The 230,199-nt window shown below is 70.3% G+C and carries 191 protein-coding genes, 2 tRNA genes, 4 pseudogenes and 1 riboswitch (1 of these 198 running past the window's edge); of the genes and pseudogenes, 98 read left to right on the top strand and 99 right to left on the bottom strand.

What is annotated here, in order from left to right; translation table 11 throughout:
- Positions 1-207 precede the first annotated feature (207 nt).
- Complete coding sequence (locus tag ACI2K4_RS03985; protein ID WP_404508519.1) at positions 208-1,590, bottom strand: MFS transporter; 1,383 nt, start codon at positions 1,588-1,590, stop codon at positions 208-210.
- Between the two features lie 180 nt (positions 1,591-1,770).
- Here ACI2K4_RS03985 and ACI2K4_RS03990 point away from each other — a divergent pair, with 180 nt between their 5' ends.
- On the top strand, positions 1,771-3,069 hold the full coding sequence (locus ACI2K4_RS03990) for a condensation domain-containing protein (RefSeq protein ID WP_404508520.1): 1,299 nt from the start codon (positions 1,771-1,773) through the stop codon (positions 3,067-3,069).
- Entirely contained in the window at positions 3,066-4,520 is a 1,455-nt protein-coding gene (locus tag ACI2K4_RS03995) for an amino acid adenylation domain-containing protein (RefSeq protein WP_404508521.1), read from the top strand. The genes ACI2K4_RS03990 and ACI2K4_RS03995 overlap by 4 nt, the downstream gene beginning before the upstream one ends.
- 78 nt (positions 4,521-4,598) lie before the next feature.
- Here ACI2K4_RS03995 and ACI2K4_RS04000 read toward each other — a convergent pair whose 3' ends face one another.
- The 6 genes from ACI2K4_RS04000 to ACI2K4_RS04025 form a co-directional block, all read right to left on the bottom strand.
- Complete coding sequence (locus ACI2K4_RS04000) at positions 4,599-5,834, bottom strand: cytochrome P450 (RefSeq protein ID WP_404508522.1); 1,236 nt, start codon at positions 5,832-5,834, stop codon at positions 4,599-4,601.
- Entirely contained in the window at positions 5,831-6,127 is a 297-nt protein-coding gene (locus ACI2K4_RS04005) for a phosphopantetheine-binding protein (protein ID WP_404508523.1), read from the bottom strand. Before ACI2K4_RS04005 ends, ACI2K4_RS04000 begins: the two co-directional genes overlap by 4 nt.
- Before the next feature lie 297 nt (positions 6,128-6,424).
- The gene (locus ACI2K4_RS04010) at positions 6,425-7,450 is read right to left on the bottom strand and encodes a methyltransferase (RefSeq protein ID WP_404508524.1); all 1,026 of its coding nucleotides are present in this window, start codon (positions 7,448-7,450) and stop codon (positions 6,425-6,427) included.
- Positions 7,447-9,828, bottom strand: coding sequence for an aminotransferase class V-fold PLP-dependent enzyme (locus ACI2K4_RS04015; RefSeq protein WP_404508525.1), 2,382 nt, complete (start codon positions 9,826-9,828; stop codon positions 7,447-7,449). Before ACI2K4_RS04015 ends, ACI2K4_RS04010 begins: the two co-directional genes overlap by 4 nt.
- On the bottom strand, positions 9,821-10,534 hold the full coding sequence (locus ACI2K4_RS04020) for a tryptophan 2,3-dioxygenase family protein (RefSeq protein ID WP_404508526.1): 714 nt from the start codon (positions 10,532-10,534) through the stop codon (positions 9,821-9,823). The genes ACI2K4_RS04015 and ACI2K4_RS04020 overlap by 8 nt, the downstream gene beginning before the upstream one ends.
- 338 nt (positions 10,535-10,872) lie before the next feature.
- Positions 10,873-11,181: a winged helix-turn-helix transcriptional regulator gene (locus ACI2K4_RS04025; protein ID WP_404508527.1), complete on the bottom strand. Its 309-nt coding sequence runs from the start codon at positions 11,179-11,181 to the stop codon at positions 10,873-10,875.
- A 222-nt stretch (positions 11,182-11,403) separates the two neighbouring features.
- Here ACI2K4_RS04025 and ACI2K4_RS04030 point away from each other — a divergent pair, with 222 nt between their 5' ends.
- The gene (locus ACI2K4_RS04030; protein WP_404508528.1) at positions 11,404-12,273 is read left to right on the top strand and encodes an NAD(P)-dependent oxidoreductase; all 870 of its coding nucleotides are present in this window, start codon (positions 11,404-11,406) and stop codon (positions 12,271-12,273) included.
- 295 nt (positions 12,274-12,568) lie between these two features.
- Here ACI2K4_RS04030 and ACI2K4_RS04035 read toward each other — a convergent pair whose 3' ends face one another.
- A complete protein-coding gene (locus ACI2K4_RS04035) occupies positions 12,569-13,411 on the bottom strand; it encodes an NPP1 family protein (protein WP_404508529.1) in 843 nt (280 codons plus the stop codon).
- Positions 13,412-13,637: 226 nt separating this feature from the next.
- Between ACI2K4_RS04035 and ACI2K4_RS04040 the strand changes: the two genes are divergently transcribed.
- Both ACI2K4_RS04040 and ACI2K4_RS04045 read left to right on the top strand, forming a co-directional pair.
- A complete protein-coding gene (locus ACI2K4_RS04040) occupies positions 13,638-14,294 on the top strand; it encodes a hypothetical protein (protein WP_404508531.1) in 657 nt (218 codons plus the stop codon).
- A gap of 224 nt (positions 14,295-14,518) precedes the next feature.
- Complete coding sequence (locus tag ACI2K4_RS04045; protein WP_404508532.1) at positions 14,519-19,507, top strand: carbohydrate-binding protein; 4,989 nt, start codon at positions 14,519-14,521, stop codon at positions 19,505-19,507.
- On the opposite strand, the gene ACI2K4_RS04050 is transcribed toward ACI2K4_RS04045, so the two are convergent.
- Positions 19,500-20,204, bottom strand: coding sequence for an HAD family hydrolase (locus tag ACI2K4_RS04050; RefSeq protein ID WP_404508534.1), 705 nt, complete (start codon positions 20,202-20,204; stop codon positions 19,500-19,502). The two genes, ACI2K4_RS04045 and ACI2K4_RS04050, sit on opposite strands and share 8 nt — an antisense overlap.
- A gap of 153 nt (positions 20,205-20,357) precedes the next feature.
- Here ACI2K4_RS04050 and ACI2K4_RS04055 point away from each other — a divergent pair, with 153 nt between their 5' ends.
- Positions 20,358-21,191 carry an SAM-dependent methyltransferase gene (locus tag ACI2K4_RS04055; RefSeq protein ID WP_404508535.1) on the top strand — a complete coding sequence of 278 codons (834 nt, stop codon included), beginning with the start codon at positions 20,358-20,360 and terminating at the stop codon, positions 21,189-21,191.
- Here ACI2K4_RS04055 and ACI2K4_RS04060 read toward each other — a convergent pair.
- On the bottom strand, positions 21,164-22,453 hold the full coding sequence (locus tag ACI2K4_RS04060) for a sugar efflux transporter (RefSeq protein ID WP_404508536.1): 1,290 nt from the start codon (positions 22,451-22,453) through the stop codon (positions 21,164-21,166). The two genes, ACI2K4_RS04055 and ACI2K4_RS04060, sit on opposite strands and share 28 nt — an antisense overlap.
- 255 nt (positions 22,454-22,708) lie before the next feature.
- Here ACI2K4_RS04060 and ACI2K4_RS04065 point away from each other — a divergent pair, with 255 nt between their 5' ends.
- Together ACI2K4_RS04065 and ACI2K4_RS04070 are read left to right on the top strand one after the other, a co-directional pair.
- Positions 22,709-23,287 carry a LemA family protein gene (locus ACI2K4_RS04065; protein WP_404508537.1) on the top strand — a complete coding sequence of 193 codons (579 nt, stop codon included), beginning with the start codon at positions 22,709-22,711 and terminating at the stop codon, positions 23,285-23,287.
- 23 nt (positions 23,288-23,310) lie between these two features.
- A complete protein-coding gene (locus ACI2K4_RS04070; RefSeq protein ID WP_404508538.1) occupies positions 23,311-25,197 on the top strand; it encodes a DUF2207 family protein in 1,887 nt (628 codons plus the stop codon).
- 18 nt (positions 25,198-25,215) lie between these two features.
- Here ACI2K4_RS04070 and ACI2K4_RS04075 read toward each other — a convergent pair whose 3' ends face one another.
- On the bottom strand, positions 25,216-26,211 hold the full coding sequence (locus tag ACI2K4_RS04075) for an NAD(P)-dependent alcohol dehydrogenase (RefSeq protein ID WP_404508540.1): 996 nt from the start codon (positions 26,209-26,211) through the stop codon (positions 25,216-25,218).
- Between the two features lie 225 nt (positions 26,212-26,436).
- Here ACI2K4_RS04075 and ACI2K4_RS04080 point away from each other — a divergent pair, with 225 nt between their 5' ends.
- The 6 genes from ACI2K4_RS04080 to ACI2K4_RS04105 all read left to right on the top strand — a co-directional run bounded on the left by ACI2K4_RS04080 (position 26,437) and on the right by ACI2K4_RS04105 (position 30,877).
- The gene (locus tag ACI2K4_RS04080) at positions 26,437-27,561 is read left to right on the top strand and encodes a sensor histidine kinase (RefSeq protein WP_404508542.1); all 1,125 of its coding nucleotides are present in this window, start codon (positions 26,437-26,439) and stop codon (positions 27,559-27,561) included.
- Positions 27,558-28,223: a response regulator gene (locus ACI2K4_RS04085; RefSeq protein ID WP_404508544.1), complete on the top strand. Its 666-nt coding sequence runs from the start codon at positions 27,558-27,560 to the stop codon at positions 28,221-28,223. Before ACI2K4_RS04080 ends, ACI2K4_RS04085 begins: the two co-directional genes overlap by 4 nt.
- Before the next feature lie 34 nt (positions 28,224-28,257).
- A complete protein-coding gene (locus ACI2K4_RS04090) occupies positions 28,258-29,253 on the top strand; it encodes an alpha/beta fold hydrolase (protein WP_404508546.1) in 996 nt (331 codons plus the stop codon).
- A gap of 62 nt (positions 29,254-29,315) precedes the next feature.
- Positions 29,316-29,388, top strand: a tRNA-Glu gene (locus ACI2K4_RS04095).
- 15 nt (positions 29,389-29,403) lie between these two features.
- Positions 29,404-29,476: transfer RNA gene (locus tag ACI2K4_RS04100), tRNA-Cys, on the top strand.
- 27 nt (positions 29,477-29,503) lie between these two features.
- A complete protein-coding gene (locus tag ACI2K4_RS04105) occupies positions 29,504-30,877 on the top strand; it encodes an SDR family NAD(P)-dependent oxidoreductase (RefSeq protein WP_404508548.1) in 1,374 nt (457 codons plus the stop codon).
- Between the two features lie 33 nt (positions 30,878-30,910).
- On the opposite strand, the gene ACI2K4_RS04110 is transcribed toward ACI2K4_RS04105, so the two are convergent.
- The gene (locus ACI2K4_RS04110) at positions 30,911-31,492 is read right to left on the bottom strand and encodes a GNAT family N-acetyltransferase (RefSeq protein ID WP_404508550.1); all 582 of its coding nucleotides are present in this window, start codon (positions 31,490-31,492) and stop codon (positions 30,911-30,913) included.
- 237 nt (positions 31,493-31,729) lie between these two features.
- On the opposite strand from ACI2K4_RS04110, the gene ACI2K4_RS04115 reads away from it, so the two are divergent.
- Entirely contained in the window at positions 31,730-32,095 is a 366-nt protein-coding gene (locus ACI2K4_RS04115; protein WP_404508552.1) for a hypothetical protein, read from the top strand.
- An 80-nt stretch (positions 32,096-32,175) separates the two neighbouring features.
- On the opposite strand, the gene ACI2K4_RS04120 is transcribed toward ACI2K4_RS04115, so the two are convergent.
- Positions 32,176-33,333, bottom strand: coding sequence for a glycosyltransferase (locus ACI2K4_RS04120; RefSeq protein WP_404508553.1), 1,158 nt, complete (start codon positions 33,331-33,333; stop codon positions 32,176-32,178).
- 42 nt (positions 33,334-33,375) lie between these two features.
- On the opposite strand from ACI2K4_RS04120, the gene ACI2K4_RS04125 reads away from it, so the two are divergent.
- The 5 genes from ACI2K4_RS04125 to ACI2K4_RS04145 all read left to right on the top strand — a co-directional run bounded on the left by ACI2K4_RS04125 (position 33,376) and on the right by ACI2K4_RS04145 (position 38,176).
- Positions 33,376-33,996, top strand: a complete 621-nt coding sequence (locus ACI2K4_RS04125) for a TetR/AcrR family transcriptional regulator (RefSeq protein WP_404508555.1) — start codon at positions 33,376-33,378, stop codon at positions 33,994-33,996.
- A 288-nt stretch (positions 33,997-34,284) separates the two neighbouring features.
- Positions 34,285-35,298: an ABC transporter substrate-binding protein gene (locus ACI2K4_RS04130; RefSeq protein ID WP_404508556.1), complete on the top strand. Its 1,014-nt coding sequence runs from the start codon at positions 34,285-34,287 to the stop codon at positions 35,296-35,298.
- Positions 35,285-36,337 carry a FecCD family ABC transporter permease gene (locus ACI2K4_RS04135; RefSeq protein WP_404508558.1) on the top strand — a complete coding sequence of 351 codons (1,053 nt, stop codon included), beginning with the start codon at positions 35,285-35,287 and terminating at the stop codon, positions 36,335-36,337. The genes ACI2K4_RS04130 and ACI2K4_RS04135 overlap by 14 nt, the downstream gene beginning before the upstream one ends.
- Positions 36,338-36,341: 4 nt before the next feature.
- Complete coding sequence (locus ACI2K4_RS04140; RefSeq protein ID WP_404508560.1) at positions 36,342-37,406, top strand: FecCD family ABC transporter permease; 1,065 nt, start codon at positions 36,342-36,344, stop codon at positions 37,404-37,406.
- Complete coding sequence (locus ACI2K4_RS04145) at positions 37,403-38,176, top strand: ABC transporter ATP-binding protein (RefSeq protein ID WP_404508562.1); 774 nt, start codon at positions 37,403-37,405, stop codon at positions 38,174-38,176. Before ACI2K4_RS04140 ends, ACI2K4_RS04145 begins: the two co-directional genes overlap by 4 nt.
- A 123-nt stretch (positions 38,177-38,299) precedes the next feature.
- On the opposite strand, the gene ACI2K4_RS04150 is transcribed toward ACI2K4_RS04145, so the two are convergent.
- Positions 38,300-39,988 carry a VWA domain-containing protein gene (locus tag ACI2K4_RS04150; protein ID WP_404508564.1) on the bottom strand — a complete coding sequence of 563 codons (1,689 nt, stop codon included), beginning with the start codon at positions 39,986-39,988 and terminating at the stop codon, positions 38,300-38,302.
- A gap of 266 nt (positions 39,989-40,254) precedes the next feature.
- On the opposite strand from ACI2K4_RS04150, the gene ACI2K4_RS04155 reads away from it, so the two are divergent.
- Complete coding sequence (locus ACI2K4_RS04155) at positions 40,255-40,404, top strand: hypothetical protein (protein ID WP_404508566.1); 150 nt, start codon at positions 40,255-40,257, stop codon at positions 40,402-40,404.
- Positions 40,405-40,452: 48 nt separating this feature from the next.
- Here ACI2K4_RS04155 and ACI2K4_RS04160 read toward each other — a convergent pair whose 3' ends face one another.
- Positions 40,453-41,079: a TetR/AcrR family transcriptional regulator gene (locus ACI2K4_RS04160; RefSeq protein ID WP_404508568.1), complete on the bottom strand. Its 627-nt coding sequence runs from the start codon at positions 41,077-41,079 to the stop codon at positions 40,453-40,455.
- Between the two features lie 206 nt (positions 41,080-41,285).
- Between ACI2K4_RS04160 and ACI2K4_RS04165 the strand changes: the two genes are divergently transcribed.
- Positions 41,286-42,017, top strand: coding sequence for an alpha/beta hydrolase (locus tag ACI2K4_RS04165; protein WP_404508570.1), 732 nt, complete (start codon positions 41,286-41,288; stop codon positions 42,015-42,017).
- Between the two features lie 96 nt (positions 42,018-42,113).
- Here the strand turns inward: ACI2K4_RS04165 and ligD are convergent, their stop codons facing one another.
- Together ligD and ACI2K4_RS04175 are read right to left on the bottom strand one after the other, a co-directional pair.
- Positions 42,114-43,091: a non-homologous end-joining DNA ligase gene (ligD, locus tag ACI2K4_RS04170; RefSeq protein ID WP_404508572.1), complete on the bottom strand. Its 978-nt coding sequence runs from the start codon at positions 43,089-43,091 to the stop codon at positions 42,114-42,116.
- A 111-nt stretch (positions 43,092-43,202) separates the two neighbouring features.
- Positions 43,203-43,835, bottom strand: a complete 633-nt coding sequence (locus ACI2K4_RS04175) for a hypothetical protein (RefSeq protein ID WP_404508574.1) — start codon at positions 43,833-43,835, stop codon at positions 43,203-43,205.
- Positions 43,836-44,016: 181 nt separating this feature from the next.
- On the opposite strand from ACI2K4_RS04175, the gene ACI2K4_RS04180 reads away from it, so the two are divergent.
- A complete protein-coding gene (locus ACI2K4_RS04180) occupies positions 44,017-45,222 on the top strand; it encodes a S8 family peptidase (RefSeq protein ID WP_404508576.1) in 1,206 nt (401 codons plus the stop codon).
- 153 nt (positions 45,223-45,375) lie between these two features.
- Here the strand turns inward: ACI2K4_RS04180 and ACI2K4_RS04185 are convergent, their stop codons facing one another.
- The 9 genes from ACI2K4_RS04185 to ACI2K4_RS04225 form a co-directional block, all read right to left on the bottom strand.
- Positions 45,376-45,957: a TetR/AcrR family transcriptional regulator gene (locus ACI2K4_RS04185; RefSeq protein ID WP_404508578.1), complete on the bottom strand. Its 582-nt coding sequence runs from the start codon at positions 45,955-45,957 to the stop codon at positions 45,376-45,378.
- Between the two features lie 26 nt (positions 45,958-45,983).
- Positions 45,984-46,682, bottom strand: a complete 699-nt coding sequence (locus ACI2K4_RS04190) for a hypothetical protein (protein WP_404508580.1) — start codon at positions 46,680-46,682, stop codon at positions 45,984-45,986.
- Positions 46,683-46,717: 35 nt separating this feature from the next.
- Positions 46,718-49,120, bottom strand: a complete 2,403-nt coding sequence (locus ACI2K4_RS04195; RefSeq protein WP_404508582.1) for a PEP/pyruvate-binding domain-containing protein — start codon at positions 49,118-49,120, stop codon at positions 46,718-46,720.
- A gap of 117 nt (positions 49,121-49,237) precedes the next feature.
- Positions 49,238-50,269 (bottom strand): phosphatase PAP2 family protein, encoded by a 1,032-nt coding sequence (locus ACI2K4_RS04200; RefSeq protein ID WP_404508584.1) that lies wholly within the window; start codon positions 50,267-50,269, stop codon positions 49,238-49,240.
- A 78-nt stretch (positions 50,270-50,347) separates the two neighbouring features.
- The gene (locus ACI2K4_RS04205) at positions 50,348-51,004 is read right to left on the bottom strand and encodes an amino acid ABC transporter permease (RefSeq protein WP_404508586.1); all 657 of its coding nucleotides are present in this window, start codon (positions 51,002-51,004) and stop codon (positions 50,348-50,350) included.
- Positions 51,004-51,684 (bottom strand): amino acid ABC transporter permease, encoded by a 681-nt coding sequence (locus ACI2K4_RS04210; protein WP_404508587.1) that lies wholly within the window; start codon positions 51,682-51,684, stop codon positions 51,004-51,006. Before ACI2K4_RS04210 ends, ACI2K4_RS04205 begins: the two co-directional genes overlap by 1 nt.
- Before the next feature lie 3 nt (positions 51,685-51,687).
- Positions 51,688-52,587, bottom strand: a complete 900-nt coding sequence (locus tag ACI2K4_RS04215) for a transporter substrate-binding domain-containing protein (protein WP_404508589.1) — start codon at positions 52,585-52,587, stop codon at positions 51,688-51,690.
- Between the two features lie 30 nt (positions 52,588-52,617).
- Positions 52,618-53,343 (bottom strand): amino acid ABC transporter ATP-binding protein, encoded by a 726-nt coding sequence (locus ACI2K4_RS04220; protein ID WP_404509177.1) that lies wholly within the window; start codon positions 53,341-53,343, stop codon positions 52,618-52,620.
- A gap of 98 nt (positions 53,344-53,441) precedes the next feature.
- On the bottom strand, positions 53,442-56,108 hold the full coding sequence (locus ACI2K4_RS04225) for a M14 metallopeptidase family protein (RefSeq protein ID WP_404508591.1): 2,667 nt from the start codon (positions 56,106-56,108) through the stop codon (positions 53,442-53,444).
- Positions 56,109-56,898: 790 nt separating this feature from the next.
- Here ACI2K4_RS04225 and ACI2K4_RS04230 point away from each other — a divergent pair.
- Complete coding sequence (locus ACI2K4_RS04230; protein WP_404509178.1) at positions 56,899-57,522, top strand: hypothetical protein; 624 nt, start codon at positions 56,899-56,901, stop codon at positions 57,520-57,522.
- A gap of 73 nt (positions 57,523-57,595) precedes the next feature.
- Here the strand turns inward: ACI2K4_RS04230 and ACI2K4_RS04235 are convergent, their stop codons facing one another.
- Both ACI2K4_RS04235 and ACI2K4_RS04240 read right to left on the bottom strand, forming a co-directional pair.
- Positions 57,596-58,255, bottom strand: a complete 660-nt coding sequence (locus tag ACI2K4_RS04235) for a response regulator (RefSeq protein WP_404508593.1) — start codon at positions 58,253-58,255, stop codon at positions 57,596-57,598.
- The gene (locus tag ACI2K4_RS04240) at positions 58,252-59,415 is read right to left on the bottom strand and encodes a sensor histidine kinase (protein ID WP_404508595.1); all 1,164 of its coding nucleotides are present in this window, start codon (positions 59,413-59,415) and stop codon (positions 58,252-58,254) included. Before ACI2K4_RS04240 ends, ACI2K4_RS04235 begins: the two co-directional genes overlap by 4 nt.
- A gap of 118 nt (positions 59,416-59,533) precedes the next feature.
- Here ACI2K4_RS04240 and ACI2K4_RS04245 point away from each other — a divergent pair, with 118 nt between their 5' ends.
- The 6 genes from ACI2K4_RS04245 (at position 59,534) to ACI2K4_RS04270 (ending at position 64,474) form a co-directional block, all read left to right on the top strand.
- Entirely contained in the window at positions 59,534-60,469 is a 936-nt protein-coding gene (locus tag ACI2K4_RS04245) for an ABC transporter ATP-binding protein (protein ID WP_404508597.1), read from the top strand.
- On the top strand, positions 60,466-61,488 hold the full coding sequence (locus ACI2K4_RS04250; RefSeq protein WP_404508599.1) for a transmembrane transport protein: 1,023 nt from the start codon (positions 60,466-60,468) through the stop codon (positions 61,486-61,488). Before ACI2K4_RS04245 ends, ACI2K4_RS04250 begins: the two co-directional genes overlap by 4 nt.
- 36 nt (positions 61,489-61,524) lie before the next feature.
- The gene (locus tag ACI2K4_RS04255; RefSeq protein ID WP_404508601.1) at positions 61,525-62,109 is read left to right on the top strand and encodes a TetR/AcrR family transcriptional regulator; all 585 of its coding nucleotides are present in this window, start codon (positions 61,525-61,527) and stop codon (positions 62,107-62,109) included.
- Between the two features lie 53 nt (positions 62,110-62,162).
- Positions 62,163-62,945, top strand: a complete 783-nt coding sequence (locus tag ACI2K4_RS04260) for an alpha/beta fold hydrolase (protein ID WP_404509179.1) — start codon at positions 62,163-62,165, stop codon at positions 62,943-62,945.
- Between the two features lie 348 nt (positions 62,946-63,293).
- Entirely contained in the window at positions 63,294-63,923 is a 630-nt protein-coding gene (locus tag ACI2K4_RS04265) for a hypothetical protein (RefSeq protein WP_404509181.1), read from the top strand.
- Between the two features lie 116 nt (positions 63,924-64,039).
- A complete protein-coding gene (locus tag ACI2K4_RS04270) occupies positions 64,040-64,474 on the top strand; it encodes a RidA family protein (protein WP_404508603.1) in 435 nt (144 codons plus the stop codon).
- A 67-nt stretch (positions 64,475-64,541) separates the two neighbouring features.
- On the opposite strand, the gene ACI2K4_RS04275 is transcribed toward ACI2K4_RS04270, so the two are convergent.
- Positions 64,542-65,597: an IS110 family transposase gene (locus ACI2K4_RS04275; RefSeq protein WP_404508605.1), complete on the bottom strand. Its 1,056-nt coding sequence runs from the start codon at positions 65,595-65,597 to the stop codon at positions 64,542-64,544.
- A gap of 313 nt (positions 65,598-65,910) precedes the next feature.
- The gene (locus ACI2K4_RS04280) at positions 65,911-66,831 is read right to left on the bottom strand and encodes a glutathione S-transferase C-terminal domain-containing protein (protein ID WP_404508607.1); all 921 of its coding nucleotides are present in this window, start codon (positions 66,829-66,831) and stop codon (positions 65,911-65,913) included.
- 236 nt (positions 66,832-67,067) lie between these two features.
- Here ACI2K4_RS04280 and ACI2K4_RS04285 point away from each other — a divergent pair, with 236 nt between their 5' ends.
- From ACI2K4_RS04285 to ACI2K4_RS04350, 14 genes are all read left to right on the top strand, one after another.
- Positions 67,068-68,135: an ABC transporter substrate-binding protein gene (locus ACI2K4_RS04285; RefSeq protein ID WP_404509182.1), complete on the top strand. Its 1,068-nt coding sequence runs from the start codon at positions 67,068-67,070 to the stop codon at positions 68,133-68,135.
- Positions 68,132-68,938, top strand: a complete 807-nt coding sequence (locus ACI2K4_RS04290) for an ABC transporter ATP-binding protein (RefSeq protein WP_404508609.1) — start codon at positions 68,132-68,134, stop codon at positions 68,936-68,938. Before ACI2K4_RS04285 ends, ACI2K4_RS04290 begins: the two co-directional genes overlap by 4 nt.
- On the top strand, positions 68,928-69,812 hold the full coding sequence (locus ACI2K4_RS04295; RefSeq protein ID WP_404508611.1) for an ABC transporter permease: 885 nt from the start codon (positions 68,928-68,930) through the stop codon (positions 69,810-69,812). Before ACI2K4_RS04290 ends, ACI2K4_RS04295 begins: the two co-directional genes overlap by 11 nt.
- A 27-nt stretch (positions 69,813-69,839) precedes the next feature.
- The gene (locus ACI2K4_RS04300; RefSeq protein ID WP_404508613.1) at positions 69,840-70,340 is read left to right on the top strand and encodes an RrF2 family transcriptional regulator; all 501 of its coding nucleotides are present in this window, start codon (positions 69,840-69,842) and stop codon (positions 70,338-70,340) included.
- Positions 70,337-71,122, top strand: coding sequence for a TSUP family transporter (locus ACI2K4_RS04305; RefSeq protein ID WP_404508615.1), 786 nt, complete (start codon positions 70,337-70,339; stop codon positions 71,120-71,122). Before ACI2K4_RS04300 ends, ACI2K4_RS04305 begins: the two co-directional genes overlap by 4 nt.
- Before the next feature lie 436 nt (positions 71,123-71,558).
- Entirely contained in the window at positions 71,559-71,720 is a 162-nt protein-coding gene (locus ACI2K4_RS04310; protein ID WP_404508617.1) for a hypothetical protein, read from the top strand.
- Entirely contained in the window at positions 71,720-72,982 is a 1,263-nt protein-coding gene (locus ACI2K4_RS04315; RefSeq protein ID WP_404508619.1) for a YeiH family protein, read from the top strand. Before ACI2K4_RS04310 ends, ACI2K4_RS04315 begins: the two co-directional genes overlap by 1 nt.
- Before the next feature lie 129 nt (positions 72,983-73,111).
- A complete protein-coding gene (locus ACI2K4_RS04320; RefSeq protein WP_404508621.1) occupies positions 73,112-74,404 on the top strand; it encodes a hypothetical protein in 1,293 nt (430 codons plus the stop codon).
- Positions 74,401-75,384 (top strand): glutamate ABC transporter substrate-binding protein, encoded by a 984-nt coding sequence (locus tag ACI2K4_RS04325; protein ID WP_404508623.1) that lies wholly within the window; start codon positions 74,401-74,403, stop codon positions 75,382-75,384. The genes ACI2K4_RS04320 and ACI2K4_RS04325 overlap by 4 nt, the downstream gene beginning before the upstream one ends.
- A 23-nt stretch (positions 75,385-75,407) precedes the next feature.
- Positions 75,408-76,553 (top strand): hypothetical protein, encoded by a 1,146-nt coding sequence (locus ACI2K4_RS04330; RefSeq protein WP_404508625.1) that lies wholly within the window; start codon positions 75,408-75,410, stop codon positions 76,551-76,553.
- Entirely contained in the window at positions 76,550-78,796 is a 2,247-nt protein-coding gene (locus ACI2K4_RS04335; protein WP_404508626.1) for a tetratricopeptide repeat protein, read from the top strand. Before ACI2K4_RS04330 ends, ACI2K4_RS04335 begins: the two co-directional genes overlap by 4 nt.
- A 1-nt stretch (position 78,797) precedes the next feature.
- Positions 78,798-79,847: a protein phosphatase 2C domain-containing protein gene (locus tag ACI2K4_RS04340; RefSeq protein WP_404508628.1), complete on the top strand. Its 1,050-nt coding sequence runs from the start codon at positions 78,798-78,800 to the stop codon at positions 79,845-79,847.
- Entirely contained in the window at positions 79,844-81,127 is a 1,284-nt protein-coding gene (locus ACI2K4_RS04345; RefSeq protein ID WP_404508629.1) for a VWA domain-containing protein, read from the top strand. Before ACI2K4_RS04340 ends, ACI2K4_RS04345 begins: the two co-directional genes overlap by 4 nt.
- Before the next feature lie 8 nt (positions 81,128-81,135).
- The gene (locus ACI2K4_RS04350) at positions 81,136-82,011 is read left to right on the top strand and encodes an FHA domain-containing protein (RefSeq protein WP_404508631.1); all 876 of its coding nucleotides are present in this window, start codon (positions 81,136-81,138) and stop codon (positions 82,009-82,011) included.
- A gap of 65 nt (positions 82,012-82,076) precedes the next feature.
- Here the strand turns inward: ACI2K4_RS04350 and ACI2K4_RS04355 are convergent, their stop codons facing one another.
- Entirely contained in the window at positions 82,077-83,363 is a 1,287-nt protein-coding gene (locus ACI2K4_RS04355; RefSeq protein ID WP_404508632.1) for a phosphatase PAP2 family protein, read from the bottom strand.
- A 123-nt stretch (positions 83,364-83,486) separates the two neighbouring features.
- Here ACI2K4_RS04355 and ACI2K4_RS04360 point away from each other — a divergent pair, with 123 nt between their 5' ends.
- The gene (locus ACI2K4_RS04360) at positions 83,487-83,831 is read left to right on the top strand and encodes a response regulator (protein WP_404508634.1); all 345 of its coding nucleotides are present in this window, start codon (positions 83,487-83,489) and stop codon (positions 83,829-83,831) included.
- Between the two features lie 86 nt (positions 83,832-83,917).
- Here the strand turns inward: ACI2K4_RS04360 and ACI2K4_RS04365 are convergent, their stop codons facing one another.
- The 3 genes from ACI2K4_RS04365 to ACI2K4_RS04375 all read right to left on the bottom strand — a co-directional run bounded on the left by ACI2K4_RS04365 (position 83,918) and on the right by ACI2K4_RS04375 (position 86,520).
- The gene (locus ACI2K4_RS04365) at positions 83,918-85,201 is read right to left on the bottom strand and encodes a phosphodiester glycosidase family protein (RefSeq protein WP_404508636.1); all 1,284 of its coding nucleotides are present in this window, start codon (positions 85,199-85,201) and stop codon (positions 83,918-83,920) included.
- Positions 85,202-85,287: 86 nt separating this feature from the next.
- Complete coding sequence (locus tag ACI2K4_RS04370; RefSeq protein ID WP_404508638.1) at positions 85,288-85,815, bottom strand: hypothetical protein; 528 nt, start codon at positions 85,813-85,815, stop codon at positions 85,288-85,290.
- A gap of 66 nt (positions 85,816-85,881) precedes the next feature.
- Positions 85,882-86,520 carry a hypothetical protein gene (locus ACI2K4_RS04375; RefSeq protein WP_404508640.1) on the bottom strand — a complete coding sequence of 213 codons (639 nt, stop codon included), beginning with the start codon at positions 86,518-86,520 and terminating at the stop codon, positions 85,882-85,884.
- A 184-nt stretch (positions 86,521-86,704) separates the two neighbouring features.
- On the opposite strand from ACI2K4_RS04375, the gene ACI2K4_RS04380 reads away from it, so the two are divergent.
- From ACI2K4_RS04380 to ahcY, 4 genes and pseudogenes are all read left to right on the top strand, one after another.
- A complete protein-coding gene (locus ACI2K4_RS04380) occupies positions 86,705-87,628 on the top strand; it encodes an ADP-ribosylglycohydrolase family protein (RefSeq protein ID WP_404508642.1) in 924 nt (307 codons plus the stop codon).
- A gap of 111 nt (positions 87,629-87,739) precedes the next feature.
- Positions 87,740-88,081 (top strand): annotated as a pseudogene (locus ACI2K4_RS04385) (AAA family ATPase); the annotation flags it as partial.
- A 424-nt stretch (positions 88,082-88,505) separates the two neighbouring features.
- Positions 88,506-88,688 carry a helix-turn-helix transcriptional regulator gene (locus tag ACI2K4_RS04390; protein ID WP_404509183.1) on the top strand — a complete coding sequence of 61 codons (183 nt, stop codon included), beginning with the start codon at positions 88,506-88,508 and terminating at the stop codon, positions 88,686-88,688.
- Between the two features lie 84 nt (positions 88,689-88,772).
- Positions 88,773-88,849, top strand: a riboswitch (S-adenosyl-L-homocysteine riboswitch).
- A gap of 116 nt (positions 88,850-88,965) precedes the next feature.
- A complete protein-coding gene (gene ahcY, locus ACI2K4_RS04395; protein ID WP_404508644.1) occupies positions 88,966-90,426 on the top strand; it encodes an adenosylhomocysteinase in 1,461 nt (486 codons plus the stop codon).
- A gap of 76 nt (positions 90,427-90,502) precedes the next feature.
- Here ahcY and ACI2K4_RS04400 read toward each other — a convergent pair whose 3' ends face one another.
- Positions 90,503-91,063, bottom strand: a complete 561-nt coding sequence (locus tag ACI2K4_RS04400) for a TetR/AcrR family transcriptional regulator (RefSeq protein WP_404508646.1) — start codon at positions 91,061-91,063, stop codon at positions 90,503-90,505.
- Positions 91,064-91,138: 75 nt separating this feature from the next.
- On the bottom strand, positions 91,139-91,336 hold the full coding sequence (locus ACI2K4_RS04405) for a hypothetical protein (RefSeq protein ID WP_404509184.1): 198 nt from the start codon (positions 91,334-91,336) through the stop codon (positions 91,139-91,141).
- A gap of 500 nt (positions 91,337-91,836) precedes the next feature.
- On the opposite strand from ACI2K4_RS04405, the gene ACI2K4_RS04410 reads away from it, so the two are divergent.
- Together ACI2K4_RS04410 and ACI2K4_RS04415 are read left to right on the top strand one after the other, a co-directional pair.
- Positions 91,837-93,264: an endo-1,4-beta-xylanase gene (locus ACI2K4_RS04410; RefSeq protein WP_404508648.1), complete on the top strand. Its 1,428-nt coding sequence runs from the start codon at positions 91,837-91,839 to the stop codon at positions 93,262-93,264.
- A 203-nt stretch (positions 93,265-93,467) separates the two neighbouring features.
- Positions 93,468-94,829: an SGNH/GDSL hydrolase family protein gene (locus ACI2K4_RS04415; RefSeq protein WP_404508649.1), complete on the top strand. Its 1,362-nt coding sequence runs from the start codon at positions 93,468-93,470 to the stop codon at positions 94,827-94,829.
- 82 nt (positions 94,830-94,911) lie between these two features.
- Here the strand turns inward: ACI2K4_RS04415 and ACI2K4_RS04420 are convergent, their stop codons facing one another.
- A complete protein-coding gene (locus ACI2K4_RS04420; protein ID WP_404508651.1) occupies positions 94,912-96,969 on the bottom strand; it encodes a glycosyl hydrolase family 28-related protein in 2,058 nt (685 codons plus the stop codon).
- A gap of 264 nt (positions 96,970-97,233) precedes the next feature.
- Between ACI2K4_RS04420 and ACI2K4_RS04425 the strand changes: the two genes are divergently transcribed.
- Both ACI2K4_RS04425 and ACI2K4_RS04430 read left to right on the top strand, forming a co-directional pair.
- The gene (locus ACI2K4_RS04425) at positions 97,234-98,271 is read left to right on the top strand and encodes an NAD(P)H-dependent flavin oxidoreductase (RefSeq protein ID WP_404508653.1); all 1,038 of its coding nucleotides are present in this window, start codon (positions 97,234-97,236) and stop codon (positions 98,269-98,271) included.
- Positions 98,272-98,291: 20 nt separating this feature from the next.
- Positions 98,292-99,293 (top strand): aldo/keto reductase, encoded by a 1,002-nt coding sequence (locus ACI2K4_RS04430; RefSeq protein ID WP_404508655.1) that lies wholly within the window; start codon positions 98,292-98,294, stop codon positions 99,291-99,293.
- A gap of 66 nt (positions 99,294-99,359) precedes the next feature.
- Here the strand turns inward: ACI2K4_RS04430 and ACI2K4_RS04435 are convergent, their stop codons facing one another.
- Both ACI2K4_RS04435 and ACI2K4_RS04440 read right to left on the bottom strand, forming a co-directional pair.
- Positions 99,360-100,409 carry an LLM class flavin-dependent oxidoreductase gene (locus ACI2K4_RS04435; RefSeq protein WP_404508657.1) on the bottom strand — a complete coding sequence of 350 codons (1,050 nt, stop codon included), beginning with the start codon at positions 100,407-100,409 and terminating at the stop codon, positions 99,360-99,362.
- A gap of 63 nt (positions 100,410-100,472) precedes the next feature.
- Positions 100,473-101,696, bottom strand: a complete 1,224-nt coding sequence (locus ACI2K4_RS04440; protein WP_404508659.1) for a sugar phosphate isomerase/epimerase family protein — start codon at positions 101,694-101,696, stop codon at positions 100,473-100,475.
- 213 nt (positions 101,697-101,909) lie between these two features.
- Between ACI2K4_RS04440 and ACI2K4_RS04445 the strand changes: the two are divergent.
- The 3 genes and pseudogenes from ACI2K4_RS04445 to ACI2K4_RS04455 all read left to right on the top strand — a co-directional run.
- Positions 101,910-103,724, top strand: a pseudogene (locus ACI2K4_RS04445) (glycoside hydrolase family 15 protein); the annotation flags it as partial.
- On the top strand, positions 103,724-104,503 hold the full coding sequence (locus ACI2K4_RS04450; protein ID WP_404508661.1) for a glucose 1-dehydrogenase: 780 nt from the start codon (positions 103,724-103,726) through the stop codon (positions 104,501-104,503). The pseudogene ACI2K4_RS04445 and the gene ACI2K4_RS04450, both read left to right, overlap by 1 nt.
- A 161-nt stretch (positions 104,504-104,664) precedes the next feature.
- Positions 104,665-113,406 (top strand): SpvB/TcaC N-terminal domain-containing protein, encoded by an 8,742-nt coding sequence (locus ACI2K4_RS04455; RefSeq protein ID WP_404508663.1) that lies wholly within the window; start codon positions 104,665-104,667, stop codon positions 113,404-113,406.
- Here ACI2K4_RS04455 and ACI2K4_RS04460 read toward each other — a convergent pair.
- Positions 113,403-113,720, bottom strand: coding sequence for a hypothetical protein (locus tag ACI2K4_RS04460; protein WP_404508665.1), 318 nt, complete (start codon positions 113,718-113,720; stop codon positions 113,403-113,405). The two genes, ACI2K4_RS04455 and ACI2K4_RS04460, sit on opposite strands and share 4 nt — an antisense overlap.
- A gap of 153 nt (positions 113,721-113,873) precedes the next feature.
- On the opposite strand from ACI2K4_RS04460, the gene ACI2K4_RS04465 reads away from it, so the two are divergent.
- Both ACI2K4_RS04465 and ACI2K4_RS04470 read left to right on the top strand, forming a co-directional pair.
- Positions 113,874-116,732, top strand: coding sequence for a BTAD domain-containing putative transcriptional regulator (locus ACI2K4_RS04465; RefSeq protein WP_404508667.1), 2,859 nt, complete (start codon positions 113,874-113,876; stop codon positions 116,730-116,732).
- A gap of 27 nt (positions 116,733-116,759) precedes the next feature.
- A pseudogene (locus tag ACI2K4_RS04470) lies at positions 116,760-117,320 on the top strand (DUF4240 domain-containing protein); the annotation flags it as partial.
- Positions 117,321-117,412: 92 nt separating this feature from the next.
- Here the strand turns inward: ACI2K4_RS04470 and ACI2K4_RS04475 are convergent.
- The gene (locus ACI2K4_RS04475) at positions 117,413-117,874 is read right to left on the bottom strand and encodes a MarR family winged helix-turn-helix transcriptional regulator (RefSeq protein ID WP_404509185.1); all 462 of its coding nucleotides are present in this window, start codon (positions 117,872-117,874) and stop codon (positions 117,413-117,415) included.
- Between the two features lie 222 nt (positions 117,875-118,096).
- On the opposite strand from ACI2K4_RS04475, the gene ACI2K4_RS04480 reads away from it, so the two are divergent.
- The 4 genes from ACI2K4_RS04480 to ACI2K4_RS04495 all read left to right on the top strand — a co-directional run bounded on the left by ACI2K4_RS04480 (position 118,097) and on the right by ACI2K4_RS04495 (position 122,673).
- Complete coding sequence (locus ACI2K4_RS04480; RefSeq protein WP_404508669.1) at positions 118,097-118,525, top strand: hypothetical protein; 429 nt, start codon at positions 118,097-118,099, stop codon at positions 118,523-118,525.
- Positions 118,526-118,736: 211 nt separating this feature from the next.
- Positions 118,737-119,531: an alpha/beta fold hydrolase gene (locus ACI2K4_RS04485; RefSeq protein WP_404508671.1), complete on the top strand. Its 795-nt coding sequence runs from the start codon at positions 118,737-118,739 to the stop codon at positions 119,529-119,531.
- A gap of 194 nt (positions 119,532-119,725) precedes the next feature.
- Positions 119,726-120,967, top strand: a complete 1,242-nt coding sequence (locus tag ACI2K4_RS04490) for an MFS transporter (RefSeq protein ID WP_404508673.1) — start codon at positions 119,726-119,728, stop codon at positions 120,965-120,967.
- 65 nt (positions 120,968-121,032) lie between these two features.
- Positions 121,033-122,673 carry an FAD-dependent oxidoreductase gene (locus tag ACI2K4_RS04495; protein WP_404508675.1) on the top strand — a complete coding sequence of 547 codons (1,641 nt, stop codon included), beginning with the start codon at positions 121,033-121,035 and terminating at the stop codon, positions 122,671-122,673.
- A gap of 37 nt (positions 122,674-122,710) precedes the next feature.
- On the opposite strand, the gene msrA is transcribed toward ACI2K4_RS04495, so the two are convergent.
- Together msrA and ACI2K4_RS04505 are read right to left on the bottom strand one after the other, a co-directional pair.
- Positions 122,711-123,214 (bottom strand): peptide-methionine (S)-S-oxide reductase MsrA, encoded by a 504-nt coding sequence (gene msrA / locus ACI2K4_RS04500; protein ID WP_404508677.1) that lies wholly within the window; start codon positions 123,212-123,214, stop codon positions 122,711-122,713.
- 365 nt (positions 123,215-123,579) lie between these two features.
- The gene (locus ACI2K4_RS04505; protein ID WP_404508679.1) at positions 123,580-124,689 is read right to left on the bottom strand and encodes a pyridoxal phosphate-dependent aminotransferase; all 1,110 of its coding nucleotides are present in this window, start codon (positions 124,687-124,689) and stop codon (positions 123,580-123,582) included.
- Between the two features lie 235 nt (positions 124,690-124,924).
- On the opposite strand from ACI2K4_RS04505, the gene ACI2K4_RS04510 reads away from it, so the two are divergent.
- Both ACI2K4_RS04510 and ACI2K4_RS04515 read left to right on the top strand, forming a co-directional pair.
- Entirely contained in the window at positions 124,925-125,740 is an 816-nt protein-coding gene (locus ACI2K4_RS04510) for an alpha/beta hydrolase (protein ID WP_404508681.1), read from the top strand.
- 117 nt (positions 125,741-125,857) lie between these two features.
- Complete coding sequence (locus ACI2K4_RS04515; RefSeq protein ID WP_404508683.1) at positions 125,858-126,667, top strand: MBL fold metallo-hydrolase; 810 nt, start codon at positions 125,858-125,860, stop codon at positions 126,665-126,667.
- Between the two features lie 44 nt (positions 126,668-126,711).
- On the opposite strand, the gene ACI2K4_RS04520 is transcribed toward ACI2K4_RS04515, so the two are convergent.
- The 3 genes from ACI2K4_RS04520 to ACI2K4_RS04530 are packed head-to-tail and all read right to left on the bottom strand — an operon-like array spanning position 126,712 to position 128,414.
- Positions 126,712-127,230, bottom strand: coding sequence for an AAA family ATPase (locus tag ACI2K4_RS04520; protein ID WP_404508685.1), 519 nt, complete (start codon positions 127,228-127,230; stop codon positions 126,712-126,714).
- A 19-nt stretch (positions 127,231-127,249) separates the two neighbouring features.
- A complete protein-coding gene (locus ACI2K4_RS04525) occupies positions 127,250-127,762 on the bottom strand; it encodes an OsmC family protein (RefSeq protein WP_404508687.1) in 513 nt (170 codons plus the stop codon).
- Entirely contained in the window at positions 127,731-128,414 is a 684-nt protein-coding gene (locus tag ACI2K4_RS04530) for a GntR family transcriptional regulator (RefSeq protein WP_404508689.1), read from the bottom strand. The genes ACI2K4_RS04525 and ACI2K4_RS04530 overlap by 32 nt, the downstream gene beginning before the upstream one ends.
- A 309-nt stretch (positions 128,415-128,723) precedes the next feature.
- Between ACI2K4_RS04530 and ACI2K4_RS04535 the strand changes: the two genes are divergently transcribed.
- Positions 128,724-129,167 carry a hypothetical protein gene (locus ACI2K4_RS04535; protein ID WP_404508691.1) on the top strand — a complete coding sequence of 148 codons (444 nt, stop codon included), beginning with the start codon at positions 128,724-128,726 and terminating at the stop codon, positions 129,165-129,167.
- 80 nt (positions 129,168-129,247) lie between these two features.
- Here the strand turns inward: ACI2K4_RS04535 and ACI2K4_RS04540 are convergent, their stop codons facing one another.
- A complete protein-coding gene (locus ACI2K4_RS04540; RefSeq protein WP_404508693.1) occupies positions 129,248-129,724 on the bottom strand; it encodes a hypothetical protein in 477 nt (158 codons plus the stop codon).
- Between the two features lie 327 nt (positions 129,725-130,051).
- Between ACI2K4_RS04540 and ACI2K4_RS04545 the strand changes: the two genes are divergently transcribed.
- Positions 130,052-130,279, top strand: coding sequence for a hypothetical protein (locus ACI2K4_RS04545; protein WP_404508695.1), 228 nt, complete (start codon positions 130,052-130,054; stop codon positions 130,277-130,279).
- A 26-nt stretch (positions 130,280-130,305) separates the two neighbouring features.
- Here the strand turns inward: ACI2K4_RS04545 and ACI2K4_RS04550 are convergent, their stop codons facing one another.
- A complete protein-coding gene (locus ACI2K4_RS04550; RefSeq protein WP_404508697.1) occupies positions 130,306-130,443 on the bottom strand; it encodes a hypothetical protein in 138 nt (45 codons plus the stop codon).
- A gap of 32 nt (positions 130,444-130,475) precedes the next feature.
- On the opposite strand from ACI2K4_RS04550, the gene ACI2K4_RS04555 reads away from it, so the two are divergent.
- Complete coding sequence (locus ACI2K4_RS04555; RefSeq protein WP_404508699.1) at positions 130,476-131,978, top strand: family 43 glycosylhydrolase; 1,503 nt, start codon at positions 130,476-130,478, stop codon at positions 131,976-131,978.
- A 159-nt stretch (positions 131,979-132,137) separates the two neighbouring features.
- Complete coding sequence (locus ACI2K4_RS04560) at positions 132,138-133,199, top strand: DUF389 domain-containing protein (RefSeq protein ID WP_404508701.1); 1,062 nt, start codon at positions 132,138-132,140, stop codon at positions 133,197-133,199.
- A gap of 31 nt (positions 133,200-133,230) precedes the next feature.
- Here the strand turns inward: ACI2K4_RS04560 and ACI2K4_RS04565 are convergent, their stop codons facing one another.
- The 3 genes from ACI2K4_RS04565 to ACI2K4_RS04575 form a co-directional block, all read right to left on the bottom strand.
- On the bottom strand, positions 133,231-135,549 hold the full coding sequence (locus tag ACI2K4_RS04565; protein ID WP_404508703.1) for a low temperature requirement protein A: 2,319 nt from the start codon (positions 135,547-135,549) through the stop codon (positions 133,231-133,233).
- Between the two features lie 248 nt (positions 135,550-135,797).
- Positions 135,798-137,309, bottom strand: a complete 1,512-nt coding sequence (locus ACI2K4_RS04570) for a M1 family metallopeptidase (RefSeq protein WP_404508705.1) — start codon at positions 137,307-137,309, stop codon at positions 135,798-135,800.
- 84 nt (positions 137,310-137,393) lie between these two features.
- Positions 137,394-138,257, bottom strand: a complete 864-nt coding sequence (locus ACI2K4_RS04575) for a LysR family transcriptional regulator (protein ID WP_404508707.1) — start codon at positions 138,255-138,257, stop codon at positions 137,394-137,396.
- Positions 138,258-138,326: 69 nt separating this feature from the next.
- Between ACI2K4_RS04575 and ACI2K4_RS04580 the strand changes: the two genes are divergently transcribed.
- Positions 138,327-138,845 (top strand): hypothetical protein, encoded by a 519-nt coding sequence (locus ACI2K4_RS04580; RefSeq protein ID WP_404508708.1) that lies wholly within the window; start codon positions 138,327-138,329, stop codon positions 138,843-138,845.
- A 46-nt stretch (positions 138,846-138,891) separates the two neighbouring features.
- On the opposite strand, the gene cynS is transcribed toward ACI2K4_RS04580, so the two are convergent.
- On the bottom strand, positions 138,892-139,335 hold the full coding sequence (gene cynS, locus ACI2K4_RS04585; RefSeq protein WP_404508710.1) for a cyanase: 444 nt from the start codon (positions 139,333-139,335) through the stop codon (positions 138,892-138,894).
- A gap of 471 nt (positions 139,336-139,806) precedes the next feature.
- On the opposite strand from cynS, the gene ACI2K4_RS04590 reads away from it, so the two are divergent.
- Positions 139,807-140,349, top strand: coding sequence for an O-methyltransferase (locus ACI2K4_RS04590; protein ID WP_404508711.1), 543 nt, complete (start codon positions 139,807-139,809; stop codon positions 140,347-140,349).
- Positions 140,350-140,850: 501 nt separating this feature from the next.
- Here ACI2K4_RS04590 and ACI2K4_RS04595 read toward each other — a convergent pair.
- The 15 genes and pseudogenes from ACI2K4_RS04595 to ACI2K4_RS04665 all read right to left on the bottom strand — a co-directional run.
- Positions 140,851-141,291, bottom strand: a pseudogene (locus ACI2K4_RS04595) (serine hydrolase domain-containing protein); the annotation flags it as partial.
- Entirely contained in the window at positions 141,221-141,652 is a 432-nt protein-coding gene (locus tag ACI2K4_RS04600; RefSeq protein WP_404509186.1) for a serine hydrolase, read from the bottom strand. The gene ACI2K4_RS04600 and the pseudogene ACI2K4_RS04595, both read right to left, overlap by 71 nt.
- A 146-nt stretch (positions 141,653-141,798) precedes the next feature.
- A complete protein-coding gene (locus ACI2K4_RS04605) occupies positions 141,799-147,183 on the bottom strand; it encodes an amino acid adenylation domain-containing protein (RefSeq protein WP_404508713.1) in 5,385 nt (1,794 codons plus the stop codon).
- On the bottom strand, positions 147,180-149,930 hold the full coding sequence (locus ACI2K4_RS04610; RefSeq protein ID WP_404508715.1) for a type I polyketide synthase: 2,751 nt from the start codon (positions 149,928-149,930) through the stop codon (positions 147,180-147,182). Before ACI2K4_RS04610 ends, ACI2K4_RS04605 begins: the two co-directional genes overlap by 4 nt.
- 46 nt (positions 149,931-149,976) lie before the next feature.
- A complete protein-coding gene (locus ACI2K4_RS04615) occupies positions 149,977-150,228 on the bottom strand; it encodes a phosphopantetheine-binding protein (protein WP_404508717.1) in 252 nt (83 codons plus the stop codon).
- Positions 150,225-152,036 (bottom strand): condensation domain-containing protein, encoded by a 1,812-nt coding sequence (locus tag ACI2K4_RS04620; RefSeq protein ID WP_404508719.1) that lies wholly within the window; start codon positions 152,034-152,036, stop codon positions 150,225-150,227. Before ACI2K4_RS04620 ends, ACI2K4_RS04615 begins: the two co-directional genes overlap by 4 nt.
- Entirely contained in the window at positions 152,033-153,592 is a 1,560-nt protein-coding gene (locus tag ACI2K4_RS04625; protein WP_404508721.1) for an amino acid adenylation domain-containing protein, read from the bottom strand. The genes ACI2K4_RS04620 and ACI2K4_RS04625 overlap by 4 nt, the downstream gene beginning before the upstream one ends.
- Positions 153,589-154,977, bottom strand: coding sequence for a class I adenylate-forming enzyme family protein (locus tag ACI2K4_RS04630; RefSeq protein WP_404508723.1), 1,389 nt, complete (start codon positions 154,975-154,977; stop codon positions 153,589-153,591). Before ACI2K4_RS04630 ends, ACI2K4_RS04625 begins: the two co-directional genes overlap by 4 nt.
- Positions 154,974-155,528, bottom strand: coding sequence for a hypothetical protein (locus ACI2K4_RS04635; RefSeq protein WP_404508725.1), 555 nt, complete (start codon positions 155,526-155,528; stop codon positions 154,974-154,976). The genes ACI2K4_RS04630 and ACI2K4_RS04635 overlap by 4 nt, the downstream gene beginning before the upstream one ends.
- The gene (locus ACI2K4_RS04640) at positions 155,525-156,715 is read right to left on the bottom strand and encodes a beta-ketoacyl synthase N-terminal-like domain-containing protein (protein WP_404508726.1); all 1,191 of its coding nucleotides are present in this window, start codon (positions 156,713-156,715) and stop codon (positions 155,525-155,527) included. The genes ACI2K4_RS04635 and ACI2K4_RS04640 overlap by 4 nt, the downstream gene beginning before the upstream one ends.
- Positions 156,709-157,206, bottom strand: a complete 498-nt coding sequence (locus tag ACI2K4_RS04645) for a 3-hydroxyacyl-ACP dehydratase FabZ family protein (RefSeq protein WP_404508728.1) — start codon at positions 157,204-157,206, stop codon at positions 156,709-156,711. The genes ACI2K4_RS04640 and ACI2K4_RS04645 overlap by 7 nt, the downstream gene beginning before the upstream one ends.
- A complete protein-coding gene (locus ACI2K4_RS04650) occupies positions 157,193-157,618 on the bottom strand; it encodes an acyl-CoA thioesterase (protein ID WP_404508730.1) in 426 nt (141 codons plus the stop codon). Before ACI2K4_RS04650 ends, ACI2K4_RS04645 begins: the two co-directional genes overlap by 14 nt.
- Positions 157,615-159,006 carry an aminotransferase class III-fold pyridoxal phosphate-dependent enzyme gene (locus tag ACI2K4_RS04655; protein ID WP_404508732.1) on the bottom strand — a complete coding sequence of 464 codons (1,392 nt, stop codon included), beginning with the start codon at positions 159,004-159,006 and terminating at the stop codon, positions 157,615-157,617. The genes ACI2K4_RS04650 and ACI2K4_RS04655 overlap by 4 nt, the downstream gene beginning before the upstream one ends.
- A 49-nt stretch (positions 159,007-159,055) precedes the next feature.
- Entirely contained in the window at positions 159,056-159,325 is a 270-nt protein-coding gene (locus tag ACI2K4_RS04660; RefSeq protein WP_404508734.1) for an acyl carrier protein, read from the bottom strand.
- Between the two features lie 13 nt (positions 159,326-159,338).
- Positions 159,339-161,573 (bottom strand): type I polyketide synthase, encoded by a 2,235-nt coding sequence (locus ACI2K4_RS04665; RefSeq protein WP_404508736.1) that lies wholly within the window; start codon positions 161,571-161,573, stop codon positions 159,339-159,341.
- Between the two features lie 353 nt (positions 161,574-161,926).
- Between ACI2K4_RS04665 and ACI2K4_RS04670 the strand changes: the two genes are divergently transcribed.
- Positions 161,927-163,252, top strand: coding sequence for an MFS transporter (locus ACI2K4_RS04670; RefSeq protein WP_404508738.1), 1,326 nt, complete (start codon positions 161,927-161,929; stop codon positions 163,250-163,252).
- A gap of 8 nt (positions 163,253-163,260) precedes the next feature.
- Here ACI2K4_RS04670 and ACI2K4_RS04675 read toward each other — a convergent pair whose 3' ends face one another.
- A complete protein-coding gene (locus ACI2K4_RS04675) occupies positions 163,261-166,680 on the bottom strand; it encodes an amino acid adenylation domain-containing protein (protein WP_404508740.1) in 3,420 nt (1,139 codons plus the stop codon).
- Positions 166,681-167,132: 452 nt separating this feature from the next.
- Here ACI2K4_RS04675 and ACI2K4_RS04680 point away from each other — a divergent pair, with 452 nt between their 5' ends.
- The 4 genes from ACI2K4_RS04680 (at position 167,133) to ACI2K4_RS04695 (ending at position 168,803) form a co-directional block, all read left to right on the top strand.
- Positions 167,133-167,342, top strand: a complete 210-nt coding sequence (locus tag ACI2K4_RS04680) for an MbtH family protein (protein WP_404509187.1) — start codon at positions 167,133-167,135, stop codon at positions 167,340-167,342.
- Positions 167,343-167,526: 184 nt separating this feature from the next.
- The gene (locus tag ACI2K4_RS04685; protein WP_404508742.1) at positions 167,527-167,700 is read left to right on the top strand and encodes a hypothetical protein; all 174 of its coding nucleotides are present in this window, start codon (positions 167,527-167,529) and stop codon (positions 167,698-167,700) included.
- Positions 167,697-168,122 carry a nucleoside deaminase gene (locus tag ACI2K4_RS04690; protein ID WP_404508744.1) on the top strand — a complete coding sequence of 142 codons (426 nt, stop codon included), beginning with the start codon at positions 167,697-167,699 and terminating at the stop codon, positions 168,120-168,122. The genes ACI2K4_RS04685 and ACI2K4_RS04690 overlap by 4 nt, the downstream gene beginning before the upstream one ends.
- 174 nt (positions 168,123-168,296) lie before the next feature.
- The gene (locus ACI2K4_RS04695; protein WP_404508746.1) at positions 168,297-168,803 is read left to right on the top strand and encodes a suppressor of fused domain protein; all 507 of its coding nucleotides are present in this window, start codon (positions 168,297-168,299) and stop codon (positions 168,801-168,803) included.
- Positions 168,804-168,933: 130 nt separating this feature from the next.
- Here the strand turns inward: ACI2K4_RS04695 and ACI2K4_RS04700 are convergent, their stop codons facing one another.
- Complete coding sequence (locus ACI2K4_RS04700; RefSeq protein ID WP_404509188.1) at positions 168,934-169,518, bottom strand: HNH endonuclease family protein; 585 nt, start codon at positions 169,516-169,518, stop codon at positions 168,934-168,936.
- A 732-nt stretch (positions 169,519-170,250) separates the two neighbouring features.
- Between ACI2K4_RS04700 and ACI2K4_RS04705 the strand changes: the two genes are divergently transcribed.
- Positions 170,251-173,892, top strand: coding sequence for a hypothetical protein (locus ACI2K4_RS04705; protein ID WP_404508747.1), 3,642 nt, complete (start codon positions 170,251-170,253; stop codon positions 173,890-173,892).
- A 187-nt stretch (positions 173,893-174,079) separates the two neighbouring features.
- Positions 174,080-174,490 carry a hypothetical protein gene (locus ACI2K4_RS04710; RefSeq protein WP_404508749.1) on the top strand — a complete coding sequence of 137 codons (411 nt, stop codon included), beginning with the start codon at positions 174,080-174,082 and terminating at the stop codon, positions 174,488-174,490.
- Between the two features lie 111 nt (positions 174,491-174,601).
- On the opposite strand, the gene ACI2K4_RS04715 is transcribed toward ACI2K4_RS04710, so the two are convergent.
- Positions 174,602-175,765 carry a serine hydrolase domain-containing protein gene (locus ACI2K4_RS04715; RefSeq protein ID WP_404508751.1) on the bottom strand — a complete coding sequence of 388 codons (1,164 nt, stop codon included), beginning with the start codon at positions 175,763-175,765 and terminating at the stop codon, positions 174,602-174,604.
- 109 nt (positions 175,766-175,874) lie between these two features.
- On the opposite strand from ACI2K4_RS04715, the gene ACI2K4_RS04720 reads away from it, so the two are divergent.
- The 7 genes from ACI2K4_RS04720 (at position 175,875) to ACI2K4_RS04750 (ending at position 183,646) form a co-directional block, all read left to right on the top strand.
- A complete protein-coding gene (locus ACI2K4_RS04720) occupies positions 175,875-176,351 on the top strand; it encodes a hypothetical protein (RefSeq protein ID WP_404508753.1) in 477 nt (158 codons plus the stop codon).
- 154 nt (positions 176,352-176,505) lie between these two features.
- On the top strand, positions 176,506-178,269 hold the full coding sequence (locus ACI2K4_RS04725) for an alpha/beta hydrolase family protein (protein ID WP_404508755.1): 1,764 nt from the start codon (positions 176,506-176,508) through the stop codon (positions 178,267-178,269).
- 75 nt (positions 178,270-178,344) lie between these two features.
- Positions 178,345-178,488: a hypothetical protein gene (locus ACI2K4_RS04730; protein WP_404508757.1), complete on the top strand. Its 144-nt coding sequence runs from the start codon at positions 178,345-178,347 to the stop codon at positions 178,486-178,488.
- Positions 178,489-178,618: 130 nt separating this feature from the next.
- A complete protein-coding gene (locus tag ACI2K4_RS04735; RefSeq protein WP_404508759.1) occupies positions 178,619-180,547 on the top strand; it encodes a RiPP maturation radical SAM C-methyltransferase in 1,929 nt (642 codons plus the stop codon).
- Positions 180,516-181,175, top strand: coding sequence for a DUF5825 family protein (locus tag ACI2K4_RS04740; RefSeq protein WP_404508761.1), 660 nt, complete (start codon positions 180,516-180,518; stop codon positions 181,173-181,175). Before ACI2K4_RS04735 ends, ACI2K4_RS04740 begins: the two co-directional genes overlap by 32 nt.
- A gap of 25 nt (positions 181,176-181,200) precedes the next feature.
- Entirely contained in the window at positions 181,201-182,403 is a 1,203-nt protein-coding gene (locus ACI2K4_RS04745; protein WP_404508763.1) for a cytochrome P450, read from the top strand.
- Positions 182,396-183,646, top strand: a complete 1,251-nt coding sequence (locus tag ACI2K4_RS04750) for an MFS transporter (protein ID WP_404508765.1) — start codon at positions 182,396-182,398, stop codon at positions 183,644-183,646. Before ACI2K4_RS04745 ends, ACI2K4_RS04750 begins: the two co-directional genes overlap by 8 nt.
- Before the next feature lie 66 nt (positions 183,647-183,712).
- On the opposite strand, the gene ACI2K4_RS04755 is transcribed toward ACI2K4_RS04750, so the two are convergent.
- On the bottom strand, positions 183,713-184,897 hold the full coding sequence (locus ACI2K4_RS04755) for an FG-GAP repeat domain-containing protein (protein ID WP_404508767.1): 1,185 nt from the start codon (positions 184,895-184,897) through the stop codon (positions 183,713-183,715).
- Between the two features lie 383 nt (positions 184,898-185,280).
- Positions 185,281-186,048 carry a hypothetical protein gene (locus ACI2K4_RS04760; RefSeq protein WP_404508769.1) on the bottom strand — a complete coding sequence of 256 codons (768 nt, stop codon included), beginning with the start codon at positions 186,046-186,048 and terminating at the stop codon, positions 185,281-185,283.
- A 260-nt stretch (positions 186,049-186,308) separates the two neighbouring features.
- Here ACI2K4_RS04760 and ACI2K4_RS04765 point away from each other — a divergent pair, with 260 nt between their 5' ends.
- Positions 186,309-187,286, top strand: a complete 978-nt coding sequence (locus ACI2K4_RS04765; protein WP_404508771.1) for a GNAT family N-acetyltransferase — start codon at positions 186,309-186,311, stop codon at positions 187,284-187,286.
- Here the strand turns inward: ACI2K4_RS04765 and ACI2K4_RS04770 are convergent.
- The 4 genes from ACI2K4_RS04770 to ACI2K4_RS04785 form a co-directional block, all read right to left on the bottom strand.
- Positions 187,283-188,287, bottom strand: coding sequence for a DUF808 domain-containing protein (locus tag ACI2K4_RS04770; RefSeq protein WP_404508773.1), 1,005 nt, complete (start codon positions 188,285-188,287; stop codon positions 187,283-187,285). The genes ACI2K4_RS04765 and ACI2K4_RS04770 overlap by 4 nt on opposite strands.
- A gap of 479 nt (positions 188,288-188,766) precedes the next feature.
- Positions 188,767-189,405: a TetR/AcrR family transcriptional regulator gene (locus ACI2K4_RS04775; protein ID WP_404508775.1), complete on the bottom strand. Its 639-nt coding sequence runs from the start codon at positions 189,403-189,405 to the stop codon at positions 188,767-188,769.
- Between the two features lie 340 nt (positions 189,406-189,745).
- Positions 189,746-190,789, bottom strand: a complete 1,044-nt coding sequence (locus tag ACI2K4_RS04780) for an aldo/keto reductase (protein ID WP_404508777.1) — start codon at positions 190,787-190,789, stop codon at positions 189,746-189,748.
- Between the two features lie 250 nt (positions 190,790-191,039).
- Positions 191,040-191,168, bottom strand: a complete 129-nt coding sequence (locus ACI2K4_RS04785) for a hypothetical protein (RefSeq protein ID WP_404508779.1) — start codon at positions 191,166-191,168, stop codon at positions 191,040-191,042.
- Between the two features lie 367 nt (positions 191,169-191,535).
- Between ACI2K4_RS04785 and ACI2K4_RS04790 the strand changes: the two genes are divergently transcribed.
- On the top strand, positions 191,536-191,952 hold the full coding sequence (locus ACI2K4_RS04790) for a hypothetical protein (RefSeq protein WP_404508781.1): 417 nt from the start codon (positions 191,536-191,538) through the stop codon (positions 191,950-191,952).
- A gap of 142 nt (positions 191,953-192,094) precedes the next feature.
- Positions 192,095-192,808 (top strand): DUF4386 domain-containing protein, encoded by a 714-nt coding sequence (locus tag ACI2K4_RS04795; protein WP_404508782.1) that lies wholly within the window; start codon positions 192,095-192,097, stop codon positions 192,806-192,808.
- A gap of 109 nt (positions 192,809-192,917) precedes the next feature.
- On the opposite strand, the gene ACI2K4_RS04800 is transcribed toward ACI2K4_RS04795, so the two are convergent.
- The 9 genes from ACI2K4_RS04800 to ACI2K4_RS04840 form a co-directional block, all read right to left on the bottom strand.
- On the bottom strand, positions 192,918-196,142 hold the full coding sequence (locus ACI2K4_RS04800; protein ID WP_404508784.1) for an ATP-binding protein: 3,225 nt from the start codon (positions 196,140-196,142) through the stop codon (positions 192,918-192,920).
- Between the two features lie 129 nt (positions 196,143-196,271).
- Positions 196,272-197,174 (bottom strand): bile acid:sodium symporter family protein, encoded by a 903-nt coding sequence (locus ACI2K4_RS04805; RefSeq protein ID WP_404508786.1) that lies wholly within the window; start codon positions 197,172-197,174, stop codon positions 196,272-196,274.
- 73 nt (positions 197,175-197,247) lie between these two features.
- Positions 197,248-197,754, bottom strand: coding sequence for a monooxygenase family protein (locus ACI2K4_RS04810; protein WP_404508788.1), 507 nt, complete (start codon positions 197,752-197,754; stop codon positions 197,248-197,250).
- Between the two features lie 141 nt (positions 197,755-197,895).
- Entirely contained in the window at positions 197,896-198,111 is a 216-nt protein-coding gene (locus ACI2K4_RS04815) for a 2TM domain-containing protein (RefSeq protein WP_404508790.1), read from the bottom strand.
- A 168-nt stretch (positions 198,112-198,279) separates the two neighbouring features.
- Complete coding sequence (locus ACI2K4_RS04820; RefSeq protein WP_404508792.1) at positions 198,280-199,143, bottom strand: sugar phosphate isomerase/epimerase family protein; 864 nt, start codon at positions 199,141-199,143, stop codon at positions 198,280-198,282.
- Positions 199,144-199,446: 303 nt separating this feature from the next.
- Positions 199,447-201,213, bottom strand: a complete 1,767-nt coding sequence (locus ACI2K4_RS04825) for an FtsX-like permease family protein (protein WP_404508793.1) — start codon at positions 201,211-201,213, stop codon at positions 199,447-199,449.
- A gap of 1 nt (position 201,214) precedes the next feature.
- Entirely contained in the window at positions 201,215-201,931 is a 717-nt protein-coding gene (locus tag ACI2K4_RS04830) for an ABC transporter ATP-binding protein (RefSeq protein WP_404508795.1), read from the bottom strand.
- 8 nt (positions 201,932-201,939) lie between these two features.
- Complete coding sequence (locus ACI2K4_RS04835) at positions 201,940-202,479, bottom strand: PadR family transcriptional regulator (protein ID WP_404508796.1); 540 nt, start codon at positions 202,477-202,479, stop codon at positions 201,940-201,942.
- A gap of 215 nt (positions 202,480-202,694) precedes the next feature.
- Positions 202,695-203,252 carry a hypothetical protein gene (locus ACI2K4_RS04840; protein WP_404508798.1) on the bottom strand — a complete coding sequence of 186 codons (558 nt, stop codon included), beginning with the start codon at positions 203,250-203,252 and terminating at the stop codon, positions 202,695-202,697.
- 154 nt (positions 203,253-203,406) lie between these two features.
- Between ACI2K4_RS04840 and ACI2K4_RS04845 the strand changes: the two genes are divergently transcribed.
- From ACI2K4_RS04845 to ACI2K4_RS04855, 3 genes are all read left to right on the top strand, one after another.
- A complete protein-coding gene (locus tag ACI2K4_RS04845; RefSeq protein WP_404508800.1) occupies positions 203,407-204,003 on the top strand; it encodes a TetR/AcrR family transcriptional regulator in 597 nt (198 codons plus the stop codon).
- Between the two features lie 242 nt (positions 204,004-204,245).
- Positions 204,246-204,779 carry a TetR/AcrR family transcriptional regulator gene (locus ACI2K4_RS04850; RefSeq protein WP_404508802.1) on the top strand — a complete coding sequence of 178 codons (534 nt, stop codon included), beginning with the start codon at positions 204,246-204,248 and terminating at the stop codon, positions 204,777-204,779.
- Between the two features lie 62 nt (positions 204,780-204,841).
- Positions 204,842-205,918: an SDR family oxidoreductase gene (locus ACI2K4_RS04855; RefSeq protein ID WP_404508804.1), complete on the top strand. Its 1,077-nt coding sequence runs from the start codon at positions 204,842-204,844 to the stop codon at positions 205,916-205,918.
- A gap of 71 nt (positions 205,919-205,989) precedes the next feature.
- On the opposite strand, the gene ACI2K4_RS04860 is transcribed toward ACI2K4_RS04855, so the two are convergent.
- Positions 205,990-206,577 (bottom strand): TetR/AcrR family transcriptional regulator, encoded by a 588-nt coding sequence (locus ACI2K4_RS04860; RefSeq protein WP_404508806.1) that lies wholly within the window; start codon positions 206,575-206,577, stop codon positions 205,990-205,992.
- Between the two features lie 75 nt (positions 206,578-206,652).
- Entirely contained in the window at positions 206,653-207,456 is an 804-nt protein-coding gene (locus ACI2K4_RS04865; protein ID WP_404508807.1) for a hemerythrin domain-containing protein, read from the bottom strand.
- Between the two features lie 104 nt (positions 207,457-207,560).
- Here ACI2K4_RS04865 and ACI2K4_RS04870 point away from each other — a divergent pair, with 104 nt between their 5' ends.
- Complete coding sequence (locus ACI2K4_RS04870) at positions 207,561-208,574, top strand: hypothetical protein (RefSeq protein ID WP_404508809.1); 1,014 nt, start codon at positions 207,561-207,563, stop codon at positions 208,572-208,574.
- 166 nt (positions 208,575-208,740) lie between these two features.
- Here the strand turns inward: ACI2K4_RS04870 and ACI2K4_RS04875 are convergent, their stop codons facing one another.
- From ACI2K4_RS04875 to ACI2K4_RS04885, 3 genes are all read right to left on the bottom strand, one after another.
- Positions 208,741-209,580, bottom strand: coding sequence for a sulfurtransferase (locus ACI2K4_RS04875; protein WP_404508811.1), 840 nt, complete (start codon positions 209,578-209,580; stop codon positions 208,741-208,743).
- 67 nt (positions 209,581-209,647) lie between these two features.
- Positions 209,648-211,027, bottom strand: coding sequence for a rhodanese-like domain-containing protein (locus ACI2K4_RS04880; protein WP_404508812.1), 1,380 nt, complete (start codon positions 211,025-211,027; stop codon positions 209,648-209,650).
- A 545-nt stretch (positions 211,028-211,572) separates the two neighbouring features.
- The gene (locus ACI2K4_RS04885) at positions 211,573-212,130 is read right to left on the bottom strand and encodes a dihydrofolate reductase family protein (RefSeq protein WP_404508814.1); all 558 of its coding nucleotides are present in this window, start codon (positions 212,128-212,130) and stop codon (positions 211,573-211,575) included.
- 219 nt (positions 212,131-212,349) lie between these two features.
- On the opposite strand from ACI2K4_RS04885, the gene ACI2K4_RS04890 reads away from it, so the two are divergent.
- Positions 212,350-212,439: a LacI family DNA-binding transcriptional regulator gene (locus ACI2K4_RS04890; protein WP_404509190.1), complete on the top strand. Its 90-nt coding sequence runs from the start codon at positions 212,350-212,352 to the stop codon at positions 212,437-212,439.
- 92 nt (positions 212,440-212,531) lie between these two features.
- On the opposite strand, the gene ACI2K4_RS04895 is transcribed toward ACI2K4_RS04890, so the two are convergent.
- Together ACI2K4_RS04895 and ACI2K4_RS04900 are read right to left on the bottom strand one after the other, a co-directional pair.
- Positions 212,532-212,825 (bottom strand): hypothetical protein, encoded by a 294-nt coding sequence (locus tag ACI2K4_RS04895; RefSeq protein WP_404508815.1) that lies wholly within the window; start codon positions 212,823-212,825, stop codon positions 212,532-212,534.
- Positions 212,826-212,918: 93 nt separating this feature from the next.
- Complete coding sequence (locus ACI2K4_RS04900) at positions 212,919-213,581, bottom strand: TetR/AcrR family transcriptional regulator (RefSeq protein ID WP_404508817.1); 663 nt, start codon at positions 213,579-213,581, stop codon at positions 212,919-212,921.
- 124 nt (positions 213,582-213,705) lie between these two features.
- Between ACI2K4_RS04900 and ACI2K4_RS04905 the strand changes: the two genes are divergently transcribed.
- Positions 213,706-215,226 (top strand): MFS transporter, encoded by a 1,521-nt coding sequence (locus ACI2K4_RS04905; RefSeq protein WP_404508819.1) that lies wholly within the window; start codon positions 213,706-213,708, stop codon positions 215,224-215,226.
- Between the two features lie 260 nt (positions 215,227-215,486).
- Entirely contained in the window at positions 215,487-216,545 is a 1,059-nt protein-coding gene (locus ACI2K4_RS04910; RefSeq protein ID WP_404508820.1) for a hypothetical protein, read from the top strand.
- Between the two features lie 111 nt (positions 216,546-216,656).
- On the opposite strand, the gene ACI2K4_RS04915 is transcribed toward ACI2K4_RS04910, so the two are convergent.
- On the bottom strand, positions 216,657-217,895 hold the full coding sequence (locus tag ACI2K4_RS04915; RefSeq protein ID WP_404508822.1) for an MFS transporter: 1,239 nt from the start codon (positions 217,893-217,895) through the stop codon (positions 216,657-216,659).
- Between the two features lie 164 nt (positions 217,896-218,059).
- On the opposite strand from ACI2K4_RS04915, the gene ACI2K4_RS04920 reads away from it, so the two are divergent.
- Positions 218,060-219,046: a LacI family DNA-binding transcriptional regulator gene (locus ACI2K4_RS04920; RefSeq protein WP_404508823.1), complete on the top strand. Its 987-nt coding sequence runs from the start codon at positions 218,060-218,062 to the stop codon at positions 219,044-219,046.
- A gap of 112 nt (positions 219,047-219,158) precedes the next feature.
- Here ACI2K4_RS04920 and ACI2K4_RS04925 read toward each other — a convergent pair whose 3' ends face one another.
- The 4 genes from ACI2K4_RS04925 to ACI2K4_RS04940 form a co-directional block, all read right to left on the bottom strand.
- Entirely contained in the window at positions 219,159-220,013 is an 855-nt protein-coding gene (locus tag ACI2K4_RS04925; protein ID WP_404508825.1) for an alpha/beta fold hydrolase, read from the bottom strand.
- A gap of 107 nt (positions 220,014-220,120) precedes the next feature.
- Entirely contained in the window at positions 220,121-221,095 is a 975-nt protein-coding gene (locus ACI2K4_RS04930) for a hypothetical protein (protein WP_404509191.1), read from the bottom strand.
- Between the two features lie 180 nt (positions 221,096-221,275).
- A complete protein-coding gene (locus ACI2K4_RS04935; RefSeq protein ID WP_404508827.1) occupies positions 221,276-222,118 on the bottom strand; it encodes a glucose 1-dehydrogenase in 843 nt (280 codons plus the stop codon).
- Positions 222,119-222,307: 189 nt separating this feature from the next.
- Positions 222,308-222,751 carry an ATP-binding protein gene (locus tag ACI2K4_RS04940; protein WP_404508828.1) on the bottom strand — a complete coding sequence of 148 codons (444 nt, stop codon included), beginning with the start codon at positions 222,749-222,751 and terminating at the stop codon, positions 222,308-222,310.
- A 244-nt stretch (positions 222,752-222,995) separates the two neighbouring features.
- Here ACI2K4_RS04940 and ACI2K4_RS04945 point away from each other — a divergent pair, with 244 nt between their 5' ends.
- The 3 genes from ACI2K4_RS04945 (at position 222,996) to ACI2K4_RS04955 (ending at position 227,086) form a co-directional block, all read left to right on the top strand.
- Positions 222,996-224,213 (top strand): PP2C family protein-serine/threonine phosphatase, encoded by a 1,218-nt coding sequence (locus ACI2K4_RS04945; RefSeq protein ID WP_404508830.1) that lies wholly within the window; start codon positions 222,996-222,998, stop codon positions 224,211-224,213.
- A gap of 219 nt (positions 224,214-224,432) precedes the next feature.
- Complete coding sequence (locus tag ACI2K4_RS04950; RefSeq protein ID WP_404509192.1) at positions 224,433-224,513, top strand: putative leader peptide; 81 nt, start codon at positions 224,433-224,435, stop codon at positions 224,511-224,513.
- Positions 224,514-224,632: 119 nt separating this feature from the next.
- Positions 224,633-227,086: a M14 family zinc carboxypeptidase gene (locus ACI2K4_RS04955; RefSeq protein WP_404508831.1), complete on the top strand. Its 2,454-nt coding sequence runs from the start codon at positions 224,633-224,635 to the stop codon at positions 227,084-227,086.
- 96 nt (positions 227,087-227,182) lie between these two features.
- Here the strand turns inward: ACI2K4_RS04955 and ACI2K4_RS04960 are convergent, their stop codons facing one another.
- Positions 227,183-228,565, bottom strand: coding sequence for an MFS transporter (locus ACI2K4_RS04960; protein WP_404508833.1), 1,383 nt, complete (start codon positions 228,563-228,565; stop codon positions 227,183-227,185).
- A gap of 153 nt (positions 228,566-228,718) precedes the next feature.
- Positions 228,719-230,199: the 3' portion of a beta-N-acetylhexosaminidase gene (locus ACI2K4_RS04965; RefSeq protein WP_404508835.1), read on the bottom strand. It continues 181 nt past the right edge of the window; 1,481 of the gene's 1,662 nt are visible here — the last part of the coding sequence; its start codon lies beyond the right edge, outside the window; the stop codon is at positions 228,719-228,721.

Raw genomic sequence — 230,199 nt, forward strand, 5'->3', positions numbered from 1 at the left:
TGGACCAGGCCGTGAACGGGGACGGGGTCCCGAAGGGCCACCTTTCGGTCAGGGGCGAAGCCTCGACCGGACCTCGCGAGTTGTCGCCCCGGGGCGGTCGGCCCCGGGGCGACGCGTCGAAATCAGGTCCAGCTGATGCCACGCTTGTTGACGCCGCGCATGAGCTTCTCCTCTCCTTCGTGGGAGGCGGCCCCGTACCCGCCCCCGTCAACCCAGCGTCGGTTGCCGGGGTGGTCCGGCGGAAGACCCGGCGAGGGTCGAGGTCGTTCGAGGTTGTTCGAGGGGTACGGGCAGCAGCACCGGCTCGCCCGTTCCTTGCCCCGGACCGGGGCCTGTCACGCCGACGACGTGTGCGGCCCGTCGTCGTGGCCAGATCGGGACCACGGCGAGTACGGCGGCGGCACCGAGGAGGCCGCTGACCCCGATCACCGTCGTGGCGGCCCAACGGTCGGCGGCCAGGCCGGCGAGGAGCATCGCCAACCCCTGCAACCCGCTCAGACCGGTGATCGCCACACCGAAGGCCCGCCCCCGGTACTCGCCCGGCACGGCCCGTCCGAACAGCGCGTTCAGCGGAATCGCGAAGGCGCTGCCCGCGCCGGCGAGTACGAGCAGGGCCAGCACCGCCCAGAGCGCGGGCGCGGTCCAGACCACGACCAGCACCGCACCGGAGAACGCCGCCAGCGGCAGGATCAGACGCGGACGGGCGGCCGGCGGGCAGAACCTGGTGAAGGCCACCCCGCCGACCGCCATGCCCAGTGGTGCCGCGGCCAACAGCAGCCCGACCGTCTCCGGTCCGCCGCCGTACTGGACCGCCAGCGGGGCCATCAGCCCCTCGGCCGCGTACGTGAACGCGCTGGCCAGCCAGAGTACGAGAACGTAGGCGCGCAGCCGGCGGTCGGCGAAGATGACCCGCAGCCCGGTGGCGGCGTCACGCCGTACCGGACCACTCGTGCGGGCGGGCGCCGGGCGGGCCCGTACCCCGACGAGGATGAGCAGCGCGGAGAGCAGGAACGTGGCCGCGTCGACCAGCAGCGCACCCCGCAGTGAGAGGACCGTGACCAGGGCACCGCCGACGGCGAAGCCGACGATCTGGACGACCTGGGCGGTGATGTTGTCGACGCCGTTCGCCACCGGATAGCGGTCGCCGTCGAGCACCTCCGGCATCAACGCGGCCCGCGCCGCCACGAACGGGGGCCGCAGCAGGTTCACCGCGAACAGCAGCGCCACCAGGGCGGGAGCGGCGAGGCCGGGTAGCGCGGCAAGCGGGATGAGCAGGGCGCGGACCACGTCGCAGACGATCATGAGTCGACGGCGTGGGACCCGGTCGGCCAGGCCGGACAGGAGCGGGCCCCCGGTCAGCCAGGCCAGGTAGGAACTGGCGAACGCCGCCGAGGCCAGCGCCGCGGAGCCGGTGCCGGTGTAGACGAGGTAGGCCACCGTGACGGCCGTGAGCTGGTCGCCGAGCAGGGACAACAGGTACGCCCCGAAGAGGTACCGGTACTCGCGCACGGCGAACACCTGCCCGTACGTCGCCGGACGCCCGGCCCCCGCCTGCTCCTGCGCCTCGGCCTGCTCCTGCTCCTGCGCCATCACCTGCTCCTCGGTCGGTCGGGACCGAACCGTATCCAGCGGCGGCGGCAGCGCGGCCGGTAACGACGTTCGGGTTCGTTCGGGACCGTTCGACCTCCTATGCCGCCGCCCGGCCGGTGGCGAGACTGGCCCTCGGAGCGTCGATCCGCGATGTCCGATCCCGACGTGTTAGGAGGCGGTATGCACGACCAGCTCACCGTTGCGCTCTCCCCGGCACAACGGCTCCTGTGCTGGGTCGACGAGGTGGCCCCGGGGATGGTCTTTGGGTCCCGCTTTGTCGCCCTGGGCGGTTTCCGGCTCGGTGGCCCGCTCGACGTGACGCTGCTGCGGCACGCGTTGGACCAGCTCGTGGTCCGACACCAGGCACTGCGTACGGTGATCGAACGCGGCGGCGGGGTGCCGTACCAGCGGGTCGGGCCGCCCGCGCCGGTGCCGCTGACCGAGGTCGCCCCGGACCGACTGGTCGACACGATCGTCCGAGCCGAGTACCCGGCGGGTTCGGCACCGATGCTCTGGGCCTTCCTCGCCCGGCACGACCCCACCGACGCGACCCTGGTGCTGGTCGCCCAACACACAGTCGCGGACCCCTGGTCGATGCGGATCCTCGTCGCGGACCTGCTGCGCGCCTACCGTGCCGGCGAGGTCGGCCGGTCACCGGTTCAGGCGCCGGCCACCCGGCCGCCGGGACGGCCCGAACCCGTCCCGGTCCGGTCCCGCCCGGAGGTCCCGGCCGCGCCGGAGCACAACGAGCGACGCGACGTCCAGTTGACGGACTACTGGCGGCAGGCGCTCGCCGACCTGCCGGCACTGCCGCTACCCTCGGCCGCGCCGGGAGGTGACCCGGGTACGTCCGAGGTCCGCTTTCCGCTGTCGGTCACCGAGTCACGCCTGCGGGCCGCCGCCCGACCCCTGCGTACGACCCCGTTCGTGCTGCTGCTCAGCGGGTTCGTGAGTGCGCTCGGCACCCTGACCGGCGCCACCGACCTCGTCGTGCCGGTGCTCACCTACGGGCGGGAGCGGTCCGACTGGGACACGGTCGGACTCTTCATGAACGCCCTGCCGGTACGGGTCGAGCTGCCCGGGGAACTCGATCCCGGGCAGACCGTGGGGCGGGTCCACACCGCCTTCGCCGCCGCGTTCACCCGGGAACTGCCCCTGGCCGACCTGCTGTCGCGGTTGCCCGACGCGGCCCGGTTCTTCGCGCCGGGCGGGCCGGTCTGCGCCCAGTTCGAGGTCATCCAACTCCCGGCGGCGCAGCCGTCGGCACCCCTGTCCCACCGGCCGGTGCGGCTGCCCGCCGGGCTCCCGCTCGGCGGGCCGGTGATCCCGGTCAACGGTCTGGTGACCTGGCTGGAGCAGGACCCCGACGGCGGGTACGTCGCGACGATCCGGTTCCGCACCGACCTGTTCGGACCGGACGTCGTCGAACGGCTCGTCGACCGCTACGCCGACTGGCTCGATCGGCTGGTCGGGCCGTGACGACAACGGGATCCCCTGCGCTGCCGTACCCGGACCACATACTCGACCTGCTCGAACCGCACCTGCGACCCGGCTCGACGGGCACCGCCGTCGTCGACTCGATGACCTCGCTGACGTACGGGGAGCTGGACGAGTTGACCCGGCGGGTGGCCACCGGGCTGCGCCGTCGGGGGGTCGTGGAGGGCGAGCCGGTTGTCGTCCGGGCACGGCTGTCCGGGTGGGCCGTCGTCGCCCTGCTCGGCGTCCTGCGGGCCGGCGCCCGGTACGTGCCGGTGGACGCGGCGTTCCCGGTCGAGCGACAGCGGCTCACGCTCCGGCAGAGCGGTGCGGCACTGGCACTGGTCGAGCCGGGTGTCGAGCCGATGGCGGGACCCTGGCGGGCGGTCGACCTCGGGGCGCTGGTCGACTCGGTGCAGGCGGCGGGGCCGGGTTGGCGAGGACCGGCCGCGTACACGTACTTCACCAGCGGCACCACCGGGGAGCCGAAGGCGGTCACCGTACCGACCCCGGCGCTGGCGTACTCCACGGCCGCCCGCCTGGCCTACTACCAGGGGCGGGTCGACGGCTTCCTGCTCTGCTCCTCCATCTCGTTCGACAGCTCGGTGGCGGGCATCTTCTGGACCCTCGCCAGCGGCGGACGGCTGGTCATCCCGAGTGACCGGCCGTCGAACCTGGTCGCGGTCCAGCGGGCCGCCGCCCGGCACCACGCGACCCACCTGCTGATGGTGCCGTCGTTGTACGCGGTCCTGCTCCGATCCGCCGATCCGACCTGTCTGGCCAGCCTGGACACCGTGGTCGTCGCCGGGGAGGTGTGTCCGCCCGCCCTGGTCGCCCGGCACTTCGCCGTGCTGCCCGACACGGCCCTCCACAACGAGTACGGGCCGACCGAGTGCACGGTGTGGAGCACGGTGCACCGCTGCACGGCGGCGGACGGAGCCACCTCCACGGTGCCGATCGGAACTCCGATCCCCGGTACGACCGTCTCGCTACGTAGCCGTACGACCGGCGAACCGGTGCCGGCCGGCGAGGTCGGCGAGATGTGGATCGGTGGGCCGGGGGTCGCCGACGGAGCGGACCACCACCGGACCGGGGACCTGGCCAGCGTCGGGCCCGACGGCCTTTTGCGCTTCCACGGCCGCGTCGACGACCAGCTCAAACTCGGCGGTGTCCGGATCGCGCTGACCGAGATCGAGCGCGCGTTGACCGACTACGCCGGACTCGCCGAGGGTGCCCTCGGCCGGGTCGCCACCGGTGGCGGACGAATCGAACTGGTCGCCTTCGTGGTGGCGGCGGGGGAGCTGCCGGACACCCGGGCCATCCGCGCGTTCCTCCTGGCCAGGCTGCCCGCGGTGGCGGTGCCGACGCGCTACGTCGTACTGGATCGACTGCCCACCCAGCCCAACGGCAAGCTCGACCGGGGCGCCCTGGACCGGCTCGCCTCCGCCGCCTGACCGGGCCGGCGCCGGCCCCGGCAGAAGGGTAGGGCGACCGGGTGTGCCGGTCGTGCACCGGTGAGGGCCGTCGGACGGTCACCGAGGCCGGGCGACAACCGGCAACCGCTTGACGCCGCCGAGCCAGGTCGAGCGGACGTACGTGACCTCGCCGGCCAGTTCGAACGACGAGAACCGGGCGAACAGCTCGGCGAAGAAGGTGCGCAGCGCCAACCGGGCGATCGAGGCCCCGACGCAGTAGTGGGGACCGTCGCCGAAACTCAGGTGCCGGTTCGGTGTGCGCCGTACGTCGAACGTGTCCGGGTCGGTGAACGCCCGCTCGTCCCGGTTCGCGGAGCCGATCCAGACCACCACCGCGTCGCCCCCGGCGATGTTCACCCCACCGACCCGGGTGTCGCGGCTGGCGCACCGGAGGAAGTGCCTGGCCGGGGCGGCGAAGCGCAACGCCTCCTCCACCCCGGAGTCGAGCAGGCCGGGGTGCGCGGCCCAGTCGGCGTACCGCTCGGCGCGGATCAGTTCGAGCAGCGCCACGCTGGGCACGTGCGGGATCGCCGCGCTGGCCCCGAGGAGCAGGCTGTAGCAGTTCGCCACCACGGCACCGGCGCTCAACCGCCGACCGTCCACCGTCATCGACGTCAGTACGTCCACCAGGTCGCCACGGTCACCGCCCCGGTGTGCCACCACCAGGTTGAACAGGTATCCGAAGAGTTCCCGGTGCGCCCGTCGAAGGGTCGCCTCGGTCCCCTCCGGTAGCTGGTGGTCGGGGTCGTCCTCGGCCACCGACATCGCCACCAACCGGGCCAGGTGTGGCCAGTCCGGTGCCGGTATGCCGAACAGCGGACCGACCATCGCCAGGGGAAGGGCGGCGGTCGCCTCGGCGAAGTCGAACACGCCGCCGTCGAGCGCGGGTGCGAGCAGCCGGGCGATGTCGTTCCGCAGGGACTCGGCGTGCCGCCGTACCGCCGTCACGGTCAGCTCGCGCTGCACCGGCCGGCGTATCCGACCGTGCCGGGGCGGGTCGGTCGCGGCGAACTGGTGGTCGCTGGCAGGTTCCTCGCGACCCAGCATGTTCAGGAACACCCCACGGGTGGAGGTGAAGCTCCCGTGGTCGGTCAGGACCCGCTCCGCGTCGGCGTAGCCGGTGACGGCCCAGAAACCGGGCTTGCCGTCGACCGGCTGCCAGCGTACGGGTTGACGCTCCCGCAACGCTCGCCACACCCCGTGCGGCTCGCCGTCGGCGTACAGCCGGGGATCGGCGAGATCCACCCGGTCCAGGTCCACCTCGGTGGTGCCGCCGGACGGCTGGCCCGTCACCGGGGACCCACCTGCTCGTGGCCCGCCGGCATCGCCTCGACCAGGTCGGCGATGGTCGGTGACAGGAACAGCACGGCGGCGTCGATCTCCACACCGAAGTCGCGGTAGATGTCCATCAGCAGGTCGGCGGCGAGTAGGGAGTCGCCGCCGAGTTCGAAGAAGTCGTCCCGGACCCCGACCGGGGACACTCCGAGCTTGGCGCTCCACAGCGTCGCCAGCGTGCTCTCCACCGTCGACCGGGGTGCCACGTAGGTGGAGGCGACCCCCAACTCTTCCCTGGAAACGTCACTCATGTCCGCCCGTACCCCCATGCCTGTCGGTCCGTCGCAGCGAAACGTGCCGCCGCCCCCGGGTGCGGGGGACCACGCCCGACGGGTGCCGGTGAACCGGGCGCCGACGGGCTCGGCGGCTCGTTTCCAGGGTCGAACCGACCGGGCGTCGGATCAAGCGTGGCGCCGTTCGGGTGCGTTCGGGCTTGTTCAGCCCTCGTCGGGTCGCGGGGTCCGAACAGCCCGGGGCGGGACAGGTGGACGGGCGCCGGCCCGTTCGACGGCCGTCCCCGACCGGGGCCGGTCGGGGACGGCCGGTGCTCAGCCGGGCTTGCGGGCGACCACGACCTCCCAGGCCCCGGGCAGGACCTGGACCTCGTCGAAACCGATCTCACCGAGCAGGTCGGTGTAGAAGTCGACGTCGCGCAGTCGGCTGACGCAACTGTCGACGCCGATGAGGAAGTAGGACCAGAAGAACTGCATCGCGAGCCGGTCCGGGGTGCGGAACTCCTCACAGATCAGCAGCAGCCCGCCGGGTGGGAGGGCCTGGTACGCCTTCTCGACCAGTTGCCGGGAGACGGCTGTCGGCCAGTCGTGCAGCACCCGGACAAAGGCGAGTACGTCGTAGCCGGACGGCAGTGGTTCGGCCAGGAAGTCGCCGGCCACGAAGCCGAGCCGTTCGCCGTGGCCGCGCTCGGCCCGGGTCTTCTCCACCAGGGGCGCGACCGCCGGCAGGTTGTAGACGTCGGCGACCAGGTCCGGGGTGTCGTCGAGGACGTGTGCGGCAAGCGTGCCGGCGCCGCCACCGACGTCGAGGAGGCGGTGACGACCGGTGAAGAGCCGTTCGGCGTGCCGGTGGAAGGTCTCGATCACCGGTCCGAGACCGACGGACATGCTTCGTTCGAACGCCTCGGTCTGGTCGTCCGTCTTGGGAGGCCAGGCAAAATCGTTGTCGGTCATGCTCACGTCGCCCCGGAGGCTCTCCGCCAACCGCCCGTGCAGCCGCCGCCACGGGTACCGGTCGCGGTCGCGTTCGATCGCGTCCGGGCCGACGGCGGCGGTGGCCGCGGCGACGATCCCGGGTACGGCACGGTACGTCGCCTCGTCGATGGCATCGCTCGACTCGTGCCGCTCGACAAAACCGAGACTTTCCAGGCAGTCCAGGAACTTGTAGAGCCGCTGCGGTCGCAGGTCGAAGCGGGCCGCGAGTTCGCCGAGGGTGACGGGCCCGGCCTCCAGCGCGTCGAGCAGCCCGATGGAGAGGGCGGTCTCGACCACCTCGACCGCCTTGGCCCCGTTGAACAGCAGGCTCAGCAGAGCCCGAGGTGAGAAGGGTGTGGTGCTCATCGTCGGTCCTCCCGGTACACCTCGGTGAGCGTGTCCATGAACTCGTCGATCTCGTCCAGGGTGTTGTAGATGTGCGGGCCGATCCGTAGGTATCCGCGCCAACTACAGATCATGTTCCGTTCGGCCAGCCGGCGCTTGACCGCCTCACCGTCCGGGACGTCCAGGCACACCACGCCGCCACGCCGGTGGGAGTCGGTCGGGCTGACCACCGGGATGCCGGCCTCCCCGGCCCGGGTGATCACCCTCTCGGTGCACGCCAGCGAGTGGGCCCGGATGGTGTCGATACCGACCCCGGTCAGCAGGTCCAGGCCCACCTGGGAGACGAGCGAGGTGAGCGGGAACGGGGTGCCGCCGCCGAGCCGTCGCATGTCCGGCGCCCAGCCGGTCGACGGCTGGAACGTCATCGCCCGGTTGCCGGCCTGCCAGCCGGTAGCCGCCGGTTCGAGGCTGGGCAGCAGGTCGGGGCGGGCGTAGAGGAAGGCCGTACCGACGCCGCACATCCACTTGTGCGAACCGCCGAGGACAAAGTCGACGCCGAGGGCCGTGACGTCGAGGGGCATCACCCCGACGGTCTGGAAGGCGTCGACGATCACCAGCGCACCGACGTCGTGCGCGTGCTTCACCAGGCGTTCCAGGTCCAGGGTGGCGCCGGAGGAGTAGCTGGCGTGTGGGACGCAGACGAGCAGGGTCCGCTCGTCGATCCGCCGCAGCAGTTCCTCCTCGTCGAACCGCGGACCGCCCGAACTGACCGTGTCGAGTTCGGCACCGTACCGGCGGAACGCGTTCCAGATGAACGGGATCGTCGGAAACTCGAGGTCGGTGGTCACCACCCGGTTCCGGGGCGACTGGTAGTCGAAGCACGAGGCGATGCGTACCAGCAGGGTGCTCAGGTTGGCATCCGTGATGACGCTGCCCGGCGGTGCGCCGATGAAGGCGGCGAGGCCGTCGGTGTATTTCCGGAGACCGTCGTGCCAACCGTCCCAGGCGTCGTCGCGCCAGGTCCGCAGTGTTTCCCAGTAGCGGGTCAGGACGTGTTCGGCGGCCTGCGGTACGGCACCCGTCGAGTTGCTGTTGAGATACACGCAGGTCTTGAGCAACGGAAACTGTTCGCGGACCGCCGGGTGAGGGGCAGGCTGGGGTTGTGGGAATTCGTTCACCTGGGGTCGCCTCGCCTCACTCGTCGTGGTGAAGACCGGAATGGTACGAGCGGACGCCAGATAAGGCGTGCCCTCGGTATAGCCGGTGCCGGGACGGGTGCCGAGCATCCGTACGGCAATCCGGTAATGGGTGTTGCGCCACTGGCTCACCGCGTTCGCGAATTCGCTCATCCGCGTGTCGAGCAGGTGGCGGTCGGATTCGCCCAGTCGACCATCACGCGATATCGCGTGGTACGCCTGCTCGATCGTGGACTGTCCGGCCAGCACCCGCTCGCGTACCTCGGGAACGGACCGGTAGGCGGCGGAGGAGACACGCGACTCGTCCGGCGCGCGGCACAGCGACTCCATCAGTTTGTAGGACCGCGACTGGATGGCGCTGGCCCCCTCGGTGTAGACCCGGAACGTACGGAACGAATCCGGCTGCACGGTGGCGATCAGCGAGAAGAGTGGGCCCGCGCCGTTGAGCAGGTCCCGGCCGTACGCCAGCCGGTCGGCCGCCGGACGCGGACATCCGCCCTCCAACTCCTCCACCGCCGCGCGCAACTCGACGGCGAGCATCGCGAAGGTGGATTCGTAGGCCTGGAGCATCCGGATGAAGAGGTACTCGTCGTGCACCAGGTAGACCGGCAGCATGGAGACCAGCAGGTCACGCCGGTCTGTCGGGCTCTGCTCGGCGACCGACCAGCGGTGCAGCGCCGCCGCCGCGGCCGGCGGATCGGGATGGTCCACCACGGCGGACCGGCCCAGGCGGGCCAGTGCGGGCGCCGCCGCCCGGACCCCGAGCCGGTAACGCTTCGCCACCCTGGCCGGCTCGGGTCGTTGCTGCGGAAGCAGGTCGGTGGCACCGGACTCGGCCGCCGTCTCGAAGGCGAGGGCGTCGGCGATCAGGTGTACGTGGAGCCGGTCGTGGAGCTGCCGTAGCTCACTCCGCCGCTCGTCGGTCGACTTCCCCCGGGGCATCGGGAGCATGTCGAGCGCCAGGTAGCTCTGGTAGTCGTACCGCTCGTCCCACTTGTCGAGGGCGACGTCGAGAAAGCACCGCAGCGTTTCCGCCGTCGGCTCCGCTCCCGTCGCGGCCACCTTACGGATCTGGTCGAGGAGCGCGAGCAGCTCGTTGTCGACGAAGTGCTTGCCGGTCCGGTGGAACCGGTCCACGACCGCCGGGTAGGGGAAGGCTGCGGGATCGGGGTTCTCCGTCAGCCAGTCGGTGAGCTCACGCAACGGAACCCTCGCTGGTCGGGCCGCCCATGGCCAGCGCTGCCCGTACCTGCCACAGGTCGGGGTAGAAGCGGTAGTCGATCAGCTTGGCGAGCATGCCGGAAGGACTGCCCGGGGTGCCGATGACACCGTGGCTGCCGACCCGGATGGCGAGCCGGTAGTGCCGTACGCGCCAGATCGACACCCGGTCGTCCCACTCCACCAACGCCTCGGCGAGGCGGTAGACGGGGTCGGACGGTTCGCCGGAATAGAGCTTCACCAGGTCGGTCCCGTGCGCGGCGAGGAGCCGGTCGAACGCCAGACCGAGCTTGCGGCTCGCCGCCTGGGCCTGCCGCCAGCCCGGCGACTCGGCACCCGAGCCACTGCCGAGGGCGGGTTGGAGTGCCTGGAAGTCCTTGGGGCTGAGATGGTTGAAGATCTCCATCTGGTCGGTGACCAGTCGTACGGCGAGCGTCGCCCGGGCGAGCAGGAGTTCGGCCGCCGAGGGCTCGCCCGCGTCGACCCGGCAGACCGCCTCGGTCAGCTCGGACGTCGCCAGTTTGAGCCACAACTCGGTGGACTGGTGTGCCACCTGGAAGAGCAACTCGTCACGGTGCACCACCTCGTCGGGGCGCCGTTGCAGAGCGAGCAAGGCGTCGGTGCGCATGTATCGCGCATAGTCGTTATCACCCTCGCCGGGCAGCGAAGGTCGATCGGTTTTCTGCTTCACGAGCGCATCCCTTCACCCGGTCCGGGCGGGTCCGGCCCGGTCCGGATGAGATCATCGCCTGCCCCGTGATCGAATGACAATAGGCAATATCGAAAACTCTTTGTTTCGATGCCGCAATAGCCTGCGAATCCGCAAGAGTCAATAGATTTGGGACTTGTGGTTGAGGTGAGGAAGATCTCTCCGGTGTCCGCTCGTGGGGTCTTTCCGGCTCAATAGCAGAACTCGCCTCAACCACGCCATTCCTATTAAGCCTGCACGTGGGCGAGATTCCGTATCTTTTCGATACAATCGGTCCAATTACCCGGCAGCGGTCGGGACCTCGCGCCCGTTGGTGCTGGTTACGCGGGTGCGAGCACGCCGTCGGCGGCGAGACGTTCGCGACGGGCCGCCCCCCACGCGCTCAGTGGACGCAGTGCCTCGTTGAGCGACGTGCCCTGCTCGGTGAGGGAGTACTCCACCCTGGGTGGGACCTCGCGGTACACCTCGCGGTGGAGCAGGCCGTCCTGCTCCATCTCCCGGAGGTGCTGGATGAGCATCTTCTCGCTGACGCCCGGCAGTCCGCGTCTCAGTTCGCCGAAGCGCCGCGTGCCGTACTGGTCCAGCTCCCAGAGGATCAACGACTTCCACTTACCCGACACGACGTCCATGGCGGCGTCGATACCGCATATGTACGGGCCACGCCTGCTGCTCGACGTCATCGAACCCTCCATGGTTCTCCTGCTCGCGCCCAATCCTTACCCGGAGGTGGGTATTGAACGAATTAGTGGGTACTTGCCGTCACGAATGTACCCGCCGAGGATTGCGGTCGGCGCGCGCCATCGCATTGACGTAGCAGAGCGAATGACGTAACAGAGCGAAGGAAGATGTCGATGACCAGCAAGACCACGTTCCTCGGACTGGGGGCGATGGGCACCGCGCTCGCGACCGCGGCCCTCGACGCCGGGCGCCCCACCGTCGTGTGGAACCGCAACCCACACCGGGTGGAACTCCTCGCCGGGCGCGGCGCCACCGTTGCCGACACCGTCGAGAAGGCGGTCGCCGACAGTACGACGGTTGTCGTCTGCCTGCTCGACCACCGGTCGGTGCACGAGGTGCTCGATCCGGTCACCGCAGGCCTGTCCGGGCGAACCGTGATCAATCTGACCACGGGTACGCCCGAGCAGTCGCGCGAGCTTGCCGGGTGGGCCGCCGAGCACGGGGTCACGTACCTCGACGGGGCGATCATGGCGGTGCCGCAGATGATCGGCGGCCCTGGCTCGGCGATCTTCTACAGTGGCTCGACCAGCGCCTTCACCCACCACCGACAACTTCTCGACCTCTGGGGGGAGAGCACCTACTTCGGGCCGGACGCCGGGATGGCCTCGCTGCACGACATGGCGATGCTCGTCGGCATGTACACGATGATCGCCGGCTTTGTCCACGGCGCGGCGATGGTCGGCTCGGCGGGCGTGTCGGCCACCGAGTTCGTCGAGCGGCAGGCGCCGTTCCTCGCCGCCATGACCGAACAGTTGGCCGCGTTCGCCGCAACGGTCGACGCGGGCGACTACGCCGGGGAGGGCGGGCAGAGCCTGAAATTCACCGAGACGGCGCTCGCCGCCCTGATCCGGGCCAGCCTCGACCAGGGGGTCGGCGTCGAGGTGCTGAGGCCGGTGCACGACCTGGTCACCCGGCAGATCGCCGCCGGTTTCGGTGACCAGGACACCGCCCGCATCTTCGAGGAACTGAGGAGTGGCCGGTGAGCGGCACCGGCGGTGGTACCTCCGCCCGGCGCGTGATCGGCCTCGGCCGCACCGAGAGAGTGACTCGGCTCGCCCGCTGAACGCGCGCCTCCGACGCGGTTGGCGGCGTCGGTCACCGCCGCCGGCTCGGCGCGGTCATCGCCTTCAGTGAGAGCCCGGCCAGCGGCTGCACCCGGGTGGAGGCCGCGCGGCGCTGACGGGCGCGGGCCAACCCGGAGGGGCGTACGCGCCCCGGAACGCCACATCCGACCGCGTTCCCTCGGTGGGCGGCCGACCGCCCACCGAGGGACGGGTGTCAGCCCTGCGGGTCGAACGGAATCCCGGCGGGCTTGGAGACGCCGAGCAGGTACTCGAACGAGCCGTCCTTGATCTTGATGGTCGCGGAGCCGAAGTTGGCGTTCATCAACCTGTCCCGCAGTCCGGTGCTGGGCCACCCGTTCCAGTCCACGAGGGGCGGGTAACGCCAGTTGTGGTAGTGGTTCTCCGGCGGCTCGTCGTTGCCGTTGGCGAGCCGGAAGAAGTGCGTCGACGCGCCGTCCTTGTGGTAGACGGTCTTGGGGTGCGTCCCGTCGAACCGCACCTGCGAGCGCGGGTAGGTGCGCTGGCTGCTGTGCTGCGTGGTGGTGACGAACTCGACCTGGTTCGACGCCTGGTTGACCCAGGAGATGACGTGTTCCCAGTCGTGCCGGTGGCCACCGAGGCCGCTGCCGTGCACGGCCTGGTCCTTCTCGAAGTAGCTGGCGTAGACGATCGCGCACCAGCCGTTGTTGCACTTCGACCGGGCGTACGTCTGCGACCGGTCCAGGTCGATCTGGTCCCGGCAACTGCCGTTGATGGCCCCGGCGGTGTTCAGCCCGGGGTTGAGCGTGCCGTCCGGAGCGATCGCCGAGACGGCGTAGCAACCGTCGCCGTCGTAGTCGTAGGCGGGCGAGAACGATTGCTCGTACCCTCCGGCGTTCTGCGGCAGGTTCGGCAGCGAGTCGGCGAAGGCCGGCGTCGCCGGGATCATGACTCCGAGCGCGGCGATCGCGGCCACGACCCGGGACAGGGCGCGACGACGGCGCCGGACGGAGGTGCCGGGGGACCGCCCGGTGGCGGGCGCCGAGGAGGCCGTTGGCGGCGGTGAGACGTGTTCCATTCCTCGCCTTCCTGGGGGTTGACGCGCGTTGGCCGCTTCACGCCAACGCGTGATGATTTGTATTTCACGCGGCGACCCTGCGGTCAATGTCCAGATACGAGAAGAAAGCATGAACCACGGATGTGGATCCGGGGGCACCGGCTTTGATCTCCGTCGCTCCACCCGGCACGATGTGCCGGTGCACGTGACGGGACCGGGTGGGCTCCGGACGGTGGGAGCGGCCCTCGTGGCGGCAGCCGTCCTGGTCGCGGGCGCGGCACTCTGGGAGTACGGGCGCGGGACGGGCGTCTCCGCCCCCGACCTCACCTGCGTCGTGCTCGCCGCCGCTGGTCTGCACTTCGCCGGAACCCGGTGGCTGGTCGGGCGGAACCGGCGCGCGGATTTCCGCTGGCGGCGCACGCTGCCCGTACCGGGTGACGTACGACCGGGTCTGTCGGGCCGGTGGTCCAGGTCCGCGCTCGCCGTTGACGCCGGGGCCGCCGTCGGCGTCGTCGGGAGTGGTCTGGTGTTCTTCGGCGCCCGGGTGGGCGCGGACAGCCTGTGGTCCGGCTCGATCGGGTCGGTGCTCGCCGGAGGTTGGACGCTGGTGCTCGCCGTGAGCGCGTTCGGCCGCCTGCGCCGACCCTGGTACGTCGTCGTCACCTCGCTTGGTGTCGCGGCCCGTGGGCACGACGTGTCCTGGGAGCGGATCGGGTCGGTCTACCGGGACCGGGAGGGTGTCCACCTGCGTCTGGCCGAATCGGAGAGTCCGCGCTACGTCCGGGTCAGCGGTCCGCGCTGTGCCGTCCCCGACGAGCGCATCGCCGAGGTGATCGAGTTCTACCGCGCCGATCCGCACCGCCGCGCCGCCCTCGACAGCGGTCGAGGGCTCTTGATCAACTAATTGTTCATCGCCAGATCTCCTGCCGATCACTGGGCCATGCCCGTGAATTCTCGAAAACTCGGCAGAGTCTCGGCCCGGCCGTGCCTTCGGCAGGCCGCAACACCCACAGACCCGGGAGAGGCGTCCACGCCGTGCGCGGACGCCGGCCCCGCCACGGCCTGGCGAGCGTCCTCGCACTGGTGGCGTCCGTCGCGACCGTGATCCAGCTAAGGAGAGACCTTGCCATGACGCACCAGACGGGTGTGGTCAGGAGACGCAGGCGGTTGCTTCGGTCGCTGATGGCCGTCGCGCTCGTCGCCGGGTCCGGCGCGGCGCTCGGGCCGTCGATGGCGGGAGCGGAGGAGACGCCGCCGCCCGCCGCCCCCGGGACGCCGACGCTCAACCTGAGCAACGGGGAGACCCTCGAGGGCACGGTCGCGGTCGCCGCCCAACCAACCGCCGAGAACGACTCCGTGCTGAGCGTCGCGGTCGACGGCACCACGATCGACACCGATCGGACCGGCGGCATCGCGCACTTCGGGTTTGACATGGGTGGCAACGGCACCGAGGCCCGCTACCACAACTACATCACCGTCAACGGCCGTACCGCCGAGGCGGACCGGGTCTACTTCCCCGACATTCCGGGCGGGCGTGCCGGCACCCTCGACTTCCCGGGGGAGTGGCTGCACCCCGGGGTGAACACGGTCACCGTGCACGCCGGCTGGAACTGGGTCGACTCCACCAACACCAGCGCCGTCGGCTACGAGGCGTTGCCGTACGGTGAGGGTGGGCGCTGCCCCAACTATGACGACTTCCCGCTGAGCAGCCTCAGCCTGAGCCTGCTGGGCGTGGTCGCCGACGGCGAGCAGAACCTCTTCAGCTACACCCTCGGCGACGGCACCTGCGGCACCTCCAGCCGCCCGTTGACGCAGGACCTGGAGTTCGTCATCTCCGGCGAGCCGGGCAGCACCTCGGGGCTGCGCGCCGACCTCGACACCACCAAGCTGAGCAACGGTACGCACACCGTCAGCGCGACCTCGAGGTCGGGTGCGAAGGGCAGCGTCACCGTCGAGGTGAACAACGTGTCGCGCGGCGCCGCCAAGGTGACGCCCGCCGACGGCGCCCTCGTACGTGGCACCCGGCCGGTGATCGCCGCGCTGCCCAACGGCAGCAAGGACCGGGTCGAGTCCCTGGCCATCGACGACAAACCCGCCGAGAACGCCGAGACGCTCGCGCCGGGAACCGCGACGCTCGGCCTGCGGATCGAGGCCGGCAACTCGGTCGAGGCGCGGTACCACAACTTCGTGCTCGTCAACGGCAACCGGGTGGACCTCGGCGGCGACTACGGTGTCACCGGTGCGGAGGATGCCCGCCTGGCGTTCCCGACCCGGTTCCTGCACCCGGGCGACAACGTGGTCGAGGTCAGGACCGGCGACTACAACGGCACCGCGAACGGCGCGACCTGCCCGAACCACGACGACTTCAAGCTCACCCACGCCGCGACGAGTCTGACGTTGAGCACGGCCGGAAGCGTCAGCGCCGGCACCACGTACATCGTCACCACCAGTGGCACGACGGTGACGAAGGCCGCCACGACGGACGCGGTGCTCGCGCTCGGCGACGGCACCTGCGCCGCCAACAAGGACGCCGAGTTCCACTTCACCATCGACGGCGCGCCGACCACGCGTACGGTCGACACCCTCGGCAGTGGTGAGGACGCGCACCTGAAGGTCTTTGTCGGCGGCAACGGCACCGACAACGGCTACGACAACCAGGTGCTCGTCAACGGCATCGCGCTGCCCCTCGGCGTATGGGAGAAGGAGGTCGCCGACCTCACCTTCCCGAACGAGTGGCTGGTACCCGGGACCAACGTCCTGGAGTTCGTCGCCGGCAACGACCGTGGTAGCGCCAAGCCGGGTGGCTGCGACAACTACGACGACTTCACGCTGAGCAGGATCGAGCTTGTCTCCGCCGGTGCGAAGGCGACCCAGCTCACCAAGCAGATCGCCGGCACCAACGTCACGATCGGTTCGGCGACCTACCCGGCGGGTTCGCCGGTGACCGTGTTCATCGGCGACGGCACCTGCGGCAACAGCTACAACGCCGGGTTGAGCAAGGCGATCCTGTTCGACCTGTCGGCGGCGGACGGCTCCGCCCTCCCGGCGCTGGGCAAGCGGGCCGACGTCGACACCACCTCGATCGCCGACGGCCCGCACACGATCAAGGCCGTGGTCGGCGACAAAACCTCGACCCGCCGATTCACCGTCGACAACACCGCGCCGGTCATCGAGAACAGCGTCCCGGCCCAGGGGCAGCGACTCACCTCGACCATCGCGCTGAACATCCAGGTCAAGGACGCCACCGGGATCGCCGGTACGCCCACGATGACGCTCGACGGCAACGTCGTGCACCAGGGCGACCAGATCGGCCACGGCCTGCCGGCGGGCAGCCACACGATCGCGGTCACGGCGGCCGACCCGCTCGGCAACACCGCCACCCGCGAGGTGCGGTTCACCAGCGCCAGCATCCCGGACGTGCCGACCGAGCTCGGCGCGACCGTCCGGGACCCCAACTCACCGGCCGCCGTACTGTCGGCGAAGATCCCGGGCGAGGCGGGGACCCCGCTGACCGCCACGTTCACCAAGGCCGACGTCGTCCTTCCGTCCGCCGGCTACCAGGGCGAGGCGGCGGCCGTACCGACCACGTTGGACGTCAAGCACGACAGTGCGGTCGACGTCAACTCGCTGCGCCCGCTCGACGGCCGTACGGTCGACACCACCTCCGGCCGCGACGTGGTGTTCCAGCGCTACGACGTGCCGCTCGGTGCCAAGGGCGAGACGCCGACGCTGCGCTGGGAGGGCACCATCGACCCGAAGCGGGTCGTGGCGCTGCGGGTGTGGGACCCGGCCGCGAAGAAGTGGGTCGTGTTGACCAGCTCGCGCGGCGAGACGGAACGCAACACCGTCCTCACCACGCCGCTGACCCCGGAGTACCGGGACGGCGACAAGGTCCACGTGCTGGTCACCGGCGAGGACCCGTTCGCCGACGACCTCTCCCCGCGCGACTCGTCCGCCCAGGACGACAAGGACCGGTTCGAGGACCCGGACTCGTACGACTTCTCGATCGCGCACTTCACCGACACCCAGTACCTCACCGAGGGTGCGGCCGGCGGGACGTACGACGACTGGGACGGGAGGGCCGAGCCCTCGGACGTGACGACGGCCGAGGAGCAGGCGGTCTGGGCGGCGGCGTACCGCGACGAGATGCAGTGGATCGCCGACAACGCGGCCGGCCGCAAGATCGGGTTTGCCGCGCACACCGGCGACATCATCGAGAACGACTACTACGACCCGCTGGCCACCAACCCGGACGGGTCGCTGCAACGGCCCGGTCTCAACGCCGAGGTCGACAAGGAACTCGCGCTCGCGTCGAGCTACCAGAAGATCCTCGACGACAGGGGCGTGGTGAACCAGGTCATCGCGGGCAACCACGACAACCAGCTCGGCGCCGAGACCGGCCCGACCTCGCGGTTCAGCAGGACCTTCGGCGCCGACCGCTACTACCAGGTGGCGAAGTCGTGGCCGGCCGGCAGCGAGTACCACGCGTGGGACGAGGTGACCAACCCGGACGGCACCGTCACGCCCGGCAAGGACAACCAGAACAACTACACCCTCTTCTCCGCCGGTGGGCTGGACTTCGTCGCGGTGGGCCTCTCGTACGGGGTGACGCCGCAGGAGGTCAAGTGGGCCGACTCGATCTTCAAGCGGTACAAGGACCGCAACGGGATCGTGCTCTCCCACGACTACCTGAAGCCGTCGACCAACCCGGACGGCCGGGGAGCGGACTTCTCCGCGCCGGACGGCTCGCCGATCTACAAGCAGGTCGTCGAGAACAACCCGAACGTCTTCCTGGTCCTCGCCGGGCACGAGCACGGCGTCGGCACCAACCTGAAGACGAACGTCGGCGTGACCGTCGCGCACGACGTGGTCGAGCTGCTGGCGGACTACCAGTTCTACACGGTTCCCGCCGGTGAGCTCTGGCCGGAACTGGTCGACTCGGTCGGCAACATCGACATCAACGGCGACGGCACCCCGGACCACAAGGCCACCGATCGGCTGCAACTCGGGGCGAGCTTCCTGCGTCTGTTGCAGTTCGACGTCGACCGCGCCGAGATGCACATCGACACGTACTCGCCGTTCCTCGACAACTTCGGGGCGACCGAGTACGACATCCGTCAGGACGGCAGCCAGACCAAGCCGAGGTACAACGGCTCGGAGGACAACCTGACCCTGCCGGTCGACCTCAGTACGCGCAAGACGTCGTTCACCACCGACTCGCTCGCGGTGTACGTGCCGTCGGGCGTGATCGGTTCGGACGAGGTGGCCGCGAACGGCACCGCCACGGTGACCTGGTCCGGCCTCCTGCCGGGCTCGTCCTACGCGTGGATCGTCTCGGCGCGCAGCGCCGACGGCGGTAGCGCGGTGGCCCAGCCGGCCGTGTTCCGTACCGTCAAGGGTGCGCCGACGGTGACCGCGACCTCCGCCGCGACGGACTGGGGTACGGCCGCGAAGGTGACCGTCAAGGTGACCGCCGGCTCCACCCCGGTCGCGGGCACGGTGGAACTGCGCGAGGGCAACACGGTGCGGGGTTCGGCCACGCTCTCCGGTGGCAGCGCGACGTTCACCCTGCCGGTGGGGCTCGCCGGGGGTGACCACAGGCTCACCGCGTCGTACGCCGGCAGCGAGTACCTCGACGCCGCCCAGGGCACCGTCACGGTGACGGTGAACCTGCCGTCGGCGTGGAACTCGTCGAAGGTCTACAACGAGGGCGAGAAGGTCACGTACCAGGGCCGGGTCTACCTGGCCTCGTGGTACAGCCGGAACCAGAAGCCGGGTGACCCCAACGGCGCGTGGCAGGAACTGGCCATGACCGAGGACGGCGGGACGATCTGGACGGCGTCCCGTACCTTCGTCGCCGGTGACGTCGTGACCCACGACGGCAAGAAGTTCCGGGCCCGGTGGTACACCCGCAACCAGACGCCGGGTGATCCGAACGGGCCGTGGGAGGAGATCGCCCCGCCGCCGTCGGACGGCACCCCGGCGGCCTGGACGCCCACGACCGTGTACAACGCCGGCGACCGGGTGTCGTACAAGGGCCACGTGTACGAGGCCAAGTGGTACACCCGCAACCAGGCGCCGGGTGACGTCAACGGCCCGTGGAAGCTGATCAGTTAACGGTTCGACGGGACGCCGGCCCGGTACCGTTCGGTGCCGGGCCGGCGCGCGTACCGGCGACCGCGCCGCCCGCCGTGAGGGTCGTCCCGGCCAGCACCGAACGGGCCGCCTCCACCCCTTCCCAGAGATGTCCGCTCCACCCGTGGCGCCGCGCCGCCTCGACGTTGTCGAGCCGGTCGTCGAAGAAGGCGATCCGCGCGGGCGGCAGGTCGAGCAGTTCCGTGGCCCGCGCGTACGCGGCCGGATCCGGTTTTGCCAGCCCTTCCCGGGCGGAGAAGATCAACCTCTCGAAGAGCTTCGACCAGGTGGACCGGTCCGCCTCGTCGGCCAGCGCGTGCGGTGCGTTGGAGAGCAGCACCAGGCGCCCGCCCTGGCGGTGCAGGTCCTCGACCAGGCGTAGGGCGTCCGGCGCGAGTACCGTCCACTCGATCGCGTCCACGCTGGTCAACGTCTGCACGGCGCCGGACGGGAGCCGGACGCCGGCCTCGTGGGCGACGGCCGTCCAGTACTCGGCCTCGGGCCAGCCGAGGTCGTACGCGGTGCGGTGGGCCCAGTACGCGTCGGCGAACGCGGCGTCGTCGACATCGGGTCCGAGCACGCTCGCCACCTTGCCGGTCGGGTCACTCGGCCGGGCCAGCACACCGCCCAGGTCGAAGACGACGGCGTCAACCGCCACCGCATTACGCAATGTGTTCATCGCGTCACTCTATCGGCGTCGCGGCGACGGTCGCGTCATTGCCCGGCGGTCCGGCGTGGGCAGTCACGACGACCGATGCGCGGGTACGATGTGCCGATCTTCCGCCCCGAAACGGTCCTCGCGTCCGACGGACCCTCGCCTAGGAGCCCGGCCATGGTCGACCCGGATCCCGAACCCGCCTCGGATCCCGAACCCGCCTCGGACCCCGAACCCGCCTCGGACCTCCAGGCCGAGGTGCCGCACGCGGCCCGCATCTGGAACCACTGGATGGGCGGCACCGACAACTTCCCCGCCGACCGGGCCGCCGGGGACGCCGTGGCGCAGGTGTACCCGGAGGTCGTGCTCATGGCGCGGCAGTCCCGCGGGTTCCTCGTCCGCGCCGTACGCTTCCTGGCCGCCGAGGTGGGAATCCGGCAGTTCCTCGACATCGGCAGCGGCCTGCCGACGATGCGCAACACCCACGAGGTCGCCCAGGAGATCGCACCCGAATCCCGGGTCGTCTACGTCGACCACGACCCGATGGTGCTGGCCCACGCCCAGACCCTGCTGGCGAACTCCAGCGCCGAGGGGTCGACCACCTACCTGCACGCCGACTACCACGACCCGGAGAAGATCCTCGCCGGTGCGGCGGCGACGCTGGACCTGCGGGAACCGGTCGCGGTGATGTTCATGGGCGTCCTGGGCTACGAACCCGACCTGGCGGTGCTCCGCGCCATCATCGGCCGGACGGTGGCGGGCACCGTCGCCGGCAGTCACCTGGTGTTCTGGGACGGCACCAACACCAGCCCGGAGGTGGTCGCGGGCGCCGAACGGCTGGTGCGCAACGGCGGTGTGCCGTACGTCCTGCGTGCCCCGGACGAACTGGCCGGATGTTTCGACAATCTGGTGATGGTGGAACCCGGCCTGGTGCCGATCACCCGGTGGCGACCGGACGAAGCCGACGCCGAGGGGATCGACGCCTACGGCGGGGTGGCCCGCAAGCCCTGACCGACCGGCGCGGCGACGGCAGGTGGCCGGGCGACCAGCAGGATCAGCAGGCCACCGACGCACAGGCCGGCGCCGATGCCGTACGCCAGCCGGAACCCGAAGTGCTGGGCCAGCCCGAACAGTGGACCGGCCAGCACCGCGCCGACCGGGAAGGTGTTGGTGAACAGCGTCGTCGCCCGCCCCGGCTGCCCCGGCAGCATGTCCTGGAGGTAGGAGATACCCAGGCCGGAGATCGCCGCGATGAACAGCGCGTTGAGAACCTGGGCGACGGCCAGCGTCGGCACGTCCCACGCCGCCACCGCCACCAGGTGGTAGACGATGCCGCATCCGGCACCGACCAGCACCAGCCGGCGTACGGCGAACCGGGTCGTCAGCAGACCGAGGCTGAGCATGAGCGGGATCTCCAGCGCGGCGCAGAGGCCGAGGACGAGTCCGACATCGTCCACGTCGCCGCCGAGGTCGGCCGGGACGAACAGCGGCAGCGCCTGCAGACTGAGCGTCAGCGGAGCCTGGAGCAGCGTGAACGCGACCGCCGTCAGCAGCAGCACCCGTCGGGTCGCCTCGCCCGTGGCGGGGCCACCGTGGGCCGGCTCACCGTCGGCGGCCGGCGGGGCGGGCGCCGCGATCTCGTCGAGCCAGCAGACCGCCACCAGCGCGGCGACGCCGAACATCACCGCGGCGATGCCGTACAGGTAGGCGAAGCCGCCGACCCGCATCAGGAGCGCGGCCAGCGGAGGCCCGGCCACCCAGGCCAGCGAGAAGACCGTACGCAGGGCGTTTGTCCCCATCGCGGCCCGGCCTGAGGAGCCGCCCGTGGTCAGCAGTTGACGGGCGTAGGCGAACGTCTGCGGGAAGAGCGCCCCGGCCAGCGCCGTCGCGGTCACCGCGAGCGCGAGCAGTACCCAGTAGTCGCGTACGAGCGCGGTCAGGCCCATCCCGATCACGCCCGCCACGGAGGTGCCGACCAGCAGTGCCCGGCGGATCGGTCGGCGGTCGGAGAGCCGCCCCAGCACGGTCGCCGCGACCACGCCCGCGAGCGGCGTGACGATCAGGAAGAGGGTTGTCCGGACCGGACCGGCGTGTACGGCCGTGCTCAGGAACAGCGACAGGAACGGCACCGACATGGCCATCGAGATGCCGACGCTGAAACTGATCAGCCCCAGGGAGAGCAACGCGGGCGGGCGCCGCCGCCCACGCGCCGCGACACCGGGATCACGGACGGGGCCGTACGCGTTCCGGCGCCGCGCCGTTCTGGGCATCATGTGTCGGTTATACGCGCCCGCACCACCCGGTACGGCGCCGCGCCCCGCCAGGCCGCGCCGGGCACTCACCAATTCGTGCCGCCAACCCGCCGGGACCCGGTCGCGCCCCGTGCCCGGCCGCAGACTTTCGACGGGCAACAAGGACGGCGCCGGTCTGGCCGATCGCCGGAGTTGGGGCCCGGTTCTTTGCTGGAACATCGGTTTCGGCGGTCGCCGGCAATCCCCGGCGGTTCCGTCGGCGAGAAAGGTGACCCCGTGAACTCCTCCAATCTGCTGCCGGTGATCGTGCTGGCGGTGCTGGCGTTACTGGTTGTCGTGCTGCTGGTCGCCACGGTGCGCGGCTACAACCGGCTCGTGCGGCTGCGGGCCCAGGTCCAGGCGTCGTGGGCACAGGTCGACGTCCAGCTCAAGCGGCGGCACTCACTCGTCCCCAACATGGTGGAGACCGTACGCGGCTACGCCGGCCACGAGCGGGCCACGTTGGAGGCGGTCACCTTCGCCCGTACCGCCGCCGCCGGTTCGCGGGGTGGGACGCCGGAGCGGGTCACCGCCGAGGGTGCCCTGACCCAGGCGCTGGGCCGACTGTTCGCGGTGGCCGAGGCGTACCCGCAGCTACGGGCCAGCGAGAACTTCGTGGAACTGCAACGGGAACTCGCCGGCACCGAGGACAAGATCGCGTACGCCCGGCAGTTCTACAACACTGCGGTCCAGTCGATGAACACGGCGGTGCAGACCCTGCCGGTCAACATCATCGCCGGACTCGGCGGCTTCCGTATCCAGCCGTACTTCGAGGCGGCCGGTGACGAGCGCGGCGACGTCTCCGTACGGTTCTGAGAACAGGGGCGGGGGAGCACACGATGAACGCCGTCGACCTGGCTTTCCAGGTGGGAGTGCCGCTGGCGAGCGTCACCGGCTGGGCCGTCGTCTACTGGATCGCCCGATGGGTCACCCGGCCGGTGGACGTGACCGAGGCCGAGGCGTCGATGGAACTGCCCGGCCCGGAGTCACCGGCCGTGGTCAGCCTCCTGGCCAACCGGTGGGCCGTCACGGCCGACGCCGCCGAGTCGACCCTGCTCGACCTGGCCGCGCGTGGGCACCTCGAACTACGCCAGCCCGGCGCCGATCCGCGTGAGACCACCGTTCACCCGACCGGTCGGTCCGCCGACGGTCTCAACGGTTACGAGCGACACGTGCTCGACCGGGTGACCGAGCGGGCCGTTTACGGCGTGGTGCCGCTGACCGCGCTGGCCTTCGCCGACGAGAAGCGCGCCGCGACCTGGTCGGGATGGCTGGGGCGGGAGGTGGTCGCCGACGCCCGCCGGCTCGGTCTGTCCCGCCGCCGGTTCCCGAAGCCCCTGGTCACCGCGCTCGGCGCGCTGGGCGCACTGGCCGCCGTGGGGGTCGCGGCCGGTTTCTGGTACGACCTGTTGCGGACGGAGTGGGTGGGACTCGGCGTCATCTGGTTCTTCACCACGGCGGCGTTCTCCAGCGTCGCCGGCCGCGACATGGGGGAACGCGACACCGCGTACGGCCGGGCCGTCGCCGCCCGCTGGCTCGGAGTACGACGCTGGCTGACCGGGCACGAGGCGTTCGGCGACCTGCCGCCGGCGGCCGTCGCGGTCTGGGACCGCTACCTGTCGTACGGCGCGGCGCTCGGTGCCACCCGGGCGGCCTCCGAGGTCGTCCACCTTGGACTGGCTGACCGCCGACGTCTCTGGTCGTCGTACGGCGGCGCCTGGCGCAGGGTCAGCGTCAGCTACCCGCACACCCGCCCCCGGTATGGCCAGTCGCTCGGCTGGATCTTCTTCCGGGCGGTCGGCGCCACCTACCTCGGTTGGACCCTCGCGGGCGTCGTCGGTCCGGCACTGGTCAGCGGCGGCAGCGTGCTCCCCACCGAGCTCGACGGCGAGGTGGTCGGCTACCTGTTCGACCAGTGGCACGAACCGTGGCGCGACCTGACCCACCTCGGTCCGATCCCGCTCGGCCTCATCCTGGTCGGAATGGTCCTGCTCGGCTACGCCGCGTACACGTTCGTCCGGGTCTTTGTCGACCTGTTCACCGCGCAGACGGTGACCGGCGAGGTGATCTGGCACCAGGTGCGCACGAGCATGTCCTCGGAGGACAGCTCCGACCGGATTCCGGTCGATTACTACCTGGTCGTGGACGACGGCCGGACCGACCGGACCCGGGCCTGGATCGCGCCCGCCGCGATCGGGAAATTGTGTGAGCTGGGCGACGTGGTCAGTGTGCGGGTCCGGCAGTGGACCCGTCGGGTCAACAAGGTCACCGTCCTGCGGCCGGCCCGGCCGGCACCGCCCCGGCCCGGTGGCGCGGCGTCGGTGAGCCCGGCGGCGGGCGGCGGATCGGCCCAGGCACTGCTGACCCTCGAAGAGCTCGGCCGTGCCGTGGGTCGGCAGGTGCGTCCGGCCCGGGAACCGGGTTACTCGGACAACCGGTTCACGACCGTGGACTTCAACGACCTTCAGGGTGAGCTCGCCGTCTCGGTCGGACTCGTACGCGGCCGGGCCGCCCGGGTGATCATGGTCCTGTCCAAGGGGATCGGCCAGCCGCTGCCGGGGATCGGCGACGAGGCGTACGTCGGATCCGACCGGGTGATCGGCCGGCGCGGTGAGGTGGTGGTGCTGCTGCGACCCGGCCGGCACATCCCACCCCACCAACTGGTGGGGCTGCTTCCCCTCGCCCTGGCCCGGTCCGCCGACGGTCAACCCACCAGGACCGGCTGAATGTCGGCGGCCGGTCCGTCAGACGGTGATGACCACCTTCGCTCGGGCGTGCTCCACCTCGAGGTGGCGGATGGCCTGGGCGGTCTCGGCTAGCGGATAGGTCCGCTCGACGGCCGGGATGACCTGTCCGGACTCGGCGAGTTCCCGGAGCGCGACCAGCTTCTCCCGGTCCGGGGTCGCCGAGGGTACGAGGAGACGGTGCTGGACGAAACGGGACAGCAGTTGCCCGCGGATGAGCAGGCACATCGGCCCGAACAGGCTGCCGCCGCGGGACACTCCGCCGCCGGAGAGCACGAGCGTTCCGGTGGGGGTCAGTGCCCGTCGGCAGTCGGTCAGCGACCGGTTGCCGACGAGGTCGAGGACGACGTCGTACCGGTGCGCGCCCGTGGCGAAGTCGTCGCGGGTGTAGTCGACCACGTGATCGGCGCCGAGCGTTCTGACCAGCTCGACGTTCCTGGTGCTACAGACGCCCGTCACCCGCGCGCCGAGCGCCTTCGCGATCTGTACGGCGAACGTGCCCACGCCGCCCGAGGCACCGTTGACCAGGACGTGCTGTCCCGGCCGCACCCCCGCCGCGTCGCGCAGGCAGACCAGGGCGGTGTTGCCGGCCAACGGAATGGCGGCGGCCTGCGCGAACGTCAGGTTGGTCGGCTTCCGTTCCACCAGGTCGTCCCGTACGCACGCGTACTCGGCGAACGCGCCGTCGGCCTGGCCGAGGTCGCCGTACACCTCGTCACCGGGACGGAACCTGGTCACCGCCCGGCCCACCGCTTCCACCCGGCCGGCGAAGTCCCGGCCCCGGATCCTCGCCCTGGGCCCGGTGAACCCGAACACGCCAGGTGTCATGAGCCGAGCCAGGTACGGGTCACCACGCATGATGTGCCAGTCGTAGGCGTTCACCGCGGCCGCGTGTACCCGGACCAGCACCTCGTTGTCGGCGGCGACCGGCCGGTCGACCTCCCGGAGCCGCAGGGCGTCGGGCGAACCGTACCGCTCCTGGACGATTGCCTTCATCAGATCCCCCTCGTACGCGCTTCGCCGTGGGACGGGTCGGTATCCGTACCGCCCGCCATGCCCTTGAAGGATGGCGGCGACGGAGGTGCTCCCACCTCGGCCGGCGGGAGGCACCGACCCTGCTCCCGTGGTGGTAGCGGCGGGCGCGGGATACCCCGGGCGGAGTAGCCCGGTCGCCTCGTTCGGATGGCGACGACCGGGCCACCGCTCGCCTACAGTGCCTGCATGACCCCGTCCGGTCCCCGTCCGCCGTCGCGGTCCGCGCCCGGCCTGGCCCTGCTCACCGCGCTGGTACAGGCCGCCGGCACGGCGACGCTGCTGCGCGGGCCGGCGGCCGACGTGGGCATCGTCGGATACGCGCTGCTTGTCCTCGGTGGACTGGCACTGGCCGACCGGCACCGGTTTCCCCGGCGCAACTTTGTCATCGTGGCCGTGGCGACCATGGTGTACCTCCTCCTGGGCCATCCGCCGCAACTGGCGTTCGTCGCACCGACGATCGCTGCGTCGGCCGCCATCGCCGCCGGTCACCGCTGGCTGGTCTGGGCGGTCGTCGCCGGTGGGTACGTCGGTTGGCTCGGGGTCGGCGCGACCTCGACCGAACGGGCGCTGACCGGAGCGGCGGTCGTCGCCGGCCTCGGGCTGCTCACCGAGCTGCTCACCCCCGTGGTCCGGCTGGTCCAGCAGGCGGCGCGGGAGCAGTGGCGACTCGACGAGGAACGGCGACGACGGCAGGCCAGCGAGGAGCGGCTGCGGATCGCCGCCGAGCTGCACGACGTCCTCGGTCATCACCTCTCACTGATCAACATCCGGGCCGGTGTCGCCCTGCACCTCATGGCCCGAGAGCCCGACCAGGCCCGGGTCGCACTCGACACCATCCAGCGGACCAGCGCGGAGGCGCTGCGTGAGGTCCAGTCGGTGCTCAACACGCTCTATCCGACCGGCGGGGCGGCGCCGCGCGCCCCGGCGCCGGGACTCGACCGGCTCGACGAGCTGACCGTCGACGCCGGTCTGCCGGTCCACACGGTGGTCAGCGGCGAAGCCCGAGCGCTGCCGGCCGAGGTGGACCGGGCCGCGTACCGGGTCGTCCAGGAGGCACTGACCAACGTACGGCGGCACGCCGCTCCGGGTGCCGTCGCCACCATCACCATCGCGTACCGGCCGGAGGCACTGGTGGTCCAGATCGACAACGACGGCGGGACCGGGGAATCGACCGACTCCCCGGTCGGCAACGGCATCACCGGCATGCGTGAGCGGGCGGCGGCGCTCGGCGGTGTGCTGACCGCCGGACCCCAACCAGGCGGTTGGCGGGTGCACGCCCACCTGCCCCTCAACCCGGAACCCACGCCGTGATCCGGGTGGTCATCGCCGACGACCAGGCGCTCGTCCGGGCCGGCTTCCGTGCACTGCTCGACGCCGAGCCGGACATCGAGGTGGTCGGCGAGGCGGGTGACGGCGCGCACGCGGTCCGGCTGGCCCGACAGGTCCGGCCCGATCTGGTGCTGATGGACATCCGGATGCCCGGTGTCGACGGCCTGACCGCGACCCGGCAGATCGTCGGCGACCCGGTGCTCGCCGGCGTCCGGATCGTCGTCCTCACCACCTTCGAACTGGACGAGTACGTCGGTGAGGCGCTGCGAGCGGGCGCCGCCGGGTTCCTGGTGAAGAGCACCGTGCCGGCCGAGCTCATCCGTGGCGTCCGGGTGGTGGCGGCCGGCGACGGTCTGCTCTCGCCGAGCGTCACCCGTCGGGTGATCGAACAGTTCGCGGCCCGGACCGCCAGCCCAGCCCCGTCCCGGAAGCTGGCCGAGCTGACCGACCGGGAACGTGAGGTGCTGGCACTGGTCGGCACCGGCCTGTCCAACGACGAGATCGCCGCCAGGTTGGTGGTGAGCCCGGCCACCGCCAAGACGCACGTGTCCCGGGCGATGGTCAAGCTCGGCGCGCGCGACCGCGCGCAGCTCGTTGTCTTCGCCTACGAGGCCGGACTGGTCCGCCCCAACTGGTTGAGCTGACCGCGGTGGTGGTGCCGCTTAGGCCCAGGAGACCGTGCTCAACACCCACCCCCAGTACGTCACCACGGTCGACGGGCAGAACATCCACTTCCTGCACGTACGTTCACCCGAACCCGGCGCCACCCCACTGGTGCTGCTGCACGGCTGGCCCGGCGGTTTCGTGGACTTCCTCGACGTGATCGGGCCGCTGGCCGATCCACGCGCCCACGGCGGGGACCCGGTCGACGCCTTCCACCTGGTCGTACCGTCGCTGCCCGGGTTCGGGTTCTCCACCCCACTGGCCGGTCCGGGCACGGGCTCGACCAAAATGGCCGAGCTGCTCGTACGCCTGATGGCCCGACTCGGCTACCAACGCTACGGCGTCCAGGGCTACGACACCGGCTCGTGGGTCGGCCCCGAGATGGGCCGGCAGGCCCCGGGGCAGGTCATCGGCGTCCACCTCAACGCGCTGCTCACCTTCCCGGCCGGAGCCGACGGCGAACTCGACGGACTCTCCGAGGTCGAGCAGCGACGCTGGCAGGCGATGCAAAACTTCAACGACGGGTATCTGCAGTGCAACTCGAAGCGACCGCAGACGGTGACGTACGGGCTGCACGACTCGCCGGTTGGTCAGCTCGCCTGGATCGTGGAGAAGTTCAAGGAGCTCACCGATCCGGAGGACGGACTGCCCGAGGAGAGCGTCGACCGCGACCGGATGTTGACCGACGTGTCGTTGTACTGGTTCACCGGCACGGCCGGATCGGCGGCGCAGGTCTACTACGAGGAGTTGGCCGCCAACGACTGGGGTGACGCCGCCGCCGAGGAGAGCACCTGGGGCGCGAGCGACGACAACCAGGCGACGGCCCAGCCCGGCAGGGTGCCAACCGGCGTACTGGTCTCCACAAAGGACGTAACCATCCGCCGCTGGGCCGAGCGGGATCACCGCGTGGTGCGCTGGACCGAACTCGACCGGGGCGGCCACTTCCTCGCCATGGAGGCACCGGATCTGCTGGTAGCCGACGTACGCGACTTCTTCCGACCGCTGCGCTGAGGCCGCAGGCCGATAACCCGTTGGCGCCGGACCGACGGTGATCGCTAAGCTGCCACGCGGTGGGACCTGTAGCGCAGGGGTAGTCGCGCCGCCCTCTCAAGGCGGAGGATGCCGGTTCGAGTCCGGTCGGGTCCCACCACCACCGCCGGGCGGGCGGTAGCGCAGAGGTCGACGCGCCGCACTGCAAATGCGGAGGACGCCGGTTCGAATCCGGCCCGTCCACACCCGGCCGGTCGGAGACGGGGAGTTCATGGACGGCGACGAGGTCGAGGCCGCGCTGCGGGTGCTCGGCGAGATCCGGGCGCTCCCGGTCGACGACCCGGTTCGCCAGCGGGTGCAGCGCGCGGTGGACGGGCTGATCAAGGACGCCCAACGGCAGCGGCGGGCCAACCGTCGCCGGGCGACGGTCGCCGCCGACCGCGAGGTGGTCGCCGGTGCCGCGACCGGCGCGGTGGACCGGCCCGACGCCGTGCCGGTCGTGACCCCACCCGAGGCACCGTCCATCATGGGCGGTATCGGGCACACCCGTAGGGAACGCCGCTGCTACGCCTGCCGTGACCGGTTCCGTACGGTGGATGCCTTCTACCATGCACTCTGCTCGGCCTGCGCGGAGCTGCACCGGCGGCATCGGGACGCCGGCACCGACCTGAGGGGTCGGCGGGCGGTGGTGACCGGCGGCCGGGTGAAGATCGGCTACCAGGTGGCGTTGAAGCTGCTGCGCGACGGCGCCGACGTCACGGTGGTCACCCGGTTCCCGGCGGACGCTGCCCGTCGCTACGCGCGGGAGCCCGATGCCGCGACCTGGCTGGCGTCGCTGCGGGTGATCGGTGCGGACCTGCGGGACCCGCGTCAGGTGCTGGACCTGGCGGAGCGGCTGGCCGAGAACGGCCGCCGGCTGGACATCCTGGTCAACAACGCCGCCCAGACGGTACGCCGTCCGGCGTGGGCGTACCAGCCGCTGGTGACGGGGGAACTGGTGGCCGCTCCTACGCCGGTGCCGGTCGAGTCGGTCACTGGCTACCGGCCCGGTGCCACATCTCCCGGCTGGAGCGAGGCGCTGGCCGACATTGCCGACGTACCCGGCGGGCGGGAGTTGGCGTCCGTCACCGACGCCACCGGCGCGCTGGTCGTTCCCGGTGTGCTGAACTCGTGGAACACCAGGATCGGTGAGGTCGACCCGGTGGAGCTGCTGGAGGTGCAGTTGGTCAATGTGGTGGCCCCGTTCCTCCTGGTCGACCGGCTCCGCCCGGCGCTGACCGCTCCCGGCCCCGGCCGCCGTTACGTGGTCAACGTGACCGGCCGGGAGGGCTGGTTCGGCGAGGACGGCGAGGGTCCGGCCCGCCACCCGCACACCTCGGTCAGCAAGGCGGCCCTGAACATGTTGACCCGGGTCGGCGCGACCGACCTGGCGCGACACCGGGTGTACATGTGCGGTGTCGACACCGGCTGGATCACCGACGAGAACCCGGCGGTGGTCAAGGAACGTCGGGCGGCCCGCGGTTGGCGGCCACCACTCGACGTGGTCGACGCGGCGGCCCGGATCTACCACCCGATCGTTCGCGGTGAGGGTGGCGCGCCGCTGCACGGCGTACTGCTGAAAAACTACGCCGTCGTGCCCTGGTAGCCGATCTGTCCGGGCGGGGCCGGGCTACCCCGGCTAGACGTCCGTGAGTGCCTTCACGGTCGCGGGTGGCAGGTCCCGGTCCGCGTACAGCAGCCGGATCGCGTCCGGGTCGGGGTTGCCCGCGTCCGGGCCACGCCACACCAGCCGAAGTCCCGCCCGCTCGGTGGCCCGTTGCGACCGGCTGTTCCCCTCCAGCAGGTACGCGGTGAGCGGCAGCTCCGTACGCGCCTCGCGGGCGGCGGCGACCGCCGCACGGATGATCTCCTGGGCGTACCCCTGGCCCCAGAAGGCGGGGGAGAGGCGGAAGCCGAGGTTCCACGCCACGCCTTGACGGACAAAGCAACCGCCGATGCCGACCAACCGACCCCGTGTTGCCGGCTCGGTGCCACGCGCCACCCACATGCCCAGGCCGTCGCGTGACCAGGTCGACCGCCACCGGTCGATCATGGCTTTGGTCTGGTCGCGGTCGACGTGACGGCTCACCGGGTCGTCCCGCCACACCTGCGGATCCGCGTACAACCGGTACAGCTCGGCCAGGTCGTCGCGCTCCGGGACGGTCAGGGTCAACCGGGCGGTGCGGTGGTTGTCGAAAACTCCGGCTGCGTCGGCCTGCATCCTGTCCTCACGCTGGCTCGTCGGCGATCGGGGGGCCGACCCTACCCGGCCCGGCCCGGCGGTGGGGTTGACTTTCGGAGCGGTCGACCGTCCCCGAGCACGACGCGACGCAAGGGATGCGCGGGCGCCGGGCGGCGAACGGTTGCGATACGGACGGGAAAACCCGGGTGAACGTGTGGATCGATGGGATTCGTGGTCTTCCTGGCGACGGTGACCCGGCGATAGCCTCTGGTCACCATGGATGTGCTGTTGTGGGTCGCTCAGGTGTTCCTCGCGTGGATCTGCCTGATGGCCGGCGTGAGTCGGCTCCGGCTCGCCGCACTCCGCGACACCGTCGAGGTGCGGCAGGCCATGGCGGGCAGGTCCATTGTGGTCTGGCTGCTTCTCGCCGCTCTCGACCTCGCCGTCGCCGTCGCGTTGGTGCTCCCGTGGGCGTTCCAGGTCGTGCCGGTTCTCACGCCGGTCGCGGCGGTGGTGGACGCCGTCGGCACCGCGGTCGTCTGGGTTCGGAGATCCGGAGGTACGGGCCGCATGCTCGTCCCCAGCCTGCTGATGATCGGGCTCGACCTGCTCGTGGCCGTCGGCCGCTGGTCCCAGCTCTGATCGCTGCCCGGGTACGTCGGGACCGGTGGGACGGGTCCGGCCGGTGCCCGTCCCACCGGAGCCCGGCGGTTCGCGGCTGGCTAACCGGCCACCTCGGTCCGGAGCCGCTCGGCCACCTCGTCGGGCGAGGGCATCGCGGCGACCTCGGCGCCGATGCGGCGCGCCGCGTCGGTGAACGCGGGCTCGTCGAGCAGGCGGCGTAGCGCCGCCGCGATCGCCGCCGGTTCACCCCGTCCGGGCGCGAGCGCCAGGCCGGCGCCGGACGCCGCGACCCGGTCCGCCTGGATGAACTGGTCGGCGCCCTGCGGTACGACCACCATCGGGATGCCCCGGGCGAGTGTGCCGAGGGTGGTCCCGGCGCCGCCGTGGGTGATGACCGCGCTGACGTTGTCGAGCAGTTGCGCCAGTGGCACGAAGGGGGTGAACTCCACCCGGTCCGAACTCAGCCGGTAGTCCTCCGGCTTGCCGTCCAGGCCCAGCGTGGCGACGAGGTCGACGTCGAGGTCGCCGAGGGCGCCGAGCAGCGGGCCGACCACGGTCGGGTCGGCGAAGACCGTACCGAAGGTGACCAGCACCCGGGGGCGTCCGCCGGCCGCCGGGGCCGCCACGCCGGCCGGGGCGCCGAGCGCCTGGTGTGGTTCCGGCCGCAGCCCGATCCGGTCCACCGTCGGCGGTACGGCGAAGCCCTCGAACTGGAGTCCGGGCGGGCAGGTGTCCAGCAGCCATCGGCCGGCGGGCACCCCGGCCGGCGCGGTGAGGCCCCGTGCCTCGTACCGGGAGCGGACCAGCGCGACCAGCGCGCCGGTGAACTCGGCCGGCACCGACGGCCCGAAGGCGAGGGTGGCCAGCGGTACGCCGAGGGCGGTGGCGACCAGCGGCCCCACGAAGTCGACCATCTCGTTGACGATCAGGTCCGGCTGCCAGCGCCGCGCCTGTGCCAGTGCCTCGTCGGTGGTGAGGTCGACCCGGACGCCGGCGAAGAACTCGGCGACCGCCTCCGGGGTGGGCTCGGTCGCCGGGTTGACGCCGAGCTTGCGACCCACCTCGGCGAAGAGCGCGTCCGGCATCGGTCCGGCCGGCAGCAGTTCGAATCCCTCCGGTGCGATCAGCGGGGTCATTCCCTCGGCGGTGACGACCGCGACGTCGTGTCCCTGGCGCTGGAACGCGCGGGCCAGGGGAAGCATGGGGAGGAAGTGCCCGAATGCGGGCGTAGTTGAGAAGAGGACTCGCATAATCATCAGAATAGCATTCTGATGAAATGGTGACGTTATAGTGCCCTGATGGCAGCCCCCCAGGCCCGCGCGACCCGGCGTCAGGAGAGCGCCGAGTACACCCGAAAGGTGATCTTGGCGGCGGCTCAGGACCTGTTTGTCACCCAGGGTTACGCGACGACGACCATCAGCGACATCGCCGCCCGCGCGGGGGTGGCGGTCGCGACGGTCTACACCAGCGTCGGTGGCAAGCCGACCCTGCTCCGGGCGCTGATCGAGGCCGGCGTGAACGACCCGGAGAACGCCCAGACAGTGGCGGCGGTCGCGGTCGCCACCGATCCCGCCGAGGTTCTGCGCCTGACCGGCGCCGGGACGCGGCACGGCCACGAGAGTCACCGCCAGACGGTCCTGCTGATGAAGGGCGCCGCCGGGATGACGGCGAGCGCGGCGGCGATGGCACGCGACGGCGCGGCGGCCTACCGGCGGGCACTGCGGATGAGCGCCGTACGGCTGGACGAGCTCTCCGCCCTGCGTCCGGGTATCACGGTGGATCGGGCCACCGAGATGCTCTGGTTCTTCTTCGGTCTGTACTCCTGGCCGCAACTCGTGGACGAGGGTGGCTGGTCGTACGACGAGGCGGAACGCTGGCTGGTCGACCGGGCCACCGAGGCGCTGCTCCGCCCGCTCTGACCCTGCGGTCGGCGGGAGTCCTGACGGGGCAACCGTTTCCGCGTCCCGGGCAACCGTTTCCGAGGTGAACCCGGTGTTGTCGCGCGAGCGGCGACACCGGGTTCACGGTGTCCGTCACGGGCGCGACGACGACCTCGCCTGCGGTGTGCGTCTCTCGGACAGGTGGTCATCTGCTGGATGAGCCAGATCATGTGGGCTGGCCAAAACGGCTGGGCATAGTTAGCCTAACCTAACCCTCGGGTCGAATCGTGTCGGCTCAAGTCCAACATATAGAACGGAAATCTCACCATGCGAGCATGGCGTCCGGTCCTGGCCGTGGCGGCGCTGAGCGTCGCGCTCGTCGGGCTAACCGGCTGTGGCAACGAGTCCGACTCCGGCGACAACGCCGCCGCGTCGGGTCCCTGGTCGTTCACCGACGGGTCCGGTCAGGTCGTCAAGGCGGACAAGACCCCCACCCGGATCATCGCCCATGCCGGCGAGGCGGCGGCGCTCATGTCCTTCGGCATCAAGCCGGTCGGCGTCTACGCCGACGAGTCGGTCAAGACCGACCCCAACCTCAAAAACCTCGACCTCACCGGGGTCGAGATCCTCGGCGACGAGTGGGGAAAGATCGACGTGGAGAAGGCCGCCGCCCTGCGGCCCGACCTCATCGTCGGCGACTGGTGGCCGGCCGAGAAGGCGCACAGCGGCATGGAGGAGGGCGTCGACGAGAAGAGCAAGAAGCTCGCCGAGCTGGCCCCGGTCGTCGGGGTGTCGCAGGGCAAGTCGATCGTCGCGCTGGCCGAGGGGTACGAGGACCTCGCCGAGAGCCTCGGCGCCGACGTGGACAGCCCCCAGATCGCGGCGAACAAGAAGCGCTTCGAGGACGCGGTCGCCAAGTTCAAGGAGGCCACCTCGGCCAAGGCCGGCCTGACGGTCGCGGCGATGTCGCCCGCCGACGACAAGGTGTACGTGGCCAACCCCGAGTACGCACCCGAGCTGCTGGACCTGCAGAGCTGGGGCCTCAAGGTGGTCAACCCGGCCAGCCCCGACCCGGGATTCCCGTACTGGGAGAACCTGAGCTGGGAGAACGCGGACAAGTACCAGCCCGACCTGATCCTGTGGGACGGCCGGTCCTTCACGCCCGAGGCCAACGCCGAGTGGGGTAAGAAGCAGCCGACCTGGTTCAAGATCAAGGCGGCGAAGGCCGGAGCAGCCGTGTCGTGGCCGGCGTTCTGGCTGCACACGTACGGCGACTTCGCGACCGAGCTGGACAAGCTCACCGAGGCGGTCAAGGCCGCGGATCCGAATGTCGGCAACTAGCCGGTACGCGAGGCGCGGTGCCACGCGCGGAGTGCGGCGGGCCTCTGCCCTCGGGCCGGGGCTCGCCGCCCTCTGCGTGCTCCTCGCCCTCGTCGGGTTCCTGAGCGTGACCATGGGCTCGCGTTCGATCGGTCTCTCCGAGGTGCTGCGCGCGCTGGGCAACCTGGGCACCGACGGCTCGATCACCAGCACGGTCACGCTGGAGATGCGGGTGCCCCGTACGCTGCTCGGCATCCTGGTCGGCGCCGCGCTCGGCGTCGCCGGGGCGATTCTGCAGGGCGTCACCCGAAACCCCCTGGCCGACGCGGGGATCCTGGGCATCAACTCCGGCGCGGCGGCATTTGTGGTCTTCGCCATCACCGTGCTCGGCGTACGCGGGGTGAACGTCTACGTCTGGTTCGCCTTCGCCGGCGCGATCGCGGCGCTGGCGCTGGTGTACGCGATCGCGTCGCTGGGCCGCGAGGGCGCCACCCCGGTCAAGCTCGCCCTGGCCGGTGCGGCCGTCACGGCCGGCCTGGCCTCGGTGACCACCGGGATCGTGATGACGAACGTGGACGCCCTCAACGAGCTGCGCTTCTGGCAGGTCGGGTCACTCGCCGGCCGGTACGCCCCGATCCTGGCGGGGGTGGCGCCGTTCCTGCTCCTCGGCCTGGCCGTGTCGCTGGGTTTCGGGCGGATCCTCAACGGCCTGGCGCTCGGCGAGGACGTGGCCCGTGGCCTCGGCCAGCACGTCAACCGCACCCGGGCCGCCGCCTTCGCCGTCGTCGCGGTGCTCGCCGGTGCGGCCACCGCCGCCTGCGGGCCGATCGTCTTCGTCGGGCTGGTCGTGCCGCACCTGGCACGGTTCATCTGCGGTCCCGACTACCGGTGGATCCTGCCGTACTCGATGTTGCTGGCACCGATCGTGCTGCTCCTGGCCGACGTGCTCGGCCGGGTGGTGGCCGCCCCCGACGAGTTGCAGGTCGGTGTGGTGCTGGGCGTGCTCGGCGCGCCCGCGTTTGTCGCGATCGTGCGCTACGCCCGGCTGTCGGAGGTGTGAACGGATGACCGCGACAACGAACACCCTCGCCACCGCGTCCGGCGCGGCGACCGCGCTGCGTGGCAACCGGCGGCGCCGGGCCGGCCGTTCCCTGCTGGTGACCGGTGCCCTCGTCGTGACGGTGGCCGCGCTCTTTGTGCTCACCATGATGGTGGGCAGCTTCCGGATCGGCGCGGGTGAGGTGATCGCCTCGGTGCTGCACCTGTCCGACAACCCCAGCGTCGACTTTGTCGTACGCGGTCTGCGGTTGCCGACCGCGGCCTCCGCCCTGACGGTCGGCCTGGCGCTCGGCGCCTCGGGAACGATCTTCCAGCAGGTGCTGCGCAACCCGCTCGCCTCCCCGGACTTCGTCGGCATCACCTCCGGGGCCGGGCTCGCCGCCGTCTCCGGAATCGTGCTGCTCCAGGCCAGCGGGCTGGTCGTCAGCGGGCTCGCCCTCGGCGGGGCCATCCTCGCCGCCCTGCTGATGTACGTGCTGGCCTGGCGCGACGGCGTCTCCGGCTACCGCTTCATCCTCATCGGCATCGGCGTCGCGGTCTTTCTCGACGGTCTCGTCGGCTACGTGCTCACCCGGGCCCAGCTCTTCGAGGCCCGCCAGGCCATGCACTGGCTGACCGGCTCGGTCGGCCAGGCCAGCAGCACGGAACTGCGCCTGCTCGTCGGTGCCCTGGTTGTCCTGCTGCCGGTCGCGGTCCTGCTGCAACGGCCGTTGCAGGCCCTCGAACTCGGCGACGACGCCGCTCGTACGCTGGGGTCCCGGACCGAACTCAGCCGCGCCGGCCTGCTCGGCACCGCCGTCGTGCTGGTCGCGCTCGCCGTGGCGGTGGCCGGGCCGATCGCCTTTGTCGCCCTCGTCGCCGGGCCGATCGCCAACCGGCTACTCGGTCCAGCCACCGGCGGCATTCCCGCCGCCGCCCTGGTCGGCGCCGCGCTGCTGCTCAGCGCCGATCTTGTCGCCGTGCACCTGCTGCCCACACCACTGCCCACCGGCGTGGTCACCGGCGCGGTCGGTGCTCCCTACCTGCTGTGGCTGCTGGCCACCACCAACCGGCAAGGAGCGGGCGGATGACCCGACTGCGCGCCGAGGGACTGACCCTCGGGTACGACGACCGGACCGTCGTCGACAACCTCGACGTCACGATCCTCGACGGCAAGATCACCGCGATCGTCGGTGCCAACGCCTGCGGCAAGTCCACCCTGCTGCGCGGCCTGGCCCGACTGCTCCCACCGCGCGGCGGGGCCGTGCTGCTCGACGGCAAGGCCCTGGCCGACATGCGTACCCTCGACGTCGCCAAGGTGCTCGGGCTGCTCCCGCAGACCCCGGTCGCACCAGACGGCATCACCGTCGCCGACCTCGTCTCCCGTGGCCGTTACCCGCATCAGGGCTGGTTCCGGCGCTGGACCGAGCACGACCACGAGGCCGTCACCCGGGCGCTCGACGCCACCGGCACGGCCGACCTGATCGACCGTCCGATCCGGCAGCTCTCCGGTGGCCAGCGCCAACGGGTCTGGGTCGCCATGGCCCTGGCCCAGGACACCGACCTGTTGCTCCTCGACGAACCCACCACCTACCTGGACATCAACCACCAGGTCGAACTGCTGCGGCTGTTGCGGAAACTGAACGCCGAGTCCGGCAAGACGATCGTCGTCGTCCTGCACGACCTCAACCTCGCCTGCCGCTTCAGTGACCACCTCATCGCGATGTCGGACGGCGCCGTCGTCGCCGAGGGCGCGCCCACCGACGTGGTCACCGCCGAGCTGGTGGAGAAGGTCTTCGGGCTGAGCTGTCTGATCGTCGCGGACCCGATCGCCGGCACCCCGATGATCGTGCCCGCCTGAACCGAACCGACGACGCGCGGCAGCGCGAACCGACGACGCGCGGCACCGGTGGGCCGGTGCCGCGCGCTGGCTGGTTCGCTCCTGCGGGAAGCACCGGTCGGCTTTCCCGGACGACGCGGTGGTTCAGCGGGGCGCGGGACGCAACGCGATCGCCTTGAGGAAGACGTCACCGATCATCGCCGGATCCTCGGCGATCAGGACACCGCCGCCCGTGGTCTTGGTGATCTGGTCCAGCGCCCCCCGGTCGACCGCACCCCCGATGCCCAGAATGATCAGTTGCACCGGCTGTGCGTCGTTCTTGAGCTTGTTGAGCTCGTCGAGCAGGGCGTTGAGGGAGAGGCTGCCGGATTCGTTGCCGCCGATGCCGTCGGTGAGGATGACCACCGAGTTGACCCGGCCCGCCTGCCAACCGTCCTGCACCTGCTGGTACGCGGCGAGAATGGTGTCGTACAGACCGCTGTCGCCGTTCTGCTTCGGCTTGATCTGCCCGATGGTGTCGAGCAACTGGCCGCGTTGGGACGACAGCGGGCCGATGGGAACCAGTTGGTGGTAGTCCTTGGTCCCGTCCAGGTCCTTGGCGAAGGTCCAGAGACCGACGGCCCAGTCCTCGTTGAACAGCCCGAGGCCGCGTTGGGCCGCCTGGATCGTGACCTGCATCCGGGTGGCGTTGCCGGCGGTCGGCACCCGGCCGCGCATGGTGTCGGAGACGTCGATCGCGGCGAGCATCCGGGCCGGTGCGGTGACCGCCGACCACGTGGACAACGCCCGGTCGACCACGGCCGGGTCCGGTGCGGGGCCGCTGGCCTCCGGCGACGCGGGTGCGGCCCCGCCCACCGAGGTCGGTGCGCCGGTCGGCGCGGAGAAGCCCGCCCCCCAGGTGCCGTCCGGGGCGCGCAGGCCCCGCCCGGCGAGGCGGTCGCGGAAACCGGGGACGGCGAGTGCCTTGTACAGCCCGTCGGCGGCGGCGACCTTGTCCGGGTCGGCGCTGGGCAGCACCGCGAACGGGTAGTTCAGGGCGGTCGGCGCCGGATCCAGGTACATCGCCGCGAGCGGGACGGGCGGCTGGGCCGAGTTGTAGGCGATCACGTCCTCTTCCGACAGCACCGCGACCTTCAGCGCGGTGGCGAGCGACGCGGGGTCGGACGAGCGGGGGAACTGGGCCAGCAGGTCGTCGCGGAGTACGGAGCGGCCGGTCGCGAGCGTGCGCAGCGCCGAGGTGGTGGTCCGTTCGGCGTTGGCGCCGGTGCCGGAGGGCGCGGCGAGTGCCATGAGGCCGGAGAGGCCGGCAGCGTCGCGGGCCGGTTCGACGATCCCGGTCCGCAGGCCCGTGCCGGTGGTGATCCTTTTCAGCAGGTCGGACCAGGTGAGCGACTTCTCGGGCCAACCGAGGTTCGACGCGGCCGGCTCGGGCATGGCGACCACGACCGGACTGCTGGCGATCGACGCGCCGTTGGTGGGCGCGAAACTGGACGCGGCCGTGCGCAGCCGCAGCAGCCAGCTCGAGGAGTCGGGCACCCACACGTCCGGGATGACGGTGGTGCCGTTGCCCTGACCGACGCCGGCCAGGCCCACCCCCTGCGCGGTCGCGACCGCCGCGGCGACGTCCGCCGGGTCGGCGGCGGTGACCGAGAGCGCCAGGCAGGCGTCACCCGCCGCGTCGTCCTGATCGCTCCAGTCGTCGGCGGCTGCCTGGACGGCCGGGGCGATCTCCGGGGCGGCGGCCACCGTCAGCTTGACCTGCCCCGCGCAACCGGACCCGGTCAACTGTTGGTAGCCGACCGACACCCCCAGCACCAGACCGACCAGCGCCACCGCCGCGGCGATGGCGCTGACCCTGCGAAAACCTCTACCCGTGCGATGGCGGCCAGACACGGCCTCAATAATGAACACCGCGTCCTGTTGTCGCCAGCTAGATCCGACCGAAATCTGAGAAAAGTAAACATTCGACCAGGTATCTCACCTTAAGTCGTTGAGTCGCGGCTGGTGGTAGTCGATCGGTCGTCTCGCCGCGAAGTTCTCCCGTCAACGATGCGTGAAGAACCATTGCCCTCCCGGCCTTCCCGGCCGACGATGGGGCGATGAGCTCATCGGTGAGTCCGTCCCGTCCCACCGCCAGTCCGGACCCGGACGCGGATCGGCAGGCCAGCCCGTCACGCGAGGTGCGGGGCGTGCTCGTCGCGCTCGCCGTGGTGTGTCTGCTGGCGCTCTTCACCAGCGTCCTCGGCTGACCGGGGCGGCAGCGCGGGACCGGGGTGCCGGTCCGTCTGACGCCCGGATCAGTCGGTGTCGGACCGGCGCAGTCCACCGAACCACTGGTTGGCCGCGATCTCCCGCGCCACGACCGCGTCGCGGCTGGGATCGCCCCTGGTGACGTGGCTGGCGATGGCCTGGTTGCTGCCGTGGATGATGACCAGGCTCGCGGTGAGCGGATCCAGATCGGCGGAGGTGCGGCCGGCGCCCTGCTCCGTGCGTAACCACTCCTGTGACAGGTCGATGAACTTGTCGAGTTCCGCATTCCAGTACTCGCGTACGACCCGGTCGTAGCCGGAGACCTCGTTGATGGCGGCGAGGACGTGCGCGCGTTCCCGGTAGTAACGGATCACTTCGAGGATCGCGTCCGCGAGCCCGTCCAGTCCGCTCGGGTCGCGGGGGCTCCAGCCGTTGATGATGTCGAACGCGCCGTCGCCGAGCCGCTTGGCGATCGGCAGCAGCACCGTGCTCTTCTCGGGGAAGTAGAGGTAGAGGGTGGAGCGGGCCAGCCCGGCCTGGGTGGCGATCTGTTGCATGGTCAGTTCGGTGAAGGTGGCGCCCTGGCTGAGCAGGTGCTCGGTGGCGGCGATCACCCCTGCCTCGACGAGGTCCCGGCGCTCCGGAGACGCGGCGGGACGGCGGGTCGAGGTCATCCGGCAATGGTAAGCCGCCGTACCGGGCCGCCACCGGGGGTGCGCCCGTACGCCGGGCGGATCCCGCGGTCACCGAGATCCACGCCACAGTCGCTCGAGCGGGCGGTCCCGGAGCGGCTCTGTAGACTCGGATCGGACGCAGAGTCCGATAGCCATAAAACTCATTAAGCGGAACATACTTCCCTCATTTCCCGAGAGGCATGATCATGAGCGCAGCCCCGTCGACCGTCCGCCCGACGCTCCTGCTCGTACACGGAGGGCATCACGGCTCCTGGGTCTGGGAGAAGCTGCGGCACGAACTGGCCGGTGCCGGCTGGCAGACCGAGACCGTCGACCTGCCCAGCGCGCTGCGGGACGAGTCCCGGGTGGAACCGCTGCCCGGCATGTTCGACGACGCACGGGTGATCCGGGCCGCGATCGACAGCATCGAGGGCCCGGTGGTGGTCGTCGCCCACTCGTACGCGGGCGTACCGGTCACCCAGGCCACGCCGGGTGCCGCCAACGTGGTGCACCTCGTCTACGTCGCGGCCTTCGTGCCCGAACTCGGCGAGTCGATGTTCGGACTCAGTGGCGTACCGACGCCGGATTCCCTGGCCGGGATCAGGATGCCGGAGAACCCCGACCTGAACCTGCCCGCCGCCTTCTTCGACGGCGACCTGGACAACCCCGAGACCGCCGCCGCCATCGCCCGACTCGTGCCGCAGACCATCCGCGCCGACTTCGAGGGAGTGACGGAGATGGGTTGGAAGACCATCCCCAGCAGCTACGTCATCCCGGACAACGACATCTCGGTCGTCGCCCTGGTCGAGGAGGCGATGGCGGCGCGTACCGGGGCGGTCTACCGCGCGGTGGGCACCCACGCCCCCTTCCACTCCCACCCGAAGGAGTTCGCCGCGCTGCTCGAAACGATCGTCTCCAAGGCCGGCGTCGGCAACTGAGGCTCGCCCGGTTCCCCTCGACCCCCCGGTCGGGGGGAACCCGCCTTCCCGCCCGGCCCCGCGGCGCAAACGGATCGGCCGGCGGGGCCGGCGCCGTCAGCCGGACCGCCGGGGACGGTTGACCTCGCTCGGCTCCCGGTCCGGCCGCAGCCCGCGCCAGGCGGCGTGCCGGAGTCGTCCGTCCGGTGTCAGCGTTCGGTACACCACCTCGCCCACCAGCGTCGGCGCGACCCAGCGGGCGTTCCTGGCCTCCACCGTGGGCACCGGGGCGGCGAACGGTGCCCGGTCCCGTTCCAACGGCCGCAGCCGCCTGCCCAGATCCTCCAGCATCGCGTCGGTGAAGCCGGTACCGACGCCGCCGACGTAGACCAGCCCGCCCGGTTCGTGTATCCCCAGCAGCAGTGAGCCGACCAGGCCGGAGCGGCGCCCGGCGCCCGGCTTGTAGCCGGCGACCACCACCTCGGTGGTCTGGATCAGGGCCGTCTTGCGCCAGGCGGGGGAGCGCCGACCCGGCTGGTACGTGGAGTTGACCCGTTTCGACACGACCCCTTCGAGCCCACGCTCCCGGGCGGCGGCCAACACCGACTCCGGGTCGCGGTCGAAGACCGGTGGCACGGTGACCCGCTGGTCTTCCAGTTCGAGTTCCTCCAACGCGGCCCGGCGCTGCGCCCACGGGCGATCGAGCAGCCGGGACCGGTTCACCCGCAGTACGTCGAAGACCAGGTACCGCACCGGGGCCGACGAGATCAGGGACGCGCTCGGTGCCTGTACGTGCATCCGGCGTTGCAGGGCGGAGAAGCTCGGCGCCCCGCGCCGGTCGAGGGTCACCAGCTCGCCGTCCAGCACCGCGCCGCGTCCACCGAGCAACGACGGCAGCACGTCGATCTCAGGGTACGTCGAGGTGATGTCCCGGTCGTTACGCGAGAACAGGCGCAGCCGTCCACCGCGCTCGGCGTACGCGACCGCGCGTACCCCGTCCCACTTGAACTCGTACGCCCAGTCCTCGGTCGTCGGCAGGTCACCGGCGGTGGCCAGCATCGGCCGGATCAGCGCCAGTTTCCCCGTCGCGTCCATGCCCCGAGCATGGTCCAGCCCTCCGGCACCCGGAGCGGCTTTGCCACAAGTGAAAGCCGCTCCGGTTGCCCTGGTGGCGGTCGGCGCCCGGAACGGCGGTCGTGCCCGGGGTCAGCGCGGCGTCGCGTACGCCAGCGGGAGCGGGGTCGGCTGGTCCTTCCAGGTGCCGGTCAGGGTCGAGCCTTCCAGGTGGGTGTCACGGTCGAGACGGTGCAGGACGGTCAGGCGCACCGAGTCCGTCACGATCAGCGTGGGGTCGCCCGGCACCACGTCGCGGATCGCGGCGACCAGCGGGACGTCGACCTCCGCGCCCGGGTTGCCGGTGACGACCATCGTCGGCTCCCGGGGTACGAGTTCGCCGTCGACCTCGAAGAACTCCTGCGCCTGCCGGTCCGCGGAGAAGATGACGCTGGCCAGCGCGGTGGCGTAGACGGGGTCGCCGCAGCCGTCGTACACCCAGCGTGGGCCGAGCACCGAGTGTTCGGTCGTGCCGACCAGCCACTCGTCGTTGCCGTCGAGCGGGGCGTCGCGGTAGGTCAACGGGACCTGGTGGACCGGTCCGTCGCCGATCCGGACCAGCAGCGTCTCGATGCCGACCTCACCCGCCGGATCGTCGAACCGGTAGGCCCCCATGTTCACGGTCTCGCCGACCGTCGGTCCCTGGAACCAGGAGCGCCCGGGAAGCCAGGTCGCCAGCAGTTCGAGCTTCGTCGGTTTCAGTACCGCTCGGTGGATGAGAGCCATGCGCCGAATGGTAGTGGCCTCCGGCGCGCAGATGGGCGCGGACCGCGGCGCCTCGGCCCGGTGCAGTCGCCGCCGCGACCACGTATTCGTGATATGGGGATTCTGATATAGAGAAGCGGGCGGATTGAAACATAGGCTGCTTTCGATCGCTCAGACATGGGCGGTCAGGGAGGAGCGGAAGATGACCCACTCAGGCACCCGCTACGGACGCCTGGTACTCGGCGTCCTCGTCGCGGCCGCGACCGGCGTCGTGGCCACCTTCGGACCCGCGGCGGCAGCCCCGGCGACCGGCGAGATCCGGTTCGCGGGCAGTCCGACCGCGGTCGCGGGAAGTTACATCGTGGTGCTCAAGGACACGGCGGTCGGGGCGCGGGCCGGCACCGCGCAGGCCACCCTCGCGGTGCCGACCAAGGCCGGTGAGCTGAGCAAGCAGTACGGCGCCAGCGTCACCCACGTCTACGGCGCGGCGCTCAACGGCTTTGCCGCGAACCTCAGCGCCTCGGCGGCGAAGCGGCTGGCGGCCCACCCCGACGTCGCCTACGTGGAGCAGGACCAGGCGGTGTCGATCAACGCCACCCAGACCAACCCGCCGTCCTGGGGACTGGACCGGATCGACCAGCGCAACCTTCCGTTGAACCAGTCGTACACCTACCCGAACACGGCCAGCAACGTGCGGGCGTACATCATCGACACCGGCATCCGCTTCTCGCACAACGACTTCGGCGGCCGGGCGACCAGCGGCTACGACGCGGTCGACGGCGGCTCGGCCGACGACTGCAACGGACACGGTACGCACGTCGCCGGCACCGTCGGCGGCAACGCGTACGGGGTGGCCAAGGCGGTCCGCCTGGTCGGCGTACGGGTGCTCAACTGCGCCGGCAGCGGCACCAACGCCGGTGTCATCGCCGGGGTGAACTGGGTGACCCAGAACGCGGTGAAGCCCGCGGTGGCGAACATGAGCCTCGGCGGCGGCGCCAACAGCTCCCTCGACAGCGCGGTCAACAACTCGATCTCGTCCGGTGTGACGTACGCCGTGGCGGCCGGCAACTCGACCGCCAACGCCTGCAACTACTCGCCGGCCCGGGTCGCCGCCGCGATCACCGTCGGCGCCAGCACCAGCACCGACGCCCGCGCCTCCTACTCCAACACCGGCACCTGCCTGGACATCTGGGCTCCGGGGTCGGCGATCACCTCGGCCTGGTACACCAGCAACACCGCCTCCAACAGCATCAGCGGTACGTCGATGGCCTCGCCGCACGTGGCCGGCGCGGCGGCTCTGGTGCTGTCGGTCAACACCGGCTGGACCCCGACGCAGGTCCGTAACTACCTGGTGACCAACGCGACCACCGGCAAGCCGGCCAGCCCGCTGCTGTTTGTCGTCAACTGACGCGCGGTACGACCGGTCGGGGCGGGGGGTCGGTGCGAACCGGCTCCCCGCCTCGTCGTACCCGGATGTGCCTGATCCTGCCGGCGGTCCGGCGCCGGCCTCGACAACGATCAAGAATCGATCGTCTCGCCCACCCGCCGTTCGGGCGTCGGCTCAGGTCGTCGCCGGGCGGTGGAAGACCATGTCGAAGTGGGCATCCAGCGCCCCGAGCGCCTGCTCCGGGGTGTAGTGGCCGCCGAGCAGGTAGACCCCCAACCCCTCCATCAGCGCCAGCACACCCGCCGCGACCTCCCTGGGCGCCGGGCCCGGGACGACGCCGGCGATGAAGTCCACCAACTCGGCGGTGTCCTCGCTCACCGCCACGGCGGCCGCCGGACGTACCGCCGTGTAGGCGAGGAACGCCAGCGCCACCCGCCCGTCGTTGCGGGACTGCTCGTCGAGCGGCAACAGCGCCGCGATCATCGTGCGCAGCAGTTGGCGCGGTGGCGGGTTCTCGCCCAGCCGGGCGAGCGCGTCACCGACCCGGATCTGGCCGCGCTCGCGCACCACGGCCATGGCGAACGCCATCATCTCGTCCTTGGTGCGGAAGTAGTGCTGCACCATCCCGGGCGAGACACCGGCCTCGGCGGCCACGTGCCGCAGGCTCACCGCCTCCAGCCCCTGTTCGGCGGCCACCCGCATCAACGCGTCGGCGATGAGCGTACGTCGTTCCTGGCGGTCCACCTTCTTGGGCATAACCTCGATGCTTTCGTCGTACGCGGTCAACGGTTCGTGTGGCTGGCACCGACCCTGCCAGGTGTGGCGGCGGTTCGGGGCGCAGACACGCTCCGCGCCTTGCGGACGAAGTCGTCGGGATCGTCGGCGTACAGGCGTACCTCGTCGACCGGCTCGGTGCGCCCCTTCGGCAGCACGAAGGTGGTCGGGCGACGCAGCCGGACGTCGACGCTGGTCTGGCTGCCGACCACGATGTGCAGCACACTGCGGTCACCGGCCTGTTCGACCTGCACCGACCTGCTCGACGGCATCGAGCGGTAACTCTTGCCCACCGTGTCGACGTTGTCCCACGGCACCGTGACGTCGAGGCCCGCCCCCATCCGTACCCGAATCCCGGCGTCGCCGATCACGTGCGGGTGGATTCTCAGACTCGCGAAGAAGCCGATCATCCAGAGCAGACCCCAGACGCCGAGTACGAGCACGATCCACCGGGCCGGTTGCCAGGGCACGACGTTGCTGACGATGACGTCGAAGATCGGGATCTCGACGGCGGACAGGCCGATGAAGACACCGAGGATCGGCTTGACCACCCCGACGTAGCCGAACGGTTCGTCGCCAGGTGCCAGGGGGAGAGGCGCGCGCCGCGCCCAGAGGTACATGCTGCGCCACATCGCGCCCTCGGTCGTTACCGCCCGCCGCAGCAGTGCGGCGGTCCTGCCCGGGGCGGGGGTCTTCGCGTCGCTCATCGTCTTCCTCGTGTCGGTGGATGGTGACCGTTGGGTCAGTGGATGGTGACCGTTCCGGCACCCGCGTCGACGGTGACGATCTGCCCGGTCGAGATCCGCCGGGTGGCGCCGGGGACGCAGATGACCGCGGGGATGCCGTACTCGCGGGCCACGGTGGGGCCGTGGGCCATCACCGCACCGGTCTCGGTGACCAGGGCGGCGGCGGTGAGGAAGAGCGGGGTCCAGCCGGGGTCGGTGGTCGCGGCGACCAGGATCTCGCCCGGTTCGATGTGGGCGGTGGCCGGGTCGTGCACCACCCGGGCCGGTCCGGAGGCCCGGCCCGCCGCCGCCCCGACGCCGCGCAGGGTGCCGTCCGGCGCCGGCCCGGCCGGCAGCACGGTCTCGATCTCGGTGCCGTCGGAGAGCAGGGCCACCGGCACGCTACGGCGGCGCAGCTCACGTGCGTGCGCCGTACGCCGGGCGGTAACCGTCGTTCGGTGGTCGGTGCCCTGCTGTACGGCGTCGTGCACCTCGTCGAGGGTCAGGAACATGATGTCGTCCGGACGCTCCAGCAGTCCCGCCCCGCTCAGCTCGGCGCCGACGAGCAGCAGTTGCCGACGCATCTCCCGCAGCCGGTATAGCCCGGCGAACTTGCCCGCCTCGCGCAGACCGGCCAGCGACCGCGCTCTGCGCAGCAGGAACCCGGCGATGGTGCCCCGTACGGGCCGGCGCCGTCGGGCCCGTACGACCAGCTCGCCGAGGGTCGCCTCGGCGGTCGCGGCGGCGCGTTCGAACCTCCGGTCGGGTGCCTGCTGTGGATCCGTCACCCGCAGGTAGTTGGCGATCGCGGCGAAGACCGGTGCGGGGTCCTCGTCCCACCGGGGCACACCCAGGTCGACCTCGGCGGCGCCCCGGTGGCCGTACCGGCGGAGGAACGCGGCGAGCCCGATCTCCGGGAGTGTGCCGTCGAGGTAGCGGGCGGCCAGTTCCTCCGGTGCGGTGTCGAGCAACAGCCGGCGGTGCTGGTCGGCGCCCTGGGCGAGCCGCCAGAGCGCCAGGTCCATCTCGATGGTGACGTTGTACGGCATCCCGCCGAGGACCGTGTGGATCTCGTTCTCGTCGGCGACGCCCTTGAGGAGCTGCGCCGGCAACGCGGCCGAGAGCATTCCGGTGACGATCGGCCAGACGATCTCGTCGACACTCTCCGGCGCTTCCTGGTCCCGTACGAAACGCAACCGCTCGGCGGCCGTGGCGGGCCCGTCCGGTCCCGCCGACCCGAGCCGTAGCCGCTCGATGGCGTCGAACATCCGCTGGCGCGCCTGGTCCGGCCGGACGAGCGTGCGTACGATCCCGGCCAGCGCGCGCCCGGCGGTCCGCAGCGACGCGGCGTCCGCCCCCGGCCGGCGTTGCCGGACGCCCTTGACCGGGGCGAAGCGTGGATCGGCCAGGACGTGCCGCATCACCTCCTGGGCCCGGGGGCCGAAGTCGACCGCCATGAGTTTGACCAGCCGCTTCCGGGTCGAGCCGTCCCGGGCCAGGTCGGACAGGTCGCCGTAGAGCCGGCCGCCGATGTCGACGATGTCGACCCTGATGCCGAACGAGGCGAGCATCGCGGCGATCAGTGATCTCAGGGAGGACATCCCCATCGGGGTGACCGGTTGCAGCATGCCCTGGACGTGACCGAACTCCAGGTAGACGCGGGGCAGGGGTTTGTCGGTCGCCGGGGCGAGCGGGAACAGGGTGGTGATCGGCCGTGACTGGAGCAGCCACAGGGTGCCCTGTCGGTCGATCGCCCACTCCACGTCCTGCGGGCTGCCGAAGTGTTCCTGGATCCGGTCGCCGGTGGCCCGTAGCTCCCCGAGCTGGGCCGTGCTGAGACAGCCCGGGTCGGCAGGCGCGGTGCCGTCGAGGACGTAGTGGTCCACGACGGCCGCGCCGTCGACCACCGTGGTGCCGGGTCCGGGGGCGGCGTCGACCATCATCTCGGTCCGGCGGCCGGTCACCGGGTTGGCGGTGAACAGCACCCCGGCCACGGCGGGGTCGACCATCCGCTGCACGACGACGGCCATCCGTACGTTGGTCTGATCGATGTCGTGGGCGTCGCGGTACGCGACCGCGCGCGGGCTGTGCAGCGAGTCCCAGCACTTCTCGATCGCGGTGAGCAGTTCGGTGACGCCCTCGACGTCGAGAAAGGTGTCCTGCTGCCCGGCGAAGCTCGCGTCCGGCAGGTCTTCGGCGGTCGCGCTGGACCGGACCGCCACCGGCCCCGGGCCGAGTCGCCGGTACGCCTCGACGATCTCCGCGCGGGGGAGCACGCCCTCCCGGTGGGCCTCCGTCGTCACGCAGAACCCCTGCGGCACCCGTTCGCCCTGCCGGAGCAGCGCGCCCAGCCCGGCCGCCTTGCCGCCGACCAGGTCGACCATCTCGGCGGTGATCTCGGAGAGCGCGAGTACGCGCATCAACGGCCCCCTCGTTGCGATACGACTGTATTGCATCCCACCGTACCTGGTTTGCAATACGACTGCAACGTGATGCCGTCGAGTCGAGCTGTGGCCGGTCACTGACCGGCTGTCAGGTCAGATCGACGAGGTGACCTTCGTGGTGGCGGGCGCGTCGGGCAGGTCCGTCGGAGAGTCGTCCGCCTCGTCGGCCCCCGCCGCCACGCCGCGCCGGTGCCACCACCGCTCCGCCGCGCTCACCACCAGCATGGTGCCGCCGACGTAGGCCCAGCCGACCAGGACGTCGATGATGTAGTGCTCGCCCGAGTAGACCAGGGTGAACGTCATGGCGAGCGGGTACGCCAGCAGCAACGGCCACCAGCGGCGCCGGGCCATCGGCAGGAAGAACGCGATCACCAGCAGCGCGTACGCCGTGTGCAGCGACGGCATCGCCGCCACCGGGTTGGACGCCTCGACCTGGAGCGCGTTGAGGGTGTTGCCGGCGCTGTGCAGACCGATCGCCTCCCACCCGTTCGTGGAGATCCGCTCGACCGGGTCGATCAGGGCCCCGTGCTCCGGCAGCGCCGCCCACCACGGCGGGGCGGCCGGATAGAGGAAGTACGTGACCAGGCCCGCCAGCGTCAACGTCATCCACCGCCGCATGTACCGCTTCCACTGGTCCCGGGACCGTACCCAGAGCACCACGGCGGCGGCCGGCACCGCCAGGAAGTGGGAGAAGTACACCAGCGAGACGATCACCTCCCACCACTGCACCACACCCGGCTGCCACAGGTGGTGCTGGAGCCAGACGGTGGGCACGTCGCCGCCGGTCAGCCAGCCGAACATCCACTCGTCGGCCCGGACCAGCTCGACGGCGTGCGGCTCGGAGAGCCCGTCGGCGAAGCCTCGGGAGATGTTGTAGATCAGCAGCATCAGGATCACCGGCAGCCAGTCCCGCAGGAAGGCGAGGTGCCGGCGCCACGGCAGGTGGCTGTTCCAGGCGATGGTGGCCAGCCACAGCCAGGCGAACGGCAACACCGGGTCGCTGGTCGGCAGCCCCAGGAAGTACGCGCCGACGCCGAACCCGACCGCCCAGATCGACATCGCGATCAACCGGCGTCGTCCACGGGTGGGCTGCGGCGGGGGAGGCTGGGAGCCGGTGGTGGTCATGAACGATGAGGTTAACGGCTGCCGAACATCGACCGGCCGGGTGGCGGCGACCAGCAGGTCGGATGGGACGACCCGGGCTCACCCGAGGCGGCGTTCGAGCCACCGGGAGAGCATGGTCAGCGGCAGGCAGATGACGAAGAACACCACCAGCACCGCGCCGAGGATCGGCACCGCGTGGGTCTCCCCGCCGGTCAGGGTGAGCCGCTCGATCGATCGCTGGGAGGCTTCGAGGATGTCGAGCAGACCGATCACCGCGGCCAGCGAGGTCTGCTGGGTGAGGTTGACCACCAACCCGATCATCGGCGGCAGCGCGCGCCTGGCCGCCTGGGGCAGGATGACGTACCGCATCCGGCTGGGCCAGGGCAGCCCCAGCGCGGCGGCGGCCTCGGCCTGACCCCGGGGCACCGACTGGACCGCGCCGCGTACCACCTCGGCCATGTTGGCGCTGCCCCAGAGGCTCAACCCGATCGCGGCCGCGGTGAAGGTCTCCACCCGCAGGCCGATGATCGGCAGCACGAAGAAGATGAAGAACAGGATGATGATGATCGGCAGCCCGCGCCAGACCTCGACGTACGCCCGGACGGCGGCCCGGACCAGCCGACCCGGCACGGTCAGCAGCGTGCCGAGCAGCACCCCGACCGCGATGCTCGCCAGGACGCTGATCGCGGCGAGCGTCGCGGTGGTTCGCAGGCCGGTGGCGAGGTAGCTCGCGACCGGCGGCACCCAGGGCGGCATCAGTGTCCTCCAGGAATCGCGAACCGGCGTTCGACCGCCCTCGTCGCCAGCGACATGAGCCACACCAGTCCCAGGTAGATGACGCCGATCGCGAGGAACATCTCGAACACCCGGAACGAGACGGCGACGATGTTGACCGCCGTCTCGGTCAGCTCCGGATAACTGATCGCGATCATGAACGAGGAGTTCTTGAACACCGAGATCTGGGTGTTGGTGACCGACGGCAACGCGATCCGCCAGCCGAGCGGGAAGGCGACCTGCCGGAACGCGGCCAGCGGGGGGAAACCGAGTGCCCGGCAGGCTTCGACGTAACCGTGCTCGACCGCCTCGAACCCGGCCCGGAAGTTCTCGACGTTGTACGCCCCGCCCCAGAGCAACAGGGAGAGCCAGCCGACGGTGAAGGCGTCGAGCCGTAGTCCGATCTCGGGCAACGCGAAGTACAGGAAGAAGATCTGTACGAGCAGCGGAGTGTTGCGGAACACCTCCACGTACGCCCGGACGAGTTGACGCGCGACCGGGACCCGGAACGCGGACACCGCGCCGAGCAGTGCGCCGACGACCAGCGCCCCGGCCATGCCGATGGCGCTGATCGCGACCGTGCGGACCAGACCGGCGGCCAGCTCGTCGAGGTGCTCGACGAGGAATCCCGGGTCGAAGCGGTAGTCGTCGGCGATCGTCATCGCTCAGCAGACCAGGGTGGAACCGGTCGGGTAGACCAGGTCGTTGCCGGGGCGGGGGACGAACTTCGCGAACTGCTGTTGCAGGTTGGGGTCGGTGACCGTCTTCTGGAACTCGGTCCAGAAGAACTCCTCGGTCTGCAGCTTCTTCAGGGCCGCGTTGACCCACTCCAACATGGCGCTGTCACCCTTGCGTACGCCCATTCCCCACGGGCTGCCCGCCTTGCTGTCGCCGACCACCTTGAGGTCGGTGTTCTTCGCCGCCAGGTCGAGCAGCAGGGTGTCGTCCTGGGCCAGCGCGTCGCCCCGGTCCTGCTTGAGCGCGGTCAGCGCCTCGCTGGTCTGGCCGAAGAGCACCTGCTTGACGTCCTTCATGCACTGGGTGAGCCAGAGGCTCGCGGTGGCGCCGTTGGTGCTGATCACCGACTTGCCACCGAGGTCGGCGAACGACCCGATCGGGGAGTCCTTCGGCACCAGCAGCTTCACCCCGCTGGAGAAGTACGGCGTGGTGAAGTCGATGGTCTCCGCGCGCTCCCTGGTGTAGTTCATCGTGGCGATGATCAGATCGATCCGGTTGGTGGTGAGGAACGAGACCCGGTTCGCCCCGGTCACGCAGGTCAGCTCGACGTTGTCGGCGTCACCGAAGGCGTAGCCGGCCAGCTTTCGGGCGATGTCAATCTCGAAGCCGGCGTTCTTCGCGGCCTCGTCGATGTACCCGAACGGCGGGTAGTCGCACTTGACGCCGACGGCGAGCTTGCCCCGGTCGCGTACGTTGCCGGGCAGCGGCGCGCCCACGTCCACAGGCGCACCGGCGGGACTGTCGTCCCCGCCGCCGTCCGTGGCGGAGCAGCCGGTGGTCAGGGCCAGTGCGACGGCGAGCAGAACCACGCCGATACGCTTCCTCATCGCGAACTCCTCCCGCCCACCTGCGGTGGGCTAACGCAGAACCTTGCGGAGAAACTGACGGGTACGTTCCTGCTGCGGCCGGTCCAGCACGTCGGCGGGCGGCCCCTGCTCGGCGATGACGCCGCCGTCGACGAAGACCAGACGGTCGCCGAGTTCACGGGCGAAGCCCATCTCGTGCGTGACGCAGAGCATCGTCATGCCGGAGCGGGCCAGGTCGCGCATCACGTCGAGGACCTCGCTGACCAGTTCCGGATCCAACGCCGAGGTCACCTCGTCGAAGAGCATGACGTGCGGGTCCATCATCAGCGCCCGGGCGATGGCGACCCGCTGCTGCTGGCCGCCGGAGAGTTGCCGGGGATGTGCCCCGGCCTTGTCCGCCAGTCCGACCCGACGCAGCAGCGCGTGAGCGCGCTCCTCGGCCTCGGCGCGCGGGGTCTTCAGCAGCTTTCTCGGCGCCAACGTGAGGTTGTCCAGCGCGGTCAGGTGCGGGAACAGGTTGAACTGCTGGAAGACCATGCCGATGCGGCGGCGTACGCGGTTGAGGTCGACCCCGGGTGCGGTCAGATCCTCCGATTCGAGCAGGACCTGGCCGGCGGTGACCGGCTCCAGCAGGTTGACGCAGCGCAGCAGCGTGCTCTTGCCGCCGCCGGAGGGGCCGACGACGGCCACCACCTCGCCCCGGGAGACGGTGAGGTCGATTCCCCTGAGCACCTCGAGGTCACCGAACGACTTGCGTACGCCCCGCAGTTCGACCATCACGTCCACGGTCACCTCCTTAACTGATCGACTTGGTGGGTTGTTGCCGCCGAGGGAGGCGGGGCCGGACGCCGACCCCGCCTCCGGTGCTCCGGGTGCTACCGCCCGAGGCGCTCGAACTGCTCCGGGGTGAGCTTCTGCGACGGACCGTGGTACATCGCGTTGAAGATCATTTTCTCTTCGCCCCGGTTCCAGGTGCGGAACGCGATCTCGCTGGCGAACGTCACCACCGAGCCGCTGCCGACGCTCCAGGAGAGGCCGTTCACCGCCCCGTTGAGGTACTCGCCGCCGATCAGCCAGCCGCTCTGCAACTGCTCGCCACTGTCCGGGTACTTCGACACCACGTGGACCGGGTACTTGTTCGGATCGGTGATCTCGTACGCGCGGTCACCGTCGAACCAGGCCGGGTTCTTCGGGTCCATGCCCCAGGCGACCGGGTCGTTGGTGTCGATCTCCTGGGTGAGCAGGGCGCCGGGGCAGTAGAAGACCGACTCGTCGGTCGGCAGGACCGAGCGCAGCGGCAGTTCGAAGAGCTGCTGTGCGGTGTTCGCGCCGCTGCCGAAGGCCACCAGCGTGCCGCCCCCGGTGACGAAGTCACGCAGCTTGGCCCAGCCGTCCTCGCCGACGCCGAAGGCCCAGCTCCACTCCTCCGGGTAGTTGTTCCGGTTCAACCCGTTGGTGATGGAGGTCTTGCTCACCCCCTGCGGCATCACGATCGCGTCGAACCGGCCGGCGAGGTTCTTGTAGTCCTGCGCCTTCACCACGGAGTAGTTCACCCCGTACTGGTCGAACATCCACATCAGCCAGCCGGACTGGATGTTGTTCGCCGGCTTCAGCAGGCCGATCCGGGTGCCCGGCTTGAGCTGCGCGCCGGCGACCCGGGGCACGGTCGCGACGGCCGAGACCGGGATGCCGGTGTTGCGGGACTGGTTCTGCAGGATCTGCCGGGCCGCGTCGGTCGGCGGGACCACGAACGTGCCGGCCGGGAAGGTACGGCCACCGTCGACGAACTGCGCCGCGGCGCGGAAGGTCGGAATGCCCTGCCGCTGCAACCTCGACACGATCTGGAACACCCCGTACGACTCCGGTCCGACCACGTAGGCACCGGTGGCCGGTGGCGCCGCCGGCATCGTGACCGGCGCCGGCTTGATCTCGGTGAGCAGCTTGGTGCTGACCGAGAACGAACCGGTGACCAGGTCGGCCTTGAAACCGAGCAGCATCGGCAGGGTCTGCGCGGTCACGTCGTACGGCCGCTGCGGCGGTCCACCGGGGTACTCCAGCAGGTGCGGGTACTCCTGCACCTCGAGCAGCGTCTTGGCGAACCCGCCGTACGGCTGGTTCAGGTAGACGACCCAGGAACCGGCCGGATACTGCTTGCCGCCCGCGCTGAAGGCGGCCTGGGCCTGGTGCACCTCGACCGCGCCGGTGAAGAGGATGTCGAGCGCGTCGCGGACCGCCTGCGGGTCGCGCTGACCGGCCGCGATGACGTACGCGCGGGGGCTGGTCCGGGTGACCGCCTTGACCCCGACCCGGTAGAAGTTGAACAGCCAGTTGTACCTGTCGTAGGCCACCGCCTCGATGCCCGAGTAGAACGCCTGCGAGACGTAGTCCACGATCTGCCGCAGCGTCCAGGTGTTCTGGTCGTACGGCTCGATGAAGCTGATCGACGACTGCTGGCTGCCGAGCGGGCCGGAGCCGACCTGCGGGTAGGCCAGGTTCGAGCAGCTCGCCGCCTCGGTCAGGATGCGTACGGAGTTGTGGTAGACGCAGTACTGCCGCGACGGCGTCCAGTAGTCGTACGTCATGCCCCAGCCGACGCCCTTCATGCCGGCGGCGGTCATGCCCCGCTGCATCGCCAGGCCGAGCGCGTCGGTCTGCTGGACCGTGATGGCGTCGATGTTCGGGTCGTACGGCGACAGGTAGGGCGGGGTGAACATCCGGGGTGCGCCGGAGCCGGCCTGGTGCGAGTCCTGGAGCACCTGCGGGTGGTACTTGTCCTGGATCTGGACCGCGTAGCGGCTCTCGATCTGGGTCAGCATGAACCAGTCACGGTTGTCGTCGTGCCCGGTGTACTTCTGGTAGAGATCCGGGTACGTCCGCGAGAAGTTGGTGCCCGCCGTCTCGACGAAGTAGTCGTTGACCTTGACCAGTCCGTCCGGGTTCTGACAGGGCACCAGCAGGATCACCAGGTCGTCCAGGATCCCGTCGATGTACTCGGACTGCTCCGAGGCGAGCCGGTGCGCCCACTCGATGGTGGCCTGCGAGTTGCCGACCTCTGTGGAGTGGATGCCGGCGTACACGAAGTAGAACGGCTTCCCGGTCCGGGCCAGCTCGGCCGCCTCGGTCGGGGAGAGTCCACGCGGGTCGGCCAGCTTGTTGTTGATCTCGATCAGTTTGTCGAGGTTGTTCAGGTTCTCCGGCGAGCTGATCGTGAGCAGGACGTACTCGTTGCCCTCGGTGGTCTTGCCGATCTCCTCGTACGTGACCCGGTTGCTCTGCTCCGCGATGAGCTGGAAGTAGGGGACCATCCTGTCCCAGGTCGCGAGCTTGCCGTCGGAGCCGATCCGGAAGCCGAAATACTGTTCCGGGCTGGGGATCGCGGCAGCCCGCGCGGCGGCCGCCGGGTCGGTCGGCTGGGCCGGGTGCGGCTGCGCCGAGGCCGTCTCGGGGTGGATCACGGTCGCGGCGGCTGCCGCGGCACCGGCCACCGCCGTGGACCTGAGCAACGTACGACGGGACAGGCTCGTGCTCTCACTGATCGTCATCTGGTATCGCCTTCCGCGGCCGGTCCGCTGATCGGCCGTCCTCTGGTACGGAGATGGGCGTCTCTCCGTACCGCTACCGGTAGGTTCTTCCCGCGGAACCCGAGCGGTGTCGCCTCACCCGGCACGGTGGCCGGGTGAGTTGCCGGATTCCGGATGCTCCCGTGCCTCCCAGACTCCCAACAGGTGAGCACAGCCATCAGCCCCAGATCAGCCGTACGCACCCGGGGGAGCCCGGCCACGCTCGTCGGTCACCCACCGGAACCCGCAGGTGATCGGCTCGCGACTATGGACGCTCGGCCTGGAGGCAGCAACGATCATCGAAGCCTCCTCGGCCGCTTGTTGATCACCTGCCCCCATTGAGTACCAGTCGACAGGCCCATCGGGCAATAGAGATCAACAAATTTAACCCGGGAGCAACGGTTGTAGTGATCTTGCCCGCCCACTGCCCCCTCGCGTGGCTGATCATGAGGTTGTCGCCCTCTTGATCTTGTCCAGGCTGCGACAACCTCATGATCAACGGGGTGGGGGCGGGGCGGACCGGCGGGTGTTGGGCGGGGTGTTCCGTTTGCGAGGTTTTTGGGCTTGATCGACTTGGGTTGGGGTCATGATCGGCGGAATGTTGGCTGGGTCGGGGTCGTTATACATCGCGTACGACCGGAGCAGCGCCGAGGCGTCCCCCGCCTCATAGAGCCTGTGGCCTCGTACTTCTTCCCGAGTGACGCACCTGTGTCCCCCACGTGTGTGCGCCTCGGAACCCCCGAATGGAAGGTGAACCATCGTGAAGACGACCATGACCCGATGGCTCCCGGCTGTCGCGGAGACCTCGTTTGTTCGTAGGACCGCCCTGGGTGTTGCCGGCCTCGCCTTTGTCGGTGGCGCCGTCGCCGGACCCGCGAGCCACGCGTTCGCGTCCCCGGCCGAGCACACCGCCCCGGCCACCGTCGCCGCCGTGAGCGCCGACAGCAAGCCGGCCATGGACAAGCTGGTGCCGCACGGCACTCAGGGTGCGCAGTCGCACATCAGTCTGAGCAAGGATCAGCTTGCCAACGCCAAGGCCATCACGGACACGGCCAGGAAGCTGGGCATGGGTGAGCGTGGCGCGGTCATCGCGGTCGCGACGTCGATGCAGGAGTCGAAGTTGGAGAACCTGGGTCACCTGGGTGACATGAACGACCACGACTCGCTGGGTCTGTTCCAGCAGCGTCCGAGTTCTGGTTGGGGTTCGCCTGAGCAGATCACCGACCCGGTGTACGCGTCGACGGCGTTCCTGAAGGGTCTGAAGCAGGTTGACGGTTGGCAGGACATGCCGCTGACCGATGCGGCGCAGAAGGTTCAGGTGTCGGCGTTCCCGGATGCGTACGCGCAGTGGGAGGACCAGGCCGCGCACATCGTGCAGGACGTCTGGACCAAGTAAGCAACACCGCGACACCAGGAAACGATTCGGCGTTGGCCGGGTCCCCACGACGGGGACCCGGCCAACGCCATTTTCATGCGCCTTCCACGACGCGGTTCTCCCAGGCCCAGGCAGCGATCTGGACCCGGTTCCGGACTCCGAGTTTGGTCTGGATGGTGGACAGATGGCTTTTCACCGTGCTCAAGGAAATGAACAACTGAGCTGCGATTTCCTGGCTGGTGCAGCCTCGCGCCACGGCACGGACAACGTCGATCTCGCGGTCGGACAGCAGCCGTACGGAGTTGCCGGCGGAGGCCGGTCCTCCGGGGGCCGTGAGATGGCGCAGCAGCCGCAGCGTGATCGACGGGGAGATCAACGCGTCGCCGTTGTCGGCGGCGCGGACGGCCTCGACAAGCAGGGCAGGACCGGCGTCTTTGAGGATGAAGCCCACGGCGCCACCCCGCAACGCGCCGTATACGTACTCGTCCAGGTCGAATGTGGTCACCACGATGACCCGCATCGGGTTGGGTACGCCCGGTCCGGCCAAGGCCCGGGTGACCTCGATGCCGTCGAGGCGGGGCATGCGGATGTCGACGAGGCACACGTCCGGCCGCAGGCGTCGGGCCTGGGCGATCGCCTCGACGCCGTCGGCGGCCTCGGCGAGCACGTTGATGTCGGGCTGGTCTTCCAGGATGAGTCGAAGGCCGCTGCGAATCATCGCCTGGTCGTCGGCGAGCAGGACCTTGATGGTCATCGGGGTTCCCTTCCCGGCAGTGGCAGGGTCGCGTGCACGGACCAGCCCGCACCGGGTCGAGGGCCGGGGCGCAGCGTGCCGCCGAGCGCCTCGACACGTTCTCGCATTCCGATCAAACCGTAGCCGGCGCGGTGATGGGGCCGAGCGGTCGCCGTCGGGGCATCGTCCACGACCTCGACCGTGAGCCCCGCCGGGTCCTCGGCGACGGTGACGACCACCGAACGTGCCTGTGGCGCATGACGCGACACGTTTGTCAGGGCCTCCTGGACGATCCGGTAGACCGTACTGGTCACCTCGGCTGGCCACGACGTGGTGTCGTCCGGCAGACGCAGCCGTACGGCTGGGCCTTGTTCGTTGAAGCGTTCGACCAGTGCGCTGAGCTGTTCCGGACCGTGTTCCGGCCCGGGAGAGGCGGGCGCCGGCTCCTCGGTGTCCCGTAACAACCCGACGACGCGGCGCATCGCGGCGAGCGCGTCAACCCCGGCGGCCTCGATTCCGACCAGCGAATCGGTCACCTTCGCGGGCGTCTTGCGGGCCACGATCTGGGCGGCCTGGGCTTGGATCAGCATGCCGGTGATGTGGTGGGCGACGATGTCGTGCAGTTCCCTGGCCAGCCCCAGCCGCTCGTCCTGGCGTACCTTCTCCGCGGTGGCCCTGGCCCGGTGGTCGAGCATCCGCAGCGACAGACCGACCACGATCGCGGCGAGCCATCCGGCGCCGTTGATCGCTGCCACAGCGGCGGCACCGGAAGAGGACGGCCGAGCGGCCAGATGACTTCCGAGTGCGACCGCGAACCCGGCGAAGGCGAGCGCGCCGGCCGGTACGGGCGGTAGTGCCCGGATCGCCGAGCCGATGAGCACCGACAGGGCGAGCGCGATGGCGGGTCCGGGTTCGGCGGGAAGGTGACCGATCCGAGCGGCGAGGATCGCGACGGCCGCGACCATGACGCCCGCGACTGCCGTCCATATCCGTTGCCGGTGGCGTAGCAGTGCGAGCAGAGACACGACCACCGCTGCGGCACCGCCGAGGAGCCAGTAGCGCGCGCCCCAGCTCTGCGCGATGGCGATGGCCTCGATCACGATCGCCGCGAGGAACACGGAGCCGAGGCCGATACTGACGATGATCGCGGCCGTCCCCGCCGGCCGACCCGTATTACCCATGCCGCTAACCGTAGGAAGACCGGACTCGTTGCGGACCGGTCAAAAGTACGGTCGCGGGTGGCGGGAGCCGTGCTTTGGACTGATGCTGGGCGGGACTGCGCGCTCGCAGGATGGCGTCATGCCATTCGAGGATTCCTCCCCGGTGCTGCGAGCCGAGGGTTTGACAAAGCGCTACGGCCGACGCGCCGCGCTGACCGACTGTGACCTGACGATTCCACGGGGCCGAATCGTCGGCCTGGTGGGTCCCAACGGGGCGGGTAAGTCGACGCTCCTGCAACTGGCCTGCGGGCTGATCGAGCCGTCGTCGGGCAGGCTGAGCGTACTCGGGTCGCGTCCGGCGTCGAATGCCGCGCACCTTGCCCGGGTCGGATTTGTCGCGCAGGAAACCCCGGTGTACGCGACCTTCAGCGTGGCCGATCACCTGCGCATGGGGGCCAGGCTGAACCCGTCTTGGGACCAGGCTCTGGCGGAGCGACGTGTCGCGGAGGTCGGGTTGAACCCGGCCCAGAAGGCGGGACGGCTCTCCGGCGGCCAGCGGGCGCAGCTCGCGTTGACGATCGCCGCCTCGAAGCGTCCGGAGCTGTTGATCTTCGACGAGCCGGCCGCCGCGCTGGACCCGCTGGCCCGGGACGGGTTCCTGCGGAACCTGTTGGAGTCCGTCGCCGACCTGGGCGCCAGCGCGGTGCTGTCGTCACACCTGCTCGGCGACGTGGAGCGGGTCTGCGACTACCTCGTCGTGCTGTGCGGCTCCCGGGTGCAGGTCGCCGGCGAGGTGCGGGACCTGCTCGCCAGCCACCACCGGTTGGTGGCGGCGCGAGGCCAGCTCGACCGGCTGCCCGCCGGGGTGGAACTCGTACACCTCGAGAACCTCCACCGGCAGAGCCGAGCCGTCGTACGCACCGAGGCGTGGCCGTCGGAGCCGCCGTGGACCATCGAGCCCGTCACGCTGGAGGAGTTGGTGCTCGCCTACCTGGCACGGGCGGCCCGTCAGGGATCCACCGCCGCCACCTCCACCGCCGCCGCCTCCGCTGCGATCGGGGAGGGGCTGCGATGATCTGGATGAGTTGGCGACAGTTCCGCGTCCAGGCGCTCATCGGTACGGCGGCACTGGCCCTTGTCGCCGCCTACCTGTTGTACCTCGGTGCCGACATCCGCGACGCCTACGACGCGTACCGTATCCGTTGCCAGAGCCAGGGCGACTGCGGCGTGGCCATGGCGCGGTTCCACGGCGACTACCAGAATACCTTGCTGTTCCTCGCGGCCGGATTCGGCCTGGTCCCGGTTCTCATCGGTGCTTTCTGGGGCGCACCGCTCATTGCCCGGGAGTGGGAGGCCGGGACCCACCGTCTGGTGTGGAACCAGAGTGTCACCCGCCGCCGCTGGCTCGTCGTCAGGCTCACGGTTGTCGCGTTGGCCAGCATGATCGTGGTTGGTGTGATCAGCGCCCTGCTCACCTGGGCGGCCAGCCCGGTCGACCGGGTGGCCGAGGATCGGTTCAGCACCATCGTGTTCGGCGCGCGGAACGTCGTACCCATCGGTTATGCCGCGTTTGCCTTCATGCTCGGCGCCGTCGTCGGCCTTCTCGTCCGGCGGACGCTACCGGCGATGGCCATCACCTTCCTGGCCGTCATCGTCGTCCAGGTCGCGGCGCCGAACCTGGTGCGGCCACACCTCATGCCGGCGGAGGAGGTCGCGATGCCGATGACCGCCTCGGCGGTCAACGGGGCTCGGGGCCTGGGCAGCATCACGGGTGCGGCCGTCGTCAAGGGGCTGAGTGTTCCCGATGCCTGGGTCACCCGCGTGAGCGAGTTGCGTACGAGTGACGGGAAGGACCTGAGCCGGGAGAAGTTCGACGACTGCTTCGGTAACCCGCCGAAGACCGGCGCCACCGGGACGTTCGGCGACACCGCAGTGTGCCTGGGCGAGCTCGATCTTCACGTAGACGTCGCGTACCAGCCCGACGACCGCTACTGGACCTTCCAGTGGGTCGAGTCGGCGATGTACCTCACGCTCGCGGTCCTGCTGCTGGCCTTCGGGCTGTGGCGGGTCGAGGGTCGGCGGGTGATATCTTAGGGCTCCTAAGTTTTGTCTTAGTGAGCGAAGGTTGTTTTGCCACGCCAGGGTCTGACGAGTGGGCGTGTCGCGGCCGCCGCGGCCGAGTTGGCGGACGAGATCGGGTTGTCGCGGCTGACCGTCGCGGCGGTCGCGCGGCACTTCGGGGTCTCGGACGCCGCCCTCTACGTGCACGTCCGCAGCCGAGACGCGTTGATCGAACAGGTCGCGGTCCGGGCGGCCGCCACGTTCGCCGACGGGCTCGCGCTCGCCGTGGCCGGTCGCGCCGGCCGGCAGGCCCTGGTCGCGTTCGCCGAGACCTGGCGTACGTTCGCCGCCGCGCACCCGGGGCAGTACACCGCGACTCAACTGCGGTTGCCACCGGAGGTCGGAAAAGGTTCGGCCGGGCACCTGAGACTGATCGAGCTGAGCTACGCGATGCTTCGCGGGTACGGGCTGGACGAACCGGAGCTGACCGACGCGATTCGCTTCGTGCGGAGCACCTTTCATGGATTCGCGAGCCTCGAAGCGGCCGATGGCTTCGGGCACCCCCGCGACATCGACGCGTCCTGGCGGAACATTCTTGACGCCGTACACGCGACGCTCGGTAACTGGCCGACCGGAACAGAGGAAAAGCAGTGAACAGTCACGACAGCCGCGATCAGTACGTCAGGTCGGCGGACGGTACGCGTCTGGTGGTCCGCCGACTCGGTTCGGGCGACCCCGTTGTCCTCGTACACGGCTCGGGCGGTGGGTTGCACTCGTGGGCCATGGTCGCCGATCAGCTCGCCAGCGACTACGAGTTGTGGATGCCGGCCAGGCGCGGTTACGGTCCCAGCGACGTCACCGCTGGCGTCAAGTCGTTCAAGGACGAGACAGCCGACCTGGTAGCCGTTGTCGACGCGGCGCGTGAATCGTCGGGCCGACCGGTGCATCTCGTCGGGGGGTCGTACGGTGCGACCCTGTCGTTGCACACCGCGTCGGTGAATCCGAGTGGCCTGCGTTCGCTGGCCATCTTCGAGGCTCCGCTCTACGCGGCCGGGGCCGAGGTCGTTCCGCTGCTCGATCGGTACCGTGCCGCCTTCGAACGGGGCGACGCCCAGCGGATGCGTGCGGTGCTGAACGAGGTGACCCGGGTTCCGGCCGAGGTCGTGACGGCACTCGCGGCTGCGGCCGGTGACCGTGCGCCCGACCCGGCCGAGGCTCGGCGGTCAGCGGTCGGCTGGCTGCACGATCTCGAAGCGCTTGCCGACGACAGTACGGACATCGCACGGTGGTCCTCGATCACCGTACCGACCCTTCTGTTGCGGGGGGCCGACACCTGGGAGCCGATGCCAACCACGATGAATGCTCTCGCGAAGGTGGTGCCGGGAGCGCGCGAGGTCATTTTGCAGGGGCAATCGCATTTCGCGGCAATGACGGCGCCCGGACTGTTCGCGGACAATTTGCGTCAGTTCTTTACCGAGGTGCCGGCGTAGCCCGATCACCACGTCAGGCGACCAACCGGACGCATGGCGCGGTTTGGTCGTTTCCTCCGATCCAGAGCTTGCTCGGCTGCTCCTGCCAGCGCGCGGGAGCCTCCGCTGGGTGGGGTGTTCCGTTTGCGAGGTTTTTGGGCTTGATCGACTTGGGTTGGGGTCATGATCGGCGGAATGTTGGCTGGGTCGGGGTCGTTACACATCGCGTACGACCGGAGCAGCGCCGAGGCAGTTTCCCCCGCCTCATAGGGCCTGTGGCCTCGTACTTTTTCCCGGGTTGTAGTGCCCACCCCCTTTGGGTGCTCCTCGGAACCCCCGAATGGAAGGTGAACCATCGTGAAGACGACCATGACCCGATGGCTCCCGGCTGTCGCAGAGACCTCGTTCGTTCGTAAGACCGCCCTGGGTGTTGCCGGCCTCGCCTTTGTCGGCGGCGCCGTCGCCGGACCCGCGAGCCACGCGTTCGCGTCCCCGGCCGAGCACACCGCCCCGGCCATGACCACCGTCGCCGCCGTGAGCGCCGACAGCAAGCCGGCCATGGACAAGCTCTCCCCGCACGGCACGCAGGGTGCCCAGTCGCACATCAGTCTGAGCAAGGATCAGCTTGCCAACGCCAAGGCCATCACGGACACGGCGAAGAAGCTGGGCATGGGTGAGCGTGGCGCCGTCATCGCCGTCGCCACCTCGATGCAGGAGTCGAAGCTGGAGAACCTGGGTCACCTCGGTGACATGAACGACCACGACTCGCTGGGTCTGTTCCAGCAGCGCCCCAGCTCCGGTTGGGGTTCGCCTGAGCAGATCACCGACCCGGTGTACGCCTCGACGGCGTTCCTGAAGGGTCTGAAGCAGGTTGACGGTTGGCAGGACATGCCGCTGACCGATGCCGCGCAGAAGGTTCAGGTGTCGGCGTTCCCGGATGCGTACGCGCAGTGGGAGGACCAGGCCGCGCACATCGTGCAGGACGTCTGGACCAAGTAAGCAACACCGTTACGCACGGAAGCCGGGTCCCGGAAACGGGACCCGGCTTTTTGCATGGCTCCTGACTCCCAGTGGTCAGGGGATTGGTCGGGGTGGTGATCTGCGAGCATGATGCGATGGGTCTTGATCGGCAGATGGTCAGTTCCGGCTCACCACTCGAACCTCGGATCGGATTCTCCCGGGCGGTCCGGAAGGGAGCGCACATCGCGGTCGCGGGTACCGCCCCCATCGGGGACGACGGCACGACGGTGGGGCGGGGTGACCTCTATGCCCAGACCGTGAGGTGCCTCGACATAGCGGAGACCGCACTGAGGGAGGCGGGAGGCCGGCTGGCGGATGTCGTACGGACCCGCGTCATGCTCACCGACGTGAGCCGCTGGGAAGAGGCAGCGCGAGCACACGGAGAGCGGTTCGCGGAGGTTCGCCCCGCCTGCACCTTCGTCGAGGTCTCGCGCTTCGTTGATCCCGACTGGCTGGTGGAGGTGGAACTCGACGCCATCCTCGACCAACCTCCCGCTCCCGCCGACCCGGGCAGTTCGAGCGTGGGTTGACCATGAAGTTGTCGCGTGGTGCGAGGGCTGGACACGCGACAACTTCATGATCTGTGAGTGGGGTCTGTCAAGTCGTGGTGTGGTTGGCCTGCATGATGCGGTAGAGCTGGCGGGCGATGTATCGCTTCAGGCAGCGGTTGATTTCGGGGTTGGTGCGGCCTTCGTTCTGTCGGCGGGTGATGTAGTCGCGGGTGGCGGGGTCGGTGCGGCGTCGGGTCAGCATGATGGTGTGGAGGGCGCTGTTCAGGGTGCGGTCACCGCCTCGGTTGAGTCGGTGGCGGTTGGTGCGTCCGCTGCTGGCTGGGATCGGGGCGGTGCCGGCGAGGTTGGCGTATGCCGCTTCGGAGCGGACTCGGCCGGGGTGTGACCAGGTGGTGAGAGCGACAGCGGCGGTCACGGGACCGACGCCGGGTTGGGCCAGTAGGGGTGGGCACAGGTCGGTGACGAGGGCGCGTAGGCGGCGGTGGTTGTCGCGGAGCGTGGTGTCGAGATCGGCGACGAGGGTGGCCAGGGTGTGTAGTTCGTGCCGTCGGGTGGTGGTTTCGGTGTTCGTGTTGTCGGGCTTGTCCAGGGTGGTCAGGTAGGTGATCTGTTGGTTGGTGGTCAGGTGGCGTAGGTCGGCGCGTAGTGGGTCGTCGGCGGTCAGGATCAGGGATTTGATCAGGTTGATGGTGGCGGTGCGGGTGTCGCTGTGGTGTCGGCGGACGGTTAGCAGGATGCGGAGGGCTTCCCGGGTGCCGTTGGCGCGTGGGGTGGCGGGGTGTGTGGTGGCCAGGCAGGCGCGTGCGGCGTGCAGCGCGTCGGCGGAGTCGGACTTACCGCCGCGTCGGCGGTTCGCGGTGACGGGTTTCGCGGCTTCGACGACGGTTTCCGCGGCGGCGTGGAGGAGCCGGTGAAGGCCTTGCCCGTGTGAGCGGGTTCCTTCCACGGCCCACAGCCGTTGGTGGCCGGCGGGTGTGTGGTCGTCGGCGAAGGTGAGTAGCCGGGTCAGCCCGTCGGGGTCGGTGGTAACGGTGATGTCGGCCAGGACCCGGCCGACGCGGTCGACTATCACGGCGGTGTGGGTGTCGGTGTGGGTGTCTACCCCGATCACCAGATCGGCCGTGTCTGCGACGATGGTCATCTCGGGTGTTGTTCCTTCCAGGCGGCGTCCGAGGGGCCGGCGTCGGCTCGGGGAGCAGTCACCCAGGCGGCATATCTGTGATGGGTCACGTACGCGTGGCACGGACAGGCTTCTGATCAGGCCAACCGGGTGGGCCGGGCCGACGCCGGTGATCCCGTGGGGACAGGTCAACGAGATGACACGCCCGCGTGGGCGGTCAGATCATGAATGGGTCACCCACAAGATCACCAGCGTTGGACCCTACAGCGCCGAACCCGAGCCCGAACGCCACCCACATAGAAGCGTCAACCCGCCCGGGAGTCGGGTCGGGAGGTCAGGGGTGGGGTCGGTTCGCCGGGGCGTGCCAGTCCGGCAGGTCGGCTCCGGGGAGGGTGAAGGAGCTGAAGTCGGTCGTCGCGCGGAAGGCCGGCACGGTGTAGAGATCGCGCGCGTACGCCCAGAGGTGTGGGAACTCGTGCAGTCCGGGGTTGACGACGCGGTGCGCGTTGACGCCGACGTCGTAACGGACCAGGGTCACCCAGAGCCTGATGTCGGCCTCGGTCAGAGTGTTGCCGACCAGGTAACGCCGCGACGCCAACCGCTGGTCGAGTGTGGCGAACGCGTCGAGCAGGGTGCTGCGCGCGCCCTCGCCGTCCGGACCGGGGCGACCCGCCTGGCTCACGCCGTGGTTGACGGCCGGGTTCAGCCAGTTGTCCAGCTCTTCTATCTCGTCGCGATGCCGCAGTGGATAGGTGTCGACGATCGGTTCGGCGAGGTGTCGGAAACGGGTCGCCAGGTCGATGCCGATGGTCTTGAACTCGTTGCTGACCACCCGGGCGGTGGCCCGATCCCAGAGGGTCGGCACGGACACGTGTCCGTCGAAGCCCTCCTCGGTCGCCTCGTACGCCTGGCGCAGCAGGGTGAACCCGTTGACCGGGTCGGGGCCGTGCTGTTCGCGGAACGCCCAGCCTCGGCCGTCGCGTACGTTGTCGACGTAGGAGACCGTGACGACGTGGTCGAGGTTGGCCAGTGCCCGGGTGATGGTCACCCGTTGCGACCACGGGCAGAACCATCCTCCGTAGAGGTGGTAGCGGCCGGCGCGGGGGGTGAAGCCGGTTGAGCTGTCGTCGCTGATGCGATCGGTGAACCGGTAGAGCGGTCGGGGGTCGTCGGGCCGGCGGACGATCCGGTATTCGCCGTGGGTTCTGCTGTCGGCCGGAGTGGCGAGGCGACTGAAGGACGAGAGTCTCGGCATGGGCCTACCTCCGAGGAGTCGGAGCGCGATGTGCCGGATCAAATCCTACTCAACAGATAGGTTATGGGTCCAGGTCGTTCCGGCTCCGGTCACCGCGTGCGGCATCGCCGGGCGCCGAGCGGCCGGTGGGAGCGGTGAGTGTTCGGTCGCGATGGTACGAACGGTCACTTGACCTATGCCGTCACTCAGTCCACCCTTCCTATCAAACAAGTAGGAAAACTTGGGATTGGATGATGATGAGACGTCCCCCGTACGGCCGGCTCGGCAGGCTGGCCACTCTCGCGGTTCTGGCCCCGGCGCTGCTCGGCGTCACCGCTGCCTGCGGCGGTGACGACGGTTCGACCGGCGAGGCCGGCTCCTCCGGTCCGGTGACCCTGCGTCTGGGCTACTTCCCCAACATCACCCACGCGCCCGCCGTGGTCGGAGTGGAGAAGGGGATCTTCACCGAAAAGCTGGGCTCGAACGTCAAGCTCGAAACCTCGACGTTCAACGCCGGACCGGCCGCGATCGAGGCGATCTTCTCCGGCGCGCTCGACGCGACGTACATCGGTCCGAACCCGACCGTCAACGCCCACTCGAAGTCCAAGGGCGAGGCCGTACGGGTCGTCTCGGGCGCCGCCTCCGGCGGCGTGGCGCTGGTGGTCAAGGCCGGCATCAACACGGCCGAGGATCTGCGTGGCAAGAAGATCGCCACCCCGCAGCTCGGCAACACCCAGGACGTGGCGATCCGCTACTGGCTCAAGGAGAAGGGCCTGACCACCACCAAGGAGGGTGGCGGCGACGTCTCGATCGTGCCCCAGGAGAACGCGCAGACCATCGAGACCTTCGGCACCGCGATCGACGGCGCCTGGGTGCCCGAGCCGTTCGTATCCCGGTTGGTGAACGCCGGCGGCAAGGTCCTGGTCGACGAGCGGGACCTGTGGCCGGACAAGAAGTTCGTGATCACGAACCTGATCGTGAGCACGAAGTTCCTCAAGGCCCACCCCGACGTGGTGAAGCGGCTGGTCGAGGGACAGGTCGCGGCGAACGAGTTTGTCAACACCAAGCCGGACGAGGCCCAGCAGGCCATCTCGGACCACATCGGGAAGATCACCGGCAAGCCGCTCGACCTCAAGCTGATCAAGCAGGCCTGGCCGACGCTGGAGTTCCTCAACGACCCGATCGAGTCCTCGCTCAAGGCCGGACTGGACCACGCCGTCGCGGTCGGGCTGACCCAGCCGGTCGACCTCAAGGGTCTCTACGACCTGACCTACCTGAACGAGGTGCTCAAGGCGCAGGGTAAGGCCGAGGTCCCGCTGACATGACGTCCGCCACCACGGCACCGGCCGGCGCGACCACCTCGGTCGCGCTGGCCGGCGTCACCAAGGTGTACGGCCGGGGCGAGAACGCCGTACTCGCCCTGGACCGGGTCTCCCTCGACGTCGCGCCCGGCGAGTTCGTCTGTCTCGTCGGCGCCTCCGGCTGCGGCAAGAGCACCCTGCTCAACCTCGTCGCCGGACTCGACCAGCCCAGCGGTGGCCGGATCGAGATCACCGACCGGACCGGGTCGGCCCCGTCCGTCCGGCGCCCGTCACCCGGCCTGATGTTCCAGGAGGCGGCGCTCTTTCCCTGGCTGACCGTCGCGGCGAACATCGAGGTGCCGCTCAAGCTGCGCGGCCTGTCCCGGGACGCGCGTCGGCAGCGGGTCGCCGAACTGCTCGACACCGTCCGGCTGCGAGACTTCGGCCGGCGGCGCCCGCACGAGCTCTCCGGCGGCATGCGGCAGCGGGTGGCGTTGGCCCGTACGCTCGCGCTCGACACCCCGGTGCTGCTGATGGACGAGCCGTTCGGCGCACTCGACGCGATGACCCGTGACCTGCTGCACGACGAGTTGGAACGGATCTGGACCGAGCGCCGGCTGACCGTACTCTTCGTCACCCACAACGTACGCGAGGCGGCCCGGCTCGCCGACCGGATCGTGCTGCTCTCCAGCCGCCCCGGCCGGATCATCTACCAGACCCCGGTCACCACGCCCCGGCCCCGCCGGATCGACTCCCCGGAGATCGCCGCCGTCGCCGCCGAGGTCACCGACCGGTTGCGTACGGAGGTGGGCCGCCATGGCCAGTGACACCGGCACGACCACCGTCCGGGCCGAGTCGGAGACCATCTCCGGCCTGGACGCACTCGAGATCGCCGCCAAGCAGAAGGTGCACAGCCCGGCCCGGCTCCTCTGGGCCGCCACCTGGCCCAAGCTCGCCGCGATCGGTCTCGCCGTCGGGATCTGGCAGGTGGTCGTCTGGACCGGTTGGAAGGACCCCTGGGCGCTGCCCGGTCCGGCCGCCGTCTTCGGCGACCTCGGACAGTACGTACGCACCTCCGCGTTCTGGGACGGCCTCGCCACCACCGGCCGACGTGCCGCGGTCGGCTTCGCGGCGGCCGTCGCGTTCGGACTGGCGCTGGGTCTCGCCGTCGCCCGGGTCCGCATCCTGCGCGCGGCCCTCGGCTCGATGATCACCGCGTTGCAGACCATGCCCTCGATCGCCTGGTTCCCCCTGGCGATCCTGCTGTTCCAACTCAGCGAGCAGGCCATCTTCTTCGTGGTGGTGCTCGGCGCCGCGCCGTCCATCGCCAACGGCGTCATCCACGGTGTCGACTACGTCCCGCCGTTGCTGCTGCGGGCCGGTCGCAACCTCGGTGCCAGCGGACTGAACCTCTACCGGTACGTCATCGCACCGGCCGCGCTGCCGGCGATCGTCGCCGGGCTGAAACAGGGGTGGGCGTTCGCCTGGCGCAGCCTGATGGCCGGCGAACTGCTGGTGGTGATCGCGACGAAGACCTCGATCGGCGCGCAGCTCGTCTACGCCCGGGAACTCTCCGAGGCGGAGCGCCTGATCGCGATCATGATCGTGATTCTGGTGCTGGGCCTGTTCGTCGACGCCGCCTTCGGGGCGGCGGACCGGGCCATCAGACGGCGGTGGGGCCTGCTGCGGACCCGCCAGTAGCCGACACCCGACCGGGAGGCAGTCTCCGTGTACGTCTCAGCCCGCAGCGACTACGCCATCCGCGCCATGCTGGCGATCGCGGCCGGCGGTCACGCCCACCCGGCTCACCTCGGTGGCGACCCGGTCGCCGCCACCGCTGGCGGTGCGGCCGGCGGTGGCGGCGAGTGGGTCAAGGCCGCCGTCCTTGCCACCGTGCAGGACATCCCGTTGAGCTTTCTCCAGGGCATCCTGCACGATCTGCGGCGGGCGGGACTCCTGCTCAGTCAACGAGGTCTGGACGGCGGTTACTCGTTGGCCCGCCCGGCGGCCGAGATCAGTGTCGGGGACGTCCTGCGCGCGTTGAGCGGAACCCTGACCACCGTACGTGGCCTGCCGACCGAGGCGGCCGACTACCACGGCGTCGCCTCCGAACTCGGCAACGTCTGGCTGGCCGTACACAGTGCCATCGAGGCGGTGGTGGACCGGACGACGCTCGCCGACCTGCTCGCACCCCACCGGCGGGCAGCCCGACCCGGTGCCGGCGGTTGACCGGCTGGGCGACCGGCCCCTGGGAGATCGCCCTCGCGGTCGTCCTCGGTGCCCTCGCCGCGGCCGTCGGTACGCCGACCGGCGTCTCCGGCGGGTTGCTCCTGCTGCCGCTGCTGCTGACCGTCTTCGGTCTCGGAGGTACGGTCGCCAGCGCGACGAACCTGCTCTTCAACGTCGTGTCCACCCCGGTGGGAATCGTCCGCCAGCGACACGTCGACCTCGGATTGACCCTGGTCCTGGTCGGCGCGGCGGTGCCGGCGGCGGTGGTCGGCGCGCTGGTCAACGTCTTCCTGCTCGGTGACTCGGCCGCGTTCCGGGTCCTGGTCGCCGGGTTGCTCGCGCTGGTCGCGGTCAGTTTGCTGCTGCCCCGGCCCAGGGCGGAGCGGGTGGCGCCACTGACCCGCTCGAACTGTGTCGCGCTGTTCGTCGTCGGTGCCGCCAGCGGTCTGCTCGGCGGCTTCTACGGGCTGGGCGGCGCGGTCCTGGCCGCCCCCGCCGCGCTGTTGCTCACCGGCTGGCCGGTGGTACGCGTCTCGGGCGCGGCGCTGGTCGCCACCCTGGTGGTCTCGCTCACCGGCCTCGCCACCTACAGCACGCTGAGCCTGGCCGGTCACACCGCCGTGCAGACCCCGCACTGGCCGCTCGGCCTGGCCCTGGGGGCGGGCGGGATCGTCGGCGGCTGGTACGCGGCCAGGCTCGCCGGGCGGGCACCCGACCGGTTGCTCCGGACCGTCCTCGCCGTTCTGGTCGGACTCGGTGCCGCCCGGCTCGCGTTGGCCTGAACGACCGATGCCGAACGATCGGATGGCGGAAAAGCCTTGCTATTCCTATCGGAAGGATAGGAATATGTTCGCGTGCTCATCGAGGTTCATCTCACCTCCCGCCGGGTCGTCGACCTGATGCGGGTCGCCTCGGGGCTCTGTCGCGGGCGCGACGCGGTCACCCCCTGATCGACGTCCCGTCACTGCCACGGCGGTAGCCACCACCGTCGCGCCACCCTCGCCGGCCGCGACCGTCCCGCCCCGGGACCCGGCCGCACCGCCCCGTTCACACCGGACGGTGACGGGACGGTCCACCCCTCCAGGTCACGACCCGTTCCCCTGGTCACGACCCGTTCCCCTGGTCACGACCCGTTCCCCTGGTCACGACCCCACTCTCCAGGTCACGACCCCTGGTCACGACCCCGCCCTCGGGGTCGCCCGAACCCGAAGGAACCCGATGAGCGAAGAACCCGATTCCCGTTCCGCCCCGTCGAGCACACCACCCACCGCGCCGGAGAGCCGGCTCGCACTGAACGAGGACTGGGCCGCGACCATCCTGGGACTCGCGCTGCTCGTGCTCGTCCTCGTCGGCGCGATCCCCACCGGGCTGGTGCCCTGATGACCGCCGACGCGACCCGTACGCCCAACGACACCACCTCCGCGACCGCCACACCCACGACCGCCACGCCCGGCGACGTCGCGGCCACGACATCCGCGCCGGTGACCGCCACGCCCGACGACGCCCCGGGAACCGCGACAACCGGCCCCGTCGACGACGACACGACCGGCGTCGCCCCGGCCAGGTCCGGTGAGTTCTGGGCCTGGACGATCCTCGGCCTGCTCGTGGTCCTCGGCCTGGCCGCGCTGACCCGCTACCTCGAACAGAACGTCCCGGTCTTCTTCGAGGACACCGACCTGGCCGACTTCGCCGGCGCGATCGAATACCCGGTCTACGCGATTCTGCTCGGCCTGCTAGGAAACGTACTGGTCACCCTGCTCGGGATTCGGGACCGGATCGCCGCCGCGTTCCGGACCGAGTTCTTCATCAAGACCGGACTGGTGCTGCTCGGCGCCTCGATCAACCTCTCGGTGATCGCCAGCGCGGCCGGTCCGGCGATCGCGCAGGCGATCCTGCTGATCAGCGGCGTCTTCCTGTTCACCTGGTGGCTGGCCGGCAGGTTCGGGGTGGACGACAAACTCCGGGCACTGCTCGCCTCGGCGGTCGCGATCTGCGGGGTCAGCGCGGCGATCGCGGCGGCCGGAGCGGTACGGGCGCGGCGGGAGCAGCTCGCGTACACCGCGAGTCTGGTCATCCTCTTCGCGCTGCCGTCGATCTTCATCCTGCCCTGGCTCGCCGACGTGCTCGGACTCTCCGACGCGGTCGCCGGTGCCTGGATCGGCGGCAACATCGACACCACCGCGGCGGTCACGGCGGCGGGCGCGCTGGCCGGCGAGGAGGCGCTGCAGATCGCCAGCATCGTCAAGGTCACCCAGAACGCGCTGATGGGTGTCGTGGCGGTCGCGCTCACCGCGTACTTCACCCTCCGGGTCGAGCGCCAGCCCGGCGCGAGTCGCCCCGGGCGGGGTGAACTGTGGCGCCGGTTCCCGAAGTTCGTACTCGGCTTTGTCGCCGCGTCGGTGATCGCGACCTGGTACCTGGACGGTGCGGGCGCGGACGGCAAGGAGGTCATCGGCGTGGTCAACGACCTTCGGGTCTGGTTCCTGATCCTGGCGTTCGTCAGCATCGGACTGGAGTTCCGGGTCGCCTCGCTGCGGGAGGCGGGCTGGCGACCGATCGCGGTCTTCGCCAGCGCCACCGTGTTCAACCTGGTGCTCGCGTTGGCGTTGGCGTCGGTGCTGTTCCGCGGCTTCGCCGGTTGACGATCCGGTGACGGTGCCCCGGTGGTCGACCCCGGCCGCCGGGGCAGCGTCGTATTTCGGACCCGGTAAGACCTTGACGACCCCCGATACGTTGGCCTGACCGTCGACAAGCGACCCGGGGAGTTGTCGTTGCGCAAGCGAGCATGGGGTCGACTGCGTCACCGCACCGCGACCAGCCCGGGGCAGCTCTCCGTGGCGCTGGGTGCCGTGCTGCTCCTCGGCCTGACCTTCGGCCTGGTCGGTGCCCTGACCATGCGGAACAGCGTCAGCCTGGTCCGGGACGTGAGCGTGCGCAGTGGGCCGTTGAGCGTGCAGGCCCAGGACATCTACCGGTCGTTGTCGGACGCCGACGCGACGGCCGCGAGCGCGTTTCTCGGCAACGGGGTGGAGCCGGCCGAACTGCGTACCCGCTACCTGGACGACATCGCCCGGGCGAGCGCGACCATCGCCACCGCGTTGCGTGGTGCCGAGGGGGAGAGCGCGGCGGCACTGGACGTGCTGGTGGTGCAGGTGCCGGTCTACACCGGGCTGGTCGAGGCCGCGCGCACGTACAACCGGCAGGGGCTGCCCCTGGGCGGCGCCTACCTGCGCGAGGCGTCGGCCCTGATGCGCCAGACCATCCTCCCGGCGGCCCAGGACCTCTTCCGTGCCGAGTCGTCGCGCCTGGTGCAGGCCCAACGCGCGGTGGCGAGCGTGCCGTGGGCGGCGGTGCTGCTCGGCCTGGCGCTGCTCACGCTGCTCGTGGTGACCCAGGTACGGCTGCGGCGGATGACCAACCGGGTGCTCAACCGGGGACTGCTCGCCGCCACCCTGGCCGCGGCGGTGGGGCTGGCCTGGGTGACGATCGCCGTCGCGGGCGCCGCCAGCGATATCAACGACGGCAGGCAGCGGGGTTCGGCTCAGGTGACCATCCTCGCCGAGGCACGTATCGCCGCACTTCAGGCCCGCGCGGACGAAGGGCTCACGTTGATCGCCCGGGGCGACGGGGCCGTCTTCGAGCGGACCTTCACCGAGACGATGGAGCGGCTGGTCGGGGCCGACGGGTCCGGCGGCCTGCTGCTGCGCGCGCACCAGCAGGCGCCCGACGACGCGGCCCGGTCGGTGGTGGAGGACGCCCAGGCCCAGGCCCGAAGATGGCTCGACACCCACCGCAGGGTGCGCGAGTTGGACGACAGCAGTCAGCATCTCGAAGCGGTGCGGTTGGCGACCGGCAGTGCCCCGGACAGCGCGGCGAACGCCGCCAACCAACTCGACGCGGCGCTGGCCAGAGGCATCGCGGATGGTCGGCGGCACTTCGACCGACAGGCGGTGAGCGCCGCCGACGCGCTCGGCGGCGCCGACGTGGCGGTCGCCCTCCTGGCCGTGCTGCTCGCCGCGGCCGGATCGTTCGGGCTCTACCAGCGGATCGCGGAGTACCGATGAACATTCGACGACTGTCCGCCCTGGCCGTGGCCGCCACCCTTCTGCTGACCGGCTGCTCGGCGCCGGCCGAGCCACCCCCGCCGGACGACAGCGGGGTCACCGCGGTGGTGCCCCGCCCGCTCAACGTCAAGGACCCGGCCGACGTACCGAGTCCCGCGCCGCCGCCGCCCGCCTGTGATCCTCGGGCGAGCCTGCGACCACCGGCCTCGATGCCGGCGCCGGGCCGAATGCCCGACGGTACCGCCATGGCAACCATCGCCCGTCGTGGTCGGCTGCTCGTCGGCATCGACCAGAACGCCTACCTGATGGGGTTCCGCGACCCGGTCAGCGGGGAGATGACCGGCTTCGAGGTCGACCTCGGCCGGGAGATCGCGAAGGCCATCTTCGGTAACCCGGACGCGGTGCAGTTCCGGGCGATCACCACCGCCGACCGGATCCCGGTGATCCAGCGGCGCGAGGTCGACATGGTGATCCGTACCGTCACCGCCACCTGCGAACGTGCCCAACTGGTCGCGTTCTCCAGCGAGTACCTCACCTCGTACCAGCGGCTGCTGGTCAACCGGGGTTCCGGTATCAAGAGCTTCGACGACCTGGCCGGCCGCAAGGTCTGCGCCACCAGGGGCAGCACCAGCATCGTGAAGATCCAGAGCGCGCCGTCGAAGCCCGTCGCGGTCTCCACCGACAGCACCCTCGACTGCCTCGTACTTTTGCAGCAGGGCCAGATCGACGCGGTCTCCACCATCGACGTCCTGCTGCTCGCGCTCGCCGCGCAGGACCCGGGCACCGAGGTGGTCGGTGAACCGATCACCGACGAGCCTGCCGGGGTGGCGATGTCGCTCGACACACCGGAACTCGTCCGGTTCGTCAACGGGGTGCTCGCCCGGATGCGCGCGGACGGCACCTGGACCGAGCTCTACCGACGCTGGCTCGGCCGGTTCGGCGAGGTGCCGGCACCACCCGTCGCGCGCTACCGGGACTGACCGTGGGGACCGGCATCCACCCGATGAACCGTACGGACGTCGACCGGGCGATCGCCGAGATCGGCCGTGGACACGAGACGGTCGCCGCCGCGCTGTACCGGATCGACGCACACGAGTCACGCGGCTATCTCGCCGGTGCCGCCGTCACCGGTGCCACCGCCGCGCTGTGGCAGGTGGCCCAACCGCGCATCGACCCGCTCTGGCAGAGCTTCGTCGGACTGGGCGAGGTGCTGGAGCGGCTCCGGCAGGTACGCGGCGGCCGGCAGCGGCCCCCCTCGGCCACCCTGACCGAACTCACCCGACTGCTCACCGCACCCGTGCCGGGCGTCGACGTACCGCCGCACGCCTTCGCGCTCGCCCTGGCGGAGAGCTGCCTGGAGGTGATCGCCGTTCTCGACCGGGTCGGCGAGGCCCGGGCCGCCGTCGCCACCCGGGCCGCCGAACTGGAGTCCGGGCTGGACGTCGTCACGACCGCCGAGACGGCCCTCTCGACCGGGCGGGCGAGCACGGCGGCCCGGCTCGGTGCCACCCTCCGACAGCTTCACCACGCCGCTCTCGGTGACCCCGTCGGGGCCGAACCCCACTCCGGCGAGTGGGCCCGGCTGGGCACCGCGATCGCGGCGGCGGTCGGCCGGTTCGAGGAACTGGCCCGGGTCCGGGCCATGCTGCCCGAGCGGCTCGCCGCCCTCGACGGTGCCGTGGAGGTGCTGGTACGCGCCCAGGGGCGGGAACGGTCGGCGTACGACCGGGCCGTTGAGAAGATCGTTGATCCCGGCCTGCCGGAACCGGTCGACCTGGCGACCGAGATACGACGCGCCGCCGAGGCACTGGGCCGTACCGTTCCGCCGCGCGCCGAGGGCTGGGCCGGGCTGATGGCCCGACTCGACGCCCTGGACGGGGAGACGGCCGCCGGTCTTGTCGCCGCCGAAGCCCGTGCCGCCACGGCGGAGGGGCTGGTCGGGCGGCGGGACGAACTGCGCGGGCGGTTGCTGGCCTACCAGGCGAAGGCGGGTCGGGTCGGCCGGGCCGAGGACCTGCGGCTGGCCGCGCTGCACCGGACCGCCCGGGATCTGCTCTGGAGCGCGCCGTGCGACCTGCGCGCGGCGACCCGGGCCGTCTACGCCTACCAACAGGAACTGACCGGCGACGTCGAAGGGAGCGCGGGATGACCGCGTGTGCGCGTCCGGACTGCACCGGCTCGTACGGGCCGGAGGGTTACTGCGACGAGTGCGGACGCAAGGCGCCCGCCGGCCGGACCGGCGCACCGGCCGCCGGTCCGCTACCGGTCACCGCCGGGTCGACCCCGAGCGCGGCCATGACCCGGGGTACGGCGTCGTCGAGCGGTCGGACCGGCGCCACCGGCACCGGCCGGGGTCGACTCGGCGCCGGGCTGCTCGACGTACCCCGGATGCCACGCCGGGATCCCACCTCGGCGGTGCTGACCGACCCGCAGGTGCCCGAGTCGCGCAGGTTCTGCGGCAAGTGCGGCCACCCGGTCGGCCGCGGCCGCGACGGGCGCCCCGGCCTGGTCGAGGGGTTCTGCCCCAACGACCGGACGCCGTACTCGTTCCGCCCCGGGCTGGAGCCGGGGACCGCCGTCGCCGACCGGTACGAGGTCCTCGGCACCATCGCGTACGGCGGGCTCGGCTGGATCTACCTCGCCCGCGACCGCAACGTGGGCGACGAGGTCAGTGACCGCTGGGTGGTGCTCAAGGGACTGATCGACTCCGGTGACGCCGACGCCACCGCGGCGGCCATCACCGAGCGACGGTTCCTGGTCGAGGTGGACCACCCCGCCATCGTCAAGATTTACGACTTCGTGTCCCACCCGGACCCGCGTACGTCCGAACGGGTCGGCTACATCGTGATGGAGTACGTCGGCGGGCGTTCGCTGCGGGACGTCTACCTCGGCCAGCCCGTGGTCGGCGGATCGCGGCAACCGCTGCCGCTGCCGCACGTGATCGCGTACGCGCTGGAGATCCTGCCGGCCTTCGGTTACCTGCACGAGCGGGGCCTGCTCTACTGCGACTTCAAGCCGGACAACGTGCTGCACGCCGACGACCGGGTGACGCTGGTCGACCTCGGCGCGGTACGGCGGGTCGACGACAACGTGAGCGCGGTCTGGGGCACGGTCGGCTACCAGGCGCCGGAGGTGGAACGGACCGGGCCGTCGGTCACCTCCGACCTCTACACGCTGGCCCGGTCGATGGCCGTGCTCAGCTTCGACTTCCGTGGCTTCACCTCGACCTACGTGGACAAGCTGCCGGACGCGGCGACCGTTCCGCTGCTGGCCCGCGAGGAGTCGTACCACCGGTTCCTGCGCCGTGCGACGCACCGGGAGCCGGGGCGCCGCTTCGGCGACGCCGCCGAGATGGCCGAGCAACTGCTCGGGGTCCTGCGGCAGGTGCTCTCCGGTGCCGACGGCGTGCCCCGGCCGAGCGTGTCGGCCCAGTTCACCGGCGAGCGGCGGGCGTTCGGCACCAGGGCGGGCCAGGTCGACGCCGACGGGTCCGGCTACGACACCGTCCCCGACGGTGCCTCGATCGCGGCCGGTCTACCGGTCCCGCAGGTCGACCCGGCGGACCCCGCCGCCGGCTTGCTCGCGACGGTGCAGACCGCCGACCCGCAGGTGCTGGCCGAGGCGCTCGCCTCGCTCGGCGCGACCGGTACGGAGGCGGCGCTGGCCGTCGTCCGGGCCCGGATCGCCAGCGGGGACCTCGCCACCGCGCGTACCGAACTCGCCGCCGTCGACGCCGGGGGCGACTGGCGGGTGGACTGGTACGGCGGGCTGATCGCACTGGCCGGCGGGGACCCGGCCACCGCCCGCCGCGCGTTCGAGAGCGTGTACGACACCCTGCCGGGCGAACTCGCCCCGCAGCTCGCCCTCGCCGCCACGGCCGAACTGGTCGGCGACGGCGCGGCGGCGCGTACGTTCTACGAGCGGGTCTGGCACACCGACCGGGCGTACGTCAGCGCCGCCTTCGGCCTGGCCCGGATCCTGTCCGCCCTCGGCGACCGGGCCGGCGCGGTGGCGATCCTCGACACCGTACCGGAGAGCTCCAGTCACAGCGGGCTCGCGCAGATCGCCGCGGTCCGGGCCCGGCTCGGTGCCGAGGTGGCGCGGCTTGCCGAGGCGGAACTGCTCGATGTCTCGTCCCGGGTCGAGCGGCTGGGCCTGGACGTCGAGCGGCGGGCCTGGCTGACGATCGAGACCCTGCGGGCGGCGTTGGACTGGGTCAGGGCCGGCAACGCCGGTGCCGGGCGGGTGTTGTCGCACACGCTCTCCGAGCGTGAGTTGCGGTTCGGGCTGGAGCGGGCGTACCGGGTGCTGTCGAAGGTCGCCGCCGACCAGGAGACCCGGATCGGGCTGGTCGACCGAGCCAACGCGGTACGCCCACGGACCTGGTTCTGACATGGCCGACTGTCCGAACTGCGCGCTGCCCGTGGGTGAGGGCGACCGGTTCTGTGAGTCCTGCGGCGCCGAGGTGACAGTGGACTCGGGTCGGCTGTCGTCCCGGTCCACCGCGTACAACTGCGGCTCCTGCGGCGGGACCGTCGGCGGGCACGGCTACTGCGACGCCTGCGGGCGGCGCCAGCCCGTCGGCCGGGACCGGTGCGAACTGGACCTCGGCACCGTCGCGGCGGTCACCGACGTCGGTCGGCACCGGGCACGCAACGAGGACGCCATCGCGGTCGGCGTCGTACGCGGTCACCGTGTCGCCGTCGTCTGCGACGGGGTCTCCTCCTCGCCCAACGCGGACGCCGCCGCCCACGCCGCCGCCGACGCGGCGCTCGACACCCTGCTGCGGCTGCTCGCCGACGGTACGGCGGCGGAGGCGGCGACGGTCGCGGCGTTCCGGGCGGCGGAGCGGGCGGTGGCGACCCTCGACCGATCCGGTGCGGGTGACGCGCCGGCCTGCACGTTTGTCTCCGCCGTGGTGACCGGGGAGCGGACGGTGACGATCGGTTGGGCGGGCGACAGCCGTGCCTACTGGTGGGCCGACGGGGGACCGGAGACGGCCCGCTGCCTCACCGTCGACGACTCACTCGCGGGTCAGCTCGGTGCCGCCGGAGTCGACCCGTCCCGGCTGTCGCTGTCGGCGGACGCCTTCGGCCTGACCCGCTGGCTCGGCGCCGACGCCCCGTCGGGAGATCCCCACCTGGTCACCTTCTCCCCGCCGGGAGACGGGGCGGTGGTGCTCTGCTCGGACGGGCTCTCCCGTTACCTGCCGACCCCGGACGCGCTGGCTCATCCGTTCGGGGGAACGGCCGGTCCCGCCCGGACCGTCGCGAACCGGCTCACCAGCTACGCCCTCGACGCCGGCGGGGCGGACAACATCGCGGTCGCCGTGCTGCCCGTACCCGTGCCGCACCGTCGCGGCGAGCGGGAACAGATTCACGATCACCCGGACCCGGACGGCTCCACCGAGGGCGCGGAAATCGAGAGGAGTGACCGAACATGAGCGACGTCCAGGCAGAGGTCTTCCAGAACGAGTATCTGGCCGAGGGCGCGACGGTCGCCGACGCGGTGATCACCGTGACCATGGCGACCGACGGTGGCGCGGCGGTCCGGCGGGCGGGCGCCTCGGCGGCCGAGGTCATCATCATCGACTGTTCCGGTTCCATGCACGGCGAACGGCTGGTGCAGGCGAAGAAGGCCGCCGGGGTGGCGATCGACACCCTCCGCGACGGGGTGGGTTTCGCGGTGGTCGCCGGATCCGCGGGCGCGGTCACGGTATACCCGCCCGGCCGGGGGATGGCCGTGGCGTCCCCGGAGACCCGCGCCTCGGCGCGGGCGGCCCTGCGTACGCTGAGAGCCAGTGGCGGGACCGCGATCGGCACCTGGCTCCTGCTCGCCCGCGACCTGTTCCGGGCGTTCCCGGCGGAGATCCGACACGCGATCCTGCTCACCGACGGCCGCAACGGCGAGGCGGCCACGACGCTCCAGCGCGCGCTCGACGCCTGCGCCGGCACCTTCGTCTGCGACAGTCGGGGCGTCGGCGCCGGCTGGAGCGCGGCGGAACTGGTGAAGATCGCCGAGACGCTGCTCGGCACGGCCGACGGGATGAAGGATCCGGCCGACCTCGCGGCGGACTTCCAGATGATGATCGAGGCCGCGATGGGCAAGACGATGGCCGACGTGTTCCTGCGGGTGTGGACGCCGGCCGGAGCACGACTGCGGTTCCTGAAGCAGGTCCACCCCGAAATCGTCGAGCTGACCGAGCGGCGTACCGAGGTCAGCGCCCGGGTCGGCGACTATCCGACCGGCTCGTGGGGAGAGGAGAGCCGCGACTACCACCTCTCCGTCGAACTCCCCGCCGGTCTGGTGGGGGAGGAGATGCTGGCCGCCCGGGTGAGCGTCACCAGGGGCGACGAGACGATGGCCCAGGCGCTGGTCCGTGCCGTGTGGACGGACGACACCGTCTACTCGACCCGGATCAACCAGAGGGTCGCCCACTACACCGGGGAGGTCGAGCTCGCCGAGGCGATCCAGCAGGGCCTCGCGGCCCGACAGGTGGGTGACATCGCCACGGCCACCGCCCGTCTCGGCCGGGCGGTCCAGATCGCCAACGAGTCCGGGCGCTCCGACACCGTACGGCTGCTGGCCGGGGTGGTGGAGGTGACCGACGCGCGTACCGGCACGGTGGTGCTGAAACGACGCTCCGACAACAGCGACGTCGACGTCGACGCCGAGATCGCGGCCGTCACCTCCCGCAAGACCACCCGCGTACGCCCGGTCTGAGGAGAGCCATGCCAATCTGTCCCCGGGGCCACGAATCCGACCTCGACGACTACTGCGATGTCTGTGGCGCGGCCATCTCGGGGCTGTCCGCGCCCGGTCCGGCCCGTCCCGGGGTGGACCCGCCCCAGCGGGCCCGTACCGGGGCGGTGCCGCCGCGTACGGGTCCGTCGGTCTGCCCGGACTGCGAGAACCCGATGAACGGACGGTTCTGTGAGCGGTGCGGGTTCGACGCCCTCGCGGTCCCCGCCCCACCGGTCGCCACCGACCCGACGGACCCGATCAGCCCGAACGCTCCGCGCACGACCAGCCCGAGTGCCCCGGGTCCGACTAGCCCGAGCGTCCCGGGTCCGATCAGCCCGAGCGGCTCGACCGGTCCGGCCGGGTCGGCTCCGGAGGCGCCGCCACCGGTGTCGGCACCGGGTGGACCGCCTCCGTTGGGGGACGACGCGGCCCGCCCGCAGGACCGCGTACCAGCGGCGGGGTGGCACGCCGTGGTCAGCGCCGACCGGGCCCACTTCGACCGGATCCGTACGGAACACGGCACCGACCCGGAGATCAACTTTCCCTGGTTCTGCCCGGACCGGCGGTTCTCGCTCGCCTCCGCCCAGGTGGTGATCGGTCGGCACAGTCGGTCGAGGGGGATCTATCCCGACATCGACCTCACCGGACCGCCGGAGGACTCGGCCGTCTCGCACCTGCACGCCCTGCTGGTCGCCCAGCCCGACGGTTGGGCGGTGGTGGACCTCAGGTCGGCCAACCGTACCTACGTCAACGACCAGGTCGAGCCGATCCCACCGGAGAAACCGGTGGTGCTCCGCGACGGCGACCACATCCACGTCGGCGCCTGGACCAGGATCACCCTGCGAGCGGGGCCACTTCCTTAGTGACCGCGCCCGGCGGCGGCTCGGTCACCGCCGGACCGGCGCCGCTGCGGCCCGACGCGTGACCGCTACCGACGCGGGCGAAAGTGGTTCCGGACCACGTAGGCGGTGACCTGCGCACCGATCCTCGCGCCCTGGACATCGGCGGTACGGGTGTGGATGCCACCCCAGATGCGGGCACCGATCACCTCCTCGATCGCGTGCGAGAAGCCACGGAACGACCGGGTGGTACCCGAGTCGGCGCTGTGCGCACTGAACGGGATGTCGTCACGGCCGAAGAAGTACGCCAGCGCCGACATGCTCGCCGCCGTGAAGCAGGTGTGCCCGGAGGTGAAGTCCGGGTGTGGCGGCGTCACCAGCAGCGGGGTCCAGGTGGGATCGGCCACGGTGGCCGGGTTGCCGTCCGTGTCGGCGAGTTGGACCGCGGTGACCGGCCGCCAGAAGTTCCACCGCGCCTTCTCGTTGTAGCAGGCGGTCGTGGCATCCGCCTCGGCGAGATCGACCATCGCGAACATCCGGGCCGACTGGAGCGGGTTGAGCCGCTGGGTGGTGGCGAGCTGGCGCTTGATCTCCCATTCGCCCAGGTGCCGGTCGTGCCACCAGATCGCGGCCTGGGTCTGGTCCAGCGTGCGGACCGTGCTGGTGGCCGAACCGATCGTCTTGACCTCGTTCAAGTCCCGGGCGTAACGGTCGCTGGTCAGTGCGGGCGGGCCGGAGGTGCGGAACATCGACGCACTGGGGATGAGGAACGGCTTGAGGTAGCCGACCCACGCCCCGGTGTCGGTGAACGTCGGCGGGGTAGGACGCCACTGACCGGGTTGGCTGCCGACGCGCCAGGTCTGGTCGCCGAACGCCCCGTCGTCCCGTCGGGCCGCGATCATCGCGGCGGCCGCCCGGGCGCCGACGGTGATCCCACGCCGTTTCGCCGAGCTGTCCGGGATCGCCGCCAGCGACTCGTCGTACTGCGTGCGCAGCCGTGCCCGCTGCTCCGGGAAGAGGGCGTCCAACACCAGGTGCGCGGCGGTCGCGACGGCCGCGCCGGTCGACTCGGTGCCGTTGGCCGGTGGCGCGGTCAGGTAGGGCTGGTACGGGGTGCCGGCGATGGCGTTCACCGCGTCGTAGACCGCGCCGTGCACCATCGCGAAGCTGCGGGCCTGCACCTGGGGCTGCTGGCCGGCGACGTCCCAGATCGCCGTCTGCGCGTTGCGGTCCCAGACGATGACGGCGTTCTCCGTGGTAGGCACCCTCGCCGCCGACGCGGTCGGCGGGTCGAGCGCGACCGCCGCGCCGACCGTGAGGGTCGCGGCCAGCGTCGCTCCCAGCACCCGCCGCGCCATGCCACCCTGAGTTGTCATGATGATCCGTCCCATCGCCGGCAAGCTCGATCGGATGACGGACATCGACGGTGGTGCCCGTCCTGTCGCACGTTACCCGTACGGGCCCGCCGCCACGTGCCCGTACCGCGTCGGGATCGGCTGGTGCTCGTACCACGACTGCTCGTGGGGCGAGACCGGGCGGTACGCGGCCAAGGCGCGGCGGGGTACACCGCCGCCCCCCGCCCCGATCCGGTGCTGCTGGACCTGAACATGCCTCGGACAAACGGCCGGGAGACGCTTCGCGAGATCAAGTCGGACCCGGGACTCAAGGCCATCCCGGTGGTCGTCTTCACCACCCCGTCCGTCGACACGGACGTGCTGGCGAGCTACGGGGAGCACGCGGACGCGTACGTCACCGAGCCGATCGACCTGGACGACTTCGACCGGGTGGTCCAGGAGATCGAGGAGTTCTACGGCCGTACGGTCACCCGGCCGAAAGCGGACTGACACCCGCCGGCCGGGTCGGCGGGACGGACGACGTCGGTCCGGACCGGTTGGTCCGGACCGACGTGACCACGACATGTCAGCGGGAGTTACCGCCGGAACCGGCTGTCCACGAAGACCAGGGCGTCACCGACGGCCCGTTCGGTGCCGCCGCTCGGACGGTTGACCAACGTGCCACCGACCGACATCGCGGTGGAACCGCCCCCGTCCAGGTTGATCGCGTCCCGCAGGCCCAGTGCCTGGGCCACCACGGCCGTCTCGCCCATCGTGGTGCCGACGCTGCTGGTCATCCGGCCGTCGACCGTCGCGAGCACGATCCTGCCGTCGCGGGTGGTCCCGGCGATGGTACGGGGATTGCGCGCGAAGAAGCTGTCCGAGCCTTCCGGCACCACGATCTCGCCTGCGGCGGTCAGCCGGTAGCGGCCGTTGACAGCGAACAGACCCGGCCGCAGGGCGACGCGCTCACCGCGCTCGTTCGTCAGTGCGCTGGTCTGCTCGACGCAACCCTTGACGACGCTCAGCAGGTTGTTGGTGTCCGCCCCCGTGGCCTGGAGGGACACCTGACCCTGGGCCAGGGCGGTGCCCCGGACGGCCGAGGTGCGCACTACGCAGCCGTTGCGGTCGAGCACCACCTCGACGCCCGCCCCGGACGGGGTGGCGGCGGCGAACTCCGGTGTGAAGCGGACCACGTCACCGGGGAGCGCGCACTGGGTCTGGTCGGTGAGCGCGGCGCAGCCGGCCGGCACCACCGGTGGGTGGTTGACGAACTCCAGCGGCAGGGTCGCCCCGGTCCGCGCGTTGCGCACACTGCCGGTCCAGCGCGTCTGTCCCATGACAACCTTGTTGCTGGTCGCGTCGACAACCAGGTTGACCTCGGCCGGGTCGCCGGTGGGCTCGCTGAGCAGCTTGCCGCCGAACACGCCCAGACCCACCGGGTCGCCCGGGTACTCGGCGCTCGCGGTGAAGGTGAAGAAGGAGGCGTTGACCCCGGCCAGCGCACCGGCGGAGCGGACCAGGTCGGTGGTCTTCTCGACCCCGGCCAGATCCGGCCCGTACGTGGCCTTGAGGTGTCCCCGGGCCTTCTTGGGGTCGATGGTCAGTACGTTCACCACCCACGGCCCCCGGGTGGTGGTGTTGATCTGGTCGGCCGGGGCGGGTTCGGTCCCGCGCACGATCCGGGTCAGGGTGACGCCACGGGCCAGGGTCTCGACGGTGCGCGACTCGGCGAGATCGGTGTCGCCCAGTGGAAGTGACGTGGTGCCGGCCGTGGCGGGACCGGCGGGGAGGAGGCCGAGGCCCACGGTGACCGCGATCGCCGCCACGACGGCTCCGGGCCGCCGCAGCCGGGACAGCGGGGATGTCTGAGAGATCATGATTTCGATCCTCTTCGAACGGAAGTACCGTGCGCTCCACCCGCGTCTGACCATTGTCCTAATTGTGGGTTACATGCCGTTCCAGCCTATGTCGTCGGATCGGCGGCCCACCGCTCGGTCGACCGGTGTCGTACCAGGTCGACGGCCTCGAACTCGTCCAGGTGGTCCGCGCGGTCGACGCCCAGCCATCGGAGTAGGCCGTTGATCGCCATGTCGCCACCCTGCCCCGGCGGGAGGAACCGGTAGTGCGCCTCGGCCTCGTAGGAGGCGTTCGCCGTGAACTCCGGCCCCCAGGCGATGGTGCCGTCACGCCAACCGACGGCGGCGTGAAAGCCCGTGCCGCCGTGGAACTCCAGGTGGACGTACCCGACCGGACCGTCGTACGACAGCGACCGGGCCCAGTCGGCGAGGCCACGGCTCAGGTCGTAGAAGCCGGGTACGGGGTCGTCCGTTCGTACGTCACCGGTGATTCGTTGCTGCACCTCGTCGGTCAGGGGGAGCATCGCCAGCCCGCTGGGAGGCGCCAGCGCGACCAGACGGGCGTCGACCGCCGCGACTCCCGCGCGGATCGGGTCGCTCGGTCGGAGCAGCAGTGCGTGCAGGGTGCCGGCCATCGTGGCAGCATGCCCGACGCGGGGCGTGGATGGCGAGGGTGTTCGGCGGCCGTCGACCGGCAGCGCTCAACCGATCGCGATCCAGGTGGCGCGGGCACGGCCGAGTTCGGTGCCGTCCCGGCCGTACAGCGTGGTGTGGACGAGCGCCTTGCGGCCCTCGGCACGGCCCAGGGCGCCGACCACGACGCATCGTTCATCCGCTTCGGGCAACCGGTCGAGCAGGACGGCGATCCGCCCGAGCACGTAGGGTCGGCCGGCGCCGATCACCGCCCAACCGCCGGGGCAGTCCAACGCCGCCCAGACCGTCGCGGGCGACACGTCCGGCGGGACAGTCCATCCGGCGGCGGTCCGGCCGTCGCCCACCGGGCCCGGGAAGATGCGCAGTCCGTCGACGCGCTCCGGGCCGCAGACGTAGCAGGTGGGGAACGGGTGGTCGGAGAAGCCGGCGTACCCGTCGGAGGCCGCGACGGCTTCGGCGTACCCGATGGGTGGCACCACCGTCGCCACGTCACCGGCCGGTGCGACCTCCGCCACGACGGCGCCGTCCGGTGCCCGGACCTCGCCGTCCACCAGCGACAGTGCCGTGTCCAGCGGCGGCGGCATGCGCAGGGTGACCTCGCGCGCGGCGCCGTCGGCGAAGACGCCGGCCGAGTATCCGCCGTTGCCCGAACCGGGCGGTCCGTTGAAACGCCCCGCGATGATCATCGCTCACCCTCTCCGTGGACTCCCACCGGCCCGGCGGCGACGATATCGCGCGCTGACTGGGGTGTAAGGAAGGGCCCCTTATTAACGCATAGCGTTAATAAGGGGCCCTTCCTTACACCCCAGTCAGCCGTGCCGGCGTCGCGGGCAAGGTACGGACGGACTTCGTGCGAAGATCACTGACAACATGACCTCACTGCGACTCTGTCTTGACAGTCTGGAAGGGCTCTCCGTGGGCGACGCCCTCGGCGCCCAGTTTTTCGTACCCGGCACCTCCGTCCGGGACCTCGCCGCCGGTCGCGTACCGGACGGGCACTGGTGGTGGACCGACAACACCGAGATGGCCTGTTCGGTGGCCGACCAGTTACGCCAGCACGGCCGGATTGACCAGGATCAGCTCGCCTTCGCGTTCGCCGGACAGTTCGAGCCGTACCGGGGCTACGGCGCGGGTGCGGTGGTGATGCTGCGCCAGATCCGCGAGGGCGCGTACTGGCGTGACGTCGCCCGGGCCGCCTTCGACGGGCAGGGTTCCATGGGCAACGGCGCGGCGATGCGGGTGGCGCCGCTGGGCGCCTTTTACGCGGGCGACTCGCGGACCGCCGCGCTGCAGGCGATGCGTTCGGCCGAGGTCACCCATGCCCACGGCGAGGGCATTCTCGGCGCGGTGGCCGTCGCGGTCGCCGCCGCCGAGGCCGGCTGGGCCCGGACGGTACGCGACCGCCCGGCACCGCGCGAGCTACTCGACGCCGTGCTCGCCTACCTGATCGACAGCCGGGTCAAGGCCGGTATCGAACGGGCCCGTGAGCTGCTCGGAGTCGACGTCGCCGAAGCCGCCTACGAGTTGGGCAACGGTTCCCAGGTGCTCGCGCAGGACACCGTGCCGTTCGCGCTCTGGGTCGCCGCGACCCACCTGCACGACTACCGGTCGGCGATCGTCACGTGTGTCGAGGCGGGCGGGGACGTCGACACCACCTGTGCGATCGTCGGCGGCATCGTCGCCGCCCACACCGGCTTGGGCGACGGTGGAATCCCGTCCCTGTGGATCGAGCGCCGGGAGCCGTTGCCGGACCCGCTGCGCCGCACGCCCGATCAGCTCGGCGACCCGGGCTGACGATGGGGTGTTCAGTCGGCGGGGGCGGAGGCAACCCTCTTTCCAGGTGATTACCGATAGGTAACACTGGGTTCACGGTTACTGCATCGACAGTGCAAATAACCTCTCCGTGTGGTCGCGCCGACGAACGGGCAGCCGGGGATCGGCAAGAGCGCGCTGCTGGCCGACGCCCGGTCAAGCGCGCCGAACCTCACCATCCTGGCCGCCGCCGGGCTCGCCGACGAGACCACACTGCCGTACGCGGGCGTGCAGCGGCTGGTCGAACCCGTACTCGGCCACGTCGGCGCGCTGCCCGTCGCGCTGTCCCGCGTGCTGACCCGGGCCCTCGTGGGTGGCGGTTGCCCGGCTCCGGACCGGTTCGCCCTCGCGATGGCGTTACGCGCCCTGCTCGTCGCCGCGAGCCGGGAGCGACCCGTGCTCTGTACGGTCGACGACGTCGACCTGTTCGACCGCTCGTCCGTCGACGCGCTCACCTTCGTCGCCCGTCGGCTGCACGGCCAACCGGTCGCGATCCTGCTCACCGCCGCACCGGACATCGTGTTCGGTGGCATTCCGGCCCGGCAGCTCGACGGGCTCGACCCGGCCAGCAGCAGCCAACTCCTCGCCGACCTGCTCGCCGAACCGCTGCCCGAGGGCGTCGCCGGGGCACTGGTCCGGCTGGCCGGCGGCAACCCGCAGGCCCTCACCGACCTGGCCGGCGCGCTCACCCCGGCGCAACGCCGGGGCGACCAGCCGCCGCCGACCGCGGGCGATCTCGGCCCGGTGCCACGCCCTGCTGGCACCCCGGGGCAGCGACGCGGCGGAGCGGGGGTCGGCGGCGCAGGCCAGCGCGGAGTTGCGGGCGGCGGGGGAGGCGGTCGAGGCGTCGCCGGTGCCGGTGACCGAGGCGCTGACCGCCCAGCAGTTGCGGATCGCCCGACTGGTCGCCGGGGGCGCGACCAACCGGGAGGTGGCCGCCCGCCTCTTCCTGTCCACCCGTACGGTCGACCACCACATGCGCAACATCTTCAGCCGGCTGGGCATCCGGTCCCGTACCGACCTGGTCCGCGCCATGTCGTAGCGGTCGGAGCGGGCGGCTCCGGCCGGTGGCTTCGGGGTCGGCCGGGCGGCGTTATACTGGCCGTGCGCCCCACGGGGCGTGGCCCGGGTCGAGAGGCGCTGCGACGGATTCCATTCCGCCACGCTCGACCTGTTGGCCAGACACAAGGGCGCCTCCGAGCAGGAGGTGCCCTTTCCGGCATCTGCTGCCGCGCCACGCACCCACCAGCCGTGGCGCCGTACCGGTCGGACCCCGTCCGACCGACCTCCAGTTCTGCCGGAGTACGGAAGAGGAATCCATGAACGCACGACTGCAAGAGATCAACGGGGTCGAGTTCGCGGTGGCGGACCTGTCGCTCGCTCCCGCCGGACGGCACCAGATCCGCCTCGCCGAACACGAGATGCCCGGACTGATGGCGATCCGGCGCGAGTTCGCCGACACCCAACCGCTGCGTGGTGCCCGGGTAGCGGGCTCGCTGCACATGACGGTCCAGACCGCGGTGCTGATCGAGACCCTGGTCGCGCTCGGCGCCGAGGTGCGCTGGGTCTCCTGCAACATCTTCTCGACCCAGGACGAGGCCGCCGCCGCGGTTGTCGTCGGCCCGACCGGCGCGGTCGACCAGCCCACCGGTACGCCGGTCTTCGCCTGGAAGGGCGAGACGCTGGCGGAGTACTGGTGGTGCACGATGCGGCTGTTCGACTTCGGCGCCGGCCAGGGACCGAACATGATCGTCGACGACGGTGGTGACGCCACGCTCCTGGTGCACAAGGGCGTCGAGTTCGAGAAGGCCGGCGCCGTACCGGAGCCGGACCGGGACGACCACGTCGAGTACCAGCTCATCCTGCGTACCCTCGCCGAGAGCATGGCGCAGGACCCGCAGCGCTTCACCCGGATAGCCGAGCAGGTGCGCGGCGTCACCGAGGAGACCACCAACGGTGTCGGCCGCCTCTACAAGCTCGCCCGCGAGGGCCGGCTGCTCTTCCCGGCGATCAACGTCAACGACTCGGTCACCAAGAGCAAGTTCGACAACAAGTACGGCATCAGGCACTCGCTCGCCGACGGCCTCAACCGGGCCACGGACGTGATGCTCGGCGGGAAGCTCGCCGTCGTCTGCGGGTACGGAGACGTGGGCAAGGGCGCGGTCGAGTCGCTGCGCGGCCAGGGCGCCCGGGTCGTGGTCACCGAGATCGACCCGATCTGCGCGCTCCAGGCCGCGATGGAGGGTCTCCAGGTGGTCGAACTCGAGGACGTCGTCACCACCGGCGACATCTTCGTCACCACGACCGGCGGCACCGACATCATCATGGCCGAGCACATGGCGAAGATGAAGCACAACGCGATCGTCGGCAACGTCGGCCACTTCGACACCGAGATCGACATGGCCGGGTTGGCCCAGGTCCCGGGGATCGAGCGGGTGGAGATCAAGCCGCAGGTGCACGAGTGGCGCTTCCCGGACGGGCACTCGGTCATCGTCCTGTCCGAGGGGCGGCTGATGAACCTCGGCAACGCCACCGGCCACCCGAGTTTTGTCATGTCGAACTCCTTCACCAACCAGGCGATGGCGCAGATCGAGCTGTTCACCAAGCCGGAGCAGTACGACACCGCCGTCTACACGCTCCCCAAGCACCTGGACGAGAAGGTCGCCCGGCTGCACCTGGCCGCGCTCGGCGTACGCCTGACGACCCTGACGAAGAAGCAGGCGGACTACCTCAGCGTCGCCGTCGAGGGTCCGTACAAGGCCGACCACTACCGCTACTGACGCGGCGCCCACCGGGTTCCGGAAGCCGTCGGGGGAGGGCTTCCGGAGCCGGGTCGGGGGTGGCCCGGTGGAAAGATCACGACCGGGTGTTCGAGGCCGCTCCGGGCTCCTTGACAAGCCCGTCGAGCAGGACGTTGATCGCCTTGCCCCGGGCCTCGTCGCTGCGGGCGGTGAGGGTCATGCGGACGAACGCGGCGATGTCCTCGGCGGTGATGTCGGCACGCAGCCCTCCGGCGTCCCGTAGCCGCGACGTGGCCGGACCCACCACGGCCGTGATCAGGCGTTGCGCGTGCTCGTCGGCCCGCTCGCCGGCGCCGGCCAACCGGGCGAACGTCGCCACCTCCTGCTCGGACATGTCGCAGCTCTGGGTGAAGACCGCCCGGAACGCCAGCGCCGGATCGCCGATCTCCATTGCCTGCTCCGCGTTGCCCTGCACCGCCGCCACCAGGTCGTCCAGCACCGCCTCGATCAGCTCCTCCTTGCCGGGGAAGTGCCGGTAGAGGGTTGTCGCGCCGACGCCGGCCCGCCGGGCGATCTCTTCGAGCGTCACCTCGGGACCCTGTTCGGCGAACGCCTCGCGGGCGGCCGTCACGAGCCGTTGCCGGTTGCGGAGCTGGTCCTTGCGTGGAGCCCGCATCGGTGGCACCCCCAGAAGTGGTAGCGGCACCGCCATCTTAGCGCTACGGTTGAGTGGCAGTATCGGTGGCGCGGGCTATTCGCACCGGTCCTCGGAGCCGCGCCCGAAGGGTTCGCAGCAGTCCGGCCGGTGCTGGTACACCCGTCGATCCGATCCCCGGCGCAGGGCCCAGTCGGGCGTCACCTCGTAGAGGCACGAGCGCCAGACCAGGAGGGGGCCGGTCGCGGTCACGGACTGACTGTCTCCCGGCCCTCCGCGCAAAATGGCGGGGATCTCCATGGTCAGACCGTATCCCCAGCTCAGAGTGGGTGTCTGGGTGGGGCGTCGGGCTCCGTGGTCGGTGTGCGTCGGTTCGGACGTACACGGAAGAACATGTAGCTACACGTTTTTCCATGTACGAATCCACGGCTTCATGCCTCCCGGTCGACAACCGGGTGCCGCCCTTTCCGTCTGTCGCCGGAAGTTACCGGTAACACTCCGGAAGTAGGCCATTGATAGTTCCGGAAACTTTCCGCTAACATCGACCCACGCAGATTGCTGTGTGAGATCCAGATCTGATGTGCCGGGCAAACGAGCGTCGCCCGCAGGTCGAGTCTCTGGGACGGTCGCAAGACGCAGGTCGATGCCGTAGCGGTTGCCCCTCCGGGCGTGGGCGCCGCTACGGCTGGGCACGGCAGGCGACTTGGGCTCGGCCCGGTCGGCCTGGCGTGCCGCATCGATGCCACCGGCGTGCGACAACCGTCCGTGTTCCAAATCGTCCGGAGGCAACAGAAATGAGCGTCAATTCGATTCGTCGTGGCCGCCAGGCCGCAGTGAGGTCGGGGCCGCGCCTGGCGCTGGTGCTCACCGCGGTGGGCGCCCTCGTCGTCGGTACGATGATCGCCTTCACGCCGAGCGCCAGCGCCGGCACCACCCTCGGCGCCTCGGCGGCCGAACGGGGCCGCTACTTCGGCACCGCGGTCGCGGCGAACAAGCTCAGCGACAGCGTCTACACCACGATCCTGAACCGCGAGTTCAACAGCGTCACCGCCGAGAACGAGATGAAGTGGGACGCGACGGAGCCGTCCCAGAACCAGTTCAACTACGCCAACGCCGACCGCATCGTCAACAGCGCGCGGGCAAACGGCCAGCAGGTACGCGGCCACGCGCTGGCCTGGCACTCGCAGCAGCCCGGCTGGGCGCAGAACATGTCCGGCACCGCCCTGCGCAACGCGATGCTCAACCACGTCACCCAGGTCGCGACCTACTACCGGGGCAAGATCAGCGCCTGGGACGTGGTGAACGAGGCGTTTGCCGACGGCGGCGGTGGCGGCCGGCGCGACTCCAACCTGCAGCGCACCGGTAACGACTGGATCGAGGCCGCCTTCCGCGCGGCCCGGGCCGCCGACCCCGGCGCGAAGCTCTGTTACAACGACTACAACACCGACGGGCAGAACGCGAAGAGCAACGCGGTCTACGCCATGGTGCAGGACTTCAGGGCGCGCGGCGTACCGATCGACTGCGTCGGCTTCCAGTCCCACTTCAACGCCCAGAGCCCGGTGCCCAACGACTACCAGGCCAACCTCCAGCGGTTCGTCAACCTCGGCGTCGAGGTGCAGATCACCGAGCTGGACATCGAGGGCTCGGGGACCACCCAGGCCAACAACTACGCCCGGGTGGTGTCGGCCTGTCTGGCGATCAGCCGGTGCACCGGCATCACGGTGTGGGGCATCCGGGACACCGACTCGTGGCGGGCCAGCGGCACCCCGCTGCTCTTCGACGGCAGCGGCAACAAGAAGGCCGCGTACACCTCCACGCTGAACGCCCTCAACAGCGGCAACCCGACGCAGCCGCCGACAACCCCGCCGACCGGCCAGCCGCCGACCACGCCGCCCACGACCCGTCCACCGACCACCCCGCCCCCGGGTGGCGCGGGCTGCTCCGCGACCGTCTCGCTCAACTCCTGGACCGGCGGGTTTGTCGCCACGATCCGGGTCACCGCCGGCTCCTCGGGGACCACCGGGTGGGCGGTGAGCCTGACCCTGCCGTCCGGGGCGGCGGTCACCAACACCTGGAACGCGACCGCGAGCGGCAGCAGCGGCAGTGTCCAGTTCCGCAACGTCAGCTACAACGGCCGGCTCAACGCGGGCCAGAGCACCGAGTTCGGCTTCCAGGGCACCGGTAGCGCCACCGGTATCACCCCGACCTGCACCGTGAGCTGAACCATCCCGACGGCCCGGGTGCGAGGGAACCCCGACCCTCCGTACCCGGGCCGTTCGGTGCCGACCCAACCACGGTGCGGTCCGCGCACCACCGACGACAGGGAGACGACCATGCGTACGGGGAACCATCAGAGCACGCCCTTGCCGCCGGTCACGGCCACCGCCGTGCCGACGGTGCCGTACGGGCGGAAGGGGTAGTCGGCATGGACCGACGATCGTCGCTGGCGGGACTGGTCACGGTCGGGGCGCTCGCCGCCACCACCGGCGCCCTGCCGAGGATCCTGCGCGACCTGACCGACGACGAGTCGGCGGCCGGTGTTGCCGGCGGCGGGTCGGCCGGCTCGCGGACCACCGGCCACTGGGTGAACACCTGGGTGTCGATGCCGCAGTTGGCCGAACCGCACAACCTGCCGCCGGTGCCGTTCACCCAGGACAACCTGGTCTTCGCCGACGCCACCCTGCGGCAGACCGTGCGCGTCTCCGTCGGCGGGCGACACCTGCGGCTGCGCGTCTCCAACGCGTTCGGCGGTGCCGCGTTGCCGATCACCGCCGTCTCGGTCGCGCTGCCGGCGGGCGGAGAGGCGGGCGTCAGCGGGATCAGGCCGGGAACCGCCCGGCAGGTGACCTTCTCCGGCCGGCCGTCGATGGTCGTACCGGTCGGCGCGCAGGCCGTCTCCGATCCGTTGAGCTTCGCGCTGGCGCCGGGAACCAATCTCACCGTGACCATCTACCTGGCCGAGGGACAGGCCTCCAACAACGTCACCTCGCATCCGGGCTCGAGGACCACCTCCCACCTGCTGGCCGGCAACCACGTCCTGGCCGACGAACTGCCCGCCGCCACCCCGACCGACCACTGGTACCTGCTCAGCGGGGTCGAGGTGTGGTCGGCCGCGTCCACGGCGGCGGCCGTGGTGGTGGGCGACTCGCTGACCGACGGCCGGGGCTCCACCACCAACGGCAACGACCGATGGCCGGACCAGTTGCTCGACCGGATGCGCGGCCACGGCCCCACCTCCGACCTTGCCGTACTCAACCAGGCGGCCGGCGGTAACCGGGTGCTCAACGACGGGCTGGGGCCCAACGTCCTGGCCCGACTCGACCGGGACGTGCTGGCGCAGAGCGGGGTCAAGTGGCTGATCCTGTTCGAGGGCGTCAACGACATCGGCACCGCGGCGGCCACCGAGGCCGCCCAGAAGGCCGTCGCCGACGACCTGATCGCCGCGTACGAGCAGGTCGTGGCCCGGACGCACGCACACGGCATCCGGGTGTACGGCGCGACCCTGCTGCCGTTCGGCGGTAACACCGGTTACGACGACCCGGCGGGCTTCCGGGAGGGGGCACGCCGACGGGTCAACGACTGGATCCGGACCAGCCGACGGTTCGACGGGGTTGTCGACTTCGACCGGGTGACCCGTGATCCGGCCAACCCCCGGCAACTGCTCGCCGCGTACGACGTCGGGGACCACCTGCACCTGAACCCGACCGGTTACCGGGCGCTCGCCGACGCCGTACCGCTGCGGCTGTTCACCCGGGAGCCGCTGCCGCCCGGGTTCGGCTTCCAGTAGGGATTCCCGGACGTTCGTGGGCGGGCGGTCGGGCACGCGGCCCGGTCGCCCGCCCACGAACGGAATCGGTGCTATTCGGTTGTCACCAGGGCGCCGGGGCCGGTGGCACCACAACCGGCGGGCGGTCGTCGCAGGTGATGGTGTTCGGCAGTTGCCAGGTGGCGAACCAGGGCCCGGTGGTGCCGCCGCCGTCGTTGCCGCCCAGATCGGTCAGGGCGAACTCCGATCCGGCCGGGGTGAAGTGGAACGAGCCGCAGTTGTTCACCCCGACCGCGCCGACGTTGCGGGCGTCGACGTTCTCGAAGGAGGCGGACCCGGCGACCCGGGCGCTGACCACCGAGGTGCCCGTACCGTCGACCCTGATGTCCTTGAACCGCACCCCGTTGATCGAGTAGAGGTCCTTCACCGACCACTCGCTGACCAGCATGATCGCGTTGTACGTGCTGTCCAGGTAGTGGTCGCCGACCACCTGGACGTCGGCGTCGATGCTCTTGTCGAGCGCGTAGATCCAGATGGCGCCGAGCCCGATGTTCCAGTTGAGTTCGTACGTGCCGGCGCGGACCACGGTGTTGTTCGTGATCAGGAGTTGTCCGGTGAACGCCTCGGCGCCGAAGCGGGAGCCGGCGTGGATGCCGCTGCCCTCGCGGATCGGGTCGGCGACCAGGTTGTGCGAGACGGTGTTGTCCCGGCCGCCGTAGATCGCGATCCCGTTCGCGAGCGTCGGCGTCTGTACGGTGTTGTGGTCGAAGGTGTTGTTCGCGTTCGAGGTCGTCTCGGACCACATGGCGAGGCCGTCGTCACCGGTGTTGCGGACGAAGTTGTTCGACACGACCGAGTCCGTGACGCCGATGTGGAAGTTCAGCGCGTCGGCGATCTGGTCCACGACGATGTTGTTGGTCACCCGTACGTTGCTCATCGGCCCGTCGAACCAGAGACCGACCTTGGTGTGGCGGATGTGCAGGCCGTCGATGGTCGAGTCGCTCATCGCCCCGCCGATGCCGTTCACCTGGTCGGTGTCGATCCGCTCGCGGACGTCGCCCTCGATGGCGAATCCGGAGAGGTGGACGTTGTCGCTGCCGCCGACCGAGGCGTCCTTGCCGTAGAAGCCGACCCCGGTGTGCACCGAGCCGTCCGGGGCCGGAGGATCGAGGGCGACCTCGCGACCCTTGACGATCGTGTACCAGTTGCCGGCACCCTCGATCGTCACGTCGTCGACGATGATGTGCCGGTTCACCTGGTAGGTGCCCGGCGGGAGGTAGACCTTGAGGCGGGCGAGCTTCGCGAAGGCGATCGCCTTCTCCAGCGCGGCGGCGGAGCCCCGCCGGCCGGTTGGGTCGGCGCCGAACGCCAGCACGTTCGCCGCGACCAGCCTGACCCTAGGCGGCGCGACCAGTTCCGAGTCGAGCAGGTCGATCACGGTCCAGGCGGCGACGCTGTCAGCGGGCACGCTCAGCCGTACCCTGTCACCGGCGCGGTGGGTCTGGCCGAGCAGGAGGCGCTGCTCGTCGTAGAAGTGCATCGGGCGGAACGGCTTGGTGATCGTCGGGGTCGGCGTGGTGGCCGCCGGTACGCAGCCGCACTCGGTGATCCACCAGTCGGGGTGCAACAGGTCCGCGTTCGGGTCGTTGGTGAACGGGTACTGGTTGTAGAGCCACGAGTACTGCGAGGTCAGGGTCATGGTCCTGGTCGGTCCGCCGTCGACCCGTACGCTCAGCGGCGCGGTGATCCCGCCCCCGTTCGGGGCGTCCGGAATGCTGTAACGGACGGTGATGGCGTTGGCCGCCTTCGGCAGGGTGAACTCGACGTACTGTCCCGGCGTCAGCTTGACCGCCTTCCGCCCGGACGCCTCGGCGGGCAGCGTGTACGGCGTGCGGTCCGGTCCGATCACCGTGCCGTTCGTGCGCGCGTTCTCCGCCTCCTGTTCCAGGAATCCGACCGCCGCCCCTCGACCCTGTACGAGTGACGGGTCGAGGCCGGCGCGGGTCACCACCGGCGTCGGCGTGGTCTGGGACGAGGTGCCGGCGTGGGCGGTGCCGGCACCGGCGACGAGGAGGCCGAGGGCGACTGCGGTCCCGGTGGCGATCCAGCGTGACGGTCGCCCGGACCGTCTGGTCGCTACTTCGGTGCTGCTCGGTGACATCGAATGACTCGTTTCTCTCGGGACGGTGACGGTGACGTGCCGACGCTCGAAGGCGGGGCATCCCCCGTGGTGGCTGCGGGATCGTCACGCTGACTTCAGAGGCTCGAAACGGAGCTAGACTCGGTCATGTTATTGCAGAATTCTGTCAATATTCAAGCGCGGCTTTGTCGTGTAATTCGGGACCATTGTCGACATTCGAGCGCTGAAATGGGCTCCCCGGGACCCAGTCGGCTCGGTCCGGCCCGATCGGGGATGATCGTCGTCGTGACCAGTCCCAGTCCCTGGACCGCGCTGCTGGGCAGCGAACTTCCGGTGGTGGCGGCGCCGATGGCCGGCGGTCCGAGTGTGCCCCGGCTCGTCGCCGCCGTCGCGGCCGTCGGCGGGTTCGGGTTCCTGGCCGCCGGTTACAAGACGCCCGAGACGATGCGGGCCGAGATGGACGAGCTGCGCCGGGCCGAGGTGCCGTTCGGCATGAACCTCTTCGTGCCGAACCCGGTCCCGGTGGACCGGGCGGAGTTCCGCCGGTACGCCCAGGACCTGGCCCCCGAGGCCCGGCCCTACGACGTAGCGCTCTCCGAGGAGCCGGTGGAGGACGACGACCACTGGGCCGCCAAGATCGACCTCCTGCTGGCCGACCCGGTGCCGGTGGTGAGCTTCACCTTCGGGCTGCCCGAGCCGCGCGTCGTGTCGGCGCTGCGTCGGGTCGGCTCGCGTGTGCTCGTCACCGTCACCAGCGTGGCCGAGGCGAGGGCGGCCGGCGAACTCGGCGTCGACGGGCTGGTGGCCCAGGGCGTCGACGCGGGTGGGCACAGCGGCACGCACCGCCCGGAGGCACCGGACGCGCCGCTGCCCGTCGGCCTGCTGACCCGAGAGGTTGTCGAGGCGACCGGGCTGCCGGTGGTGGCGACCGGGGGAGTGGTCGGCCCGGAGCAGGTCGCCGACCTGCTCGCCGCCGGCGCCGTCGCCGTCATGGTCGGCACGCTGCTGCTGCGTACGGACGAGAGCGGCGCCAGCCGGACCTACCGGGACGCGCTCGCCGATCCGGCGTTCACCGAAACGGTCGTGACCCACGCCTTCACCGGCCGCCCGGCCCGTGCGCTGCGTAACGGATTTGTCGACCGTCACCGGGCCGGGGCGCCGCTCGGTTACCCCGCGGTGCACCACCTGACCCGCCCGATCAGGGCGGCGGCGGTTGCCGCCGGGGATGCCGACCGGGCGCATCTGTGGGCCGGGACCGGCTACCGGCACGCCGCCACCGGCCCGGCCGGCGACGTGGTGACCACACTGGCAGCACCCCTCTGACCGATCATCGGAGACAACAGATGTACGCGCATGACACGGTGCCGCTCGGGCGTACCGGCCTGCCTGTCAGCCGGCTCGGTCTCGGCCTGGCCTCCCTCGGCGGCATGTTCGCGCCGGTCGACGCGGTACAGGCCGGCGCCACGATCGACGCCGCGTGGCGGCTCGGCATCCGGCTCTACGACACCGCACCGGTCTACGGGTACGGTCGCTCGGAAACCCGCGCCGGCCTCGCACTGCGCCCCCGCCCGCGCGACGAGTACGTCCTCTGCACGAAGGTGGGCCGGCTGATCGAGCCGGGTGGCACGGACACCCAGTCGATCTGGGCCGACCCGCCAGCCGGCGTCGGTCCCCGGCTCGACTACCGCTATCCCGCCGTGATCCGCTCGGTGGAGCAGAGTCTGGAACGTCTCGGCCTCGACCGGATCGACGTCCTGCACGTGCACGACCCGGACCAGGACTACCCGACGGCTCTCGCCGAGGCGTACCGGGCCCTGGCCGACCTTCGCGCCAGCGGCGTGATCCGGGCCGTCTCGCTCGGCGTGAACCACGCCGACGTGGCGGCCCGGTTCATCCGCGAGGCACCCGATCCCGGACCCGATTCTGTCCTGCTCGCCGGCCGCTACACGATGCTGGACCAGTCCGGGTTGGCCGACCTGTTGCCGCTCTGCGAGCAGCGTGGCATCGCGGTGATGGCGGCGGGCGTGTTCCAGTCCGGCCTGCTCGCCGAGCCGCGAACCGGTGCTGCCTACGGCTACTCCCAGGTCCCCGAGGCGCTGCTCGGTCGGGTCCGCGCGATCCGGGACCTCTGTCACCGGTACGACGTTCCGCCACTGGCCGCCGCGATCCAGTTCGCGTTCGGGCACCCGGCCATCGCGACCGTGGTGGTCGGCGCGCGGGCACCGCACGAGGTGACCGACAGCGCCGCCCTCCTGGCTCATCCGATCCCGCCCGAGTTGTGGGCGGCGATGAAGGCCACGGGGCTGCTGCCGGAGACGGTGCCCACCCCGGCGGCGGGCACCTGACGCGGACGGGGACGGCTCGACCGACGACCGGGACGCCCCGGTGCGCGGCGGGACGTGGTGTGTGGCTCACCCGAAGGCTGGCATCAGTTTGTCGTGAATCAGGCGCAGTTGACCGTCGACGTCGGCAACGCCGGGGACGTCGCGGCCGGTGAAGGATTTCACCAGGGTGGCGTCTGTGATGGCACAGATCATGTGGTTGACACCGGTCGGGGCGATGTCGCTCGCGATCTTCGCCCGTACCTCGTCGGGGGTGCCGGCGAGCGATAGCTTCTCGGTGATCTCCGGGGTCGTCAGCTCGATGCCGCGCGCGAGATCACCGGCTGCGATGGCATCGATGATCGGCACCATCTCGTCGGGGTCCACACCGTTGCGTTCGAGTTGCTCGGCGGGCATTGCCGAGGCGTACAGGCCGACCATGCTCCGGGCCGCCTCCTTGGCCGCGGTCGAGTCCGGCCCGACGGCGAACACCACCCAGGCGCCGATGTCCAGCGACCGCCAGTCCTTGCCGGCGCGTTCCGCGCCGATCCGGAAGTGCTCGACCGCGTATTCGTAGGCCGCGCGCGAGTAGCTGAGCGCGTGGTGCATGCCGTCGGAAAGTTCACCGGCGGCCTGGAACGACCTCGGTCCCCGCATCGCACCGATCTTGACCGGGAGGTGCCGCTGGATCGGGCGGGCGAAGGTGAACAGGCCGTCGTAGGAGTAGAACTCGCCGTCTCGGGTTATCGTGCCGTGGTCGAGCAGGGTGCGGACGACCTCGACCGCCTCCTTCACCCGGGTGAGCGGTCTGGTGGTCGTCCAGTCGATCTTGTACTGGGCGAGTACGCCGAAGTTGCCGCTGCCCAACACGACCTCGGCCCGGCCACCGGTCAGTTCGTCCAGGGTCGCGGCGGCCTGCGCGATCAGGCTCGGTTCGCGCAGGGTGACGGCCGAGACGCTCGGTCCCATCCGGATCCGTGAGGTCTGTGCCGCGGCGGCCGCGAACAGCAGCCACATGTCCTTGTGCCACGGCTCGTCCGCCGCGTACACCGCGTGGAAGTCGAGTTCCTCCGCCAGCCTGATGGAAGCCAGCGACTGCGCGATCGGGTAGTCGGGCAGCATGGCGTAGCTGAATCTCACGGTAGTGCCTCCTGGCCGTGAATCGTCGGACGCCGCCGTGGTCGAACACCTCGGCGAGCGTCGTCAGTAGCGGAGCGCGCGGAGGTTTGCGTAGCTGTCGCAGGCGGACGAGACTCCGTCGGGGGAGGGGTTGTCGTTCTCCGTCAGGTAGTGGTCGACACCGGCAACCCCGCTGTACGCGAAGATCCGGGTGAAGTCGATCGTGCCCTCGCCCACGTCGGCGAACGAGCCGTCGGCGGCCATGTCCTTCACGTGGAACAGCGAGAACCGCCCGGGATACTGCTTGATCAGGGCCACCGGGTCCACTCCGACACTGGACGCCCAGTACAGGTCGAGTTCCATGGCGACCAGGCGCGGGTCGGTCTCGCGCACGAGCACGTCGTAACCGCGTACGCCGTCCGTGGCGGTGAACTCGAATCCGTGGTTGTGATACGCCACGGTGATGCCGGCCCGCTTGAGCGAGGCACCGACCGTGTTCAGGGTTGCCGCCAGTCTCCGGTAGTCCTCGAGCTGCCAGGCGCTCGACCCCGAGATGCGGACGTACCTCGCGCCGAACGCGTTCGCGTCGGCGATCACGCCGTCGAGATTGGTCTCGAGGTCGCCGAGGCTGATTCCGATCGACGGTACGGAAACGTTGGCGTCCGCGATCAGGGGTGCGAGCGCGGCGGCACTTCTGCCGTAGAAGTTGTTCACGGCGCCGGAGGGCTCGGCGTTGCGGTATCCGCAGCCGGCGAGCGCTGCCAGGGTCGCCTCGGGCGCGGACGGCATGGTGGCCCGTACCGTGTAGAGCACGAGACCGATCCTGGCGTCGGGCACCGCCCGTCTCCCGGTGACCGCCTGGTCCTTGCCGACATCGGACCACCGGGCGGCACCGACGATGCTCGTGCGTTCCCGCGCGGTGATGACCCGGCTCCTGATCAGGTGCGTCGTGAGGCGGTCGACCAGCCTCACGAAGGCGCCGTGGTCGGCGAACGGCGCCTCCCGCCAGATGATGTCCATGATGGTGCAGCCGTTGCCGATGTCGTGGTTGGCCACGCCCGAGTCGGCTCTGCCCCGACCGAAGAAGATTGTGGTCGAGGGGCTGTAGCCCCACCCGCAGCGGTCGTCGGCGCCGTGGGCTCGGTCGACGTCAGCGGCGATGTCGGCGGTCGGCGGGGCCGGACGCGTGCCCCTGGCTGACGCCGGGGCCGGCGCGAGTGGCAGCAGCAGAGCGACCAGTGTCGCGGTGAGCAGGCGTCGGGCGAGCCCTGGTCGAGTCGTGGGCGGGCGGAGAATGGTGCGATCCATGCTGTCTCTCCCCGGTCGATGCGAACCACGAGCGGAAGGTCGGTCGGCGAAGGCGAGTCCTGGTGGCCTGGAAAGCGCTTGCCCATCCTAAGTTGACCCATCGGTCATGGTCAATGACCAATCTTCACCCGGGTGGGTGTGGTGACGGGGGTGTTGCCGCCGAGGGTCGGGCCCCTGCCTCCCGGCCGTTCTGCTTAAGTCCGGGACTGGCGGGTAGGCCGACGGGTGGGCAGGAGTGAGATCAAGGATCATGGGCTGCTGGCCGACGGGCGTACCGCCGCACTCGTCGACCGCACCGGGTCGGTGAATTGGTGGTGTCCGTCCCGGTTCGATGGGCCGTCGGTGTTCTGCCGATTGCTGGACGAGCATGGCGGGCACTGGTCGATTCGTCCGCAGGGCGCGTACGAGGTGAAGCGCGCCTACGTGCACGGCACTCTGGCACTGCGTACCGTTTTCACCACCGAGCACGGCTCGGTGGCGGTGACCGACGCGCTGGCGCTGGAGCCCGGGGTGCGGGGACATCAGATCGGCCGTCGATCCCCGGGCGCCCTGGTCCGGCTGGTGGAGGGCCTCTCCGGTGTGGTCCTGCTTGAGATGTCCTATTCCCCCCGGTTCCAGTACGGTCGGGTGCACGCGTATCTGATGCGCCAGAACGACGCACTGGTGGCCACGGCGGGAGCGACGACGCTGACCTTGACGGCCAGCGTGCCGCTGGAGAGCGACAACGACGACGCATCGGCCCGGTTCCGCGTCGGGACAGGGCAGCAGGAGACGTTCAAGCTCGCGTACACCCCGACCTACGGCGACGCCCGCCCACTGGCGGCCGATGTCCGGCGGACGGTTGACGAGACGGTGGACTCGTGGCGCTCCTGGGCGATGGAGCATGAGTACCAGGGCTGCTACCCGGAGTTGGTTCGGCAACACGCGCTGGTGCTACAGGGGCTCACCTACCAGCCCAGTGGGGCGATCGTGGCCGCCGCGACGACGTCGCTGCCCGAGCGCGTCGGCGACGACCGCAACTACGACTACCGGTACGCGTGGATGCGTGACTTCAGCATGACGTTGCACGCGCTTTGGGTGGCGGCCTGCCCCACGGAGGCGAACCGGCTGTTCAGCTGGGTGGCCTCGGCGGTCGGTCAGGTGGGTGATCGACCGGTGCCGATCATGTGCGATGTCGAGGGTGAGCGGGACATCTCGGAACGTCAGGCGGACACACTGAGCGGGTACGGCAACAGCACACCGGTCTGGATCGGCAACGAGGCCTGGCGGCAGCGGCAGCTCGACGTACCCGGTGAGGTGCTGGACGCGGCCTGGCTGTTGCGCGACTACCTCAGCCCCATGCCCGACGAGATCCGCGACCTGCTGCGCAACCTGGCCGACCGGGCGGCTACCGCCTGGCGGGAGCCGGACGCCGGAATGTGGGAGGCGCGAGACGCGCAGCGGCACTACCTGTCCTCCAAGGTGTTCTGCTGGGTGGCGCTGGATCGGGCGGCCCGCTTCGGCGGGCGGATCGGCGACGGCGGTGACCTTGCCCGGTGGGCCGGTGCCCGGGATGAGGTTCGGGACGCGATCCTGCGCGAGGGGTGGAACGACGAGGTGGGTGCCTTCACCGGGGCCTTCGGCTCCGACCAGCTCGACGCGAGCGTGCTGGTCATGCCGATTGTCGGGTTCCTGCCGGCCACCGACCCGCGGATGCGCGCGACGATGAGCCTGATCGAGGATCGGCTTTCCCACGGGGGTCTGGTCCGCCGCTGGGACGGCGATCCGGCGGCATTCTTTCTCTGCTCGTTCTGGATGGTCACCTGCCTCGCCCTCGCGGGCGAGCGCGACCGGGCCGTCGCGCGGTTCGAGAATCTTGCCGACAGCGCCAACGACCTGGGGCTCTTTGCGGAGCAGATCGACCCTTTCACCGGGACGCAGCTGGGCAACTTCCCGCAGGCGTTCTCGCACATCGGACTGGTCCTCGCAGCCTGGCAGCTCGACGCCGCGTCGACCGACGCGGTCTCCACCCCGCAGGGAGGCAACTGATGGCTGGACGGCTCAACGGAATGACCGCGTTGATCACCGGCTCCGACTCGGGGATCGGGCAGGCGACCGCTATCGAGTTCGGCAGGGAGGGGGCCGACGTGGTGGTGCACTACCTCACGGACCACGACGGTGCGCAGCACACCCGGCGGCAGGTAGAGCAGTCCGGGCGGCGGGCGATCGTCGTGCAGGGCGACATCAGCGACGAGCACCAGGTGGGTGCGATGTTCGACGACGCGCTCGCGGAGTTCGGCGCGCTGGACGTGCTGATGAACGACGCCGGAGTCGACGCGTCCGGAATCCCGGTGATCGACCTCGACACCGAGACCTGGGACAAGGCGATCCGAACGAACGTCTACGGCGCCTTCTTCTGTTCCCGGCGATTCGCGCAGCACCGCCGCGACCAGGGCGGCAGGGGGAAAATCATCAATGTGACCTCGGTGCACCAGGAGGTGGCGCGGGCCGGGGGATCGGACTACGACGCCAGCAAGGGCGCGTTGCTCAACCTGTCCAAGAGCATGGCGCTCGAACTCGCACCCATGAAGATCAATGTCAACAACATCGGCCCCGGGATGGTCCTCACCCCGTTCAACCAGAGGGCGATCGACGACCCGAAGTACCTGGAGGAGCAGGTGCAGAGCATCCCGTGGCGGCGGGCCGCCCAGCCGACCGAGATCGCCCGACTCGCGGTCTTCCTCGCCAGCGACGAGGCGGAGTACGTCACCGGCTCGACCTACTTCATGGACGGTGGCCTGATGCAGAACCAGGGTCAGGGCGCCTGATCCGTACCGCGTGAGGAGGGCGGTGGTCGACGCCGTGCTCCGGGCGTCCGAACCGGCACGGACGTGCGCCGTCCTGACGCGGGGGAGTGCAACAAAACCGCAACGTTCACCGGATTGATCGATGGCAATCTGTCCTCTCGGGCTTCGTCGGAGAGGTGATCATGAGGGTGAATCCTGGGCACGCCGTTCTCGCCCACACGCTCGGCGGCCGCGCCGTCGCGGCCTTCGTGGTCCTGGCGATGGCCGCCGGTGGCCTGACCGCGAGTGACAGCAGGCTCTCGAACCGGTCCGGGCAGGGACCGGACGCGGCGGCGCCACGGGCCCCGCTCGCCTGTGGCCTGGTCGCGCCGCAGGCGTCGACGATCAGCACCCTGCCGGAGTACCAGGCGGTGGTGGGACAGCCGGCGACCGACGGCGAGGTCCGGGAAGCGGCCCAGGCCGCGCCGACGACCGTGGCGTACGACGGCGCGCGGCTGGTCATCGGTGCCGGCGCGACCCGGGTCCCGGTGCCGATCGGGATCACCCCGCTCACTGCGGACGAGCTGCCCCCACTCGACGTCGGCATGACAAACGTGACCGAGGGGCCGAGGCAGGGATACCGGTTCACCCCGCAACCCTTCGCGTTCGAGAGCGAGATCGAGGTCGTCATCCCGTACGACCCGGAGCGGGTTGGCGCGAGCTTCGGCGCCGAGGACGTGCACACGTACTCGTTCGACGACGCGAGCGGCTGCTGGCTGCCGCTGGAGCGGGTCCGGGTGGACGAGGAAGAGCACGTGGTGGTGTCCCGGGCCAACCGTCTCGCCACCATGGTCAACGCGGTCGTTACGGTGCCGGAGCACGCCGAGACCAGCTCGTTCAACCCGACCCAGATCAAGGATCTGGAGGCCGCCAACCCCGGGGCGGGGTTGACGCTGGTGAACGCGCCGGGCGCGAGCAACACCGGCGACGCCGCGCTGTCGTACCCGCTCGTGGTGCCGCCGGGGCGGGGCGGCATGCAGCCGCAGCTCGCGGTCGGCTACAACTCGGCGGGCGGCAACGGCTGGCTCGGCCTGGGCTGGGACCTGCCACTGCCGTCGATCACCGTGGACACCAGGTGGGGCGTTCCGCGTTACGACGGCGGGCTGGAAACTGAGACGTACCTGTTCGGCGGGGAGCAACTGACGCCGGTCGCGCACCGCGCCGCGTTGCAGGCCCGGTCGGCGGAGAAGGTCTTCCACACCCGAGTCGAGGGCGGCTTCGCGCGAATCGTCCGGCACGGGACCTCGCCGAAGAACTACACCTGGGAGGTCGTGGACAAGAGCGGCGGCCGGTTCCACTTCGGTGGCACCGCGACGTCCACCCTGACCGACGATGTCGGCAACGGATTCCAGTGGGCCCTGCGGGAGGTGCGTGACCCGCACGGCAACGTCATGCGCTACCACAGCGTCCGCCAGGACGACGCGGGCGTCACGGACGGGTCGGTGCCCGGACGCACGCTGTACCTCCAGAAGATCACCTACACCGGGGACGCCGACACCGAGGGCCCGTACGCGGTTACCTTCGTCCGCGACCGTGAGCTGGAGGAGCCGCGCCGCCCGGACGTCTCCATCGACGCCCGGGGCGGCTTCAAGCGGGTGACCGCCGACCTCCTGCGTCGGATCGAGGTCACCCTGGACAACCTGCCGATCCGGCAGTACGAGTTCGACTACACCACCGGCGCGTTCGGCAAGACGCTGCTGCGGTCGGTCACCGAGTTCGACGAGAACGGCCAGCGGTTCGCCGGGCACACGTTCGACTACTTCGACGACATCCGCGACGGCTCCGGGGCGTACCGGGCGTTCGACCGGGTGACCTGGGAGTCACCGGACGACGGCCTCGGCAACGACGCGGTCGGCGCGGTACGCGGCGGCGCGGGCGAGGCCGGCGCGCTCAACAGCAACACCAGCACCGGCGCCGGCGGACACCTCTACGTCGGGGCGGGCCCGTTCCGGACCAAGTCCGGCTCGGTCGGGGTGAAGACCGGCTTCAGCAGCGCCGAGGAGACCGGCCTGCTGGCCCTGGTGGACGTCGACGGGGACAACCTCCCGGACAAGGTGTTCCGCGGCGACGACGGCATGACGTACCGGAAGAACCTGGCCCGGCCGGGCGGCCAGCCACGGTTCAGCGCGGAGCTCACCCCGCTACGGAACCTGCCGGGCATCTTCCGGGAGAACAGCGACACCCTCACCGTCGGCGTGGAGAGCTACCTCGGGGTGACGGCGCAGCTCGACCACGTCGACACCTTCACCACCACCGACCGCTACCTCGCGGACGTCAACGGCGACGGGATCATCGACCTGGTCAACGGCGGTGGGGTGCTGTTCGGCCGGATCGGCCCGGACGGCGCGCCGGTGTACGGCGCGTCCGGCGACACCCCGGTGCCGATCGGTTCGCTGCCGGTGGACGCGAGCGGGCTGCTCGCCGACTTCACCGTCGACCGGGAACGGCAGACCGACTCGCACCCGCTGGTGGACACGGTGCGCCGCTGGGTCGCGCCCTTCGACGGCGCGGTCCGGATCAGCGGCGACGTCCGGCTGGTCGAGGAGACCGCGCCGGAGCGGGCCGGGTACGAGGGCGCCGACGGCGTACGGGTGGCAATCCAGCACGAGGCGACCGAACTCTGGTCCCGGCAGATCGGCGCCAGCGACTTCGGTACGCACCCGCCGGCCGGCGTCGACTCGATCGCGGTCCAGCGCGGTGACCGGCTCTACTTCCGGGTGCAGTCGAACGCCGACGGGGCGTACGACCGGGTCGCGTGGGACCCACGGATCGACTACACCGAGGTTCCGGACAGCACCGACGTCAACGGTCTGCACCCCTACCGGTACCAGGCTTCGCGGGACTTCACCCTCGGCGGCCGGGCCACCTCGGTGACCGTGCCGACGACCGGCACCGTACGGCTCTCCGGCGCGCTGACCAAGCGGGCGGCGACGACCGACGACGTCACCGCGCTCGTCACCCTCGACGGCCGGACCGTGTTCGAGCAGACGCTCCCCGCCGGTCAGGTCGGCGACATCGCGATCGACCGTGAGGTCCCGGTCGAGCAGGGACAGCGGCTGCAGTGGCGGGTGCGCGTCGACTCGCCGATCGACCTGGGCCAACTCGCCTGGTCACCGCGCGCCGAGTACGCGTCCGGGCAGGTCATCGAGGCCCCGTACGACGTGGACATGTACCCGGCGAACAGCCTGACCGCGCCGCAGGGGTCCTACCCCGTCCCGGCGGACGGCACGCTCCTGGTCGCCCCGACGCTCACCGTCGACGACCCCACCCTGGACTCCCGGCTGGTGTTCACGGTGAAGACGCGCGGCGCGTTGTTGGCCAAGCGGGTCATCGAGATCACCGACGGCCAGATCCCGGAGCAGCCGCCGCTCACCGTACCGGTCAGCGCCGGCACCGAGCTCTTCCTCGACTTCAGCACCTCCGACCGGCAACTCGCCGGCAAGCTGACCGGGCAGTCGGTGCGGGTCGGCTACGACGAGGCCACCCTCGGAACGGCACCCAGCGCGCTGCACAGCGCGGCGGCCGAGGGCGCGTTCGCACAGCCGTACCGGGGCTGGGGCGTGATCGGCTACAACGGCAACCGGGACCGCGCCGGCCAGCCCATCGCCCAGGACGCGCTCGTCGTCGACGAGAGCTACCGGGGGCAGCTACCGGCCGACGTCGACCCCGAACGCGACCGCGACGAGTTCGCCGCCGACCCCCGGGTCGCACCGCCGAAGGTCTTCCCGTTCAGCCCGGCGCCCGCCAAGGCACGCTGGGAGGCCGGTGACCACCTGTGGGCGGCGGCCGACGCCACGAGCAGCTCCCGGCTCGGCACCACCGCGCTCACCGCTCCGCTGGCCGCCGACTTCGACGACGTCACCGCCGTGCCCCGGGTCTCCCGGTCGACGCAGATCTCGGTGAGCGGCAGCGTGGTCGGCGTCGGTGGCAGTGTCGCCTCCGGCGACGCGGTGGGCGAGCTGGACTACCTGGACATGAACGGCGACCACTTCCCGGACGTGGTCGGCGCGGCGGGGATCATGTACACCGATCCCACCGGCCAGCTCGGTGCCAACCGTTCGGCCACCCCGGACGGCAACGTCCGCAAGACCGGCACCACGTCCGCCAACGCGGGCGCCGGCAGCGCCGCCCGCACCATCACCACCGGCCGGGGGTACGCCGCACCGCCCGCCCACTCGTCGGCGAACACCTCCACCTCCGGCAACGACCTACCGCCGCTCGGCATCGGCGGCAACCTCGGCGCCGGGGAGTCGAACGGCAAGTTCGACCTGCTCGACATCAACGGCGACGCCCTGCCCGACCGGGTGTACGCCGACGGCCGGGCCGCGCTGAACCTGGGGTACCGGTTCGCCGCGCCCGAGCCGTGGCCGGGCGGCGCGCTGCACGACGGGACCACCCGCAACGGTGGCGTGAACATCGGATTCAGCACCGACTTCTACGGGTTCGCCGGTGGCGCGTCGTTCAACGAGGGCCGCAGCTCGACCGAGAGCAGCCTGCTCGACGTCAACGGCGACGGCCTGACCGACCGGGTGTTCGAGGGCGACCCGATCCGGGTGGCGCTGAACACCGGCGCCGGGTTCGCCCCGGCCGCGCCGTTCGCCGGCAGCCTGCCCGGCGTCAACACCGACGTCAACGCGAAGCTCGGCGCCGGTGGGTACGTCACCTTCTCCGCCTGCGTCGGCCTGATCTTCGGCTGCGTCGTCACCAACCCCGGCGCGGACACCTCGGTCGGCGTCAGCCGGTCCGAACAGGCCCTGCGTGACATCGACGGGGACGGGTTCGTCGACCACCTCCGGTCCACCAGCGACAACGAACTGGTCGTCGCGCGTAACCAGACCGGCCGTACCAACCTGCTCCGGCAGGTCAAGCGACCGCTCGGTGCCCGCATCGACCTGGACTACACCCGCGACGGCAACACCTACGACCAGCCGAACTCCAAGTTCGTGCTCTCCCGGGTCGCGCTACACGACGGTCAGGCCGGCGACGGGCAGGACACCCAGCTCACGACGTTCCGCTACTCCGGCGGCAGCTACGACCGCCTGGAGCGGGAGTTCCGAGGCTACGGCTCGGTGGTCGAGGAGCACCGCGACCCGGGCGCGGCCGACGCCGTGTACCGCAGCATCACCCGCGAGTTCCGTACCGACAGCCACTACACCCGGGGGCTCGTCAGCCGCGAGCTGACCACGGACGCCGCCGGCAGGCCGTTCCAGGAGACCACCAGCGCGTACCAGTTGCGCGACGTCACCAACCCGGGCCGGGTGGCCGACCCGGCGAGCACCACCGCGACGATCTTCCCCCAGCTTGTCCGTACCGACCAGCGTTTCCACGAGGGTCAGGACGCGCCGGGCAAGACCACGTACCAGGAGATGTCCTACGACGAGGTCGGCAACCTCACGCGCACGTTGGACGCCGCCGAGGCCGGGCCGGGCGACGACGTGGAGACGAAGATCCGTTACACCGCCGAGGACGCGGCCTGCCGTGCCAGCGGCATCGTGGACACGGCGAAGACCGAGGACGTACGCGGCAACGGTGTGCTGATGCGGCACCGCGAGTCGACGGTCGACTGCGGCACCGGCAACGTGACCCAGCACCGGGCAAGGCTCGCCGACGGCGCCACCGCGGTCACCGACCTCGGCTACTTCGCCGACGGCAACCTGAAGTCGGTCACCAACCCGTCCAACGCCAAGGGGCAGCGGTACCGGATCGACTACGAGTACGACCCGGCCACCACCACCCACGTGACCGCCACCAGGGACAGCTTCGGCCTCCGCTCGACCAGCACCTACAACCTGCGCCACGGCCTGGTCGAGACGTTCACCGACGTCAACAACCAGCGGATCCGGTACTACTACGACGCGGTCGGCCGGATCGACGCCGTCGTCGGCGCACACGAGACGGCCGAGAACCACCCGACGATCGACTTCGAGTACCACCCCGAGGCGACCGTGCCGTACGCGGTGACCCGGCACATCGACCGCAACAGCGACGGGTCGATCAAGACCGACTCGATCGACACGATCACCTTCACCGACGGCCTGGCCCGGGTCACCCAGGTGAAGAAGGACGCGGCCGTCAGCACCGGTCCGGACATCCCGGTCGCGAACGTGATGACCGTTTCCGGGCGCACCGTGTACGACTTCCTCGGCCGCGCGGTCGAGCAGTACTACCCGACGACGGAGCTCAAGGGGCCGCTCAACAACCGGTTCCGGTCGACGTTCGACTCGGTCCGGCCGACCCGGACGAGTTTCGACGTCCTCGACCGGGCCACCAGGACGGTGCTGCCGGACCAGACGGTGACCAGCACGGCGTACGGGTTCGGCCCGGACCGGGCGGGCAGCACCCAGTTCGAGGTCGCCGCGACCGACGCCAACGGCAACACCACCCGCACCTACACCGACGTCCGCAGGCTGACCGTCGGGGTCATGGAGGCCAACCCGGCCGGTGGCCAGCCGGTCATCTGGACCAGTTACGGCTACGACGCGCTGGGTCAGCTCACCCGCCTGGTCGACGACCAGGACAACGTCACCACCTCGGCGTACGACCACTTCGGCCGGCGCACGGTCGTCGACAACCCGGACACCGGGCGGACCCAGACGGTCTACGACCTCGCCGACAACCCGGTCAAGGAGATCACCGCGAACCTGGCCGAGAGGCACAAGGCAATCGAGTACGAGTACGACTTCGACCGCCTCGCCGCTATCCGGTACCCGGTCTTCGACGGCAACGACGTCACCTACCGGTACGGGGCGCCGGGAGCGCCGAACAACGGCGCCGGTCGGGTGGTCGAGGTGCGCGACGCGGCCGGCACGGTCGAGCGCGAGTACGGGCCGCTGGGCGAGGTCACCAAGGAGACCCGGACGGTGGCCGAAGGGGTCGACCGGGACGTCCGGTACACGACCCAGTACCGCTACGACACCTGGAACCGGATGCTGCAACTCACCTACCCCGACGGGGAGGTGCTGTCGTACCACTACAACAGTGGCGGGCTGGTCGACGGCGCGACCGGGGTCAAGGGCGGGCGGACGTACCCGTACCTGACCCGGTTGGACTACGACAAGTTCGAGCAGCGCGCACTGCTGGAAACCGGCAACGGCACCCGGACCCGGTTCACCTACGACGCGGAGGACCGCCGGCTGGCCACCCTGGCGTCGAGCCTGCGTACCGGGGTCGAGTTCCAACACACCGACTACGCGTACGACAACGTCGGCAACGTCACCGGGATCGAGAGCGGGACCGACGACCGGACCGGCCGGCAGACGTTCGCCTACGACTCCCTGCACCGGCTCACCGGCTCGCAGGGTGAGTACCGGGCCGCCGCCGACGGGCCGACGGACCGCTACCAGGTGTCGATGTCCTACGACAGCATCGACAACGTCACGCTGAAGGACCAGCGGCACGAGATCGTCGGCTCGACGCCGGTCGTCCAGCCGGCGACGACGTACCGGTATCCGTACGAGTTCAAGGGTGCCCAGCCGCACGCGCCCACCGACCTCGGGCCGTACGACCTCAAGTACGACGCCAACGGCAACCAGATCAGCCGCACCGACCGGGACAACCGGCGGCAGATGGTCTGGGACGAGGAGAACCGGCTGGTCTGCGTACGCGACAAGGCCGACCGCGACCACTTGCTCACCGAGGACGAGTCGTCCTGCCCGAGCGACAGCGACGTGCGTTTTGTCTACGACGACCAGGGCACCCGGGTGGTGAAGGACGCGGGTCGCGGCAACGTCAGCATCTACCCGAACGAGGCGTACTCGCAGCGCAAGCAGACGAGCTACAAGCACGTCTTCGTCGGCGGCACCCGGCTCGTGTCGAAGGTGGTCGAGCCGGAGCGTTATGTCGAGGCGAACCAGTTCTACTACCACCAGGACCATCTCGAATCCACCTCGTACGGCACCAATGCCGACGGTCAGGTCGTCGAGCACCTGCGGTACTTCCCGGGCGGCGAGACCTGGGTCGACGAGAGCGCCGGCGCGCCCACCCCGTACCAGTTCAGCGGCAAGGAGCTGGACCAGGAGACCGGGCTCTACTACTACGGCGCCCGCTACTACGACCCGCGTACGGCGGTGTGGCAGAACCCCGACCCCGCGATGGGCGACTACCTGCCGGATGCCGGGAACCCGGGTGCGAAGCTGCCCGGCGAGGGCGGGGTGTTCAACTCCCGCAACCTCGGCGCGTACGGGTACGCGCACCAGAACCCGGTCACCAACCGGGACCCGGACGGCGCCCTGGTGGAGACTCCGCGCGGGCTCCAGGTGGTGATCCCACCGGGTCCGGACACCGGTACGAGCACCGGTACGTCGCCGAAGCCGCCGCCGGGCGGTGGCCGGCTCAAGGGACCGGGTCCGATCGGCGTGCTGATGCTGCTGATCCAGTTGCTCAACAAGCCGGTCGACATGGAGGTGCCCGAGCTGCTTCCGATGCCGGAGCCGGTGACGGAGTCGGGCACCAAACCGGTGCGTGACGACAAGGGGAACCGCCTGGTCTACGTCACCTACACGAAGTTCAACTACAAGACGCAGCAGGTGTACGTGGGTCGTTCCAGTGGTTACGGGCATCCGCTCCTCGTCGCCGCCGCGCGGAGCAGCGGGCACGAATACAACAAGCGGGGATTCGGCACGGCGATACTCGACAAGTGGGCGTACGCGACACTCCCGTGGCACCTACGCCGTTCGGATCCCGCGTACCGGGCCATCCGTGGTCGGGAACAGCAGTACATGGACCATCACGGTGGACCGAGGAGCGATCGTCGACAGACCATGAGCCCGCCGTGGACCTCCGGCAACGACATCCGCGCCGTCCGCAAGAATCATGAACTTGGGCGGAAATTCCACGACGCGGCGACCGCCAAATGGGGTGAATACGCTCCTTATACCGGGAACTAGCTACTAATCACCAGGAGACTCTGGGAGTGGGCATGGCAGAGAAGAAGGCGACCGAGTCGGGCACGCTGCCGCGGGTCGACCTGGACCACCGGTGGCACGTACGCCTGCGCGCTCAGGCGCCCGACGCGGATCGCCTTCTTCGACTGCCGTGCCAGCACGCCGCCGGACGACCTGCGGGCGATCACCGAGCAGCCGGTGCTGTTCGTGGTCGAGGTCTTCCCACAGCCGTCCGGCCGCTGGCCGGTCGTCGGCCACCTGCCGCCGGACGTGCCGCCGATGCCGGTGCCGCTCCAGTTCGTGCCGGACGTCGGCACGGGAGAGTGCGAGACCGCCGACGGCGGAGCGGTGACCGGTAGGCAACCGGTAGAGGACTTGCCGGCAACCGGCCCGCCCACCAACGGACATCGACGCACGTACTCCGCCAACGCCACAATCGCGATACAGTTTGTAGCCGCGACATCACAGCGATGGTCATCGACAACGGGGTGCCGATGGAGTTCGGGCTGTTGGGGCCGGTGCGTGCGGTGTCCGGAGGAGTTCCCGTCGACGTCGGCTCGCGCAAGCAGCGGCTGGTCCTGGCGGTCCTGCTGCTCGGCGTCAACCGGTTCGTCGCCACCACCAGCCTGGTCCGGGCGTGCTGGCTCGACGAGCCGCCGCCCACCGCCAACCGGGTGGTCCACGCACACGTCAGCCGGTTGCGGGGCGCCCTGGCCGCAGCGGGCAGCGAGCGGTACGCGATCTCGCTCGCCCGCCAAGGCGCCGGCTACGTGCTGCGGTGCGACCCCATGCGGGTCGACGTGCACCGGTTCCGGGAACTCGTCCGACGGACCCGTGCGAGCGGTACCGACGAGGAGCGGGTCGCCCTCCTGAGCGAGGCCCTCGACCTGTGGCGGGGTGCACCCCTGCACGATGTGGCGAACGACGAGACCCGGGACCGACTCTGCGCCGGACTGACCGAGGCCCGGCTGGCCGCGATGCAGGATCGGTGGGACGCGCAGCTCCGGTTGGGCCGGCACCTGTCCATCCTCGAAGAGCTGGTGGATCAGGCCGCCGAGCATCCGCAGCAGCAGCGCATGACCGGGCAGCTCATGCTCGCCCTGTACCGCTCCGGACGGGCCGTCGACGCGTTGCGGACCTACCGGGTCTACCGGGAGCGGCTGGGCGACGAGTTCGGCGTCGATCCCGGCGTGGAGCTGCGGCGGTTGGAGCTGGCGATCCTGCGTACCGACCCGACCCTGGACCTGGTCGGGCAGCCGGCCCGGGTGGCCGCACCCGACCGTACGGCCGACCGGGTCACGCCGGTCCCCGCGCAGCTACCGCCCGACGTGCCCGGCTTCGTCGGACGCGACGGCCAGCTCCGCGAGTTGGACGCGGTCGCGGACGCGGGGGAGCGGACGCCGGGAGCGGTGATCATTTCCGGTACGGCCGGGGTGGGCAAGACCGCATTGGCCCTGCACTGGGCGCACCGGGCACGTGACCGGTTCACCGACGGTCAGCTCTACGTGAACCTGCGCGGCTTCGACCCGGCGGGCCGGGTGGTGAGCGCGGCCGAGGCCATCCGGGGATTCCTCGACGCCCTCGGCGTGCCGCCCGAACACGTCCCGGCCACCATCGAGGGCCAGACCGGTCGCTACCGCAGCCTGCTGGCCGGCAAGCGGATGCTCGTCCTGCTCGACAACGCCCGCGACGCCGACCAGATCCGCCCCCTGTTACCCGCCACTCCCACCGTGCTGACCGTGGTGACCAGCCGCAATCAGCTCACCTCGCTGCTCGCGGTCGAAGGTGCGTACCCGCTGACCCTCGACGTGCTCTCCCTCGGCGGTGCGCACGACCTGCTCACCCAGCGCGTCGGCGCGGAGCGGACCGCCGCGGAGCCGGTGGCCGTACGAAAGATCATCATGGCCTGTGCCCGGCTGCCGCTGGCCCTCGGCATCGCCGCGGCCCGCGCCCGGCAGAGTGGCTTCTCGCTGGCCGCGCTCGGCGCCGAGCTGGGCTCTGCCAACCAGTCTCTCGACGCCCTGGACGCCGGCGATCCGACCAGCAACGTCCGGGCCGTCTTCTCCTGGTCGATCGCGGCCCTGACCCCGCCCGCCGCCCGGCTGTTCCGACTGCTCGGCCAGCACCCCGGCCCGGATGTCGACGTGGCGGCGGCGGCCAGCCTCGCCGGCTACCCGGTCCCGCAGACCCGCCGGCTACTGACCGAACTACGCCGTGCGAGCCTCCTGGTCGAACCGGTGCCCGGTCGGCTCACCTGCCACGACCTGCTGCGGGTCTACGCCGCCGACCTCACCGCCACGATCGACCCGCCCGACCAACGCCGGGCCGCGACCAGCCGGCTGCTCGACCACTACACACACCTCGCGTACGTCGCCGACCGGCTGATCAACCCGCACCGCGACCCGATGACACTGCCCCTGCGCCCGCTGCCGCCTCGTACCGGTGCCGAGCCACCGGCCGATGCCGAAGCGGCGACGGCCTGGCTCGCCACCGAACGCGCGGTCCTGCTCGCCGCCGTCCGGTACGCCGCCGAGAGCGGTTTCGACCTCCGGGCCTGGCAGCTCACCTGGGCGCTGGACACCTTTCTGTTTCGGAGCGGGCACTGGCGCGACCGGGCCTCGGCCTGGCAGGTCGCTCTGACCGCCGCCGGTCGGCTGGACGAGGTGGACGCGCGGGCGGACGCACACCGTGCCCTGGCGCAGACCGGAACTCTGAACGGCGGCTACGCCGAGGCCCACATCCACCTCGTCCACGCCCTCGAACTCTCCACCCGCACGGGTGATCGGCAGGGCCAGGCCCGGACCCATCATCAGCTCGCCCACCTGTACGAGCGACAGGATCAGCTTGACATCGCCCTGGAGCACGCCCTCCAGGCGCTCGCGCTGCGACGGGCGGCCGGCCACCACCGGGGTCAGGCGGTGGCGCTGAACGCCGTCGGCTGGACCTACAACCGGCTCGGCAACCACGTCCAGGCGTTGATCCACTGCGAGCAGGCACTCAAGCTGAACCAGGAGATCGGCAACCGGTTCGGGCAGGCTGCCGTCTGGGACAGCCTCGGCCACGTACACCACCAGCTCGGCGACCACTCGCGGGCGGCCGAGTGCTACCAGCGGTCCCTCGCCCTGTCCCGGGAACTCGGTGGCCAGTACATCGAGGCGGACACCCTGGTGCATCTCGGCGAAACGCAGCGGGCCGTGGGTGATTACCCCGCGGCCCGTGTCGCCTGGACCCGGGCGCTGGCAATGCTCACCAACCTCGATCACCCTGACGCCGCGCGGGTCCGCGCGCAACTGCGCAAGCTGGTCGAACCGGTGTCGCCGGCCGGGTAACGCGGATTAGTCGTAGACGATTTCTGGACCTTCATCGAGCTCTCGCACCAAGCCGGACCCAAGCCCGGCGACCGCGAGGACTTCCTAGCTCACCGGCTCAGCCGGATCTCCCGCTCCCACCTGCTCGACTTCGTCCAGCACCTGTCCGCGACCCGGGAACCGGCCAACACATACCGCCTTTGGCGAGCCGCGGACATCCTCATCGAGGGCGGCTGCGGCACCGACGGATTTCACTACTTCCAGATGTGGCTGGTCGGGCTCGGCCGCACAGCGTACGAGCGAGCGGTCGTCGACCCCGACAGCCTCGCCACGGTTCCGGCCGTACAGCGCCTGGCGTTGCTTCCACGTCCTTGGCAGGACGACGACTACCCCGCGTGGGAGTCCCTGGAATACGTGGCCTGCGAGGTCGGCGACCAGCGAGGGGACATCGACGGAGACGTCCGCGATGTCGTGGCCGAGGAGCGCGCCGTGACACTACGCACAGATCCCAATCCTGAGGACCTCGACTTGGCCCGACTCGACACCGAAACGGTGGCCCTGCGTTACCCCCGCCTATGGGCACTGTTCAACGAGCACGGCATCGGATAGGTGCCCTGCACGTGTCCGCTTCTGCCGATGAGCGGATGTCGGCGGTCCATGCGGCCCGCGTCGATGTGGGGAAGCGGCTGGCTGAAGCTCCCCTATATCGAGCCGTCGGCGTTCTGGATCATCCGCCGAAGCACCTTCAGGGTTGTAACGTAGTCCGCGTCATCGATGCCTTCGTGGATTTGGGCGCGGATCGCCGGAGCATGCCGCGCAATGTCGACGCGAGCCTCTTCCCCTGCTTCGGTGATCCATAGTCTTCCTTCTGTGTCGCGGGTCAGCCACCCACGCTCCAGCAGAATCGTTGCTTCAGCGTCCAGGTCGTCTTCGGCTCTGCGGTACGAGCTCATCGCCTGCTGAAGCTCAGGCACGGTCAGCCCGCCGCCATCCGGTAGAAGGTCATTCTTGGAGAGGTTGCGCAGCAGCCAGAACTGAGGCTGGGTGAAGCCGTGTTCGGCAAACCGGCCGCGGGTGAAGCCGATGAGCGACTCGTAGGCAACGCCTGTCCAATACGCGGCAGGTTGGCCCGCGAGTTCGGGGTCGGACAACTGCTGCATCATCACGTGATCTACCTCCGGGGCTCAACGGCTGAGGACGAAGGTAGAACCTCAACATGAGTTCAGGTCAAGAGCGTGGCCTGGATGACTGCTGCCGGCGGTAACCGGATCTGGTGCCGACCGTGCGCGCTGGCGCCGCAGCTCGGTGGCGTCGCAACGCCGGTGCTGATGTCAGCCGCGTTCTCCGTCGGATGGCCGGCTGTTGCCGTACTAGGATCACCGCTCATGTCGGGAACGTACGCGCTGTACGCCTGGGGCAACTTCATCCACGAATGCGGCATCGACCGCATCCCGCAGTGGCTCGACCCGGCCGTGCTCCGGGGCGAGCGGGCGGTCGTCCACGACTCCGTCGCGATGTCCGACGAGGGCCCGCTGCTTGTCGACGGCAGCCGTACGCTGTTCGCCGTCGACGGGACCTGGGTCGAGGGCCGCGACCTTCCGGCCGAGGCCGCCGACTGGAACGTCGGCTACATCCGGCTGATGACCGACGGTTCCCTCGCCGACGCCGAGCGGGTGATCGACGAGATGGCGGAGCAGGGGGTCGATCTCGAACGGCTCGACGAGCCCGAGCGCAACCCGCTGCCGTTCGGCGAGGTGCTGACAATCTGGGAGGACCCGCACGGCCAGTGGGACGCGGCGATCATCAGACTCTGAGCCGGCCCAGTCGGACCTGACGACGGTCGATCGCGCCGCCCGTCTGGGCCGGCTCTCGTGCAACCGGCGAACGACTCGGTCGACGCGGACGGAACTGATTGTGGATTCGGTGCCCGGCGGCCGTTCCGGTTCTGTTCCGTGCTCGTCAAGTGCTCGGCCATACGCTGGCTCGTGATCATGACCGAGACCGGTTACCGAAGGGTCCACATTGATGACGACATCTCGCCGAACGCTGCTGACCGCATCCGCCGCGGTCGCGGGCGGCGCCGTGCTCGGCGCGCCCGCCGCGCAGGCACACACCCGGCCGGACGGTAAGCCGAAGCCCACCGTCGTACTCGTGCACGGCGCGTTCGCCGACGCCTCCGGCTGGAACGACGTCGCCGCCCGACTCATCCGCGACGGTTACCCGGTCGTCGCTCCGGCGAACCCGCTGCGCGGTGTGGCCAGCGACTCCGCCTACCTCGCCAGCGTTCTCGCCACCCTCGACGGCCCGCTCGTCCTCGCCGCGCACTCGTACGGCGGGATCGTCGTCACCAACGCCGCGACCGGGAACCCGAACGTGAAGGCGTTGGTCTACGTTGCCGCGTTTGTACCCGACCAGGGCGAGACGCTGCTGGGCCTGCAGACGAAGTACCCGGGAAGCAGGCTCGACGAAGCGGCGCTCGACTTCCGCCCGTACGGTGAGGGCGTCGACGGATACATCAAGAAAGCGGTCTTCCGCGACGTGTTCGCCGGCGACGTGCCCCGGACCACCGCCGAGCTGATGTGGGCCGGCCAGCGCCCGAGCGACGTACGCGCGTTGCAGGAACCCTCCGGTGCCCCGGCCTGGAAGGGCATCCCCTCGTGGTACCTCGTCGCCCGCCACGACCGGGTGCTGCCCGCCGAGGCGCAGCGGTTCATGGCGCAGCGGGCCGGCGCCCGCACGGTCGAGGTCGGTGCCTCGCACGTCGCGATGGTCGCGCAGCCGGCCGCAACCGCCGACCTCATCGAGCGCGCCGCGCGCTGATCCGGCGCCAGGGGGAAGTGACGTACGAGCGGTCGAGGCGGACGTTGTTCCGTCGGCGCCGGTGGTGACGCACTCCCGGACCACGTGCTGACCGGGGCCGAGCTGTTGACTACCAGCAGCTCGGCCCCGGTCGGCCAGGACCGTCCCGTACCAGCCGGTAAACCATCCGCCTGATCCACCCGAAGGACGAGACGATGCATCAGCGCGCGTACGCCGACCAGTGCAGCGCCGAGGAGGAGCGGCACACCGCCGCGCGGTCGCCCATCCGCAACCCGAGGGCGACGTTGTTCGCGCTGGCGCTGGGCACCTTCGCGATCGGCACCGGCGAGTTCGGCAGCAACGGCATCATCCAACTGTTCGCGTCCGATCTGGACGTCTCGATCCCGGTGGCGACGTACGCGATCACCGCGTACGCCTTCGGGGTGGTCGTCGGCTCTCCGGCGATCACCCTGCTCGCCGCCCGGGTCAACCGGCGTACCCTGCTGCTCGGCCTGATGGTGCTGTTCCTGGTCGGCAACGCGCTCTCCGCGCTCGCGTCGAACATCGCGCTGCTGGTCGTCGCCCGGTTCGTCACCGGCAGCGTGCAGGGCGCGTTCTTCGGTGCCGGGGCCGTCGTCGCCGCGTACGTCTACGGCCCCGGCAAGGGTGGAAAGGCGTTCGCCACGGTGATGGGCGGGCTCACCGTCGCCACCATCGCCGGGTCGCCACTGGGCACCTTCGTCGGCCAGAGCGCCGGCTGGCGGGCCATGTACTGGACCGTGGTGGCCCTCGGCCTGCTGGCCGGCGCTGCCCTGTTGACCTGGTTGCCGCGCACCGACGACCTGCGCGGCGGTTCCATCGGCAACGAGCTGGGCGGGCTGCGGCGCGGGGGAGTCTGGCTCACCTTCACCGTGGCGGCGCTCGGCATTTCCAGCATCTTCGCCGTCTACACCTTCATCGGCCCCTTTGTCACCGACGCGGCCATGCGGGACGCCTCGCTCGTCCCGGTCGCGCTCGCCGTCTTCGGCGTCGGCATGGCGGTCGGTAACCACTTCGGCGGGCGGGTCGCCGACCGGTCCGCCCACCGTGGTCTGATCTGGGGCTACGGCGGTGTCCTGGTGCTCCTGGCGCTGATCGGTGTCGCGGGCGGCAACCTGGTGGTCCTGCTGCCCTGCCTGTTCGGCGTCGGAGCGACGATGATGCTCGCGATCCCCACCATCCAGGTTCGGCTGACCGGCTTCGCACCGGACGCCCCGACGCTGATGGGCGCGCTCAACCTGGCCGCCCTCAACCTGGCGAACTCCCTCGGGGCGATCGGCGGCGCGATCACCCTCGACGCCGGCTGGGGAACCCTCTCCACCGTCTGGGCCGGTTTTGTCCTCACCACCGCGGGTCTGCTGCTGTACGTCGCCTCCGTCGCCCGGACGAGACCGGCCCCGGTGCCCGCGCCGGCCTGAGTGGCCCGGCTCGACCAACGTCAGGGCGGCGGGTCCGCTTCGACGGACGTGACGGAGGAGAAGAAGTGCACGACGGTACGGCGCGACGCGGACCGGTCCTGGACGACGAGCAGTTCCGCCGGCTCGCCGAGTACGGCGAGGTGGAACGCGCCGAGACGGGTCGGGCGCTGTTCACGTCCGGCGACGACACGTACGACTTCTTCCTCCTCGGGGCGGCGACGGTGGACATCGTCCGGGACGCGACGGTGACCGAGCCGGAGCGTCTGGTCTACCGGGCCGGGCCGGGGGACTTCCTCGGCGAGCTGAACCTGTTGACCGGTCAGCAGGTCTACCTGACCGCCCGGGTGGTCTCCGGCGGCACGGTCGTCCGGATCGGGGCGACGATGCTCCGCCGCGCCCTCGCCGAGCAGGTCGACATCGCCGACCTGCTCATCGAGGCGTTCCGGGAGCGGCGCGACGTGATTCGCGCGGCGGCGGGGAGCGCCCTGCAACTCGTCGGCCGCCCGGATGCCGCCGAGACGCTGGAACTACGCACCTACGCGACGCAGTTGCTCCTGCCGCACTCGTGGCTCGACGCGTCCGCGCGCCCGGGACAGTCACTGATGAGACTGGCGGGAATCGGCGAGGACGACCTGCCGGCGGTGGTCGTCAACGGCTCGGCGCTGCGGCGCGCGACGCCCGCCACCGTTGCCGAGGCGCTCGGTCTCACCTACCGGACCGACGGGGGTCACGTCGATCTTGTCGTCGTCGGCGCCGGACCGGCGGGTCTCGCCGCCGCCGTGTACGGCGCCTCCGAGGGCCTCGCCACCGTCCTGCTCGACCGCAGTGGGCTCGGTGGCCAGGCCGCCAAGAGTGCCAGAATCGAGAACTACCTGGGCTTCCCGCACGGGGTGAGCGGCGAGGAGTTGACCCGGCTGGCGATGGTCCAGGCGCTCAAGTTCGGCGTACGTATCTCCTCGCCGTCTGCCGTGGCGGGCCTGGACCTCTCCGACGACCGGCGGCCGGTGGTCCTGCTGGACGACGGCACCCGGATCGAGTGCGCAGCGGTGGTCGCCGCGACCGGGGCGCGTTACCGGCGTCCCGACCTTCCGAACTGGGCGACCTTCGAGAGGTCCGGCTGCGTGCGGTACGCGGCGACGGATCTGGACGTCCGAGGCTACGAGGATCAGCCGGTGACAGTCGTCGGCGGGGCCAATTCGGCCGGTCAGGCGGCACTGTCCCTGGCCGCCCGGGGCGCGATCGTGAACATGGTCATCCGTGGTGCCGACCTCGGAGCCCGGATGTCGTCCTACCTCACCGACCGGATCCGGGCACATCCCCGGATCCGGGTTCGTACCAGCAGCACCGTTCGCGAGCTGACCGGCGACGTCACCCTCGGGTCGATCGTCACCCTCGGGTCGATCGTCGCCGAGACCACGGACGGTCGCCGTGACCGGCTCGACTGCCGCGCGTTGTTCTGCTTCATCGGCGCCGACCCGGTGTCGGGCTGGTTGTCGAGTGTGGCCAGGGACGGGGACGGCTTCGTCCTGACCGACAGCCGGCTACCCGCCGGACCGTACGGCACGCCCCTGCCGTTCCAGACGAGCGCACCCCGGGTCTTCGCGGTCGGCGATCTCCGCTCGGGCTCGACAAAACGGGTGGCCAGCGCCGTTGGTGACGGTGCCGGCGCGGTCTCCTCCATCCACACGGCACTCGCCCGGGACTGACCCGCCCGCCGCCCGCCCCGGGCGCCACCAGCGCCGGTCACTGGGAACGGCGCGGCAGCTTCCAGTTCGGTCGCGGGAAGTGGCAGGTGTAACCGTTCGGGATGCGCTCCAGGTAATCCTGGTGCTCCGGCTCGGCCTCCCAGAACGGGCCGGCGGCGGTCACCTCGGTGACCACCTTGCCCGGCCACAGTCCGGACGCGTCGACGTCGGCGATGGTGTCCTCGGCGACCCGCTTCTGCTCGTCGCCCTCGTAGAAGATCGCCGAGCGGTAGCTGGTGCCGATGTCGCCGCCCTGCCGGTTCAGGGTGGTCGGATCGTGGATCTGGAAGAAGAACTCGAGCAGGTCCCGGTACGACGTGGCCGATGGGTCGAAGGTGATCTCGATGGCCTCCGCGTGACCCTCGTGGTTGCGGTAGGTGGCGTTCGCCACCTCGCCGCCGGTGTAACCGACCCGGGTCGTGATCACACCGGGACGCTTGCGGATCAGGTCCTGCATCCCCCAGAAACAGCCTCCGGCCAGAATCGCCTTCTCCGTAGCCATGTCGCCCACCTTCGTCGTCGTCGGGCTCCCAGCATTACCCGCGCGCCGTCGCCGCGCACTGTTGCCCCGGTCACCGCCCGTTGTCCCGGTCACCGCCCGGTCGCCCCCGGTCACCAGCCTAGTACCGCGATCGCGGTGACCGAATCGAGTCGAGCCCGATCCGGTTCTGTCCGGTCAAGCTTCGAGGCAGGCGAACGTTTTGTCTGGTCAAGCTTCGAGGCAGGCGACCGTCGTCTCGTCCGGGCCGTGCCTACCCTGTCGGCCAGGACGCCATTCGTCCCGACCGTCGCGATTTGTCGCTGGTACCCGGTTCTGTCGGAGGCTGCCGGTACCGTAGCCGCCGGAATCGGCGCTTAGCGGTTGGGTTACCCGACGGTGGTCAGGGCGTCGGCGAGGCGTTCGAGGGCCTCGGTGAAATCGTCGGCCGGCAGGTAACCGAAGCCGAGCCGGAAGACCCGGTCGTGCTCGCCGAACCAGGACCCGGGTGCGACCCGGGTGTCGCGCTCGGCCAGGCGCGCGTAGAAGGTCCGGACCGCGTCGTCGGGGAACCGGTCGGTGGGCAGGCGCAGGCAGCAGATGGCTCCACCGTCCGGCGGGACGATCTCGACCGGCTGGTCTTCCGCCCAGTGCAGTAGCTCGTCGAGCGCATCCCGGAGGCGGTCGGCGCGGCGGGTGAGGGTCGCGGTCCGCTGCCGAAGTACCTGCGCGGCGAGGAATTCGTCAACCGTGGAGCAGGCGATGGTGGTCTGGAACTTGGCCTCACGTAGGTGGCCGTAGAGCGTGGTGTCGGTCGTGGTCAACCAGCCGACGCGTAGGCCGGGTGCGCCGTGCGCTTTCGAGACCGAGGAGCAGGTGACAAGCCGAGGCGACAGGGGCGCCGCCGAACGCGGGGGCACCGCGTGGCCGTACGTGGACTCCCGGAAGGTCTCGTCGACCAGGACGACCGCGTCCGGCGCGTGCACCCGTACGGTCGCGAGCAGCGCGCGTAACTCCTGCTCGGTGAAGCGTACGCCGGACGGGTTCTGCGGGGAGGCCAGGGACACCAGGCGGGTACGCGGATCGAGCCGCGCGGCGATCCGCTCCACCGGTAACCGGTATCCGTCGTCGAACGACAACGGCACCACGTCCACCTTTGCCCCGAGCCCTTCCGGGACCGTTCGGGCCGGCGGGAAGCACGGCGTTGTCAGCAGGACCCGGTCGCCCGGGGAGCAGGTGGCCTGGGCGAGAAGGTACATCGCCTCGATCGCACCGACCGTCACCAGGACCTGCTCGGGGTCGACTCCGGAGTCGGCGGCGATCAGCGCGCGCAGGTCTGGATCACCGCGCGACGTGCCGTAGCCGAGCGGAACGGTGGCGAGTGTCGCCGCGTCGGCAAGGTCGCCCAGGTGCAGCGGCGGGCAGGCGCTCTCGGCGAGGTCGTAGCGAACCGGGAGGTCGATCAGAATGGACAACGGATTCGGCGCGAAGGCGGTCATGGTGCACATCGTGCGGGTGGGTGTCGGGGCGGGGGCAGAGCCAATATCGACGGATTGGCATGCCGATCGGATCGACTGCCCAGGGGGAGTGTCGGCGGCAGGGCTTCGGCCGAGCGCGTCCAGGCGCCACACTGAAGGTTCACCCCGGCGCCCCGCACGGCATCACCGACATCCACAAGGAACAGCTCGGCGCGGCCCTGCTCGCCTTCCCCAACGAATCGGGAGCCTGACTGACATGACAACACCGGACCCGAACGCCCCGGACACCATCGTTCTCGTCCACGGATTCTGGGTGACCCCGCGTAGCTGGGAGAACTGGATCAGCCACTACGAGAAGCGCGGCTACCGCGTCATCGCCCCGGCGTACCCCGGTCTGGAGGTGGAGGTCGAAGCCCTCAACGCCGACCCCACCCCGATCGACAAGCTGACCGTGCCGGCGATCATCGAGCACCTGGAGTCGGTCATCCGGCCACTGCCGAAGCCGCCGATCATCATCGGACACTCGGCCGGTGGCGCCTTCACCCAGATCCTGCTCGACCACGGGTTCGGCGCGGCCGGGGTGGCGATGAACTCGGCACCGACCGAGGGAGTGCGGGTTGTGCCGCTCTCCCAGGTCAAGTCGACGTTTCCGGTGTTGCGGAGCCCGGCCAACCGGCACCGGTCGGTCGGGCTCACCCTGGAGGAGTGGCGGTACGCCTTCACGAACACCTTCACCGACGAGGAGTCGGAGGCACTCTGGAAGCGGTACGCGATTCCCGCCAACGGGGGCATCCTGTGGGGGAGCGTGCTGGCGAACTTCCAACCGGGCCACCAGGACACCTGGGTCGACTACCACAACGACAACCGGGCGCCGCTGCTGTTCATCTCCGGCTCGGAGGACCACATCATGCCGCCGGCGGTGCAGCGCTCCAACGCCAAGCACTACAAGTCCGACACCCACACCGAGCACGTGGAGTACCCGGGCTACGCCCACCTGCTCCCGGCCCAGCAGGGTTGGGAGCAGATCGCCGACGACGTGCTCTCCTGGGCCGTCGAGCACGCCCGCCGGTAGCCGGCACCGCATCCGTACATCCGCGTGACCGCCGGGCCGCGCGGCACGACACCACCGGGGCGTACTCCGGCCGGGCGGGACCCGCCGGAGTACGCTCCGCACCGGAAGGGGCGAAACATGCCGGCCGTACGCATCACGCACGTGGGTGGTCCCACGACCATGATCGAGGTCGGCGGGTGGCGTCTGCTGACCGACCCGACGTTCGACCCGCCCGGCGGCAGGTACAACTTCGGCTGGGGCACGAGTTCGCGCAAGACGGTCGGTCCGGCGCTCGCCGCCGCGGAGCTCCCACCGGTCGACGCCATCCTGCTCACCCACGACCATCACGGCGACAACCTGGATATCGCCGGGCGGGCGTTGCTCCCGGCGGCCGGCGTGGTCGTCACCACCGTCGCCGGTGCCGGCCGGCTCGGCGGCACGGCGCGGGGTCTCGCGCCCTGGGCCAGCACCCGGTTGACAGGGCCGGGGCGTGTCCCGATCGAGATCACCGCAACCCCGTGCCGGCACGGACCGCCGTTGAGCCGACCGATCGTCGGCGAGGTGACCGGGTTCGCGCTGCGCTGGGAGGGCCAGGAGCACGGCGTGCTCTGGATCTCCGGGGACACCGTGCTCTACGACGGGGTGCGCCAGGTCGCCGACCGTCTGACGGTCGATGTCGCGGTGCTGCACCTGGGCGGCGTACGGTTCCCGGTCACCGGTCCGCTGCGGTACACCATGACCGCCCGGCAGGCGGTCGAACTCTGCCGACTACTGCGCCCGCGTACGGTCGTGCCGGTGCACTACGAGGGCTGGAAGCACTTCAAGCAGGGGCGTGACGTGGTCGAGCGGGAGTTCGCACGGGCGCCGGAGGAGGTCGCGGCCGGTCTGCGCTGGTTGCCGATCGGGGTCGGGGTGGACCTCGACGGGCGCGGGACCGTGCGGCGGTAGGCGCCGCGCCGGGAACAGGCACCACTCGCGCGGCCACCGGTCACTCAACCCTTGACGGCCTCCGCGATCCGCAGGGCGGCCTGGGCGGGCGTGAGGTGTGTGGTGTCGACGACCTCGGCCTCGCTGTGCAGCCAGGTGCGGGCCGCCTCGGCGTAGGGCTCGAGGTACCTGAGGCGGAACGGGGACGGGACGGGGTGTTCCCCCTCGATACGCCGCCGCAGGGTGTCCTGGTCGGCGTGGATGACGAAGTGCCTTACCGGGATGGCGTGTCGGGCGAGGCCTGTGCTGATCTCCCGCCAGTACCGCTCGACCAGGACGGTCATGGGCATCACCAGCGTGCCGCCGGTGTAGTCGAGTACGCTGCGGGCGGTCTCGACGACAAGCTGCCGCCACGGCGGCCAGTGCTGGAAGTTGTCCGTCGCGGGCAGCCCCGGTCTGATGTCCATGAGGGTCTCGCCGACCTTCTCGGCGTCGAACACCCGCGAACCCGGGATCAGTCGCTGTACGAGCACACTTGTTGTCGTCTTGCCGGCCCCGTGTGTGCCGTTGAGCCATACGATCATGACACCCGACGCTACCGCCTCAGACCGGCGACGTCGTCTTGTCCTCCGGCGTGCCGGCGACGACGATGACCGGCTCGTGGCGTACCGGAAAGTTGACCGAGTTGGCGATGAAGCAGAGCCGCTGCGCGGCCTCGTGCTGCTCCCGCGCCGGCTCCACCATCTCGGGCGACGCGACGGTGACCCGCGGCCGCAGCACGACCTCGGTGAAGTGGCCGCCGCCGTCCGGCGTCTCGGCCATCTCGCCGTGGGGGTTGTCGGTGTAGCCGGTCACCACGACGCCCGCGACCACGCACCGGTGCAGGTACGACAGCATGTGGCACTGGGCGAGTGCCGCGAGCAGGAGCTGCTCGGGGTTCCAACGGTCCGGCTCGCCGCGGAACGTCGGGTCCGAGGAGCCCAGCAGCGGCGGCCGGCCCGGCGCCGTGACCTCGTGGGCCCGGCTGTAGGCGCGGTAGCCGCTGGTGCCGGTGCCCCGGTCGCCGGTCCAGTGCAGGGTCAGTTCATAGGTGTGCGTCTTGGCCAACGAGACCACCGGCAACTCCTTCACTCGATGCCGCCTCGGCGGCGGCGAACTGGGTCGCGAGCACGTGCTCGCGGGCGGCGGCTGCCGCGTCCTGGGGCCGGCCGTCGACGATCGCCGCGAGGAGTACGTCGTGCTCGCTGCTGGCCCGCGCCCCGCGCGTCGGTGGCACCAGTGACGCCCGCGTGCTGACGACGATCTGGTCCCAGAGATGGTCCAGCAGGTCCAGTGCGACGGGATTGGCGGACAGCTCGGCGATTCGCCGGTGGAAGCGGCGGTTGTGCAGCACGGCCTGGTCGAACCGGCCCGCCGAGGTCTCCTCCTCGGCACGCTCCGCGTCCCGCCGTAGCGCGGCCAGGTCGGCGGGGGCGATCTGACCGGCCCGTTGCCGGCCGGCGGCCAGCTCGGCGGTCAGCGCCTCCAGGGCTGTTCGGACCTGGTACGCGTGGACCAGCGCGTCCGGTTCGAGCCGCACGACGACGACGCCCCGGCCCGCGGCCCGGAGCAGTCCCTCGCTGGTCAGTCGGCGCAACGCCTCGCGCACCGGCGTGCGGCTCATCGCCAGCGTCTCGGTCAGCCTCATCTCGGTCAGTGGCTCGCCGGGTGCGAACCCGCCCGCGACGATCAGGTCGCGCAGCCGCCGGTACGCCGTCTCGCTCTGCACGCGGCTACCGTATTCGTTGTATGCATTGCATGCAAGTGTGGGGGCCCGGTCGGTGGATCGTCGGGTCCCGCCGGCGCTCGCCCGGCGAAGATCGATCGGGCGACCGGAATCGCGGCCTGGCGGGGCTTCGCGGTCATCGAGCACCTCATTTCGACCGAATGCCGTTCTTGTCCGTCAACCATTCGGGCCTGGCGTACGGCGAGCGCGTGGCTCATGATTGACAGGCCGTCCAGTCAAAGACTTACGTCCACTGTGGATGGTTGATAGCATCGCTCCTGACCATGATCAACTAGAGGTACAGGGGTGCTCATGAAGTCTCGACGTCAGACAATCGCCCTGGTCGTCGGCGCGACGGTGGCCGCGATGGCCGTACCGCTTCTCTCTTCGATGAACCAGGCCCAGGCCGGCTCGGGAAGTTACTGCAGCAGCCTGCCGCAATGGACCAGCGGCGTGTGGTACTACGTTGACAACTTCGTCCAATCCGGTGGGAACATCTACCGGGCGAAGGCGGCGCACCTGTCGTCCAGCAGCCTCTCCCCGTCGTACGCGCCCGAGAAGTGGGCTCCCGCCGGTAGCTGCTCGGGCGGCCAACCCACGCCGAGCGGGTACCCGACCTACTACCCGACCGACAACCCGTTCCCGTCGGAGAGCCCGTCGAGGTCCTCGTCGCCCTCCGCCTCGCCAACGCGTACGCCCACCCCCACGCCCACCGCCTCGGGGAAGACTCCGACCCCGAAGCCGTCGCAGAGCTGACCGGCGCCAGCGGGGTGCGGCCGCACCCCGCTGGATCACCAAGTCATCGACCTGTTCGGCCGATCATGCCCCGAGTCCGGTCAGCCGCAGTGGATGGGTTCGGTCCATCCGGTCCACCCGCCGTGGAGGCGGACCCGGAACCTGATGCAGCGGTTGTCCGCCTGGCTGACGGTTGCCGGACCCGCGTAGTACTGGAAGAGGCCCTCGTCGGCCACGGTGAGGGTGGCGTTGCAGGGGTTACCCGGGATGTTGCTGGCGCACCGCTGGACCTCGAGACGCATGCTCTCCGCGTGGTCACGATGGCTTTGCTTCTGCACCCAGACGCAGTTCGTGCCGCCGTTGCCGCTCGAATAGAACACGAATGCGGTCAGGTCGACGGTCAACTCGCTGTTGTGCCAATGGCCGACCTGGCTGCCGGCGCAGTTCGTCGGGTACGGGTTGAGCTTGTCGTGGGCCGAGGCGGGAGACGTGGTGACCGTCAGGATCCCCGCCAGTAGCGCCGTCAGGAGGACGCCCAACGTGCCGTACCGCAGGACTCGCCGGAGGTGTCGTCTCATGTGATCTTCCCTCTCCTGTCGAAACTCCGACTGACGTCTGCGCCGAACCGATCACGGTTTTCTGGGGCACTGGTTCGAATGCGGTCGGCGCTTTCCCAAGCGTGGTCTCCCGGGCGGGGGAAGTCGTTGGCGAGGAGTCCACGGCTACTTGACGATGTGTCCACGGCGCCGAACGGCCGCCCGTCGGCCGGTCGAGTCACCCTCTCCTGGGAAGGGTCGTCAATGTCGCGACAGGCATGGGTCGACTGACCGCCGGCCCGCCGCGACCTCGCCGACCCCGCTGCCGCTCGCCGATTGCCAAGTCGCACGGCCGGTCCGGGTTGCCCGTTGCCGCTCCTCGCTACGATCGGCGGCGTACGGGTCGAGCTGACCAGGGAGGGCGTCCGGCGGGTCGACCCCGAGGGGGCCAGGGTGGGTCGGGACCACGACGACTGCCTGGAGAACGGCGAGGCCTACGCGCAGCTTGTGCCCGCCGAATCGGCGCTGACCTGGGAGCCCGACAGGGGCGGTGGCAACGACGGGGACGACTGCGTCACGGTCGACCAGGGCGGCTGACGTGTGAACCCGTGGTGGCGGAGGGCTCAGGCGTTTGCCGACGCGTACTCGTCGATCTCGGTGGGCGGAGCCGTCTTGTCCGAGGCGGCCATGAAACTCTGCTCGACCGCCGCCTTCGCCAGTTCCGCGGCCCGCCCGGACGCGCGGCCGGCGCTTGACGGCATGGCCCAACACCGGCAAACATTATCAAATGTCGATGTATGGAGCCGTTTTCGGTAGGGTCGTAGCCGTCGCCGGGATGCTCGCCGCCACCGTCGCGGTCGCTCCGGCCTCGGCCGCTCCGACCTTGGCCGCGTTGCCGGAGTACACCACCGCCGAGGCGGGCAACCCGATCGTGGCCGGGTGGTACGCCGATCCCGACGTGGCGATCTACAACGACCGCTTCTACGTGTTCCCGACCGCCTCCCGCCCGTACGCGGAACAGACCTATCTCGACGCCTTCTCCTCGACCGACCTGGTCACCTGGACCAAGCACCCGAACGTCCTGACCACCGCCAACGTGAGTTGGGCGCGGTACGCCGTCTGGGCGCCCGCCCCGATCGCCCGCAACGGCAGGTACTACCTGTACTTCGCGGCCAACGACATCCAGAGCAACAGCGAACTCGGCGGTATCGGGGTGGCGGTGGCCGACCGGCCGGAGGGGCCCTACACCGACGCGATCGGGCGGCCGTTGATCGCGCAGTTCGTCAACGGCGCCCAGCCGATCGACCAGGACGTCTTTGTCGACGACGACGGGCAGGCGTACATCTACTACGGCGGCTGGGGGCATGCCAACGTCGCCAAGTTGAACGCCGACATGACCAGCCTGGGCACGTTCGCCGACGGCACGACCTACAGGGAGATCACCCCGAGCGGGTACGTCGAGGGCTCGCAGATGTTCAAGCGCGACGGCAGGTACTACCTGATGTGGTCGGAGGGCGGCTGGACCGGTCCCAACTACTCCGTGGCGTACGCCATTGCCGACTCACCCGTTGGCCCCTTCACCCGCCTCGACAAGGTCCTCGCGCAGGACCCCGCGGTGGCTCGCGGCGCCGGGCACAACGCCGTGCTGAACATCCCGGGCACCGACATCTGGTACATCGTCTATCACCGTCGGCCCCTGTCCGAGAGCGACGGCAACGCGCGGCAGGTCGCCTACGACCGGATGAACTTCAACGCCGACGGCACCATCCAGCGGGTGAGGATGCTCGTGCAGGACAACTTCGCCGACGGCAACGCGCTCGGCTGGAAGACGTACGGCGGGGCCTGGTCGGTCAGCGACGGCCAGTACCGGACGACCGCGTCGTACGGTGGAAAGTCATTGCTCGACGACAACCACGTGAACGCGACCTACGACCTCGACGTCACGGTCACGTCCGGCACCGGCGACGCCGGGCTGGTGTTCCGGGCGTCCAGCGCGGGGACCGGAGCGGACACCTACCGCGGCTACTACGCCGGCATCACCCCGGCCGGGCGGGTGATCCTCGGCCGGGCCAACAACAACTGGACGCCGCTCGGCTCGGCGCCGCTGCCGGTCGTCGCCGGCCAGCGGTACCACCTGCGCGTGGTTGCCAGCGGCTCGTCGATCAAGGTGTACGTCGGTGACCTGACCACCGCGAAGATCTCGGTCACCGACACCACCTACCCGTCCGGCAGGTCGGGCGTACGCGTCTACAACGCGGCCGCCGCCTTCGACAACGTCGCCATCACCAACCAGTAGGTGTCGCTCTGTACGGCCGGCGCTCGTCCTCCGGAGCCCGGCGGTACGACGTGCCGAGAAGCGCGCGTCGTACCGCCCTGGCCCTCGCGGTGGCGCGTCCGGGTCTCGCTGGCGTTTCCGAGCCGGTCCGGCCAGGATGATCCAGAAGGAGGTGGGCAGGTGCTGCACTTGAGGGTGATCGTCACGGCGGACAAGAGCCGGGCGGTGGTCGACCTGCTGTCCACGGAGCCCGCGGTCACCCATGTCGTCGTGCTGCCCGGCGCCGCGAAGGTTCCGCCCGGTGACCTGGTGCTCTGCGACGTGGTACGAGAAGGCGCGGACGGCGTCCTGGTCGCGCTACGGGAGCTCGGAGTGGACAGGGACGGCGGGATCGCGGTCGAGGGGGTGGACGTCACCCTCTCCGCCGCAGCCGACCGCGCTGGCGACGCCGCGCCAGGACTGGGCACGGACGCCGTGGTCTGGGACGAGGTCGCGCGCAAGACCGGCGAGGAGACACGGCTCTCGGCGACGTACCTGTTGCTGATCACGCTGGCGACCATCATCGCCGGCATCGGGGTCCTGCTGGACCAGCCGATCCTGATCGTCGGTGCGATGGTGGTCGGCCCGGAGTTCGGCCCGCTCGCCGCGCTCAGCGTGGCGCTGGTCCGGTGGCGACGCGCAACCGTCCGGCGGTCGGCGGCGGCCCTGGGGGTCGGTTTCCTCGTCGCGATGACGGCGACCGTGCTCAGCACCTGGGCGTTGACCGCCGCTGGTCTGATCGATCGGGAGATGCTGCTCGCCGACCGACCGCTGACCGATTTCATCTGGCGGCCTGACGCGCTCTCCTGGGTGGTGGGTTTCCTGGCCGGGGTGGCCGGCATGCTCTCGGTGACGTCGAACAAGTCCGGTTCGCTCGTCGGCGTGTTGATCTCGGTGACGACGGTACCGGCGGCGGCGAACGTCGCGGTCGCGGTGGCGTACAACGTGCCGGACGAGGCGGCTGGCTCGGCGCTACAACTGCTGATCAACCTCGCGGCGATCGTGTTGGCCGGGGTGCTGACCCTGCTGGTGCAGCGGGTGTGGTGGTGGCGAATCACCAGATCCCATCGTTCCTGGACCCGGCGCTTCGCCGGGAGGCGCCGCGCACCGGGTGATCCGATCCTGGCTCAGCCGGGCTCGCCGCCCGAAACCATCGAGCGCGTGGCAGTGGTCGACCGTGGGGTTGACCGACCGAGCGTCTGACGCTGGACCTCCGATCGGGCGGGTGTGGGTCTCAGCGGTCCTGGCGCCGCCGCATCCCTTGCTCATGCTTCTTTGCCGCACATCTCCAGTAGCTGATCGTGAGGGAGCTCAGGACGAGTGTGCTGACGATCGCCACCACCAGCGGTGGTGCGATCAGCAGTCCGGGCGTCGCGGCCGCGATCACGAGTACGGCCACCAGGCTGCGCCATGGTCGGCGAGGCTGGTGCATCAGGCGTGCGTACAGGGCTCGCCCGACGATGTACAGGGTGACCCCGCCCAGGACGAGCAGCGACCACGCCGCGTGCACCTGCCCGAGCGGACGCCGGATGTACATCTCGGCGCCCGCCGCCGCGACGACCGTGCCGGCAATCATGACCCCGTGGCAGTACGCGGCGGCGACCGCGACTCTCGGACCACCCCTGTCGATCACGATTCCGAGGTTCTGCTCGGGCGGTAGGAAATAACTCACCAGCATCAGCGTCGCGGTGGTGAAGGCGAGGACGAAGGCCAGCGTACGGGGGTAGTCGAACCCGGCGCTGCTGTAGGCCAAGCCGCTGAGCAGAACCAGTGTGCCCAGGGCGATGGTATGGATCTGGCGGTACCGCTCCGCTATGTGATCGCCGACCACCTTCAGGTGGACCTGCGGGGTGCGGCTCAGCTTCGGCACCGGCCAACCGAACCAGGCGCTGACGCCGTCAACGACGATCGCCGCGCCCCAGAATGCGATTCGAGCCGGGGAGGCAAGGAACGCGCCGGTCAGCCACAGGACGGCGGAGATGGCGAACCAGATGAGCACCCGCACCGAGCGTGCCCGCAGCGGGGAACCCCGTAGGGCCGGGACGAGGATGAGTCCCGGGACAAGATGGATCGCGACGTACATGCCGGCGAACAGCGGCCCGTGTTCACCGAACGCTGTGGGCACGGCGGATGCCATCAGCAGGCTCGCGAGCATGATGAAGGCGATGAGTCGTCGAAGGTAGGGCTCGTCCGGGTTGAACCAGTTCGTCGACCACGCCGTGGCGACCCAGACCCAGTAGACGGCGGCCAGGAGGACCATGGATTCCGCGGCGTTGACCAGGCTCGGATCGACCACCATTCGCTGTGACACCCGGCTGAGGGCGAAGATCATGGCGAGATCGAAGAACAGCTCGTAGGAGGAGAGTCGCCGGGGATTCTTCCGTTTCTCGAGGAGTCGCTCCAGCATGGTTCCGGACTCGTCCACCCTGGGACCGAGCCGGTGGTACGTGAGCACGATTCCGAGCAGTAGGACGCTGACGGCACCGGCCACGGCGAGCGGTGGTAGCCGCAGCATGGCGGGGGAGATGCCCGCGATGATCAGCATGCCGACCGGGGCGCGCCATGCGGGGCGCCGGAACACGGCCCAGGCGTACAGGGTGCGTCCACCGAGATAGAGGAACGGACCGGCCAGGATGGCGGCCGACCACTGGGCTCGGGCCTCGCCCAGCGGCCGGGAGATCAGTATCTCGGCGCCCATCGACGTGACGACGATTCCGAGGATCATGATCAGATGGGTGTACGAGGTGCGGACCGCCACCGAGGGTGGTCGCCGGTCGAGGGCTTCCCCGAGTACGAGCCCGCGCGGCAGGAAGAAGGACCAGGCGATCAACCCGGCGATCCCGAACGCGAGGGTGAATGCGGTGATGTCGATGATGTCGAGTTGGGTCTCGGTGAGGGTGATGCCGCTGGTCAGGACCACTTCGCCGACCGCGATGATGAAGATCTGCCGGTAGCGCTCCGCGACGTGGTTGCCCAGTACCCGCAGGTGCTCCTCGGCCACCGGTCGTAGGCCGAGCACCCGCCAACCGATTCCGACGCCCAGGTAGTCGAAGATCAGCGCTACCGACCACAGGACGAGCCGAGGTGTCGCCGGTAGAAGCGCACCGGCGATCCAGAGAACCGCGGTCGCCCCGACCCATGTTGCCGCCCGCGCCGAACGAGTTCCCAGCGGATGGCCGCGCAGCGTCCAGGTGAGCGACAGGTGTCGTACGAGGTGCGCCGCGACGTTCGCCCCGGCGAAGACGATCCCGTGCTTGCCGAAGGCCTCGGGTACGGAGGCGGCGATCACCAGCCCCGCGAACATCATCGCGATGATGATCCGTTGCAGGTAGGGCCTGTCCGGGTCGAGCCAGTCGGTCGTGTGGGCCGCCCCTACCCATACCCACCAGACCACTCCGAGCAGGACCGCCGTCTGTAGCGCATTCTCCCAGCCGAAATCCCGCAGGAAACGTTGGGAGAGTTGGGTGAGCGCGAAGATGATCGCCAGGTCGAAGAAGAGTTCGAGGAGGGAGATCTCTCGGGACTTCCTGGGATCCCGTAAGAGCCGCTCCACCCTCGTCCGCGTCAATGCTCGCCCGCCTCGCTGATCCTGCTACGAGATATTCGTACCATGATCGGGGAGGTGACCGGGCTGATATGGGGTGCGGCCCGGGGCGACGCCTGACCCGAGACAATTTCGCCTCGTCGGGCGCCATCGAGGCGGCGATTCCAGTCGCCAGGACGGCATTCCAGCCCGTGCTGCGTGCTCGGGGCCAGCCGGCTCGTACCGGCCGGCCCCGACCATGTTCGGCGCGTGGTGAATCACCGGGAAAGGTGCTGTCCCGTCATCGGGGCGGGATTCTGCATGGTCACCCAGTCGGGGTGGCCGGGCATCGGCGGTGTCTCGGTGCCGTACAGCCAGGCGGTCAGGAAGGGCTTCAGGTCACGCCCCGCCGTCCGCGACGCCAGCGCGATGAAGTCGTCGGTCGAGGCCGACTTCCCACGGTACGCCGACGCCCAGGCCCGCTCCAACTGCTGGAACTTCGGCTCGCCGAGCTGCTGCTCCAGGGCGTACAGGGCGAGCGCGCCACCGTAGTAGACGTTGATGTTGAACAGGTCGAACAACTGCTCGGCGCTCTTCGGGCGGGCGACCGGGCCGAACTGCGCCCGCCAGCTGTCACTGTTCGCGTACACCCGCTGGAAGAAGGCCTCACGGGACGGTGAACCGGTGTGCTCCGCCACCGCGCCGATCTTCTCCGCCCAGAGCAACTCGTACCAGGTGGCGTGGCTCTCGTTCAGCCAGACGTCACTCCACGTGGCCGGCGCGACGCTGTTGCCGTACCACTGGTGGGCCAGCTCGTGCGCCATCACCGACTCGACGACCGGGGTCGGCGCCGCGAGCACCGTCGAGTCGTACACCGAGAGGGTCTGCGTCTCGAGCGCGGTGCCGAGCTGGACGTCGATCAGCAGCGACCCGTACGTGTCGAACGGGTACGGCCCGACCTGCTGCTCCATCCAGGCGATCTGCTCGCGCTCCGAGTCGAACATCGGCAGGGTCTGGGCGGCCAGGCGGCGGGGCACGACGTCGCGGACGCGTACCCGACCGACCTGCTGGCGTTCGCGGACCACGAAGTCACCGGCGGCGACCTGGAGCAACTCGGTCGCCATCGGCTGGGCCTGGCGATAGGTGGACACGACCCGACCGCCACCGGTCCGGGTCACCGTTGGTACGCCGCTCGCGGTGCCGGTCCAGCCCTCCGGTACGTCGGTGGTGATCGTGTAGGTGGCCTTGTCGGCCGGGTGGTCGTTGCTCGGGAAAAGCCGGTGTGCGGCGGCCGGCTGCCCGAGCAGCGCGGTCCCGTCCGGCGTGGCCGTGAAACCGTCCGGCGCCGCCGGATCGGGCGTTTCGGGTACGGCGGTGAAGCCCTTCACCGTGACGGTGAAACCGCGCCCCTTGTTGAGCGCGACCCGCGGAGTGATGACCAGTTCCTCACCCACGCGGCTGAAGTTGGCGGGTTTCCCGTCGACATCGATGCTGGCCGGATTTCCACCGGCGAAGTCCAGGTTGAAGCGGGACAGTTTCTGCGTCGCGACGGCCGCGATCCTGACGTCGCCACTGACGGAATGGGCTGGATCCTTCTCCGGGTAGGTCAGCCGTAGCTCGTAGTCCTGTACGTCGTAACCGCCGTTCCCGAGCAGCGGAAAGAGCCGATCGCCCAGACCCGGCGCGCCGGGCGCGCACGAGGCGGCGTTGGCGGCTGCCGGGCTCGCCGTGACACCGACGGCGAGGGTCAGTCCGACCAGAAGCAGCCGGCGGAAGTGTGTATCTCGCATACCACCCCCAACGCAGGACCCCGGCGCCGCTTCAAGAGACCCGCGCCACACTGGACCGCCCCGCCGAACCGGTGAGAAGCGCCGTCACGGTCCTCTCCGGACCTGGTCGAGGAAGTCCCGAACCGCCCCGTGTCGTTGGGGTCGCCAGGCGGCCCAGTACCGGATTGTCGGCAGGCCCTTGATCGGTACGGCGTGCAGCCCCGCCGGTAGTTGTACGCAGCCGTTGACGACGGTGGCGCCGATACCCATGGTGGCCAGGTGCACGAGCAGGTCCCAGCCGTCGACCTCGGCGGCGACCTGCCAGGAGACGCCCGCGTCGAGCAGTGCTCGGTCCAGTGCCCGCCGGTGTGGTCGCCCGGCCGGAGGAACGACGAGGTCCAGGCCGTCGAGGTCGATGAGCCCGACGTCGGCGCGGGTGGCGAGCGGATGCTGGTCGTCGGTGATCAGGACTTGCGGGTAGGCGGCGATCTGTATCGCTTCGAACCGCGGCGGCGGAGGATCGTGGGCGACGATGGCCAGGTCCGCCTGACCGGTGGACAGGGCCGTGAGGGCGGTGTCCCGATCGGCGGTGATGACCTGAACCCGTCGGCCCTGTCGTCCGATGTGCCGGATTGGTTCGCTGATCACCCAGCGCAGCGCGCCCCGTCCGGCCGCGACGGCCAGGGTGGGTGTGGGGTCCTGGTGGAGTTCGCGGAGGAACTCGTCGACTCGCCGACGGGCGTCGAGCGCGAAGGTGGCGAGCCGTTCACCGGCCGCGGTGAGAACCAGCCGGCGGCCGTCGCGTTCGTACAGGTCGGTGCCGAGCGCGGTCGCCAGTTTTCTGATCTTGACGTGAAGGGAGGGTTGGCTGAGGTGCAGCGCGGCCGCGGCGGTGGTGAAGTTGCGGTGCTCGGCGAAGACCGCGAACGCCCGTACGGCGTCGGCTTCGAGCAGATCCCGACCCGTCATAGTCGAGGACTATAGCCAGGTCGCCGAAGAATAGTTCCCCGTGTGACGTCCAGCCTGGACGCTGACGGCATGAACGACATCACGACCCCACCGCAGCCACGGCTCGGCATCGACATCGGCCGGGTCATCATCGACGGCTCCGCGCATCCCGGTGGCGGGGACACCGCATTTTTCAGCGGTGACGAAGCGACCATGCTGGCCACCCCCGAGACGCCGGACGCGGTCGACGTCATCGCCCGCCTCGTCATCCGGTTCGACGGCCAGGCGTGGCTGGTATCCAAGTGTGGCCCACGGATCCAGGCGCGCACCCTGCGGTGGCTCGACGCGCACGACTTCTACCGGCGCACCGGAATGACCCCTGACCAGGTCCGGTTCTGCCGCAGTCGCCCGGACAAGCGCGACCACTGCCTGCAACTCGCCCTCACCCACTTCGTCGACGACCACCCCGAAGTGCACACCGCCATCCGCGGCGCTGTCGTCCACCAGTACTTCTTCGGGCCCCAGCGCCGACCAGTCCCTGGTTACGGGCAGCACACGCCCACCTGGGTCGACGTCGAACGCCTCGTCAACCGTTCACTTGTCCGATGACGGTGGGAACGGGCGTGGGTCGAGGCTGGCCGGACAACCCCTGTACTCAATATTGCCTGTACGGGAGGTACTTGCCGCTCAGCTCGATGTTCACCCGGTCACCCGCCGGATCCGACTCCCGGGTGAGGTTCATCCGGAAGTCGATGGCACTCATGATGCCGTCGCCGAATTCCTCGTGGATGAGCTCCTTGAAGGTCGTGCCGTACACGGCGACCAGTTCGTAGAACCGGTAGATCAGCGGGTCGGTCGGTACGGCGGTCGGCAGCGACCCCTTGTACGGCACGGCCTGCAGAATGAGGAGTGCCTCGTCGGGCAGGTCGAAGAGGCCGACGACGGTTGCCGCCTGTTCTGCGGACATTGCCATCTGTCCGAGGCAGGCGGCGGTGGTCCACTCCTTGCTCTGGCCGACGGCCGTCGCGACGCTGGCCCAGCTCATTCTCTTCTGGATGCGAGTGGTGACGATGAGTTCCGTGACGTCCGTTCGGTTCATTCCAGAGCCTCCGAAGGTGCGGTGACGGCTTGCGTGGCGGTCAGAACGGGATTCGTTCGGGGCGGGTCTTCACCATCCCGAGTTCGATGCCTCCGGTCAAAACGAAAATTGCTATCACCTGATAGGCGGGGGCTATCGGGTGATGCCTGCGCGGCACTGAGTCGGGTGCGGAGCGGACGTCGAGGTCGCGGTCGACCTCCAGCAGGGCTCGGGCGACGTACGGCTCAGCGTCGCGCCCGGCTCCGACTCGGCGGTGGTGGCGGCATCCCGAAACGTGGGCACATGATTGTCCGCGCTTTTCCCACGCCCCTAAGGTTCAAGCGGGACCCGGGTGTTCGTTCGTGCGGCCAATAGCCCTTGCGGCAGTGCACCCGGACCGCCGGAACGTGCAGAACGTGTCGGTGCGCAGGTCGGCTGACTACGGACGGAGGGCTTTCGCCGGTGGAGCTACCAGGAATCGTTCAGGATGCAGTGCGACGCGCCGCCGAGAAGGACTTCCAGTTCTCCTGCGAGCCCCTGGTCGGACAGATGCTGGCGATGCTCGCGGCGGCGGCGCCGAGGAACGCTCGCATTCTCGAACTCGGCACCGGTGCGGGCGTCGGGACCGCCTGGTTGGCTCACGGCGTCGATGGCCGCCCCGATGTTCGCATCGTCACGGTCGAGCAGGCATCCCACCTGGCCGAGGCGGTGGCGGGCTACCGCTGGCCTCGGTCGGTGGAGTTCCGGGTGGGTGATGCCGAAGCCCTGCTGCCCGAGCTCGGCACCTTTGACCTGGTCTTCGCCGACGCGGAAGGCGGGAAGTGGTCGGGACTGGAGCTGACGGTACGTTCGCTGCGGCTGGGCGGCGTCCTGGTGGTCGATGACATGGATCTCGACCGGTACCCCGACCCCGCGCACAAGGCCCACGTCACCGGGGTCAGGCAGGCGTTGTGTACCGATCGGCGTCTGCTCGCGGTGGAACTCGCCGTCGGAAGCGGCGTCATCGTGGCCAGTCGTGCGACCAGGTCCGACTGAGCGATCCGGTCCTCGGGTGACCTGCTGACGGAGCCGTCCGCGTCGGCCTGGTTCTGACTGAGTTCGACGTTCGGACGTCATCATCAGTTGGTTGACGGTGCTTTGTGCGGATAGTACTTTATGCCTGCTTCGCGCCTGCGAAGTGTGCTCACTTTCCCAGAAGGCAGGTCAGCGGGATGTTCGACGACCTCGTAGAGGAAATCCAGGAAGACCTCGACGAGCTGGAGGACGTACTGGAAGACGTCGGTATCGACGTCGAGATCGACGGCGAGTGACCGTCCGGGGTGGTCGGCGCAGGTCGACTACCCCGTCACACGTACCGGGCCGTCGTCGGCGGCGATCCGTTGTCGCCCGCGTACGGCAAGATTGCCGGGGCGTGACGCGAGTCGGATATGCAACTTTCGCCTGGTAGTTGAGGATGGCAGAGTGGGCGGTACCGCTGCCGGTGCGGCCCGACTGATCCGTTCGCTCGATACGGTGGGGGTGGCTGGGAGTCGTCATGTCGGACCGGAACGACGGAAGGCAGGGGCGAGACGGTCGTTCGCCCCGCGACAGGACCCGTTCGCCCTCGTGTATCCCGTGGTTGAGCAGCATGCGGAAGTAGGCGTGGTAGTCGTCGGCGGTGGAGACCAGCCCACCGCCGCCGCCCTGGAATGCCGGAGGTTTGCTGTGGCGTCCGCTCTCGGCCTCGTCCCACACGTGGAACTCCCCGGTCTGCGGGTCGAGGGCGTAGAGGGCCGGCAACCGGCAGATCTTGCCGGCGGGTACGCCGAAACCGGTGTCCTTCATCCCCAGCGGGTCGAAGACGCGTTCCCGCAGGAACGTCTCGAACGACTGGCCCGAGACCCTGGCGACGAGCACGCCGAGCAGATCACTGCTGATCTGGTACTGCCAGCGCTCTCCGGGTTGGTGCATCAGTGGAGGCTCGCCGAGGCGACGCATCCACTCGTCCGGCTCGGGCCTCGGCTCCGGGAGATGGGGTGTGAGCCCTCGCTCGAAGACCTTGTTCATGATTGGGGTGCCCAACGACGTCATGTCCATCCCGAGCCCGAACGTGGAGGTCAGCAGGGTCCCGTACGGTGATCGGCCGTCGTGCCGGCACGGTGTTGTCCAGCGGGCCGTCGACCCGCGTCAGCCCCCGGCGGTCGGCGAGCTCGGGCAGCCACGGGACCACCGGGTCGTCCAGCCGCAGCCGGCACTCGTCGAGCAGGACCATCGCCGCCGCCACCGTGACGGGCTTGGACGTCGAGGCCATCCGGAAGATGGTGTCCCGGCGCATCGGCGAACCACCGTCGTGGCGCATCGTCCCGATCGCCTCGGCGTGCGTCTCACCGTTTCGGCTCACAGGGCGACCAGCCCGGGGAGCCAGTCAGGTCACGCAACCGCCGTAACGACTCCGCCAACTCCTCGCGCACCCCGCCAGCCTCTCCTCCGCCTCGGGCGCCGATCTTAGATCGAGTGAGGATGCGCCTGCTCCGGAACCCGCACCCGTGCGCGGCCCAGCGCCCGGAGCCCGACCAGGTCGTCCGGTGTGGCGTCGGGGCTGTCGTCGACGAGCCGGGGCAGCCTGGTGACCAGCGCCGTCACCGCCAGCAGCATGACGGCCGTCGCGAGCAGCAGGTACAGCAGCGCGATTCCCCGTCCCGGCCCGGTGCCGAGCACCGCGCCGGTGGCCGGGGCGAGCGTGCCGCCGGCGACCAGCAGCGGTCCGAGCAGCTCCGACGCGTAGGCGGCCAGCAGCCCGAAGCCGATCGGCAGCGCCGACCAGGCGATCATCGTGTTGAGCGCGAACACCGGACCGTGGAACCGCTGCGGAACCTTGACCTCCACGATCGCGGTGTGGATTCCGTTGATCACCGTCAGCGTGAGTGACATGCCGAACACGCCGAGGCCGATCGTCACCAGGTTCGCCGGCAGCCCGGTTACCAGGCCGAATGCGGCCAGGCAGAGTGTGCACAGCAGCACGCTTCGCATCCGGCGTCGAGCCGGGCCACCCCACGCCCCCATGACGAGGCCGCCCAGCACGCCCGCCAGCCCCGCGCCGAGCAGGACCCAACCGGCGTCGGCGAGCTGTCCGATCCCGAGCACCCGCGCCGGAACCAGCAGGAACAGCGGCGACAGGAGGAGATTGAGCAGCGCGAAGAAGATCAGCATCCGGCGCAGGCGGGCGTCGCTCTGGACGTACCGGAAACCGGTTTTGATCTCGGCTGCCACCGACTCCGCCGGCCCCGCCATGGTGTGCGGGAAACGGACCAGGAGCGTGACGGTGATCGCGACCGCGTGGCCCAGTACGACGAGGACGAGGACGGCACTCAACCCCACGACGGCCATCAGCCCGACGGCGGCGACCGGCACGAAGAGGCGGCTCGTTGTCGCGGCGATCTGGACGGCCCCGGTGGCATGACCGAGGTATCGCTTGGGAACGAGTTGCGGCACGGCGGAGGTTGCGGCGAGCCGCTGGAAGGTGAGCGCTACCGACAGGAGTGCGAGCAGCGGATAGGTGTGCCAGCCTTGCAGGCTCCCGGTCCAGGAGAGCAGGCCGAGCGTCAGTTGGACCCCGACCGCGCCGACGGCCCCGGCGAGCATGACGGAGCGACGGTCGTGGCGGTTCACCACCGCACCGGCCCGTGGCGCGACAAGCAGCCCGGGGACCAGCCCGGCCACGGCGGACAGGGCGAACTGGCCGGGCGAGCCGGTGGTCAGCAGAACCCAGATCGCGATCGCGAACGCGGCCACGGCCGAGCCGCTGATCGAGGCAAGTTGCGCCGCCGCCACCGCGAGGAAACGGTGCATCGCCGGCCGAGGCTGGTCCGGTGCGTACGGCGAGTCCGCGCGCGAGACGTCGAGCAACCGCCACCCGTCCCCACCAACCGACTCCCCACCAACCGACCTCCCGGCGGAGACGGCCGGATGGGTGGTCGTGACGATCTCGGCGAGTTCCGCCGCGCGGTGCTTCTGGAAGAAGTGACCCGCCTCGTCGAGCAGCACCACGGCGGTGGTGTCGCTGAGGAAGTGCCACTCGCGGAAGCGCTCCTGGTAGAAGTCGGACGCCGGGTCCCGTTCCCCGGCCACGCTGATGATTGGCGCCCGCAGCCGCTCCACCGAGCCCTCGAACAGGCGCGTGAAGTAGTCCTCCGCCGCTTCGGTGTCGCGGCGGGTGTTGTGGACGATGAGCCGGGCCTGTGCGGCGTCGATCTCGCTCAGGTCGAGCCCGAGCCCGGTCAGCCCGTCGGCGTAGGAACGGTCGCTGCGCGACGTGTCCGCGTTGGCGAGCCGCGCCAACTCGCCGACCGGGCCCCGGCCCGGCCGGGCGAAGGGGAAGATCGCGCCGAGGTAGACCGCCTCCGGGACGCGGCCGGCCGCCTCCAGTCTCCTGGCGATCTCGACGATGAGCGCCGAGCCGACACCGCAGTGCCCGTAGAGCGCGATCGGCCCGGCAACCCTCGTCTGGATCTCCCGCACGCACCGCGCGGCGACATCCTCGAGCGGCGCGCGCTGCTCGTCGATGCCCGGGTCGTGGCCGGGTATGGCCACCGACCACAGCGCGTGCGTCGCCGGCAGTTCGTCCGCCAGCGACTTGTACACCATCGCGCTGCCCCCGCCGTACGGAACGGCGACGTAGCTCAGCTCGGCCTCGGCCGAACGCTTCGGGGTCAGCCGGTGCAGGAGTCCGCGCTCCGCTGGCGTCTTCCGGTCGAGCAGGGCGGCGAGCCGCCGGATCGTCGCGTGGGTGAACAGGTCCATCACGGCGATCGAGGCGCCGTCCGCCGCCGTCCGTCGCAGCCGCTCGACCACCTTGATCGCGAGCAGGGAGTGACCGCCCACGGCGAAGAAGTTGTCGTCGATCCCGACGTCGGCCCCGTCGAGGACGTCCGTCCAGACCGCGTGGATCATCCGCTCCGATTCGGTGCGGGGCGGCACCCGTCCGGCCTCGCCGCCAACGGCCGCCTCCGGGACGGGCAACCGCCCGCGGTCCACCTTGCCGTTCGCGGTCAGCGGCAGCCGGGGCAGCGTGACGAACGAGTTCGGAACCATGTAGGCCGGTAGCGCCGAGGCGAGGTACGACCGCAGCCGCGCGGGGTCGGGCGCGGCGGCGGGGTTGGCTACGACGTAGGCCACGAGCTGGGCGGTGTTGCCCGTCCCGTAGGTGGTCACGACGCACTCGGCGACCTCGGGATGGCGGTTCAGATGCGCCTCGATCTCGCCGAGCTCGATCCGGTAACCACGGATCTTGACCTGGGCGTCCGCCCGGCCGAGGAACTCGATCACGCCGTCCTGCCGGTACCGACCCAGGTCGCCGGTCCGGTAGAGACGAGCGCCGGTGCGCGGGTGGGTGACAAACGCCGCCGAGGTCCGCTCCGGGTCCCTCCAGTAACCGGATGCCACGCCCACGCCCCCGATGTACAGGTCGCCGGGGACGCCCACCGGCACGTCGCACATCCCGCGATCGAGGACGTGGAACCGCTGGTTGGCCATCGGGCGGCCGTACGGGATCGAGGACCACGACGGGTCGACGTACCCGATCGGGTAGCAGATCGACCAGATCGACCCCTCGGTCGCTCCGCCGAGACTGATGATCTCGGCGTTCGGGGCGAGCGCCCGGATGCGGTCGGGCAGCGTCGGCGGGATCCAGTCGCCGGACATCATCACCAGCCGCAACGAGCTGATGTCGGTCCCTTCCGACTCGACGTGCTCGACCAGCAGTTCCATCAGCGCGGGCACCGAGTTCCACACGGTGATCCGCTGCCGCGTGACGATCCGCGCCCAGGCGGCCGGGTCCTTGTCCTCCTCGGGCCGTCCCATCACCAGCGTGGCGCCAGCGGCGAGGGTGCCGTAGACGTCGTAGACCGACAGGTCGAAGCTCAGGGCGGACAGCGCGAAGACCCGGTCGTCGGGTCCCACCCGGAACCGCGCGTTGACGTCGCGGACGGTGTTCAACGCGGCCCTGTGCTCGATCATCACGCCTTTCGGCGTGCCGGTCGAGCCCGAGGTGAAGATCACGTAGGCGAGGTCGCCGGGTTCGGCGGGACAGACCGGTGCCGGGTCTCCCGACTCCTCGGTGACGGGGAGCACCACCAGCCCGTCCGGCCAGTCCAGCCGCGAACGCAGCGCCGCCTGGGTGAGTGCCACGGTGCAACCGCCACGTGCGACGAGTTCGGCGCGGCGGCGCTCGGGCAGGTCGGCATCGACGGGCAGGTACGCCGCGCCGGCCTTGTTGATCGCCAGCACCGCGACGACCTGCTCCCACCCCCGCCCCATCACAACGGCCACCAGGTCGCCCCTGGTCACCCCGGAGGCGGTCAGCCGGGCGGCGAGGTGATCGGCCCTGCGGTCGACCTCGGCGTGCGAGAGCCGGCCACCGGGATGGAGCACCGCGGGGTGGTCGGGCGTACGGCACGCCTGAGCCTGCGCCGGGTCGTGCAGGAGCAGGTCCGCGCCGAGGTCGGCGTCCGTGTCGTTCCAGCGTACGCGCTGCGCGTGCTCGTCCACCGTGAGCAGTTGGTGGTGCGAGATCGGGACGTGCGGGTCGGCGGCGATGCCCTCCAGGAGGACCCGGAAGTGGGCGCCCAGGCGCTCGATCGATTCCACGGTGAACAAGGCGGTGTTGTACGTGATCAGGAACTCGCCGTCACCGTCGGTGTGGAGTTCGAGGTCGTACCGGGTCACGTGGTACGAGATGTCCACGCCGCCGGAGACGGTGATCGACGGGTTGCTCCGCTGTGCCGCCTCGTAGCTCTGCATGGAGAAGACCACCTGGAACAGCGGCGAACGTGACACCTCCCGTGGCACGTTCAACTCGGTGACCAGACGCTCGAACGGCAGTTCCTGATGGGCGAAGGCGTGTACGGCCGTGGCGCGGACCCGCTGGAGCAGCTCGACGAACGTGGGGTCGCCCGAGGAGTCGACCCGCATCGTCACCATGTTGACAAAACAGCCGACGAGGGTGTCGAGTTCGGGCACCGGGCGGCCGGCCGTCGGCGACCCGATCGTCACGTCGTCCTGCCGCGCCCGACGGCCGAGCAGGATCGCGAACGCCGCGAGCAGCACCATGTACGGCGTGGCCCGCTGCTTGCGTCCGAGCCGGAACAGCTCGGCGAGCACACCCGGCGCCACCGAGAACTCGTGCGCGGCGCCGGCATAGGTCGGTACCGGTGGCCGCTGCCGGTCGGTCGGCAGTTCGAGCGGCGCGACGCCGGCAAGCTGCTCGCGCCAGTACGCCACATCCTGCTCGGTGTCGGGCCGGGCGCGTTGCCACGCGGCGAAGTCGCGGTAGCGGACCGGCAATTCCGGCAGCGGGTCGCCGGCCAGGCAGGCCAGCACCTCGTCGAGGAGGAGCTCGGTGGACCATCCGTCGGCGGCGATGTGGTGTACCGCGAGCGCGAGCACGTGCTCGTCGGGAGCGATCGTGATCAGCATCGCCCGTGCCACGGGGCCGGCGGCGAGGTCGAACGGTTCGGCCATGAAGGCGTCGACGAGCGCGCTCACGGTCTCGTCGGACCCGGCCCGCGCGACGGTGAGCGGGATCGCGCCGGCATCGTCGACGAGCACGACGGGCCGACCGTCCACGGTCGCGGGGAAGCGGGTCCGCAACGGCTCGTGCCGGGCCGCGACCCGGTTCAACGCCTCGGCGAGCGCCTCCGGATCAACCGGGCCGCGCAGCCGCCAGGCTTCGGGGATCGTGTACGCCGTCGTGCCGGGCGCGTACGCGTCCATGAACCAGAGGCGTTCCTGGGCGAACGACATCACCGGCTCTCCGTCCGGCAGGACGGGGATCGTCGTCGGCGTCGCCGGTAGTTCGTTCAGGTCGCTCATGGCGCGTTCTCCGGAGGTCATCGGGGCTCTCCGCCCACCAGCGCGGCGAGTTCGCGGATCGTGGAGTTGTCGAAGAGGTCCATGATCGTGAGTCGAGGTGCGTCCGGGCCCAGTGCGCGTCCCAATCCGGCCAGCACCCGTGTGGCGTGCAGAGAGTGGCCGCCGAGCTCGAAGAAGTCGTCGTCGATGCCCACGTACGGCACCCGCAGCACCTCGCGCCACACCTCGGCGATCGCCTTCTCGACCTCCGTGGACGGCTCGGTTGTCGCCCCGGCCGCCCCGGCCGCCCCGTCCGGTGACCCGGGCGCCGGCACGGGAGTCGGGTCGTCCATCGTGAACCGCTCGCGTTGGAACGGGTACGTCGGCAGCGGCACCCGCCGGGGCGATCGGCCCTCGTGCAGCGCGGGCCAGCGTACGGGCAGCCCGGCCCGCCACAACCGGCCGGTGGCGCGCAGCGACTCGGCGGCGCCGCCGGCTCCTTCCGGCAGACTCTGCACGACCGTGCGGCCGGGGTGTCGCCGGGCCAGGCTTCCGGGTATCTCTCCGGGACCGACCTCCAGCAGGACTCCGGCGGAGCTGGCGAGCAGGGTCTGCAAGGCATCGGCGAGGTGGACGCCGTCTCTCAGGTGAGAGGTCCAGAAGGCTGGGTCGCATGCTTCGCGCGCGGTGACCGGCGCACCGGTCCGGTCGGAGATCCACGGCAGCCGTGGCGGGCTCAACCGCACCGACGCCACCGCCTCGGCGTACTCGTCGAGCATGTCGTCGACCGGGGCCGGGCGGTCCAGGAGCCGACCCCGGGTGAGCAGCAGCGACAGCGCGTCGGCCCGGCTGAGCACCCCGGCGCGGACGGCGGCGGCGAATTCGCCCAGGCTGTGCCCGAGCACGGCGTCCGGGCTGATTCCCCGGGACACCCACAGTTCGGCCAGGGCGTGTTGGACGGCGAAGAGCGCGGCCTGACCAACGGCCGTCCTGGAGATCCGCGTCTCCGCCTCGGCCTCGGCGCCCGGCTCCGGGTAGAGCACCTGTCGCAGGTCCAGGCCGAGGTCTGCGCCGGCCTGGACCGCACACTCGTCAATCGCCGTGCGAAACACCGGCTCCTGGAGATACAGCTCGCCCGCCATGCCCACGTGTCCGCCCGCTCGACCCGGGAAGAGGAACGCGACCTGCGGCGTCCGGCTCGAAACGTCCACGGGAGCCTGCGGATGTTCTGCCATGTCCGGCAGGACGGAGGTCCCCTCGTCGCGGTCGTGCATCTCGGTGAGGGCCCGGATCCCCTGGTGGCGGTCGTGCAGCTCGGTAAGGGCCCGGATCGCTTCGTCGCGGTCGCGGCAGACCACGAAGGCGCGGTGGGCGAACGCCGCGCGGCCGGTTTGCAGGGTCCATGCCACGTCGGCGAGAGCGACCGGGTCCCGTTGGAGCCGGTCGCGCAGTCGTGCCGCCGACTCGGCGAGTGCCGCGCCGGTGCGCGCCGACAGCGGTAGCAGGTGGTGACGGCCGTCGTCGGGGGACCGGTGTGCGCCGGGCGCCTCCTGCACGACGAGGTGGGCGTTGGTCCCGCCGATCCCGGTGGAGTTGACCCCGGCTCGGCGGGGGTGTTCACCCGGCGGCCACGGCGTCGCCTCGCTCGTCACCACGAACGGGCCGGCCGAGAGTTCGAGGAGCGGGTTGGGCCGGCGGAAGTGTGCCGTGCCCGGGATGAGGCCGTGGCGCAGCGACAGCACCACCTTGATCAGGCCGATCACGCCGGCCGCGGCGTCGGCGTGGCCGATGTTCGACTTGACGGAGCCGAGCAGGCAACCTTGCGGCGATCCCGGCCCGAACGCCTTCGACAGTGCGCGGACCTCGATCGTGTCACCGATCGCGGTGCCGGTTCCGTGTGCCTCGACGTACCCGATCGTGTCCGGGGTGATTCCAGCGACGAGGTGGGCGGTCCGGGTCGCGTTCACCTGGCCGGTCACGCCCGGCGCGGTGAAACCCACCTTGTCGGAGCCGTCGTTGCTCAGCGCCGACCCGATGAGCACGGCGTTGATGTGGTCCCGGTCGGCCAGCGCGTCGGAGAGCCGCTTGAGCAGGACGATTCCCGCCCCGTCGGCGCCGACCATGCCGTCGGCGTCCGCGTCGAACGGCCGGCAGTAGCCGTCCGGTGAGAGCAGGTCGTCACCGTCCTGTGCACCGGCCGCGCCACGCAGCGCGACGCCACCCGCCAGGGCCAGGTCGCACTCCCCGGCGAGCAGGGCCTGGCAGGCCAGATGTACGGCGACCGCCGAGGTCGAGCAGGCGGTGTGTACGGTGACGGCCGGGCCGCGCAGGTTCAGTCGGTACGCCAACCGACTGGTGAGGAAGTCCCGGCTGCCGGCGAGCCGGAGCTGCTCGTCCGTCGTCTCCGGGTACCGGTGCCGCCGCGTTCGCAGCTCGGCGTAATGGTCCGTCTCGCTGCTCCCCGCGTACACGCCGATGGCGCCGGGGTAGGTGCCGGGATCGTAGCCGGCGTGCTCCAGGGCCTCCCAGGCGCACTCGAGGAACACCCGGTCCTGCGGGTCGAGCAGTCGCGCGTCCGTCGGGGCCAACCCGAAGAACGCGGCGTCGAACCGGTCGGCGTCGGCGACCAGGCCGTACCTGCGTCCGGAGTCGAAGCGGGTGGTCAGGTCGCGGCCCTCGGCGAGGGCGGCCCAGAAGTCGTCGAGGTCCGCGGTGCCGGGTATCCGGGCAGCCAACCCGATGACGGCCACGGCGGTCTGCATGTCCTCGTCGGCAGAGTCCTCGTACATCTTCCGCCAATCACTGGGTTCGGTTGGCAACGGTCGTCCGTGAGGTTCAGCCGCTGGCTTCGTCCAGCAGCCGGGCAAGACCGGCCACCGTCGGGTTCTCCAGGATCGTGCGCACCGGCACGCGTAGCCCCAACTCGGTACGCAACCGGGACGCCATCTGGATCGCGAGCATCGAATGCCCGCCCAGCGAGTAGAAGTCGTCGTCGGGTTCGACCCGCTGCACCCCGAAGAGTTCACACCAGACGGCGGCGACGACGGCGGCCGTCCCGTTCCCGGCCCGCTCGACGTTCGCGCTCATTCGCCGGCCCCCCGTCCGGACCGCCGTTGCAGCAGCCGGTTGCGGCGGTCGCGCAGCCCGGCGCCGCGCGCCGGACCGGCCGGTTCCGCGACCGAGGGTCCGGTCCGGGCGCCGCCGCCCAGGTGCCGGGCGAGCGTGGCGATCGTCGGGAACTCCAGCAGCGAGACCAGCGACGTCTTCGCGCCGAGGCGAGCACCGATCAGCGTGTGCACGGTGGCGAGGGCGAAGGACGTACCCCCGAGGTCGAAGAAGTTGTCGTCGAAGCCGACGTCGTCGCGGCCGAGCACCTCCCGCCAGATCTGGACCAGGCTCTGTTCCATGCCGGTCTGGGCCGACGTCGCCAGATGCGGGCGCGGTGCGGCCATGACCGCCGACGGGCGGGGGAGCGGGAAGACGTCCTCGACCGAGCCGGGCAGCGACCGGACCGGGGCCGCCGGATCCGCGACGGCCGCGACGAGCAGCCGTTCGAAGTGTTCGGCCATCCGCGCGATCGTGGCCGCCTCGAACAGGTCGGTCCGGTAGGTGAGCGTCAGGTCGAAGTTGTCCCCGCCGGTGGCCGAGCGGAAGACCAGCATGTCGAGGTCGACCTTTGCCCCGCTCGGCGGAAGGTCGATGGCCGTGGCGCGCAGGCCCGCCAGACGCGGGCTCACGATCGGCTCCTGTTCGAAGGAGAAGAACGCCTGGACCAGCGGGGCGTGCCCCGGGTCGCGGGCGGGCGCGAGTTCCCGTACGAGCTGCTCCATCGTCACCTCCTGGTACGTCAGGACGTCGAGCAACTCGGCCTGCACCGACCGGCACAGGTCGGCGAAGCCCCGGTCGGCGTGCGCCTCGACGAGCACCGGCAGGGTGGTGGCGAAAAATCCGATCATGTTCTCCAGTTCGGCGCGGTCGCGGGCGCTCACCGGGACGCCGACCAGCACCTCGCGGCTGTCGGCGAGGCGGGAGAGGAGAGTGGCGTACGCGGTCAGCACCAGCACGAACGGCGTGACCCGCAGCCGCTGGGCCAGCCGCAGCGCCGGGGTCATCACCTCGGCGCGCAGCGGGTGACGGTGGTTGCCGCCGTGGGTTCCGGCGACCGGTGGGCGTGGCTTGTCGGTCGGCAGCCGCAGCACCGTCGGGGCTCCGGCGAGGCGGGCGCGCCACCAGCCGAGCTGCTCGGCGTCGACCGGGCGGGCCCGTTGCCAGGCCGCGAAGTCGGCGAACTGGAGGGCCGGCGCGGCGCGTTCGGCCGCACCGTCGTACCCCTGCGCGAGCTCCTCGAAGAACACCTGCAGCGACGGACCGTCCGAGATCAGTTGGTGCATCGTGACGACGAGCAGGTGCCTGTCGGGCCCGGTCAGGAGCAGTCGCGTACGCAGCAGCGGTCCACGCCGGAGGTCGAACGGCTCGTCGGCCCACGCCTGGGCCAGCCGGAGCGCCGCCGCGTCCACGCTGCCGGTCCCGTCGCGGTCCAGTTCGACGGGTAGTTCGACGGGTAGTTCGACGACGGGCAGTTCGACGACGGGCAGCTCCACGGCCGGGTCGCCGACGCGCTGCACGGGTTCGAACGACGGCGCGGTGCCGGGCGCGAAGGTCGAACGCAGCGACTCGTGCCGTGCGACGACACCCGCGACGGCGCCCCGCAGTCGCGGTACGTCGAGCCGACCCTCCAACCGGACCGCCACCGTGATGTTGTACGTCGGCGTGTCCGGGTGCAGCAGTTCGACCAGGTACAGCGCCCGCTGGGCACCCGACAGCGGCATCGGTCCGGTCGTTCGGTCCAGCGCCGGGATGTGGTCCGACGCCGCGACGGTGACCCTCTCGATCATGCTGTTCCGCCGTTCGTCGTCGGTGTGGTATCCCGGGCGGCCAGGGCGAGCCGGTCGACCTTTCCGCTGGGGGTGCGCGGCATCGACTCGACCACCTCTGCCCTGACCGGCACCATGTAGGCGGGCAGCCGGTCACGCAGGGCCGTGAGCAGACCGGCCGTCCAGGCCGGGACGTCCTCCGGAACCGTTCTCGGCACGAGGAACGCACGCAGGTTCCGCTCCTCGGCCGAGGAGCCCGCGACCACCACCACCGCCTGTCCGACGGACGGGTCAGCGGCCAGCGCGTTCTCGATCTCGCCCAGCTCGATCCGGAAACCGCGTACCTTGACCTGCGTGTCCTGGCGGCCGAGAAATTCCAGGAGGCCGTCCGGGGTGACCCGGCCGAGGTCCCCGCTGCGGTAGGCGGGTACGGCCGCGTCCAGCGGGTCGGTACGGTAGCTGCGCGCCGTACGCTCGGGCAGGTTCAGGTACCCCGGGCCGACGGCGGCACCGGTGATCCACAGTTCGCCCACTTCGCCGGCCGGCACCGGCTGCCCGGAGGGGTCGCAGACCCGTACGTCCGTACCGGTGATCGGCCTGCCGATCGAGGGCAGGTCGACCCAGCCGGACACCTCCACGGGCAGCTCGTACCAGGTGGCGACGTGTGTTTCGGTCGTGCCCCACTGGTTCACCAGCCGGCAGTCCGGCAGCCGGGTGAACATCGCCCGGATCGCGGCCGTGCACTGCACCTGCTCGCCGGAGGTGAGGATCTCGCGCAGCGGATGCGTCCGAGGGGTGGCCTCGGCGGCGAACAGGGCGAGCGACTGGATCATCACGAAGGGTACGAAGAGGCGGTTGATCCGTTCCCGCTCGACGAGGTCCCAGAGCAGTTGCGGGTCCAGGCGGTCGTCCTCGTCGCAACAGACAACGGTGCCGCCCTCGCCGAGGGTGGGGAGCACCTCCTGGTAGATCACGTCGAACGACGCCGGGGCGAACTGGAGGGTGTGGTCCCCGGGACCGCAGCGGCTGGCCTCGGCCTGCCAGGCCACCAGATTCGCGAGGTTGTGGTGGCCGTAGCGCACGCCCTTCGGGCGGCCGGTGGAGCCGGAGGTGTAGACGATGTAGGCGATGTCGTCGCCGACGGGGTCCGGCGCCGTCCGCACCGTACCCGAGGTGGCGTAGTGGACCTCGCCATCGGTCGCGACGGTGGTGAAGCCGCCCAGCCGGTCGAGGGGGCCCCGGTGACCGACGATCAGTTCCACACCGGCGTCGGCGCACATGAACCGCAGCCGCTCGGGTGGATAACCGACGTCCAGCGGCACCGCGACGCAGCCGGAGCGCAACAGCCCGACCAGCGTCACCACAAGATCAACAGACCGTTCCAGGTGTACGCCGACAGCCGCGCCCGGGACCGCGCCGAGCTGTGCGACCCGCGCCGCGACCTGCGCCGATCGTTGCCACAGGCCGTGGTAGTCGATCGACTCCTGGGCCGAGCGGACCGCCTCCACGTGCGGTGTCAGCCGTACGCGCTCGGCGACCGCACGCAGCGCCGGGACCGTGATCGCCGAGGGACTCATTTGCGCCACTCCTCCGTTGTCGCCTTGCACAGGGTGATCCGATGTGGTCGCTCGGCGCGCAGCAGGACGCGGTTGAGCGCCCGCTCGATCTCGGCCGCCTGCCCGGGCCCGGGGTCGTCCACCGTGACGTCGAGGCTGTAGCGCAACTCGTCGCGGTCGTCGCGGTAGACGGTGGTGGCCGCGTGCCGGACACCGGGTACCTCGGCGGCTATCCGGCGTACCGAGGGCAGCCAGATCTTCTCCCCGGCGACGATGACCGAATCGCCGGATCGTCCGCGGAAGAAGTGGTAGCCGTCGGCGTCGATGTCGAACAGGTCGCCGGTGGCGACGGAGCCGGTCAGGATCGGCGCGCCCCCGGGGACCCGTCGGCGCAGCACCGTGTCGGACTCGACGACGAGTTCCGCGCCGGGCCCGTCGCCCGCCGAGTCGCGCAGGTACGTCCGCACCCCGGGCAGCGCGACGCCGACCGAGCCCCAGCGGTGCTCGGGCTCCTGGTGCGCGGCGAGCGTGGTGACCCGGGGACCGGCCTCGGTGAGGCCGTAGGTGAGGTAGAGCTCCCGTTGCGGCCCCTCGGCCAGCAGCGAGCCGACGTGCGCCGGGTCGAGCGCGTCGCCGCCGACGGTGAGCACCCGCAGGGTGGGTGGTCCGGCGGGCGGGTCCACGGCCAGCCGGGCCGCCGCGCTGGGCGTCAGCGAGGAGACCGTGACGTCGTGGGCGCGGATGGTGTCGGCGAAGGACCCGGGGGTGAACGGCGGTCCGGAGACGACCAGCCGTGACCCCCGTACGAACGCGGCCAACGCCTGCGCCACCAGACCGTACGAGTAGTGCAGGGGCAGTGACACCAGGACCGTGTCGTCGGCGCGCTGGCCGATGGCGGTGGCGTGGCGGTCGGCGTTGCGCATCAGCGCGTCGACGCCGTGCAGGCAGCCGCTGGTGATCCCGGAGGTGCCCGACGTCATCAGCACGACCTCGCCCGGCTGGTACCGAGGGTGCGGCCGGTCGTCCAGCAGCGCCGCCTCGCACCGGTCGCCGAGCGGGTGCACCGCGCTCGCCCCGTACCGTGCCGGGTCGATCCGGGGCGCGATCAGCGCCGCGCCACCGAGCTGCCGGCTGATCTCGTTGATCCGCGCTGCTCCCGCCGCCGGTGGTAGCAGTACCGGTACCGCCCCGGCGAGCAACGCCCCGAAGAACGCGGCGAGCGCGACTCGGCCGTTCGGCATCGCGATCAGCACCAGGCAACCGGGCGGCAGGCCCAGGCCGGCGACCGCCTCGACGACGACCTCGGGTTCGTCGGACCTCCCGGGACCTGGTCCAGCGTCGACGGACCCGGCCAGGAAGGCCAGCACCGCACCGGGATCCGGGACACCGGAGACGCTCGCGCTCACCGCGCTCCTCCCGGCGGACGTGGGTCCGGTGCGGCCCCGACCACCACGCACCGCACCTCGTGACCACCCGGCGGATCGTGGTCGTGCACGGCGACCACGACCTGGCCCGCCGCACCGGTGCGCAGCCAGTGCCGGGCCATCGTCAGGGCCGCCGGGCACCCGTCCTCCGGGGCGGTGGTGATGACCAGCGTCGGCCCACGCAGGCCGTGCACCTGGCAGACGAGGCTGACCGGGCCACCGGCGCTCGCCCCGGCGAAGCGCAACGGCGAGAGCCGTCCACCGGGTACGGCACGCGCGACCGCCGACATCGTGTCGATGGTGCTGTAGGTGCTGACCAGGACCATCGCGGTGGTCTCGGGGGCCGCCCGTACGGCGTCCGGGCATCCGGCCCACAGCGCGTCGACGGCTTCGAGGACCAACCACGATGCCGGGTCGGCGTACAGGGACGGGATCCGCCGGTGTGGTGTGGCGTCCGGCGCGCGGCGGGCCCGGGCCGTGGCCAGCGTGACCAGCCCGGCTCCGGCGGGGACCGCGATGTCCTCGACCGTCATGCGGGGGCCTCCAGGGCCAGACACGTGGTGAACCCGCCGAATCCGATCGTGACGCTGAGGCCGACATCGCCGGTGAACGGCAGCGGGGCGCCGCTCGGCAGCGGCAGTGGGAAACCAGGCATCACCGTCCGCAGCCCGGGGACCGGCGGGACCTGGCCGTCACGTAGGGCCAGCAGCACCGCGACCGCCTCCAGCGCGCCGGTGGCCCCCAGGCTGTGACCGAAGGCGCCCTTGGTCGCGAACACGACGGGCGCCCCTCCGCCCGCTGCCCCTCCGCCCGCTGCCGCTCCGCCCGCTGCCGCTCCGCCCGCTGCCGCTCCGCCCGCGAAGGCGGCCGCGAAGGCGCGGCTCTCGACGTCGTCGTTGACCGGGGTGCCCGAGCCGTGGGCGTTGAGCACCCCGACCTCGGTGGTGTCCCGACCGGCTGCGGCGAGGGCGGCGTGGATCGCCCGTACGACGGTGTCACCGCTCGGGTCGGGGGCGGTCGGGCCGGTGGCGTCGTTCGCCGAGCCGACACCGGCCAGCCGGCCGTGCCGGCGGGCCCCGCGTGCCCGCGCCGAACCGCCCTCCTCCAGTACGAGGAACGCCGCGCCCTCGCCGAGGATCGTGCCGTCGTGGCTCGCGTCGAAGGCCCGCAGCTCGGTGGCGGACATGGTGCCGAGTGCCGAGTGCCCGAGCCGTTTGGCCGGGGTCAGCACGTCCACGCCACCGACGACGCAGATCTCCTCCTCGCCCGCGCCGATCAGCGCCGACCCGACCGAGATGGCGTCCGAGCCCGCCGAGCAGGCGGTGCTGACCACCAGCGGCCGGCGGGCCAGACCCAGCTCCGTCGCGAGCGTGTCACCCCACACGTCCAGCCCGTCCGGCGGCACGTCCAGGTGCGACCCGTAGCTCGTACCGACCACCAGGCGCAGCCGTGGGTCCGCGAGGTCGAGCCCCGCGTCGGACACCGCGGCCCGCAGGGTCCGCGAGCCAGCCTCGAACTGGCGCCGGACCGGACCGAGGTCCAGCGGCAGGTCCGGCAGGACCGCCGCCCGGTCGTTGCGCAGCGGGTGGGCACTCGGCACCGGCGTCATCCCGGTCGCCCCCGACAGCAACGCCCGCCACACGTCGTCCAGATCGCAACCCAACGCCGTGGACCAGGCCATCCCGGTGACCAGTACGTCGCCGCCCGGACCGCTCACCACCACTGGTGCCCCATGTCGGCGACGTTGCGCCGGACGAGGTTGGCACGGAACGCCGCGACCGCCGTCGAGTCCACGACGGCTCGGCCGGAGAAGAAGAACGTGTTGTCCAACTGGCGGTCGACGGCGACGGTGATCGTCACCGTGTCGCCGGGGGCGACGATCCGGAAGAACCGGGAGTTCATCGCGCCGACGAGGGTCAGCTCGTCGTCGGCGAGGCGCGAGGTGCTGACCTGGAACAGGATGATCCCGGACTGCGCGAACGCCTGGCTCAGGTGGCTGGCCGGGTAGATCGCCCGCTCCGGGAAGTGACCGGCGATCGTGTCCGTCTGCGCCGACACCGAGAGCCTGCTGACCAGCCGCACACCCGGTTCGTAGTCGAGCACCCGGTCGAGGTAGAGCATCGGGTGCCGGTGGCGTAGCCAGGTCTTGATCTCGGCGAAGCCCATCGTGCGGCCCGGGGCGGCCACGGCTGCTGGTTCAACTGAGGACATCGGAGCGGGTCTCCTCGAGGACGGCGTGCAGGGCGGGGAAGAGCGCGCACGGCGCGCCGGTCGTGCGGTCGGTGAGCGCCACGACGAGGGAGCCGGTGGCGAGTTCGACGCCGTCCGCGATCCGCCGGATGGTCGTGTCGATCCGGGCGCGGGCGGCGCCGAGGTGCCCGACGGCGGGCTCCAGGCTGAGCTCGTCGGGATAGCGGGCGGGGGAGCGGTACCTCGTCGTCGCCTCCGTGACGACGAGGTCGAACCCGGCGCCGGCGAGGACGCCGAGGCCGACACCGAGCCGTTCGAGGTTCTGTAGCAGCGCGGTCTCCTGCAGGGCCGGATACCGGGCGAAGTGCACGACCCCGGACGCGTCGGTGTCGGCGTGCTCGACGCGTCGACGGACCGGCAGCAGCCGCGTCACGCCGCGGCCTCCCGTACGGCACGCGACCCGGCCGCCAGCCGCGTGGCAATCGACTCGACGTCGTCCGAGGTCGCCACGAGCGGCGGTGCCACCCGCATCGTCGCGTTCAGGTACCGCAGGCCACGGGAGCGGCGGCCGGCGCCGGACATGAACTCCACGTACACGCCGTGGCGGATCATCGTGGCGCGCAACTCGTCGAGACGGGCGGCGGCCTGGTCGGTGAGTTCGATCCCGTGGATCAGGCCGACGCCGCGCGCCTCGCGGTACAGGTCCGGGAACTGTGCCACCACCCGGTCACGGAGCAGCCGGCCCAGTTGGGCGCCGACCACCGAGGAGCGCTCCAGCAGCCCCTCGGCGACGATGTGCTCCAGCCCGGCCCGGATCACCGCGCAGGTGAGGGGGCGCAGGTCGGACGTGGCCACGGCGCCGGTCGGGCGAATCCCGAGCTCGCGGCGCGCGATGACCATCGACGTGGAGAGCGCCCCCATGCCGAGGCTCTTGCCGATCACGGTGATGTCGGTGGGGATCGGGCCCGCCTCGTCGGTCATCGCGAAGAACCGGCCGGTCTTGGCGAACGTCAGGACCTCGTCGGCCACCAGCAGCGCGTCGTTGCGCTTGGCCAGCGCGGCCAGCTCGCGCAGGTAGCCCTGTTCGGGCAGCAGGATTCCGGCGTCGCCCTGGATCGGTTCGACCACCACCGCCAGCACCCGGTCCCCGTTGCGCTCGAACCACTCCCGGGCCGCGTCGGGGTCGCCGAACGGGATGTGGTCGGTGCGGAAACCGAACTGCTCCGGGGCGATCGTCGGCAGGCCGATCCGGTAGTGGCGGCGGTTGAGCAGCGGGAGCAGCCCCCCGGACCAGCCGTGCCAGGCGCCCTCGAACCCGAGCACGAGGTCGCGCCGCTCGGCCCCGGGCACGGCCCGCAGCCGGCGACGGTCGAAACGCGACTCCAGGACGAGGCGCAGCGCGAGCTCCATCCCCTCGGAGCCGGAGTTGCGTCCGCTGACCCGGTAGTCGACCGCCGGAAACCGGTCGGCGAACAACCCGCCGGGAGCGAACAGCCGTTCCAGGAGCAGGGAACGCTGCGCCGAGGCGACCTCGTCGGTCACGTAGCCCGCGCTCCGGACCGCCTCCGCCATGGCCGTGGCGATCACCTCCGACCCCGCGCCCAGGCAGGCGGACCCGTAGCCGCCGCTGGCGTCCAGCACGTCGAAGGAGCGCCCCGCCTCGGAGCCGGTCAGCTCGACGAAGTGCTGGACGATCCCGCGCGCCCCGGTGCACCCGAACGGCAGCGGCTCCCCGGCGTAGTGGTCGAACTGGACATCGCGGTCGAACCAGGTACGGGTCAGTGCGCGCCCGGGCAACCCGATCACGTCGGCGGCTGTCATGGTGTCTCCTTCCGGCGGTGCTCTGCGGAGGCCGTGGACGTGCGGGTCCTCAGTCCTCGGCGGCCCGGGATTTGGCCTGGAGGCTGCGGACGAGGTCGGCGACGCTCCGGATGCTGGTGAAGTTCTCCGGGGTGAACTCGGCGTCGGTGATGGTGATGCCGAACGTGTTCTCGCACTGGACCCGCAACTCGACGAAGCCGAGGGAGTCCAGCCCGAAGTCGGTACGCAGCCGGTCGTCAGGGGTCATCCGGTCGGCCGGAACCTCGACGAACAGATCGGTGACCAGCATGGTTTCGATGGTTCGCTCGATGTCGCTCACGGAAGTCGCTCTCCTAGGTCGGGGAAACCGGGTGGGGCACCAGGTAGGGGCGTCGCTCGAACGGGTACGTGGGCAGGTGCAGTCGGCGCCGTCGTTCGCCGGCGTGCAGGGCTGCGAGGTCGACGGTCGCTCCGGCCGTCCAGAGCCGACCGATCGCGGCGAGCACTGTCCGTACGCCGGTCGGTGACCGCCCGGGCTCGTCCAGCAGGTCGACGGCGACCGACTCGAAGCCGACATCGGAGGCGGGCGTTGCCGGCCACCGCGCCCCGATGTGTACGACGATCTGCCCCGGCGCGCCGTCCAGCGCGGCCGGAACGTCGCAGAGCAGTGGCCCCCCGGCGGTGGCGCCGGCTTCGGCTTCGGTCTCCACGGCGATCACGCGGCCGGCGTCGGCCGGGCCCAACGCGGCGGCGACGGCTGCCGCGCAGCGGGCGCCGAGCCCCTGCCCGGCCACGACGTCGGGACGCAGACCCCAGGACATCAGCAGCCCCGCGGTCGCGTACTGCACGGCGAGGTGCGCCACGGGCGTGCTTTCCGCGTCCGCGAGTAGCGCCCGGCGGAGGTCGTGGCCGACGAGCGGGTGTGCGGCTTCGGCGATCTCGTCCAGGTGGGCGCGGAACGTTGGCTCCGCGCCGTGGATCGCGGCGACGGTGCCGGTCCGGCCCGCGTCGGGCTCGGCGAAGAGGAACACGACGCGCGGTCGTCGTGCGCCGCCCCGGCCGTGCGCGCACTCCGGGCTCCCGCGCAGGGTCGCGACAGCCCCGGGTACGTCCGCGGCGACCACGAACTGGCGTTCGGGATGCATCGCCCGGCCGGTCCGCAGGGTCCAGGCGACGTCGGCGAGGTCGGCGCCCGGATGCTGTTCGAGATGGTCGGCGAGCCTGCGGGCGACGTCCTCGAGCGCGGGCCCGGTCCGAGCCGAGAGGACCAGCAACTGCTCCGGTCGCCCCGGGGCCGTCGGGAGCGCGGCCGGCGGCTCGGCGACCACGGCGTGGGCGTTGGTGCCGCCGACCGCGATCACGTTCGTGGCGCCGATCCGGGTCCGTCCTCCGGACTCCCACACGACGGTCCGGTCGTTGACGACGAACGGGGAGGACGCGAAGTCGATCGCCGGGTTCGGCTCGCTGAAGTTCAGGCTGGCCGGAAGCACACCGCGTTCCACGCAGAGCACCGTCTTGATCAGTCCGACGATGCCGGCGGCGGCGTCGGCGTGGCCGACGTTGCCCTTGACCGATCCGATGCGGCAGTACCCGGTCTGGTCCGTGCTCTGGCGGAACGCCCTGGTCAGCCCGGCCACCTCGACCGGATCACCGAGCGCGGTGCCGGTGCCGTGCGCCTCGACGTAGCCGATCTCGTCGGCGTCGACACCGGCCACCAGGTGAGCGGTGCGGGCGACCCCGGCCAGCCCGGCCACGCTCGGTGCGTGGAAACCCATCTTGCGCCGGCCGTCGTTGTTCACCGCGGTGCCACGGATGACCGCGTGCACGTGGTCACCGTCGCTGCGCGCCTCGGCGAGCGGCCGGAGCACCACCAGGCCCACCGCGCTCGCCCGTACGGTGCCACGGCCCCGCGCGTCGAACGGACGACAGCGCCCGTCGTCGGCGAAGATGTCGTCCGGGTCGTGACCCAGCGTCGGGATCGCGGCCAGCACCGAGGCGCCACCGGCGATCGCCATCTCGCAGTCGCCCGCGAGCAGTGAGCCGATGGCGAGGTGCACCGCCACCAGGGACGAGGAACAGGCTGACTGCACCGCCATGGCCGGCCCGGTCAGGCCGAGTTTGTACGCGATCCGGGTGGCGAGGAAGTCGACGTCGTTTCCCTGCTGGACGCGGGTGTCCGGCAACGGGACGCCACGAGCCCGTCCCCAGGCCCGGACATGGGCGGCGTGATCGGTGATGGACCCGCCGACGAAGACGCCGGTCGAGAGGCGCTCCGGGCCGCCGTGTCCGGCCCGCTCGAGAGACTCGTGCGCGCACTCCAGCAGCAGCCGGTGCTGCGGATCCATGATCAGGGCGTCCTCGGGCGAGTAGTCGAAGTAGTCGGCGTCGAAGAGGTCCGGGTCGCCCAGCAGACCGTAGGACGGCACGTGCCCGTCCGCCGTCGGAAGTTGGTCGGACAGCACCGACACCGACTCCGTGCCGTTGCGGAGGTTGTCCCAGAAGGTCTCGACGTCGGGCGCTCCGGGGAAACGGCCGGCCATGGCCGTGACGGCGACAAATCCGCTGTCGTCAACGTCCTCAGTGCTCATATCTCGGTCTCCGGGCGGGATCGATCGGGACGCCGGCACAACGGATGTGGCGTCGAACAGGCAATCACTCACAGAAATGTCTGACGCAATGCCGGTTGGAGCGTAACCGTACGTCCGTACGTTCACAGGAGAGAAGCAAGTTAACATCAGGCAGACATCTAGTGATGCCGATGACCGGTCTCGTGCACATTGGTCTTTGACTTATCCGACGCCACGGCTTGACAAGACACCCACCCACTGGATCTAGTGAGAATGGGTCGCCCATCCGGTCGCCACGCGATCACAAAGCGTGATCAATCGCCGGGTCGGCAATCTCTTTCGAATTCCCGCAGCACCCACCACAAAGGAAGATGATGCCCAAGACGACCGGGTGGCGATCGTCCCTGCGGCGCAGCCTCTGGGCCGTCGCGGACTACCGCAATCTCTGGCTGTCCCAGACCACCAGCCTGTTCGGCACCGGCATCACCCTGCTGGCCCTGCCGCTGGTGGCGCTGCTCGCCCTCGACGCGACACCGTTCGAGATCGGCCTGCTCTGGGCCGTCGAGTACCTGCCGATCCTGCTGGTCGGACTCCCCGCGGGTGTGTGGGTGGAACGGTTGCCGATGCGCGCGGTGATGATCACGGCCGACCTGATCCGGGCGGTGGCACTGCTCGCCGTGCCGGTCGCGCTGGCCACGGATGTCCTCAGCATGCCGCTGCTGTACGTCGTGACCTTCGTCATCGGCCTGGGCACGCTGTTCTACGACGTCGCGCAACTGTCGATCCTGCCCACCCTGGTCGCCCAGGACCGCCTCGTCGACGCCAACGGGAAGCTGGAGCTGTCCCGCTCGGTCTCGCAGATCGGCAGCCCGGCCGTGGGCGGCCTGATGGTGCAGTTGCTCACTGCCCCGCTCGCGGTGCTCGCCGACGCGGTCACCTACCTGTCGTCGGCGTACTACGTCCTCCGCGTCCGCAAGCCGGCGCCGGTGGACCGACCGGCCGAGAGGAACAGCCTCCGCGAGGACATCCGCGAGGGCATGCGCTTTGTCTTCGGCCACCCGCTGATGCGCCCACTGCTGTTGTGCGCGACACTCGCCGAACTCGCGTCCGCGATCATCCTTGCCCTGCAGGTGGTCTTCGCGACCGAGGAACTGTCGCTGAGCCCTGCCGTGATCGGTGTCGCGTTGGCGGTCGGCAACGGCGGCGGTGTGGTCGGGGCGCTCGTGGCGGAGCCGCTCGCACGCCGCTTCGGCACCGGAGTCACCTTCATGGTCTCGATCGTGCTGTTCACCGCCGGATCGGCCGTCCTGCCGATTTCCACCGGGCCGGTGACATTCGCATCGGGAATGTTCGTCGCCTACCTCGGCGCATTCATCTTCAACGTCCTCCAGGTGAGTCTGTGTCAGGCGGTGACCCCGCCGAACCTCTTGGGCCGGATGAATTCCGTGTTTCGGTTCGCCACCTGGGGCGTCATTCCTCTGGGTGCGGCCGGCGGTGGGCTGCTGGTCGGCGTGATCGGGCTACCGGGCGTTTTCTGGTTGGCCGCCGGGCTCAACGCACTGTCCTTCCTGCCGCCGTTGTTCTCCACAATTCCCAAGCTGCGTGACGTCGTCCACCACGATTCCGAGACTTCGCTGACGGGGACTGTGGTCGACGAGAGACACGCCTATCCGGAGGAGCCGGTGGCGGGTCCGAGGTAGGTCCTCGGTCACGGGTTCTCCCCGGGGTCGCCGGAAGCGTTGGTCAGCTCGGCCGAGCGCAGGGCTACCCGGCGCCGATGCAGACGAGCGCGCCCGGCGCCCCGTCGGGCCGCTCGATCGGACTCGCCGGCATCCGCACCGGAGGTCATGTCACGCTCGTCCAGGTACGTCGCCAGGTCGTGGATCGTCGTGTACTCGAAGAACGTCACGATCGACAGGTTGTGCCCCCGTCCCGCGAGCGCCCGCTGCACCTCGAACAACAGCAGCGAGTGCCCGCCGACCTCGAAGAAGTTGTCGTCGAGACCCACCCGTTCCAGCCGCAGTACGGCGCACCAGGTCTCGGCGAGCCAGCGCTCCGTACCGGTCTGCGGGGCCCGGAAGTCCGGGTCGGGCTCGACCGGCCCCGGAGCCGGCAGAGCCCGCTCGTCCACCTTTCCGTTCCGGTTGAGCGGCAGCGAGTCCAGCAGCACGAGGTCGGTCGGAATCATGTAGCGCGGCACCCTGCTGGCAAGATGCTCGCGCAGTTGCTGCCGCAGCGCCGGCCGGTCCTCCGCTTCGAGGTACGCGACGAGACGTTTTTCCCCGGTCCCGTCCTCGCCGGTCCTGGCCAGCACCACCGCGTCGGTGACCGAGGGGTGTGCGCGCAGTGCCTCCACGATCTCGACCGGTTCGATCCGGTAGCCACGCAGTTTGATCTGCCGGTCACGACGACCGATGAAGTCGATCTGGCCGCTCGGGAGATGCCTGGCGAGGTCGCCGGTGCGGTACATCCGGCTGCCGGGGAGGTCCGCGAACGGGTCGGGAACAAAGCGGTCCGCGGTGAGCCCGGCCGCGCCGTGGTAGCCGCGGGCGACACCGACGCCGCCGATCCAGAGCTCTCCGGGCACCCCGGGCGGAACCAACTGCCGCCACGCGTCCAGAATGTAGACGCTGGTCCCGGCGATCGGACGGCCGATGTCCGGTGGTCCCTGCGAGGCTCCGCCGGGTGCGATGTGTCCCGCCGTCGCGGTCGCCGTGGTCTCCGTCGGCCCGTACTCGTTGAGCACGCGGAACGGCAGGTCGCCGGAGGGCCGGACCCGGAGCCGATCGCCTCCGATGATCAGCGTCCGCAGGGCCGCCTCGACCGGCCAGTCCAGCGCCAGCACCCGCTCGGCCAGCGCCGTCGGCAACTCCGTGACGGTGATCCCCTCGTCGACCAGCCAGGAGCGCAGGCGCTCCGGGTCGAGCTTGGTGTCCTGGTCGGGCACGTACAGAGTCGCGCCGGAGGTCAGGGTGGGCCAGATGTCGGTCACGGACGGGTCGAACCCGGGGGAGGCGATCTGGGCGACCCGGTCGGACGGACCGAGGTCGCAGCGCCGCCGACGCCAGCCGACAACATTGGACAGCGACCGGTGCTCGACCATCACGATCTTCGGCTGTCCGGTCGAGCCGGACGTCGCGATGAGGTAGGCGAGGTCGTTGTCCGCCGCCGTTGCCGCCGTTGCCGCCGTTGCCGCCGTTGTCGCCGGAGGCGGTGAGCCGGCGTCGACCGCCTCGGCAACGGTTGGCAACCGGTCCGTCAGCAGCCGGGCGAGATCACCAGGTAGGCGGTTCGCGATCACGCTGTCGGTGATGACGAGGACGACGTCGGCGGCGGCGTACTGGCCGACCAGGCGTGCCGGCGGATTCTCCGGGTCCAGGGGAAGATAGGCCGCCCCGACACTCAACACGGCGAGTTCGGCGATCACCAGGTCCGCGCCACGGGGCAGACACAAACCAACGACCGTACGGGGCAGGACGCCGTTGGCGCGGAGGAAACCGGCCAGCGCGTCCGCCCGACCGACCAACTCGGCGTAGCTGACCTCGCGGGCCCCGTCGCGGATGGCCGGCGCGTCCGGTCTGCTCCGAGCCTGCTCCCGGACCGCCTGGTGAACGAGCGGGCCGCCGTCGGCAGGGTGATGACGCTCGGGATTCCAGTCGGCCAGCAACCTGACACGGTCCCGCGCGCTGAGCACCGCCAGCTTGAACAAGGGCGCCGCCGGCCTGGCGATCGCATCACCCAGCAGGCGCAGGTAGCTCTCGGCCATCCGGCTCACGGTCGCGCCGTCGAACAGGTCAACGCCGTACTCCCAGAGGATGGTGATCCGGCCGTCGGTGTGGTCGGCGTCGGGGCTCTGCCGCTCCGCGTGCGGGATCACCACGACGTTCAGGTCCACCTTCGCCGCGCCATTTCCGTGCTCGTACAGCGTCCCGGTCGCCCCCGCGAGGTCGAGGTCCGGGATCGGGGAGTCGTCGACGCTGAACAGGACGTCGGTCAGCGGGTTACGGCCCGGCTCCCGGGCGGGGTTGAGCACCCGGACCAGCTCCGAGAACGGCAGCAGCTCGTTCGCCGTCGCATCCAGCACGACGCTCTGCACCCTCGCGACCAGGTCTTCGAAGCCCAGCGTGGCGTCGACGTCGCACCGCAGCAGCACCGTGTTGGCGAACATGCCGACCAGGTCCTCGGTCCGGGACACCTGCCGACCGGCGAACGAAGACCCGACACAGATGTCCCGCTGCCCGGTGCAGCGGGACAGGTACGCGTAGAAGGCCGCCAGCATGGTGCTGAACAACGTCAACCGGTGAGCGTGGCAGAACGACCGCAGCGCGGTCGCGAGCCCGGGTGGCAGGTCCATCCGCAGGGTCTCGCCGCGGAAGGTCTGGATCCCGGGTCTGGGGCGGTCCGCCGGCAGCTCCAGCCGGGGCGGAAGGTCGCTGAGCTGGTCCTGCCAGTAGGCGAGCTGCGCCCGCACGGGCGGAGTCTCCAGCGTCGAACGTTGCCAGCGCGCGAAGTCCCGGTACTGGACGGGCAGCTCGGCCAGCGAAGGCTCGACGCCCTCGGCGAACGCGTTGTAGAGCGCCTTGAGATCGCGCATCAGCACCGCGAGGGACCATCCGTCGTGCAGCAGGTGATTCTGTACGACGACAATCTCGTGTTCCTCGTCCGACAGTCGCACCACGGTCCAGCGGATCAGCGGCAGGCGCTCCATGTCGAACGGCTGGCGCATCTCGTCGGACACGATCTCGTCCAGCAGTTTCCGCTGCCCTTCGCGGGTGTCGCCGATGTCGAGCCGCGTCGCCCGGACCGGTTGGGGCGGATGCACCACCTGCCACGGTCTACCATCGACCTCCACGTACGTGGTACGTAGGATTTCGTGCCGCCGATGAATTTCGGTGATCACACGGTCGAGCCGGTCGAGATCGAAGGGGCCGGCGATGCGGATCGTCGTCTGCGCGTGGTGGGCGATGGTGTCCGGGGCGAATCGATGGAGGAACCAGACCTGTTCCTGTTGGAATGACAGCGGGATTCCGGCGTCCGCGTCCAGCTCGGCAGATTGCTCGGCGAGTACGCCAGCGATGTCGGCGGGATCGGCCCGGTATCCGTAGTTCTGAATCTGGTCGTCAGTCATCGGACCCGACCGAGCGATTGAACACCGCTGCCGGCGCGGTCGTCGCGGCTAATTCCAAGACGATGCGACGACTGTCTCCGTGATGAATGTGGACCTGAGTTCCGTGAACGTCGACTTGCCTCATGTCCTATGCTCCACCTGCACATACGTCAGAGTCTCGTGGCCGCAACGTGCACTTCCCCTGACCCTTGATATCCGCCCTACGCTTTCCGTTCGTGATCCATTACTGTCCTTAGTAGTTCAGACGGGTACGTCTATGTCAAGGGTCGGGGGTCATGCCAACCTGAACGGTGGGAGGCGCGGACGTGAACGGTACCGAATAGGTGCTGGTAGCCCACCGTTCGCTTGACATGATCGGGGAGGAGTGATCGAATATCGCCCAACGAGCGATGTCAATGGTGGGTGGCGATGGTGTCGCATTTGGTGACCGCCACGGTGGAGCGAGTTGCGTGATGGTCGGAAACCCGTTCGATGACGAGACGCGGACTTACGTCGTGGTGGTGAACGGCGAGGACCAGTACGCGCTGTGGCCGGAGCTTGTCGACATCCCTAGTGGGTGGCTACCCGTCTTCGGCCCGGTCGGCCACGAGGACTGTCTCGCCTACGTCGACCGGTCCTGGACCGACATGCGCCCGAAGAGTCTCGTCGACAAGGTGGACTGATCTCCGCGACGACGAGGTTCGCGGCTCTGCGTCCCGCCCACCAGCGGAATCACGGCGAAGACGAAGCGGCCCGGCCAACAAGGCGTTCACAAGCCGAACCCGGGCTGGTTAGCCTGGCACCCGTGCGGCTTGGCGTGAACGTACCGAACTTTGCCCCGGGCACCGACCCGGAGGTGCTGCGACGGTGGGCACCATCGACCAGATCGTCACCGACATCGAGCAGATCCGTCTGCTCGGCGCGGAGACACTGGTGCTCGACCCGCTCAACGGCGACCTGACCGAGATCCGCCAGCCCGAACGCGCCTGGCAGACCCTTGCCGCCGTGGCCGCGTACCACAGATCGCAGGAGGATCGATGACTCCCGACGACGAGAAGTTCCTCCGCCGGGCTGTGGAACTCGCGAACCAAGCCGGGGCGGCCGGCGAACGGCCGTTCGCCTCGTTGCTGGTCAACGCGGACGGCACCGTCCTGATCGAGGATCACAACACGGTGGTCTCCGACGCCGACATCTCCGCCCACCCGGAGCTGAAGTTGGCCCGGTGGGCCGCTCGGGAACTCACCCCGGGGGTGGCGGCCACCACGACCATGTTCACCAGTTGCGAGCCCTGCCCGATGTGCGCGACCGCGATCGTCCGATCCGGCCTCGGGCGGGTGGTGTACGCGCTCTCCGCCGAACAGTTCGAGGAGGTCAAACCGGCCACCCCGCCGCTTCCCCCGGTACGGTACGAGGGACCCGCGCTGTTCGACGAGGCGCGCCGGCCGATCGACAGCTATTACTAGGGGTCTGAAGACCACGTCGGGCCGCGCCCGGCGGCACTCGCCGATCGGCCCGCGTCGTCGCCGACGGCGTACGGGCCTGGGGCGGTAGAGTGCGCAGCCGTGGCCGCCCCTCCTGTCCTGCGAGACGTCTTCAACGCCTACCGCAGTCGACTCGGTGAGGAGGACGACGGTGTTGTGTTCGAGGACGAGCAGGCACCGATCAGCCGGCTGGACGTGCTTGTCTACCGGCCCACGTCCACACCAGGCATGACTTCGTTCGCCACCGTCGGGATGGCGGGGCAGGAGATGCCGGTGGCGCCGGGACCGGGTGGAGGTGGTCGCGCGGAACTCCACTTCCGGCGGCGCGGATCGCTCGCGCGTCTCGACGAGCACGCCATCGCGGTCCGATTGGCCAACCTCGCGATACATCCGTTCGTCACGGGGCAGCAACTGAACTGGGGCCATATGATCAGCTTCGGCGACGACTTCCCGACCTTCCCCGGGTGCCGAACGGTCTTCCTCACCGGCCCGCTGAGCTCCGCTGGCCTGGACTACGTCCACACCAGCGTGGGCGCGGTCCGGGTCATCAACGTTGTGCCGATCACGAACGCGGAACGTGAGCGGGGAAGAACATTGCCGCCCGTTGCCTTCGCCCAGTCACTCCTGGCGCATGCCGACATCTTCGGCGAACGGCCGCAGTAGCTGGATCGGACCGCGCTGCGACGACGACGTACGGGCACCGGGTGAGCCTGCGGCGAATCTGGTCGGTACGAGCTTCGGCAGTTCCACCCGGCCGGGCAGGACCGTTCGGCCCTGCCCGGCTCGTCGTTGCTCAGGAGGCGCAGGTGTTGAGCATGGTCTGCAGCGCGGACTTCTCGCTGGACTGGAGCTTCAGGCCCCAGTTGTACTTGGTGCGGATCCACATCTTGGCGTAGGTGCAGCGGTAGGCGGTGCGGCTCGGCTGCCAGGTGGAGGGGTCCTGGTCGCCCTTGGCCTGGTTGACGTTGTCGGTGACCGCGATGAGCTGCGGGCCGGAGAGGTCGTTGGCGAACGACTGGCGGCGGCTGGTGGTCCAGGTGTTGGCGCCGGAGCGCCATGCCTCGGCGAGGGGGACGACGTGGTCGATGTCGACGTCGGCGGGGTTGGTCCAGGTGGCGCCGTCGTAGGGGCTGTACCAGCTGCCGGAGGTGGGGTAGCAGGCGCTGTCGACGGTGACGCCGCTGCCGTCGCGTCGTAGGACGGTTTCGCGGGTGTTGCAGGCCCCGGAGATGGTGATCCAGTGCGGGAACAGGTCCCGGTTGTAGCCGCTGCCGGACTCGGCGGCCACGGTGAGGGCGTTGAGGTTCGACTGTGCGGTCGCCTTGGAGGGGATCGCGGGTGGGGTGGCGCCGGCCGGGTTCGCCAGGAGGGTGGACACGGCGACCGCGGCGGTTGCGGCGAGGGTGGTGACAACCAGCCGGATGCGGTGTTGTCGAGGGTCGAGCACGGATGCCTCCCGAGGCATGGGGGTACGGGAGCCATCACCGTGCCGGGTGGGTGTAACCGGGTCGCAACGGTCACATGACGGAACATCGACATACATTCGAAGATGTCGAGGTTCGTGTGGGACGTACGGGGTCAGGCCGCTAGTCCGCTTCGGGGCGAGACGCAGTTCGGTGATGAACAGGTGCGCGGCGGTGACCACGGTGACCTGCCAGTGCCAGCCGGTCCAGGAACCACGGCACGTCCGGCCTCGGGGACGGTGAGCGGGCGGAGGCGGTTTCCCAGGGTCAGATAGCCGTCATTGCCACCCCCGCTCCCGCCTGGCACGGTGAGCAACCGGGACGATACTTTGCGTCTCCGTCGCGAGTCGCCGAGGAGGCGTGCGGTGTCCGGGAGCCAATCGGCGGGTGTTCCCTCTTCAGGTGACGACGCGACGGATACGGCAACGGCTTCGCTGCTCCCCGACCCGGAACGGGTCCGCAGCCGTAGCGACTTCGCCCGCGAACTCACGGTGTTACGGGAGATCGCTGGCCTTACCGTGCGCCAGGTGGCGGCGAAGGCCGGTACCCGTGGTGCGCACAGCACCATCGGAGACTGGTTCGCTGGTCGTGGCCTTCCGTCGGTCTCGTCCCGGCAGATATTCGTTGCCGTGCTCACAGCCTGCGGGGTGAGCGACCAGACCGGCACGGAGAGGTGGTTGGCCGCGTGGCGACGAGCCCGACGCTCGCCCGGTCGCAGGCCGGGGGACTCGACACCCTATCGCGGCCTGGCCAGCTTCCAGGCAGAGGATGCCCCTTGGTTCCACGGGCGCTCCCTGCTCACCACCACTCTGTTGGCCAGGGTACGCGCATGCCAGGCCGCCGGGGGCGGGCTGCAGATCGTGGTGGGCGCCTCGGGTTCGGGCAAGTCGTCGTTGTTGCAGGCGGGATTGCAGGCAGGATTGCAGGCAGGATCGCCGACGGGGCTGCTGGACCAGTCGGCGAACGTCCAGCAAGGCGCCGACCGAGGTCGGACGACCGTACCGGTCCTGTTCAATCCCGGCGCGGAGCCGATGGCGGCGTTGGCCGACCGGTTACGGGAGGCCGAGGTCGTCCCCTCGGACCCGGAGCACGCGGTGGTGATCGTCGACCAGTTCGAGGAGGCGCTGACAGCCAGCGTCGGTGAGGTGGAGCAGCAGCGATTTGTCGCCGCGCTGGCGGCACTGGCCGCTCCGCCGCGTGGTGCCGTGGTGATCCTCGTCCTGCGTGCTGACTTCTACGCCGAGTTACTGCGTTTTCCGCACCTGGTCGCCGCACTCGACGACGGGCAGTTGACAGTCGGTCCGATGACCGAAGCCGAGTTGCGGGAAGCGATCGTCGAGCCGGCTCGGCGTGCGGGGATCGAAGTCGAAGACGGCCTGGTGGAGTTGCTGGTACGGGACTTCTCCCCGGACGGCCGGAGGATCGGCGCCCACGAACCGGGAGCCCTGCCGCTGCTCTCGCACGCCCTGCACGCGACCTGGCAGCACGGACAGGGACAGCGGCTCTCCATAGAGTCCTACCGCCAGACAGGTGGCATCGACGGTGCCGTGGCGGCGACCGCCGACCGGGTCTACGACGGCCTCGGCCCGGACCGCCAACGGCTTGCCCGGCGTCTCCTGCTCAGCCTGGTCCGGGTCACCGTCGACACGGTCGACACCCGCCGCAGACTGACCCACCAGGGGTTGGCGGAACTCTTCGGACAGGACCTCGCCGTGGACGTACGCGAGGTGCTCGACCGGTTCGTGGCCGAGCGGCTGATCACGGTGGACGCGGACGGCATCACCATCACCCACGAAGCGCTGCTGACGGCGTGGCCGACCCTTCGTGGCTGGCTCGACGCCGACCGAGCAGAGTTGATCATCGGTCAACGACTGGACGCCGCCGCGCAGGCGTGGCGAGCCGAGGGCGCGGATTCGGCGGTCCTCTACCGGGGGCCGAAGCTTGCCGCCGCCCAGGAGTGGGCGAGCCAGCCGGGCAGGGAACTCGCACCCGTCACCCGTGAGTTCCTGGCGACGAGCACGAGCCACGCCCGCCAGCGGGGGCGCCGACTCCAGCAGCTGGTGGCCGTCCTGGTCGCACTCACCGTCGCCACCGGCGTGCTGGCCGGCTACGCCTTTCAGCAGCAGGCCCATGCGGAGCGACAGCGGCGGGACGCGGTCGACCAGCGCAACCAGGCGATGTCCCGGCTCATCGCGGGTCGGGCCGACCGGGTGAGGGACACCGACCCAGCCCTGGCCATGCAACTGAGCCTGACCGCGTACCGGGTCGCACCCACCATCGAGGCCCGATCGAGCCTGCTGGACGCCACCGTGACATCCTCGGTCACCCGGAGCCGGGTGTTCACCGCCGCCGCGCAGGCCGTCGCCTTCAGCCCCGACGAGTCACTCCTCGCCGCCGTCAGCGTCGACGGGACGGTACGGCTCTGGCACGCCAAGGATCGGAAGCGGCCACCCGTACTACTCGACACATCGCCGGTGGCCTCGTCCGCCGCCCTGTACGCCGTCTCCTTCAGCCCGGACGGCAAGCTCCTGGCCGCTGCCGGCGCCGACCGGTCCGTACACCTGTGGGACGTGAGCGTGCCGGGTCAGTCAGCACCTCGCATCGCCTCGCTGAGCGGTGCCGGATCGACGATCTATTCCCTCGCGTTCAATCCGGCGGGAACGGTTCTCGCCGCTGGTGCCGACGATCGGCGGGTGCATCGCTGGAATCTGGGCGATCCACGCAACCCGATCGCCCTCCCAGCCCTGGACGGAATCTCCGACGCGGTGCACACGGTCGCCTGGCATCCCGACGGCGACCTGCTCGCGGCCGGAAGCGGGGACGGCAGACTGCACCTGTGGCGCGCTGCGGGGGCCCGGCGTCCCGACCTTGCCGGGGCGGTCCCGGCTGGTCAGGGGCACCGCATCGCCGCTGTCGCGTTCAGCCCCGACAGGACAACTCTCGCGACGGGCGGCGCGGACAAGACGGTACGGCTGTGGCGCATCACCGACCCAGCCTCGCCCGTGCTGATCCGGACCCTCTCCGGGCACACGAGCTGGGTGAACGCGCTCGCGTTCGGTCCGCGGGGCGGCACTCTGGTCGCCGGTTCCTCCGACCGGAGGGTGCACGTCTACGACGTGGCCTCCGGCACGATCGGCGTAACTCTGCCTCACCCCGCCCCGGTGACCGGTCTCGCCCTCCGGAGCGACGGCCGAAGTCTGGCTACCAGTGACATCGAAGCGACGGTCCGCTACTGGGAACTTCCCGGGCCAATTCTGTCCGGTGCCACCGACGCGATCTTCAACCTGGCGATGAGCGGCCCGACCCTCGCGGCCGCGAGCCGGGACGGGACGATCCGGCTGTGGAACATCGGAGAACCGCGGGCGCCGCAACCCGTGGGCTCCCCGCTACGCAGTCCGCATCCCGCAGACGGGCTGGTCGCGACCGTGGCCGTCAGTCCGGACGGTCGACTACTCGCGGCCGGCACTCGTAGGGGAGCGGTCCAGCTCTGGGACCTCACCGATCCCGCATCCCCGAAACCCCTGCCCAAGCAACTGACCGGACCGAGCGCGCTACTCCAAGGGCTGACCTTCAGCCCCGACAGCCGAACCCTGGCGGGCGGCGGTGACGACGGGGCCGTATATCTGTGGAACGTCACCGACCCGGCCCGGGTCGACCCGCTCGCCACCGTCCCCGGGACAACCGCGATCGTCCTGTCCGTCGCGTTCAGCCCGGACGGTCGGATGCTGGCGGCCGCCACGACCGACGCCCAGGTACGGCTGCTCGACGTGACAGACCCGGCCAAACCGGCGGAGATCGGACCGGCACTGTCCGGGTTCACCGGATACGCGCAAAGCCTCGCGTTCAACCCGGACGGACGCCACGTCGCGGTTGGAAGCGCTGACCGATCGATTCGGCTGTGGGACGTTTCAGATCCGCGTCGGCCCAAGGCGGTCGGCCAACCCGTGACAGGCCCGACCGGTGGTATAGCCGGGATCACCTACAGCCCCGACGGCGGCGCGCTGGCGGCCGCCTCCATCGACGGGACCGTCTGGATCTGGGACTTCACCGATCCCGACCGGCCGGTCGAAGTCGCCACGCTCACCCGCCCGGTTGACGCTGTCAACGCCGTGGCGTTCTCCCCCACCGGCAACAGCCTCGCGGCGGCCGGCACGGACGGCATCGTACGACTCTGGGACACCGCCCCCGAACGGATCGCCACCTGGATCTGCGCGACGGCCGGCGACCGCGTCTCGGAGGCGGAATGGCGCCAGTACATCCCTGACATCCCCTACGATCCGCCATGCTGAGCCGCTGACCAGCGGCAACAGGCCGACAAGCCTCGGGTGGTAGCTGTACGGAGCCGTACGGACTTTCGCCGCCGCCGTACGGCCTTGTCCGAACCAACGCCACGCCCTTCCGTCGCCCGGCACCGTGCTCTTCGCTGTTGGCAACAGACCGCCACCCAGGCGTCTGACAAGGGGAAGGACCACGGCAGTGACAGCCGCTCGAACGAACATCCACGGACACCGCGCTCCACGCCGCATCGCCACCCTCCTCGCGACCCTCCTGCTCGCCAGCACCGGGCTGGTCGGCACGACGGCCGGGCCGGCGTCCGCGAGCTGGTACGGCGCGACCGTCGGGTCGTGGACCCCGAATCCCGGCGTCGCGCTGCGCGACTGCTACCACCCGACCGTGCAGTTGCCGCCCGGCACGTACTGCACGGAGATCCGGCGGATTCCGAAGAACACCGGCGTCCACATCGTCTGCCAACGCTCCGGTCAGAACATCGACGGCAACAACGTCTGGGACTACGTCGTCTACTCCGGCGGTGAGGGCTTCGTGGCGGACTACTACATGAACACGGGTCACGCGAACTGGATCCCCGGCGTCGACATCTGTAGCTGACTGAACCTTGGGGAGGCTCGGCCACGGCCGAGCCTCCCCAAGGTGTGACGCGTACGGTTCCTCCTGCCCAATCGACTGTCCCGATCCTGGTGCGCTCGCCGCCGACAGAGGTCAGGTCGGTTGACGGGACACGACCCAGCGGATTGCTTCGATGATGGTGGTCGTGCGGGGGTCCGGGGCCATCGTGACGCGGAGTCCGTTCATCACGTACCCGAAGGCGATGCCGCTGGCCGGGTCGGCGTAGCCGAGCGAGCCGCCGTAGCCGGGGAAGCCGAAGGCGGTCGGCGACCACCACGGCTGCTCCGGCAGCGGCAGGCCGAACCCGAGTGCCGGCCTGGTCGGCACCATCAACACCCGGTCGATACCACTGGCCTGCTCGCGAGTGGCGGCGGCGAGAGTGGTCGCGTCGAGGATCCGGACGCCGTCGACCTCCCCGATCAGGCCAGCGTAGAAGCGGGCCAGTGACGAGGCGGTGCAGATGCCGTTGCCCGCGGGGATCTCCGCCGTCCAGATGCGTGGATCGGTGAGGTCGAGCGGCGGGTCGGTCACACCGACCGACCGGACGATCAGCGACGTCGGGTCGGTGTACGCGGCGAGCACGTCCGGCGGCACAGCCTCGGCGGCGGACGGGGTGATCGGCTGCTCCACGCTCCGGGCCACCCGGTGCGCCTCGGTGGCGGGTAGGCCGACCCAGAAGTCCAGGCCGAGCGGTTTCCCTATCTCGTCGGCGAAGTACGTGCCGAGGCTGCGGCCGGAGACGCGACGTACCACCTCGCCGACCAGCCAGCCGTAGGTGATCCCGTGGTAGCCGTGTGCCGTACCGGGTTGCCAGGCGGGTGCCTGTGCGGCCAGCGCGGCGACGATCGGCTCCCAGGCCAGCGCCTGCTCCAGCGGCACCGGACGGTCGAGCACCGGTAGCCCCGCCTGGTGGGACAGGAGCCAACGGACCGGGATGTCGCCCTTGCCGGCCGCCGCGAACTCCGGCCAGTACTCGGCGACGGGAGCGTCCAGGTCGAGTTGCCCACGCTGGACCAGCAGGTGCGCGCAGGCGGCGGGCACGCTCTTGGTGGTCGAGTAGACCACCTGGAGGGTGTCCTCCCGCCAGGCGCGGCCGGTGGCGGGATCGGCGATTCCGCCCCAGAGCCGAACCACCTCCCGGCCGTGCCGGTAGACGCCGAGGCCGGCGCCGATCTCGGACCGCGTTTCGAAGTTTGCCAGGAACGCTTCCCGAACCGGCTCGTAACCCGCCGCCACGGTGCCGCTGACCACGGACATGCGCTTCTCCTCTCGAGGCTCGGGCCCGGACGACGACCGATCCAGGCGTCGACGTCAGGCTATCCTGACATTCGCAGTCAGGGAAGCCTGACGAACATATGCTTGCGGGATGGCGGAGGAAATGGTTCCGGGGCACGCGAACCTCATCGGGTTCCGGTTGCGGGACGGGGCGCTGAGTACCAACGCCGCAGCGCCGGCCGGCACCGTCGGCTACCGGGCCCGGTGTAGTTGCGGTTGGGTTGGAGCCAGCGACTATCCGGCTGCCGAAGAGGGGCGCTGGATGGCCACCTCCGAGTGGGGTGGGCACATCAGTCCGATCCTGGCCGCCACTCCGCCCGGCTGGCTGCTGGGCCGCTCCGACACTCTTCGGGACAACGTCGCCGAGCTGGCGACCACCTGGCCGTTGCAGGCGCTCGGCATCCTCGCCGAGGTGGAACGCTGGCAACGACCGCTGATCGAACGAGCCGTGGTGGCGGCCCGGGAGGCCGGGCTCTCCTGGGCCGAGATCGGCAAGGCGCTCGGCATCAGCCGGCAGTCGGCGCACGAGCGGTTCCGCAACGTCACGCCCTCCAAGCCGCCCGCCTGACGGCCCCGGCGACCCGCCGGCTGTCACCGCTTCGGCGCGGAGCCGGAATGTACGGAAAGGCCATGTCCGGTAATCATCCTGACATCGATGCTCGTATTTACATGCCGTGCTCGGCTGGCTACGCTGGCGACAATCTGCGATCGAACGGGGAATCGTGAACCCGATCTACGCACCGGCGTTCGCCGCCCATCGCCCCGAGCGGGCCGTGGAGATTCACGACGTGAACGGCCAGTTCCAGGCGGTGTGCTGGGATCGGACCAGTGACCAGCGGCGGGTGCTCACCCACGCGGCGCACGGCGTGAACACCTGTGAGATCGAGCCGGGCGGTGACTACGTCTGGTGGTTCGACGCCGACGTCTCGGGCGAGGGGATCTGGCTGCGCCAGCCGTTCGGCGGCGGACCGTCCGCTCCCGCGCTCGACGGGGTTCCGCCCGGCCGCCAGTACGGCATCGCCTTCGACGGCAACGGCGACGTCGCGGCCATCAACGTCGGCGTCGGTACGGCGTCGCACTGCTACCTCGGCCCACCCGGTGGGACCGGGCGCCTGACGTCGATCGCGGCGGGCTACCTCAGCCTGGTCGACATGACCGCCGAGGGGCGGTTGCTCACCCTGGCCGGGCGCGCCGACACCGACCAGGCGATCACCTTCGTCCGGCTCGCCGACGGTCGTACGAGCACACTCGCGGGCAGCCGGGACAGGCGCCTGTGGCCGATGGAGTTCCGGCCCGGGCCGCGCCCGGCGGCGCAGTTGCTGGTGGTGGTCGAGGAGGCTGGGCGGTACGAACTCGGGGTCTGGACCGAGGGTGCCGGCATCGTCCTGAACCGCCGCCTGCCCTTCGACTCGGAGATCGACGCCCGCTGGTACGACGACGGCCGGCGGGTACTCGTCCAGCATGACCGGGCGGGCAGGAGTCGCCTGCTCCTCGTCGACCTGGACGGCGGCGACATCGACCTGGACGGCGGCGAGCCCATCGTGGTGCCGACCCCGCCGGGGACCATCCTCGACCTGGCCTGCGCGCCCGAGGGGCGGCTGTACGCGCTGTGGAGCAGGGAGGCCGTGTCGCCGCGTCCGCTGGTCGTGGAGCCGGCGCGAGACGCCGGCACGGCGGAGGTGCCGACGGTGGATCCCGGCCGGCGGGAGCTGTGGACGCGGCAGCCGTACGGGCGGATCCACAGTTTTGTCGCGACGCCGCCCGGCGCGGGACCGTGGGATACCGTCTTTCTCGTCCACGGCGGGCCGTTGGCCCACGATCGTGACAACTACGACCACCGCGTCGAGTTGTTCGTCCGGGCTGGCTACGCGGTCGTCCGCACCAACTACCGGGGCTCCACCGGGTACGGACCCCGGTGGCGGCACGGGTTCGGTCATCGGGTCGGCTTGGCGCAGATCGAGGATCTCGCAGCCGTCCGCGACCACCTGGTCGACCTGGGCGTCGCCAGCCCGGACCGGGTCGGGCTGTGCGGGTACTCCTGGGGCGGCTACCTCGTCCTGCTGGCGATGGGCGCCCAGCCGGGAGCGTGGGCGTTGGGGCTGGCGGTGTCACCGGTGGCCGACTACCTGGCGACCTACCGGGCCACCACCCCGGCCCTGCGCGAGTTGGACGACGAACTCTTCGGCGGCACCCCGGACGAGGTTCCGGATCGGTACCGCGACGCCGACCCGATGACCTACGTGGACGAGGTGAGGGGCCCACTGCTCATCGCCGCCGCGGTCGACGACGAGCGCTGCCCACCGGAGCAGACCGACCGGTACGTGGCGGCGCTGCGCCGACGCTCGGTGCCGCACCGGCTGATCTGGACCGATGGCGGGCACTACGGCGGCGACGCCGACGAACACATGGCGGTCGTCGCCGCCATGATCGATTATGCCGACACGGTGCTGGACGCGGCATCGGACCGCCGGATCAGCACGTCCTAGACCCGCCCGGCCGCACCAGCCACGCCGGCGGCTCGGCGGCCCGACGACCCGACCAGGGGAGAGGAGGTGAAAGAGATGAAGCGGCGCAGCGTACGGAACGACCCGATCAGCACGAGCGAGCGGGACCGAGGCGCGGTTCGCACGGTGTTTGTCGACCTCGAACGTGCGGTTCCGGCCACCGAGACCAAGCCAGCCGAACCACGGCCGGCCAGCGAGTGACAGATCAATCGTCACCGCAAGCCTGGACGTCGTTGCGGGGCGTGCTGCCCTGCCCCGCAACGGCGTCGACCCGCGTTCCGAAGGCCCTGCCCCGCAACGACGTCGACCCGTGTTCCGAAGGAGCCAGGCGATGAAGGTCACGCTGGTACACATGCCCTGGGGATCGATCGACGTGCCTTCGCTGGCGCTGGGCATCCTGCGTAGCGCGGCCATCCGCCGCGGCCACGACATCGACGTCCGGTACGCCAACGTCGACTTCGTCGACTGGATGCTCGACCGGAGCGCGTTCACCCTCGCCGACTTCCGGTACTTCGCCGACTCGTCGTACTTCGAGGGCGCCGGTGACTGGGTGTTCTCCGGTGCGCTCTACGGCGAGGACCAGCGGTTCGACACGTTCGCCCGGATCCTCGCCGACGCCGGGTCGAACGACGACGAGATCGCACTGACCGCCCGGCTGCACCGGTTGGTCCCGGAGTTCGTGGCGGAGTTGGCCGGAGACCTGGCCGCCACCGCTTCGGACGTCGTCGGCTTCACCACGACGTTCCAGCAGAACACCGCCAGCCTCGCCGCGGCCAGACTGCTCAAGCTGCGCCGACCCGGCGTGCGGACGGTCTTCGGCGGGGCGAACTGCGACGGCCCGCAGGGCGCGGCGCTGCATCGAAACTTTCCGTTCATCGACTACGTGGTGCGCGGCGAGGGCGAAGCGGCGTTTCCGATGCTGCTGGACGCGTTGAACGCCGGTGCCACCGACCTGTCGCACATCCCGGGACTGTGCTGGCGGGACGGCACCGGGGCGGGTCGCGCCAACCCGATGTCGGCCCGCCCGCTGCCGCCCGGCGAGATCGTCGCGCCGAACTTCGACGGGTTCCTCGAACGGCTGGACGCCTCGGCCGCAGCCGACTGGGTGGTGCCGAAGCTGGTGATCGAGAGTTCGCGCGGCTGTTGGTGGGGCGAAAAGCACCACTGTACGTTCTGCGGGCTGAACGGCTCCTCCATGGAGTTCCGCAGCAAGAGCCCGAGCCGTTTCCTCGCCGAGGTGCTCGACCTGGCCCGCCGCCACCAACTGCTCGACTTCCTGGTGGTCGACAACATCCTCGACATGACGTACTTCGACTCGGTGCTGCGTGACCTCGCCGAATCCGACTACGACGTCCGCCTGCACTTCGAGGTGAAGGCCAACCTGCGCCGGCAGCACTTCCAACGGCTGCGCGACGCGGGTGTGGTGCAGGTCCAGCCCGGCATCGAGAATCTCAGCGCCCACGTGTTGCAGCTCATGGACAAGGGAGTGACCGGGTGCCAGAACGTCCGGGCGTTGCGCGACGCGCAGAGCGCCGGTGTGACAACAGACTGGAACTACCTGTACGGATTCCCCGGCGAGACAACGGACGACTACCTCTCCATCATCGAGCAGATGCCGATGCTGCACCACCTGGACCCGCCGCTCGGCGCGTCCCGCATCGCGATCGAACGGTTCAGCCCGTACTTCAACCGTCCCGAGCTGGGTTTCCCCGAGCGTGCGCCCGCGCCGCAGTACCGCGAGATCTACCAGCTCCCCGACGAGGAACTGAACGACCTGGCGTACATCTTCGCGGCGATCCCGCAGGGCATCGACAGTGGCGTGGCTGCAGCTCTCGACGAGGCGGTCGCAACGTGGCGCAGGCAGTATCCGGTCAGCCGTCTCACCTACGTGGACACCGGTGACCGGATCACGCTGGTCAGCCACCGGGCCCGGTACGACTGGTCCGTGCTGGAGCTGACCTCCGAGCTGGAGGTCGCGCTGTTCCGGCTGCTCGACCAGCCACGGACGGCCGCCACCCTGTCGTCGCGGACGGCCGGCGGCGCGGAGGTGGTCGCGTCGATCCTGACGCGGTGGTCGGAGCTGGGCATCGTCTTCCAGGACGGCGCCACCTATTTGCACATTGCCGTGGAGTCCGACAACCAGGTGCTGACCCGGCTCGACCACTGGCGTCGCGGCGGCACGACGATCGCCGACGCGGTCGGCAGCCTACACACCGGAGAGGAGCGCCATGCGGGCGTCGCGGGCCGACTGGGCGGGTAGCGAGGTCAGGGTGGAACTCTCCCGTGACTACGAGCCCCGCGCCAGGCACCTGCCCGGGATGGCACTGGGTCAGCGTACGCTGACCGGACCGTGGGGGCCGGTCGTCGCCGAGCTGTACGGGATGGGCGCGCGGTACGCGAGGATCGACGACCCGGTCGACCTCTGCGCGGGCGCCGACGTCACCTCGGCGCGGGCACTCGTGCTGATCCGCGAGCTGACCGCCCGTGGGATCGCGGTGGCGTGGGTGGCCCGCTGCCTCGACGGCTGCGTGGGGGACGACCTGTTCACCCACCTGTACCCGCCGGTGCGGGTGGACGGCGCCCCCGACTCCGCCGAGGCGGCGCGCTGGCGGGAGCCGTTCTTTCTCGGCAAGTGCGTGTCCCGGCGCGGGCCGGGATTCATCGAGGTCCGGGACCGGCGATTCGGTTCGCTAGAGATGCTGACCATCGACGAGCCGGGTCATCTGGCCGTGATCGCGGCCACGGCGGAGGGCGTCGTCGCCGACGAGGTGCCCGCCGACGTACGCCGCGAGCTGACCGACGCCCGGGTCGTCACGGAGCACGCCGGACACCTGTGGTGGCTGCCGACACGGACCCACCGGTGGGCGTTCCCCGCCATGGCCGTCTAGGCGCTGGCGGAGGGAGGAGAACTCGATGACCACCTCGGACGCCGGCTCGACACCGCGTCAGGCGTCGTTCATCACCGACCCGTACCCCGCGCTGGCGCGGATCCGTGCCAACGGCCCGGCGTCGATCCTGCACAGCGCCGAGGGCATGCCGATGTGGGTCGTCGCCAGGTACCGCGACGTGCGCAACGTGCTGGCCGATCCGCGGTTCGGCCAGGACGTCCGCAGGGCGCAGGGACTCGCCGACAACCGGGTCGAGGGCGTCACGCTCGGCACCGACATGGTGCACATGCTCAACAGCGACCCGCCCGACCACACCCGGCTGCGCAGGCTCGTCCACTCCACGTTCACGGCCCGGCGGGTGGCCGCCATGCGGCCGCTGGTGGAGCGGATCACCGACGAACTGCTCGACGGGTTCGCCGGCCGCGACGTGGTCGACCTGGTACGGGACTTCGCGTTCCCGCTGCCCATGCTGATCATCTGTGAGCTGCTCGGGTTCCCGCCCGAGGACCGCTTCGCGTACCGGGCGTGGTCGACCGCCGTGCTCACCCACAACGACGACCCGGGTGCGGCCGAGCGCGCGATGCGGGACATGTCCGGCTACCTCTCCGCCCTCCTGGTCCGGCGCCGGGCCGACCCGCGCGACGACATCCTGACCGATCTGCTGCGCGCCCGTCACGACGGTCAGCTCACCGAGGACGAGATCATCGGCATGGTCTTCCTGCTGCTGATCGGCGGGCACGAGACAACCGTCAACCTCCTCGGCACGGCCACGCTCGCGCTGCTGCGCAACCCCGACCAACACCGCTGGCTGCTGGACAATCTTTCCGCGCTGCCGGTCGCGATCGACGAGTTCCTGCGGTACGAGTCGCCGGTGAGCATGGCGACCGTACGCTTCACCACCGCTGAGGTGGACCTCGACGGTGTCGAGATCCCCGCCGGTGAACTGGTGCTGGTCTCGCTCGGCGGGGCCAACCGCGACCCGGACCGGTTCCCCGACGCCGACCGACTGATCCTCGATCGGGCAGACGCCGGACATCTCGCCTTCGGTCACGGCATCCACCGGTGCCTGGGCGCCTTCCTCGGCAAGCTCGAGGGCGAAGTGGCGCTCAACCGGCTACTGACCCGCTTTCCCCACCTGGCACTGGCCGCCGACGAGGACGACCTGCCGTGGCGGAACACCATCATGTTGCGCGGGCTGGAGTCGTTGCCGGTGGCCCCGCTTGGCTGACCCGGTCGCGGCCCCGGACCGCCGGTTCCGGCCGAGGCTGAGCCTGGCACCGTTGCGCTCGCGCGGTTACCGGCTGCTGCTCGTCGCCGAGGCCACCTCGGTCTTCGGCGACGCGTTCCACGCCGTCGCCCTGCCGTGGCTCGTCTACCAGCTCGGCGCCGGTGCCGGTCAACTCGGCCTGATCCTCGGCGGCTACGGGCTGTGCCGGCTGGCGGCGACGCCGCTGGCCGGAGTCCTGATCGACCGGGTCGGCGCCTGGCGGGTCATGCTCATCTCCGACCTGGGCCGGACGGCCCTGACGGCGGGGGTCGCGGTAGCCGCGCTCTCGGGTACCCGCGACCTGCTGGTGGTCGGAGTGCTGGTCGCGGGCGTCGGTCTCGGCGCCGGCCTGTTCGAACCGGCGGCCTACGCGATCACCCCGAGCCTGTTGCCGGCCGACCAGCTCCAGGCCGGCAACGCCCTGCACACCACCGCGACCTTCGCCGCCGGGCTGGCCGGACCGGGCATTGCCGGCCTGCTCGTCGCGAGCATCTCACCAGGCGCCGCGTTCGCCGTCGACGCGGTCACCTTCGCGGTGTCCGCCTGCTGCCTGGCCCTGATCGGGGTGCACCAGCGCGCCGCGCCGCCCGTGATCCACCCGGAGCGGGCACCCGGAGCAACCAGGTGGACCCTGGTGCAGCTCCTGCGCGGGTCACCGCTGCTGCGTACTGTCCTGCTGGTGACCGCGGTGGCCAACCTCACCGTGGGCGGGATGGTCCGGGTGGGCCTGCCGTCACTGGCCAGCACCGAGCTGTCGGCCGGCGCCGGGGGATTCGGGGGCCTGCTCGCCGCCTTCACCAGCGGCTCCCTGGCCGGCGGCCTGCTCGCGGCTGGAATGACCGGTCTGGCCCGACGTGGGCGGGCCGCGATGATCTCCGGCCTGGTGCTGGCGGCGGCGGTGACGGTCGTGCCGTTCGCCGGTTACCCCGGGGCCGTCGTGGCGCTGGTCGTAGCCGGTATCAGCAGTACCGTGACCAACGTACTGGTGATCACCATGGTGCAGCAGGCCACGCCGCACGCGCTGCTCGGCCGGGTGATGAGCGCCGTTTTGTTCGCGGCGCTCGGCCTGTTCCCCGTGTCGGTGGTGGTCGCGGGTGCGCTGGTCAGCCAGTACGGGAGTCAGGTGCTCTTCCTGACGACCGGGGCGTCGCTCTGTGCCGCCTTCGTGTTCGGGCTGTCGCGGCGCGCGATGCGCCAGCGGTGACCCGCCCTTGGCGCGTCTCGGGTGCGCGTCGCAACCGTGATCGACCGTGCCCCCCGTACGGTGCTGTCAGCGGGCGACCTTGGTGCGGTTCATAGGGAAGTCGCCTGGGACAGCCGACCAGACCTCAGCCAGGTACCAGTAGAAAAAGTCGTTCGGCGAGCCGGTCAGTACCCACATCGAGGTGGAGCCGTTGCCGTTGTCGAACATGCCGACGAGTTCGCCCCCGGCGTCCTCGTCGATGTTGGCGGAAGTGATCACCGACCGGGTGAGCACGGGGCCGTCGTGGGGGCCGGCGAGCGGTAGCCGGTAGGGCGTGGAGTAGCCGGTCCCTTGCTGGTCGGTGCCGTTGAACATCCTGATCTGAGCGTTGCTGACCACGGCGATGTCATCCATGCCGTCGTGGTTCGAGTTGAGGGTGGCCAACTGGGCGCGCTGGCCGACGTTCGGTTCCCAGTTCGGGTCGTAGTAGATGTCGTAGGGAGCGCCGGGTCCGGACGGGCCGCTGGCCCAGACCCGCAGGGCGGCGACGGTGTTGGGGTAGTCCCAGAGGCCGACGAGATCGTCACGGCCGTCGCCGTTGATGTCGCCAGCGGTGAACTCCACCTCCGACAGTGGATTCCAATGCGCTGGCGACTGCCAGCTCATGTAGGGGTTGCTCGCGCCGTCGCCGACACTCGCGGTGCCCGGGAACACCCAGATCCCGAATGAGTTGTCGGGGTAGTTGTACATGGCGAGCAGGTCGTCCTTACCGTCGCCGTTGACATCCCCTGCGGCGACCTTCACCACGCTGAGCCAGAAGTTGCCCGGCGGGGCGTACCAGACGCGGTGGGCGTCGGTCGCGTTCGGCCCGGAGCCGGTCGTGCCCGGGATGACAAACAGCCCGGCGGCGCCGTTGCCGTAGTCGTACAGGCTCATGATGTCGGTGCGGCCGTCGCCGTTGAAGTCGCCGGCGACGTTCTTCGTCACGCCGATCCAGTAGTTGCCGGGTGTGGTCGCCCATGCCATGTAGGGCGTCACCTGCCCGGGTTGCCCGTCCGGCCGGTTCGGTACGCCGGGAAACACCCAGAGCCCGGTCGAGCCGTTGCCGTAGTCGAACAACGCGAGCAGGTCACCCCGCCCGTCGCCGTTGAAGTCTCTGGTGAGGTCGGCCCAGGCCGGACCCGCGACCATCACGGCACCGAGCATGCCGAGCATCGCGGCGAGCGTGACCGACACCAGCCGACGCCCACGGCGCCACCACCGATTTCCCATGACCGCTCCCGGCGCTCAGAAGATCGACGGAGATGACTATAGTGGGTGATCGACACCGACCGCCAGGCTTTCCCGTCTCTCGCCGATCGGAACGCGGGCCAGTCACGGCCGTGGTCGAGAAGCGGGAGGTGTCGGGCTAGGCTCGGCTGTGCTGGTTCCTCATCCAGGGTGTCTCGCCACAACGACCACGGTGAGCTGGGCAGGCGCTGACCCGGGCTGCGGGCATACCCGCGCTGGCGTAACGCCAACGCCCGCCATTCCGGCGTCCTGGTCGCCCAACGCCGCGGACGCGCCCGCACCCGCGGCGAACGACAACGAAGCTGGGGCCAACCCGCCACCCGGGCAGCCTGACCCCAACGCCGCGAACGTTCGTGGTCACGGCACTAGTTACTGTAGGTGATGCTCCATTCCTTGCCGTCGAAGACGGCCTTGGCGCTGGTCATGCCGTCGGGGTACGTCACCTGAGCCGGCTGGGTGAGTTCGGAGACGTCCATCACCTCGCTGCTTGCGAAGCTCCCGAAGGCGACCCAGTAGGTGGGTTTGGGGTCGAACTCGACCCCGGCGTTGGGCAGCGTCGGCACGACGAACGTGCCGGCCCCTGACATGCCGATACCCACACTTCCCTGGTCCTCGTTTCCCGGCCCCGGGACGGTGTCGTCCTCCTTGATGATCAGGCTTCCATTCTTCCCGGAGGAACTGGTCGGCCCGAATTCGAAACCGCCGTCGACGTAGGAGAGGGTGACCAGGTTGTTCTGGGTGAGGTCTGCCGAAAGGATTTGACCCGCCACGAACTGCGTTCCGGGGACGAGCGTTCCGACCTGACCCCAGACGAAGTTGTAGTCGATGCTCCAGTCATATTCGATCGTTGTCGACGGGTGACACATCTTTGACATCCAGGCGAGCGTGACCGCGTCACTCGGAAGTACGGGGTTTTCCTGGAAGAGGATGGCATTCATGCCGTCCAGCGCAGAAGCGTTCGAGATCGCGATGCTGTAGCCGACCGCGTCCTGCTCCCGCAGGGTGTCGCGGAATGACGCCCCGCGCGATGTCGCCCTGGCCGGGTCGGCGAGGCTTGTGCCGAGCAACGCCGCGCCTAGGCCTGCACCTAGCGCAGCAAACCCGCCTCGTCGACTGATTCTGATCTCTCTCATCGCTCCTCCTCGCTCGCGCAGAACACCTTGCCGGCACCTCGCGAATAGGAGAGGTGGCGTCAAGGTTCCGGATCGAATGGATCTTCACCTCGATCAATAGATCCAAGGGCGTCAATATGCTATGGAGGAACTCGGTGTGATTGCAAGGGCTTCCTCGTGGCGCGACAGGGTCAATTCGTGCTCGGGGACCTTGCCGCAGCTAATTAGGTCGGTTTACGCGGCATGCAGCGTACGGTGCTTTGGTGATGCTTTGCTCCTGAGTGGCGGGTAGCGCCGAAGCGAAGATCGGGTGCCGCCTCGGTGTCCGCGACCGCTGCCTGCCGCCCGCGCCTGACTGCCTGACCGCTTCCGGTCCTCGGACGGTCCGAGCACCCCTGATCCGCATTTCGCTCATCCTGACCTGGGGCCGACCGAACGTGAGACAGGTTACAAACGGCGAATTGACCGAACTCCGGACCGGCGGACCGCATCCTGGGGTCATGATTGCTGACCAGCGGCTAGAAGCGGCCGCGGATGCTTTTCGACAGGGTGCTGAACTGATCGCCGACTCGGCGTCGAACGGGCGTTTCGAGGCGGGCTCGCGCGGAACCGCGCTGTTGTTCACCGGCACCTGGATTCCCTTGCTCAACGGGGTGCTCGGCCTGAGTGAAACGCCCGACCCAGGCGAAGTCGCCGCGTTCGCCGACGAGGCGGCCGGGTACGCGGGGGAGCTGCCGTGGACCATCCGGTTGCGCGGCGAGGCGAGCGAGGAGCTCGCCGGGATCGCCGCCGGGCACGGGCTCCAGGGGCGGACGGAGTCCGCGCTCATGCTGCTGTCGTTGCCGGTCGACGTGGCCGGGGCCGGACACGTGCGCAAGCTGGCGGGCGCGGAGTATCAGACCTTCGCCGACGTGCTGGGCGCGGCCTTCGGGGCGCCGCCGCAGATCATCACGGACCTGTACGGCGCCGCGACGCTGGACCGGCCGGAGATCGACGCCTACGTCGCGGAGGACGACGGCGTGCCGAGAACGGTGGGGCTGTCGGTGCGCACCGGTGACCATGTCTACTTCGCGAACATCGCGACTGATCCAGCGTACCGGCGGCAAGGGTTCGCCTCGGCTTTGATCGGCGCGATGTTGCGGGACGGACATGCGGCGGGCGCCCGTACCGCGTTCCTGCACTCCGGTACGGACACCGCGCCGCTGTTCGAACGGTTCGGTTTCGAGGCGGTCGAGACCTGGACGACCCTCGGCGCCTAATCCCGGGTGTCGGCCGTGCTCACGGGCTCGTCCGCGCTCGTGGTCGTGGTCGTGGTCGTGGTCGTGGTCGTATCGTGTGACCTGCGGTGGAAGGTCACGCTCATGACGACCACGATCACGGCGCCGACGGCCAGGCCGATGATCGCGCTGGCCACGGTGTTGACCAGCCAGCCGACGAGCCCGCCGAGCGCGCCGGTGCCGTCGTGGGCGGCTTCTTCGACGTGGTGCACGAAGTCGTAGACGGCGTGCAGGCCGAGTTCGTCCGCGCCGATCAGCAGGATGTGTCCACCGACCCAGAGCATCGCGGCCGTGCCGACAACGGTGAGCACGGCCAGGACCCGGGGCATCGCCTTGACCAGACCACGGCCGAACCGGGCGACACCCACGCTCGACCGCTCGGCCAACCGCAGGCCGACGTCGTCCATCTTGACGATCAGGCCGACCGCGCCGTAGACCAGCACCGTCATGCCCAGGGCGACAATCACGAGGATCACCAGGCGGGACACGAACGACTCGTCGGCGACCTCGTTCAGCGAGATCACCATGATCTCGGCGGACAGGATGAGGTCGGTCCGGATGGCGCCGGACACCAACGTCTTCTCGTCGGGCTGCCGCTGCGGCGCGTCCGCGTCGTGCGCGTCGTGATGGGCGATCTTGGCCCAGACCTTCTCGGCGCCCTCATAACAGAGGTAGGCGCCACCGACCATCAGCAGCGGCGTCAGCAGCCACGGCACGAACTGGCTGAGGACGAGGATCACCGGCAGGATGATCAGGAACTTGTTGCGCAGTGAGCCGACGGCGATGCGCTTGACGATCGGGATCTCCCGCTCGGCGGCCAGGTTACGCACGTACTGCGGGGTGACGGCGGCGTCGTCGATGATGACTCCCGCGGCCTTGGAGCCGGCCTTGGCGGCGGCCACCCCGACGTCGTCGACGGACGCGGCGGCCGCGCGCGCCAGGACAGCCACGTCATCCAGCAGTGCCGCAAGTCCACCGCTCACAGAAGCCCTCCACGATTGACAGGTGTCCGCCCATTCTCGTAGGCGACGGCAATTCGCGCACCTTATCGGATCGTGGCGCACGCCTTCGATGTAGGGAGGCGAGACCAACCAGGAGGAGAGCGGTATGACGGCCGCGTACACCTCCGACCCTCGACGGCCATGGCGCCCACCGCGGCGATCGGGGTGGTGACTGGGCAAGCCCGGAGTTGCTCGCCCGCGACGGGAGCTGGACGGCCGCACCGAGCAGCTCATCCGCCGGCCCACCCATGCGCGGACCACCCCTGCCGGCCCGCGCGCAGCGGATCGAACGCGAGCGGACGACCTACGCGGCCGGCTCGGCGACGCAGACGCCGAGGGGTACGCCGGTCAGGGGTAGCCGTGTCGTCGGTAGTGGCAGGTTCGGGCGTACGTCCCAGTCTGCCCACCGCGACGGCCGCCGCATCCCGTCCGGGGACACTTCATCATCCGCGTGTTCGGCTCTACCCGCTCGGCGACGATGCTCCACGGCCCGCCGGCCGGCGGTAGAACCCATAGAACTGAAGCTCGGCCAACTCGCGCGCGATCGACTCGTCACGTTCCGGCCCGCGGCTCGTGACCTGCCGCACGATCAGCTGGGAACCGCCCCAGTTGATGATCTCGGCAGCGGTTTCCGGGTCGAGGTCGGCCGGGGTGCGTCCAGCCGACTGCTCGGCTCGCAGCAACCTCACCTCACGTTGCACGAAGCGGTCCATGACCGATTCCCACGCCTGTCGGACGGCCTCGTCGTAGCCCGCCACCTCGAATATGGCTGCCATCACGTGCTTACGCTCCCGGAAGAAGGCGATCGACTCCCGGTACGCCTGCGTGATCGCCTCCAAGTCGATCGGAGTATCACTGGTGGCCTCAAAGCTGCCGAGGCCCAACATTTGGACCAGTCGCAGCATCAGCTCCGTCTTGTCCCGGAAGTACAGGTAAAAGGTCGGCCGGGCGATACCGGCCTCGGCCGCGATCTGGCCAATGCCCAACTCGGTGAACGAGACGCCGGTAGAGAGGAGGCGTTCTGTGGCGGCGAGAATGGCGGCCTCGACCTTTGCGCGCCGGTCGACGGGCAATGAGGGTCGGCGAGGGCTGAAAGACACCCGGCCATTCTACAGGTCGATCACCTGACAAGACGTCTGACGACATAAGAAGAGCTAGTCAGAGTGCCGCAGCCGCCACCGCCGTCTGGCTGCCGGAGCGCACATTGTGGACACGCGTGTCCCGCGACCACGTGACACCGTGCTATTTGGCGGCGGGCTACTAGCTGCGCCCTTTACGGAATGGCTGGACCGTCGAACGAATGACGAATGAGACCTGCTCACCAAGCCGTTGGCGCTGGGGGAGCAGGTCTCGATCGAGGCCGCGGTTACGCGCCGTGCTGCCGTACCGGGCGCCGCGAGTTTGTCGTCACCGGCCACGTCCTGGCGGTCGCGCGAGAGATCAGGCGGCGACCGGGCCGCGAAGGGAGGCAGCGACTTCGTTCAGCCAATGCGGATAGCGCGGTGCCAGCGCGCTCACCTCGTTGAGTTCGGCCAGGTCTTTCTCGCTGAGCCGGAGGTCCACCGCGGCCACGTTGCTGAGTAGCCGCTCCGGCGTCCGGGCGCCGACGATGACGCTGGTGATGGCCGGGCGCGCCAGCACCCACGCCAGCGCGACCTGAGCGATGGTGGCGTCGTTGCGCGCGGCCACAGCCCGCACGACATCGAGAATGGGTGCCGCAGCGGCCGGGTCCACCGGGGGAAGGCTCGCCTGGGGGTTGACCGCGCGGCGGGATGACGACTCCGTTGTTACACCCTTCGCGTCGTACTTGCCGGTCAGGTATCCAGCCGCGAGCGGTCCCCAGACCATCACGCCCAGGTTCTCACTCTCGGCCAGTGGGAGTACGTCGGTCTCGACGTCGCGGCCCAGCAGCGAGTAGTGCGTCTGCACCGAGACGAAGCCGCTGATCTGGCGTAGCGCCGAGATGCCGAGCGCCTTCGCGATGTGCCAGGCGGCGAAGTTCGACGCGCCGATGTGCCGGATCTTTCCCTGCCGCACGGCGTCGTCGAGTGCGGCGAGCGTTTCGTCGAGGGCCGTGAGGTGGTCGAAGATGTGCAGTTCGTAGATGTCGATGTAGTCGGTGCGCAGTTTCCGCAGGCTGGTCTCGATGCTGCGGGTCAGGTGGACCCGGGTGCCGCCCAGGTTGTTCTGGCCGGGACCGGAGCGTGAGCCGCCCGCCTTCGTCGCGAGCAGCACCGAGTCCCGGCGAGCGCCGAGGATTCGGCCGAGTTCCTGCTCGGATTCGCCGCCGCCGTAGGTGTCGGCGGTGTCGAGGTAGTTGATCCCGGCGTCGAGCGCGGCGAGCACGAGGCGTTCGGCGTCATCGCCCCGCAGCGCGCCGACCGCGCCCCAGATCGGGTCGTCGGTCCGCCCGCCGAGGGTCATGGCGCCGAGGGATATCTCGGAAACCCAGAGTCCGGTACGACCAAGAGTGCGGTATTTCACGACGGTTGTCCTTTTCTGACATAGTGTATTCGGCGGTGTCTGACACCGTGTCAGAACAGTACCCCGTTGAATTGCCGGTTGCTTCCCAGCCTCCGCCGCCCCTCGATCCGCCGCCCGGCGCACCTTGGCCGAGAGCGCGTCCCGGCCGCTACCGGACGCCTCCTGGTCGCCGGCGCCACCGTCACCGAGAGCTGGACATCGGAGCTTCTCTTCGCAGCCTGCCGTAGCGTCTGGTCGGGCGGCGCCTCGATCAACCGGGTGTGCCGCCACTCGTGACGGCGGTGTCGGCGTAGAGCTGGGCGCTGGTGATGCGGCCGGCCGCGACCCCGAAGAGCCAGAGGTTCTGGAAGACGATCGTCTTGCCGGTCGCCTTGGGCACGGCCGAGGGTCGGCACGGGGCGGCCCTGCGCCGTCGACTCGTGTGTCCGCTGCCCCCGGAGCCGGGTCGTACGCCGCGGCTTGCCCAGCGCGCCGACCAGTCGCGCGGATCAGAGGCGCAGAGCGTCTCTGCGGCTGTCGCGGATCAGTGGCTCCGTCGTTGTCCCGTGTAATGCGTGCCGACCGGGCCCACGACGGTCGGTTCGGTGCGGTGTTCGCGGGCCGGTGGCGGCGTGCTCCGGTGCGGGGAGTGGGTTGTGTTGGCGGCGTCGCCGGTCCGGCCCCGAGTTGATGTTAAACATCATTGACACCATGTCAGGACTGCTTTACCTTCGAGATGTCAAGTTTTCTGTACACGGGAGCGTGACATGTCGTCCGAAGAGAAGCGCGCCTGGATCTACGTCGTGGTCGGCGTTGTCGTGCCGGTCGCCTACCTGACCACCGTCCTGTCCAAAGTGCCGGGTACGGACGTGGCGAGGATCGCCTACGTGGGGCCGATGCTCACCGCGATCGGCGTCGGGATCTGCGCCAGCATTGTCCTGGCCATCATGACCGCCATGGCCTCGCCCCAGGATGCGGGCCAGACCGACGAGCGTGATCGGGAAATCAACCGGCGTGGTGAGTTTGTCGGGTTCTACGTCATGAGCGTCGCGGCGATCGTGCCGCTGGTCCTGGCGATAGCGGAGGTCGAGCACTTCTGGATCGCTCACGCGCTCTACCTGGCATTTGTGCTGGCCGCGCTCGCCTCGGCGGTCGTGAAGATCGTCGCGTACCGGCGGGGGTGATCACCACGGGCAGGTCGGGCAGGTTCACCGACTCCCGGATCGCGCGAGGCACTTGCCTCGCGGCCTGATTCCACACCCCCGAAATCAAGGGAGAGATCATGCGAAGCCCCCAACGCCCCACCCGGATCGAGGAGTAGTCACGATGCACCCGCTGACCCGTACCGCCCGCCTGACCGGGCTGTTCTACCTCGGCAACGCCATCACCGGCGTACTCGGCTTCCTTGTCGTCCGCCAGCAGCTCTTCGCGGCCGGCGACTCCGACGCGACGCTGAACAACCTCGTGACAAACGAGTCGCTCGCCCGTGCCGGTGTCGGCCTGGAACTGGGCATGGTCATCACCCAGACCCTCGCCGCCGTCTGGTTCTACCGCCTGTTCCGCACCGTGAATCCCGTTGCCGCGAGCGGCATCGCCGCGTTCGGGCTGGTCAACGCGACCGTGGGACTGGTCAGCGCGGCACTGCTGGCCACGGCGGTCGCGGTGTCGGTCGACCCGGTCGGCGACCCGGCGGCCAGTGCCCAGCTCCTTTACCTGGTCAGCGACAACCTGTGGGGCGTGGGAGCACTCTTCTTCGGCCTGTGGCTCATCCCCATGGGCTGGTGCGTGCTGCGATCGGGCTGGATGCCCCGAGTTCTGGGATGGGTCCTCGTCGGCGGTGGTGTCGGGTACGTCCTCAGCGCGTTCCTCAGGTACCTTGCCCCGGAGGCGCAAGTTGTCACCGAGGCACTCGCGTATCCCGCCTCCGTCGGCGAGTTCTGGATGGTTGGCTACCTGCTTATCCTCGGTGTGCGCCGGAAGGCACTCGACGAGGCACCGCCGACCGTCCAGACGCCGACGCCGACGCCGGTGGCGAGCTGAAGCGTTGCCCGGGCACGAACAAGACCGCACTCGCGTAACGCCGTCCACGGCGTTCAGTCCCCGCCGCCCGAACCCCGTCGACGCTGCCCGGGCCACCCGAGGGGGTGGTTCAAGCGGGGGTCGACGGTGGGTCGAGCTCCTTCAGGAACAGCTCGGCACGGCGGGCGAAGAGGTAGGTCTCGTGGTCGACGGACCAGGCGCGGGCGTTTTCGGCGACCGTTCGTACGACGTCCAGAGGTTCGCCGAGGGTGTGCAGCAGGCGCGCGCGCAGCAGCCGGAGAAGTCCTTCGGCGTAGCGTTGGTTGTGCGCCTCGAGTGCCTGGTCCGCCTGGTCGAGAGCGATGCCGGCCCGGTCCGGGCGGCCGGCGGCCAGCCACATCTCGGCGATCAGCCCATGGTGGTACGCGACGCCCCACCTCGGCGGGTCGACCAGCGTCGTGGCCAGGAGTTGCTCCGCCTCCGTCGCACTCCCAGCCGGATCGTCGCCGACCAGAGCCTGGGCCCAGTACCAGTTCAGCCGTACGTAGTGCTCCTGCGCGACGGCGGTGCGGCCGGTGCCCATGTCCATCCACCGCTCGATCGTGCGCATCACCCAGCCCGCGTCCCCGGCCATGGAGGCGATGATGGTGATGTAGTACGCCCAGGTCGCGACGCCCAGCGGGTCGGTCGGACCGTTCCACTCGTCGATCATGGTGCCCGCCGTCTCGGCGTCGCCGTGCAGTGCGGTCACGACGGCCCGCCAGCCGGGCCACTCACCCGAGACGTCACGCCGCACGGAGGTCCCGTTCTGCGACGAGACGGCGCCGTGCAGCACGGCGGGGTCGTTCGCCATGAAGTACCGGTACGCCTCACCTATGTTGCCGATGTCCCACTGGTGCAGGCCCCAAGCCTGCCGGCCGTACACCCGCAGAACCGGATTGCCGGACCTTTCCCCCTGCTCGTACAGCCGGCGGACCAGACGCTCGCGGTTGGGCTCCAGGAAGGTGTAGGCCCCGAAGAGGCGAGCGAACAGGAGGCCGGCGGCGTCGATGTCGCGGCCGAGCTGACGGGCCAGGTGTTCGGCACGCTCCAGCAGGTCGAACGTCGTGCCACCGAACCCGGCCTGCCGGCGCGGAGCGACGGCGAGCAGCGAGAGCGCGGACAGCTCCAACTCCGGCAGACCGGCGTTGCGCGCGATCTGGGCGGCCGTCTCCAGGTGCCGGTCGGCGGCGGCGAACGCGAGCTTGGTCGCCGCCCGGCGGCCGGCGCGCTTGAGCGCCTGCGCGGTGCGGACCGGGTCGGCGAGGGGCCCGGCGGCCCACAGGTGGTAGGCGAGGCGCTCGGTGATCGACTCGTCGTCGGCCCGGCTCGCTTCGAGCGCGTCCGCGACCCGCAGGTGCAGCCGGATCGCCCGCTGCTGCGCGGTCGTCTCCGTGATCGACTCTCGTACCAGGTCGTGCGCGAAGCGCAACGAGAACGGGTCGTCTGGTCTGGTCTCGAGCAGACCGAGCGCCTGTAGCGGCTCAAGGCGTTCGAGGCAGTCCGCCGCGTCGGCGTCGGCGGCCCGGGCGAGCAGGCCGAGGTCGACGTCGCGGCCGATCAGCGCGGCGATCTGCAGCAGGTCACGGGTGCCGTCGTCGAGGCCAGCCATCCGGTCACGGACGACGTCCCGCACCGTCGACGGCACCCCGGCCCGCACCGACGCCTTGTCGTCGGCGAGCGCACCCCGGTCGCTGAGCAGCCGGGACAGTTCCCGAACATAGAACGGGTTACCCGCCGTACGGGCGTGGATGCTGCGAGCGACGTCAGTGCCGGGCTCGTGGCCGGCCTCGCGGCGGATGAGCTCGGTCACGTCGGCCAGGCCGAGTGGACCGAGGCGGATCCTGCGGTGACTCGGCAGTCGGCTCGCCCCGGCCAGCACCCGCGAAAGGTCGGAGCCCGGCGTGGGCGCCCGGTCACGGAGGGCGCCGATGATCGCGGTGCCCATCGGGAGCCGGCCCGCCAGGTGCCCGAACAACTGGAGCGAGGCGGCGTCAGCCCACTGGAGATCGTCCAGGACGAGCAGTGTCGGCCGTACGGCGGCAGCCTGCCCGATGACGGTAACGACCTGCTCGAAGAGGCGGAACTGGGCGCGGCCACCGGCGGCCACCGAGGCCCCGTCGTCGTCCCGCGACTGCAGGAGGCCACCGAGTTCGGTGGCGAGCCAGTTCTCCCGCGCCAACGCGGGCAGGCTGTCGAGGATGGTGGTGAGCGCCTGCTCCCACGGCCACATCGAGGGAGTTCCATCTCCCTCCAGGCAGGAGGCCCAGACGACCCGCGCACCGCGCTGATCCGCCACGTCGGCGGCTTCCTCCAACAGGCGGGTCTTGCCCACGCCCGGCTCGCCCTCGACTATCGCGAGCCCGGCGCGGCCGGTCAACGCCGCCTCCATGACATTCCACAGCACGGTGAGTTCCTCGGCCCGGCCGACCAGACCGCCGGACTTGGGGGTGGCCGCGCCGTCCCGCTCACCGTCGGTGCTCGTCTCGGCCGCGAACGCCGGACTCTGCGTCAACACCCGCAGGTACGCGGCCTGTAGCGCCGGGCCGGGATCGACGCCGAGTTCGTCGGCCAGACGGTCCCGGAGGGTCCGGAACGCCGACAGTGCTTCGGCCTGGCGCCCGGCGGCGCCGAGAGTGGAGATCAGGCTGGCCTGTACGGGTTCGTGGAACGGCGCCATCTTGGTGGCGAGTTGCAAGGCCGGGAGCACCCGTTCCGGTCGGCGGAGCGACACAGCCACCTCGGCCGCGGCCGAGCAGGCGGCGTGAAACTCGTCGTCGAGAGCGGCGAACATCGGCATCGCGGCCGTACCGTGGGTGAAACCGTCCGCCGCACGACCCTGCCAGAGGCTGAGCGCCTCCGTGTAGTGGTCGAGGGCCGTTTCGTGCAGGTGCTCCGCCAGGGCCGCCTCGGCGGCTTGGCGGAGTCGCCGGAAAGTGAGCAGGTCGACAACGCCGGGACCCGCTTCGAGCAGGTACGCGTTGCCGCGGCGGTGCAGGTAGGAGCCGGTTCCCCGAGCCGGGATCCCGGGCTCGAACAGGCGCCGCAACGCGCCGACGTACTTCTGGATGACGTTGAGCGCGCTGGAGGGGGCGTCGTCGCCCCAGACCAGCCCGATCAACTCGTCCGTCGTGATCGGCTGCCCCACCCGCGCCAGGAGCAGGGCCAGCAGATACGCCTGTTGCCGAGGGCCGGGATCCAGCTCGACAGCGTCGCGCCACACCCGTACCGGGCCGAGGATCCGCAGGCGTAGGGGACCGGCGCCGGCCGGCGGATCCTCGCCGTCGGGCTGGGTGGTACGGGTAGGCACAGCCACGCCGGTCGACTCCCGGTCGGATGACGAATTGTTGACGACGAAACGCAGTCTGTTGACGACGAATCGCAGTTCAGGCTGAGGTTACAGGCTGTCGCAGTGCGGGTTGACGGCGTACGGCCGAGCGGAGATTCACCCGACTTCGACCGGTGTCTGCTCACTGAGAGTGGACTCCCGACCACGGCGGCGGGTGATCAGCCAGCCGAACGTGACCGCGGTGAAGTGCATGACAATGCCGTACACCGCACCGGGGATGGCCATCTCGGCATTGTTGAGCAGGGCAGGGCTCAACGCGACCGTGACCGTGAAGGCGGTGTTGTGGATGCCGATCTCGAACCCGGCCGCCGTCGCCGCCCGGTGGTCGACGCTGGCCAGCCGTGACGCCCCGTAGCCGACCAGCAGACTCACGACGTTGAAAACCAGCACGGCGAGTCCGACCGAGACAAAATAGTCGGCGAGATTCTCCCGCTCCGCGTAGAGCACGGCGGAGATGGCGACGACGAGGACGACGACCGACAGCGCCCGGACCGGGCGGTTGAGCCGTCGTGCCAGCTCGGGCGCACGCGTGCGCAGGAGTATCCCGATCGCGACCGGCACGATCACGATCAGGAAGACCTGTAGCACCTTGTCGAACTGCAACCCCAGGGCGGCCCCGTCGGGCAGGAAGTACCCGGCCGACAGGTTCACCACGATCGGCAGGGTGACCACGACCAGCACCGAGTTGATCGCGGTGAGCGTGATGTTCAGCGCGACGTTCCCACCGAACAGGTGGCTGTACAGGTTGGCCGTGGGACCGCCCGGCGACGCGGCGAGCAGCATCATCCCGACCGCCAGCTCCGGCGGGAGCCGGAACGCGAGCACCAGGCCGAAGCAGATCACCGGCAGCAATACGACCTGACACAGCAGCGCGACCACGGCCGCCTTCGGATGCTGACTCACCCGCCGAAAGTCGTCCATGGTAAGGCTCAGACCCAGGCCCAGCATGACGATGCCGAGAGCGAAGGGAAGACTAGTCAAGATCAACGCGGAACCCACGGTGCAGTCTCACCGACCCGCCACTGCTGGTCAATAGCCCACCGCGCCGCCGCGTCCGGGCCCCTCCCGGCATTCAGGATCCGTAGAGGTCGGTCTCGGAGAGGGCCGCGTCCCCGCTGTCGGTACGTCCCAGGCGGGCGGCCGAGCCGAACATGGGTCCCCGAGCGCGCTGGAGCCCGGCGAACCGCCCGAAGCCGAGTGGCCTTGGTACGTCGTCGTAGACGGCCTCCATGCCGCCCCGCACCGAGTACGTCTCGTGCCAGAAGCCGGTGCCGCCGGAGTCCCGCAGGAAGCTCATCCACCACTGCCGATGCGGCTCCGACCGGGCGTACGCGAGCAGCGAGGGCAGGTCGCGCCAGTACTGGCGCATCCCCATGTTCATCGGAAAGAACGAGTAGTACACGGGCTCGTGCAGTAGCAGCCCGTCGGGTTCGTCCGCCACCGATTCACTGATCTTGCGCCCGAAACTCAGGAACGTCCGGATTCCGTACAGGCGGTTCACCCGCATGCCGAGGTACAGGACCAGAAGATCCGGGTAGGCGGACAGATCGACGGTCTGCCGGTTCACTCGGGTTGACATATCGAACTCCTCAAAGATGGCTATCTATAACTCAACATCAGTCCGACCGCCAGCGCCAGGTCGATGCTGAACCGTGACGGCACCCCGCACGACCGCGTCAACGGCCGCCGAACGGCACCCGCTCTCAAGGGGCGGTGTACCTCAGGGCCTGATCGCCCGCCTGGGCGGTGAGTAGACCGCCCAGGCGTGGAAGGACACGCCGACACCCCAGGCCACGATCGACCACAAGGGCCAGAAAAAGTGCTCCGGAGTGAATAGCCACCACACCACGACCTGAGCCGAATTGGACAGCACATAGCAGAGGAGATGAATCCACAAGCCCCATTTTCGGGCGTTCTCGCTCTTGTTCAACGTCATGCACGCATGCTAGATCGACTAACTTGACGAAGACGGAATCCCGCTCGCGAATGCGCTTCCGTCTTTGGTCAGTGCTTGTCGCGTACCAGTCCCGGGCCGACCCGTCACCACGAACCGAGATTGAGACGGGGTCGGCCCGTCGCCGTCTGGGAGTACCTCCGGCTGTGGTCAGGCGGGGATGCGCTCGGTCAGCCGACGCAGGTAGGCCAGCCCGTCGGTGGCGAGCCGGTCCTGGCTCGGGGCCAGCGGTCGCCAGACGGCCGCGGCCACCGCCATCTCCTCGATCTCGCCGGTGAACGACTCGATACAGATCGGACCCCGGTAGCCGGTTCCGGCGAGCGTGTCGAGCCACCGGGGCCAGTCGATGTGGTCGCTGCCGGGCGCACCCCGGTCGCTGCCGCTGACCTGCACGTGCACCAGGCGCGGTCCGGCGAGGGCGACGGCCCCGTACGGGTCGGACTCCTCGATGTTCATGTGATAGCTGTCGATCATGAGGCCGACGGTGTCGGGCAGCCCGTCGAGTGCCTCGAGCCCCTGCGCGACGGTGTTGAGCACCGAGGTGTCGTAGCGGTTGAGTGGCTCCAGGCCGATCCGGACGCCGTTCGCCGCAGCGTGTTCGGCGACCGGTTCGAGTGCCCTCCGCAGCTCGGCGTAGCACTCACGGCGCTCGGCGGCCGACATCGGCCACCGTTGCCCGACGGTGGCGTACATCGGACCGCAGATGGTTGGCGCGCCGACCATCACCGCGACGTCCACCATGGACCGCAGGTGGTCCTGCGTGGCTCGGACCGTGTCCGGGGTGGCCCGGACCAGGCTGCGCTCCGGCGAGGTGAACGGGATCACCGCGGCGGCGGTGAGACCGTGTTCGGCCAGCAGGTCCCGGACCCGTTGCGGAGACCAGTCACCGAACTGTGCCAGCGGTAGCTCGACGGCGTCGAAGCCCCAGCCGGCCAGACGTGGCAGCAGGGCGGCGAGTGCCTGGTCGGTAACGGGTGCGGTCCAGATCCACGGGTTGACGCCGATCGCGAACAAGGCGGACGACTCCTTCGAAAGTCAGCGACGGTGGCCGATGCGGATCATCAGCCGGCGGCATAGTAGCGCCAGTGGTTGACGCGCGGGAGGGCACCGTCAAACCGGCCGAACCTCGTGCGTCGCGGTGGAGCGACAGGAACCTGGGTACGGCAGGAAAACGTGCTCTGCGTCGTCGCCGGGTCCTGAAACGGACACCACTCGGCCTGCCCGATCCTGCTGGTGTCGCTGCTGGTCGGATGCGACGGCGGCCTTGCTCCCGCTTTTGTTGTCAGGTCGGGAGCGGCACGACGACGTGGACGGCCCTCAGGCCGACACGGACCGGAGCGTGTCCACCACCGGGCGCCGTGTGGCAACCATCGCCGGGATCGCGGTGAGCGCGGCGACGGCGAGCAGGACCCCGATTGCGGTGGCGAGCAGCCAGGAAGCGGGTGGGTATCGAACCTCGGCGCGGCTGACGAACGTAAGGAGCCCGATGCCGGCCGGGATTCCAGCCAGGACGCCGGGTATGGCGGGAAGCAGTTGCGCTACCGCCAGGCCCAGGCTGGCCTGTGTGGGTGTGGCGCCGAGGGTCCGCGCGACGGCCAGCGGCTGCCGGGCGTCGAGGACCGCGGTCCAGGTGCTCACGACGGCGTTGATGAGCGCGAGGATGCACAGCACGACGACTACCACGAGCAGGGCCTGGTCCAGTCGCTCGCTGCGGGGGTTGGCCAGCTCCGTGTAGCCGAGGTCGAAATGCTCCGTCCGGGAGTTGATCATGAGTGTGGCGACGAGTGCGGTTGTGGTGATCAGGGTGTTCGCCGTGACCAGCCGGGCGCGGCGCGGCCGGCGGGCGTTGATCCGTACCCCGATCAGCAGGGGGGTGGGAAGCTGCCGAGACAGCGAGATGCGCCATCGACGGCGCCGCGGTGGTGTCGCGGCGTCGGCCAGCGCGTGGACGGTGCTGGTGGTGGCGGCCCGCATCACCGGTCCCAGGGTTGCCGCCACAGCGATGGTGAGGGCGAGGGCGGTGACGGCGATCACCGTGCGCAGCGCGGGTGGCTGGGTGTTGACGGAGCCGATGAGTCCGGCGCTGGGACGGATCAGCACGGGGGCGGCGAACCAGCCCGTGGCCAGGCCGGTGGAGGCGCCGGCAAGCCCGATCACGAGGTACTCGACGAGGTGGACGGCCGCGATCATCGCCGGTCCGGCACCGACGGCCTTGAGCAGCCCCACCCGGCGGCGCTGGCCGATGATCCGGCCCGCGACGACGCCGGCGACGCCGGCCAGCGCGAGGCCGCTGAGCAGCCAACTGCCAACGAGCAGCGCCATCTGCGCGTCGCTGTACAGCCGGCCGTTGAGGCGGTCGATCGCTTGCCAGGTGGTGAGTTGGTCGCCGACGGCGTAGGTGGTGCTGGCCGCCGTAGGGTCGGCGAGTTTGAGGTTGAGGGTGTACGACAGCGGCTGCCCGCCCGCGAGCGCCGCGATGTCGCCGCGGTCGACCCAGACCAGGCCGCCGCGCTCGACCAGGACGCTGCCCGGGTGGTGCCACCCCGCGTACGGATACGTTGCTCTCGCGGCGGTGACCGCGATCCCGATCACGCGCAGCGGATGGCCGTCGATGTTGACCGTGTTGTCGACGCGGATCCCGAGGGCGTCGGCGAAGGCACGCTCGACGACTACGCCGCCGGGGCGTACCCAGGTGCCGTCGGTCACGGCGGGGCGGTCGACCGATCCGGGTACGGTGTCCCGGCCCTCGACGACGGCGTGCGCCGACGTGCCGCCGGCCGTCATCGTCAGGTAGGCGATCGGAAAGGGGCCGCTGTGATCGGTGACGCCAGCCGCAGCGGTCAGCGATGCGAATTCGTCCAATGCGGCCTGACCGGTCACCCGGGGTGTCACGATCACGTCTGGGCCCGCGGTGGCGGTTCGGGTCTGCTGGTACGGCCGGTCGGCGATCTCGTTGAGCGTGAGGCCGAGGGTCAGCGTGGCGGTGGCGGCGGTGATGGCGACCAGGAGCAGCACGGTCTCGGTTCGGCGACGGCGCAGGTCCCGCACCAACAGCCGGCAGACGAGCAGGAGGCGACCGGACACGTCAGCGCCGCCCGTCGTAGACGGTGCCGGTAGTGGTGCCGACGAACTGGTTGTCGTCGGCGAACGCCCCGTCGCGCATCGAGATAACTCGGTCGGCGACTGCCGCGATGCGGGCGTCGTGGGTGACCACCACGAGGGTCTGTCCCGCGGTGTGCAGCTCCTCGAACAGCCGCAACACCTCCAGGGTGGCGGCGCTGTCCAGGTTGCCGGTGGGTTCGTCGGCCAGTACGACCAGGGGTTCGTTGCTCAACGCGCGGGCGATGGCGACCCGCTGGCGCTGCCCACCGGACAGCGCCGAGGGCAGGTGCGCGGCGCGGTCGGCGAGCCCGACCCGGTCCAGCAGGTACATCGCCCGCCTGCGTGCCTGCCCCGGGGACCGGCCGGCCAGCAACGCGGCCAGCTCGACGTTCTCCACCGTGGTGAGCTCGTCCATGAGGTGGAACGACTGGAAGACGAACCCGACGCTGTCGCGCCGCAGCCGAGCCAGGGCCCGCTCGCTCATCGTGTCGATCCGGTGTTCGGCCAGCCACATCTGCCCGTCGCTCGGGCGTTGCAGCCCGCCGAGCAGATGAAGCAGGGTGGACTTGCCACAGCCGCTCGGGCCCATGATCGCCAACGTCTGTCCGGCGGGTACGTCCAGATCGACCTCGTCGACCGCGCGCACCAGCGCGTTGTGTGAGCCGTACCGCTTGGTCAGCCGACGCGCCCGCAAGGTCATCGATCCGATCATTCCTCCGCCTTCCGCCCGGTCCGATCCCGCTCGGCCCACCCGCGCTCGCATGCCTCCAGCCACTCCAGGTCGGCCCGCAGCCGCAGCACCACACCCTCCAGCAGCAGCCCGGCGACCGGATCCACCGACCGGTCCAGCGCCGCGCGCTGTGTGTCGCGCAATCGGCGCAGTACCTCACGTCGTTGCGCGTCGACCAGCGCGACGGGATCGGCAAGCCGGCCGGCCGCTGCGGCCACGAGTTTCAGATGGAACTCTCCAAGGTCCGGCTTCGGCCAGCTCACCTCGGACAGCCAGTCCGCGACCCGCTGCTGTCCGGCCGGGGTCAGCGCATAGACCCGACGGTCCGGCCGGTCCGGCAAGCCCTCGGCCCGCTCCGAGGTCACCAGTCCGGCCCTGCCCAGCCGGGTCAGCGTCACGTAGATCTGCCCCGCGTTCATCGCCTCGCCCAGCGGACCGAGTGCGCCGCGCATCCGGCCACGCAACTCATACCCGTGCGCTGGCTCCTTCGCCAGCATGGCCAGCACCACGTCCTGCACCCAGCACGCCCCTTCGGTCCGGACCGCTAATAGATAGCGGTTAGCTATACCGCTGTCAAATCCGGCGACGGGGAGTACGGCTTGACTCGGTTGCCGGTGACGGCGAACCGGTCCGTGGACAGTCGTCGAGGTTCGACCCTCGCGACCCGTCGGCGACGTACTCCCCGAGCGGACCCGCGTTGATGACGCTGGCGTCGTACGTGGTTCTTCCCGTGTCAGTTCGCCTTTGCGGCGCGGCCGAGGCGGATGGCCGAGATGAGGAAGAAGATGGCGCCGGGGATGGCGTAGCCGATCGCGTTGGTCAACGCCGGGTCGTCGGCGGAGGCGCCGGCGATGAAGGACGCGCCGGCGAGTACGGAGATGCCACCGCTGAAGATCATCGGCCACTGGCCACCCAGTCCACGTCGGTTGACAGCCACGATCAGCTGGACCAACCCGGCCACGACCGCCCAGGCACCCCAAACGAGCAGGACCGCCGGTATGCCGGAGGTGGCGGCGACGGCCAGGCCGATCGCGGCGAGCAGGCTGACCGCGATGTTCACGTACAGCAGGGCGGGCTTTCCGGTGGCCCGCGACGCGCGGGCGTCGACGACGGCGGCGGCCACGTCGAACAGCGGGTAGAGCACGAGCAGCGTCGCCGCTAGCGGGCCGAGGTGCTCGGCGGTCGTGAACATCACCAGGGCCCAGACGATGGCGAACGCGAAGCGGACGAAGTACAGCCGCCGCAGGGTGGACGCCGTCGTCGAGATGTCGGGTGCGGCAAGGGTGGTCATGGGGATCCTTTCGGTGGGCACTGAGGGGAACTGCGGCCGAGCGCGCGTCGCGATGGGGGACACCACCCACGAGAACGAACGTTCTGTCACGCCAGACGATAGCGAGTTTGTGTCGACGTGGCAAGACCGAACGTTCTGTCACTAGAATGGGCGCATGGCATCCAGCGAGACCGACACCCGGCCGTCCGAGGCGCGACAGCGACTCCTCGACACGGCGAGCAGGATTTTCTACGGGGAGGGGATCCATTCGGTCGGCGTCGACCGGATCACCATCGAGGCAAAGGTGACCCGGGCCACCTTCTACCGGCACTTCCCCGGCAAGGAAGATCTCGTCCTTGCCTACCTGCGGGCCGCCGATCAGGCCATCCGCAGCCAGGTGGACATGGCCCTCGGGGCTGGGCTACCGGCGCCGGACGCCCTGCGGGCCATCGCGGATTCGATCGCGCAGGGCATCCGGTCCGCCGGCTTCCGCGGCTGCGCCTTCCTGAACGCCGTAGCCGAGTATTCCGATCCCGACCACCCGGTGCATCAAGCCGTCCTCGGGCACCGGCAGTGGTTCCTCGACACCGTCAGCACCCTGATGGCGAGCATCCAGGAAACGGAGGCCGAGCCCGCCGCGCAGCACTTCGTCATGCTCCGCGACGGCGCCATGGCGGCCGGCTGCCTCTTCGACCCGGTCCTGATCTGCGAAACCTTCCTGCGCGGCGTCGAGGGACTGATCCAGACCCACGCTGCACGGCAGCCAGCCTGAGAAGCCGACTTCGCCGGATCTGGCAAGGATGTCCCTGGCGATGACCGCGTTAACGAATCTCCCCGGGTGCCGCGAGTCACTCATGCCTGATCTGACGACGACCGTGGGGGCCGGTGTGGGCGGCGGGGGAGGTGCTCGGCTGGACCACGTTCGGAAAGCTGTGGCGAGGCCGGTGGTTGATGTGCGGATCACCGCCCCTCTATTGTTGTGGAGAGGTCTCCACTAACGTTGCGGGGAGAGGCATGGTTCGGTCGGACGCACGCAGGAACCGCAACCGCATCCTGGCCGCCGCTCGCGAGGCGTTCGCCGAGGACGGCGACACCTCGATGAATCAGATCGCGCAACGGGCCGGCGTCGGCCCGGGCACGCTCTATCGCAACTATCCGTCGCGCGAGGCGCTCATCCTGGACATCTATCAGGAGGAGGTCGAGCAGCTCGTCGGTTCGGTGTCCGAGGCGCTGACCACGCAGACGCCGCTGGAGGCGTTGCGGAGCTGGACGACCGTACTGGTCGACGCGATGCGTAAGAAGCATGCCCTGGGCTCCGCCCTCACCCCGGGCATCCAGAAGGCGGTCACCGAGCAGACCTACGGCCCGGTGATCGCCGCGATCACCCTGCTGTTCGATGCCGGTAAGGCGGACGGCAGCATCCGCGCCGACGCCGAGCCCGGTGACTTTCTGCAACTTACCGGCGCCCTGTGGAGGGCCGCCGAGGACCGCACACAGCCAATGCTCGGACTGATCCTCGACGGCCTCGGCGCCAGCCGCCACCGCTGACACGTCAGGCTCCGACCGGGAAGAGGGGCTAACTGGAGACATCTCCAGTTGTAATTGACGATGTGGAGACGTCTCCGGTACAGTTTCGTCTACGTGAGCCGGACACCCTAGGGGGCGGAATGTCGGAAATTTTGGTTACTGGTGGTTCGGGCTACATTGGTAGCTGGTGCACCCTTGCGCTGCTCAACGCCGGTTACCCGGTGTGCACCACGGTCCGCAATCTGAGCCGCGAGCCGCAGGTGCGCGAGATGCTGCGGCGTGGCGGCACTGACCCCGGCGACAACCTGCGCGTCGTACGCGCCGACCTGCGGAACGACGAGGGCTGGGCGGAGGCGGTGGCCGGTTGCGACGGAATTCTGCACGTCGCGTCGCCCACGCTGACCCAGGCGCCGAAGAACGACGACGAAATGGTCCGCCCGGCGGTCGACGGCACGCTGCGGGTGCTGCGTGCGGCCCGAGATGGCGGCGTCCGGCGTGTGGTCCTGACCTCCGCGATCGGCGCGATCGCCTACGGCCACGAGCAGCGCGACACCCCGTTCACCGAGCAGGACTGGACGAACATCGACGCGGACGGTATCCAGCCGTACCAGAAATCCAAGACCCTAGCTGAGCGCGCGGCCTGGGATTTCGTGAACGAAGAGGGCGGCGGCCTCGAACTGGCCGTGGTCAACCCGACCGGCGTACTCGGTCCGGTCCTCAGTTCGGACTACTCGCCGTCGCTGATCGCGATCGCCCGCATGCTCGACGGTTCGATGCCGACCCTGCTGCCCTTCGCCACCGGTTACGTGGACGTCCGGGACGTGGCGTCCCTGCAACTGCTCGCACTGACCGAGGACGCCGCCGCGGGCGAGCGGTTCATTGCCACCGCCGGCCACAGCCTGTGGACGCGCGATGTCGCCGCGATCCTGCACGAGCGGCTCGGCGAGCGAGCGGCCAAGGTGCCGACCAAGGAGATGCCGGTGTGGGTCGCGCGCGGGCTGGCGAAGGTCAACCCGGACATGCGCAACCTGCGCATGCTTCTCGGCCGCAACCTCGACGCCACCTCGGCCAAGGCCGAGCGCCTGCTCGGCTGGAAGACCCGTCCGATCGCGGACACCATCGCCGAGACTGCCGAGAGTCTGCTCGCCCTCACACGCTGACCCCGTCGAAGGGGGTTGTGGCCATGGCAGCGAGTGCGCATGGATGACCAGCACACGTTGGTCATCCATGGCTATGGGGCGGTCACGGCGCGGACGATCTCGTCGGCGGCCAGGCGACCGCGCTCCACGGTGAGATCCAACTGGGCGAGCAGGCTCTTGAGGAAGCCGATGACGAGCACGGTGGCGCCGTCCGGATCGAGATCCGCCCGGAACTGCCCCGCGTCGCGGCCAGCGGCGAAGATGGTCCGCAGATAGTCGGCCCAGGCGTGATCGTTGGACAGCAGTACCGCGTGGAGTTCCGCGTCCCGGTCTGCCCGGGCGTAGATCTCGTTGAGGACGACGAACAGGTTCCGGTCAGCGGCGAAGCGACCGAGGATGTGCTGGATGTGCTCGATCAGCATCCGCCGTGGGTCGTGCACCGGGTCGTTCAGCGGGACCCGGTCGAGGGTGCGGACGATCCGCTGGACTACTGCCGCGACCAGCGCCTCCTTCGTGGGGAAGTAGTAGTGCAGGGTGGCGATGTTGATGCCCACCTGAGCGGCGACGTCGCGGACGCGCAGGCCCTCGAAGCCCGCCGTCGCGATCGCATGCTGGGCGGCGTCGACGATCTGCGCACGGCGCTGCTCGCCCTCGACAGCCGTACGCCTGCTGCCCGGCAAGCGCCACCTCCCGTCGTGTGCTGGTCAGATGCTCGGCGGTCAGCGTAGTGGCCGCTGGCCGGATGTGTTGTGCGGTCAGCGTCGACGTCCCTCGAGGGCGGCGCGGAAGCGCGCGTACCGGGGCGCGCCGATGAATCGCCAGATCAACCCGGCCGGTCCGGGCAGGTGCTTCTTGAGCCACGCGGCACCGCCGTCGGGTTGACCGGCGAGGATGGCGCCCAGCATGTTCCATCCCTGTCCCTTGGGGGTGGCCTTACGGCCGTGCTTGCCGTACCAGTCGATCTCGGACTGGGTGACGACGTGTTCGATGACGGGCACGATGTTGGCTTCCTCGTCAGGGAAGTGCGCGGCGAGGGCGGCGGCGACCCCGGCGAGGGCGACCCGGACCGGTTCGGCATCGGCGGTCGCGGCACTGGCACGCCACGTGGGCACCGCCTCATCGAGCGCAAGGAGGTGCACGAGCATCGCGGCATGCTGGACCTTCATCCGCTCCACGTGGAGGAAGCAGGCTGGCGCACGCTGATCGATCGTGTCCCAGAGCCGCGCGTCCTCGCCCTCATGGTGCGCATGCAGCGCGTTCGAGATCAGGTTCAACTGCGTGGCGACGACCTTCGCATGGCCGACGTCACCCGCGGAGACCCCATCGACGAGCTGGATGGCCTCGTCAAAGGACTTCCGCAGCATGCGGTGGATGTCGAACATCCCGCTCGCGTCGCAGGTCTTCGGACCCTTTACGGGCGGCTCGCCGGTAGGCGGAAGGGGCATAGCTGACATGCGATCCAGCGTACCCATCAAGCACTTGATTGACAACGTGACCGACCAGACAGCGCTCGGGGCGTGCACCTGACCTTGCTCCGCGCCGAGGGTGATCGCCGACACCTCGGGCTACCATCAGCGTTCGCTCAGCGATGCCGCGTGTGGTCGCATTGCTGTTGTCCGGTTCGGCTGACGGAGGGCGTGCGGTGTGGCGGTGGCGCGCAGACGTGTTGACCTGGCTCGCGGCACATGGTTGGTCCGGCGCGACGCGGTCCCTGATCGCACACGGCGAGCGGGGCGACCAGGTGGCGGTCGACGCGCTCTGGATGCTCTGGTACTTCCGGCCCGCCGACACCGTCGTGTGGGACACCCTGACCCGCTGGCGGCGACCGGATTCGACGTACGATCCCGTCAACTTCAGCCGGCTGGCGCTCGGTGACAGCCCCAACGACGATTTTGTCGTGTGGGAGGCCAAGCGATTCGACCATCCCATCAACGACATGGCCCGGCGGTACCTTGCCACAGAGGCGTCGGACGCCGTGGTGCAGTCCTTCTGCCGGGAGGTCGTGGGGGCGGAGCCGGAGATCGACCGGCGGCTGGTCGCGTACTGCGTGGAACACGACGTCACCCCGGTCGATCCGGTGCAGCGGGCGGGTTTCCTGCTGTTGACCCGCCAGTTCGACCGTTACCAGGCACACGACCCGGACGGACGTCTCGTCGTCGCGTACTACCCACCGGAGTCGCACCCCATCGCCGAGCGGGTCCGGCAGTGCCTGGTCGAGCTGGGTGATCTCGACCGCACCGCGCGTCTCATCGCCTCGCGGCAGCCCGTCTCCCTGCTGTGGGACGAGGAGACGGCCGAGTTCGCCGCCGGTTTGGTCACCCGGGCCGCCTGGGCCCAACTGTGGAATCTGCTGCTGAGCCGCCGGGTCGACGAGATGATGACCCACCTGCCGGCATTCCCGCCGGACTGGCATCCCACCGAGCCGGCCGACCGCGACCTCTTCGCCCGCCTACGGGCACTCCCGCCTGACCGGACGATGATCGCGCTCAACTTCATCCGGGCCGATCTCGACCACTATCCGGATTGGACGTCAACGGCCGGTCGGCCGCTCGACGACGCCGAGCCGGCCCACCTGGTGCTGGCCCAGGAGGCGCTTGCCGATCCCGCGGTATCGGACGACGCCCGAGCGTGGCTTGAACCGCTCGTCCTGTGCCTCGAACACCGATTCCGCAGTTGACGCTCCCGGCGTCGGATCCGCGAACACGATGGGAGCGGCTCAGGAGCGGCGGTCCGTACCCAACGGAGCCGAAGCGTTCCCAGTACTGGCCACCAGCCTGGGTCAGCGGGTCAGCGGCTCGTTACCGGAAACCCGGTAACGAGCCGCTCCGCATGTGCCCTTGCGTTCAGTCGGCGGCGCCGAGCTCGATCGGGACGCCGACGAGCGACCCGTACTCGGTCCACGAGCCGTCGTAGTTCTTGACGTTCTCCACCCCGAGCAACTCGTGCAGCACGAACCAGGTCAGTGCCGAGCGCTCGCCGATACGGCAGTAGCTGATGGTGTCCCTGGACAGGTCGATCGGCTCCTCGGCGTACAGCTCCCTGAGCTCGTCGTCCGACTTGAACGTGCCGTCGTCGTTGGCATTCCTCGACCACGGGATGTTGCGTGCGGACGGCACGTGGCCCGGGCGTTGTGACTGCTCCTGCGGCAGGTGCGCGGGGGCGAGCAGCTTGCCGGAGAACTCGTCGGGCGAGCGTACGTCAACGAGGTTCTGCGCGCCGATCGCGGCGACCACGTCGTCGCGGAAGGCGCGGATCGAGATGTCCTGCGCCGTGGCCTGGTAGTCGGTGGTTGCGCGGTGCGGCACGCCCTCGACCAGTTCGCGGCCGTCGAGCTCCCACTTCTTCCGGCCGCCGTCGAGCAGCTTGACCGAGTCGTGACCGTAGAGCTTGAAATACCAGTACGCGTACGACGCGAACCAGTTGTTGTTGCCACCGTAGAGGATGACGGTGTCGCCGTTGGCGATACCCTTCGCCGACAGGAGCTTCTCGAAGCCTTCCTGGTCGACGAAGTCACGACGGACCGGATCCTGCAGGTCCGTCTTCCAGTCGATTTTCACCGCGTTCTTGATGTGGTTCTTGTCGTAGGCCGAGGTGTCCTCGTCGACCTCGACGAGGACAACCTTGGGGTCGTCGAGATGGGCCTCGACCCAGTCGGCATCGACCAGGACCTTGCTGCGGCTCATGCTGGTTCTCCTTCGGTAAGGGTTCGAGAAGGCGTGCCGGTGGCGCCCGATGGACGTGACGTCCGGTTCAGGTGTCGGCGGGTGCGGGATGGATGATTTTCAGGAGGTTCGACGGGAGGTCCTCGAAGGTGTCGTCGATGGCCACGACGTCGCGGCCGGCCGCGTCCAGCAGGGACGCGGCGATCGTCGCGCGCAAGCCGCTCACGCAGTGCACCCACACCTCGCCGGCTGGCAGGTCATCGATCCGGTCGGGTAGCTGATGGATGGGGATGTGCACGGAGCCGTCCAGATATCCGGAGGAACGCTCGGAGTCACGGCGTACGTCCAGCACCACGGCGGCCTTCCCGAGCGACTGCGCGGCCGCAAGCGCGGTGAAGTCCGCGCGCGGGAAGGACGTGAGGTCGTTCTTTCCTCGGACCCACTGAGTCGGCCGGCCGGTGGCGGCGGCGACCGGCCGATCGATCCCCACCCGGGTCAGCTCGCGCTGAGCATCGGCGATCTGCTGCGAATCGTCCGCCAGAAGGGTAAGCGGCCTGCCCCAGGGGAGCAGCCAGGCCAGATAGGTGGCCAGCTTCCCCGTACCCTCGAAGTTCAACGACCCCGCCACGTGCTCGTCGGCGAAGTCGACGCGGTTGCGTAGATCCACCACCCACTCTCCGGCTGCCAGGCGAACCGCGATCTGCTCGGGATCAGCCGGCCGGGGCGGAGTGAGGTCCACCGGAGGCGGCCCCGCCGCGTTGACGGGACCGATATGGGGATAGTACGCCGGTATGTCGTCTAACCCTCCGAGCAACTCCGCGACGAAGACATCCACGCCCTTGATCAGCGCGGGGTTGCGCTGCCGTTCCGCACCGATCGTGGTGGTGCCGACCGCAGACTGCGTAGAGGAACAAAAACTGCCGAATCCGTGGGTGGGCAGGACCGACACCTCGTCGTCCAGTTCATCAGCCAGACGGTGTGCGGAGGCATACTGGGCCCGTGCCAGCCGCCCGGTCATCCAGGGCGAGATGAGGTCCGGTCGGCCGACCGTTTCGTGTAGCAGCGAGCCCCCGGTGAACACCGCGATCTCCCGGGAGCCCTCGCCGAGGACGTAGGCCATGTGGTGCGGAGTGTGCCCCGGGGTGGCCAGGGCCCGCAGCGTGAGCCCGTCGTCCACGGTGACGCAACCGCCGTCCGCGATGGGCGTGTGGTCGAAGGCAACCGAGGCCATGACCGGTACCAGATAGCGAGCACCCGTCGAGCGGGCCAGTTCCAGCCCGCCGCTGATGTAGTCGTTGTGGACGTGGGTCTCCACCACGTAGGCGATCCGCACGCCGCGCCGGGTCGCGGCCGCGATGATCCGGTCGACGTCTCGCGGTGGATCGATCACGACAGCGGCAGAAGGCCCGCCGGCCAGGTAACTGTGGTTGCCCAGGCTCTGGGTCTCAATGGTGTCAATGAAGTACACGGCCGCTCTCCTGAGACAGGTGACGGCGGGCGAAGCTGCCGTGTGTCGGCAGGTCGAGGCGACCGCCGTCCATGGTCTCGGACTCGTCCGGACGCGGGTCACACCGCAGCCGGTGAGATGAGAGATTGTGCGGCAGGACCATGGGGGGTTGGTTGTCAGGTTTGGTGTGGCTATCGATCAAGAGGCTGGCCGCAATGATGTGGTGTGTCTCGTGCATGGGTAATCCCGTCCGAAGGCGTCACACCACGGGCGTAACCCGGGGCTGAACATCTCGTACGTGCCCCACCTCACACGCGTCTCGCCTCCTCGCCGTCAAGAAGGCCCTGAGTTGACGTACGGGCGCCGGCAGGACCGGCCGGTCCAGCCAAGACGCCGACTGGCGGCACATCGATGCACGCGATCACGAGGTGCTAGCGCGAAACTGGCCAGGGGGTCGCAACAGCCTTCGGCGTGGACGGGCCGTGATCCTCTGCGTCGGCGCTGCGCGGCGAGCGCGAGGAGGACGCCGCGCTGCCGGTGAGCTGGCGGCGATGGACTCCGCTGATTCAGCGCGCGCGGCGGTAGTGCACGGCGAGCGCGCCGTTGCGGAGCGGCTCCGCCGAGAGCAGCTCGAGCCGGCGCGTGCCGGGCAGCCCGCCCTGGTACAGCGTCGGGCCGTGGCCGGCGATCCTGGGATGGATGAGCAGCTTGTACTCGTCGATCAGGTCCAGCCGGTCGAGCTCGGTCGCGAGCTTGCCGCTTCCGAGGAGGACACCGGCCGGGGTCGCGTCCTTGAGCCGCTGCACTTCCTCGCGCAGATCGCCGGCGATGTGGTGGCTGTTGGCCCACCGGAAGTCCTTGCGCGTCGACGACACCACGTACTTGGGTTTGGCCTCCAGCTTGACCGCCCACTCGCGTATGGCCGGCGGCGCCTCCTCGTCGCCGCGGGCGACGGCTGGCCAGTGGCCCTCCATCATCTCGTAGGTGACGCGACCCCACAGCATCGCTCCGCCCTCGTCCAGGAGACGGGTGAAGAAGGCGTGCGTCTCGTCGTCGGCGATCCCCTCCTCATGGTCGACGCAACCGTCCAGGGTGAGGTTGAGGCTGAAGGTGAGCAGTCCCATGGTCGGCGAGTCTAGGCGACTACGGTGGCGCGTCCGTCGCTCGCCACACCGCCTTGGTGAAGGCCAAGTAGCGTCGAGCGTGGCGGTCGCGACACCGGGGTCTCAGGTGCTGGCTCGCGGTCGCGTCTGTGCCGCATCGCGTGCCGGCGACCAGCCTCCGTGTAGGTTCGGGCGTGGGAGGAGACAGCGTTGGGCAGGCCGAGGCCGACGATCACGGATGTGGCGGACCGGGCGGGCGTCTCGCGTACGACGGTGTCTCGGGTCATGAACAACGAGCCGGGCGCCGCGCCGTCCGTGCGGGAACCGTAAGCGAGCCGACCGAGACGGTAAGGGCGGAAGCGGTTCCAGCAGAAGACAGGCCACCTACGTTGTCGGCGGCCCGGTTGGTCAGGAATTTGAGGTCAGGGCAGTTGCACCGGGTAGGCGCCGGGCGCGTACGGCATGGCGCTCGCCTGGGTCGTCGGGGTGTCCCGGCGCTCGAGCTGGGCGAAGCCGGTGCCCCGGTTGCTCTGCTGTGGCCAGCCCCCGGCCTCGTGGAACAGGCGCAGCGCGGTCCGTACGACGCTGTCGAGCGGCTCGTTCGCCTCGATCTCGACGGTGGCGCCGGGCGTGTCGATCCGTACCTTTGTGGCGCTCGGTGGGGTCGTGATGGCCAGGGTGGCCGCCGGTTCGGTCTCGGTCCGCTCGCTCGTCACAGTTCTACATTCTGCGGTGGCGTGGCCTCGCTCCGCCACCGCCTATTCCGGCGGCGGGGGAGGGCGCCTGCCCGTTCCGGCCGAGCCGGCCGGTCAGACGCTCGCCGTCGCCCGGGTCGCCGGCCGGCTGTCGCCCCCCGGCTCCTCGGACAGGGTGCCGTAGAGCATCCGCAGGCTCGTTTCGGTGAGCGTGTCCAACAGGTCGTCGTCGGTCTGCTCGTCCGGGTGGGTGAAGGCGTGGGCGAACATCGTCAGCCTCAGGTTCACCACCATCTTGCCGACCAGGGTCGGGTCGCCCGGAACCGGGATCCCGGCCCGTAGGTCCCGTTCGAGGCGGCGGGTCACCGCCGTGCAGCCGTGGGCGGTGATCCGCTCCCGCACCTCGAAGATCTCCGGCCCGGGGAACGGGTTGACAAACGCCTCGCACAACCAGCGGCCGTCGACCCGCCACCGGTCCAGGGCGAGGGCGAGCCCACGACGCAGCGCGTCCCGGTTGAGGCCGTCCGACTCCACCCACTCGGCCAGCTCCTGCGCGCTCTGGTCGAGCACCGTCTCGCAGAGTGCGGCCAGCAGGGCCTGCTTCGACTCGAAGTAGAAGTAGAAGCCGGAGCGGGCGATGCCGGCGGCGGCGGCGAGTTCGTCGATCGTCACCTGGGCGAGCGGCTTCTGGCGCAGCACGACCCGGGCGGCTTCGATCAGCGCCCGCTCGCGCTGGTCGCCCTTGGTCGGTCCGCGACGGCTTCCGGAAGCTGGCATGCGGCCACTATACCCTCCGTCAGTAGTGGTCGACGTCACGCCGACGATAATCGACACGGTGTTGAAAATCGGGGGCCGGGGGTTCTACCGTCGGTGCCTCCACCAGGTGAAAAAGAGGCTCCACATGATGACCACCCCTTCCGAAGGGGCACGCACCCCCCGGCTCGTACTGCCCGTCGTCGCGTACGGCGTGCTGCTGGTCGCCGCCCTGCAGTCGCTCGTCGTGCCGGTGCTCGCCAACATCGCCGGGGCGCTGCACTCGACCGCCAGCACCACGAGCTGGGTGGTGACCGCGAACCTGCTCGCCGCCGCCGTACTCACCCCGATCCTGGGCCGCCTGGGCGACCTGCGCGGTCGCCGCCCGGTGCTGCTCGCCGTACTGGTGGTGGTGCTGCTCGGCTCGGTGCTCGCCGCCACCACCGACAACCTGCCGCTGCTCCTGCTCGCCCGGGTCGCGCAGGGGTCGTCCTTCGCCCTCTTCCCGCTCGGCATCGGCGTGCTCCGCGACGAACTTCCGCCACGGCGGCTCACCGGCGCGATGGCCATCGTCAGCGGCACGCTCGCCATCGGCGCCGGGGTCGGACTCGTCGCCACCGGACTGCTCACCCAGGGAGGTGCCGACTACCACCGGGTCTTCTGGCTGGCCACCGTGATGAGCGTGATCGGTCTCGTCGCCGCCTGGTACGTCGTACCCCGGCGCAAGCCCTCGGCCGTGGGCCGTACCGACTGGCTCGGCGCGGCCATCCTCGGCCTCGCACTGATCCTGCTGCTCATGCCCCTGGCCCAGGGCAACAACTGGGGGTGGGGCTCGGCCCGCGTCATCGGCTCGTTCGCCGGCGCGGTCGTCACCTTCGTTGTCTTCGTGCTCGTCGAGCGCCGTCTGACCCACCCGCTGGTCAGCATCCGGATGCTCACCCACCGGCCGTTGCTCGTCGCGAACGTCGCCGGGCTGTTCCTTGGCATCTCCCTGTTTGTCGTCTTCCTCACCGTCGCCTCGTTCGTCCAGGCGCCACCGGCCCTGGCCGGGTACGGGTTCGGCTCGACCGTGCTCGCCGCGAGCGTCGTCTACCTGCTGCCCGGTGCCGCCGCCGGTGTTGTCACCGCGCCGCTCGGCGGCCGGCTCGTCGCCCGGTACGGGGCGCGGACCACCCTGGTCATCGCGCTGCTGCTGGCGGCGTTCGGATTCCTCGTCCTCACCGTCCTGCACGACGCGACCTGGCAGGTGATCACCGGCTCCTTCGCCGTCAACACCGCCGTCACCTTCGGCTACGCCGCCCTGCCGGCCCTGCTGGTCGAGCACGTCGGCCCCGCCGAGACCGGCATCGCCAACAGCGTCAACTCGATCGCCCGCTCGATCGGTGGGTCGATCGCCAGCGCCCTGGTCGGCACGATCCTGACCCGCAACCTCATCGCGGGTTCCCCGGTGCCGCTGCCGCACGAATCCCAGTACGTGATCATCCTCGGGATCGCGACGGTCGGGGCGTTCGTCGGTGCCGCACTGGTCGCCTTCGGGCTGCCCGGCGGCCAACGCGGGACCCTCACGGTGGCCCAGGTCGAGGCCGACGAGGTGCTCGGCGCGGCGGGACTCGACATCCCGGGGGAGTTGCGTCCCAACGCCCCGGTCACCGGGCCGCGAAGCGCCTGACGCCGGGGCTGCGGGTTACGGCGAACCGACCGGCCCGGAGCGCGATACTGCCACGGGAACGTGGGCGGGCGGGCCGGCAACACGCTGGCCCGCCCGCCCGATCCCGTCGTGACGGGGATCGGCGGACCCGACCTGCCGGGGCCCGGCCCCCACAATCTGTCGACAGTCATCTATTCTCTCTTCGCCCGCCGGACACGTACCGGGTGCCGCGAAACACCAGGATTCCCTGCGGTTCATCCAAACCGGATGTGGGAGCAGACATGTTCGACAGAAGCAGGATCGCCGGGCGATCCCTGGCGGCGGCCACCCTGACGGCGGCGCTCGTGACCCTGGGGCTGACGGTGCCGACACCGGCGAGCGCGGCGCCGACCCGCGCGGAACTTGCCCTGCGCTGGGCGCCGATCCACTACCAGGACGTCGACGCCACCGGAAGCCACGCCCTCGGGGGTCGGTCCGACTACATCACCAAGGTCGACTTCGACGGCGACCTCAACGGCCGCAACAACTGGGAGCGCACCGGCCAGGCCGGCGCCTCGCTCGCCGCGCACGCCTACTACTCGGTGCTGGAGACCAGCTCGCACTGGTACATCACGTACCTGTTCTTCCACCCGCGTGACTGGACGGACCACCCGTTCTTCGAGACCGAGCACGAGAACGACGGCGAGGGTGTGCTGTTCGCGATCGAGCGCGACGGTTCCACGTACGGGGTGCTGCGGTCGGCGGTGACCGTGGCGCACAGCGACTTCTACTCGTACACCCCGGCCGGCAGCACCTGGTCCGGCGGCCGGGAGAGCGTCGACGGCACGCTGCAACTCCAGTCCTCGCCGCACGACTCGTTCCTGCACCCGGTCACCGCGCAGGAGGCACAGGGACACGGGCTGAAGGCGTACCCGCAGTACAACATCAACGGCGACGGCATCGTGTACTACCCGTCGACGGTGGCGGAGACGCCGAGCAACGGCGACGACCGCGACGTGCGCTACCAGCTCGTCGACATCTTCACCGCCGGTGGCCTCTGGGCCCAGCGGGCAAACAGCAGCCTCTTCGCCAACCTCGGCACGTTCGCCGGTGACGACTCCGGTGACTGCGGCACCGGAACCTGGGACTGCTCGACCAACTCGGCGAACGCGCCCTGGGGCTGGGACGACGGCAACGACCTGCCCGCCCGGGGTGAACTCGCCACCGACCCGGCGAAGCTCTCCGTCGAGTACTTCACCGTCCCCGGCACCGCGTCGCGCACCTACACCTACAACCCGTACGCGGCCGAGGCGGCTGCGCTGAAGGCTGCGGCCAAGGTGGCGCCGCCGGTGATCGACTGACCCTCGTCGTACCGACAGCGGAACCACCCGGCGGACGGCGCGTGTCCTTCCCGAAGGGTGCGCGCCGTCCGCGCCGGTGCGTCTGGGAGCGAAGCGGAGCGCGGCGCCGGATCAGCGGGCCTCGTGACCGGCCGGTGGGCGGGCCGCCGGCACCAGGGCCAGGGCCGGCGCCAGCAGGATCGGCACGATCAGCAGGGCCCGCAGGGTGCCCACCTGGTCGCCGAGCAGCCCGACCACCGGCGGCCCGGCCAGGAACGCGGTGTAGCCGATCGTGGCGACCACGCTCACCCGGGCCGGTGCGCGGTCCGGGTCGTCGGCCGCCGCGCTCATCCCGACCGGGAAGCCGAGGGAGGCGCCGAGTCCCCAGAGCGCCACACCGGCGATCGCGACCGGCGCCGAGGGCGCGAGCACGGCGACCGCCACGCCCGCGACCGCCAGCCCGATCGTGCCGAACAGCACCGGGATCCGGCCCCACCGGTCCAGTGCCACGGTGCCGACGGTCCGGCCCACCGTCATGGCCGCGACGAAGATCCCGAAGACGGCGGCGCCGGCCGCCTCGCCGATGCCGTGGCCGTCGACAAAGGCCACCGCGACCCAGTCGTTGGCGGTCCCCTCGGTGAACGCCATGATCAGCACCAACAGGCCGACGAGCAGGGTGCGCGGTTCACGCCAGGCCCGCAGCACCCCGTTGCCGTGAGCCGTCCCGCCGTCCGCCGACAGGTCGTCGGTCGCCCCGCCCGGGCGGGCGCTGAGGAAGGAACGGACCGCGAGCAGCGTGCCGGCGAGCACGACCGCGCCGACGACCGTCAGATGGGCGAACACGGGTACGCCGACCTGCGCGCTGCCCGCGCCGAGGCCGGCACCGGAGACCGTACCCAGGCTCCAGGCCGCGTGGAAGCGCGGCATGATCGTGCGTCGCAGCCGCCGCTCGACGAGCGCCGCCTCCACGTTCATGGCGACGTCGGTGAGCCCGGAGCCGTAGCCGATCGCGGCCAGGCCGACGGCCACCACCGGGACCGAGGACCAGGCGCCGATCCCGAGGCCGACCACGACCAGCCCGGCGGTGATGAGCATGGTGGAGGCCCCCGCCGTACGTGGGGAGCCGACCCGGTGCACCACCGCGCCGGCCGTCAGCATCGCCAGGATGGCGCCGAACGACATGGCCAGCAGCAGGAGTCCCAGCCGTCCGGCGCTGAGTCCGAGTCCCTCCCGGGCCGCCGGCACCCGGGCGAACCAGGACGCGACGGCCAGGCCGTTGAGCGCGAAGACAAACGCCACGGCGGTACGGGCGGCGATGACCTGTCGCGGCGGCGGCGCGCTGGTCGCGGGTGGGGCCTCGGTGTGGCTCACGGGTCACGGACTCCTTCGCGGCGGCGGCCAACGCATCAGAATCGCACACCTGAGAGCGCTCTCACCACAAGCGTAGCCTGGAGGGTGATCACACCGGGCCGTCCGGCCCGTCCCGGCACCGGCCGTCGCGTTGCGGCACGGGCTTCGAGCGGAGGTTGACGCACATGAAGGCGTGGGGGGAACGACAGACGACGTTGGAGGACGTCGCGAAGGCCGCCGGTGTCTCCCGGGCGACGGCGTCGCGGGTCATCACCGGGACCGGACCGGCCTCCCCGGTCACCCGCGACCGGGTCCGCGCGGCGGTCAGACAACTCGACTACCAACCGAACCAGGTCGCTCGGGCACTGGCCAACCGGTCCGGCTTCCGCCTGGTGATCGCGGCGGTCGGCACCGCACCCCGGGTGCTCGACGACCCGTACATGCACCGGGCGGTCGCGGCGGCGGCGGCCGCCGGGGCACCGTACGGGGTCGGCGCCTCACTGCAGTGGTTGTCCCGTGACTCGCCCCGGCTGGACGAACTCGCCGAGGATCGCAGTGTCCGTGGCGTGGTGCTGCTCAACACGACCGAGGCCACCCTGGCCGCGGTGCCGTCGGCGCTGCACGGTCGGGTCGTCTCCATCGGCATCGGGTCCCGCACCGTTCCCTCGTTCGACGTCGACAACGGCGGGGCCGCGACCGCGATCCTGAACCACCTGTACGCGACCGGACGCCGCCGGATCGCCATGGTCACCGGCCCCCAGTGGATGCCCTGCGCCTGGCGCTCCGTCGAGTCGTACCGCCGACTGGCCCGCGCCGCCGGGTTACCGGTCCGCCTCGTCGCCGGTGACTTCTCCGCCGAGCGGGGGCACCAGGCGACCCACGCGCTGCTGCGGCGCTGGCCGGACACGGACGCCGTCTACGCGGTCAACGACGCCACCGCGCTCGGTGTCCTGGCCGCCCTGCGCGAGGACGGCCGGCAGGTGCCGGGCGACATCGCCGTCGCGGGGTTCGACGACATACCGTTCGCCGCGCTGAGCAGTCCCGCCCTGACCACGGCGAGCCACCCGGTCGACCAGATCATCCACGCCGCCGCCACCGCCGTGCTCAACGAGGCGTCGGTCCCGCCCACCGTGGTCTTCCCGTCGACCCTGGTCCGCCGCCAGAGCACCTGACCCGGTCACCCTCCCGACCCTCCCGGTCACCCTCCCGACCCTCCCGGTCACCCTCCCGACCCTCCCGGTCACCACCCGGTCACGGTCTCCACCTGGTCACCGACCCGCGCGGTCACGCCCGCTCGTCGCGGGCCAGCAGCCAGTCCATCGCCACCGGGCTGGCGTCGAGCACCGACACGTGCCCGTCGCGCGGACGCAGCCAGAGTTCGGACGACGGACAGTTGCGTACCAACCAGTCGGCGTGCGACGGCGGCACCACCCGGTCCGCACCTCCCTGCACGCACAGCACCGGCGCGTCGATCCCGGTGACGTCGAATCCCCACGGGGCGACGAAGGCCACGTCATCGTCGATCAGGCCGTCGGGACCGGCCGCGCCGGCCCGCTCGGCGTCCGCGCCGAGCGATGCCCAGGTGCCCGCCAACGCCGCCCAGTCCGCGCTGGTGAAGCTGTTGACGTCGAAGACCTCGGTGGCCGCGTAACGCTCGCGTTCCTTCCGGCCCGCGACCGCCGCCCGGAGACCGCCAGCGGAGACCATGCCCGCATACCAGTCGAACGAGTCGGTCAGCGGTGCGAGCCCGGCCAGGCAGACCACGCCGGTGACCCGTCCGGCTAGGAGCGCGGCGCACGCCAGGGCGTGCGGTCCGCCACCGGACGCCCCCATCACGGCGAACCGGGTGATACCCAACTCGTCGACGATCTGGGCCACGTCCGAGGCAGCCGAGGCGACGTCCCGGCCCGGGTGCGGAGTCGACCCGCCGTAGCTGGGTCGACCGTACGAGACCAGGCGGACACCCCGGCGGTCGGCGGCCGACAGCAGTGGCGCCAGCGGGGCACCGGTCTGCGGTGAACCGTGGTGCCAGAGCACCGTCGGTCCCTCGGCCGGTCCCTCGGCCGCGTTCTGAACGCCGGTGTCGTACACCCGCACCCGCCGACCGTCCCGCAGTCGCACATCCCGTTCGGACACCATCGGCGGACCATAACCCCTCGGCCCCTGCCGCCGGTCGGCCGCCCGCCGCGCGTCTTCCGCGTGACCGACACACGTACCCGGGATGGCGGACGAGGCATCGGTCGTGCTCAGCGCGCGTCGGTACGTTTGACGACCAGTTGCGCGGCGACCCGGGCGCAGGCGTCGGCACCGTAGTCGAGGCTCAGGCTGTTCGAATAGCGCAGCAGCACCGCGAGGACCCAGTCGTCGGCGATCGCGAGGCAGTTGACGTGCCAGAGCCCGTCGTCCTGGCGCAGGGTCCAGCCGTTCTTGATGGCGATCCGCTCCCGTCGGGTCATCTCCGCCGGCAGCCCGTCGATGATGCCCCAGTGTCCGCCGCCGCTGGTCGGGTGCTGGTCCCGGGCTGCGGTGGTGCCCCGCACCCGCGCCATCTGGTCCAGGACCCACTGGGTCCATTTCGGGCCGGCGGCGGTGCCGTCCCTGACGCACGCGCCCATTTTGACCGCGTCCCGCGCCGACGTCCGGGTGTAACTCCACCAGGCCGTCTTCGCGCCGGCCGGGACGACCGCCTCGGTCTGCCCCAGCCGGCACCTCTGGACGAGGCGATCGATCACCTGTACGCCACCGCCCGCGACGTACAGCGACTGCGCGGCGGTGTCGTCGCTGTCCCGGATCGCCGCGCTCGCTTCTTGCAGCCGGCCGGGTGGAGGCTCCGTGTCGCCGAGTCGGCGCAGGTAGTCGGCGACGATCCAAATCTTGATCATCGACTCGGTCGAACTGGTCGCGGCCAGGTTCGCGCCGGCGGTCTTGCCGGTCTTGCGGTCGAGCAGCGCCCAGGAGAAGAACCCATCGATCTTGAGAACAACCTTGCCCGCGCTCAACGTCATCGTCGTCACCGAAGCCGAAGCCGAAGCCGAAGCCGACGGTGCTGGCGATGGCGGACTCGTGGGCGGCGTGGGCGGCGGCGGCGTGCTGGTCGCGGCACCGCCGCCGCTCACCCTCGCCCCACTTACCGGGCCGTTCGTGCCCATCCTGGTAGAGATGCCCGGTACGAACAGCACCCCGCCGACGATGATCGCCACGGCGGCGAGCGTCATCACCATCCGGGACCGGTTCTCCGGTCGGTCGTTCGGTGTCGGCGCCTCGCCCCGCAGGCGCCCGGTCCGGCGGCCGTGCCGCCGCTGGTACCCGGGCCCGCCTTGCCCCTCGTTGTCGCCAGCTTTCACCCTCCTGGAAACTCCGCCCCGTCGGGACGGGTTGCCAGCCGGGGTGGGCGGGGCGGGTCAGAGGATCGGTTTGCCGCCGGTCACCGGGACGATCGCGCCGGACATGTAGCTGCCCTCGTCGGAGGCGAGCAGCACGTACGCGGGCGCCACCTCGGCCGGCTGTCCGGGACGGCCCAGCGGGGTGTTCGCACCGAACTGCTCCACCTGCTCCGGCGGCATGGTGGAGGGGATCAGCGGGGTCCAGATCGGGCCGGGCGCGACACTGTTCACCCGGATGCCCCGTTCCCCGAGCATCTGGGCCAGGCCGGCGGTGAAGTTCGCGATCGCGCCCTTGGTGGTCGCGTACGGCAGCAGCGTGGGACGCGGCATGTCCGAGTTGATCGAGCTGGTGTTGATGATCGACGCCCCCGGGCCGAGGTGCGGGAGCGCCGCCCGGACCAGCCGGAACATGGCGGTGATGTTGACGTCGAAGGTGTACTGCCACTCCTCGTCGGTGATCTCCTCGATGGTCTTGTGCGTCATCTGGTACGCGGCGTTGTTGACCAGCACGTCGATCCGCCCGAACTCCTCGGCCGCCCGGCCGACGACCGCCGCGCAGTGTGCCGCCTCGGCAACGTCCCCGGCGATCAGCACGGCCCGGCGTCCGGCCTGTTCGACGAGCTTCGCGGTCTCCGTCGCGTCGTCGTGCTCGTTCAGGTACGCGATGAGCACGTCGGCGCCCTCGCGCGCGTACGCGATCGCCACCGCCCGGCCGATGCCACTGTCGCCGCCGGTGATGACCGCCTTCTTGCCCTCCAGTCGCCCGGAGCCCCGGTAGGAGTCCTCCCCGTGGTCGGGCTTCTGGCGCATCGCCGCGATGCTCCCCGGGGGTTGCTGCTGCGGCTCGGACTGATCGGGCATCGGTCTGCTCCCGGTTCCTCGGCGGACAGGACAACGCCGGACCGGAAACGGTCTGACGAGGGCAAAATGCCCGAACTTGTCGAGTCCTAAACCAGATCGACACCCCGTTCCCGGTCGTGCCGGCCCGTGGCACACCCGGGGCGGGGGTCGCGCCTGGCCGTGGCGCACCGGGGCGGGAACCGCGTCGGCTCAGCCCGCGTCGATGGGCGTGAGGGTGGCGCCGATGACCACCGTCGTGCCGGTCGGGTCGCTGACGATGGAGAGCGTGTCGCTGGTGGTCTGGACGATCCACAGACCCATGCCGCCGTCGGCGGAGGGGGAGGGGCGGTGCGCGCGGTTGAGGTAGTTGTCGGCGGCGAAACCCGGGCCGTGATCACGGATCTCGCAGGTCAGCTGGGCGTCCTGCCACAGGCGCAATTCGCCCCGCCCGCCGCCGTGCCGAATGGCGTTGATCATGATTTCGTTGACGGCCGCCACGAAGTCGTCCGCCTTCTCCGGGCTGATCCGGCACTCCCGGCTGCGGGAGTCCACCTCGCGCCGTACGTCGGTGAAGCGCGCCACGTCGAACTCGACCACGAGCAGTAGTCGTGCGGTCTCGGCAAGTGACGATTCGTTCGGAAGTTGCCTGGACACGTCAGCGGGCCTCCCTTCCTGCACGTCGCACGCTCATGGAACCTATCCCCGAGATCGGTTCGGAAACATGCCGAGACATAGCTTTCGCCGGACGGGTCGGCCGGGTGCTCGACGGGCCACCGCTGAGCCCACTCCCGCCGGCCCGCGCGGGACCGCCGTGGGCGACACCGAGAGGAATGATATCGGTGCTGGTGGAACGTCCGCCGACGGCCGGTCCGGACGAACCTCGGGCTAGGCTGCACGCGTGATCGAGGCAGACGACAACGAGAACGTCGAGCGGTTGCGCCGGATCGAGGCGGTGACCGACGCGGCGCTGTCCCGCCTTGACACGGAAGACCTGCTCGACGAGCTGCTGGACCGGGTCCGGGACCTGATGCGGGTCGACACGGCGGCGATCATGCTGCTCGACCCGCACTCACAGCACCTGGTCGCCACCGCCGCGAAGGGGCTCGAGGAAGAGATACGTCGCAATCTGCGGATCCCGGTCGGGAGCGGGTTCGCCGGGCGGGTCGCCCGGACCGGGCAGCCGGTCGTCATCGAGAACGTCGGCGAGAACGACGTGGTCAGCCCCGTCCTGCGCGACACCGGTATCCGCAGCCTGCTCGGCGTGCCGATGCTCGCCGGCCCGGATCTCGTCGGGGTGCTGCACGTCGGCACCCTCCAGCCGCGTCACTTCACCCCGGACGACGTCCAACTGCTGCAACTCGTCGCCGACCGGGCGGGGCTGGCCAGTCAGGCCCGCCTCACCATGATCGACCGTACTGCGGCGCTGGCCCTCCAGCGCAGCCTGCTGCCCACCCGGCTGCCGGAGGTGCCCGGCGTCGACCTGGCCGCCCGCTACGTGCCGGGTCACGAGGCCGGGATCGGGGGCGACTGGTACGACGTGTTCACCCTGCCCAGCGGTTGGCTCGGCATGGTCGTCGGTGACGTCTCCGGGCACGGTCTGCAGGCGGCGGTCGTGATGGGGCGGCTGCGCAGCGCGCTGCGCGCGTACGCGCTGGAGTGTGACAACCCGGCCGATGCGCTGACCCGGCTGGACCGCAAGATCCAGCACTTCGAGACCGGCAACCTCGCCACCGTGCTCTACGCGATGATCAGCCCGGACCGGGAGTGGATCCGTGTCTCGCTCGCCGGTCACCTGCCGCCCGTCACCGCGAGTCCCGGCTGCCCGGCCGAGCTGATGTCGCTGCCGGTCGATCCGCCGTTGGGCATCGGTGCCGTGCAGGTGCGGCACAGCACTGTTGTGGCGTTCCCGCCGGACGCGGTGCTCGTCGGCTACACAGACGGGCTCGTCGAGCGGCGCGGTGAGCTGATCGACATCGGCCTTGACCGGCTTCGGGCCGCCACCCAGCCGGACGACGCCGAGACCGTCTGTGCCGTGATCATGACGGCGCTGGCTCCCGAGCGGCCGGCCGACGACATCGCCCTGGTCGGCATCCGCCGCCAGACACCGGCCGGGTAGTCGGCCAGGTGTTCGGCCGGTCGGCGGGATCGTCCGCCCGGCGACCGTCCAAGTAGGACGCCACTTGCCGCCGCGACGACTTGCCGCCGCGCCGATTCGGCGTCCCGACTCCGTGTGCCCATTCCGGAGCGAAGCGTGTGGGACCCGACGAACCACCTTCATGATCGAAAAGCGGGCAGGTTGTTGACAGCCCATCGACACTGAACGAAGATCTATTTCGTGCGGAGCGCCTTTCTGACTAAGCGGGGTCACATCGACCTCCTGCGTGTCGCCAGCGCCGCCTGTCGACGCTTCATCTGACGCCGGGCACCTCTCCCACTTCGCACGCGGCCAGCGCTTCCCTTCTGCCTCAGGTCTCCGGCCCTGCGGTGGCGTTCGCCTGCGCGCACAGTCCGCTCTTGACAGGAGGTCCGTTCTTCATGGTCAGAAGACTCTCTAGGGTCACCGCCGCCACGGTGGCCGTCTCGATGATCGGCACGATGGCGTGGACCGGTCCGGCCAACGCCTCGGCGCTGCCGTCGGTGCCCCCGTCCGGGGTCGACTTCTGGGGCATCACCGGGTTCCCCAGCCGCAATGTCCTGCCCGTCTGGCCCGACAACCCCAACGACGCCTCCATCGCGATCGGCGTCATCCCGTACGACGAGATCGCGCCGAAGCTCAACGCGTTGCAGGCCACGACGAACCGGGTCTCGGCCCGGGTCGCGGGCAAGTCCTCCGGCGGGCACGACCTGTACGCGGTGACCGTGACCGCGCCGGAGACCCAGGACGAGGCCCGGCGGCAGGAGAACTGGCGGCGCCGGATCGAGAACGAACCCGCGGCGGCACAGCAGGACCAGCGTCTGATCGCCGGCTACAAGACCCCGCTGTTCGTCAACGCCAACATCCACGGCAACGAGTGGGAGGGCACCGACGCCGCCCTGCGGGTGATCGAGGAGTTCGCCACCAGCACCGACCCCGAGGTCGAGCGGCTGCTCCAGCGCAACCGGCTGGTCTTCAACGTCACCTCCAACCCGGACGGCCGGGTCGCCGGCACCCGGCAGAACGCGGCCGGCTACGACCTCAACCGCGACCTGACCATCGTGTCGCAGCCCGAGACCAACCTGATCCGTGAGCTGATCGTCGACACCCGGCCGATCATCACGCTCGACCTGCACGGCTACGTCAACCCGACGCTGCTGCACCCGAGCACCCCGCCGCACAACGTCAACAACGAGTACGACCTCTACATCAAGCACGGCCTGCCGAACGCGCTCGCGATCGAGCAGGGCCTGCGCGCCCTGGGCTACCCCGAGACCCAACGGGCACGGATCCCGTTCCGGGACGACGAGCCCGGGGTGTGGGACGACTTCCCGCCGATCTACGTACCCTCCTTCGCGATGCTGCAGAGCAGCATCCCGTACACGATCGAGGCGCCGCTCAACCCGCGCGGCAACCTCACCCCGGAGGAGAAGGCCCGCCGTTCCGCCATCAACACCGACGTGCACGAGGTGGCGATCAAGACCTCGTTGCGGTACATCCAGGACCACCGGACCCAGGTGCTGTTCGACCAGGCCGAGGTCTACCGCCGGGGCGCGGCCGGTGAGCCGTTGCGGGACATCCCGGACGGCTACGTACCCGGCTGGGGTCCGGAGGACAACTACCACACCACCTTCCCCCGCTCGTACGTCATCCCGACCGGCACCGGACAGCACTCCGCACCGGCGGCGGCCCGCCTGGTCGACCTGCTGATCGGCAGCGGCGGCCGGGTGTGGCGGGCGAAGCAGAACTTCACCGCCAACGGCCGGAACTACCCCGCCGGCTCGTACGTCATCGACCTGCACCAGCCCAAGCGCGGCCTGGTCAACTCGCTGCTCGAACCCGGCGCCGACATCACCGACCGGGTGGACGACCTCTACGCCGGACCCGCCGCCTGGAGCCAGGGGCTCACCTGGGGCGCCACCGTCGACACCCTGTGGGACCAGTTGCCGGCGGTGGGCCTGGAGCGGGTCTACGACGGCAAGGCCGAGAGCGCCATCCCCGGCGGCACCCCCGACCTGCGCCTGAACCTCCAGGACGCGGCCGACCTGCTCGCGGTCAACGCGCTGCTGGACCAGGGGGTCAAGGTCTACCGGCTGGCCGACGGTTCGGTCGCCATCCCGCACAGCACGACCAACCGCAGGCTCGCCGCGGCCGAGTCCCGCAAGCACGACGTCGCCTTCGAAGCCGCCCCGGCGGGTTGGCAGGGAACGCTGCTGGACAAGGTCGTCGTCGGTTACCTGGGTACGGTCGAGGAGCGCGACACGCTGCGGGACCTCGGCTTCGAGGCGCGTACGCTCACCGCGGCGACCCTGGCCGGCACGCTCACCGCCGACGTCGACGTGGTACTGGTGGCCAGCAACGTCAACCTGGCGAGCCTGACAGCGGAGAACCGGGCCGCGCTGGACGCCTTCCTCGCCCGTGGCGGTGGTGTTGTCGGTCTGGACACGGCCGGCGCGAGCTTCAGCAACGGCACCTCGCTGCTGAGCGTCACCGCCACCGCCGGTGCCTCGCTGGCCAGCGGTGTGGTCAACATCGACAACAGTCAGGGCCCGGTCACCTCCGGTGCGATCCCGCACTCGTTCATCAACCAGCCGGTCTGGTTCACCAACCTCGGTGCCGGTGTCACCGTCGAGCAGTCGTACGGCACCGACCCGCTGCTCTCCGGCTGGTGGGCGCCGAACGCGGCGGGCGCCAACGGTCCGTCGGCGGCGGCGAACCAGGCCAGCATCGTCCGTGGCGTGTCGGCCGCCGGCAACGGCGTGGTGCTCTTCGGCACGGACCCGACCTACCGCACCCACCCGAAGGGGCTGCAACCGCAGCTCGGCCGGGCGGTGCTCTGGGCGGCGCGGCGGTAGCCGTCCCGTCCGGTCGAGCCGAACGAAAGGACCCGGGTGCCGGTCGGCACCCGGGTCCTTTGTCCCGGGGTGGGTCAGGACTTGTCTTTGGGCGGGTCAGGACTTGGCGGGGCTGGCCGCGAGCGCGGCCTGCTCGTCGATGCCGGTGGTGTCGTCGGCCCCGGTCGTCTGCTCCGGCGGCTCGTCGTCCGGGAGCACGTCCAGCGGGTGGGCCAGCTCGTCCTGCGGCATCTTGGCCAGGACGATCGCGCTGATCGCCAGCGCGGCCGGGAGCAGGCCGGCGAGCGCGAACGTGGCACCCAGCCCGATCCCCGCGCTGACCGGGCCGGCGAGCGCCATGGAGAGCGGCATGAACACCAGCGAGACGAAGAAGTCCAGGCTGGAGACCCGGCCGAGCATGTGCGGCGGCACCCGCCGTTGCAGCAGGGTGCCCCAGATGACCATCGGCGCGGAGAAGCAGATCCCGACCAGGAACAGCGCCACGGCGATCAACCACGCCTGCGACGCGAAGCCGACCACCGCCAGCGGCAGGCAACCCAGCCCCCAGAACAGGTTCATGATGGTCAGGTAGCGCCGGGGCATCCGCAGCGACGCCATGCCCAGCGCGCCGACCGCGCCACCGACCCCGAAGGCCGCCATCACCACGGCGTGCTCGGCGGGGCCGCCGCCGGCCCGGTCCTTGATGGCGAACGGGACCAGCACCTCGATCGGCCCCATGATCAGCAGGATCAGCACCGACGCGTACAGCAGGGTGGCGAGCAGCCACGGGGTGCGTCCCATGTAGACAAAACCGTCGCGCAGGTCGACCAGGGTGGAGCGGACCGGGTGACTACCGCTCGGCGGGCGGTCCCCGCGCAGCGGCGTCGGCCGCAGGACCAGCAGGAACACCACCCCGACCGTCTCCAGCAGCGCGACCGCGAGCAGCGCGGCGCCGGGGGACCAGGCCGCGATCATCGCGCTGGCCAGCGCCGGGCCGGCGGCCTGCATGATGGTGGGGCGCAGCATCCCCTCCACCCCGTTGGCGGCCATCAGGTCCCCGGGCGGCAGGATCGACGGCAGCAGCGCCGAGTAGGCCGGGTAGGTGAACCCGTTCTCGGCGCCGATCAGCAGCGCCACCAGCGCGAGGTGCCAGAGCTCCAGCAGACCCGTCAGCGCCAGCGCGGTGATCACAGCGATCGCCACGGTCCGGAGCGCGGCGGCGGCCAGCAGGATCCGGCGCTGCGGGATCCGGTCGGCGAGCACGCCGCCGAGCAGTGCGGTGGCGAGCATCCCGACCGCCGAGGCAGCGGCGACGAAGGAGAGCTCCGAGGGGCCGCCGCCCATCGCGATGATCTGCCAGACGATGGCGATCAGCCACATACCGTTGGCGAGCAGCGACATGGTCACCGCCCCGGTCAGCACGCGGTACTGGCCGCTGCGGAACGGACGCAGCGGCCCGCGCAGCCAGGTCGGTCCGGTCGCCCCCGTGGTGGCACTCATCGCTCTCCTTCGCGAACCTGCGGTCGTCCGACGCCATCCTGACGGTAGGGACCGACAAATTCCGGTCGTCCCGAGGTTTCGCCGCCCCGCCGGTGTCCCACCCCAGCCGGCAACCTCAACTTTCGTTGAGGTCAACCGGAGGTGGGTGCTGCCTCAGCGGTCGGCGGTGCCGTCCGGCACCGGCACCACGGTACGGGTGAGGGTGGCCAGTTCCGCGTCCCGGTCGGCCCGCTCGCGGGGCCAGCCCGACGCGTCCGGCCGCCGCTGCCAGGGGAGTGGCCCGCCGGGCGGGCGGTACTCGACCCCGAGCGCGTCGAGGCGCCGCAGGTGCTCGCCGAGCCGCCGGTCGAAGTCGTCCCGGGGCGCCGTACCCCCGGGCGACCAGGCCACCTCGGCGAACGCGCAGAGTCTCGGGAAGGCCAGGTAGTCGACCGTACGGGGATGGTCGGCGTGTTCGGTCCAGATGTTGCACTGGGCGCCGAGCAGCCGATGCCGCAGCTCGGCCGGGAGTCCGGGCGGCTCCGGGTCGAAGGCGCGTACGTCGGCGACGGTGAGCACGGTGCCGACCGGGATCGGCTCGTCCGGGTGGTCGGACTGCCGGTAGTCGAGGTAGGCGGAGCTGTCCCAGCAGGCGACGACGTCGTGGCCGGCACGGGCGGCGGCGACCGCCAGCGCGGGACCGCGCCACGCGGCTACCGTCGCACCGGGCGGCAGGTCGCCCTCCAGGATCTCGTCCCAGCCGAACAGGACCCGGCCGTTGGCCGCGAGGTGCTCCTGGAACCGGGCCACGAACCAGCCCTGCAACGCCTCCTCGTCACCCAGGCCGAGCGCACGCCTGCGGTCCTGGGCGGCCGGGTTGGCCCGCCATTCGTCCTTGCGGCACTCGTCGCCGCCGATGCCGATGTGTCGGCTCGGGAACAACTCCATCACCTCGTCCAGCACGTGCCGGAAGAAGTCGACCGTCTCGTCCGAGACGTTGAGTACCCGCTGCGACACTCCCCAGCGGGTCGACACGGTGACCGGCTCGTCGGGGTTGTTGCCCAGGTACGGGTACGCCGCGATGGCGGCCTGGGTGTGGCCGGGCAGGTCGATCTCGGGTACGACGGTGACGAACCGCTCGGCCGCGTACGCGACTATCTCCCGGATGTCGTCCTGACTGTAGTAGCCGCCGTGCGGTCGGCCGTCGAAACGCTCGTGCTGGCGGGAGCCGACCATCGACTCGTGCCGCCAGGCGCCGACCTCGGTCAACCGGGGGTACCGCCGAATCTGCACCCGCCAGCCCTGGTCGTCGGTCAGGTGCAGGTGCAGCACGTTGAGTTTGTGCGCGGCGAGCAGGTCGACCAGGCGCAGCACCCCGGCGACCGGCATGAAGTGTCGGGCCACGTCGAGCATGCAGCCACGCCAGCCGAACCGGGGCTGGTCGGCGATCTCCACCGCCGGCACGGTCCACGGGCCGGACCGCACCGGGGCCCGCCGGTAGACCTCGGGTGGCAGGAGTTGGCGCAGGGTCTGCGCGGCGTAGAAGACCCCGGCGGGGGAGCCGCCGGTGAGGGTGATCCGCTCCGGACGTACCCGTAGTCGGTATCCCTCGGCGGGCAGCGCGGGATCGACGCCGAGCCGGACGGCGGCCTCGG

The organism is Micromonospora sp. NPDC050397 (assembly GCF_044901685.1).
Classification (GTDB): Bacteria; Actinomycetota; Actinomycetes; order Mycobacteriales; family Micromonosporaceae; genus Micromonospora_G.

Coding starts and splice junctions, on each gene's coding strand:
- ACI2K4_RS03985 (WP_404508519.1), bottom strand. CDS start 1,590: ATGGCGCAGGAGCAGGAGCAGGCCGAGGCGCAGGAGCAGGCGGGGGCC.
- ACI2K4_RS03990 (WP_404508520.1), top strand. CDS start 1,771: ATGCACGACCAGCTCACCGTTGCGCTCTCCCCGGCACAACGGCTCCTG.
- ACI2K4_RS04005 (WP_404508523.1), bottom strand. CDS start 6,127: ATGAGTGACGTTTCCAGGGAAGAGTTGGGGGTCGCCTCCACCTACGTG.
- ACI2K4_RS04010 (WP_404508524.1), bottom strand. CDS start 7,450: ATGAGCACCACACCCTTCTCACCTCGGGCTCTGCTGAGCCTGCTGTTC.
- ACI2K4_RS04025 (WP_404508527.1), bottom strand. CDS start 11,181: ATGGACGTCGTGTCGGGTAAGTGGAAGTCGTTGATCCTCTGGGAGCTG.
- ACI2K4_RS04030 (WP_404508528.1), top strand. CDS start 11,404: ATGACCAGCAAGACCACGTTCCTCGGACTGGGGGCGATGGGCACCGCG.
- ACI2K4_RS04035 (WP_404508529.1), bottom strand. CDS start 13,411: ATGGAACACGTCTCACCGCCGCCAACGGCCTCCTCGGCGCCCGCCACC.
- ACI2K4_RS04045 (WP_404508532.1), top strand. CDS start 14,519: ATGACGCACCAGACGGGTGTGGTCAGGAGACGCAGGCGGTTGCTTCGG.
- ACI2K4_RS04050 (WP_404508534.1), bottom strand. CDS start 20,204: ATGAACACATTGCGTAATGCGGTGGCGGTTGACGCCGTCGTCTTCGAC.
- ACI2K4_RS04055 (WP_404508535.1), top strand. CDS start 20,358: ATGGTCGACCCGGATCCCGAACCCGCCTCGGATCCCGAACCCGCCTCG.
- ACI2K4_RS04060 (WP_404508536.1), bottom strand. CDS start 22,453: ATGATGCCCAGAACGGCGCGGCGCCGGAACGCGTACGGCCCCGTCCGT.
- ACI2K4_RS04070 (WP_404508538.1), top strand. CDS start 23,311: ATGAACGCCGTCGACCTGGCTTTCCAGGTGGGAGTGCCGCTGGCGAGC.
- ACI2K4_RS04075 (WP_404508540.1), bottom strand. CDS start 26,211: ATGAAGGCAATCGTCCAGGAGCGGTACGGTTCGCCCGACGCCCTGCGG.
- ACI2K4_RS04080 (WP_404508542.1), top strand. CDS start 26,437: ATGACCCCGTCCGGTCCCCGTCCGCCGTCGCGGTCCGCGCCCGGCCTG.
- ACI2K4_RS04105 (WP_404508548.1), top strand. CDS start 29,504: ATGGACGGCGACGAGGTCGAGGCCGCGCTGCGGGTGCTCGGCGAGATC.
- ACI2K4_RS04110 (WP_404508550.1), bottom strand. CDS start 31,492: ATGCAGGCCGACGCAGCCGGAGTTTTCGACAACCACCGCACCGCCCGG.
- ACI2K4_RS04115 (WP_404508552.1), top strand. CDS start 31,730: ATGGATGTGCTGTTGTGGGTCGCTCAGGTGTTCCTCGCGTGGATCTGC.
- ACI2K4_RS04120 (WP_404508553.1), bottom strand. CDS start 33,333: ATGATTATGCGAGTCCTCTTCTCAACTACGCCCGCATTCGGGCACTTC.
- ACI2K4_RS04125 (WP_404508555.1), top strand. CDS start 33,376: ATGGCAGCCCCCCAGGCCCGCGCGACCCGGCGTCAGGAGAGCGCCGAG.
- ACI2K4_RS04130 (WP_404508556.1), top strand. CDS start 34,285: ATGCGAGCATGGCGTCCGGTCCTGGCCGTGGCGGCGCTGAGCGTCGCG.
- ACI2K4_RS04135 (WP_404508558.1), top strand. CDS start 35,285: ATGTCGGCAACTAGCCGGTACGCGAGGCGCGGTGCCACGCGCGGAGTG.
- ACI2K4_RS04140 (WP_404508560.1), top strand. CDS start 36,342: ATGACCGCGACAACGAACACCCTCGCCACCGCGTCCGGCGCGGCGACC.
- ACI2K4_RS04145 (WP_404508562.1), top strand. CDS start 37,403: ATGACCCGACTGCGCGCCGAGGGACTGACCCTCGGGTACGACGACCGG.
- ACI2K4_RS04155 (WP_404508566.1), top strand. CDS start 40,255: ATGAGCTCATCGGTGAGTCCGTCCCGTCCCACCGCCAGTCCGGACCCG.
- ACI2K4_RS04160 (WP_404508568.1), bottom strand. CDS start 41,079: ATGACCTCGACCCGCCGTCCCGCCGCGTCTCCGGAGCGCCGGGACCTC.
- ACI2K4_RS04165 (WP_404508570.1), top strand. CDS start 41,286: ATGAGCGCAGCCCCGTCGACCGTCCGCCCGACGCTCCTGCTCGTACAC.
- ligD (WP_404508572.1), bottom strand. CDS start 43,091: ATGGACGCGACGGGGAAACTGGCGCTGATCCGGCCGATGCTGGCCACC.
- ACI2K4_RS04175 (WP_404508574.1), bottom strand. CDS start 43,835: ATGGCTCTCATCCACCGAGCGGTACTGAAACCGACGAAGCTCGAACTG.
- ACI2K4_RS04180 (WP_404508576.1), top strand. CDS start 44,017: ATGACCCACTCAGGCACCCGCTACGGACGCCTGGTACTCGGCGTCCTC.
- ACI2K4_RS04185 (WP_404508578.1), bottom strand. CDS start 45,957: ATGCCCAAGAAGGTGGACCGCCAGGAACGACGTACGCTCATCGCCGAC.
- ACI2K4_RS04190 (WP_404508580.1), bottom strand. CDS start 46,682: ATGAGCGACGCGAAGACCCCCGCCCCGGGCAGGACCGCCGCACTGCTG.
- ACI2K4_RS04195 (WP_404508582.1), bottom strand. CDS start 49,120: ATGCGCGTACTCGCGCTCTCCGAGATCACCGCCGAGATGGTCGACCTG.
- ACI2K4_RS04200 (WP_404508584.1), bottom strand. CDS start 50,269: ATGACCACCACCGGCTCCCAGCCTCCCCCGCCGCAGCCCACCCGTGGA.
- ACI2K4_RS04205 (WP_404508586.1), bottom strand. CDS start 51,004: ATGCCGCCCTGGGTGCCGCCGGTCGCGAGCTACCTCGCCACCGGCCTG.
- ACI2K4_RS04210 (WP_404508587.1), bottom strand. CDS start 51,684: ATGACGATCGCCGACGACTACCGCTTCGACCCGGGATTCCTCGTCGAG.
- ACI2K4_RS04215 (WP_404508589.1), bottom strand. CDS start 52,587: ATGAGGAAGCGTATCGGCGTGGTTCTGCTCGCCGTCGCACTGGCCCTG.
- ACI2K4_RS04220 (WP_404509177.1), bottom strand. CDS start 53,343: ATGGTCGAACTGCGGGGCGTACGCAAGTCGTTCGGTGACCTCGAGGTG.
- ACI2K4_RS04225 (WP_404508591.1), bottom strand. CDS start 56,108: ATGACGATCAGTGAGAGCACGAGCCTGTCCCGTCGTACGTTGCTCAGG.
- ACI2K4_RS04230 (WP_404509178.1), top strand. CDS start 56,899: ATGACCCGATGGCTCCCGGCTGTCGCGGAGACCTCGTTTGTTCGTAGG.
- ACI2K4_RS04235 (WP_404508593.1), bottom strand. CDS start 58,255: ATGACCATCAAGGTCCTGCTCGCCGACGACCAGGCGATGATTCGCAGC.
- ACI2K4_RS04240 (WP_404508595.1), bottom strand. CDS start 59,415: ATGGGTAATACGGGTCGGCCGGCGGGGACGGCCGCGATCATCGTCAGT.
- ACI2K4_RS04245 (WP_404508597.1), top strand. CDS start 59,534: ATGCCATTCGAGGATTCCTCCCCGGTGCTGCGAGCCGAGGGTTTGACA.
- ACI2K4_RS04250 (WP_404508599.1), top strand. CDS start 60,466: ATGATCTGGATGAGTTGGCGACAGTTCCGCGTCCAGGCGCTCATCGGT.
- ACI2K4_RS04265 (WP_404509181.1), top strand. CDS start 63,294: ATGACCCGATGGCTCCCGGCTGTCGCAGAGACCTCGTTCGTTCGTAAG.
- ACI2K4_RS04270 (WP_404508603.1), top strand. CDS start 64,040: ATGGGTCTTGATCGGCAGATGGTCAGTTCCGGCTCACCACTCGAACCT.
- ACI2K4_RS04275 (WP_404508605.1), bottom strand. CDS start 65,597: ATGACCATCGTCGCAGACACGGCCGATCTGGTGATCGGGGTAGACACC.
- ACI2K4_RS04280 (WP_404508607.1), bottom strand. CDS start 66,831: ATGCCGAGACTCTCGTCCTTCAGTCGCCTCGCCACTCCGGCCGACAGC.
- ACI2K4_RS04285 (WP_404509182.1), top strand. CDS start 67,068: ATGAGACGTCCCCCGTACGGCCGGCTCGGCAGGCTGGCCACTCTCGCG.
- ACI2K4_RS04290 (WP_404508609.1), top strand. CDS start 68,132: ATGACGTCCGCCACCACGGCACCGGCCGGCGCGACCACCTCGGTCGCG.
- ACI2K4_RS04295 (WP_404508611.1), top strand. CDS start 68,928: ATGGCCAGTGACACCGGCACGACCACCGTCCGGGCCGAGTCGGAGACC.
- ACI2K4_RS04310 (WP_404508617.1), top strand. CDS start 71,559: ATGAGCGAAGAACCCGATTCCCGTTCCGCCCCGTCGAGCACACCACCC.
- ACI2K4_RS04315 (WP_404508619.1), top strand. CDS start 71,720: ATGACCGCCGACGCGACCCGTACGCCCAACGACACCACCTCCGCGACC.
- ACI2K4_RS04325 (WP_404508623.1), top strand. CDS start 74,401: ATGAACATTCGACGACTGTCCGCCCTGGCCGTGGCCGCCACCCTTCTG.
- ACI2K4_RS04330 (WP_404508625.1), top strand. CDS start 75,408: ATGAACCGTACGGACGTCGACCGGGCGATCGCCGAGATCGGCCGTGGA.
- ACI2K4_RS04335 (WP_404508626.1), top strand. CDS start 76,550: ATGACCGCGTGTGCGCGTCCGGACTGCACCGGCTCGTACGGGCCGGAG.
- ACI2K4_RS04340 (WP_404508628.1), top strand. CDS start 78,798: ATGGCCGACTGTCCGAACTGCGCGCTGCCCGTGGGTGAGGGCGACCGG.
- ACI2K4_RS04345 (WP_404508629.1), top strand. CDS start 79,844: ATGAGCGACGTCCAGGCAGAGGTCTTCCAGAACGAGTATCTGGCCGAG.
- ACI2K4_RS04350 (WP_404508631.1), top strand. CDS start 81,136: ATGCCAATCTGTCCCCGGGGCCACGAATCCGACCTCGACGACTACTGC.
- ACI2K4_RS04355 (WP_404508632.1), bottom strand. CDS start 83,363: ATGACAACTCAGGGTGGCATGGCGCGGCGGGTGCTGGGAGCGACGCTG.
- ACI2K4_RS04365 (WP_404508636.1), bottom strand. CDS start 85,201: ATGATCTCTCAGACATCCCCGCTGTCCCGGCTGCGGCGGCCCGGAGCC.
- ACI2K4_RS04370 (WP_404508638.1), bottom strand. CDS start 85,815: ATGGCCGGCACCCTGCACGCACTGCTGCTCCGACCGAGCGACCCGATC.
- ACI2K4_RS04375 (WP_404508640.1), bottom strand. CDS start 86,520: ATGATCATCGCGGGGCGTTTCAACGGACCGCCCGGTTCGGGCAACGGC.
- ACI2K4_RS04380 (WP_404508642.1), top strand. CDS start 86,705: ATGACCTCACTGCGACTCTGTCTTGACAGTCTGGAAGGGCTCTCCGTG.
- ahcY (WP_404508644.1), top strand. CDS start 88,966: ATGAACGCACGACTGCAAGAGATCAACGGGGTCGAGTTCGCGGTGGCG.
- ACI2K4_RS04400 (WP_404508646.1), bottom strand. CDS start 91,063: ATGCGGGCTCCACGCAAGGACCAGCTCCGCAACCGGCAACGGCTCGTG.
- ACI2K4_RS04410 (WP_404508648.1), top strand. CDS start 91,837: ATGAGCGTCAATTCGATTCGTCGTGGCCGCCAGGCCGCAGTGAGGTCG.
- ACI2K4_RS04415 (WP_404508649.1), top strand. CDS start 93,468: ATGGACCGACGATCGTCGCTGGCGGGACTGGTCACGGTCGGGGCGCTC.
- ACI2K4_RS04420 (WP_404508651.1), bottom strand. CDS start 96,969: ATGTCACCGAGCAGCACCGAAGTAGCGACCAGACGGTCCGGGCGACCG.
- ACI2K4_RS04430 (WP_404508655.1), top strand. CDS start 98,292: ATGTACGCGCATGACACGGTGCCGCTCGGGCGTACCGGCCTGCCTGTC.
- ACI2K4_RS04440 (WP_404508659.1), bottom strand. CDS start 101,696: ATGGATCGCACCATTCTCCGCCCGCCCACGACTCGACCAGGGCTCGCC.
- ACI2K4_RS04450 (WP_404508661.1), top strand. CDS start 103,724: ATGGCTGGACGGCTCAACGGAATGACCGCGTTGATCACCGGCTCCGAC.
- ACI2K4_RS04455 (WP_404508663.1), top strand. CDS start 104,665: ATGAGGGTGAATCCTGGGCACGCCGTTCTCGCCCACACGCTCGGCGGC.
- ACI2K4_RS04465 (WP_404508667.1), top strand. CDS start 113,874: ATGGTCATCGACAACGGGGTGCCGATGGAGTTCGGGCTGTTGGGGCCG.
- ACI2K4_RS04475 (WP_404509185.1), bottom strand. CDS start 117,874: ATGATGCAGCAGTTGTCCGACCCCGAACTCGCGGGCCAACCTGCCGCG.
- ACI2K4_RS04480 (WP_404508669.1), top strand. CDS start 118,097: ATGTCGGGAACGTACGCGCTGTACGCCTGGGGCAACTTCATCCACGAA.
- ACI2K4_RS04485 (WP_404508671.1), top strand. CDS start 118,737: ATGACGACATCTCGCCGAACGCTGCTGACCGCATCCGCCGCGGTCGCG.
- ACI2K4_RS04490 (WP_404508673.1), top strand. CDS start 119,726: ATGCATCAGCGCGCGTACGCCGACCAGTGCAGCGCCGAGGAGGAGCGG.
- msrA (WP_404508677.1), bottom strand. CDS start 123,214: ATGGCTACGGAGAAGGCGATTCTGGCCGGAGGCTGTTTCTGGGGGATG.
- ACI2K4_RS04505 (WP_404508679.1), bottom strand. CDS start 124,689: ATGACCGCCTTCGCGCCGAATCCGTTGTCCATTCTGATCGACCTCCCG.
- ACI2K4_RS04510 (WP_404508681.1), top strand. CDS start 124,925: ATGACAACACCGGACCCGAACGCCCCGGACACCATCGTTCTCGTCCAC.
- ACI2K4_RS04515 (WP_404508683.1), top strand. CDS start 125,858: ATGCCGGCCGTACGCATCACGCACGTGGGTGGTCCCACGACCATGATC.
- ACI2K4_RS04520 (WP_404508685.1), bottom strand. CDS start 127,230: ATGATCGTATGGCTCAACGGCACACACGGGGCCGGCAAGACGACAACA.
- ACI2K4_RS04535 (WP_404508691.1), top strand. CDS start 128,724: ATGAAGTCTCGACGTCAGACAATCGCCCTGGTCGTCGGCGCGACGGTG.
- ACI2K4_RS04540 (WP_404508693.1), bottom strand. CDS start 129,724: ATGAGACGACACCTCCGGCGAGTCCTGCGGTACGGCACGTTGGGCGTC.
- ACI2K4_RS04550 (WP_404508697.1), bottom strand. CDS start 130,443: ATGCCGTCAAGCGCCGGCCGCGCGTCCGGGCGGGCCGCGGAACTGGCG.
- ACI2K4_RS04555 (WP_404508699.1), top strand. CDS start 130,476: ATGTATGGAGCCGTTTTCGGTAGGGTCGTAGCCGTCGCCGGGATGCTC.
- ACI2K4_RS04570 (WP_404508705.1), bottom strand. CDS start 137,309: ATGCGAGATACACACTTCCGCCGGCTGCTTCTGGTCGGACTGACCCTC.
- ACI2K4_RS04575 (WP_404508707.1), bottom strand. CDS start 138,257: ATGACGGGTCGGGATCTGCTCGAAGCCGACGCCGTACGGGCGTTCGCG.
- ACI2K4_RS04580 (WP_404508708.1), top strand. CDS start 138,327: ATGAACGACATCACGACCCCACCGCAGCCACGGCTCGGCATCGACATC.
- cynS (WP_404508710.1), bottom strand. CDS start 139,335: ATGAACCGAACGGACGTCACGGAACTCATCGTCACCACTCGCATCCAG.
- ACI2K4_RS04600 (WP_404509186.1), bottom strand. CDS start 141,652: ATGCGCCACGACGGTGGTTCGCCGATGCGCCGGGACACCATCTTCCGG.
- ACI2K4_RS04605 (WP_404508713.1), bottom strand. CDS start 147,183: ATGACCTCCGGAGAACGCGCCATGAGCGACCTGAACGAACTACCGGCG.
- ACI2K4_RS04610 (WP_404508715.1), bottom strand. CDS start 149,930: ATGTACGAGGACTCTGCCGACGAGGACATGCAGACCGCCGTGGCCGTC.
- ACI2K4_RS04615 (WP_404508717.1), bottom strand. CDS start 150,228: ATGAGCGCGAACGTCGAGCGGGCCGGGAACGGGACGGCCGCCGTCGTC.
- ACI2K4_RS04620 (WP_404508719.1), bottom strand. CDS start 152,036: ATGATCGAGAGGGTCACCGTCGCGGCGTCGGACCACATCCCGGCGCTG.
- ACI2K4_RS04625 (WP_404508721.1), bottom strand. CDS start 153,592: ATGAGTCCCTCGGCGATCACGGTCCCGGCGCTGCGTGCGGTCGCCGAG.
- ACI2K4_RS04635 (WP_404508725.1), bottom strand. CDS start 155,528: ATGACGGTCGAGGACATCGCGGTCCCCGCCGGAGCCGGGCTGGTCACG.
- ACI2K4_RS04645 (WP_404508728.1), bottom strand. CDS start 157,206: ATGTCCTCAGTTGAACCAGCAGCCGTGGCCGCCCCGGGCCGCACGATG.
- ACI2K4_RS04655 (WP_404508732.1), bottom strand. CDS start 159,006: ATGACAGCCGCCGACGTGATCGGGTTGCCCGGGCGCGCACTGACCCGT.
- ACI2K4_RS04665 (WP_404508736.1), bottom strand. CDS start 161,573: ATGAGCACTGAGGACGTTGACGACAGCGGATTTGTCGCCGTCACGGCC.
- ACI2K4_RS04670 (WP_404508738.1), top strand. CDS start 161,927: ATGCCCAAGACGACCGGGTGGCGATCGTCCCTGCGGCGCAGCCTCTGG.
- ACI2K4_RS04675 (WP_404508740.1), bottom strand. CDS start 166,680: ATGACTGACGACCAGATTCAGAACTACGGATACCGGGCCGATCCCGCC.
- ACI2K4_RS04680 (WP_404509187.1), top strand. CDS start 167,133: ATGGTCGGAAACCCGTTCGATGACGAGACGCGGACTTACGTCGTGGTG.
- ACI2K4_RS04690 (WP_404508744.1), top strand. CDS start 167,697: ATGACTCCCGACGACGAGAAGTTCCTCCGCCGGGCTGTGGAACTCGCG.
- ACI2K4_RS04715 (WP_404508751.1), bottom strand. CDS start 175,765: ATGTCCGTGGTCAGCGGCACCGTGGCGGCGGGTTACGAGCCGGTTCGG.
- ACI2K4_RS04720 (WP_404508753.1), top strand. CDS start 175,875: ATGGCGGAGGAAATGGTTCCGGGGCACGCGAACCTCATCGGGTTCCGG.
- ACI2K4_RS04730 (WP_404508757.1), top strand. CDS start 178,345: ATGAAGCGGCGCAGCGTACGGAACGACCCGATCAGCACGAGCGAGCGG.
- ACI2K4_RS04735 (WP_404508759.1), top strand. CDS start 178,619: ATGAAGGTCACGCTGGTACACATGCCCTGGGGATCGATCGACGTGCCT.
- ACI2K4_RS04740 (WP_404508761.1), top strand. CDS start 180,516: ATGCGGGCGTCGCGGGCCGACTGGGCGGGTAGCGAGGTCAGGGTGGAA.
- ACI2K4_RS04745 (WP_404508763.1), top strand. CDS start 181,201: ATGACCACCTCGGACGCCGGCTCGACACCGCGTCAGGCGTCGTTCATC.
- ACI2K4_RS04755 (WP_404508767.1), bottom strand. CDS start 184,897: ATGGGAAATCGGTGGTGGCGCCGTGGGCGTCGGCTGGTGTCGGTCACG.
- ACI2K4_RS04760 (WP_404508769.1), bottom strand. CDS start 186,048: ATGAGAGAGATCAGAATCAGTCGACGAGGCGGGTTTGCTGCGCTAGGT.
- ACI2K4_RS04790 (WP_404508781.1), top strand. CDS start 191,536: ATGTCGTCCGAAGAGAAGCGCGCCTGGATCTACGTCGTGGTCGGCGTT.
- ACI2K4_RS04795 (WP_404508782.1), top strand. CDS start 192,095: ATGCACCCGCTGACCCGTACCGCCCGCCTGACCGGGCTGTTCTACCTC.
- ACI2K4_RS04810 (WP_404508788.1), bottom strand. CDS start 197,754: ATGTCAACCCGAGTGAACCGGCAGACCGTCGATCTGTCCGCCTACCCG.
- ACI2K4_RS04815 (WP_404508790.1), bottom strand. CDS start 198,111: ATGACGTTGAACAAGAGCGAGAACGCCCGAAAATGGGGCTTGTGGATT.
- ACI2K4_RS04830 (WP_404508795.1), bottom strand. CDS start 201,931: ATGACCTTGCGGGCGCGTCGGCTGACCAAGCGGTACGGCTCACACAAC.
- ACI2K4_RS04840 (WP_404508798.1), bottom strand. CDS start 203,252: ATGACCACCCTTGCCGCACCCGACATCTCGACGACGGCGTCCACCCTG.
- ACI2K4_RS04845 (WP_404508800.1), top strand. CDS start 203,407: ATGGCATCCAGCGAGACCGACACCCGGCCGTCCGAGGCGCGACAGCGA.
- ACI2K4_RS04850 (WP_404508802.1), top strand. CDS start 204,246: ATGGTTCGGTCGGACGCACGCAGGAACCGCAACCGCATCCTGGCCGCC.
- ACI2K4_RS04875 (WP_404508811.1), bottom strand. CDS start 209,580: ATGAGCCGCAGCAAGGTCCTGGTCGATGCCGACTGGGTCGAGGCCCAT.
- ACI2K4_RS04885 (WP_404508814.1), bottom strand. CDS start 212,130: ATGGGACTGCTCACCTTCAGCCTCAACCTCACCCTGGACGGTTGCGTC.
- ACI2K4_RS04900 (WP_404508817.1), bottom strand. CDS start 213,581: ATGCCAGCTTCCGGAAGCCGTCGCGGACCGACCAAGGGCGACCAGCGC.
- ACI2K4_RS04905 (WP_404508819.1), top strand. CDS start 213,706: ATGATGACCACCCCTTCCGAAGGGGCACGCACCCCCCGGCTCGTACTG.
- ACI2K4_RS04910 (WP_404508820.1), top strand. CDS start 215,487: ATGTTCGACAGAAGCAGGATCGCCGGGCGATCCCTGGCGGCGGCCACC.
- ACI2K4_RS04920 (WP_404508823.1), top strand. CDS start 218,060: ATGAAGGCGTGGGGGGAACGACAGACGACGTTGGAGGACGTCGCGAAG.
- ACI2K4_RS04925 (WP_404508825.1), bottom strand. CDS start 220,013: ATGGTGTCCGAACGGGATGTGCGACTGCGGGACGGTCGGCGGGTGCGG.
- ACI2K4_RS04930 (WP_404509191.1), bottom strand. CDS start 221,095: ATGGTGATGACGCTCGCCGCCGTGGCGATCATCGTCGGCGGGGTGCTG.
- ACI2K4_RS04935 (WP_404508827.1), bottom strand. CDS start 222,118: ATGCCCGATCAGTCCGAGCCGCAGCAGCAACCCCCGGGGAGCATCGCG.
- ACI2K4_RS04955 (WP_404508831.1), top strand. CDS start 224,633: ATGGTCAGAAGACTCTCTAGGGTCACCGCCGCCACGGTGGCCGTCTCG.
- ACI2K4_RS04960 (WP_404508833.1), bottom strand. CDS start 228,565: ATGAGTGCCACCACGGGGGCGACCGGACCGACCTGGCTGCGCGGGCCG.